At 69.8% G+C, this 230,686-nt stretch carries 201 protein-coding genes, 3 tRNA genes and 1 pseudogene (2 of these 205 only partly in view); 106 read left to right on the forward strand and 99 right to left on the reverse strand.

What is annotated here, in order from left to right; translation table 11 throughout:
- Nucleotides 1-926 carry the 3' portion of an ABC transporter substrate-binding protein gene (locus ACWDSJ_RS03430; protein WP_450029414.1) on the forward strand. 337 nt of this gene lie to the left of the window's left edge, so 926 of the gene's 1,263 nt are visible here — the last part of the coding sequence; its start codon lies off the left edge, out of view; it ends in the stop codon at nt 924-926.
- A gap of 93 nt (nt 927-1,019) precedes the next feature.
- On the opposite strand, the gene ACWDSJ_RS03435 is transcribed toward ACWDSJ_RS03430, so the two are convergent.
- The 3 genes from ACWDSJ_RS03435 to ACWDSJ_RS03445 all read right to left on the reverse strand — a co-directional run bounded on the left by ACWDSJ_RS03435 (nt 1,020) and on the right by ACWDSJ_RS03445 (nt 5,963).
- Nucleotides 1,020-1,946 (reverse strand): DNA-3-methyladenine glycosylase family protein, encoded by a 927-nt coding sequence (locus tag ACWDSJ_RS03435; RefSeq protein ID WP_450029063.1) that lies wholly within the window; start codon nt 1,944-1,946, stop codon nt 1,020-1,022.
- Between the two features lie 276 nt (nt 1,947-2,222).
- On the reverse strand, nt 2,223-4,991 hold the full coding sequence (locus tag ACWDSJ_RS03440; protein ID WP_450029064.1) for an FAD-binding and (Fe-S)-binding domain-containing protein: 2,769 nt from the start codon (nt 4,989-4,991) through the stop codon (nt 2,223-2,225).
- A gap of 72 nt (nt 4,992-5,063) precedes the next feature.
- A complete protein-coding gene (locus ACWDSJ_RS03445; protein WP_450029065.1) occupies nt 5,064-5,963 on the reverse strand; it encodes an NADP-dependent oxidoreductase in 900 nt (299 codons plus the stop codon).
- A gap of 136 nt (nt 5,964-6,099) precedes the next feature.
- On the opposite strand from ACWDSJ_RS03445, the gene ACWDSJ_RS03450 reads away from it, so the two are divergent.
- The 4 genes from ACWDSJ_RS03450 to ACWDSJ_RS03465 all read left to right on the forward strand — a co-directional run bounded on the left by ACWDSJ_RS03450 (nt 6,100) and on the right by ACWDSJ_RS03465 (nt 10,328).
- A complete protein-coding gene (locus ACWDSJ_RS03450) occupies nt 6,100-7,980 on the forward strand; it encodes an ABC transporter ATP-binding protein (protein WP_450029066.1) in 1,881 nt (626 codons plus the stop codon).
- Nucleotides 7,981-7,983: 3 nt separating this feature from the next.
- On the forward strand, nt 7,984-8,400 hold the full coding sequence (locus tag ACWDSJ_RS03455) for a VOC family protein (protein ID WP_387358343.1): 417 nt from the start codon (nt 7,984-7,986) through the stop codon (nt 8,398-8,400).
- A 33-nt stretch (nt 8,401-8,433) separates the two neighbouring features.
- Nucleotides 8,434-9,033, forward strand: a complete 600-nt coding sequence (locus ACWDSJ_RS03460) for a TetR/AcrR family transcriptional regulator (RefSeq protein ID WP_450029067.1) — start codon at nt 8,434-8,436, stop codon at nt 9,031-9,033.
- 92 nt (nt 9,034-9,125) lie between these two features.
- Nucleotides 9,126-10,328 carry a cytochrome P450 gene (locus tag ACWDSJ_RS03465; protein ID WP_450029068.1) on the forward strand — a complete coding sequence of 401 codons (1,203 nt, stop codon included), beginning with the start codon at nt 9,126-9,128 and terminating at the stop codon, nt 10,326-10,328.
- On the opposite strand, the gene ACWDSJ_RS03470 is transcribed toward ACWDSJ_RS03465, so the two are convergent.
- The 6 genes from ACWDSJ_RS03470 to ACWDSJ_RS03495 form a co-directional block, all read right to left on the reverse strand.
- Nucleotides 10,287-11,489, reverse strand: a complete 1,203-nt coding sequence (locus tag ACWDSJ_RS03470) for a Cmx/CmrA family chloramphenicol efflux MFS transporter (RefSeq protein ID WP_450029069.1) — start codon at nt 11,487-11,489, stop codon at nt 10,287-10,289. The genes ACWDSJ_RS03465 and ACWDSJ_RS03470 overlap by 42 nt on opposite strands.
- Before the next feature lie 77 nt (nt 11,490-11,566).
- Complete coding sequence (locus ACWDSJ_RS03475; RefSeq protein WP_450029070.1) at nt 11,567-12,139, reverse strand: TetR/AcrR family transcriptional regulator; 573 nt, start codon at nt 12,137-12,139, stop codon at nt 11,567-11,569.
- Nucleotides 12,140-12,182: 43 nt separating this feature from the next.
- On the reverse strand, nt 12,183-13,175 hold the full coding sequence (locus tag ACWDSJ_RS03480) for an oxidoreductase (RefSeq protein WP_450029071.1): 993 nt from the start codon (nt 13,173-13,175) through the stop codon (nt 12,183-12,185).
- Nucleotides 13,176-13,193: 18 nt separating this feature from the next.
- A complete protein-coding gene (locus ACWDSJ_RS03485) occupies nt 13,194-15,014 on the reverse strand; it encodes a hypothetical protein (protein ID WP_450029072.1) in 1,821 nt (606 codons plus the stop codon).
- A gap of 2 nt (nt 15,015-15,016) precedes the next feature.
- Nucleotides 15,017-15,802, reverse strand: coding sequence for an enoyl-CoA hydratase/isomerase family protein (locus tag ACWDSJ_RS03490; RefSeq protein WP_450029073.1), 786 nt, complete (start codon nt 15,800-15,802; stop codon nt 15,017-15,019).
- 58 nt (nt 15,803-15,860) lie between these two features.
- On the reverse strand, nt 15,861-16,916 hold the full coding sequence (locus ACWDSJ_RS03495) for a DNA polymerase IV (RefSeq protein ID WP_450029074.1): 1,056 nt from the start codon (nt 16,914-16,916) through the stop codon (nt 15,861-15,863).
- A 58-nt stretch (nt 16,917-16,974) separates the two neighbouring features.
- On the opposite strand from ACWDSJ_RS03495, the gene ACWDSJ_RS03500 reads away from it, so the two are divergent.
- The 3 genes from ACWDSJ_RS03500 to ACWDSJ_RS03510 all read left to right on the forward strand — a co-directional run bounded on the left by ACWDSJ_RS03500 (nt 16,975) and on the right by ACWDSJ_RS03510 (nt 19,331).
- Nucleotides 16,975-17,556, forward strand: coding sequence for a TetR/AcrR family transcriptional regulator (locus tag ACWDSJ_RS03500; RefSeq protein WP_450029075.1), 582 nt, complete (start codon nt 16,975-16,977; stop codon nt 17,554-17,556).
- Complete coding sequence (locus ACWDSJ_RS03505; RefSeq protein ID WP_450029076.1) at nt 17,553-17,993, forward strand: PaaI family thioesterase; 441 nt, start codon at nt 17,553-17,555, stop codon at nt 17,991-17,993. Before ACWDSJ_RS03500 ends, ACWDSJ_RS03505 begins: the two co-directional genes overlap by 4 nt.
- Before the next feature lie 114 nt (nt 17,994-18,107).
- On the forward strand, nt 18,108-19,331 hold the full coding sequence (locus tag ACWDSJ_RS03510; RefSeq protein WP_450029077.1) for a glycosyltransferase 87 family protein: 1,224 nt from the start codon (nt 18,108-18,110) through the stop codon (nt 19,329-19,331).
- Here ACWDSJ_RS03510 and lon read toward each other — a convergent pair.
- The gene (lon, locus tag ACWDSJ_RS03515; protein ID WP_450029078.1) at nt 19,294-21,630 is read right to left on the reverse strand and encodes an endopeptidase La; all 2,337 of its coding nucleotides are present in this window, start codon (nt 21,628-21,630) and stop codon (nt 19,294-19,296) included. The genes ACWDSJ_RS03510 and lon overlap by 38 nt on opposite strands.
- Nucleotides 21,631-21,771: 141 nt before the next feature.
- Between lon and ACWDSJ_RS03520 the strand changes: the two genes are divergently transcribed.
- Nucleotides 21,772-21,999 (forward strand): hypothetical protein, encoded by a 228-nt coding sequence (locus tag ACWDSJ_RS03520; protein WP_450029079.1) that lies wholly within the window; start codon nt 21,772-21,774, stop codon nt 21,997-21,999.
- Complete coding sequence (locus ACWDSJ_RS03525; RefSeq protein ID WP_450029080.1) at nt 21,999-22,592, forward strand: hypothetical protein; 594 nt, start codon at nt 21,999-22,001, stop codon at nt 22,590-22,592. The genes ACWDSJ_RS03520 and ACWDSJ_RS03525 overlap by 1 nt, the downstream gene beginning before the upstream one ends.
- Here the strand turns inward: ACWDSJ_RS03525 and ACWDSJ_RS03530 are convergent.
- From ACWDSJ_RS03530 to ACWDSJ_RS03540, 3 genes are all read right to left on the reverse strand, one after another.
- Complete coding sequence (locus ACWDSJ_RS03530; RefSeq protein ID WP_450029081.1) at nt 22,543-23,634, reverse strand: hypothetical protein; 1,092 nt, start codon at nt 23,632-23,634, stop codon at nt 22,543-22,545. The genes ACWDSJ_RS03525 and ACWDSJ_RS03530 overlap by 50 nt on opposite strands.
- Nucleotides 23,631-24,728 (reverse strand): helix-turn-helix domain-containing protein, encoded by a 1,098-nt coding sequence (locus ACWDSJ_RS03535; RefSeq protein ID WP_450029082.1) that lies wholly within the window; start codon nt 24,726-24,728, stop codon nt 23,631-23,633. The genes ACWDSJ_RS03530 and ACWDSJ_RS03535 overlap by 4 nt, the downstream gene beginning before the upstream one ends.
- Before the next feature lie 201 nt (nt 24,729-24,929).
- Nucleotides 24,930-25,202, reverse strand: a complete 273-nt coding sequence (locus ACWDSJ_RS03540) for a hypothetical protein (protein ID WP_450029083.1) — start codon at nt 25,200-25,202, stop codon at nt 24,930-24,932.
- 194 nt (nt 25,203-25,396) lie between these two features.
- Between ACWDSJ_RS03540 and ACWDSJ_RS03545 the strand changes: the two genes are divergently transcribed.
- The 7 genes from ACWDSJ_RS03545 (at nt 25,397) to ACWDSJ_RS03575 (ending at nt 32,128) form a co-directional block, all read left to right on the forward strand.
- Entirely contained in the window at nt 25,397-26,401 is a 1,005-nt protein-coding gene (locus ACWDSJ_RS03545; RefSeq protein ID WP_450029084.1) for a zinc-binding dehydrogenase, read from the forward strand.
- 87 nt (nt 26,402-26,488) lie between these two features.
- Nucleotides 26,489-27,844 (forward strand): hypothetical protein, encoded by a 1,356-nt coding sequence (locus tag ACWDSJ_RS03550; RefSeq protein ID WP_450029085.1) that lies wholly within the window; start codon nt 26,489-26,491, stop codon nt 27,842-27,844.
- Between the two features lie 52 nt (nt 27,845-27,896).
- A complete protein-coding gene (locus ACWDSJ_RS03555) occupies nt 27,897-28,691 on the forward strand; it encodes a TIGR03084 family metal-binding protein (protein WP_450029086.1) in 795 nt (264 codons plus the stop codon).
- Between the two features lie 322 nt (nt 28,692-29,013).
- Nucleotides 29,014-29,673: a hypothetical protein gene (locus ACWDSJ_RS03560; RefSeq protein WP_450029087.1), complete on the forward strand. Its 660-nt coding sequence runs from the start codon at nt 29,014-29,016 to the stop codon at nt 29,671-29,673.
- Between the two features lie 10 nt (nt 29,674-29,683).
- Nucleotides 29,684-30,868, forward strand: a complete 1,185-nt coding sequence (gene lhgO / locus ACWDSJ_RS03565; RefSeq protein WP_450029088.1) for an L-2-hydroxyglutarate oxidase — start codon at nt 29,684-29,686, stop codon at nt 30,866-30,868.
- 118 nt (nt 30,869-30,986) lie between these two features.
- Nucleotides 30,987-31,502: an SRPBCC family protein gene (locus ACWDSJ_RS03570; protein ID WP_387358381.1), complete on the forward strand. Its 516-nt coding sequence runs from the start codon at nt 30,987-30,989 to the stop codon at nt 31,500-31,502.
- A gap of 11 nt (nt 31,503-31,513) precedes the next feature.
- Nucleotides 31,514-32,128 carry a ribonuclease H family protein gene (locus ACWDSJ_RS03575; RefSeq protein WP_450029089.1) on the forward strand — a complete coding sequence of 205 codons (615 nt, stop codon included), beginning with the start codon at nt 31,514-31,516 and terminating at the stop codon, nt 32,126-32,128.
- On the opposite strand, the gene ACWDSJ_RS03580 is transcribed toward ACWDSJ_RS03575, so the two are convergent.
- The 9 genes from ACWDSJ_RS03580 to ACWDSJ_RS03620 form a co-directional block, all read right to left on the reverse strand.
- Nucleotides 32,125-32,943: a hypothetical protein gene (locus tag ACWDSJ_RS03580; RefSeq protein WP_450029090.1), complete on the reverse strand. Its 819-nt coding sequence runs from the start codon at nt 32,941-32,943 to the stop codon at nt 32,125-32,127. The genes ACWDSJ_RS03575 and ACWDSJ_RS03580 overlap by 4 nt on opposite strands.
- Before the next feature lie 99 nt (nt 32,944-33,042).
- Nucleotides 33,043-34,212 carry an MlaD family protein gene (locus ACWDSJ_RS03585; protein WP_450029091.1) on the reverse strand — a complete coding sequence of 390 codons (1,170 nt, stop codon included), beginning with the start codon at nt 34,210-34,212 and terminating at the stop codon, nt 33,043-33,045.
- Nucleotides 34,209-35,330 (reverse strand): MCE family protein, encoded by a 1,122-nt coding sequence (locus ACWDSJ_RS03590; RefSeq protein WP_450029092.1) that lies wholly within the window; start codon nt 35,328-35,330, stop codon nt 34,209-34,211. The genes ACWDSJ_RS03585 and ACWDSJ_RS03590 overlap by 4 nt, the downstream gene beginning before the upstream one ends.
- Entirely contained in the window at nt 35,327-36,430 is a 1,104-nt protein-coding gene (locus ACWDSJ_RS03595) for an MCE family protein (protein WP_387358391.1), read from the reverse strand. The genes ACWDSJ_RS03590 and ACWDSJ_RS03595 overlap by 4 nt, the downstream gene beginning before the upstream one ends.
- Entirely contained in the window at nt 36,427-37,422 is a 996-nt protein-coding gene (locus ACWDSJ_RS03600; protein ID WP_450029093.1) for an MCE family protein, read from the reverse strand. The genes ACWDSJ_RS03595 and ACWDSJ_RS03600 overlap by 4 nt, the downstream gene beginning before the upstream one ends.
- Nucleotides 37,419-38,447, reverse strand: a complete 1,029-nt coding sequence (locus tag ACWDSJ_RS03605) for an MCE family protein (protein ID WP_387358395.1) — start codon at nt 38,445-38,447, stop codon at nt 37,419-37,421. The genes ACWDSJ_RS03600 and ACWDSJ_RS03605 overlap by 4 nt, the downstream gene beginning before the upstream one ends.
- Nucleotides 38,447-39,931 carry an MCE family protein gene (locus ACWDSJ_RS03610; protein ID WP_450029094.1) on the reverse strand — a complete coding sequence of 495 codons (1,485 nt, stop codon included), beginning with the start codon at nt 39,929-39,931 and terminating at the stop codon, nt 38,447-38,449. Before ACWDSJ_RS03610 ends, ACWDSJ_RS03605 begins: the two co-directional genes overlap by 1 nt.
- Nucleotides 39,932-39,941: 10 nt before the next feature.
- Nucleotides 39,942-40,805: an ABC transporter permease gene (locus tag ACWDSJ_RS03615; RefSeq protein WP_387358399.1), complete on the reverse strand. Its 864-nt coding sequence runs from the start codon at nt 40,803-40,805 to the stop codon at nt 39,942-39,944.
- 4 nt (nt 40,806-40,809) lie between these two features.
- Nucleotides 40,810-41,628 carry an MlaE family ABC transporter permease gene (locus tag ACWDSJ_RS03620; RefSeq protein WP_387358401.1) on the reverse strand — a complete coding sequence of 273 codons (819 nt, stop codon included), beginning with the start codon at nt 41,626-41,628 and terminating at the stop codon, nt 40,810-40,812.
- A 546-nt stretch (nt 41,629-42,174) separates the two neighbouring features.
- Between ACWDSJ_RS03620 and ACWDSJ_RS03625 the strand changes: the two genes are divergently transcribed.
- Nucleotides 42,175-42,843: a S1 family peptidase gene (locus tag ACWDSJ_RS03625; protein WP_387358403.1), complete on the forward strand. Its 669-nt coding sequence runs from the start codon at nt 42,175-42,177 to the stop codon at nt 42,841-42,843.
- Between the two features lie 58 nt (nt 42,844-42,901).
- On the opposite strand, the pseudogene ACWDSJ_RS03630 reads toward ACWDSJ_RS03625, so the two are convergent.
- A pseudogene (locus ACWDSJ_RS03630) lies at nt 42,902-44,431 on the reverse strand (MFS transporter); the annotation flags it as partial.
- A gap of 59 nt (nt 44,432-44,490) precedes the next feature.
- Between ACWDSJ_RS03630 and ACWDSJ_RS03635 the strand changes: the two are divergent.
- The 8 genes from ACWDSJ_RS03635 (at nt 44,491) to ACWDSJ_RS03670 (ending at nt 53,286) form a co-directional block, all read left to right on the forward strand.
- The gene (locus ACWDSJ_RS03635) at nt 44,491-44,994 is read left to right on the forward strand and encodes a DUF6764 family protein (protein WP_450029095.1); all 504 of its coding nucleotides are present in this window, start codon (nt 44,491-44,493) and stop codon (nt 44,992-44,994) included.
- Between the two features lie 72 nt (nt 44,995-45,066).
- Nucleotides 45,067-46,269 carry a serine hydrolase domain-containing protein gene (locus ACWDSJ_RS03640; protein ID WP_450029096.1) on the forward strand — a complete coding sequence of 401 codons (1,203 nt, stop codon included), beginning with the start codon at nt 45,067-45,069 and terminating at the stop codon, nt 46,267-46,269.
- A gap of 40 nt (nt 46,270-46,309) precedes the next feature.
- The gene (locus ACWDSJ_RS03645) at nt 46,310-47,665 is read left to right on the forward strand and encodes a cytochrome P450 (RefSeq protein WP_450029097.1); all 1,356 of its coding nucleotides are present in this window, start codon (nt 46,310-46,312) and stop codon (nt 47,663-47,665) included.
- 373 nt (nt 47,666-48,038) lie between these two features.
- Nucleotides 48,039-48,926 (forward strand): L,D-transpeptidase, encoded by an 888-nt coding sequence (locus ACWDSJ_RS03650; RefSeq protein ID WP_450029416.1) that lies wholly within the window; start codon nt 48,039-48,041, stop codon nt 48,924-48,926.
- A 179-nt stretch (nt 48,927-49,105) separates the two neighbouring features.
- The gene (locus ACWDSJ_RS03655; protein WP_450029418.1) at nt 49,106-50,014 is read left to right on the forward strand and encodes a carbohydrate ABC transporter permease; all 909 of its coding nucleotides are present in this window, start codon (nt 49,106-49,108) and stop codon (nt 50,012-50,014) included.
- A complete protein-coding gene (locus ACWDSJ_RS03660) occupies nt 50,011-50,853 on the forward strand; it encodes a carbohydrate ABC transporter permease (RefSeq protein WP_387358415.1) in 843 nt (280 codons plus the stop codon). Before ACWDSJ_RS03655 ends, ACWDSJ_RS03660 begins: the two co-directional genes overlap by 4 nt.
- A 19-nt stretch (nt 50,854-50,872) precedes the next feature.
- Entirely contained in the window at nt 50,873-52,201 is a 1,329-nt protein-coding gene (locus ACWDSJ_RS03665) for an extracellular solute-binding protein (RefSeq protein WP_450029098.1), read from the forward strand.
- 2 nt (nt 52,202-52,203) lie between these two features.
- Complete coding sequence (locus tag ACWDSJ_RS03670) at nt 52,204-53,286, forward strand: ABC transporter ATP-binding protein (RefSeq protein WP_450029099.1); 1,083 nt, start codon at nt 52,204-52,206, stop codon at nt 53,284-53,286.
- A 1-nt stretch (nt 53,287) separates the two neighbouring features.
- Here ACWDSJ_RS03670 and ACWDSJ_RS03675 read toward each other — a convergent pair whose 3' ends face one another.
- Nucleotides 53,288-55,270 carry a M13 family metallopeptidase gene (locus ACWDSJ_RS03675; protein ID WP_450029100.1) on the reverse strand — a complete coding sequence of 661 codons (1,983 nt, stop codon included), beginning with the start codon at nt 55,268-55,270 and terminating at the stop codon, nt 53,288-53,290.
- Nucleotides 55,271-55,316: 46 nt separating this feature from the next.
- On the reverse strand, nt 55,317-56,165 hold the full coding sequence (locus ACWDSJ_RS03680; protein ID WP_450029101.1) for a Scr1 family TA system antitoxin-like transcriptional regulator: 849 nt from the start codon (nt 56,163-56,165) through the stop codon (nt 55,317-55,319).
- A gap of 124 nt (nt 56,166-56,289) precedes the next feature.
- Between ACWDSJ_RS03680 and ACWDSJ_RS03685 the strand changes: the two genes are divergently transcribed.
- A complete protein-coding gene (locus ACWDSJ_RS03685; RefSeq protein WP_450029420.1) occupies nt 56,290-56,742 on the forward strand; it encodes a hypothetical protein in 453 nt (150 codons plus the stop codon).
- Between the two features lie 32 nt (nt 56,743-56,774).
- Here the strand turns inward: ACWDSJ_RS03685 and ACWDSJ_RS03690 are convergent, their stop codons facing one another.
- On the reverse strand, nt 56,775-57,287 hold the full coding sequence (locus tag ACWDSJ_RS03690; protein WP_450029102.1) for a DUF4190 domain-containing protein: 513 nt from the start codon (nt 57,285-57,287) through the stop codon (nt 56,775-56,777).
- Between the two features lie 54 nt (nt 57,288-57,341).
- A complete protein-coding gene (locus tag ACWDSJ_RS03695) occupies nt 57,342-58,100 on the reverse strand; it encodes a pirin family protein (protein ID WP_450029103.1) in 759 nt (252 codons plus the stop codon).
- A gap of 274 nt (nt 58,101-58,374) precedes the next feature.
- On the opposite strand from ACWDSJ_RS03695, the gene ACWDSJ_RS03700 reads away from it, so the two are divergent.
- Entirely contained in the window at nt 58,375-58,851 is a 477-nt protein-coding gene (locus ACWDSJ_RS03700) for an NUDIX hydrolase (RefSeq protein ID WP_450029104.1), read from the forward strand.
- Nucleotides 58,848-60,164, forward strand: a complete 1,317-nt coding sequence (locus tag ACWDSJ_RS03705) for an MFS transporter (protein ID WP_450029105.1) — start codon at nt 58,848-58,850, stop codon at nt 60,162-60,164. The genes ACWDSJ_RS03700 and ACWDSJ_RS03705 overlap by 4 nt, the downstream gene beginning before the upstream one ends.
- Here ACWDSJ_RS03705 and ACWDSJ_RS03710 read toward each other — a convergent pair.
- Nucleotides 60,140-60,421 carry a hypothetical protein gene (locus ACWDSJ_RS03710; protein ID WP_450029106.1) on the reverse strand — a complete coding sequence of 94 codons (282 nt, stop codon included), beginning with the start codon at nt 60,419-60,421 and terminating at the stop codon, nt 60,140-60,142. The genes ACWDSJ_RS03705 and ACWDSJ_RS03710 overlap by 25 nt on opposite strands.
- Before the next feature lie 104 nt (nt 60,422-60,525).
- On the opposite strand from ACWDSJ_RS03710, the gene ACWDSJ_RS03715 reads away from it, so the two are divergent.
- On the forward strand, nt 60,526-61,266 hold the full coding sequence (locus ACWDSJ_RS03715) for a hypothetical protein (RefSeq protein ID WP_387358435.1): 741 nt from the start codon (nt 60,526-60,528) through the stop codon (nt 61,264-61,266).
- Here ACWDSJ_RS03715 and ACWDSJ_RS03720 read toward each other — a convergent pair whose 3' ends face one another.
- Nucleotides 61,267-62,727 carry a CCA tRNA nucleotidyltransferase gene (locus ACWDSJ_RS03720; protein ID WP_450029107.1) on the reverse strand — a complete coding sequence of 487 codons (1,461 nt, stop codon included), beginning with the start codon at nt 62,725-62,727 and terminating at the stop codon, nt 61,267-61,269.
- 98 nt (nt 62,728-62,825) lie between these two features.
- On the opposite strand from ACWDSJ_RS03720, the gene ACWDSJ_RS03725 reads away from it, so the two are divergent.
- The 8 genes from ACWDSJ_RS03725 (at nt 62,826) to ACWDSJ_RS03760 (ending at nt 75,515) form a co-directional block, all read left to right on the forward strand.
- Complete coding sequence (locus ACWDSJ_RS03725; protein ID WP_387358437.1) at nt 62,826-63,383, forward strand: NUDIX hydrolase; 558 nt, start codon at nt 62,826-62,828, stop codon at nt 63,381-63,383.
- A complete protein-coding gene (locus ACWDSJ_RS03730; RefSeq protein WP_450029108.1) occupies nt 63,380-65,950 on the forward strand; it encodes a DUF6049 family protein in 2,571 nt (856 codons plus the stop codon). The genes ACWDSJ_RS03725 and ACWDSJ_RS03730 overlap by 4 nt, the downstream gene beginning before the upstream one ends.
- Before the next feature lie 1,240 nt (nt 65,951-67,190).
- Complete coding sequence (gene murJ, locus ACWDSJ_RS03735; protein ID WP_450029422.1) at nt 67,191-71,036, forward strand: murein biosynthesis integral membrane protein MurJ; 3,846 nt, start codon at nt 67,191-67,193, stop codon at nt 71,034-71,036.
- A 167-nt stretch (nt 71,037-71,203) separates the two neighbouring features.
- Complete coding sequence (sigM, locus tag ACWDSJ_RS03740) at nt 71,204-71,773, forward strand: RNA polymerase sigma factor SigM (RefSeq protein ID WP_450029109.1); 570 nt, start codon at nt 71,204-71,206, stop codon at nt 71,771-71,773.
- A gap of 141 nt (nt 71,774-71,914) precedes the next feature.
- Nucleotides 71,915-72,688, forward strand: coding sequence for a hypothetical protein (locus ACWDSJ_RS03745; protein WP_450029110.1), 774 nt, complete (start codon nt 71,915-71,917; stop codon nt 72,686-72,688).
- Nucleotides 72,689-72,787: 99 nt separating this feature from the next.
- Nucleotides 72,788-73,774 (forward strand): thioredoxin-disulfide reductase, encoded by a 987-nt coding sequence (gene trxB, locus ACWDSJ_RS03750; protein WP_450029111.1) that lies wholly within the window; start codon nt 72,788-72,790, stop codon nt 73,772-73,774.
- A gap of 46 nt (nt 73,775-73,820) precedes the next feature.
- A complete protein-coding gene (gene trxA / locus ACWDSJ_RS03755; protein WP_387358447.1) occupies nt 73,821-74,147 on the forward strand; it encodes a thioredoxin in 327 nt (108 codons plus the stop codon).
- 174 nt (nt 74,148-74,321) lie between these two features.
- On the forward strand, nt 74,322-75,515 hold the full coding sequence (locus tag ACWDSJ_RS03760) for an N-acetylmuramoyl-L-alanine amidase (RefSeq protein WP_387358449.1): 1,194 nt from the start codon (nt 74,322-74,324) through the stop codon (nt 75,513-75,515).
- Nucleotides 75,516-75,733: 218 nt separating this feature from the next.
- Here ACWDSJ_RS03760 and ACWDSJ_RS03765 read toward each other — a convergent pair whose 3' ends face one another.
- The 9 genes from ACWDSJ_RS03765 to rpmH form a co-directional block, all read right to left on the reverse strand.
- Nucleotides 75,734-76,471 carry a GNAT family N-acetyltransferase gene (locus tag ACWDSJ_RS03765; RefSeq protein ID WP_387358451.1) on the reverse strand — a complete coding sequence of 246 codons (738 nt, stop codon included), beginning with the start codon at nt 76,469-76,471 and terminating at the stop codon, nt 75,734-75,736.
- A gap of 184 nt (nt 76,472-76,655) precedes the next feature.
- Entirely contained in the window at nt 76,656-77,663 is a 1,008-nt protein-coding gene (locus tag ACWDSJ_RS03770; RefSeq protein ID WP_387358453.1) for a ParB/RepB/Spo0J family partition protein, read from the reverse strand.
- A gap of 4 nt (nt 77,664-77,667) precedes the next feature.
- Entirely contained in the window at nt 77,668-78,630 is a 963-nt protein-coding gene (locus ACWDSJ_RS03775; protein ID WP_387358456.1) for a ParA family protein, read from the reverse strand.
- Between the two features lie 443 nt (nt 78,631-79,073).
- The gene (rsmG, locus tag ACWDSJ_RS03780; protein WP_450029112.1) at nt 79,074-79,823 is read right to left on the reverse strand and encodes a 16S rRNA (guanine(527)-N(7))-methyltransferase RsmG; all 750 of its coding nucleotides are present in this window, start codon (nt 79,821-79,823) and stop codon (nt 79,074-79,076) included.
- A gap of 82 nt (nt 79,824-79,905) precedes the next feature.
- The gene (locus ACWDSJ_RS03785) at nt 79,906-80,460 is read right to left on the reverse strand and encodes a Jag family protein (RefSeq protein ID WP_387358460.1); all 555 of its coding nucleotides are present in this window, start codon (nt 80,458-80,460) and stop codon (nt 79,906-79,908) included.
- 32 nt (nt 80,461-80,492) lie between these two features.
- The gene (gene yidC, locus ACWDSJ_RS03790; protein ID WP_450029113.1) at nt 80,493-81,611 is read right to left on the reverse strand and encodes a membrane protein insertase YidC; all 1,119 of its coding nucleotides are present in this window, start codon (nt 81,609-81,611) and stop codon (nt 80,493-80,495) included.
- 4 nt (nt 81,612-81,615) lie between these two features.
- On the reverse strand, nt 81,616-81,954 hold the full coding sequence (gene yidD, locus ACWDSJ_RS03795) for a membrane protein insertion efficiency factor YidD (RefSeq protein WP_450029114.1): 339 nt from the start codon (nt 81,952-81,954) through the stop codon (nt 81,616-81,618).
- A complete protein-coding gene (rnpA, locus tag ACWDSJ_RS03800) occupies nt 81,951-82,352 on the reverse strand; it encodes a ribonuclease P protein component (RefSeq protein WP_450029115.1) in 402 nt (133 codons plus the stop codon). The genes yidD and rnpA overlap by 4 nt, the downstream gene beginning before the upstream one ends.
- An 83-nt stretch (nt 82,353-82,435) precedes the next feature.
- On the reverse strand, nt 82,436-82,579 hold the full coding sequence (gene rpmH / locus ACWDSJ_RS03805) for a 50S ribosomal protein L34 (RefSeq protein WP_081706069.1): 144 nt from the start codon (nt 82,577-82,579) through the stop codon (nt 82,436-82,438).
- 458 nt (nt 82,580-83,037) lie between these two features.
- Between rpmH and dnaA the strand changes: the two genes are divergently transcribed.
- From dnaA to ACWDSJ_RS03855, 10 genes are all read left to right on the forward strand, one after another.
- Nucleotides 83,038-84,813, forward strand: coding sequence for a chromosomal replication initiator protein DnaA (dnaA, locus tag ACWDSJ_RS03810; RefSeq protein WP_387358469.1), 1,776 nt, complete (start codon nt 83,038-83,040; stop codon nt 84,811-84,813).
- A gap of 742 nt (nt 84,814-85,555) precedes the next feature.
- Complete coding sequence (gene dnaN, locus ACWDSJ_RS03815) at nt 85,556-86,710, forward strand: DNA polymerase III subunit beta (protein WP_450029116.1); 1,155 nt, start codon at nt 85,556-85,558, stop codon at nt 86,708-86,710.
- Nucleotides 86,711-86,800: 90 nt separating this feature from the next.
- Nucleotides 86,801-87,991, forward strand: a complete 1,191-nt coding sequence (gene recF, locus ACWDSJ_RS03820; protein WP_450029117.1) for a DNA replication/repair protein RecF — start codon at nt 86,801-86,803, stop codon at nt 87,989-87,991.
- A 210-nt stretch (nt 87,992-88,201) separates the two neighbouring features.
- The gene (locus tag ACWDSJ_RS03825; RefSeq protein ID WP_450029118.1) at nt 88,202-88,771 is read left to right on the forward strand and encodes a DUF721 family protein; all 570 of its coding nucleotides are present in this window, start codon (nt 88,202-88,204) and stop codon (nt 88,769-88,771) included.
- Nucleotides 88,772-89,122: 351 nt separating this feature from the next.
- Entirely contained in the window at nt 89,123-91,165 is a 2,043-nt protein-coding gene (gene gyrB, locus ACWDSJ_RS03830; protein WP_387358475.1) for a DNA topoisomerase (ATP-hydrolyzing) subunit B, read from the forward strand.
- Nucleotides 91,166-91,247: 82 nt separating this feature from the next.
- The gene (gyrA, locus tag ACWDSJ_RS03835) at nt 91,248-93,761 is read left to right on the forward strand and encodes a DNA gyrase subunit A (RefSeq protein WP_387358477.1); all 2,514 of its coding nucleotides are present in this window, start codon (nt 91,248-91,250) and stop codon (nt 93,759-93,761) included.
- A gap of 45 nt (nt 93,762-93,806) precedes the next feature.
- Nucleotides 93,807-94,781: a DUF3566 domain-containing protein gene (locus ACWDSJ_RS03840; RefSeq protein ID WP_450029119.1), complete on the forward strand. Its 975-nt coding sequence runs from the start codon at nt 93,807-93,809 to the stop codon at nt 94,779-94,781.
- Between the two features lie 121 nt (nt 94,782-94,902).
- A tRNA-Ile gene (locus tag ACWDSJ_RS03845) sits at nt 94,903-94,976 on the forward strand.
- A 30-nt stretch (nt 94,977-95,006) separates the two neighbouring features.
- Entirely contained in the window at nt 95,007-95,114 is a 108-nt protein-coding gene (locus ACWDSJ_RS03850; RefSeq protein ID WP_387358481.1) for a DLW-39 family protein, read from the forward strand.
- A gap of 19 nt (nt 95,115-95,133) precedes the next feature.
- Nucleotides 95,134-95,206: transfer RNA gene (locus ACWDSJ_RS03855), tRNA-Ala, on the forward strand.
- Nucleotides 95,207-95,208: 2 nt separating this feature from the next.
- Here the strand turns inward: ACWDSJ_RS03855 and ACWDSJ_RS03860 are convergent.
- From ACWDSJ_RS03860 to ACWDSJ_RS03890, 7 genes are read right to left on the reverse strand one after another with little or no spacing between them, the layout of a single operon-like run.
- Entirely contained in the window at nt 95,209-95,808 is a 600-nt protein-coding gene (locus tag ACWDSJ_RS03860) for a dihydrofolate reductase family protein (protein ID WP_450029120.1), read from the reverse strand.
- 2 nt (nt 95,809-95,810) lie between these two features.
- The gene (locus tag ACWDSJ_RS03865) at nt 95,811-96,614 is read right to left on the reverse strand and encodes a metalloregulator ArsR/SmtB family transcription factor (protein ID WP_450029121.1); all 804 of its coding nucleotides are present in this window, start codon (nt 96,612-96,614) and stop codon (nt 95,811-95,813) included.
- 56 nt (nt 96,615-96,670) lie between these two features.
- Nucleotides 96,671-97,459 (reverse strand): ESX secretion-associated protein EspG, encoded by a 789-nt coding sequence (locus tag ACWDSJ_RS03870; RefSeq protein WP_450029122.1) that lies wholly within the window; start codon nt 97,457-97,459, stop codon nt 96,671-96,673.
- Complete coding sequence (locus ACWDSJ_RS03875) at nt 97,456-100,179, reverse strand: WXG100 family type VII secretion target (RefSeq protein WP_450029123.1); 2,724 nt, start codon at nt 100,177-100,179, stop codon at nt 97,456-97,458. Before ACWDSJ_RS03875 ends, ACWDSJ_RS03870 begins: the two co-directional genes overlap by 4 nt.
- Nucleotides 100,180-100,219: 40 nt before the next feature.
- The gene (locus ACWDSJ_RS03880; RefSeq protein ID WP_450029124.1) at nt 100,220-100,549 is read right to left on the reverse strand and encodes a hypothetical protein; all 330 of its coding nucleotides are present in this window, start codon (nt 100,547-100,549) and stop codon (nt 100,220-100,222) included.
- Nucleotides 100,550-100,573: 24 nt separating this feature from the next.
- Nucleotides 100,574-102,256 (reverse strand): WXG100-like domain-containing protein, encoded by a 1,683-nt coding sequence (locus ACWDSJ_RS03885; RefSeq protein ID WP_450029125.1) that lies wholly within the window; start codon nt 102,254-102,256, stop codon nt 100,574-100,576.
- 6 nt (nt 102,257-102,262) lie between these two features.
- Complete coding sequence (locus ACWDSJ_RS03890; RefSeq protein WP_450029126.1) at nt 102,263-102,724, reverse strand: YbaB/EbfC family nucleoid-associated protein; 462 nt, start codon at nt 102,722-102,724, stop codon at nt 102,263-102,265.
- A gap of 340 nt (nt 102,725-103,064) precedes the next feature.
- Between ACWDSJ_RS03890 and ACWDSJ_RS03895 the strand changes: the two genes are divergently transcribed.
- Nucleotides 103,065-104,066 carry an alpha/beta hydrolase gene (locus tag ACWDSJ_RS03895; protein ID WP_450029424.1) on the forward strand — a complete coding sequence of 334 codons (1,002 nt, stop codon included), beginning with the start codon at nt 103,065-103,067 and terminating at the stop codon, nt 104,064-104,066.
- A 1,019-nt stretch (nt 104,067-105,085) separates the two neighbouring features.
- Here the strand turns inward: ACWDSJ_RS03895 and ACWDSJ_RS03900 are convergent.
- Nucleotides 105,086-105,502, reverse strand: coding sequence for a hemophore-related protein (locus tag ACWDSJ_RS03900; protein ID WP_387358497.1), 417 nt, complete (start codon nt 105,500-105,502; stop codon nt 105,086-105,088).
- Between the two features lie 111 nt (nt 105,503-105,613).
- Nucleotides 105,614-106,444 carry an NAD(P)H-binding protein gene (locus tag ACWDSJ_RS03905; protein ID WP_450029426.1) on the reverse strand — a complete coding sequence of 277 codons (831 nt, stop codon included), beginning with the start codon at nt 106,442-106,444 and terminating at the stop codon, nt 105,614-105,616.
- Nucleotides 106,445-106,581: 137 nt separating this feature from the next.
- On the opposite strand from ACWDSJ_RS03905, the gene ACWDSJ_RS03910 reads away from it, so the two are divergent.
- From ACWDSJ_RS03910 to ACWDSJ_RS03935, 6 genes are all read left to right on the forward strand, one after another.
- Nucleotides 106,582-107,592 (forward strand): adenylate/guanylate cyclase domain-containing protein, encoded by a 1,011-nt coding sequence (locus ACWDSJ_RS03910; protein ID WP_450029428.1) that lies wholly within the window; start codon nt 106,582-106,584, stop codon nt 107,590-107,592.
- Between the two features lie 611 nt (nt 107,593-108,203).
- A complete protein-coding gene (locus ACWDSJ_RS03915; protein WP_387359191.1) occupies nt 108,204-109,202 on the forward strand; it encodes an ATP-binding cassette domain-containing protein in 999 nt (332 codons plus the stop codon).
- Nucleotides 109,199-110,038 (forward strand): ABC transporter permease, encoded by an 840-nt coding sequence (locus tag ACWDSJ_RS03920; RefSeq protein WP_387358499.1) that lies wholly within the window; start codon nt 109,199-109,201, stop codon nt 110,036-110,038. Before ACWDSJ_RS03915 ends, ACWDSJ_RS03920 begins: the two co-directional genes overlap by 4 nt.
- Nucleotides 110,039-110,093: 55 nt before the next feature.
- The gene (locus tag ACWDSJ_RS03925; RefSeq protein ID WP_450029127.1) at nt 110,094-110,291 is read left to right on the forward strand and encodes a hypothetical protein; all 198 of its coding nucleotides are present in this window, start codon (nt 110,094-110,096) and stop codon (nt 110,289-110,291) included.
- A 36-nt stretch (nt 110,292-110,327) separates the two neighbouring features.
- Nucleotides 110,328-110,855: a peptidylprolyl isomerase gene (locus ACWDSJ_RS03930; protein ID WP_387358503.1), complete on the forward strand. Its 528-nt coding sequence runs from the start codon at nt 110,328-110,330 to the stop codon at nt 110,853-110,855.
- Between the two features lie 13 nt (nt 110,856-110,868).
- Nucleotides 110,869-111,741 (forward strand): rhomboid family intramembrane serine protease, encoded by an 873-nt coding sequence (locus ACWDSJ_RS03935; RefSeq protein ID WP_450029128.1) that lies wholly within the window; start codon nt 110,869-110,871, stop codon nt 111,739-111,741.
- Between the two features lie 7 nt (nt 111,742-111,748).
- On the opposite strand, the gene ACWDSJ_RS03940 is transcribed toward ACWDSJ_RS03935, so the two are convergent.
- Together ACWDSJ_RS03940 and crgA are read right to left on the reverse strand one after the other, a co-directional pair.
- Nucleotides 111,749-112,195 (reverse strand): PH domain-containing protein, encoded by a 447-nt coding sequence (locus ACWDSJ_RS03940; RefSeq protein ID WP_450029129.1) that lies wholly within the window; start codon nt 112,193-112,195, stop codon nt 111,749-111,751.
- 87 nt (nt 112,196-112,282) lie between these two features.
- Entirely contained in the window at nt 112,283-112,546 is a 264-nt protein-coding gene (crgA, locus tag ACWDSJ_RS03945; protein ID WP_387358510.1) for a cell division protein CrgA, read from the reverse strand.
- Nucleotides 112,547-112,709: 163 nt separating this feature from the next.
- Here crgA and ACWDSJ_RS03950 point away from each other — a divergent pair, with 163 nt between their 5' ends.
- From ACWDSJ_RS03950 to ACWDSJ_RS03960, 3 genes are read left to right on the forward strand one after another with little or no spacing between them, the layout of a single operon-like run.
- A complete protein-coding gene (locus ACWDSJ_RS03950) occupies nt 112,710-113,348 on the forward strand; it encodes an aminodeoxychorismate/anthranilate synthase component II (protein WP_387358512.1) in 639 nt (212 codons plus the stop codon).
- A gap of 23 nt (nt 113,349-113,371) precedes the next feature.
- Complete coding sequence (locus tag ACWDSJ_RS03955; protein WP_450029130.1) at nt 113,372-114,055, forward strand: RibD family protein; 684 nt, start codon at nt 113,372-113,374, stop codon at nt 114,053-114,055.
- The gene (locus ACWDSJ_RS03960; RefSeq protein WP_450029131.1) at nt 114,052-114,498 is read left to right on the forward strand and encodes a dCMP deaminase; all 447 of its coding nucleotides are present in this window, start codon (nt 114,052-114,054) and stop codon (nt 114,496-114,498) included. Before ACWDSJ_RS03955 ends, ACWDSJ_RS03960 begins: the two co-directional genes overlap by 4 nt.
- A gap of 2 nt (nt 114,499-114,500) precedes the next feature.
- Here ACWDSJ_RS03960 and pknB read toward each other — a convergent pair whose 3' ends face one another.
- The 7 genes from pknB to ACWDSJ_RS03995 form a co-directional block, all read right to left on the reverse strand.
- Nucleotides 114,501-116,411, reverse strand: a complete 1,911-nt coding sequence (gene pknB, locus ACWDSJ_RS03965; protein WP_450029132.1) for a Stk1 family PASTA domain-containing Ser/Thr kinase — start codon at nt 116,409-116,411, stop codon at nt 114,501-114,503.
- The gene (locus ACWDSJ_RS03970; protein ID WP_450029133.1) at nt 116,408-117,913 is read right to left on the reverse strand and encodes a protein kinase domain-containing protein; all 1,506 of its coding nucleotides are present in this window, start codon (nt 117,911-117,913) and stop codon (nt 116,408-116,410) included. Before ACWDSJ_RS03970 ends, pknB begins: the two co-directional genes overlap by 4 nt.
- 36 nt (nt 117,914-117,949) lie before the next feature.
- Entirely contained in the window at nt 117,950-119,416 is a 1,467-nt protein-coding gene (locus ACWDSJ_RS03975; protein ID WP_387358522.1) for a peptidoglycan D,D-transpeptidase FtsI family protein, read from the reverse strand.
- Nucleotides 119,413-120,882, reverse strand: coding sequence for an FtsW/RodA/SpoVE family cell cycle protein (locus ACWDSJ_RS03980; protein WP_450029134.1), 1,470 nt, complete (start codon nt 120,880-120,882; stop codon nt 119,413-119,415). The genes ACWDSJ_RS03975 and ACWDSJ_RS03980 overlap by 4 nt, the downstream gene beginning before the upstream one ends.
- On the reverse strand, nt 120,882-122,327 hold the full coding sequence (locus ACWDSJ_RS03985) for a PP2C family protein-serine/threonine phosphatase (RefSeq protein ID WP_450029135.1): 1,446 nt from the start codon (nt 122,325-122,327) through the stop codon (nt 120,882-120,884). Before ACWDSJ_RS03985 ends, ACWDSJ_RS03980 begins: the two co-directional genes overlap by 1 nt.
- A complete protein-coding gene (locus ACWDSJ_RS03990) occupies nt 122,324-122,791 on the reverse strand; it encodes an FHA domain-containing protein FhaB/FipA (protein ID WP_387358528.1) in 468 nt (155 codons plus the stop codon). Before ACWDSJ_RS03990 ends, ACWDSJ_RS03985 begins: the two co-directional genes overlap by 4 nt.
- 189 nt (nt 122,792-122,980) lie before the next feature.
- Nucleotides 122,981-124,321, reverse strand: coding sequence for an FhaA domain-containing protein (locus tag ACWDSJ_RS03995; RefSeq protein ID WP_450029136.1), 1,341 nt, complete (start codon nt 124,319-124,321; stop codon nt 122,981-122,983).
- 215 nt (nt 124,322-124,536) lie between these two features.
- Between ACWDSJ_RS03995 and ACWDSJ_RS04000 the strand changes: the two genes are divergently transcribed.
- Nucleotides 124,537-124,622, forward strand: a tRNA-Leu gene (locus ACWDSJ_RS04000).
- Nucleotides 124,623-124,703: 81 nt separating this feature from the next.
- Here the strand turns inward: ACWDSJ_RS04000 and ACWDSJ_RS04005 are convergent.
- Nucleotides 124,704-125,390, reverse strand: a complete 687-nt coding sequence (locus ACWDSJ_RS04005) for a cupin domain-containing protein (RefSeq protein ID WP_450029137.1) — start codon at nt 125,388-125,390, stop codon at nt 124,704-124,706.
- Nucleotides 125,391-125,708: 318 nt separating this feature from the next.
- On the opposite strand from ACWDSJ_RS04005, the gene ACWDSJ_RS04010 reads away from it, so the two are divergent.
- Genes ACWDSJ_RS04010 through ACWDSJ_RS04025 form a run of 4 tightly spaced genes read left to right on the forward strand, consistent with a single transcriptional unit; the run spans nt 125,709 to nt 130,000 of the window.
- Nucleotides 125,709-126,512: a hypothetical protein gene (locus tag ACWDSJ_RS04010; protein WP_450029138.1), complete on the forward strand. Its 804-nt coding sequence runs from the start codon at nt 125,709-125,711 to the stop codon at nt 126,510-126,512.
- Nucleotides 126,400-127,605, forward strand: coding sequence for an adenosylhomocysteinase (locus tag ACWDSJ_RS04015; RefSeq protein ID WP_450029431.1), 1,206 nt, complete (start codon nt 126,400-126,402; stop codon nt 127,603-127,605). Before ACWDSJ_RS04010 ends, ACWDSJ_RS04015 begins: the two co-directional genes overlap by 113 nt.
- Before the next feature lie 18 nt (nt 127,606-127,623).
- Entirely contained in the window at nt 127,624-128,841 is a 1,218-nt protein-coding gene (locus ACWDSJ_RS04020; RefSeq protein ID WP_450029139.1) for an amidohydrolase family protein, read from the forward strand.
- Nucleotides 128,842-128,845: 4 nt separating this feature from the next.
- Complete coding sequence (locus ACWDSJ_RS04025) at nt 128,846-130,000, forward strand: histidine decarboxylase (protein WP_450029140.1); 1,155 nt, start codon at nt 128,846-128,848, stop codon at nt 129,998-130,000.
- Nucleotides 130,001-130,007: 7 nt separating this feature from the next.
- Here ACWDSJ_RS04025 and ACWDSJ_RS04030 read toward each other — a convergent pair whose 3' ends face one another.
- The gene (locus ACWDSJ_RS04030) at nt 130,008-130,280 is read right to left on the reverse strand and encodes a hypothetical protein (protein WP_450029141.1); all 273 of its coding nucleotides are present in this window, start codon (nt 130,278-130,280) and stop codon (nt 130,008-130,010) included.
- 244 nt (nt 130,281-130,524) lie between these two features.
- Entirely contained in the window at nt 130,525-131,187 is a 663-nt protein-coding gene (locus tag ACWDSJ_RS04035) for a phosphate signaling complex PhoU family protein (protein WP_450029142.1), read from the reverse strand.
- A gap of 129 nt (nt 131,188-131,316) precedes the next feature.
- Here ACWDSJ_RS04035 and ACWDSJ_RS04040 point away from each other — a divergent pair, with 129 nt between their 5' ends.
- Complete coding sequence (locus ACWDSJ_RS04040; protein ID WP_450029143.1) at nt 131,317-132,738, forward strand: hypothetical protein; 1,422 nt, start codon at nt 131,317-131,319, stop codon at nt 132,736-132,738.
- Between the two features lie 642 nt (nt 132,739-133,380).
- Here ACWDSJ_RS04040 and ACWDSJ_RS04045 read toward each other — a convergent pair.
- Nucleotides 133,381-134,355: a stage II sporulation protein M gene (locus ACWDSJ_RS04045; protein WP_450029144.1), complete on the reverse strand. Its 975-nt coding sequence runs from the start codon at nt 134,353-134,355 to the stop codon at nt 133,381-133,383.
- A 70-nt stretch (nt 134,356-134,425) separates the two neighbouring features.
- Between ACWDSJ_RS04045 and ACWDSJ_RS04050 the strand changes: the two genes are divergently transcribed.
- Nucleotides 134,426-135,229, forward strand: a complete 804-nt coding sequence (locus ACWDSJ_RS04050) for an RDD family protein (protein ID WP_450029145.1) — start codon at nt 134,426-134,428, stop codon at nt 135,227-135,229.
- Nucleotides 135,230-135,280: 51 nt separating this feature from the next.
- On the opposite strand, the gene ACWDSJ_RS04055 is transcribed toward ACWDSJ_RS04050, so the two are convergent.
- The 5 genes from ACWDSJ_RS04055 to ACWDSJ_RS04075 are packed head-to-tail and all read right to left on the reverse strand — an operon-like array spanning nt 135,281 to nt 140,175.
- Nucleotides 135,281-136,567: a DUF58 domain-containing protein gene (locus tag ACWDSJ_RS04055; RefSeq protein ID WP_450029146.1), complete on the reverse strand. Its 1,287-nt coding sequence runs from the start codon at nt 136,565-136,567 to the stop codon at nt 135,281-135,283.
- Between the two features lie 3 nt (nt 136,568-136,570).
- A complete protein-coding gene (locus tag ACWDSJ_RS04060) occupies nt 136,571-137,554 on the reverse strand; it encodes an AAA family ATPase (RefSeq protein WP_450029147.1) in 984 nt (327 codons plus the stop codon).
- A complete protein-coding gene (locus ACWDSJ_RS04065) occupies nt 137,551-138,747 on the reverse strand; it encodes a DUF4129 domain-containing protein (protein ID WP_450029148.1) in 1,197 nt (398 codons plus the stop codon). Before ACWDSJ_RS04065 ends, ACWDSJ_RS04060 begins: the two co-directional genes overlap by 4 nt.
- Nucleotides 138,744-139,601, reverse strand: coding sequence for a hypothetical protein (locus ACWDSJ_RS04070; protein WP_450029149.1), 858 nt, complete (start codon nt 139,599-139,601; stop codon nt 138,744-138,746). The genes ACWDSJ_RS04065 and ACWDSJ_RS04070 overlap by 4 nt, the downstream gene beginning before the upstream one ends.
- Before the next feature lie 31 nt (nt 139,602-139,632).
- Complete coding sequence (locus ACWDSJ_RS04075; protein ID WP_450029150.1) at nt 139,633-140,175, reverse strand: TetR/AcrR family transcriptional regulator; 543 nt, start codon at nt 140,173-140,175, stop codon at nt 139,633-139,635.
- An 80-nt stretch (nt 140,176-140,255) separates the two neighbouring features.
- On the opposite strand from ACWDSJ_RS04075, the gene ACWDSJ_RS04080 reads away from it, so the two are divergent.
- Nucleotides 140,256-141,848, forward strand: coding sequence for an MFS transporter (locus tag ACWDSJ_RS04080; RefSeq protein ID WP_450029151.1), 1,593 nt, complete (start codon nt 140,256-140,258; stop codon nt 141,846-141,848).
- Here ACWDSJ_RS04080 and ACWDSJ_RS04085 read toward each other — a convergent pair.
- Nucleotides 141,802-142,557 (reverse strand): class I SAM-dependent methyltransferase, encoded by a 756-nt coding sequence (locus ACWDSJ_RS04085; protein WP_450029152.1) that lies wholly within the window; start codon nt 142,555-142,557, stop codon nt 141,802-141,804. The genes ACWDSJ_RS04080 and ACWDSJ_RS04085 overlap by 47 nt on opposite strands.
- Nucleotides 142,558-142,622: 65 nt before the next feature.
- Entirely contained in the window at nt 142,623-144,098 is a 1,476-nt protein-coding gene (locus ACWDSJ_RS04090) for a DUF4407 domain-containing protein (protein ID WP_450029153.1), read from the reverse strand.
- A 163-nt stretch (nt 144,099-144,261) separates the two neighbouring features.
- Here ACWDSJ_RS04090 and aroQ point away from each other — a divergent pair, with 163 nt between their 5' ends.
- The 4 genes from aroQ to ACWDSJ_RS04110 all read left to right on the forward strand — a co-directional run bounded on the left by aroQ (nt 144,262) and on the right by ACWDSJ_RS04110 (nt 152,893).
- Nucleotides 144,262-144,858, forward strand: a complete 597-nt coding sequence (gene aroQ / locus ACWDSJ_RS04095) for a gamma subclass chorismate mutase AroQ (protein ID WP_450029154.1) — start codon at nt 144,262-144,264, stop codon at nt 144,856-144,858.
- A gap of 688 nt (nt 144,859-145,546) precedes the next feature.
- A complete protein-coding gene (gene gltB / locus ACWDSJ_RS04100) occupies nt 145,547-150,223 on the forward strand; it encodes a glutamate synthase large subunit (RefSeq protein WP_450029155.1) in 4,677 nt (1,558 codons plus the stop codon).
- On the forward strand, nt 150,216-151,697 hold the full coding sequence (locus ACWDSJ_RS04105) for a glutamate synthase subunit beta (protein WP_450029156.1): 1,482 nt from the start codon (nt 150,216-150,218) through the stop codon (nt 151,695-151,697). The genes gltB and ACWDSJ_RS04105 overlap by 8 nt, the downstream gene beginning before the upstream one ends.
- A 287-nt stretch (nt 151,698-151,984) precedes the next feature.
- Nucleotides 151,985-152,893, forward strand: a complete 909-nt coding sequence (locus ACWDSJ_RS04110; RefSeq protein WP_387358561.1) for a cutinase family protein — start codon at nt 151,985-151,987, stop codon at nt 152,891-152,893.
- A 66-nt stretch (nt 152,894-152,959) separates the two neighbouring features.
- Here the strand turns inward: ACWDSJ_RS04110 and ACWDSJ_RS04115 are convergent, their stop codons facing one another.
- The 3 genes from ACWDSJ_RS04115 to ACWDSJ_RS04125 all read right to left on the reverse strand — a co-directional run bounded on the left by ACWDSJ_RS04115 (nt 152,960) and on the right by ACWDSJ_RS04125 (nt 154,507).
- Nucleotides 152,960-153,253, reverse strand: a complete 294-nt coding sequence (locus ACWDSJ_RS04115) for a hypothetical protein (RefSeq protein WP_450029157.1) — start codon at nt 153,251-153,253, stop codon at nt 152,960-152,962.
- A gap of 176 nt (nt 153,254-153,429) precedes the next feature.
- A complete protein-coding gene (locus ACWDSJ_RS04120) occupies nt 153,430-153,684 on the reverse strand; it encodes a hypothetical protein (protein WP_387358565.1) in 255 nt (84 codons plus the stop codon).
- Nucleotides 153,685-153,808: 124 nt separating this feature from the next.
- Nucleotides 153,809-154,507, reverse strand: coding sequence for a histidine phosphatase family protein (locus ACWDSJ_RS04125; protein ID WP_450029158.1), 699 nt, complete (start codon nt 154,505-154,507; stop codon nt 153,809-153,811).
- Nucleotides 154,508-154,648: 141 nt separating this feature from the next.
- Here ACWDSJ_RS04125 and ACWDSJ_RS04130 point away from each other — a divergent pair, with 141 nt between their 5' ends.
- Nucleotides 154,649-156,112: an MFS transporter gene (locus tag ACWDSJ_RS04130; RefSeq protein ID WP_450029159.1), complete on the forward strand. Its 1,464-nt coding sequence runs from the start codon at nt 154,649-154,651 to the stop codon at nt 156,110-156,112.
- A 1-nt stretch (nt 156,113) separates the two neighbouring features.
- Here ACWDSJ_RS04130 and lysX read toward each other — a convergent pair whose 3' ends face one another.
- Entirely contained in the window at nt 156,114-159,488 is a 3,375-nt protein-coding gene (gene lysX / locus ACWDSJ_RS04135) for a bifunctional lysylphosphatidylglycerol synthetase/lysine--tRNA ligase LysX (RefSeq protein ID WP_450029160.1), read from the reverse strand.
- Here lysX and ACWDSJ_RS04140 point away from each other — a divergent pair.
- Complete coding sequence (locus tag ACWDSJ_RS04140; protein WP_387358573.1) at nt 159,487-159,711, forward strand: RNA-binding S4 domain-containing protein; 225 nt, start codon at nt 159,487-159,489, stop codon at nt 159,709-159,711. The two genes, lysX and ACWDSJ_RS04140, sit on opposite strands and share 2 nt — an antisense overlap.
- Here the strand turns inward: ACWDSJ_RS04140 and rraA are convergent, their stop codons facing one another.
- Genes rraA through ACWDSJ_RS04170 form a run of 6 tightly spaced genes read right to left on the reverse strand, consistent with a single transcriptional unit; the run spans nt 159,712 to nt 163,690 of the window.
- On the reverse strand, nt 159,712-160,197 hold the full coding sequence (rraA, locus tag ACWDSJ_RS04145; protein WP_450029161.1) for a ribonuclease E activity regulator RraA: 486 nt from the start codon (nt 160,195-160,197) through the stop codon (nt 159,712-159,714).
- A gap of 30 nt (nt 160,198-160,227) precedes the next feature.
- The gene (locus ACWDSJ_RS04150; RefSeq protein ID WP_450029162.1) at nt 160,228-161,169 is read right to left on the reverse strand and encodes a CopD family protein; all 942 of its coding nucleotides are present in this window, start codon (nt 161,167-161,169) and stop codon (nt 160,228-160,230) included.
- Nucleotides 161,166-161,705 carry a copper resistance CopC family protein gene (locus ACWDSJ_RS04155; protein WP_387358579.1) on the reverse strand — a complete coding sequence of 180 codons (540 nt, stop codon included), beginning with the start codon at nt 161,703-161,705 and terminating at the stop codon, nt 161,166-161,168. The genes ACWDSJ_RS04150 and ACWDSJ_RS04155 overlap by 4 nt, the downstream gene beginning before the upstream one ends.
- A complete protein-coding gene (locus ACWDSJ_RS04160; protein ID WP_450029163.1) occupies nt 161,702-162,364 on the reverse strand; it encodes a YcnI family copper-binding membrane protein in 663 nt (220 codons plus the stop codon). Before ACWDSJ_RS04160 ends, ACWDSJ_RS04155 begins: the two co-directional genes overlap by 4 nt.
- Nucleotides 162,365-162,407: 43 nt before the next feature.
- Nucleotides 162,408-163,040, reverse strand: a complete 633-nt coding sequence (locus ACWDSJ_RS04165; RefSeq protein WP_450029164.1) for a hypothetical protein — start codon at nt 163,038-163,040, stop codon at nt 162,408-162,410.
- A gap of 8 nt (nt 163,041-163,048) precedes the next feature.
- Nucleotides 163,049-163,690 (reverse strand): DUF6474 family protein, encoded by a 642-nt coding sequence (locus ACWDSJ_RS04170; RefSeq protein WP_450029165.1) that lies wholly within the window; start codon nt 163,688-163,690, stop codon nt 163,049-163,051.
- Between the two features lie 281 nt (nt 163,691-163,971).
- Between ACWDSJ_RS04170 and ACWDSJ_RS04175 the strand changes: the two genes are divergently transcribed.
- The 3 genes from ACWDSJ_RS04175 to ACWDSJ_RS04185 all read left to right on the forward strand — a co-directional run bounded on the left by ACWDSJ_RS04175 (nt 163,972) and on the right by ACWDSJ_RS04185 (nt 168,015).
- On the forward strand, nt 163,972-165,645 hold the full coding sequence (locus ACWDSJ_RS04175) for a TM0106 family RecB-like putative nuclease (RefSeq protein WP_450029433.1): 1,674 nt from the start codon (nt 163,972-163,974) through the stop codon (nt 165,643-165,645).
- Nucleotides 165,638-167,599, forward strand: a complete 1,962-nt coding sequence (gene htpG, locus ACWDSJ_RS04180; RefSeq protein WP_450029166.1) for a molecular chaperone HtpG — start codon at nt 165,638-165,640, stop codon at nt 167,597-167,599. Before ACWDSJ_RS04175 ends, htpG begins: the two co-directional genes overlap by 8 nt.
- 215 nt (nt 167,600-167,814) lie before the next feature.
- The gene (locus tag ACWDSJ_RS04185) at nt 167,815-168,015 is read left to right on the forward strand and encodes a cold-shock protein (protein WP_387358589.1); all 201 of its coding nucleotides are present in this window, start codon (nt 167,815-167,817) and stop codon (nt 168,013-168,015) included.
- 61 nt (nt 168,016-168,076) lie between these two features.
- Here the strand turns inward: ACWDSJ_RS04185 and ACWDSJ_RS04190 are convergent, their stop codons facing one another.
- Nucleotides 168,077-168,844: an SDR family NAD(P)-dependent oxidoreductase gene (locus ACWDSJ_RS04190; protein WP_387358591.1), complete on the reverse strand. Its 768-nt coding sequence runs from the start codon at nt 168,842-168,844 to the stop codon at nt 168,077-168,079.
- A 158-nt stretch (nt 168,845-169,002) separates the two neighbouring features.
- Between ACWDSJ_RS04190 and ACWDSJ_RS04195 the strand changes: the two genes are divergently transcribed.
- Nucleotides 169,003-169,635, forward strand: coding sequence for a TetR/AcrR family transcriptional regulator (locus tag ACWDSJ_RS04195; protein WP_387358593.1), 633 nt, complete (start codon nt 169,003-169,005; stop codon nt 169,633-169,635).
- A gap of 3 nt (nt 169,636-169,638) precedes the next feature.
- Here ACWDSJ_RS04195 and ACWDSJ_RS04200 read toward each other — a convergent pair whose 3' ends face one another.
- From ACWDSJ_RS04200 to ACWDSJ_RS04215, 4 genes are all read right to left on the reverse strand, one after another.
- Nucleotides 169,639-170,337 carry a TMEM165/GDT1 family protein gene (locus tag ACWDSJ_RS04200; RefSeq protein WP_387358595.1) on the reverse strand — a complete coding sequence of 233 codons (699 nt, stop codon included), beginning with the start codon at nt 170,335-170,337 and terminating at the stop codon, nt 169,639-169,641.
- 323 nt (nt 170,338-170,660) lie between these two features.
- Nucleotides 170,661-171,188, reverse strand: a complete 528-nt coding sequence (locus ACWDSJ_RS04205; RefSeq protein WP_387358597.1) for a peptidase — start codon at nt 171,186-171,188, stop codon at nt 170,661-170,663.
- Between the two features lie 164 nt (nt 171,189-171,352).
- Nucleotides 171,353-171,976, reverse strand: a complete 624-nt coding sequence (locus tag ACWDSJ_RS04210) for a superoxide dismutase (protein ID WP_387358599.1) — start codon at nt 171,974-171,976, stop codon at nt 171,353-171,355.
- A gap of 151 nt (nt 171,977-172,127) precedes the next feature.
- Complete coding sequence (locus ACWDSJ_RS04215) at nt 172,128-172,763, reverse strand: hypothetical protein (RefSeq protein WP_387358601.1); 636 nt, start codon at nt 172,761-172,763, stop codon at nt 172,128-172,130.
- A gap of 415 nt (nt 172,764-173,178) precedes the next feature.
- Between ACWDSJ_RS04215 and ACWDSJ_RS04220 the strand changes: the two genes are divergently transcribed.
- Genes ACWDSJ_RS04220 through ACWDSJ_RS04235 form a run of 4 tightly spaced genes read left to right on the forward strand, consistent with a single transcriptional unit; the run spans nt 173,179 to nt 176,365 of the window.
- Nucleotides 173,179-173,511: a rhodanese-like domain-containing protein gene (locus ACWDSJ_RS04220; RefSeq protein ID WP_450029167.1), complete on the forward strand. Its 333-nt coding sequence runs from the start codon at nt 173,179-173,181 to the stop codon at nt 173,509-173,511.
- Between the two features lie 34 nt (nt 173,512-173,545).
- Nucleotides 173,546-174,616: a DUF4328 domain-containing protein gene (locus ACWDSJ_RS04225; protein WP_450029168.1), complete on the forward strand. Its 1,071-nt coding sequence runs from the start codon at nt 173,546-173,548 to the stop codon at nt 174,614-174,616.
- Complete coding sequence (locus ACWDSJ_RS04230; RefSeq protein ID WP_387358606.1) at nt 174,613-175,380, forward strand: glycerophosphodiester phosphodiesterase; 768 nt, start codon at nt 174,613-174,615, stop codon at nt 175,378-175,380. Before ACWDSJ_RS04225 ends, ACWDSJ_RS04230 begins: the two co-directional genes overlap by 4 nt.
- 58 nt (nt 175,381-175,438) lie before the next feature.
- Nucleotides 175,439-176,365, forward strand: a complete 927-nt coding sequence (locus tag ACWDSJ_RS04235) for a DUF5926 family protein (protein ID WP_450029169.1) — start codon at nt 175,439-175,441, stop codon at nt 176,363-176,365.
- Between the two features lie 67 nt (nt 176,366-176,432).
- Here ACWDSJ_RS04235 and ACWDSJ_RS04240 read toward each other — a convergent pair whose 3' ends face one another.
- Genes ACWDSJ_RS04240 through ACWDSJ_RS04250 form a run of 3 tightly spaced genes read right to left on the reverse strand, consistent with a single transcriptional unit; the run spans nt 176,433 to nt 179,383 of the window.
- On the reverse strand, nt 176,433-177,746 hold the full coding sequence (locus ACWDSJ_RS04240; RefSeq protein WP_450029170.1) for an LCP family protein: 1,314 nt from the start codon (nt 177,744-177,746) through the stop codon (nt 176,433-176,435).
- A gap of 54 nt (nt 177,747-177,800) precedes the next feature.
- Nucleotides 177,801-178,595, reverse strand: a complete 795-nt coding sequence (locus tag ACWDSJ_RS04245; protein WP_450029171.1) for a CPBP family intramembrane glutamic endopeptidase — start codon at nt 178,593-178,595, stop codon at nt 177,801-177,803.
- Between the two features lie 23 nt (nt 178,596-178,618).
- Complete coding sequence (locus ACWDSJ_RS04250) at nt 178,619-179,383, reverse strand: DUF2470 domain-containing protein (RefSeq protein ID WP_450029172.1); 765 nt, start codon at nt 179,381-179,383, stop codon at nt 178,619-178,621.
- Nucleotides 179,384-179,483: 100 nt separating this feature from the next.
- On the opposite strand from ACWDSJ_RS04250, the gene ACWDSJ_RS04255 reads away from it, so the two are divergent.
- From ACWDSJ_RS04255 to ACWDSJ_RS04265, 3 genes are read left to right on the forward strand one after another with little or no spacing between them, the layout of a single operon-like run.
- Nucleotides 179,484-179,933, forward strand: coding sequence for a hypothetical protein (locus tag ACWDSJ_RS04255; protein WP_450029173.1), 450 nt, complete (start codon nt 179,484-179,486; stop codon nt 179,931-179,933).
- 10 nt (nt 179,934-179,943) lie between these two features.
- Nucleotides 179,944-180,864 (forward strand): prephenate dehydratase, encoded by a 921-nt coding sequence (gene pheA, locus ACWDSJ_RS04260; protein WP_387358618.1) that lies wholly within the window; start codon nt 179,944-179,946, stop codon nt 180,862-180,864.
- Nucleotides 180,861-181,520 carry a histidine phosphatase family protein gene (locus ACWDSJ_RS04265; RefSeq protein WP_450029174.1) on the forward strand — a complete coding sequence of 220 codons (660 nt, stop codon included), beginning with the start codon at nt 180,861-180,863 and terminating at the stop codon, nt 181,518-181,520. The genes pheA and ACWDSJ_RS04265 overlap by 4 nt, the downstream gene beginning before the upstream one ends.
- Nucleotides 181,521-181,524: 4 nt before the next feature.
- Here ACWDSJ_RS04265 and ACWDSJ_RS04270 read toward each other — a convergent pair whose 3' ends face one another.
- The 5 genes from ACWDSJ_RS04270 to ACWDSJ_RS04290 form a co-directional block, all read right to left on the reverse strand.
- Complete coding sequence (locus ACWDSJ_RS04270; RefSeq protein ID WP_450029175.1) at nt 181,525-182,355, reverse strand: ESX secretion-associated protein EspG; 831 nt, start codon at nt 182,353-182,355, stop codon at nt 181,525-181,527.
- Complete coding sequence (locus tag ACWDSJ_RS04275; protein WP_450029176.1) at nt 182,356-183,522, reverse strand: PPE domain-containing protein; 1,167 nt, start codon at nt 183,520-183,522, stop codon at nt 182,356-182,358.
- A gap of 11 nt (nt 183,523-183,533) precedes the next feature.
- Nucleotides 183,534-183,842, reverse strand: a complete 309-nt coding sequence (locus ACWDSJ_RS04280; RefSeq protein ID WP_387358626.1) for a PE domain-containing protein — start codon at nt 183,840-183,842, stop codon at nt 183,534-183,536.
- A gap of 168 nt (nt 183,843-184,010) precedes the next feature.
- On the reverse strand, nt 184,011-184,364 hold the full coding sequence (locus tag ACWDSJ_RS04285; RefSeq protein WP_387358629.1) for a metallopeptidase family protein: 354 nt from the start codon (nt 184,362-184,364) through the stop codon (nt 184,011-184,013).
- Between the two features lie 5 nt (nt 184,365-184,369).
- On the reverse strand, nt 184,370-185,488 hold the full coding sequence (locus tag ACWDSJ_RS04290; protein WP_450029177.1) for a septum formation family protein: 1,119 nt from the start codon (nt 185,486-185,488) through the stop codon (nt 184,370-184,372).
- 89 nt (nt 185,489-185,577) lie between these two features.
- Here ACWDSJ_RS04290 and serS point away from each other — a divergent pair, with 89 nt between their 5' ends.
- From serS to ACWDSJ_RS04305, 3 genes are all read left to right on the forward strand, one after another.
- On the forward strand, nt 185,578-186,840 hold the full coding sequence (gene serS, locus ACWDSJ_RS04295) for a serine--tRNA ligase (RefSeq protein ID WP_450029178.1): 1,263 nt from the start codon (nt 185,578-185,580) through the stop codon (nt 186,838-186,840).
- 82 nt (nt 186,841-186,922) lie between these two features.
- Nucleotides 186,923-188,770, forward strand: coding sequence for a putative bifunctional diguanylate cyclase/phosphodiesterase (locus ACWDSJ_RS04300; RefSeq protein ID WP_387358635.1), 1,848 nt, complete (start codon nt 186,923-186,925; stop codon nt 188,768-188,770).
- A 22-nt stretch (nt 188,771-188,792) separates the two neighbouring features.
- On the forward strand, nt 188,793-189,830 hold the full coding sequence (locus ACWDSJ_RS04305) for a Gfo/Idh/MocA family protein (RefSeq protein ID WP_450029179.1): 1,038 nt from the start codon (nt 188,793-188,795) through the stop codon (nt 189,828-189,830).
- On the opposite strand, the gene ACWDSJ_RS04310 is transcribed toward ACWDSJ_RS04305, so the two are convergent.
- Together ACWDSJ_RS04310 and ACWDSJ_RS04315 are read right to left on the reverse strand one after the other, a co-directional pair.
- Complete coding sequence (locus tag ACWDSJ_RS04310; protein WP_450029180.1) at nt 189,831-191,363, reverse strand: Rieske 2Fe-2S domain-containing protein; 1,533 nt, start codon at nt 191,361-191,363, stop codon at nt 189,831-189,833.
- 45 nt (nt 191,364-191,408) lie between these two features.
- The gene (locus ACWDSJ_RS04315; RefSeq protein ID WP_450029181.1) at nt 191,409-192,260 is read right to left on the reverse strand and encodes a hypothetical protein; all 852 of its coding nucleotides are present in this window, start codon (nt 192,258-192,260) and stop codon (nt 191,409-191,411) included.
- Nucleotides 192,261-192,326: 66 nt separating this feature from the next.
- Here ACWDSJ_RS04315 and ACWDSJ_RS04320 point away from each other — a divergent pair, with 66 nt between their 5' ends.
- The 3 genes from ACWDSJ_RS04320 to ACWDSJ_RS04330 all read left to right on the forward strand — a co-directional run bounded on the left by ACWDSJ_RS04320 (nt 192,327) and on the right by ACWDSJ_RS04330 (nt 195,207).
- Entirely contained in the window at nt 192,327-193,109 is a 783-nt protein-coding gene (locus ACWDSJ_RS04320) for a lysophospholipid acyltransferase family protein (RefSeq protein ID WP_450029182.1), read from the forward strand.
- A 21-nt stretch (nt 193,110-193,130) separates the two neighbouring features.
- Nucleotides 193,131-193,889, forward strand: a complete 759-nt coding sequence (locus ACWDSJ_RS04325; protein ID WP_450029183.1) for a lysophospholipid acyltransferase family protein — start codon at nt 193,131-193,133, stop codon at nt 193,887-193,889.
- Between the two features lie 211 nt (nt 193,890-194,100).
- Nucleotides 194,101-195,207, forward strand: a complete 1,107-nt coding sequence (locus ACWDSJ_RS04330) for an agmatine deiminase family protein (RefSeq protein ID WP_450029184.1) — start codon at nt 194,101-194,103, stop codon at nt 195,205-195,207.
- On the opposite strand, the gene ACWDSJ_RS04335 is transcribed toward ACWDSJ_RS04330, so the two are convergent.
- From ACWDSJ_RS04335 to ACWDSJ_RS04360, 6 genes are read right to left on the reverse strand one after another with little or no spacing between them, the layout of a single operon-like run.
- Nucleotides 195,105-195,752 (reverse strand): hypothetical protein, encoded by a 648-nt coding sequence (locus tag ACWDSJ_RS04335; protein WP_450029185.1) that lies wholly within the window; start codon nt 195,750-195,752, stop codon nt 195,105-195,107. The genes ACWDSJ_RS04330 and ACWDSJ_RS04335 overlap by 103 nt on opposite strands.
- Nucleotides 195,749-197,422: an ABC transporter family substrate-binding protein gene (locus ACWDSJ_RS04340; RefSeq protein ID WP_450029186.1), complete on the reverse strand. Its 1,674-nt coding sequence runs from the start codon at nt 197,420-197,422 to the stop codon at nt 195,749-195,751. Before ACWDSJ_RS04340 ends, ACWDSJ_RS04335 begins: the two co-directional genes overlap by 4 nt.
- A 27-nt stretch (nt 197,423-197,449) precedes the next feature.
- Nucleotides 197,450-199,123, reverse strand: a complete 1,674-nt coding sequence (locus ACWDSJ_RS04345) for an ABC transporter family substrate-binding protein (protein WP_450029187.1) — start codon at nt 199,121-199,123, stop codon at nt 197,450-197,452.
- A 9-nt stretch (nt 199,124-199,132) separates the two neighbouring features.
- The gene (locus ACWDSJ_RS04350) at nt 199,133-201,010 is read right to left on the reverse strand and encodes an ABC transporter ATP-binding protein (RefSeq protein WP_450029188.1); all 1,878 of its coding nucleotides are present in this window, start codon (nt 201,008-201,010) and stop codon (nt 199,133-199,135) included.
- Entirely contained in the window at nt 201,007-201,939 is a 933-nt protein-coding gene (locus tag ACWDSJ_RS04355; RefSeq protein WP_450029189.1) for an ABC transporter permease, read from the reverse strand. Before ACWDSJ_RS04355 ends, ACWDSJ_RS04350 begins: the two co-directional genes overlap by 4 nt.
- Complete coding sequence (locus ACWDSJ_RS04360) at nt 201,936-202,913, reverse strand: ABC transporter permease (protein WP_387358660.1); 978 nt, start codon at nt 202,911-202,913, stop codon at nt 201,936-201,938. Before ACWDSJ_RS04360 ends, ACWDSJ_RS04355 begins: the two co-directional genes overlap by 4 nt.
- Nucleotides 202,914-203,044: 131 nt before the next feature.
- Between ACWDSJ_RS04360 and ACWDSJ_RS04365 the strand changes: the two genes are divergently transcribed.
- Nucleotides 203,045-203,887, forward strand: coding sequence for an HAD family hydrolase (locus ACWDSJ_RS04365; protein WP_450029190.1), 843 nt, complete (start codon nt 203,045-203,047; stop codon nt 203,885-203,887).
- Nucleotide 203,888: 1 nt separating this feature from the next.
- Here ACWDSJ_RS04365 and ACWDSJ_RS04370 read toward each other — a convergent pair whose 3' ends face one another.
- Nucleotides 203,889-205,622, reverse strand: a complete 1,734-nt coding sequence (locus ACWDSJ_RS04370; RefSeq protein ID WP_450029191.1) for an N-acetylmuramoyl-L-alanine amidase — start codon at nt 205,620-205,622, stop codon at nt 203,889-203,891.
- A 197-nt stretch (nt 205,623-205,819) separates the two neighbouring features.
- On the opposite strand from ACWDSJ_RS04370, the gene ACWDSJ_RS04375 reads away from it, so the two are divergent.
- The 16 genes from ACWDSJ_RS04375 to ACWDSJ_RS04450 form a co-directional block, all read left to right on the forward strand.
- Nucleotides 205,820-207,196 carry a SpoIID/LytB domain-containing protein gene (locus tag ACWDSJ_RS04375; RefSeq protein WP_450029192.1) on the forward strand — a complete coding sequence of 459 codons (1,377 nt, stop codon included), beginning with the start codon at nt 205,820-205,822 and terminating at the stop codon, nt 207,194-207,196.
- Between the two features lie 63 nt (nt 207,197-207,259).
- Nucleotides 207,260-208,465 (forward strand): UDP-galactopyranose mutase, encoded by a 1,206-nt coding sequence (gene glf, locus ACWDSJ_RS04380; RefSeq protein WP_450029193.1) that lies wholly within the window; start codon nt 207,260-207,262, stop codon nt 208,463-208,465.
- Entirely contained in the window at nt 208,462-210,381 is a 1,920-nt protein-coding gene (locus ACWDSJ_RS04385) for a glycosyltransferase (protein WP_387358670.1), read from the forward strand. Before glf ends, ACWDSJ_RS04385 begins: the two co-directional genes overlap by 4 nt.
- Complete coding sequence (locus ACWDSJ_RS04390) at nt 210,378-210,977, forward strand: phosphatase PAP2 family protein (RefSeq protein ID WP_387358672.1); 600 nt, start codon at nt 210,378-210,380, stop codon at nt 210,975-210,977. Before ACWDSJ_RS04385 ends, ACWDSJ_RS04390 begins: the two co-directional genes overlap by 4 nt.
- Before the next feature lies 1 nt (nt 210,978).
- Nucleotides 210,979-211,926: a decaprenyl-phosphate phosphoribosyltransferase gene (locus ACWDSJ_RS04395; RefSeq protein ID WP_450029194.1), complete on the forward strand. Its 948-nt coding sequence runs from the start codon at nt 210,979-210,981 to the stop codon at nt 211,924-211,926.
- 4 nt (nt 211,927-211,930) lie between these two features.
- Nucleotides 211,931-213,892 carry a flagellar motor control protein ZomB gene (zomB, locus tag ACWDSJ_RS04400; RefSeq protein WP_450029195.1) on the forward strand — a complete coding sequence of 654 codons (1,962 nt, stop codon included), beginning with the start codon at nt 211,931-211,933 and terminating at the stop codon, nt 213,890-213,892.
- Nucleotides 213,893-214,104: 212 nt separating this feature from the next.
- Entirely contained in the window at nt 214,105-215,172 is a 1,068-nt protein-coding gene (locus tag ACWDSJ_RS04405; protein WP_450029196.1) for an alpha/beta hydrolase, read from the forward strand.
- Nucleotides 215,173-215,426: 254 nt separating this feature from the next.
- Nucleotides 215,427-216,485 (forward strand): alpha/beta hydrolase, encoded by a 1,059-nt coding sequence (locus ACWDSJ_RS04410; RefSeq protein WP_450029197.1) that lies wholly within the window; start codon nt 215,427-215,429, stop codon nt 216,483-216,485.
- 611 nt (nt 216,486-217,096) lie between these two features.
- Nucleotides 217,097-218,008, forward strand: coding sequence for an alpha/beta hydrolase (locus tag ACWDSJ_RS04415; protein WP_450029198.1), 912 nt, complete (start codon nt 217,097-217,099; stop codon nt 218,006-218,008).
- Between the two features lie 177 nt (nt 218,009-218,185).
- Nucleotides 218,186-219,985, forward strand: coding sequence for an alpha/beta hydrolase-fold protein (locus ACWDSJ_RS04420; protein ID WP_450029435.1), 1,800 nt, complete (start codon nt 218,186-218,188; stop codon nt 219,983-219,985).
- 114 nt (nt 219,986-220,099) lie between these two features.
- Nucleotides 220,100-220,621 (forward strand): DUF732 domain-containing protein, encoded by a 522-nt coding sequence (locus tag ACWDSJ_RS04425; RefSeq protein ID WP_387358684.1) that lies wholly within the window; start codon nt 220,100-220,102, stop codon nt 220,619-220,621.
- Nucleotides 220,618-221,604, forward strand: coding sequence for a cutinase family protein (locus tag ACWDSJ_RS04430; RefSeq protein ID WP_450029199.1), 987 nt, complete (start codon nt 220,618-220,620; stop codon nt 221,602-221,604). The genes ACWDSJ_RS04425 and ACWDSJ_RS04430 overlap by 4 nt, the downstream gene beginning before the upstream one ends.
- 62 nt (nt 221,605-221,666) lie before the next feature.
- Nucleotides 221,667-222,155, forward strand: coding sequence for a hypothetical protein (locus tag ACWDSJ_RS04435; RefSeq protein ID WP_450029200.1), 489 nt, complete (start codon nt 221,667-221,669; stop codon nt 222,153-222,155).
- A gap of 144 nt (nt 222,156-222,299) precedes the next feature.
- Nucleotides 222,300-224,222, forward strand: coding sequence for a long-chain-fatty-acid--AMP ligase FadD32 (fadD32, locus tag ACWDSJ_RS04440; protein ID WP_387358688.1), 1,923 nt, complete (start codon nt 222,300-222,302; stop codon nt 224,220-224,222).
- 66 nt (nt 224,223-224,288) lie between these two features.
- Nucleotides 224,289-229,385: a polyketide synthase Pks13 gene (gene pks13, locus ACWDSJ_RS04445; protein ID WP_450029201.1), complete on the forward strand. Its 5,097-nt coding sequence runs from the start codon at nt 224,289-224,291 to the stop codon at nt 229,383-229,385.
- Nucleotides 229,382-230,686 carry the 5' portion of an acyl-CoA carboxylase subunit beta gene (locus ACWDSJ_RS04450; protein WP_450029202.1) on the forward strand. The gene runs 240 nt beyond the window's last position, so the window shows 1,305 of its 1,545 coding nt (coding positions 1-1,305); the start codon lies at nt 229,382-229,384; its stop codon lies off the right edge, out of view. The genes pks13 and ACWDSJ_RS04450 overlap by 4 nt, the downstream gene beginning before the upstream one ends.

A 230,686-nucleotide genomic window follows, 5' to 3' on the forward strand; every position in this document is an offset into this window, starting at 1 on the left:
CGATCGGGGACGCGGCGGGGTGGGATCCGTCGGCGGTCGCGCAGTACACGCGGGGCGGGAGGCTGTGGGCGGTACCGCAATTCGTGGACGGGGGGACGGCGGTGTTCTACAACCGGGACCTGCTGGCGGCGGCGGGGGTGGATCCGGGTGAGGTGGGTTCGGCGCGTTGGGGTTCGGGGGACGGGGACGAGTTCACGGGGTTGTTGCGGCGGCTCGCGGCGGTCGCGCCGTACGCGTACAACGCCGGGGGTGATTTCCAGTCCCTCGAACTGCCGTATCTGGGGTCGGCGGGTGGGCGGTTCCAGGACGGGGAGCGGTTCGTGTTCGACGAGCCGCCCGGGGTGGTGGCGTTCTCGTATCTGCGCGGGCTGATCGCGCAGGGGCTGGCGCCGTCGGCGGCGGATACGAACGGGAGCGGGGACTTCGCGAAAACGGCCTTCCTGCAAGGGAAGATGGCGTTGTTCCAGTCGGGGACGTTCAATCTGGCGCAGATCGCGGAGCAGGCGCGGTTCGGGTGGGGCGTGGCGATGCTGCCCAGCGGTCCGGCGGGGCGGGTGAGCACGAACAACGCGATCGGGGTGGCGGGCAACGCGGCGACGCGGCATCCGGACGCGGTGCGGCGGGTGCTGGCCTGGCTGGGGAGCGCGGAGGGGAATCGGTTCGTGGGGGAGAACGGCACAACGGTGCCCGCGGTGCTGGCCGATCAGCCGATCTATCGAGAGTACTGGTCCCGCAAGGGCATCGATGTGCGCCCGTTCTTCGACGTCCTCACCGGCCCGCGCATCGCCTCCGGCGGCGGCCCCGGCTTCCCCGCCGCACTGAAGGCGATCGAGCCGATCCTCGCCGAGATGTTCCTCGGCCGCACCCCCGTTCCCGACGCCCTGCACCGCGCCCGCGCCGCCGCCGAGCGTGCCGCCCACCCCTGAACCAGCCCCAGCCGCACCCCTTGTTCGGATCCGCACCCGTTGTGGGGGGCTGGAAGGGGTGCGGATTCGAACAAAGGGTGCGGCTGGGGTGGGTCAGATTTGGGAGTGGTCTACCAGGGGGGTGCGGGGGGCGAATTTGGGTTTGTGGGCCTGGCCGGAGATTTCGAGGAGGCGGATGGCTCGGTAGCGGTGGGGGCGTAGGGGTTCGAGGTAGGTGATCATGGTGGGGTCGTCGATGGGGTGGCCGAGGAGGGTCCAGCCGACTGTGGCCGCGAGGTGGTAGTCGCCCACCGAGAGGGCGTCGGGGTCGCCGAAGGCGCGCTGGGCGACCTCGGCGGCGGTCCAGACGCCGATGCCGGGGATGGTGCGCAGGCGGGCGGCGGCCTCGGGATGGGGGAGGTCGGCGGCCTGTTCGAGTTTGTCGGCGATGCGGGCGGCCAGCACGATGGTGCGGGACCGTTGCGGGTCGACATTCGCGCGGTGATAGGTCCAGGAGGGGATGTGGCGCCAGGTCTCGGCGGCCGGGGGGACGCGCAGCGGGACGGGGGTGGGGCCGGGGGCCGGATCGCCGAAGCGCCACACCAGTTTTCGCCAGGAGGCGCGGGCGGAGACGGTGTGGACGCGCTGTTCGAGGATCGCGGGGACCAGGGCCTCGAAGACCAGTCCGGTGCGGAGCATGCGCAGGCCGGGGAAGCGGCGATGGGCCTCGGCGATCTTGGGATGGTCGGGCGCGAAATCGGTGACATCCTCGTCCAGGCACAGCATGTGAGGGAGGCGGTCGAGGAATTCCGCGGCGCCCGGACCCCACGCGCGGGCCTCGACACCGCGCGGGCCGGACTGGGCGAGCCGGTAGGTCACCGGGCCGCTCGGCAGGCGGGCGGCCCGCCAGTGCGCGCCGTCGGGCGTCACCCGATGACAGGGATCGCCGCTACCGCGCCGCAGCGGAGCCACGGTGTGGGCCAGGTCGATCGGGCGGTCCGCGGTCACCGTGCGCTGCGCCTCCGCGGTCCCGAACCTCACCGGGGAATTATGCCTCGCGGCGCGGACACGGCAATGGGGAATGGATCACACCCGATTCGGGCGCGTCCGGCGTAACGGAACATTCCCACACCGCGATTCTTCTGTCGATCCACATCATTACCGGCAATTGACCGGCATCCTTATCCGGGAGGTTTCGAATGGTCACCAATCTGTTGAACTGGCTGCTCAGCGCGCTGGGTGGCGTCTTCGCGGGCAGCTCGGGCTACCAGATCCCCCCGGGCACCCTGCCGTTCGGCAGCTGAGCCGTTCCCGACCTCACCGGCCCAGCAGGAACTGGGCCAGATGCCGCCCGCTCCGGTCGGCCAGCTGGTCGGCCTGGGTGCGGCAGGAGAATCCGTCCGCCAGGAAACGGGCGTCGGGTCCGGCCGCGCGGAGTGCGGGCAGCAGACCGTTTTCCGCGACCGCGACCGAAATGTCGTAATGGCCGGACTGCATCCCGAAATTGCCAGCAAGTCCACAGCATCCGGTGATTTCGGTCACCTCGGCACCGGACTGCCGGAGAATGCGGCGGTCGGCGTCGAAGCCGAGGACGGCGTGCTGATGGCAATGCGGTTGCACCACCACGCGATCGCCGCCGCGATCGGGCGGCGACCAGTCCGGCTGCGCGGCGAGGAATTCCGCCAGCGTGCGCACGGCGCGCGCGGTGGCCGCGGCGCGCGGATCGTCGGCGAGCAGGTCGGGTAGTTCCGCGCGCAGCACGGCGGTGCAGGACGGTTCCAGTCCGACGACCGTGCCGCCCGCGGCGACGTGCTCGTCGAGCGCGGCGACCGTGGCGCGCAAACTCTTTCGCGCGCCGGTGAGCTGACCGGTGCTGATCCGCGTGAGGCCGCAGCACACCCGATGTTCGGGAATGCGGACGCCGTACCCCAGGGATTCGATGAGTTCGACCGCCGCCCAGGCGATCTCGGGCGCGAAGGCGTCGGTGAACGTATCGATCCACAGCAGCACCGGCGTGCCGCGCGCCGCCCCGGGGCGCCGCCGTCGCCACTGCGCGCGGAAACTCTCCCGCGCCAGCATCGGGATCTCGCGGCGCGGATCCATGCCCGCGGCGCGCAGGCCCAGTCGGCGCAGCGGTCCGCTGGCTCCGAAGGCGTTGACCAGACGCGGCATTCGCGTCGCCGCGCCCAGCCAGCGGGGCAGTTGCCCGAGGGTGTAGTGGTCGCGAGGACGTATCCGGCCGCGGTAGCGCCGGTGCAGGGTCTCGGCCTTGTAGGTGGCCATATCGACACCGGCCGGGCAGTCCGACGCGCACGCCTTGCAGGACAGGCACAGGTCCAGCGATTCGGCCACGCCCGGCGAGCGCCAGTCGAGGTCGCCGCGGACCACCTCTTGCAGCACCCGGGCGCGGCCGCGGGTGCTGTCCTTCTCGTCGCCGGTGGCCAGATAGGACGGGCACATGAATCCGCCCGTCGCGCGAGTGTCGGCGCGGCACTTGCCGATTCCCACGCAGCGGTGCACGGCGGTACCGATGTCCCCGTCGGCGGGGAAGGCGAAACCGTCGGCGGGCGGGGTCGGCCGGATGCCCGCCAGCCGCAGATCGGCGTCGATCGGGCGCGGGCGCACCGCGATTCCCGGATTGAGCACGTCGTCGGGATCGAACAGGCCCTTGAACTCCTCGAACGCGGTCAGGACCGCCGGAGAGTACATGCGCGCCAACAGTTCCGAGCGGGCCCGGCCGTCGCCGTGCTCACCCGACAGCGAACCACCGTGGGCCACAACCAGATCCGCGGCGTCCTCGAGGAAGGCGCGGAACCGGTCCGGCGCGTCGGCGATCGGCAGATCGAGGCGCACATGGATACAGCCGTCGCCCAGATGCCCGTAGAGCAGTCCGTCCACCCCGTGCGCGCGCAGGAGGGCGTCGAACTCGCGCAGATACGCGCCCAGTCGCTCGGGCGGCACGGCGGCGTCCTCCCAGCCGGGCCAGGCCGGATGCCCCGCGGGCGTGCGGCCCGCCAGGCCCGCGCCGTCGGCCCGGATGCGCCACAGCCGGGCGGCCTCCGCCGGGTCGGCCACGATGCGGGTGTCCAGGGCGTGCGCCGTCGCGCACAGGCCGAGCGCGAGTTCGCGGGCGAGTTCGGCGCTGTCGGCGGCGATCTCGACGAACAGCCAGCCGCCGCCCCGGGGCAGTTCGGGCACCGCGCCCCGATGCGCGCGCACCACGTCGACCAGGCGGGCATCGATGCCCTCCACCGCGATCGGCCGGGCCGTCATGACCGCGGCGATATCGTCGGCGGCCGTGGGCATATCGGGATAGCCGAGCACGACCAGCAGGGTGGCGGCGGGCAGCGGCACCAGATTCACCGTCGCCTCCAGCAGCAGCCCGCAGGTGCCCTCGGTGCCCACGAAGGCGCGGGCCACCGCCGAACCCCGTTCGGGCAGCAGATGTTCCAGCCCGTAGCCGGACGCCTGCCGCTCGAAGCGGCCCAGGTCGGTGCGGATGAGGGCGAGGTGGCGGCGGATGAATTCGGGCAGGCCGGGCACCGCGGCCGGATCGTTGCCCAGGCGGCGTTCGGCGCCCGTGCCGTCGAGCACGCGCACCGCGCGCACGGTGTCGGAGGTGCGGCCCCAGGCCACCGCGCGCGGGCCGCAGGCGTTGTTGCCGATCATGCCGCCCAGCGTGCAGCGGTTCTGGGTGGACGGGTCGGGCCCGAAGCGCAGGCCGTGCGGGGCGGCCGCCCGTTGCAGCTCCGCCAGCACCAACCCGGGACGCACTCGCGCGCAACGGTTTCCGGGGTCGATCTCGAGCACATCGTTCAGATGACGGCTGAAGTCGAGCACGAGCCCGCTGCCCACGGCATTGCCCGCCACCGAGGTGCCCGCTCCCCGAGCCGTGACGGGCAGCCCCTCGGCCCGCGCGAATTCCAGCGCGGTCGCGACATCGCCCTCCCCGCGCGGAAAGACGACCGCGGCCGGACGCACCCGATAGTTGGAGGCGTCGGAGGAGTACTCGGCCCGCCGCCGCTCATCGGCGTCCACCTCCCCGTCGAGAGCGGCCCGCAACCCCCGCACCCACGAATCGCTCATGCCCTCACCCTAGGCCGACCCTCGTGGCGGGGCGGCACGGCCACGATCGGTCGACGGGCGCGCGGGGGACGGTCAGTCGACGGTCAGCACGATCTTGCCGAGCCCGTGGCCGGTGCGTCTCTCCTCCTGGGCGGCGGCGGCCTCGGCGAGGGGGAAGACGCGAGGGGCGCCGGGGAGGCGGTATTCGCCGTCGGCGACCAGGCGGGCCACTCGGTCGACGGCCGCGAGATCGGCCTTGCCGCCGCGGGAGAAGAAGGCGACGCCCTTGTCGCTCGCGGCGGTGTCGGCGATGGTGACGATGCGGTCGGTGCCGCCGCGCAATTCGATTGCGGCATCGAGGAATCCGTGGCCCGCGCAGTCGAGGATCGCGTCCACGCCGTCGGGGGCCAGGGCGCGCACGCGGTCGGCCACGCCGTCGCCGTAGGTGGTCGGCGTCGCGCCGAGTTCCCGCAGCACGTCCTGATTGGCCGCCGACGCGGTGCCCAGCACCCGGGCGCCCGCCGAGCGCGCGAGTTGGACGGCGATCGCGCCGACCGCGCCGGAGGCGCCGTTGACGAGCAGCGTTTCGCCGGAGGTCAGCTTCAGGGCGTCGAGGGCGCCGGAGGCGGTGTTGGCGGCGACGGGGATCGCCACGGCGTCGGGGAAGGACAAGGCGGCGGGCTTGGCGGCCAGCTGGGTGGCCAGGGTGTACTCGGCGTAGCCGCCGCTGACGGCCCAGCCGATCACCTCGTCCCCGACCCGCCAGCGGGCGTCGGGGCCGACGGCGTCCACGACGCCCGCGATCTCGAGGCCCGCCCCGGCCGGGAACTCGAGCGGACCGAACAGGCCCTCCCGGCGTTTCCAGTCCGCCGGATTCACCCCGGCCGCGCGCACCGCGACCCGCACCTGCTCCCCGGTGGGGTCGGGCACGGGCGCCTCGACCAGTTCCAGTACCTCGGGTCCGCCGAAACGTTCGAATCGAATGGCTTGCACGAGATCGACTCTACGACGCTCGCCTTTCGCCCTCGGCGAACGACGGGCGGGCCGGGAAGTCTTGCTCTCAACCATTGTTGAGGTCTTAGTGTCGGTGGCCCGGGGTTGAATGTCCGGGAGCGGAAGGAGCGGGCGGATGAGCATCGAATCGGTGGCGTGGAGTCAGCTGTATCGGCAGGCGAACGCGCCCCAGGAGCGGCGCGGATTCAGCCGCGAGACGGCGGCCCGGATGCTGCGGTTCGCGCGGCCGCATCGGCTGCCGCTGATCGGCTTCCTGCTGTTCAGCGTGTTGTCCGCGCTGCTGGCGGTGGCCAATCCGGTGCTGGCCGGGCGGGTCGTCGACCGGATCGTCGGACATGCCGAGCCGTCGACGGTGGTCCGGCTGGCCGTGATCATCGGCCTGGTCGCGGTGGCCGACGCCGCGCTGGGCATCCTCATCCGGTGGCTGTCCGCGCGCATCGGCGAGGGGCTCATTCTCGATCTGCGCACGGCCGTGTTCGACCACGTGCAGAAGATGCCGGTCGCCTTCTTCACCCGCACCCGCACCGGCGCCCTGGTGAGCCGCCTCAACAACGACGTCATCGGCGCGCAGCGCGCGTTCAGCACCACGCTCTCGGGGGTGGTCACCAATATCGTCACGCTGCTGCTCACGCTGGTGGTGATGATCGGGCTGTCCTGGCAGATCACGCTGCTGTCGCTGGTGCTGCTGCCGCTGTTCATGCTGCCCGCGCGGCGGATGGGCATCCGCATCGCCGGAATCCAGCGCGAGGCGGCGCAACTCAACGCGGCGATGAGCACCCAGATGACCGAGCGCTTCTCCGCGCCGGGGGCCACGCTGGTCAAGCTGTTCGGCCGCCCGCGGCAGGAGTCCGCGGAGTTCGCGCTGCGCGCGGGACGGGTGCGCGATATCGGGGTGCGCACGGCCATGTTGCAGACGGTGTTCGTGACCGCGCTGACGCTGGTGTCGGCGCTGGCGGTCGCCCTGGTCTACGGTCTCGGCGGCTGGTACGCGCTGCGCGGTGAGCTGGACGCCGGTGCGGTGGTGGCCCTTTCGCTGCTGCTCACCCGGCTGTACACGCCGCTGACCGCGCTGGCGAGCGCGCGGGTGGACATCATGTCGGCGCTGGTGAGTTTCGAGCGGGTCTTCGAGATCCTGGATCTGAAGCCGCTCATCGAGGATGCGCCCGACGCGAAACCCGTTCCGGCCGGGCCGGTTTCGGTGGAGTTCGACGAGGTGCGCTTCGGCTATCCGGCGGCGGACAAGGTGTCGCTGGCCTCGCTCGAGGACGTCGCCACCCTGGACGCGCGCGGCGGGGTCGAGGTGCTGCACGGCATTTCGCTGCGCGCCGAACCCGGGCAGATGATCGCGCTGGTCGGCTCGTCCGGTGCGGGCAAATCGACCATCGCGCAACTGGTTTCGCGGCTCTACGACGTGGACTCCGGGGCGGTCCGGCTGGCCGGGGTGGACGTGCGCGAGCTGACCGGTCGTTCCATCCAGGACACGGTCGGCCTGGTCACCCAGGACGGGCACCTGTTCCACGACACCATTCGCGCGAATCTGCTGCTGGCCCGCCCCGACGCCACCGAGGCCGACCTGTGGGACGCGCTGCGCCGCGCCCGCCTGCGCGACCTGATCGCGTCGCTGCCCGACGGCCTGGACACCATGGTCGGCGAGCGGGGCTACCGCCTCTCCGGCGGCGAACGCCAGCGCCTCACCATCGCCCGCCTGCTGCTCAAACAACCGCGCGTGGTCATTCTCGACGAGGCCACCGCCTCGCTCGACTCCACCTCCGAGGCCGCGGTCCAGGAGGCGCTGGCCGAGGCCCTCGACGGCCGCACGGCCCTGGTCATCGCGCACCGATTGTCCACCGTCCGCAACGCCGACCAGATCCTGGTCATCGAGGACGGCCACATCATCGAACGCGGCACCCACGCCGAACTCCTGGCCGCCGACGGCCGCTACCACGAGCTGTACCGAACCCAGTTCGCCGACGACTCCGAACCGGCCGCGGCGTAACCGATGTGGCCCGACGGGCTCCGGGTCGGCGCGGTCCGCTTCGCCCGGCCGACGGCGAATTACGATGCGGCCGTGGCCTTCTACGGCGAGGTGCTCGGCCTGCCGGTGCTGGCGCGGTGGCGCGATCACGACGGCTACGACGGCATCGTGTTCGGTCTGCCGGGCAATGCCGTGCACCTGGAGCTCACCCGGCACGGCACGCCGCCGGTGATCCCCGAACCGCATCCGGAGAATCAGCTCGTGCTCTACCTGGACGGCCCCGAGGCGCTCGCCGCGGTGGTCGCGCGGCTCACCGCGCACGGCCACCAACCGGTGCCCGCGGCCAATCCGTACTGGCCCCGCAACGGCGCGGTCCTCTTCGCCGATCCGGACGGCTGGCTGCTGGTGCTCGTGCCGTGGATATTCGGCGAACGGGACTGACGCAACCCCTACGCTGCTGGGCAGGAGTCGGCGGTGGAGGAGTGGATGGTCGGGGACGCGGGGCGGCGGCGGGATGCGGCGGTGACGCGGGGGGTGATTCTCGCGGCGGCGCGAGAGTTGTTCGCGGAGCGGGGGTTCGAGCGGGCTACCGTGCGGGAGATCGCGGGGCGGGCGGGGGTGAATCAGGCGCTGCTCTTTCGGTATTTCGGGAGCAAGGAGGAGCTGTTCCGGGCGTCGATCGCCGATCGCGGGCGGCGGGTGCTCGCCGAGGGGGAGGCGGCGGGGCTGGTCGGGCGGTTGCTGAGTCGCATGTTGGAGTCGGGCGAGGCCGAATCGCCCGGGCCGTGGTTGCAGGCGGCGCTGCGGTCGAGCGGGCACGACGAGGGGACCGAGGCGATCCGGCGGGAACTGGGTGACGAGTACGTGGCCGCGCTGTCCGGGCTGACCGACGGGCCCGACGGCGAACTGCGCGCGGATCTGGTGCTGGCGTGGTTGCTGGGCATCGCGCTGATGCGGTCGGTGCATCACCGGGAACCGCTGGCCGCGGCCGATCCCGCCGACGTTGCCCGGCATGTGCTGCGCGCCGCGCGGGTGCTGCTGCCCGGACTGGACCCGAATTTCCCGCCCGGATAAGGGCTTTCGACGCGTTGACGGGCCGGTGTGACCGAGCCTACATTGATGTAAGCGATCGCTTACATGCTGTCGGCCTCGGGTAGGGAGACCCCATGACCGTGAACACCGAAGCGCGCCACTACCCCTTCGGCGAACCAGTCCGCCTCGACATCGATCCGAATTACGCGATTTTGCGCCGGAAGGAACCCGTCACCCGGGTGCGCCTGCCCTACGGCGGGGAGGGCTGGCTGGTCACCCGCTACGACGACGTCAAGCAGGTGCTCGCCGATCCGCGCTTCAGCCGCGCGAAAACCGTTGGGCGCGAGGATATTCCGCGCATGTCGCCCGCGCCGTCGCGGCCCGATTCGCTGCTGAGCATGGATCCGCCGCAGCACACCCGGTTGCGCAAACTGGTCGCCAAGGCGTTCACCGGCCGCCGGGTCGCCGCGCTGCGCCCGCACGTCCGCGAGATCGTGGACGGGCTGCTGGACGCGATGGAACGTGACGGCGCGCCCGCGGATCTGGTGGCGCGCTTCGCCTTACCGCTGCCGGTCACGGTGATCTGCGAGATGCTCGGGGTGCCGACCGAGGATCAACACCGCTTCCGCGACTTCTCCGACACCGTCCTGTCCACCACCGCCTACACCCGCGAGCAGATCGACGCGGGCCGGGCCGAATTGGAGCGCTATCTCGGCGAATTGGTGAGCGAGCGGCGCGAACGGCCCACCGACGATCTGCTGGGCGCGCTGGTCGCCGCCCGCGACGACGAGGACCGGCTCAGCGAATCGGAACTGGTCAACCTCGGCATCGGCCTGCTGGTGGCGGGGCACGAGACCACCGCCAACCAGCTCGCCAACTTCACGTATCTGCTGCTCACGCAACCGGATCGGTGGGAGTTGCTGCGCGCGCACCCCGACCTGGTCCCCGGCGCGGTCGAGGAGCTGCTGCGCTATGTCCAGCTCGGTTCGGGCGGCGGTTTCGCACGGGTGGCGACCGAGGACGTCGAATTGCACGGGGTCACGGTGCGCGCCGGGGAGTCGGTGTTCACGAATCTGCAGGCGGCCAATCGGGACGAGACCGTCTTCGCCGATCCGGAGACCCTCGACCTGACCCGAAACCACAACCCGCACATCGCCTTCGGCTACGGCGCGCACCACTGCCTGGGCGCGCAACTCGCCCGGGTGGAATTGCAGATCGCGCTGGGCGCACTGCTGCGACGACTTCCGACGCTACGGCTGGCGGTGCCCGTGGAGAACGTGCCCTGGAAGACCGGCCTACTGGTGCGCGGACCCCGCGAGCTGCTCGTGGCCTGGTGAGGAAACCGTTGTGCCGGAATCGGTTCGGCCGAGCAGGTGCGACCAACCCACCAGCGCCAGCGCGGCCGCGGCGAGCAGCGCGCCGAGCCAGGCGACCCAGGTGTAGTCCAGACCCGCGTCCAGCCCGAGGCCGCCGAGCCAGGGGCCGAGGGTGATGCCGATGTTGAAGGCGACGACATTGCCCGCCGCGCCGAGCGTCGTGGCGGCGGGGGCGAGGGTGAACACGCGGCTGTTGGAGACCGGATTGGTGCCGAAACCGAAGGCCCCCAACAGGAATACGAGCACCGCGACCGGCGCGAGGTGGTGTGCGGTGAGCGCGAGCAGGACCGAGGTGAGCGCCAGGCCGGAGATGCCGACGGCCAGGGTGCGGGTGGGATGCGCGTCGGCGACCCGGCCCCCGACCGCGATCCCGAGGAAGGCGCCGACGCCGTACACGGCGAGCAGGACGGGCACCCAGCCGGGGGACAGGCGGGTCGTCTCGATGAGCAGCGCGCCGAGGTAGCCGAAGGTCGCCATCACCCCGGCGATCGCCAGGGTGGTGCTGCCGTAGAGCAGTCCGACCTGCGGGGTCGCCATGGCGCGCAGCTCCTTTCGGAGATCGGCGGTGGTGGTCGCGCGGCTGTCGGGCACCCGCAGCAGGACCCCGATCATGGCGATCGCGGCCAGGATCGTCACGGCCCAGAACGCGGCCCGCCAGCCGAGATGCTGACCGAGGAAGGTTCCGGCGGGCAGGCCGACGATGGTGGCGACGGTGAGTCCGCCCGCCACGACGCTCATGGCCCGGCCCCGGGCGTTCTCGTCGACCATGCCCACGGTCGCCGACGCGCCCACCGACCAGAACCCGGCGTAGACGAAGGCCGCGATCACCCTGGTGCCGAACAGGATCCAGTAGTTCGAGGTCAGCGCCCCGGCCGCGTGGGCGACGACGAACACCGCGAGGAAGGCGAGCAGCGCGGTGCGCCGCGACCAGCGCCGGGTCGCGATCGCGAGCACGGGCGCGCCCACCAGCATGCCCAGCGCGAAGGCCGAGATCAGCAGTCCCGCACGGGGTATCGAGACGGCGAGATCGGCGGAGATGTCGGGCAGCAGGCCCGCCGCCATCAACTCGGAGGTGCCCTGGGCGAAGATGGACAGGCCCAGGATGTAGACGGCCAACGGCATGGGAACCCTCTCTTTTTTGTATCGTTCAGTTCAAAACACGCGCACGCGAAACACGCCGAGCGGCAATGCTTTTCGGCTCAGAGGCAGTCGAGCGCCACGTCCGCGATGCCCGCGAGCGTCGCCCGATCGGCCCCGCCCCGGGCGGCCACCCGCATCCCGCCGATCGTCGCGCTGACGAACTGCGCGAGATCGGCCGCGGGCCTTTCGGTCCGGATCTCACCGGCCCGCTGACCGGCCTCGATCATCGCGGTGAGGGCGGTGAGCCGCCGGTCCAGATCGGCGCGCAGCAGGTCGGCGACGCCCGCGTCGCGCGGGCCCAGCTCCACGGTGGAATTCACCACCAGGCAGCCGAGCGGATCGTCCTCCGGGGCATCGACGACATTCCACAGCAGTGCGCGCACCCGGTCCTTGACCGGGCCCGCGGCGTCCACGGTGGCGAACAGGCCCGCGTTCTTCTCGTCCATGTACCGGCGCAGCGCCCGGCGGAACAGGTCCGGTTTGCTGCTGAAGGTGTTGTAGATGCTGCTGCGGCCCAGACCCGTCGCGGCGCACAGGTCCTGGGTCGAGGTGGCCTCGTAGCCCGCGGACCAGAACGCGCGCATCGCGGCGTCCACGGCGCGGTCCTCGTCGAACTGCTTGGGACGTGCCATGATCGAACCCTAGCACGTTTTGAATCGCTCAGTCCAAAAAAATTCAGAACTCGCCCGCGACGCCCAGGACCGTGCGGCCGGAGTGGTGTCCGGCGCGAATGGCGTGCAGCACCTCCTCGACGCGGGTGATGGGCGCGTAGTTCTCGAGCAGCGAAAGATGTTGCGGCTTCAGGTCTTTGCCGAGGCGGCCCCACAGGGCGCGGCGCCGCTCGATCGGGTACTGCACGGAGTCGACGCCGAGCAGGGCGACGCCGCGCAGGATGAAGGGCAGGACCGTGGTGGGCAGTTCGGGGCCGCCGGTGAGGCCGCTGACCGCCGCCGCGCCGCCGTACTCGATGGTGCTGAGCACGTGGGCGAGGGATCTACCGCCGACGCTGTCGACCGCGCCCGCCCAGCGCGCCTTGCCCAGCGGCCGCGGTTTGGCGTCGGGATCCTCGGGGAGGCGGCCGATCACCGATTTCGCGCCGAGCGTGGCCAGCAGTTCGCCCGCGTCGGACTTGCCGGTGGAGGCGACCACCTCGAAGCCGAGTCCGGCGAGGATGTCCACGGCCACGCTGCCCACGCCGCCGGTCGCCCCGGTGACCAGGATCGGGCCGGAGTCGGGGGTGAGACCGCAGTCCAGCAGGGCCTGCACGCTCAGCGCCGCGGTGAAACCGGCGGTGCCCAGGGCGGCCGCCTCGCGCGGCGTCAGGCCGTCGAGCGCGACGACCCAGTCGGCCGGGACGCGCGCGTATTCGGCGAAGCCGCCGTTGCGGGAGACGCCGATCTCGTAGCCGTGCGCGATCACCGGGTCGCCGGGGGAGAAGCGCGGGTCGTCGGAGGCGGACACCTCGCCGATGATGTCGATGCCGGGCACGATCGGATAGTTCCGCACCACCCCGCCGCCGCGGGTGATGGCCAGGCCGTCCTTGTAGTTGGCACTGGAGTAGTGCACCTTGATCGTCACCGCGCCGTCGCCGAGGAAGTCGTCGCCGACCTCCTCGCGCGCCAGCGTCACACCGTTGTCCGTCTCGTGCGCCACCATCGCCCAGAACATGATCCCGAGCATAGGTGCTCACCGGTCGTAGTACGCGACGCCGACCGGGCCGACCCCGACGCAGACGTCCAGACCCGGGGTGTGCGAGCCGATCCGGAGGATCTCGCCGTTGCCGATCAGGCGCACGTAGACGGTGTGCAACCCCGCGGTGACCGGGACGACGACGGTCCGGCCGTGTTCGAGGCCGACGGTGATCGCCCCGTCCCGGCTCGCCAGGTAGTTGAGCTGCGCGGTCCACCCGAAATCCAACAGCGGTCCGTCGAGCGCGAGGTCGACCGGTTGTGCGGTGGCGATGTGGTAGCCGCAGCCGGGCACCGGACCCGGCACGATCGCCCGATTCCACCAGATCCGGGCGTCGGTGAGCGCGCCCGAATCGGTGAACATGCGCAGCCTCGGGGTGGAGTCGGCGAACGCCCCCGGCGGCGCGACCGGCGACAGCACCCGGCTCGCCAGATTCTGGGGATGGGTGAGCGGGCTCAGCACATCCCAGGGCACCTCCTGATCGAGCAGCGGCGTTCCGTCCCGCACGGCCGCGCCGGCGTTGGTGAGGTAGGTCCGGGTCGGGCTGATCGACCAGGAGTTCGCGAACGTGACGGTCGACCAGAGGCTGCTGGCCACGAAGGCGATCGTCACGAGCAGGGGCGCGGCGGCTCGGAAACGGTTGCGCGCCACGCTGGTTCGAGGCGCCGACCGGCGGGGACGGGCGCGCAGGAGGAGCGCTCCGGCGGCGGTGAGGACGACCGTCACGTCCGCGAGATAGCGCAGGGACTGCATGAGTTCGGCGGCGGTTCCGGGTCCGCCGCGGATCAGCACGACGGGCAGTTGCGCCAGCAGGACGTAGCCGACGACCATGAGCCACAACGGGATCACCCGGCGACGGGACCGGATCGATTGCGCGACAACCACTCCCAGCGCCAGCCAGGACAGGATCACCGCCCAGCCGGGCGGCGTCGCCCAGGGCGTGGACGGGAGCCAGCGGGCCCAGCTCCACGGGCCGCCCAGCAGGGTCGGGACGATGCCGAGCGAGGTGGCGCTGTGCAGCAGCCGGCGCACGCCCTCGGCGTCGCCGCGGGTGGCCGACGCGTGCGCCACGGTGAGGTAGACCGGCAACCAGCACACCAGGACCGAACCGGTTCCGGCCCAGAGGGTTCCGGCCCGGCGGAGCACCGTGCGCAGGGCGCGCGGGTCGCCGTCCAGGTGCCGCGCCAGGGCCGCGACGGCGAAGGCCACGAACGGCACGACCACGGACTTCTCGAAGAACAGCAGCCCGATCGTCAGCACCACGACCGCCGAGACGGCGTATCGCCGCCGACCGGTGCGGACCAGGGCCACCGCGTCGCCGATCAGCCACGCCATGGCGAATTGCAGTGGCAGGGCGTTCAATCCGGCCGACCACCAGGCCAAGGCGGGCAGGGTGAGCGGGCAGAACAGATAGAACGCGAACGGGAGCAGCACCACCGGGCGGGCGCGGGCGCGCGGCACCAGGATCATCAGCATGCGCAGCACCGCGACCCCGGCCGCGGCCTGCCACAGCAGCAGCGACACCACCGGCCCCGCCCAGTGCAGCGGCGCGATCGCGGTCACCAGCCACGCGGTGGCGAAGGCGAGCGGCATGAAGTGGCCGTCGTGGTCGTACAGCAACAGATCCGCCGACAGCAGCGGATGGTCGCCCGCCCGGCCCACCAGGATCAGATCGTCCCAGTAGAAGTAGCCGCGTCCGGCGACCCAACCGCGAATCACCCACTGCGCCACCAGCATCGCCGCGGCCGCGAGCAGCACCGGCCGCGACCGTCGGGACACGGTCGCGGCCTCGGGCGCCTCGGCCACGGCGACGGCCATCGTCAGCGGAAGGTCGGGGCCCGCTTGGCCAGGAAGGCGGTGATGCCCTCGCGCCCGTCCTCGGAGTCCGCGCAGGCCCCGATGAAGGCGGCCTCGCGCGCGAGTTGCTCCTCGAGGGTGTGGTCGGAGGAGACCAGCAGCAGCTTCTTCACATTCGCGTTGGCGTGCCGGGGTCCGGCGGCGAACTGCTCGGCCAGGGCGTCGACCGCGGCGGTGAGTTCGGCGTCGGGGACCACGCGGTGCACCAGGCCCCAGTCGAGGGCCTCGGCCGCCGACACGGTGCGATTGGTGAGCATGAGTTCCTGGGTGCGGCGCAGGCCGATCAGGCGCGGCAGATAGTAGGACGAGCCGCCGTCGGGGCTCAGTCCGCCACGGGTGTAGGCCATGGTGAACGACGCGGATTCGGCCGCCACCACCAGATCGGCCGCGACCGCCAGGCTGAATCCGGCCCCGGCCGCGATGCCGTTGACCGCCACCAGCAGCAGCGCGTCCATCCGCGCGAACGACGACATGGCCTGATGCAGATCGTCGGCCAGCTGCTTGACGTACGCGCCCGCCCCGGATTCCGCGGCCGCCATGGCCTTCAGATCGCCCCCGGCGGAGAAGAACTTCCCCGCGCCGGTCAGGACGACCACCTTGAGCGTCGGATCGTCGGCGCACAGCGCCGCGAGTTCGGCGAGTTCCCGGCCCAGGGTCGCATCGATTCCGTTGGCCGCCTTCGGCCGGTCGAGCGTGATCCGGGCGGTGGCGCCCGTCCGCTCGAACCGGAGCGTCGCGTAGTCGGTCATGCCGTCGCCTTCCCATCGAGTCTGCCCGCCCAGCATGTCAAATCGCCGCGCGCGGTGATCACCGCGGGACCAGTTCCAGGCGTACGCCGAGCAACCGGACCGGGCGGTCGAGCTCGAATCGGCCGAGGACCTGCACGGCCGCGCGCACGATCGTCGCGACGTCGGCGGTCGGCTCGGGGAGTTTGCGTTGTTTGGTGCGGGTGTAGAACGTGTTGGTGCGCACGGTGACCCCGACGCGCTGGGTGATCCGGTCCGCCTCGATCATCTCCTCGGCCACCTCGGTCGCCAGCCGGACCACCTGTCGTTCGATCTCGGCGCGCTCGGTGAGGTCCTGCGGGAAGGTCTCGGAACGGCTGCGGCCCACGGGAATTCGCGGCTCGGTCACCACGTCGGTGTCGCCGCGCCCGTTGCCGAGCAGCCACAGGTACGGGCCCGTGCTCGGGCCGAACTCCGCGGCCAGGACGGTACGGTCGGCCGCCGCGAGCTGGGCGACGGTCTCGATGCCGAGGGCCGCCAGGCGCGCGGCGATGCGGGCGCCGATGCCCCACAGGGCGCTGGTGGGGCGGTCGGCCATGAGCCGGTCCCAGTTCTCGGCGGTGAGGCGGAAGACGCCGGTGCCGCCGGGCGCGTGCTCGCCCTTGCCGACGGTTTTGGCGAAACCGGTGGCGAGTTTGGCGCGAAGTTTGTTGTCGCCGATGCCGATCGAGCAGGTGAGCGCCAATTCCGCGACGGCGGAACGGATCTCGCGGGCCAGCCGTTCGGGATCGTCGGTGTCGGCGGCGAGGAACGCCTCGTCCCAGCCGAGCACCTCCACCCGCACCGGGAACGCGCGCAGGCGGGCCATGACCTCCTCGGACGCCTCCTCGTAGGTGGCCATGTCCAGCGGCAGGAACACCCCCTCCGGACATTTGCGGGCGGCGGTGCGCAGCGGCATGCCCGCGTACACGCCGAAGGCGCGGGCCGGATAGGACGCGCACGTCACGACCTTGCGGGGCTCGTCGGGATCGCCGTTGCCGCCGACGATGACCGGCCGGTCCCGCAGCTCCGGGTGGCGGCGGAACTCCACCGCCGCCTGGAACTGATCGAGGTCCACGTGCAACAGCCACCGGGGCACCCTCTCGTCTTACCCCACCCGGGTGACAATCCGGCGGAACCAGAATAATATTCTGTTCGTGAAGATTCGTGATCGGTTGCTGCTGGCGGCCGAGCGGCAGTTCGCCGAGCACGGGACGGTCGAGACCACCCTGGGCCAGATCCGCGACGCCGCCGGCGCGAGCGTGGGCGCGCTGTACCACCACTTTCCGGACAAGGCCGAGCTGTACCGGCAGGTGTGGGCGAACGCGCTCGCGGACTATCAGCGGAATCTGTGGGCCGTGGTCGGCGCGAGCGTCGACGCGCGCGCCGGGATCACCGGCGGCGTGGTCGCGCATCTGCGCTGGGTCACCGAGAACCAGTACCGGGCCGCGGTGCTCACCTCGGCGCGGCCGCCGGGGGTGCGCGAGAGCGAGTCCAATCAGGTGTTCCTGCGCGATGTCTGGCGGTGGTGGCGCACCCACGCGGCCTACGGCACCGTGCGCGATCTCGGCTTCGATCTGGTGTACGCGCTGTGGCTGGGGCCCGCCCAGGAGTACGCGCGGCACTGGCTCGGCGGCGAGATCACCACCGCGCCCACCGCCGTCGCCACCGAACTGGCCGAATCCGCCTGGGCCGCATTGCGCGCGCCCGCATCCGACGAATCAGGAGCATCCCGATGACCGCCCTCCCCGATCTCGACCTGGCCCGGAAAGTCCTTGCGGCGCAACCGTTCAGCGTGCTCGTCGGCGCGGAGATCAGCGCGTACGGCGACGGGGCGGCCACGCTGGTGGTCCCCATCCGGCCCGAACTGGGTCAGCAGTTCGGTTATGTGCACGGCGGGGTGCTGGCCTACGCGGCCGACAACGCGCTCACCTACGCGGCCGGATCGGTGCTCGGGCCCAACGTGCTGACCGGCGGGTTCTCCATCACCTATCTGCGGCCCGCCGCGGGGGTGCGGCTGCGGGCCGAGGCGCGGGTCACCGGGGCCACCCGGCGGCAGGCGGTGTGTCACTGCGAGATCTACGCCGAACCCGAGCACGGGGAGCCGGTTCTGGTCGCGGCGGCGCAGGGCACGACCCGCGCGGTCGAGCGGGAATTGACCACGCCGGCATCCTGATTCGGCCGTTCTCGGTGACCTCGGTCTTCGGGGCATGACGCGGCGGGTCTTCTTTAGCTAGGTTAAACGGTCGTGCGTCCATCACCGCCGCTTCGCGCGCGTACCACGCTCCGGGTGCTGGGGATCGTCGCGGTGCTGGCGGTCGTGCTGGTGTTCACGCTCGTGGATCCGTGGCTGGATCGCGCGGGCATCCTGGTGGGCGGGCTGGATGTGCACGTCTATCGGGACGGGGCCTGGAAGATCCTGCACGGGCATCCGCTGTACACCGAGCCCAGCGTGTACGGGTTGTTCTACACCTACACGCCGTTCTCCACGCTGCTGTTCATCCCGATCGCGCTGTATCCGTGGGGATGGGTCACCAACACCTGGCTCCTGGTGAATCTGGGCGTGCTGTTCGGCTGCGTGCTGCTGTGCTGGCGGATTCTGGGGTATCGGCTCGAGCGGCGAATCGTGGCCGTGAGCGCGGTGGTCGCGCTGGCCTGCGTCTTCGTCGAGCCCGTGCGCACCACGCTGTACTACGGGCAGATCAACCTGGTGCTGATGGCGTTGGTGCTGTGGGACTGCGCGCGGCGCGAGGGCGACCGGTGGCGCGGGGTCGGCGTCGGGCTGGCGGCGGGGATCAAGCTGGTTCCGCTGTTCTACGTGGTGTATTTCCTCGCGCTGCGGCGCTATCGGACGGCCGTGACCGCGGCGGCGGTGTTCCTGGCGACCGTGGTCGTCTCGGCGCTGGTGCTGCCCGCGGATTCCCGGCAGTACTGGACCTCGACGTTCTTCCACTCGGAGCGGATCGCGCAGGACACCCACGCGGCCAATCAATCCCTGCGCGGGGCGATCGCCCATCTGCTGGGGCATTCCGCGCCGGTGTGGTTGTGGGTGCCGCTCGCGGTCGTCGTCGCGGTGGCCGGGCTGAGCATCGCGGTCGCGTGGTATCGACGCGACGAGCGGCTGCTGTCGATCGCGGTGGCCGGGATGACCGCGTGCGGGGTGTCGCCGTTCTCGTGGAGTCACCACTGGGTGTGGCTGGTGCCGTTGCTGGTTCACCTCGTGCATCGGGCGCAGACCCGGCCGTGGTGGTGGGCGCTTGCGGGCCTGGTGTATCTGGCCGCCGGATCGTGGACCTACGAGTGGACGCCGCAGTGGGTGGTGGTCGGGTTGATCATGTACCCGCCGACGTGGGTGATCGCGCCGATCCTGATGAATCTGTACGTGACGATGTTGCTGATCCTGTTGGCGGCGTCGGCGATTCGCCTGTGGTGGCCGCGGCCCACCACCAGAGTGGGCCGCGGCCAACGGTTTTCGCTCAGGCCGAGGCGAGCGCCTGGTACGCCGGTTCGGTGACCGGTTCGATCGCGTAGGCCAGGATCTCGGCCACGTCGGCGACCGGGCGGACGTCCAGCGCGGCGAGCACGTCGGCCGGGACCTCGTCCAGATCCGGCTCGTTGCGGGCCGGGATGAACACGGTCTTCAGGCCCGCGCGCTGGGCGGCCAGCAACTTCTGCTTGACGCCGCCGATCGGCAGCACCCGGCCGTTCAGCGTGACCTCACCGGTCATGCCGACATCGGCGCGGACCTGCCGGCCCAGCGCCAGCGACACCACGGCGGTGACCATGGTGACGCCCGCCGACGGACCGTCCTTGGGCACCGCGCCCGCGGGGAAGTGGATGTGGATGTTGCGATCCAGCACCGCGGGCTCGATCCCGATCTCCTCGAGATGCGAACGGACGTAGGTCAGCGCGATCTGCGCGGACTCCTTCATGACGTCGCCCAGCTGACCGGTGAGGGTGAGCGAGCGCTCGCCCTCGGCGGCGTTGGCCTCGATGTAGAGGACGTCGCCGCCCGCGCCCGTCACCGCCAGGCCGGTCGCCACGCCCGGGACCGCGGTGCGTTCCACCGAATCCGGGGTGAAGCGCGGACGGCCCAGGTAGTCCCGCAGATTCGCCGGTTCGACGACGATCGGGGCGGTTGTCTCGCCTTGGGAGAGCCGGGTCGCGGCCTTGCGCAACGCCTTCGCGATGAGGCGTTCCAGCTGCCGCACGCCCGCCTCGCGGGTGTGGTTCGCGGCGATCTCGCGCAGCGCCTCGTCGGTGACGCGCACCTCGTCGGTGGTCAGCGCGTTGCGTTCCAGCTGGCGCGGGACCAGGAAGTCGCGGGCGATGGCCACCTTGTCGTCCTCGGTGTAGCCGTCGACCGTGATGAGTTCCATGCGGTCCAGCAGCGGGCCCGGGATGGTGTCCATGACGTTGGCGGTCGCGATGAACAGCGCGTCGGACAGGTCCAGATCCAGGTCCAGGTAGTGGTCGCGGAAGGTGTGGTTCTGCGCGGGGTCCAGGACCTCGAGCAGCGCCGCCGCCGGATCGCCGCGGTAGTCCGAGCCGACCTTGTCGATCTCGTCCAGCAGCACGACGGGATTCATCGAACCCGCCTCCTTGACCGCGCGCACGATCCGGCCGGGCAGCGCGCCGACGTAGGTGCGCCGGTGGCCGCGGATCTCCGCCTCGTCGCGCACGCCGCCCAGGGCGACGCGAACGAACTTGCGGCCCAACGCCCGTGCGACGCTCTCGCCGAGCGAGGTCTTGCCCACGCCGGGCGGGCCGACGAGCACCAGCACCGCGCCGGAGCCGCGACCGCCGACGACCTCGAGTCCGCGCTCGGCGCGGCGGGCGCGCACGGCCAGGTACTCGACCATGCGATCCTTCACCTCGTCCAGGCCGTGGTGGTCGGCGTCGAGGACCGCGCGGGCGGCCGAGACATCGGTCGAGTCCGTGGTTTTCACGGTCCACGGCAGTTCGAGCACGGTGTCGAGCCAGGTGCGGATCCAGCCCGCCTCCGGGCTCTGATCGCTGCCGCGCTCGAGCCGGTCGACCTCGCGCAGGGCGGCCTCGCGGACTTTGTCGGGGAGGTCGGCCTGTTCGACGCGGGTGCGGTAGTCCTCGGCGCCGTCGGGCTCGTTCTCGCCCAGTTCCTTGCGGATCGCGTTGAGCTGCTGGCGCAGCAGGAACTCGCGCTGGGACTTCTCCATCCCCTCGCGCACGTCCTCGCTGATCTTCTCGGTGACCTCCATCTCGGCGATGTGGTCGCGCACCCAGCCGATCAGCGTGGTGAGCCGTTCGGCGACGTCCGGGGTCTCGAGGAGTTCGCGCTTCTGCTCGTTGGTCAGATAGGGCGCGTAGCCCGCGGTGTCGGCCAGCGCCGACGGATCGGTCATCTGCTCGACCATGTCGATCACCTGCCACGCCTCGCGACGTTGCAGCACCGACACGACCAGCTTCTTGTACTCGGCGGCGAGTTCGCGGGTGCGGCCGTCCGGCTCACCGGTCTCCACCGGTTCGGCCTCGACCCACAGCGCGGCCCCCGGCCCGGTCACCCCGTGCCCGATCCGCGCGCGCCGCTCGGCCCGCAACACCGCCGCCTTCGCACCCCCGCGCATCCGCCCGACCTGCTCGATCGTGGCGACCACGCCATAGCCCGCGTACCCCTCCGCCAACCGCGGCGCGAGCAGCACGGACTCCAGATTCGCCGCCTTCGCGGCATCGATCGCGGCCTGCGCCGATTCGTCCAGTTCGATCGGCACCACCATCCCGGGCAGCACGATCGGATCGGTCAGGAACAGCACCGGTAGTCGTTGTGGGGTAGTCATCGTTTTCGAGCCCCTTCCAAAGTTGAGCGCTACCTACTCAACCTGGCGGGGTGGTCCATTGTTCCGGACGGATGTTCACCGGCAGCGAAACGACCGACTGACTTGCTTTCTTAATATTAATAAGACTGCTAAGATCAGTTGATGGGCGTGCAGGGCCAGGTCTACGGGCCACGGACGATCACGAAGGTCTACCAGGTATCGGTTCCCGCCGCGTTGCTCCGAAAAGTAGGGCTCGACAAGCACTCTCAGGTCTGTTTCGCTGTCTCGGAGGAGGATCCGGCGATGATCTGCATGTTCGCAGCGGACCGAACGCAAGTTGGCCCGGCGCCCGACAGCGACAATCCGGTGCCGTCTACTGTTGCACGCTGATGACTGACCAGCGAACTTCTGGACGACAGTGCGTTGCACCGCCGCAGATCGAGGATGCTGTTCGGGCGGCAACCTGGTGCGGTGTAGTGCTGCCCCGCACCAAAGTCAGCGATTTCATGGTTTTTCCGGTCGTGGAGATCATCCCGGACGCTTGGACTGAGCGTTTAGTCAACGGCTACGGTCCTGAGCTGGATCGATCCACGCTGGGAATCTGGGAATCATGGACGCCCGATATGGGTGATCCGCCGCCCAGGTCGCCCGTGTCGATCGTCGGTTTCGTCTCGACGGCAATGAAAGCCGCAGACGCGCTGCATGCACTCGACTCACTCGCTGGTTACGGCGCAGGATTGTGGCTGACATCAGGATCCCGCAGCCCATCAGCATGGACGCTATCCAAATTTGACGTCGGCGGAGTTGCCGTCGTACATGAGCAGGCGGGCAACGTCGATGTGCTGGTGGAGGGTCGGCGTGGACCGATAGCTACCGCACGACGCATGGTGTCGACGCGGCACAAAGAGGAAGTGCTGTTCGGGTCAGCGCTCGCTATCGGGTACTCGCCTGCGGATGCGGTGTCGACGACACCCACGCCTTGAGTGCCTTCGACGGTTCCCATGCCCTGTTGCTTCTATTCAGGATCAGCTCGTGATTCGCCTGGGCGACAGCGCACATCGTCTTCCACTCACTGCCCCGGCTCTCCGGAGGATGCGCCAGAAGCAGCTGCGCCTGCTTCGCCAGAGCTGCGATCGAATGCTCGAATGCCGCTGTCTCCGGGTATGGATGATTGATGATCCACTCGAGCGACCGGCCCATACATACAGTGCAGTCACACTTCCACAAGTCGAGCTCGGGGTTTCGGGTGATGCCGTCCTCGATAGTGTTAAGGCGCCTGTAGGACAACAACGCCGGCACGTAAGCAGCCGGCGGGGGCGTGAATCCGCCGGGTCCGTCGGTGATCGGGTAGATATGACGCAACGCCGACTTGGTACCGACCGACACCGCTGCGGCACCGTGCGCGAGAGCACCAAGTACCGAAGTGTCCGATCGCAGCAACAGCACTGGCACCGGACAGCGCAGCACCGCAATCAACCCCGAGACTGCCGTCTTGGTCGCGAGCGGATCCCCGTCCGACTCCAGCATCAGAGCAACGGGCGCGTCGGCTGCGGTCAGCTCAGCGATGAGGGCCTCATGGTCGTTCGTCAACCACTGGATCGCCAAAGGTAGCGCCGTAACTACTTGTGTGAGCTCTGCGCCCCAGCGGAGCACGGCGCGCAGTGCGGCGAGATCATTGGCGGGGATGTAGCCAGAATCGGTTAGTGCCCAGCGCAACCCGCCTTTGATCTGCATGTTGATCCAGTCGGTGGTCATGCAGCTAGCGCCTATGCCGCGATTCTTGCCGCTGTAGCGGCTCGCGTCGAGCAGAATCGCCGCGCGGGGGTTCGCCTGCTGGATATAGCTGATCGCCTGCTTCGCGTCAGACCTGTCGCGAGTGGTAATTACCGCGCCTACGTCGTGCGAGCGAGTCAATGGCGTAAGTACCTGCGCCCAGGATGCCGGCGCGTGCGCCATGAACGGCGGCCCGAAGTTCGGCAGCTCGTCAGGTCCGTCGAAAATCAGCGCCTCTTCGATGCCGCTCACGATCTCACCGCCTGCAGGTTGGTGCCCGAGGTTTCTCGCACGTAGTGCTCGCGGAACGCCTCCGGTGTCATGTAGGCAATCCGCGCGATGTCCGCATCGCTGTAACCATGCCGAGATCGGTAGGTTTCGATGACGGAGTCGAGCAGGCATGCCCGCTCGACAGGGAGATCGATGGGTTCCACTGTGTTCCATCCGAACTTGGACAGTTTGATCCGGAATTCCCGGAACTGGCGGTCGCTGATCAGATCGAGCGTCTTGGCACGCTGGATCAGCGCGGCGATCGACACCTTCCACTGTGCCTTCAGTTCCATCAGGCGAGGGAAGTCGCGTGTAGTCAGTCCGTGTAGCTGTGGCTGGATGTCCTCGGCTGGCATCAAGAACTCGGCGGCGAACAGATCGGCCTGCTGTTCTTGCTCAGAATTGGGCAGCACATGCATCATGATGTGTCCCAATTCGTGACAAATGGTGAATCGTTCACGATCGGGCGGCAACCCTGTCCGGACGACCATGAGTGGCGCCTTGCCCCGGGGCCAGGTGCTGAAGGCATCCTGCGCTGTGGAATCGAGTGCGCGCGCGACGATCACGATGCCGATGTCGTCGAGCAAGGTGTGCAGATTGCTGATCGGCCCACTCGGAATTCTCCAGCGGGCTCGAAGCAGCCGAGCGACATGTGCGGCATCCCCGCCGAATTCGTCGATGTCCATTCGTTCGAGGGCGATGTCTGCGCCGCCGTCGACCCCAGTCAGCAAGGCATCGACAGTGATCCGCGTCAGGTGGCTCACGGCTTCGATCTTCTTCGCGGTCCCAACTGTGATCTTGCTGTGTCGTCGACGATGGAACATGCAGGACACCTCGATACCCTGCTGCGCTTCGTGATTAGTCAATAGCGCAGGGGGACAGCCCAGTACGTCGGCGAAGGCAACCAAACGTTCAGCGGTCAGCTCGGTCAGTCCATTCTCGACCTTGGATACGAATCCCTGAGTCACGCCCGCAGCCTGCGCCAGGTCAGCCTGCGACCAGCCCTTCGCCTCACGAACCAGAGTCACCATCCGCGGGCTAGCGGAACCGAGGTCGCGCATCTCGGAGGAGTGCATAACGACGAGACTACCGGGGCGATGAATTATTTCGCTCATTTCTGCCGGTGTGTCGGAACGGCTTGACGATGAAGCAGTTCGATTCGGCCCTGGGCGGGGCCCACACCCGATTCACGAAATCACGTACCACACGTCACTCAGAAGGTAGCTGGTCAAGGCCGTGCCGTTCCGACACTTCACGGCGGAACCTACAGGCGGCGGTCAGCTCCGGCGGACTCTGCGGGCCGGTCGGGTGAGGGTGAGTTCGGCTGGCGAGAAGGCCAGGGTGTCGTTGACGCCTGCCGGGCGGACGCGCAGGAAGTCGGGTTCGGAGGGGTCGGCGATGGCGATTATCTTGCCGGAGCGGCCTTCCGGGATGCCTACGGCTTGGGGGGTGAACCAGACGGTGGGGTGGCGACCGGCTTCGAGGTCGGCCATCAGTTGGCGGATCTCGGTGTCCGACAAGGGTTTCGGGTCGGTGCGGGGTGAGGGCACGGTGCACTCCGGTGGATCGTGAACATGGCGCACTTCCGAGCATGCACGAGAAGGGGTGAGGTTCGCGTGTCGAGTGGGCCTCGAAGCTCTCGAACATACTTTCGAGAGGGTAGCTCGAGTTCAGGGGAGTCGCTATCGGGTGGGGCGGTGGAATACTCGGGGGCGACCTGTCGACGCCGACGCGAGGAGAGAGCATGCTGGCCGCACGTCTTCATCTGGGATCAGAACGTCGGCTCGAGGTGGAGGAGGTGCCGGTTCCGGAGCCGGGGGCGGATCATGTGTTGATCAAGGTGGAGGCGGCGGGGGTGTGTCTGTCGGATGTGCATCTCATCGATGGGACGTTGACGCCGCTGTATCTGAAGGGGGATGTTGTCACGCTCGGGCACGAGGTGGCGGGGACCGTGCACGCGCTGGGGCCGGGGGTGTCGCAGGCGAAGGTGGGGGATCGAGTCGTGTTGCAGGCGGGGGAGTTGCGCAACGGGGCGGTGTTCACGCGCGGGGTGGACTACGACGGCGGGTGGGCGGAGTACGCGCTGGCGCGGGTCGACACGCTGGTGCCGCTGCCGGACGATCTGCCGTTCGAGCAGGCGTGTTTCATTCCCGACGCGGTGTCGACGCCGTGGGCCGCGATCACCGCGACCGCGCAGGTGCGCCCGGCCGAACCCGTCGGGGTGTGGGGTGTGGGCGGGCTGGGGGCGCACGGGGTGCAGTTGTTGCGGCTGATCGGCGCGGCGCCGATCATCGCGGTCGATCCGTTGCCCGCGGCGCGGCAGCGGGCGCTGGAGTTCGGCGCGGATCACGCCTTCGATCCGGGTGAATCCGATTTGCGCACAAAGGTTTTCGAGGTGACGGGCGGGGCGGGGCTGGCGGCGGCGTTCGACTTCGCCGGGGTGCCCGCGGTGCGGGAGCAGGCCGCGGTGTGCCTGGGGCCGGGCGGGCGGTTGGTGCTGGTCGGGCTGACCGACAAGCCGATCACGATCACGCACGGGACCATGTTCAGCTTCTTCCAGCAGCAGTTGCGCGGGCACTACGGTTCGCAGCCGGAGCACGTCGATCAGCTGGTCCAGTTGCAGCGCCTGCACCGCATCGACTTCGCGCGCTCGGTGAGCGGGGTGCTGCCGCTCGCGGACGCGGCCAAGGCCGTGCACTCGCTCGAGGCCAAGGAGGGCAATCCGATTCGCCTGGTCCTGAAGCCGTGACGGCGCGATTGACACCCGCATAAGCCAATGAGAACGTTGGGGTCCCAATAGCTCGAGGTTCGGATCAGATCAAGGGGGCTTCCCACGATGACGACACTCGCGGGTGGGGTGTTCATCGATTGGGAGCACCTCACCGGCCAGCCCAAGATCGTCGTGGACCTGATCACCTTTCCGATCTTCAGCGGGCTGGCCGGGTGGCTGACCAACTGGACCGGCGTGCTCATGCTGTTCTGGCCGGTGTTCTTCCGGGGTGTGCGGATTCCGGGGCTCCAGGTGCTGTATCCGTATTTCCCGCGGCGGGTGCAGGTGCTGCCGACGTTCTCCGGGGACGGGCGGCGGATCGGGTTCCAGGGGTTCATCCCCGCGCGGGCGGAGAAGATGGCCAGCATCTGCGTGGACATGGCCATCATGCGGATCGGCAGTCCGAAGGACTTCATCCACGAACTCGATCTCGAGGGCGTCGCGGACTACATCGCCGAGGTGGCCCGCGAGCGGGTGCGGCCGATCGTCGACGAGATCATGACGCGGGAGAATCCGGAGCTGTGGCGGGCCGTGCCGCGTCCGGCGCGCGCGATGCTCTATCAGCGCATCGCGCGGGAGCTGCCGGAACTGACCCGGCGGGCGTTCGAACAGCTCGGCGACAATGTCGACCAGCTCATCGATATCAAGAGCTTCGTCATCCGCTATCTGCGCGCGAACCCGAACATCCTCAAGGATCTGACCACCACGATCGCCGCGCCGGAACTGCGGTTCATGATTCGGATCGGCCTGCTCGGCGCGCCGTTCGGCCTGCTGCTCGCGCTGTATATGCAAGTGCACCACGACATTCCGATCGTCGGCTGGATTCCGGGCTGGGCCGTGGTGCTCGCGGCGGCCGCGGCGATCGGGGTCGCGGTGAACGTGATCGCGATCAAGATGGTGTTCGAACCCGGCGATCCGCAGCCGCGCTACAAGTACCTGTGGCGGCAGGCGCTGCTGGCCAAGCGGCAGCCGCAGGCCGCCGCCGACCTCGGCCACCTGCTGGCCTATCAGGTGCTGACCCTGCCCAATCTGGCCAACGAACTGCTCGACGGGCCGAACGGCGACAAGACCCGCCAGCTCATCGAGCATCTGATCTCCGACGAGATCCACCGCCAACTCGGCCCGACCACCTCGGTGGTGCGAATGGCCTTCGGCCGCCGCCAGTTCGACAATCTCACCGCCGGGGCCACCAGCGCGGCCGTCGGCCTCGCCCCGAGCCTGGTGGCGGACGAGGAGTTCGCGCGCGAACAGGCCGGGAAGATCGACGATTTCGCGACCCGCAAACTGCGGCAGCTCACGCCCGGCGAGTTCATGGAGATGTTCTACGCCTCGGTCGAACAGGACGCCTGGCTGCTGTATCTGCACGGGGCGGTGCTCGGCCTGGTGGTCGGCGGGGTACATCTGATCCTGTTCGGCTGGTGAATAACAAGCACGCGTGCTTGCATTTTTTCGGGGGCGTTGCGATGCTGAACGCGTGGTTGATCTCCCGGCGCTGCTCGCCGACTTCGACGCGGAATGCGCGGATCTGGACGCGTTGGTCGGCGCGCTGCCGCCGGACCGTTGGGCGCTGCCCACCCCGGCCGAGGGCTGGACCATCGCCCATCAGATCGGCCATCTGACCTGGACCGACGAGGTCGCGGCGCTGGCCGCCACCGATGCCGAGGGGTTCGGCGAGCTGGTGCGCGAGGCGACGCCGCGGGTGCTGACCTTCGTCGACGAGGCCGCCGCCGAGACCGCGGCCATGCCCGCGCCCGAGTTGCTGACGCGCTGGCGGCGCGGCCGGGCGGTGCTGGCCGAGGCGCTGCGCGCGGTGCCGCCGGGTGTCAAACTGCCGTGGTTCGGGCCGCCGATGAGCCCGGCGTCGATGGTCAGCGCGCGGCTGATGGAGACCTGGGCGCACGGGCAGGATGTGGCCGACGCGCTCGGCGCGGTGCGGCCGCCGACCGCGCGGTTGCGGCATATCGCCCATCTCGGCGTGCGGACCCGGAACTTCGCCTATCAGGTGCACGGTCGCACCCCGCCCGACCAGGAGTTCCGGGTGGAATTGCGGGCGCCCGACGGGCAGGTCTGGAGCTGGGGTCCCGACGACGCGGCGCAGCGGGTCGAGGGGTCCGCGCTGGACTTCTGCCTGCTGGTGACCCAGCGCCGCCATCCCGAGGACCTGGGGATCACGGCCGTGGGCGCGGACGCGGCGGAGTGGCTGGGCATCGCGCAGGCGTTCGCGGGTCCGGCCGGGAGTGGTCGCGCGGCGGGACAGTTCGCCGGATAGCTGGAGCGGGCGAGCGCCAACTCTGGGTGCGCCGTGCCGTTGCCGACCGGACGCCGTTGGCCGGAGGTTTTCGAGTTGGCAGTCGAAGCGGGCGCTCGCCTGCTGACTATCTGTTTACCCACTGGTTCCGTAGCGGAAACACCTGGACCACAAAGAAATTCGCGCGCGCGGATTATGACAATTGTCCGCGTTCACACTGTGATCTTGACCAAGCCCCCGCGACGGGGTCGGGCGCGGCGCAGTAGTCTGGACAAGCGTTCGGCTTTCAACGGTGCGAGTCGGCGTTCAGGGGGACCCGAGGGGAGAGGGAAAGGAACGCACCGTGACGTCGCAGCATTCCGCGACCGGGCGCCGCACCACGACCCGGCGTTCGGTCCAGATCCTCCAGCACACGGCGATCGTCACCGCGGGGATGGCCAGCATCGGTTTGACCGTCGCGGCGGGGACCTACATCGTCAACCAGATCGCGCAGAGCGGGCTGGGCCCCGGCACCGAATTCAGCGAACCCGGCGCGGGCCGCGTCGAACCGGGCCCGGCCGACGAGCCCCGCGCCCGCGAATCGGGTACGCCCGCAACGATTTCCACGCCGGTCGGCCTGGTGGTGGAGACCCGCCGCCTGCCGGATCCGGTGGCCGAACCGCCGCTGCCCGCGCCGGTTCCGGTCGCGCCCGCCGCACCCGCCCCCGCGAGCGCGGCGACGGCCGCCACGCCGCAGACCGGTCCCGCCCCGCTCCGGGTGCGGCTGCCCGGCGACACCTATGTGGGGGCGAATGTCGTTCGCGATCAACCGGATTCGCTCACCATGACGGTGGACACGAATGTGCCCGCGGCGGTGACCACGGCGCTGACGCAGCGGCCCGGGTCGGCCGGGGTCACCCGGCTCAGCACCGGGGTGGACACCCACAGCGGGCGGATCACCGTCACGCTGACGGATCCGGTGCTCGGCGACCGTTCCGTGCGCTGGGCCGATCCGGCTGTGTGACACTGCCCGGGTGTACGACTACTGCGTGATCGGCGGCGGCATCGTCGGTGTCGCCACCGCGCACCGCATCCGCGCGACCCACCCCGGGTCGAGCGTGCTGCTGCTGGAGAAGGCCGGGCGGCTCGCGGTCCATCAGACCGGGCACAACAGCGGGGTGATCCACTCCGGGATCTACTACGAGCCCGGCAGCCTCAAGGCGCGGCTGTGCCGCGAGGGGGCGCGGCGGACCGTGGAGTTCGCCGCGGCGCACGGCATTCCGTACGAGGTGTGCGGGAAGCTGTTGGTCGCCACCGACGCCGCCGAGCACGCGCGGATGCTGGCGCTGTACGAACGCTCGGTCGCCAACGGCGTCGAGGTGGATCTGCTCGACGCCGCCGAACTGGTCCGGCGCGAACCGCACGTCACGGGCGTGGGCGCGCTGTTCGTGCCGAGCACCGGCATCATCGACTACACCCGGGTGACCGCCGCGCTGGCCGACGAATTCCGTTCCGGCGGTGGGGAGATCGTGTTCGGGGCGGAGGTCACCGCCGTTGCCGAGAGTTCGGACGCGGTCACCGTCTCGGGTCCGGCCGGGTCGTGGCGGGCGCGGCGGCTGGTGGCCTGCGCGGGGTTGCAGGCCGATCGGGTGGCGCGGCTGGCGGGGCTGCGAGTTCCGGTGCGGATCGTGCCCTTTCGCGGCGAGTACTACCGGTTGCCCGACGATCGCAAGGGTTTGGTGCGCACGCTCGTCTATCCCGTGCCCGATCCCGAATTGCCGTTCCTGGGCGTGCATCTGAGCCCGACCATCGACGGGGAGCTGACCGTCGGGCCCAACGCCGTGCTCGGGCTCGCGCGGGAGGGGTATCGCAAGGGCAGCTTCGATGCGCGCGACGCGCGAGAGGTGCTGGGCTATCGGGGATTTCACCGGGTGGCCGCGGCCCATGTCCGCACCGGGCTGCGGGAACTGCGCAATTCGCTGTTCAAGCGGGGTTATCTGGCCGAATGCCGAAGGTACTGCCCGGAATTGACGCTCGCCGATCTGTTGCCGCGCGAGGCGGGCATCCGCGCTCAGGCCGTCGCCGCGGACGGCACGCTCGTGCACGACTTCCTGATCGAGCGGACCGACCGGACGGTGCACGTGCTCAACGCGCCCTCGCCCGCGGCCACCTCGGCGCTGCCGATCGCCGACCACATCGTGGCATCGCTGAACAACTGACCGTTTGCCACGGGTTCCCCGACACGCCCGGGCGCGCGAGTTTCTTCGGCGAGAATCGTCCAATAAAGAGGAGTCCTGTAGTACTTTTGTCGCAGCCGTGGAACAGGGAGCAAAGCCTATGGGCCACATCAGGTTCGCGAGCGACGTCGGGGCTCCGGTGGAGGTCGCGTTCACGTACACGGACAATCACCTGTTCGTGCCGGACTGGATGTTCGGCGTCAGCGCATTCGAACCGGTCGGCGACGCCGGACACGGGCCGGGTGCGGTGTACGCCGCGGGCATCCGGCTCGGGTTGTGGCGTTCCACGGCCGAGTGTGAGATCACCGAGTACCGCCGCAACGTGGTCATCGGGTACACGCTGCGCGGGCGCCGGCCGGGGAAGGTGGCGCCCGCGCGGTCCGATGCCCCCGCGGCGGTGCTCGGCACGCTCACCCTCCGGTTCGACCCGCTCGGCTACGGCCGTTCGGTGCTCACCTCCGAGGCCGACTACCGCCCGCCACGCGGTATGACCGCCCGGATGTGCGCCCGCTTGATCGACGCGGCCGTCACGGGGGCCGTGCGGCGGAGCGAGGCGCAATTGCGAAGAGAGATCGAGGAATTCCACGGGACCGATCTTGTCGGTCGGATTGCGTAGGGTAGGCCACCATGATCATCGTGAGTACCGACGGTTCCTGCCTGCGGAATCCCGGCGGCGCCATCGGCTGGGCGTGGGTCAACCACGAGGGCGGGTCCGGCAGCGGCGGGGCCGCCGCGGGCACCAACCAGGTCGCCGAGCTCCGCGCGGTGTTCGAGGCGATCGTCGCCCATCACGACACCGAACCGCTGCTCATCGAGAGCGATTCGCTCTACGCCATCAAATGCGCCTCCGAGTGGCTGTCGAGCTGGCGGCTCAACGGCTGGCGCACCGCGACCGGCGGCCCGGTCAAGAACGTGGAGCTGGTCCGGCACATCGACCACGCCATTGCGACCCGGCCGGGGCCGGTGCGGTTCCGGTGGGTGCGCGGGCACGTGGGCAACTACTTCAACGAGCAGGCCGACAAGCTGGCGGGCGAGGCGGCCCGCGCGGCCGCGCCCGATCCGGCGGCGCCGGCCACCGGGATCAGCGATCTGCCGCCGCTGCCCGAGGTAACGGTGGCCGTCGCGCCGCGACCGACGCCGCTGCCCGAGGTGACCGTGGCCGTCGCGCCGCGGCCGAAAAGGGTTGCGGCGGCGGCCGATTCGACCGCCGCCGCGGAGGCGGACGCGCTGACCCTGTTCTAGCGGCCCGGCGTGGCGGGCGCGGGGCTCGGGGCCGGGGCGGGTTGCTGCTGAGCGTCGCCGGGCGCGACGGGGGCGCCCGGGGCGGCCGCGCCGCCCGAGCCCTTGCTGACCGGCGAGTCGAACTTCGAGATCAGCCAGCGCCCGTCCTTCTTCTCCATGTGGGCGACGCCGGGCAGGGTGACCGTCTGCGGCTGCGGGGTGGCGGCGTTGCTCTGCTGCTGGGTGATCATCACGACGACATTGGCCTCGCTGTCGTTGCCCGACTCCCAGGCGCAGTGGATCTCGTCGACCGTCGAGCGCGCCTGCACGCTCTGCATCGCCTGCTTGAGGGCGTCGGTCGCGCTGCCGAAGAACTGCGCCCACTCGCCGGTGGACAGGTCGTTGACGCGCTTGAAGTAGTCGTCGAGGTTCTTCGAATCGTAGGCGCCCACGGCATTGCCGAAATCACACGCGGCCCGGGTCGCGGCGGCACGGGTGGCCAGCTCGTCCTTGCGGTCGTGGGCCTGCTTCCAGAAGACCACGATCGCGGTGACGGCGGCGACCAGCAGCACGCCCGCCACGAAGGCCGCGGTGATCGGGAGCCAGGAACGCTTGCCGTCGCCGGACTTCGACGCGGCGGCCGGTTCGGGCTTCGGCTCCGACGCGGCGGCCTCGGCCTGGGTGGGCGGGGCGGTCTCCAGCTTCACCGTGGGCTCCGCCGCCTCGGACTGCGCCGGAACCTTCGCGGTCCGCTCGGCATCGGACTCGGCGGCCGCCTTCGTGGTCGCCTCGGCATCGGTATTCGTCTTGTCCTTGGCAGCGTCGTCATCGGACATGAAGCGATCAGTCACCTTCCCGGCGCGCCACGAGGCACACCGTGTAGCCGGGTCGGCCCGGTCGGATCCGGGCCGCACGATTCTCTGCGCGAGTATGCCTCACCGCACCGGGGGCAGGGTCCGCTCGTTGGGATCGACACCGGTCGGCATCTGCGCGCCGTTGTTGGGGATATCCGGGCGCGGCGCGTTGGCCGAACCACGGATCTGCTGGTCCGGGGGCGGATTCACGCAGTAGTTCCAGCGCGGCATCGTGCCGTCCTGGACGACGTAGGGCGGGTTCTTCCGGGTCTGGTAGTCGCAGAACGGCCGGGGCCAGATGTCGACGATGGTGTGGAACTCGCCGTCGTGCGCGGGCTCGCCCGCCGCGGAACTGCCCACCACCAGCGCGGGGAACAGCGCCCGCAGCGCGGGGAGCCGCAACTGCGCGCCGCGCGTGATGGCGACGAAGTTGTTGGCCAGGCTGGTGATCGGATCGGCGGTCTTGTCCAGCACCTCGCCCAGCTGTCCCAGCTGTCCGGGAGCGCTGTCGAGCACCCGCTTCAATTCGTCGTTGGCGTTGTTGAACTGGTTCAGCAACGTGCCCGAATTGTGGGTCAGCGTGGCGAGATCCGGCTGCGCGTTGGAGGTCGTCGAGGCGATCGTGCGCAGATTGGCAAGCAGGTTCGTGGTCTGCGGCAGCAGATTGTCCAGACCCGCCGTGACCAGGCTCAGCGCGTCGATCATGCTGCGCAGCTGATCCGGTCCGCCGCTGAGGGCCGTATCCAGTTCGGTCAGAATGACATTGAACCGGTCCGGATCGATCTGGTCGAAGAACGCGGTCGAGTTGTCCAGCACCGACCAGACCGGGGTCGGCGTCTTCACCTTCTGCGGATCGAAGGTGACCACCGAACCGTTCGCCAGGAACGGGCCGGTGTCGGTCAGCGGCCGGAAGTCGATGTACTGCTCGCCCGCGCCGGAGAGCGCCTGCACCGCGACGGTGGTGTCGGTGGGGATCTTGTAGCGGCTGTCGATCTCGGCCTCGGCCGCGATCGCGCCGCCCCGGTCGACCAGCTTGATCGAGTTCACCTTGCCGACACGGTAACCGCGCAGGGTCACGTCGTTGCCGGGTTGCAGACCGCCGGAGCGATCCAGGTTCACCGTGACGGTGTAGGTCTGCCGGAGCGGATTGACCCGCATGACCGTGATCGTCAGGTAGGTCGCGCCGACGATCAGCGCGAGCACCAGGCCCACGTTCGACAGCAGCAGTTTGTGTCTGGTCAGCCAGCTCACCGGTGGCCCCCCGTCACTCGGCCGTACACGATCTGCAGCACCTGGATCAGGCTGCCCTGCAGATCCTGCACATCGCGCAGATCGAAGAACTTGCCGTTGGCCGGATCGGTCAGCAGCGCCGCGTCCAGGTTGGTGATGGTGACCAGCGCGGCCAGCGAGTTGCCCCGGAAGGTCGAGTCGATGCCGGGCCGGATCTCGTGGAAGGCGTCCAGCAGCGGGGCGAAGCTGTCGCGGGTGTGCGACAGCGCGTCCATCAGCGTGCGCACGCTGTCGAGCAGGTCACCCAGCTGCTTGCCCGTGGTGGCGGAGTAGTCGCCGAGGGCGTTGCTCGCGGTGGACACCTTGGTCAGCAGATCGCCGATCTGCTTGTTGTTCTCGGCGATGGTGCCGATCATGCCGGGCAGCGTGTCGGCCACCTGGCCGAGCTCGTTGTGCCGGGCCTCGATGGTGTTGGTCAGCGCGCTGAAACCCGCGAGCGTGGCGTCGATCCGGTCGCTGTTGGCGTGCAGCGAGGTGGTCACGCTGGTCATCTGGCGGATCAGATCCGCGAGCTGATCGGGCCGCCCGCCGACCACGGAGTTCAGCTCCGCGGTCAGCTTGCCCAGGGCCGCGACGCCGCCGCCGTTGAACAGCATGGAGATCGACAGCAGCAGTTCCTCGACGGTCGCGCCGGCGGAGGTCTGCTCGATGGCGATGGTGTCGCCGTTCTTCAGCAGCTGCCCGCCCGGCTGGGTCTTCGGCTTGGAGACCGCGACGAAGACGTCGCCCAGCGGCGTGGCCTGTCGCAGTTCGGCCGTGGTGCCCGCCGGCAGCTCGATGTCCTTGCGGATGGTCAGGTCGACGACGGCCTGGAAGTTCTTCGTCGAAATGTGGCTCACCACACCGACATCCGAGCCGCCGATCTTGACCTTGGCCTGATCGGGCAGGTTCAGCGCGTTGGCGAAGACCGCGTGCACCGTATAGGTGTCGCCGGAGACGCCGGGTTTGGGCAGCGGGAGCTTGTCCACGGTCAGACCGCAGCCCGACGCCGTGGTGAGCACCCCGAGCGAGGCGGCCAGCGCGATCAGCGCGCGCCGGGGCCGGAGCGTGAGTCGTGCTCGTCGTGTCGTTCGCGTCATTGCGTCAGTCCCAACAGTGCCGCCGTCAATCCCAGGTCGGGTCCGAAATCCTCGATCTTGCCGGTGCGGCAGCCGTCCGAGCGCATCTGGATCTTCTCGCAGAACACGCTGATGAGCTCACCGGACAGGCTGGTGCCGAGCAGCGCGTGCAGCCGGATGTGGTGGTTCTGGCGGTTCACCGACCGGTCCAGGTTCTGCAGCAGCAGCGGCGCCAGATCGGTCACCTCGGTGAGACCGGTGGCGTTGCGGCGCAGCTGATCGGTCACCGCGGTCAGGCCGGTCAGGCTGGACGACAGCTGCTGCTGGTACTGGCCGAAGCCGCCGCTGGTGTTGGCGAGGAAGCCGTTCAGCTGGTCGAGGGTGGCCTGCAGGCCGGGTGCCTGTTCGGCGAGCAGCCCGGTCAGCTGGGTGGTCCGATTGCTGAAATCGCGGACGGATTGGTCGTTCTCGGCCAGCATCGTGGTCAGCTCGTTGAGCTTGATGATGATCGTGGCCACCGCGTCCTTGTTGTCCACGCCGACCTTCAGCGCACCCGACAGCGCGTTGAGGGTGTCGCGGATCTTCTCGCCCTGGCCGTTGACCATGTCGTAAAGCAGGGTGCCCGACAGCGGGCCGACCTGGTTGCCGGGCGCGGGCTTCAGCGCGTCGGTGAACTGGTCGATGGTCTTGATCAGCGTGTCCAGTTCGACCGGCGTGCGGGTCTGCTCGACGGTCAGGTGGGCGTTGTCGGGCAGCGTCGGCCCGCCGGTGTAGCGCGGGGTGAGCTCGATGTGGCGATCGGTGACGATCGAGGGCGAGATCAGCGCCGCCACCACGTTCTTCGGCAGTTTCACATCGCCCTTGACCACCATGTGGACCTCGGCGTACTGCCCCTTGGGCACGATCTTCTCCACCTTGCCGACCTCGAGGCCGAGCACGGTGATCGGATTGCCCTCGAACATGCCCGCGATATTGCGGAAGTCGGCGGTGATGTGGGTACTGGAACCCACCGCGTCCTGCACCGACGCGGGCAGCACCGAACATCCGCCCGCGGCCAGCGCGACCGCGCCGACGACGAAGGACTTCGCGGCCGTCCGCAGCGCTTGCACGCTCACTCTCATCCCTGGCACCCCTCGAGAACTCGGGCGAAGCACAACCAGTTGTCGGGGAACAACCACGGCAGCGAGACCTCGCCGTACGGGCCGTTGCCGACCGCGTTGTTGAAGTACCGGATCGACACCGGCATGATCTGCAGCAACCGGTCCAGGTTGTCCTTGTTCTTCTGCAGACCCTCGGCGATGGTGTTGAGCTGTTCGATGGTCGGGCCGAACTGGTTCTGGTTCTCCGCGCCGATGGCCTGCAACTGCTTGGTCAGCGCGGCGACGTTGTCCAGCAACTGCCGCAGCAGGGCCTGACGTTCCATCACCCGGTTGGCGATGGCCTCGCCCTGGGTGATGACCAGCAGCACGCTGTTGCGGTTGTCGCCGAGGATCCTGGTGACCCGGTCGAGATCCTTGAGCAGCGAATCCACTTGCGCGCGACGCTGATTGATCGTGTTGGCGAGCGCCCCGACGCTGTCGAGGGCCTGCGCGGTCAGCTGCGGCGAGCCGTCGATCTGATCGCCGAGCACCTTGAACGACTCGGCGAGCTTCTGGGTGTCGAGCGCCTCGAACTTCGGCGTGCCGATCTGCACCACGTCGGCGAGATCGTAGGGAACCGCGGTGTTGCTCTTGGGGATTCGCTTGCCCTTCAGCCCCGATCCATCGCCCGGCTCCAGCGCCACGAAGCGGGCGCCGAGCAGGGTCGCCATCTTGATCGAGGCGCGGGCGTCGGGACCCAGCTTCACGTCGTTGTTGATCTGGAGGGTGACCAGCACGTGGTCGCCCTCGAGTTCGGCGCCGGAGACGGTGCCGACCGGCACGCCCGCGACGTCGACCTTGTCGCCCACGCGGACACCCGCGGACTGGACGAATTCGGCCTTGATGTCCTGGGTTCCGATGCCCAGCTTCTTGTAGGTGCTCGACGCGACCAGCAGCACGACGATCAGCAGGGCGCCGAGGATGCCGAGCCAGAAGTAGCGGTTGGCGGAGAAGCGTTCGCGCAGTGTCGTCATGGGCGGCACACCGCCGAATGCGACTGGCCGCCGATCTGGGTGAGGATGCCGCGCGGCAGCAGGATGCCGTAGAGCGAGACGTCCAGCGAGCAGGCGTAGGCGTTGGCGTAGGCGCCCTCGGAGGTGAACCGGCCGATGTTCGACAGCAGGTCCGGCAGGTCGATCGCGGCCTGGTCGAGTTTGGCGCCGTTCTCGAGCAGCAGCGTCAACGCGTCCCGGGTGGAGTTCTGGGCGTCGCGCAGCTTGGGCTGCACCTGGCCGACCATATCCACCAGAGACGTTGTCGCCGTGGCGATCGCGACCGTCGAGTTCTGCAGCGACTGGCCCTGGTCGTACAGGCCGCCGATCAGTGCCCGGGTCTGGGTCACCAGCGTCTCCAATTCGTCACCTCGTTTCGCCAGTCCCTGCATCACGGCCGAGAGGTTGGTGATCACGTCGGACAGGATCGCGTCGCGGCGCTGGAAGTCACCGGCGACCGCGGCCGCCTGGGTGATGAAGGCGCTCAACGAGACCCCGTCTCCCTGCAGGGCCTGGACGAAGGTGTTGGACAGGCTGTTCACCTGTTCCGGCTGCAACACCTCGAACAGCGGCTGGAAGCCGTTGAGCAGACCCGAGATGTCGAACGACGGCTCGGTGCGCTCCAGCGGGATCGCGCTCTTGTTCCGCAGCGGCATGGTGTCGCCCTGTTTGCCCGGGGCGAGTGCCACGTACCGCTGACCGATCAGGTTCTGATAGCGGATGAGCGCCTTGGTGTTTCCGTAGAGGGTCTGATCGTTCTGTACCTCGAAGGTCACCTTGGCGTGGTGGGCCTTGTCGAGTTCGATCTTGTCGACCTTGCCGACCCGCACGCCCGCCATGCGGACGTCGTCGCCCTCGCGCAGCCCGAGCACGTCGGTGAAGGTCGCGTTGTAGGTGTTGGTCGTGCCGGATACCGTGCGCGCCAACGTATTCCACACCACGACCGTCACCAGGATCGACACCAGCGCGAAGATGCCGAACCCGATCAGCGGTTTGCGAATGCTCATCAGGCGGCACCACCCTCGGTGACTTGCAAGGTTCCGCCCCTCAGGATCGAACTCAACAACAGGTACTCGGCGGTGGTGGGCGCGCGGCCCAGCAGCGCTGTCACGGCGGCGTCACCGGTGTAGGCGATCGGCTTCGCCGCGGTGCCCGCCGGCGCGGCGGCCGGGGTGGGCACGGGTTGCGGATTCGGCGCGGGCTGCCCCGGAACGGGCAGGCCCAGCATCGGGAACAGGCCCGCCAGCGGGGTGCCCGCGAGGGGGTTGCCCGGCTGCGCGGTGTTCTGCGCGGTCGGATCCGCGGGCGCGGTGTAGCCGGGGATGGCGGGCAGGCCCGGCATCGGCACCGCCGGGGGCAGCCCCTTGGCGGAGTCCAGCGCGCGCGGCTTGAGCGAATCCGGCAGCGGCGGCAGGGTCGCCTCGAGCGGTGCGGTGGCACAGCTCGGCGCGGCCAGCTCGCCGTAGCGCGGGCAGTCGGAGCGGTCGTAGGGCTTGAACGGGGTCAGCGTGATGCCGACATTCCACACCATCTGCCGCTGCGGACCCCAGTGGAAGACCGTGTTCAGCTGGCGCAGCGACTTGTTGAGGTTCGAGATGGCCTGCGGCAGCGCGTCCGGCTGGGAGGTCAGCGCGCCGAACATGTCGGCGGTGCCCACGGTGAGCTGCTTGCCCACATCGGGATTGCGGGCGAACAGCGCGTTGACCTTGTCGGTGGTCGCGGCGGTCCCGGTGAGCAGGTTCGCCAGTTCGGCGCGCTTGTCGGAGATCGTCCGCGCGGTCTGCACCGAATCGGCGAGCACCTGCATCAGATCGGGGGCGGACTGGTTGAGCGCGTGGAACGACGCGGAGAAGTCGTTCAGGGTCTGGTCCACGTTCGGGACCGCGGCGCGCACCTGGGTCAGGAAGGTGTCCAGCCGTTCCACGGTCGACCCCGGCACCCGGCCGCTGCCGTCGAGCGCGTAGGACAGCGTGCTCAGCACCCGGCCCAGCTGCACCGGATCGATCTTGTTCAGGATGGCCCGGACGTTGGTCAGGGTGTCCTGCAGGGCGATGGTGCCCTCGCTGCGGTCCTCGGGGATCTGCGAACCCGCGTGCAGGAACGCCGAATCCGGGCCGTTGTAGACCAGTTCGACGGAGGTGACGGCGAACAGGTTGCTCGGGACGACGCGCGCGGTGACATTGGCCGGGATGTCGGAGACGTACTCCGGCTTCATCTCGATGTGCACCTGCTGCTGTTCGCCGCGGGCCGCGACCGACACGTCCTTGACCGTGCCCACCAGCACGCCCCGGAACTTCACGTCCGCCTGGGCGGGCAGGCCGTCGCCGGTCGTCGCCATATTCGCGGTGACGTCGACCTTGGGATGCATGATGTAGCCCTTGTACCGCGCCATCAGCAGCGCGAGAACCAGCGCGAACACCACCAGACCGCACAGTCCCGCGATGAGCAGTTGCCGCATCGTCGGTCCGCGGCCACTCGGATCGATGATCATGTACCCGCCCCTACCCGGAGATCCTGATGCCGGGGTTGACGCCCCATACGGCCAACGTGACGAACAGGTCGGCGAAGACGACCGCGATGATGCACAGCTTGATCGCGCGACCGGCCGCCACGCCCACGCCCTCCGGGCCGCCGGAGGCGAAGAACCCGTAGTAGCACTGGATGAACGTCGTGATCGCCACGAACACGATCGCCTTCAGCAGCGACCACAGCACGTCGTGCGGGATCAGGAATTGATAGAAGTAGTGCTGGAAGGTGCCCGTCGCGGTGCCGCCGATCAGCTGCACGGTCAGCGAGCAGGTGATGTAGGCGAACGGCAGCGCCAGGCAGTACAGCGGCACGATCGCGATCATGGCCGCGACCATGCGGGTGCTGACCAGGTACGGCAGCGGCCGGATGGCCTGCGCCTCGAGCGCGTCGATCTCCTCGGAGATGCGCATCGCGCCCAGCTGCGCGGTGAACCGGCAGCCCGCCTGCGCGGCGAAGGCGACCGTGGCCAGCATGGGACCGAGTTCGCGGGTGGTCGCGAAGGCCGACACCGCGCCCGTGATCGGGCCCAGGCCCAGCAGATTCAGCGAGTTGTAACCCTGGATGCCGACGGTCATACCGCCGAACGCGCTGAGGATCAGCACGATGCCGATGGTCCCGCCGCCGACGATCAGGTTGCCGTTGCCCCAGGTCACATCCGAGAGCAGGCGCCAGACCTCCTTCGGATAGTGCTTGAACGCCAACGGGATCGAGCCGATCGACCGCAGGAAGAAGAACACCTGATGGCCGATGCGCGCGAGCCAGTCGCGCGGGGCGCTCGCGGACGCGCGGATCCGCTGCAGAGGCCGCAGTAGCGGCGGAACATAGGTTGACGACACCGGCTCAGACCACCTGGGGAGGGAACAGGGTGTTGTAGATCTGCGTGAGGATCACATTCACACCGAACAACATCACGGCGGACAACACCACGGCGGTGTTGACCGAGTTCGCGACGCCGCCTGGGCCGCCGCGGGTGTTCAGTCCGGAATCGCAGGCGATGATGGCCGCCAGCAGACCGAAGATGAGCGACTTGATGAGCGCCACGAGGAGATCGGTGGTAACCGCGAACGAGGAGAACGTACCCACGTAGGAGCCGGGGGTACCGTTCTGGGCGAAGACGTTGAAGACATAGCCGGTGAGGAAGCCGACGAAGATGACGAAGCCGCACAGCAGCACCGAGACCAGCATGGCCGCGCCCAGGCGTGGGGTCACCAGCCGGCGCAGCGGGTCGACGCCCATCACCTTCATGGCGTCGATCTCCTCGCGGATGGTGCGCGAGCCGAGATCGGCGCAGATGGCCGAGCCGACCGCGCCCGCGATCATCAGCGAGGTGACCAGCGGCGCGCCCTGCTGGATGATGCCCAGGCCGTTGGCCGCGCCGATGAACGAGGTCGCGCCGACCTGTCCGGCGACCGAACCGACCTGGATGGAGACGATCACGCCGATCGGGATCGCGACCAGCAGCGTCGGCGCGGCGGCGACGTTGGCCATGAAGCCGCACTGCCGCACGAACTCGTTGAACGGGAAGCGGCCGCGGAAGATCGAGACGAACAGCTCCGCGATCGCGGCGATCCCCATGACGATCTGACGGCCGAAGGTCTCCAGGGACCGCTTGGGATGGTCCTGCCAGTACGACCTCGTCCAGTCGACCGCTCCGCTCATTCGGGACCGTGTGGGTGGACTGTTCGTGAACTGCACTGACTAACCCCTCTCGACGCCGGTTACCCGCCCCGACGACTGTTTGCTTGACGCACCTTACTACGGAGTTAGGAAAAACACACCATAAAGTGTGCTTGCGGTCATAGACCCAGATCACGTTCTGTCAACAGCTGTGATGCGGAACATCTCGTTGGGAGATACCACAAGGTCACGGGCGAAATTCTAGAACCCGTTCTACTCGAATGAACAAATGTCCGAGTGTCCGAGCGGATCGGGAAGAATTTCTCGGATGTGGTTTATCGAAATTGGTTCGGGGGAAACAAGGCCCCCCGAGCGTATCCAGACGATGGCCCATTCGGGCGCGCTCCGCGGATGCGACGCGCCGGTGAGGCGGTCGAATCGGACGCGCCGATCGCCCCGTAACGGGTCGGTCCCGGGCATCGATGCAGCAAACATTGCGCAGGTCGAAAGCGCGGGAGCGCTCGAATCCTGACAGGATGTAGTAACTACGTGGCTTGATATCGTGCGACTTCCGACATCTGGAGGGACATGTTCACACAACTCGCCAGGGCGGCCCGGGCCGCCTTCGCCGTCGCCCTCGGCGCGGCGCTGCTGGGGACGGGCGCGGGAGTCGCGCACGCCGATCCCGGGCCGGTGATCGGCGGTGGTTCGGGCATCATCGTCAACAACGAATACGAATGCACCGTCACCACGGTGGGCCGCGACGGCGCGGGCCGGCTGGTCGGGCTGACCGCCGGGCACTGCGGCGAGGCCGGTGCGGCGGTGGTCGCCGAGCAGGATCGCGGCGCCGGGGTGATCGGGCACTTCGCCTACTCCAACCACGACCTCGACTACGCGGTCATCCAGTTCGACGAGGGCCGCATCGTCCCGGTCAACCGGATCGGCAATGTCACGATCACCGGTCTGGGCGCGCCCGCGGCCTTCCCGATGATCGTCTGCAAGGAGGGCCGGACCACCGGCAACACCTGCGGTATCGCCTGGGGCGATGTGTTCCAGACCGACGAGACCTGGACCCAGATGTGCGTCGTCGAGGGCGACTCCGGCGCGCCGGTCGTGGTCGGCAGCACGCTGGTCGGCATGGTCAACGCGTATCTGGCGGTGGCCTGCTTCGGACCCGAGGTCGGCACCAACATGTCGGCCATCACCGGCGATATGAACGCGCGCGGCGACGTGGGGGCGGGCTTCCGGCCCATCTGAGCCCGAAGTGCCACGGCGGGGCGGTGATCCGGGTTCGGATCGCCGCCCCGTTCCGTGTTCAGGAGTGGTCGGGCTGCACGGCCGGACCGGTCACACCGCAGTGCGGCAGGCAGTCGACCTGTTCCAGGCGGGGCGTGCGCGATTCGCGCGGCGTGCCGAGCAGCACGGCCGCGAGCACAGCGCCGATCAGCAGCAGCGCCGCGCAGATCAGCATGGCCACGGTGAAGCCGTGGTCGATGGCCGCGGCGTCCTGGATCGAACCCGAGATCCCGGCCAGGCCCGGCAGCGCGGCGACGGCCAGCAGCTGGGCCGTGCGGGCCACGGCGTTGTTCACCCCGGAGGCGATGCCGGACTCGCCGGGCGGCACCGCGCCGAGCACCGCGCCCGTCAGCGGGGCGACCAGCGCGGACAGTCCCAGACCGAAGACGAGCACGCCGGGCAGCACATCCAGCAGATAGCCCCGCACCCCCGACGAGCCGGGCCCGATCCGCAACAACAACAGCGTCGCGCCCGCGGCCAGCACCGGGCCGGCGGTCATCGGCAGCCGGGCCCCGTGCCGCTGCGCCCAGCGCCCGGCCGGGGCCGAGACCACCAACATGATCAGCGTGATCGGCAGCGTCGCCACCCCGGCGGCCAGCGGCGAGAACCCCGCCACCTGCTGCAATTGCAGGGCCAGCAGGAAGAACACGCCGCCGAGCGCCGCGTACACCGCGAAGGTCACCAGATTGGCGGCGGTGAACACCCGCGGCCGCGCCCGCCCTGGATCGAGCGGCACCTTGCCGCGCCCGGTGAACAGCGCGGGCGGCACCAGCGGATGATCGCTGCGCACCTCGATCACCACGAAGGCGGCCAGCAGGACCAGCCCGGCCACCGCGGGCAGCGCCATCGCCTCGATCAGCCCGAAGGTCAGCGCGCCCAGCCCGAGCGCGACCACCACCGCGCCCGGCACGTCCAGGCGGTCGGGCGCGTGCGGATCGCGGCTCTCGGGCACGTGCCGCACGGCCACCGCCACCACCACGGCCGCCAGCGGCAGATTGATGAGGAAGATCGAGCGCCAGGTGGCGACCTCGATCAGCCAGCCGCCCAGGAACGGCCCGAGCGCGCCGGCGATCCCGCCGAATCCCGACCACAACCCGATGGCCGCGCCCTGATCGCGGTCGTCGATGGAGGCCGAGATGAGCGCGAGGCTGCCCGGGGTCAGCAGCGCGCCCGCCACACCCTGCACGATCCGCGCCGCGACCAGCATCTCGATATTCACCGCCGCCCCGCACAACACCGAGGCGAGCGCGAAACCGATTGTGCCCCAGACGAATACGCGCCGCCGCCCGAGCCGGTCGCCGAGCGAACCGCCGAGCAGGATGAACGAGGCCAGGGTGAGGGTGTACCCGGACAACGTCCATTGCAGCCCGGACACCCCGGTATGCAGCGATTCGCCGATCCGCGGCAGCGCGATATTGACGACCGTGGCGTCCAGCGCGGCCACCGACGAGCCGAGAACGGTGGCCAGCACGATCCACCGCCCGGTGGTCGAGTGCAGGCGCGGCAGTTCCGTCGTACTCACACCCGCCACGCTACGGCGTCGGATCCGACGATCGGGCGTTTCACATGGGTATGGTGAGGCAGGCCCGCCGGAAGGAGTGGATCACGATGATGATCAGGGCGATTCTCTGCTCGGCCGCCGCGGTGGGCACCTGTCTGACGATCGCCGGGACCGCGTCGGCGACCGGTCTGCGCTGTGATCCTGGGGGCGGCCCCGATCCGTCCATCGGCACCGCCTGCCGGAGCGGGGGTCCCGACGACGGCCACGCCCGCGCGGTGAGCATGGACGGGGTGGGCCGGGCCGGAACCGGCGCGGGCGCGCTGGCCCTGGCGCTCGGCGCGATCGGCGGGGCGGGGGCCAGCGAGGCGGCCGCCGGGCTGCCCGTGGCGATCGGCGTGGGTCCCGACGCGCTGGCCTACACCGCGCTCGACGAGTCCGGGCGGGTGGGCGTGAGCATCGCGCTGGAAGGGTCGCGCGCACAGGTGATCTCGGCCGACCGGACCGCGGTGTGCCTGGGCGCGGCGGCCTTCGCGTGGGATTCGCGCAGCGGCGCCTCGTGTCTGGCGACGCCGATGGGCCTCTGGCGCGGCGCGGCGACCGCGTTACCCTGAGCCTCGCCCCGACGTGTGCGACCGGATCGGCCAGGGTCCACTCGGGGCAGGTGGACCCGAGGAGGTGGGAACATGGTTGCGGCCGAGTCGTTCTCCGTACCGGACGACGACGCGCAGATGGTCATCGACCCGCGTTTCGTCTCGCTGGCGCATCGCTTCTTCCGCATGTTCGCCCGGCCCGCGCGCGGTGGCGGGGCGCTGGCCGTCTATCTGCACGGCCGCCCGGTGGTCGACATCTGGGCGGGCTGGGCGGCGCCCGATCGGCGCTGGCGGGCCGACACCGTCGCGCTGAGCTTCTCCACCGGTAAGGGCGTGGCGGCGACCGTGCTGCACCGGATCGCCGAGCGGGGGCTGATCGACTACGACGCGCCGGTGGCGACCTACTGGCCGGAGTTCGCGGCGCGCGGCAAGGGCGCGATCACCGTTCGCGACGTGCTGGCGCACCGGGCCGGACTGCACCGGGTCCGCGGGCTCGCCGCCACCCCGGACGGCATCCTCGACTACGACGCCATGGTCCGCGCGCTGGCCGACGCCGAACCGGATCCGCGGCGGCTGCGGTCGTCGGGATATCACGCGGTCACCTTCGGCTGGCTGGTCGCCGAGATCGTGCAGCGGGTGACCGGCGAGGGCTTCACCGAGGTGCTGCGCCGCGAGGTCGCCGAACCGCTCGGCGTCGAGGAACTGTGGTTCCGGGTGCCGCCGGAGCAGCGGCATCGGATCGCCCGCAGCTTCCCGAAACTGCATGTGCCGGTGCTGCGCTGGGACACCGCCTCCGCCGTGCTCGCGCGCAGCCGCCGCCTGGGCGGGATCGCCGAGGCCGGGATGCCGCTGGGTTTCGATGTGCTGGTGAACGATCCGCGCGTCTACGACGCGGTGATGCCCGGCTTCAACGGCGTGTTCGCCGCGCGGGCGCTGGCCCGGATGTACGGCGCGCTGGCCAACGGGGGCCGCGTCGACGACGTGCAACTGCTGCGGCCGGAGACGATCGAGAAGATCAGCCGGGTGCAGAGCCGCGGCCGGGACTACGTGCTGGGCTTCCCGCTGGGTTTCACCCTCGGCTACCACCGCCCGCCGATCGCCTCCCGCCGCCCGATCCGGCACGGCTTCGGGCACTACGGCGTGGGCGGCTCGGGCGCGTACGCGGATCCCGACCTGGGCATGTCGGTGGCCTTCGTGACCAACCGGCTGGGCAACTCGCTGAACACGATCGGCGACGGCCGCCTGGCCCGGCTGGGCGCGCAGGCGCGGGCGGCGGTGTCCCGGATCCCGGAATAGGGGGTCGAACCCACCGGTCGGCTGTCTCGTATCTTCGGATATGGGCGGCACGACCACGCGGGTGCGCCCGCGACTGCCGCGGGCGGTGCTGGCGCACGCGCTGTGGGCCGGAATCGACTTCGATCGCTATTTCCGATGGCGGCGCGCCCGCGACGGCGATCCGTTCCTCGTCCGTTTTCCCGCATTCGGCACCGCGTTGTTCACCGGAACACGTTCGGGGGCAAAGGAATTGTTCCGGGCGCCCGCGCACGCGATTCGGCCGCCCGATCCCAATCCCATCGAACCGCTCATCGGATCGGCCTCGGTCATCCTCGCGCACGGGCCTCGGCATCAGCGCGATCGCGCCCTGCTGACGCCCGGATTCCACGGCGAACGAATTCGACGGTACGCGAACACGATTCGCGATTCGGTGATCATCGAACTCGACGGCGGCGGCGCGGGACCGGCGTGGCGCCCCGGCACGCGGATCGACGCCCGGCTGGCGGCCCGGGCCATCACGTTGCGGGTGATCCTGCGCGCGGTATTCGGCATCGAGGACGAGCGGCGGCGCGCCGCCTACACCACGGCCGTGGTGGATTTCCTGAGCGCCTTCGGCGGACCGCTCATGCTCGTTCCGGCGTTGCGGCACAGCGCCTTCGGCCACGCGCCCTGGGATCGGTTCCTGCGCACCAGGGATCGGCTCGACGAACTCGTCACCGCCGATATCGCCGCGCGGCGGGCGAGCGGCGCCGCGGGCGAGGACCTGCTCGGCACGCTGCTGCGGGCCCGCTACGACGACGGCACCGCGATGACGGATACCGAACTGCGCGAACAACTTCGGACCCTGCTGGTGGCCGGGCACGAGACCACCGCGACGACGCTGGTGTGGGCGCTGTACCGGCTGCACCGCCAGCCGGAGACGCTGCGGCGGCTGCGCGCCGAACTGGCCACGGCGGGACCGGATCCCGACCCCGACGAGCTGGCCCGGCTGCCGTACCTGGAGGCGGTGTGTCAGGAGACCCTGCGGCTGCATCCGCCGGTGCCGATCGTGCTGCGCCGGTTGACCGAACCGTTCGAACTGCTCGGGGTCGAGCTGGCCGCGGGCGACACCATGGGCCTGGCGACGCCGCTGCTGCACTCCGATCCCGAGGTCTGGTCCGAGCCGGACCGATTCCTGCCCGAACGCTTCCTCGAACGCCGGTACGGACCCTTCGAATTCGCGCCCTACGGCGGCGGATCCCGGCGCTGCGTGGGCGCACCGCTGGCCGACTACGAGTTGCGGATAACGCTGGGCACGGTGCTGAGCCGGGTGGAGTTGGCGCTGTCGCCGCGCTACGCGCGCGGCCGAATTCCGCTGTCGGTGCCGCACAACATCGCGACCGGTCCGCGGGCCGGGATCACCTTCGATATCCGGTAGCGAGTGATTTGCCTCACAATGAGGTTTCACGTCGCATTGCCGCGGTTCGTCCGGACCGGTGGCGCAGATGAGACCGACTCGCCGACGCGAACGGCACTTTCGCGATACCTCCCGCTGCGCGCGTCGCGGCGGTGACGCATCGCACACCGGGAGGTCGGTCTTCATAACTCGCAGAAGACAATTGGCTGCGGCTTCCCGGAGATGTAGTAATGGATTCCGGGTCCGGGGCGATATACCGCCCGGCGCTGATACCACCGCGCAAGACCTTCCCGTACGCCGCCTGCGTGCGACAAAGGATGGAGAGGACGAAACGGCTGTGCGCACCACCCCCTGTCGGAAAACCGGACGGGACTCGACGAGCCGCGCTTCGCGGATCGCCGGCCTATCCCTCGCGGTGACTTCTCTGGCGGTGGCCACCGCCGCTACGATCGCCGTCGCCCCCGCGTCGGCCGCCCCGCTGTGGCCGGGTGGTCCCGATGTGCCGGGCGCCCCGGCCGTCGTGCAGACGCCCCAGCCCGAACCGGGCGCGGCCCCGGTCAAGAACCCGCCGCCGTTGCCGCAGGCCAACTTCGCGGCCCCGAGCATCAGCCCCGGGGACGGCGAGGTGGTCGGCGTGGCCCAGCCGATCATCATCAACTTCAAGGATCCGGTCACCGATCACGAGACGGCCGAGAAGGCCATCCGGATCACCTCCAGCAACGCCACCTCCGGCCACTTCTACTGGCGCGGCGACAAGCAGGTGCGCTGGCGGCCGGAGGAGCTGTGGCCCGCCAACTCCGACATCACCGTCGAGGCCGGGGGCACGCACGTGGCCTACAAGGTCGGCGACGCGGTCGTCGCCACCGCCGACGACGCCACCCACACCGTGACCATCACCCGCAACGGCGAGGTCATCAAGACCATGCCCACCTCGATGGGCAAGGCCAAGCACGAGACGCCGAACGGCACCTACTACGTCGGCGAGAAGAACCGGAAGATGATCATGGACTCCTCCACTTACGGGGTCCCGACCACCGATCCGGAGGGGTACAAGCTCGAGGTCGAGTACGCCACCCGGCTGTCCAACAGCGGCATCTTCGTCCACTCCGCCCCGTGGTCCGTTGCGGCCCAGGGCAATTCGGACACCAGCCACGGCTGCCTGAACGTGAGCCCCGACGACGCCAAGTGGTTCTTCGAGAACTCGCAGAAGGGCGACCCGGTCGTCGTGGAGAACTCCAAGGGCGAGTTCAGCACCAGTGACGGCATGGGCGACTGGAACTGATCCCGGCGAAAGCGTACCGGGACCACGGTAGGTGGGAAGGCCGCGTCCGCAGTTGCGGGCGCGGCCTTTCCCGTTGCCCGGCAAAGACACACGGACAGTTCAGCGGGTAGGCATCCCGGGTTAACCGGGGTTTTGCCCGGGGGCGGGAAGCTGCCGCGGTGCGATCCCGGCCCGAACGAGTGCTGCCCCGGCCCGCGGGGCGGGGGTGGCGCGGTCGGTCGTGGAGGGACTACGCGCTGTTCACGGCGTTGGTGGGCCCGAATCTGGTGCTGCTGGGCGTGTTCACGTATCGGCCGCTGCTCGATGACATCCGGTTGTCGTTCACCGACTGGAACATCTCCGATCCGGTGGCGCACTACATCGGGTTCGCCAACTACCGGGAGTGGTGGGGCCGGGGCGATTCGTGGCAGATCGTCGGCAACACCGTCGTGTTCACGATCGCGGCGGTGGCCGGCAGTATGGCGCTCGGCCTGGCGCTGGCGCTGCTGCTGGATCGGAAGCTGTTCGGGCGCAACGTGGTTCGCTCGGCCGTCTTCGCGCCGTTCGTGATCTCCGGGGCGGCGATCGGGGTGGCCTTCCAGTTCGTCTTCGATCCCAGCTTCGGGCTGGTGCGGGATCTGCTGCACCGGGCGGGGCTGGGGAGCGCGCCGGACTTCTACCAGGATCCGCGCTGGGCGCTGTTCATGGTGACGGTCACCTACATCTGGAAGAACCTCGGCTACACCTTCGTCATCTATCTGGCCGCCCTTCAGGGCGCGCGCCGGGATCTGGCGGAGGCGGCGGAGATCGACGGCGCGAGCCGGTGGACCACCTTCACCCGGGTGCTGCTGCCGCAGCTGCGGCCGACGACGTTCTTCCTGTCGATCACCGTCCTGCTCAACTCGTTGCAGGTCTTCGACATCATCAACGTGATGACCCGGGGCGGGCCGCTGGGCACCGGCACCACGACCATGGTCTACCAGGTCTATCTGGAATCGTTCCGCAACTTCCGCGCGGGCTACGGCGCGACGGTGGCCACGATCATGTTCGTGGTGCTGCTGATCGTGACGCTGGTGCAGGTCCGCGTCATGGATCGGGGCGACCGATGAACCACCGCCGCCGCCGGATCGCCGCGACCGCACTGGGTTACGCCGCCATGGTGTGCGTGCTGATCATCGTGGGCGTCCCGCTGTTCTGGATCGTGATCACCTCGCTGAAGGCTCGGCCCGAGATCTACACCCAGCCCGCGGTGTACTGGCCGCACAGCTGGCATCCGGAGAACTATCGGGAGGCCACCACCGCGCTGCCGTTCGCGCGGTTCCTGCGCAACTCGCTGATCATCACCGCCGTGGTGGCGGCGGTGAAGTTCGTGCTGGGCGTGTTCAGCGCGTACGGGCTGGTGTTCCTGCGCTTCCCGGGCAAGACGCTGGTGTTCGTGGTGATCATCGCGGCGCTCATGGTGCCGAATCAGATCACGGTCATCTCCAACTACGCGCTGGTCGCGCAGCTGGGCTGGCGAAACACCTTCCAGGGCATCATCGTTCCGCTGTGCGGGGTCGCCTTCGGCACCTTCCTCATGCGCAACCACTTCCTGTCGCTGCCGGTCGAGGTGATCGAGGCGGCGCGGATGGACGGCGCGAACTGGTGGCGGCTGCTGACCCGGGTGGTGCTGCCGATGTCCGGGCCGACCATGGTCGCCTTCGCCGTCGTCACGCTGGTCAACGAGTGGAACGAATACCTGTGGCCGTTCCTGATGGCCGACGACGCGCGGGTGGCCCCGCTGCCGGTGGGCCTGACCCTGTTGCAGAACACGGAGAATCCCAGCGTCACCAACTGGGGGCCGGTGATGGCCGGAACCCTGCTCACCATGCTGCCGATCCTGATCGTCTTCCTGATCCTGCAGCGCCACATGATCAAGGGCCTCACCTCGGGTGCGGTCAAAGGTTAACCCCCACAAGGAGATTCCTGTGTCCGATGTTCGATTCCCGGCGCTGTCGCGACGTGGGTTTCTCGGCGCCTCGGCCGCCGTCGCGACCGGTCTGGCGGCGAGCGCCTGCGCCGGAACGGGCGGCGGCGACCAGCGATCCGGCGATTCCGGCACCCTCACCTTCTGGTCCAACCACCCCGGCACCTCCAAGGATCAGGAACTCGAGATCATCAACCGCTTCCAGGCCCAGCACCCGGACCTGAAGGTGACCCTCGTGGACGCGGGCAAGAACTACGAGGAGGTGTCGCAGAAGTTCAACGCGGCGCTGTCCGGCGGCGAACTGCCGGATGTCGTTGTGCTGTCGGATGTCTGGTGGTTCAACTACGCGCTCAACGGATCGATCGAACCCCTGGACGGCCACTTCGCGGCCGCGGGGGTGAAGGTGGACGACTACGTCGACACCTTCGTCGCCGACTACAAGTTCGACGGCAAGACGTGGGCGCTGCCGTACTCGCGCTCGACGCCGCTGTTCTACTACAACAAGGACGTCTGGGCGAAGGCCGGACTGCCCGACCGGGGCCCGGAGAGCTGGCAGGAGTTCGACGAGTGGGGCCCGAAGATCCAGAGCGTGGTCGGCGAGGGCAAGTGGGCGCACGGCTGGGGCGACGCGAAGAACTATCTGGCGTGGACGTTCCAGGGCCCGAACTGGACCTTCGGCGGGGCGTACTCGGATCAGTGGAAGCTGCGGTTCACCGATCCGGCCACCATCGCCGCGGGCACCTACCTGCGCGAGTCGATCAATGTGAAGAAGTACGCCAGCATCCGGCCGCAGATCGCGGTCGACTTCGGCACCGGCGTGGTCGCCTCGGGCATCGCCTCCACCGGTGATCTGAAGGGCATCAAGCAGAACGCCACGGGCAAACTGGAATTCGGGACCGCGTTCCTGCCGCATCCGCACGGCCCCGGCTGCACGACCGGCGGTGCGGGACTGGCGATTCCGGCGCGCATCTCCGATCAGCGCAAGGTCAACGCGCTGAAGTTCGTCGAGTTCGCCACCAACGCCGCCAACACCTCGTACTTCACCCAGGCCACCGGCTACATCCCGGTGCGCAAGTCGGCGGTCGGGGATCCGGGGGAGCAGGACTTCCTGGCGAAGAACCCGAACTCGAAGACCGCCTTCGATCAACTGCCGCTGACGAAGTCGCAGGACTACGCCCGCGTCTTCCTGCCCGGCGGCGATCAGATCATCGGCACCGGACTCGAGCAGATCGGGTTGCAGAACAAGGATGTGGCCGCGGTCTTCGCCGACGTGAGCACCCAACTCCAGGCGATCTACGACCGGCAGATCGCGCCGAAGCTGCCGAAGTAGCCATGGCGACAGTGCATTTCGACGGCGCGTCGCACCGGTACCCCGGCGCGCCGGAACTCGCCGTCGACACCCTGGATCTCGCGATCGCCGACGGGGAGTTCCTGGTCCTGGTCGGCCCGTCGGGTTGCGGCAAGTCCACCAGCCTGCGAATGCTCGCCGGGCTGGAAGGCGTTGCGAGCGGCCGCATCCTGATCGGCGACCGGGATGTGACCGGACTGCCGCCGCGCGCCCGGGACGTGGCGATGGTGTTCCAGAGCTACGCGCTGTATCCGAATATGACGGTGGCGCAGAACATGGGCTTCGCCCTGCGCAACGCGGGAATGAGCAAGGCGGACACCGCGTCCCGCGTGCTCGAGGCGGCGCGGATGCTGGAACTGGAACCGCTGCTGGACCGCAAACCGGCGAAATTGTCGGGCGGACAACGGCAGCGGGTCGCCATGGGCCGGGCGATCGTGCGGCGGCCGCGGGTGTTCTGCATGGACGAGCCGCTGTCCAATCTGGACGCCAAGCTGCGGGTCAGCACCCGCGCCCAGATCGCCGCGCTGCAACGGCGATTGGGCACGACCACCGTCTACGTCACCCACGATCAGGTGGAGGCGATGACGATGGGCGATCGGGTCGCGGTGCTGCGCGAGGGGCGGTTGCAGCAGGTCGCCGGGCCCCGGGAACTCTACGAGGATCCGGTCAACGTCTTCGTCGCCGGATTCATCGGCTCCCCGGCGATGAATCTGTGCACCGCGCCGGTGCGCGACGGGGACGCCGTGCTCGACGGACTGCGAATTCCCTTGCCGCGCGGCCTCTCCGGACGCGAGCGGATCATCGTGGGAATCCGGCCCGAGTCCTGGGAGACCACCACCGACGCCGGGAACGCGCTGGCCGCGGAGGTGGAGCTGCTCGAGGAACTCGGCTCGGAATCCTTCGTCTACGCCCACGGTGTCGGCGCCGACTGGTCCAGCCGCTCCGGGCGCGTCGTCGCCCGGGTGGATCGGCGGTTCCGGGTCGGGCTCGGCGACCGGCTGTGGCTCGCGCCGAAACCCGACGAGGTGTACCTCTTCGACGCCGACACCGAGGAACGGCTGCGCTAGCTCACCAGATCCGCACCCGCTCCGCCGGATCCAGATACAGGGCGTCGCCCGGCTCGAGGCCGAACGCCTCGTGGAAGGTGTCGAGGTTGCGCACGACGCCGTTGCACCGGAATTCCGGCGGGGAGTGCGGATCGATGGCGAGGCGGCGGATGGCCTCCTCGGTGCGGGCCTTCGTGCGCCACACCTGGGCCCAGCCGAAGAAGACGCGTTGCAGACCGGTGAGTCCGTCGAGGACCGGGGGCTCGGCGCCGTCGAGGGAGATCTGGTACGCCTGCACGGCGATCGACAGGCCACCGAGGTCGCCGATGTTCTCGCCGATCGTGAATTCGCCGTTGACCGTGTGGTTGTCGGGCAGATCCTTGGGCGAGAACTGGTTGTACTGCTCGATCAGCGCCTTGGTGCGCTTGCCGAATTCGGCGCGATCGGAATCGGTCCACCAGTCGATCATGTTGCCGTCGCCGTCGTACTTGGCGCCCTGATCGTCGAAGCCGTGCCCGATCTCGTGTCCGATGACCGCGCCGATGCCGCCGTAGTTGGCGGCGTCGTCGGCGGCCATGTCGAAAAACGGCGGCTGCAGGATCGCGGCCGGGAAGACGATCTCGTTCATGCCCGGGTTGTAGTAGGCGTTGACCGTCTGCGGGGTCATGAACCACTCGTCGCGATCCACCGGGCCGCCGAGTTTCGCCAGATCGCGGTCGTGGTCGGCGGCGTAGCCGCGGCGGTAGTTGCCGACCAGATCGTCCGGGTCGATCTCGACCGCGGAGTAGTCGCGCCAGCGGTCCGGGTAGCCGATCTTGGGGGTGAACTTCTCGAGTTTGGCCAGCGCGGCCGCGCGGGTGGCCGGGCTCATCCAGTCCAGATCGCTGATGTTGCGGCGGTACGCCTCGATGAGATTGGCCACCAGCTCCCGCATCCGCTCCTTGGCGGCGGGCGGGAAGTGTTCGGCCACATAGAGTTTGCCGACCGCCTCGCCCAGCAGGTCCTGCACCAGCGAGACGCCGCGCTTCCAACGTTCCCGGTTCTCCTGGGCGCCGGTGAGGGTGCGGCCGTAGAAGTCGAAGTTCTCCGCCACCACGGCCGCGGTGAGATACGGTGCGCGCGAACGCAATATCCGCCAGCTCGCCCACGCGCGCCAGTCCTCGAGCGGCTCGGACGCCCACAGCCGGGCGAAGGTGCGCAGATAGTCGGGCTGGCGCACGATCACCTCGGCGAACAGCTCCGGTCCGGACGGGCCGACCCCCGCCGCCAGCGCGGAAGTCCATGCCGCCCAGTCGAATTCCGGGTTCTCGGCGGTGAGATCGGCGAAAGTGGTGAGGTTGTAGCTCAATTCGGCGTCGCGGCGGCGCACCACATCCCAATGTCCGGCCGCGAGTTTCGTCTCCAGGTCGAACACCCGCCGCGGGTCGTACTCGAGGCCCGCCAGGTGGAACATGCGGCCGATGTGCTCGACGTACTTCGTGCGGATCTCCGCGTAATCGTCGCCGCGATAATAGGATTCGTCGGGCAGGCCGAGGCCGGACTGGGTGGCGTTGACCAGGTAGCGCTGCGAGTTCTTGTCGTCGGTGTCGACGTAGCAGCCGACCGCGCCGCCGACGCCGGTGCGCTGGAGGCGGCCCAGCAGGCTCGCGAACTCGCCGTGGTCGGCGACCGCGGCCACGGCGGCCAGCTCGTCGGCGATCGGCGCGAGACCCGCCGCCTCGACCACGTCCTCGGCCATGAAGCTGGTGTAGAGGTCGCCGATCTTGCGTTCCTCGCTGCCGGGGGCGGCGTCGGCGGCCGCGGCCCGCTGGATGATCGTCTGGACGTCGCGCTCGGCCTGGTCGTACAGCTTCCGGAAGGCGCCGTCGACCGCGCGGTCGGCCGGTATCTCGTAACGGTCCAGCCATTTGCCGTTGACGTGGGCGAACAGATCGTCCTGCACCCGCACATCGGCGTCGAGGTGGCTCAGATCCAGGCCGGAAGGAGTCGTCACATCGGAAGTCACGGTCTCCAGTATGCCGAGAATCCGCCCGGCGGCGACGGATCGCGGGTCAGCCGCGGGCGTACCGGCGGATCAGCGCCGCGCTGTCGGCGGGCCCGAGCGCCCGGTCCAGCGCCCGCTCGTACGCGAACGCCAGCTCGCGGACCTGATCGGGATTGTCGACGCCGCCGCGCAGCACCGCGTTCTCGACCCAGGCGAAGGTCGGCAGGGCTGCGGTGAAATCGAGCAGCTGGAAGCTCGCACCGCCGAGCGCGGCCGCGGCGGGCGCGTCGAACGGGAGCACCCGCACCTCGACGGTGTCGAGTTCGGTGAGCGATTCGACCAGGTAGGACAGCTGGGCGCGCAGGATCTCCGGGTCGCCGACCTGCTGTACCAGCGCGGCCTCGCCGAGGACGGCCGTCAGCCGGATCGGGTCCGCGTCGCGCAACCGCTCGACTCGGCGCAGCCGGATCGCGACCAGCTGTTCCACCTGTACGGGACGGGTGGTGACATCGGCGGCGATGAGCGCGCGGGCGTAGGACTCGGTCTGCAACAGGGCGGGTACGACGAGGCTGTCGTAGCCGCGCACGCGCGCGGCCCCGTACTCCATTCCGTAGTAGCGCAGCGGCTCCGGGCCGAGCAGCGCCGCGGAACCGCTCCACCAGCCGCGGGTCTTGCTCGCCGCGAGCAGGGCCAGCAGCTGTTCGCGATCGGGTTCGGGCACCTCGAGCAGATCCAGCACCGGGCCGATGGTGTTGCCGGTGAGCACCCGGCGGCCCTTCTCGACGTGCGACCAGTTGGCCGGGGTGAAGCCCACCCGCCGGGCGAAGGTGGCCGAGTCGAAACCCCGCTTCTCGCGCCATTCCCGCAGGCGCAGAACCAATTCCCACCGGGCGACCGTTGGCGAGAGGGGTGCCATGCAGGCCGATGCTACGCCGCCGAACTCCCCGGCGTGTGACAATTGTCAGGCGCGCTTTTCGGCGCTAGCGTCGCCTCCGACACCGCTCCACCCCGTCCCACTACCGACGAGGTTCGCCGTGAACATGCTGGGGCCGCCGCCGAACGCCACCGTCGCGGAGGCCCTCGAGCGTTGCCGCCGCTACCGCGCCGACCACGACCTGCACGGCCGGGTCGAATCCGCGCTGGGCCGAATCACTTTGGAGGTGGGGGCCGTCGGCGTGGTGACCATGCCCGCGGTCCTCGGACACCGGGTGCGGGATCGGATCCCCACGCCCGGACCGATCATCGGCCACCCCCGCTCGGGACGCTGGACCTTCCTGACCGATCATGTCGACGAGACGGGACACGATCTGGGCGTGACCGCCGGGCTGGTACATCTCGGGGCCGCCCTCGGGGTGCCGGGGACGCGGATCGTGCTGCCCTCACCCGCGGACGAGCGCAGTGGATACCGGGTGTGGATCGACGCGCCGGACGGGCCGCGCCGCCCCGGATTCGCGGAGGTGGTGAGCGTGACATTGGGGTGCCGGGGCGGCTGAGGCCGCCCCGGCACCCCTACTGTCACCGTGCGTCAGGACGTGGGACGCGGGCTGATGGTGATGCTGTACTTGTTCTCCAGCGTCTGGTTCCAATCCCGTTGGCACTGGTCGATCTTGGACTGGTCGCCGCCCGCCTTGTTGACGCAGTCGACGAAGTCCTTGCCGCCGTTGTTGACGAAGATGTTCACGCCGATGGCGGTGAGCACGATCGCCGCGATCAGACCCAGCAGGCTCAGGATCAAACCGGCGATGGCCATGCCGCGACCCCCGGCGGTGCCGCGCCGCGCCTTGACGATGGCGATGATGCCGAACACCAGGCCGACCAGGCCGAAGAGGATGCCGCCGAAGATAGTCCAGAAGCTCAGCAGCGCAAGGATTCCCAGCACCAGCGCGGCGATCGCCAGGCCCTTGCCCTGCCTGCCCTCCTGCCAGTACGGCTGGCCGGGCGGGGGCGGATACGAACCCGGCGGGGGCGGGGGGTACTGGCCGGGCGGGGGATTCTGTCCGGGCGGGGGATACTGGCCCGGAGGCGGATTCTCCGTCATGGCTGTCCTCTCGTAGGCCCGGGTGATTTGCCCGGGTTCGATGCGTTCGAAATGTTATTGCGCGCCGAGCCGCGCGTGCATCTCCCACACGAGAATTTCCGACGGCAGATTCGCAACGATCCGCTGGCCGCCGCTGCGGGTCAGGCGCACCGCGTCGCCCTCGTACAGGGTTCCGACGCCCTCCATCTCGATCTCGCCGCGGGCGACGAACAGATGCAGATACAGCGCCTCGGGCAGTTCGACCGCGCGGCCGGGCTCGTCGGACAGCCGCGCCACGTGCAGCGCCGAATGACTGCTGTTGATGGCGATGGCCGTGCGGTGGCGGTAGCGCGGCAGGCCCGACGCCACCGTCACCAGGCCGCCCGCGGCGAGTTCGTCGTCGATCTCGAGCTGCTGATAGCCGGGGGACAGGCCCGGTTCGTCGGGGACCACCCACATCTGCACGAAGTGCACGGGGTCGACGCGTTCGGCGGAGTCGTTCTTCTCCGAGTGCAGGATGCCGGTCCCGGCGCTCATCCGCTGCGCCAGACCCGGATAGATGATGCCGTTGTGCCCGAGCGAGTCCTGGTGGACCAGTGCGCCGCTCAACACCCAGGTCACGATCTCCATATCGCGATGGGGGTGGGTGTCGAAGCCCTGTCCGGCGGCCACGATGTCCTCGTTGTTGACCAGCAGCAGGCCGTGGTGGGTGTTGTCGGGGTCGTAGTGCTCGCCGAAGGAGAACGAATGCTTCGAATCCAGCCACGCCACACGGGTTTTCATCCGGTCGCCGCCGCGGTGGACGTCGATGTGTGGTGTCGTGAGTATGGACACCGTGGTCCTCCTCTCGGGCCGAGCACCGATCATCGGTCAGGGTAGGAGCGCCCGCGCACCGGAACCTGAACTCCCAGTAAATTCTAGCGTGGCGGGTTCCTGGCCAGGGGCGCGGTGATCGCGGGGCCGCTCGCCGCCGAGGGGGTGCGGTGCGGGCGCACGGGCAAACCTCCCGCGTCCCGGCGTACCGATTCCGCGCTCCGGCGACGCGCGCCCCGCGCGGGCGTGGTCCGTATCATGATGGGCCGCAACCGGAACCGGAGGTGAACCGCTGATGCGACCCGAAGTGCTCGCGGGTATCGAGCGCACCCTCCGGCGGCGGGCGAGCGCGGACGGGATCGAGCACTTCGTCGTCGGCGTGGCCCTGTTCCGGAATGGGAAACTGCTGGTCGTACGGCGTGTCGCGGAGGACTGGCAGGGCGGGATGTACGAGCTGCCCGGCGGCGGGGTGGAGCCGGGGGAGTCGTTCGCGGACTGTGTGGCGCGAGAGTTGTTCGAGGAGACCGGTTTGCGGCTGCGCCGCATCGTGGACGTGGTCGGCGACTTCGACTACGCCACCCGCAGCAAGGCGCGGGTGCGCAAGTATACCTTCGTGGTCGAGGCGGAACCGGGCGAGGTCACGCTGGCGCCGGGCGAACACGACGAGTTCCGCTGGATCGATGCCGCGGGTCTGGCCGAGTTGCCCATGGTCGCCGATATGCGCGGGACCGTCGCCGCCCTGGTGGCGGCGAAGTCGGAGCATTCCCGGTGAGCGATCGGCGGCGCGTCGCGGTGGCCGCGTTGCGCGGTCCCGGCGTGGCCCGGCTGGCGCTGGTGCGGTTCGCGGGGCAGTTCGGCGACGGCATGTTCCAGGCCGCGCTGTCGGGGGCCATCCTGTTCAATCCGGAGCGGGCGACCGATCCGCTGGCCGTCGCGGGCGGTTTCACGGTGCTGCTGCTGCCGTATTCGGTGATCGGGCCGTATGCCGGTGCGCTGCTGGATCGGTGGGATCGGCGGACCGTGCTGCTGGTGGCCAACGCGCTGCGGGCGGTGCTGATCCTGATCGCGGCGGCGGGACTGCTGGGCGGGATCGCGGAGACGCCGCTGCTGCTGTTGGCGCTGGCGGTGGTCGGGATCAGCCGGTTCGTGCTGGCCGGGGTCTCGGCGGCGCTGCCGCGGGTGCTGGAACAGCGCTGGCTGGTGCCGATGAACTCGGTGCTCGCGACCGCGGCGTCGGGGTGCGCGGGACTCGGCGCGGCGGTGTCGGTGGGAATCATCGGGGCGATCGGGGCCGGGGATCTCGCCTCGGCGGCGGCGGTCGCGGTGAGCGCGGCCGGATCGGTGGTGGGGGCGCTGGCCGCCGCCGGATTCGCCGCGCGTCGGCTCGGGCCCGAACCGGACGAGGCGGACGCGCGCGGTTCGGTACGGGCCGTGCTGACCGGGCTGCGCACCGGGGCGCGGGCGGTGTGGGCCTCGCCCGAGTGCACGACGGCGATGATCGGCATCGGGACGCATCGAATAGTGTTCGGCGCCAACACCTTGCTGATGGTGCTGGTGCTGCGGCGCACCTCGGAGGTGTCGCTGAGCAGCGGTCTGGTCGGCTTCGGGGTGGCGATCACCGCGGTGGCGTCCGGGATGCTCGCCGCGGCCGTGCTCGCGCCGCTGGTCATCCCGCGGCTGGGGCGGCCGCGCACGGTGGTGCTCGGGTTGCTGACCGCGGCCGTGGTGCAGCTGACGCTGGTCACGCCGATCACCGTCGCGGACGGGGCGGCCGCCGGGCGGGCGCATCAGCTGTTGCTGGCCGGGGCGTTCCTGCTGGGGCTCGCCGGGCAGACCATCAAGTTGACCGGGGACGCGACCATGCAGATCGATGTCGACGACGCGCGGCGCGGGCAGGTGTTCGCGTTGCAGGACACGGTCTTCAACATCGCCTTCGTGCTGGCGATCGCGATGACCGCGCTGGTGATCCCCGCCGACGGGCGCTCCTACGGGGTGGTGCTCGCGGGCGTGGCGGTGTACGGGCTGGGCATGTCGGCGATCGCGGTCACGGCCCGTCGGGGTCACTGGATGAGCGGCCACACCTGACCGACCCAGGTGCCGTCGCCGTCCGGATCGGTGAAGTAGTGGTCGAGCACGCCGTCGTCGTCCAGGTCGAGCAGGGCGAAATCGGCCACGCCGTCCCCGTCGCGGTCCCACAGGGCGTCGTCGGCGTACCCGTCGCCGTCGAAATCGAGTGCGACGGCATCGGATTCGCCGTCGCCGGACAGGTCCAGATCCGCCGGGGAGGTCCAGCCGTGCGTGGATCCGTCCCCGGTGCCGAAGACGTACTCGATGTCGGTCATACCGATTCGACGCGGTCGCGCGGCGGGCGGTTCCGTGCCGTTTCACGTGAATCATCCCCGCCCCGGCCGGGCGGTCCGGCGCGGCCAGTACGCTCGAATCAATCATGGCCACCTATTTCGACCCGAAGTCGTGGTTCGCCTGGTTGGACCCCGTCGCGGATCTGGGCGCGGGCACGGTGACCGCGCTGCTGCCGGATGTGCTGATGACGCTGCTCAGCGAGGGGCTGCTCAGTCAGTTCGGCGGGCGGGAGGTCAGCGCGACACTGCTCGGGCACGAGATGACCGCCACCCTCGAGACGCTGAAGGTGCGGCGACGAGGGGCGCACTTCCAGACCAAGACGGTGCTGACCGGGCTGGTGTGGAACGGGCATCCCATCGAGGAGATGACGGTCGTCGCGCACGGCGTGCGGTTGGTCCCGGGGGTGCCCACCAAGGTCCGCACCGCCACCCTCGACCTCACCGGGACCGTGACCACCGCGGCCGTCACCGGCTGGCTCAACGCCTGGCAGCCGGACTGGGAACTCGGGGTCGGCGCGGACGGGTTGATCACCGCCCGGCACCGCCGCCGCCCGCTGCGGGCCGTGGTGGACGCGGTGGTCGCCGACAATGTCGTCACCATCGCCGTGCACCGGGCGACCTGGGCGGGAATTCCGGTGCCGCGCCGCTGGATTCGGCCCGCGCCGATCGCGTTGACCGAACTGCCCCGCGCGCTGCGGATCGTGCGGGCGGATCGGCACGAGGATCGGGTCCGGTTCCGGATCGAACTGCCGGAGGTCACCGGTTCGTTCGATCTCGCGCAGATGCGCGCGGCGATCGTCGCGGGGACCACGCTGATCGTGTTCTGATCAGGGCGCGCCCCGCTGCCACCAGTCCAGCAGCGCCGCCTCGGCCTCGTCGCGGGACAGCGGGCCGCGATCGAGCCGCAGCTCCTTGAGGAAGCGCCACGCGCGGCCGACCTGCGGGCCGGGTTCGATGCCGAGCAGTTCCATGATCGCGTTGCCGTCCAGGTCCGGGCGGACGCGGGCGAGGTCCTCCTGTTCGCGCAGGCGCTCGATGCGGGCCTCGAGATCGTCGTAGGTGGATTGCAGCTGCGCGGCGCGGCGCTTGTTGCGGGTGGTGCAGTCGGCGCGGACCAGTTTGTGCAGGCGGGGGAGCAGCTCGCCCGCGTCGGTGACGTAGCGGCGCACCGCCGAATCGGTCCACTGGCCCTTGCCGTAGCCGTGGAAGCGCAGGTGCAGGTACACCAGGCGGGCGACGTCCTCGGTGAACTGCTTGGGATATTTCAACGCGCGCATGCGCTTTCGCACCATCTTGGCGCCGACCACCTCGTGGTGGTGGAAGCTCACCCCGCCGCCGGGCTCGTTGCGCTTGGTGGGCGGTTTGCCGATGTCGTGCAGCAGCGCCGCCCAGCGCAGCACCAGATCCGGATCGCCCTCCTCCTGGTCGATGGCCTGGCGCAGCACGGTCAGCGAATGCTGGTAGACGTCCTTGTGCTGGTGGTGCTCGTCGATCTCGAGCTGCATGGCGGGCACCTCGGGCAGCACCCGCTCGGCCAGTCCGGTTTCGCACATGAGGTCGATGCCCTCGGTCGGATGTTCGCCGCCGATCAGCTTGTCGAGTTCGGTGCGGACCCGTTCGGCGGTGATGCGGTCGATCTCCCCGGCCATGGCGGTGATCGCGGTGCGCACCCGGGGGGCGACGTCGAAACCGAGCTGGGCGACGAACCGGGCCGCGCGCAGCATCCGCAGGGGATCGTCGTGGAACGAGTCCTCGGGCGCCGCGGGCGTATCCAGGACGCCGTCGAGCAGGGCGGTCATGCCGTCGAGGGGGTCGACGAACTCGAGTTCGCCCAGCGCGCCGATCCGCACGGCCATCGCGTTGACCGTGAAATCGCGGCGGACGAGATCGCCGTCCAGGCTGTCGCCGAAGGTCACCTCCGGATTGCGGGAGACGCGGTCGTAGCTGTCGCTGCGGAAGGTGGTCAGCTCGAGCTGCCAGCCCGCCTTGGCCGCGCTGACCGTGCCGAAGGCCAGACCCCCGGTGTCCCAGATGTTGTCGGCCCAGCCGCGCAGCAGCTCCAGCACCTGTTCGGGGCGCGCGTCGGTGGTGAAGTCCAGATCCGAGCCCAACCGCCCGAGCACCGCGTCGCGCACACTGCCGCCCACCAGGTAGAGATGGTGTCCGCGCGCGGCGAACAGCTCCCCGAGCGGGGTCAGCACATCCGACAGCCGGCCCAGTGTGATCGCCGCCGCGGCGAGCAGACGGGTACGACGATCGTTCTCGGACTCGGACTTCGGCGAAACCACGGAGAGGCAGCTTAGTTGGTGGGCCGGTGCGCCCCCGGCGCGCCGTTGGGGAGTCGGCGCGTAAGCGACGCAGGAGCGGCAAGACATACACTTGCGCAGTGTCTCCGGCCGATCGCGCGAACAGTCGACGCCGCCAGCCCCGGCGCCGTGGTTCGGCCGGGAGTTCCGCGGACAACGCCAAGAACAAGAGCAAACCGCGCATGCGCACCGTGCGCGAGACGTCCGCGGGCGGCCTGGTGGTCGACGGCCTGGACGGTCCGCGCGAGGCGCGCTGCGCCGCGCTCATCGGGCGCACCGATCGGCGCGGCCGGTTGCTGTGGTCGTTGCCGAAGGGACATATCGAGGACGGCGAGACGGCCGAGCAGACGGCCGTCCGCGAGGTCGCCGAGGAGACCGGGATCCACGGCACGGTCGTGGCCGAACTCGGCAGCATCGACTACTGGTTCGTGACCGATGGGCGCCGGGTGCACAAGACCGTGCACCACTATCTGATGCGTTCGCTGGGCGGGGAGCTCTCCGACGCGGACGTGGAGGTCACCAAGGTGGCCTGGGTGCCGCTGAGCGAACTCGATTCGCGCTTGGCCTATGCCGACGAACGGCGCCTCGCGGAGGTCGCGAACCGCCTGATCGACCGGATGGAGAACGGCAGACAATGACGCATGCGGGGCGCCGTCCGCGCCGCTGGGCGCCGATGTTCGTCGCGTTGGCGCTGGCTGTGCTGTGCGGTGCGGCCGGGCCGACGTCGGCCGGGTCCGCGGCCGCGCAGCCGCCGGGCGCCAGCGGCGCCACCGAACCCAAGTTCCTGAAGCTGACCCTGGATTCGGTGAGCCCGAACACGGTGACCACCACCAGCGACGCGGTGCTGACCGTCGCGGGGACCGTCACCAATATCGGAGACCGGCCGGTGGACGACGTGAGCGTGCGGATCCAGCGCGCCGGGGCGGTGTCGGCGGGCAGCGGGCTGCGCTCGGCGCTGCGGCTGGATCAGGTCAACTACGACGTGGTTGGCCCGTTCCAGGACATCGCCGACCGGCTCACGCCCGGACAGCGCAAGCAGTTCACGCTGCGGGTCGGGCTGCGGGCGGAGGCGCCGGAGACGAGCGGCGGGTCGCCGGTGACCTCCGCGTTGGACATCACCGAGCCGGGGGTCTATCCGCTGCTGCTCAATGTCAACGGGGAGCCGACCTACGGCGGTCAGGCGCGGTTGGACGACGCGCGGTTCCTGCTGCCGGTGCTCGGGCTGCCCGCGCAGTCCGGCGGCGACGCGAAAACCGATGCGGCGCCGCCCGTTCCGGCCCCGACCGACGCGCCGGTGGCGATCACCACGATCTGGCCGCTGGCCGATCGGCCGCGGCTCGTCGCCGGGGTGACCGGACCGCTGCCGGGTAACGCGCTGCTGACCGACGACGAACTGGCCGGGGAGCTGGCCCCGGGCGGGCGGCTCGATCAGCTGCTCGCGGCGCCGGAGGCGGTGCTGCATCCGGAGACCGGCCGGGATCCGGCGCGGACCGGACCGGGTCTGGCCGGATCGCTGTGCCTGGCCGTCGATCCCGATCTGCTGCTCACGGTGTCGGCGATGACCGAGGGCTATCGGGTGCTGGCCAGTCCGTCCGATCCGTACGGGGCGACCCGGGACGGGGCGGGGGCGCACGCCGCCAAGGCGTGGCTGGATCGGTTGCGGGCGTTGGCATCCGGGATGTGCACGGTCGCGCTGCCGTTCGCGCAGGTCGATCTGACGGCGCTGGCGACGGTTCGGGATCCGGATCTGACCAATCGGGCGGTGACCGCGCCCGCCGACATCGTGGATTCGCTGTTGTCGGTCAAATCGGTACGCGGTGTGGCGCTGCCGGATTCGGGGACCATCGACCCCGACGCGGGCACGATGCTGGCCGGGCACGGCTATCACACGGCCGTGCTGGCCGACTCCGCGGTGAGCACCACCGCCGACGCCCGCAGCACCGCGACCGGGATCGCCCGCGCGGACGGGGGAACCGTGCGCAACACGGCCACGGTGGCGAGCGAGAACGACGGCGGCACACCGGAAATGGTGCGGATGCCCGCGCTCACCCCGCCCTCGACGACCACCACCCCGCCGCCCGCGGAGGCCGGGCTGAAGGCGGCCACCTTCGACATCTGGTCGGCGACGGCGCTGGCCGCGGTCGGATCGAATCCGCCGACGCCCGTGTTCACGCCCGAACGGGTGCGCTACGAGGTGGCCAACGACTCGCGCGCGGCCCGGTTGCAGGACGCGCTCGGCGCGGTGTCGTGGGCGGCGTTGAATCCGCAGGCGAGTCCGCGCGCGCTGCTGCTGGTGCCGCCGCAGCAGTGGGGCGCGAACCGCGACGAGGCGAGTGCGTTGCTGAGTCAGCTCGAACTGCTGGTGCGCAACGGGTTGGCGACGCCGCGGTCGTTCACGGATCTGCTCGCGGCGCAACCGGATCCGCGTCCGTTCGAGGCGAACTACCTGTCGAGCGCGGCCGAGGTCGGTGTGCCGGACCACTTCGCGGAGCCGGTTCGCGCGCAGGACAAGCGGATCGGCGATCTGATGACGGCGCTGGTCGACGTGCCGCAGCAGGAGCCGACGCCGCGGTCGTATCTGACGCCGCTGCGCGACGATCTGCTGCGGGTGCTGACGCTGTCCGATCGCACCAATCCGGGTTCGCAGGCGGAGGCGGTCGCGCAGCGGCGGCTGGAGCAGACCACGCGGACCCTCGACACGCTGTTCGGCAAGGTGACGGTGCTGCCGCCGGGCGGGGTGTACACGCTGGCGTCGGAAAAGAGCCCACTGCTATTGGTGGCGCGCAACGATCTGCCGGTGGCGATCCGGATCCGGTTCCGGATCGACGTGCCGAGCGAGACGAACATCACCGATATCGGCGAACAGATCCTGCCCGCCGAGGGGACCCGGTCGTTCCAGATCCCGACCGAGGTCACCGACAGCCGCAACCTGGTCATTCCGATCTCCCTTACCACGGCCGATGGGGTCGCCCTCGGCAACGCCACCTCGGTCTCGGTGCGGTCCAACGCCTACGGTCAGGCGTTGGCGATAATTACCGCATGTGCCGGAGCACTGCTGCTCCTGCTCGCCGGTCGCCGACTCTGGCGTCGCTTCCGGGGGCAGCCGGATCCGGCCGACGAGGGGTTGGACCCCGGGACGCGCCGCAGGGTCAATCGCTACCTGCGGGCGCGGCTACGGGTCCTGCAGCGACAGGAGGAACCATGAGCGGCGATCACGGCCCGCGCGCGGCCGCGGCGACGGTCCCGGCGATCCTCCCGGTGGATCCCAGGCGGGGGGCACGATGACCGATCACGAACCCCGCCCGGGCGGTCCCGACGACGACCGGCCCACCCCGCGCCGCGCCCCCGCCGCGCCCTGGGAGCGCGGCCCCGGCCGTCCCGACCGCCCGGCCGACGAGGCCGCGCCGCCGCCCCGGGTGCCCCTCAACGGCCCGCTGCCCCAGGTTTCCCCCGGTCCGCGCCCACCGGCCCCCCCGCTGCGCCGCCTCCCCGGCGGCACCACCGAACCCTGGCCCGGCGACGCCATTCCCCAGGTCCTCCCGCCGACCCCCAAGACGCCGCCCCGCCGCCTGCCCCCCGAGCCCACCGCGCGGGGCCCGCTCGACGGCCCGCCGAACGACGGCCCCGGGCAGCCCCCGGGCCCGGCCCGCCGCCCGGCCGACGGCGGCACCCTGCGGCTCCCCCCGGACGGCGGCACCCTGCGCCTGCCCCCCGAGGAGTCGCCCCCGCCGGGCAGCGCGCCCACCCCCTCCGACCAGCCCGGCACCTTCCGGCCCAGGCCCGAGCAGGCGTTCGGCGAGAACCCGAACCGAAGGCCCGCCCCCGGACGGCCCGTGAACGGCGGCGAGGGCGGGCGACCGGGCCACACCCCGCCGAACGACCTCCCACGCCGAGTCCCCCCGGCCGCGCCGAACCCCGCACCGCCCATCGGTCAGGGGCCGCCGAACGACCTCCCGCGGCACCTGCCCACAGCCGGGCCGCCCGGCACGGCACCCCGGCGGCCCCTGCCCGACGGCCGCCCCCTGCCCGGCGCGGCGCCCCGGGGGGCCGAGCGTCCCGCGCCGCCCGATGACGCGCCCAGGCGGCCGCTGCCCGATGTCGAGATACCGGGCGCGGCCCGGCGCGGGCACCGGAACGAGGCGTCGCCCGACGAGTTGGGGTGGAAGCCCTCCATTCACGGACCCCGGCCGGGACCGCCGAGGGGGATGCCCGAGGACGAGCAGCCGCCCGTTCGAGGGCCGCGCGGTCGGATCGCACCGCCGAGTGGGCCGATGCGCCAGGTGCCCCCGGGCGGTGTGCCCGAGGACGGCCCCGGTCGTCGGCAGCCGCCGCGTGGCGCTCCCGCCGGACGCAGGCCGATGCCGCCGCCCGGATACCCGGCCGGGCCGCCGAGCGGACCGGAACAGCGCGTTCCGGTGCGGCGACCCCGACCCGAGGTGCGGCCGTTGACGCGGCCCGCGGACCGGGCACCCGACCGACCCCCGCGGACCGCGCAGCAGGTGGCGATCCGGACCGAGGAGCCCCCGCAGTCGGCGAACTCGCGCCTGCTCAGCGCGTCGGGATCGATCGCCATCGCGACCCTGATGAGCCGGGTGACGGGCTTCGGGAAACAGCTGCTGCTGCTGACCGTGCTGGGCCCGGCGATCGCGAGCGCGTTCACCGTCGCCAGCCAGATCCCGACCATGGTCGAACAGCTGGTCCTCGGCGCGGTGCTGACCGCCTTCGTCGTCCCGACCCTGGTCCGGGCGGAGAAGGAGGACCCCGACGGTGGCCGGGCCTTCGTCCGGCGACTGGTCACCACGGCCTTCGCGATCCTGGCGGCGGCCGCGCTGCTGTGTACCGCGGCCGCGCCGCTGATGACCAGGTACCTCTTCCTGTCCGACGGCGGCAAGGTGAGCACCGGACTCGCGACCGCGCTCGCCTTCCTGCTGGTCCCGGCGATCCTGTTCTACGGCATGTCGTCGCTGCTGATGGCGATCCTGAACACGCACGAGATCTTCAAACCGGGCGCGTGGGCGCCCGTGCTGAACAACCTCGTGGTGCTCGCCGTCCTCGGCCTGTACGCGCTGACCCCGGGGGAGATCTCCCTCGACCCGGTCCGGATGGGCCAGCCGAAACTGCTCATCCTCGGCCTCGGCGTGACGCTGGGCGTGCTCGTGCAGGTCGTCAGCCTGCTCCCGGCCATCCGGCGCGCGGGTATCGACCTGCGCCCGCTGTGGGGGGTCGACGAGCGGCTCAAGCAGTTCGGCGGGATGGGCGCGGCGGTCATCCTCTACGTCGCGATCAGCCAGGCGGGCTTCGTCTTCGGCACCCGGGTGTCCTCGCACGCCGACGTCGCGGGCCCGGCGATCTACCAGAACGCCTGGCTGCTGCTGCAATTGCCGTACGGCGTGCTCGGCGTGACGCTGCTGACCGCGATCATGCCCCGGCTCAGCCGCAACGCCGCCGCCGACGACACGCCCGCGGTGGTCGACGATCTCTCCGTCGCCACCCGGCTCACCATGATCGCGTTCGTCCCGGTGGTCACCTTCCTGACCGTCGCCGGACCGCAGATCGGCACGGCCCTGTACGGCTACGGCAACTTCGGTCACGGCGACGCCGGACGGCTCGGCGAGGCGATCAGCTGGTCGGCCTTCACCCTGATCCCGTACGCGCTGGTGCTGATCCACCTGCGCGTGTTCTACGCCCGCGAACAGGCGTGGACGCCGACCTGGATCATCCTCGGCATCACCGCGGTGAAGATCGTGCTCTCGGCGCTGGCCCCGGTGCTGGTCTCCGACGACCACGTGGTGATCGCGCTGGGCGTGGCCAACGGCCTCGGCTTCGTGGCGGGCGCGATCATCGGCGGCTGGCTGCTGCACCGCAGCCTCGGCGATCTGCGGATGGCCAATGTCGGCCGCACGGTGACGCGCGTGGTGCTGGCCTCGGTCGCGGGCGCGGCGGTCACGCTGATCGTCGAGCAGGTCCTCGGGCTGTCCCGGCTGCACAGCAGCGTGGGTTCGATCTTCCGCGTGGGCGTCGACGCCATCGTGCTGTTCGGCGTCGCGTTCGGCCTGATGCGCCTGGCGGGCATCCCGGAGGTCGTCGCCCTGACCGTCTCGATCTCGCGGCGGCTCGGAATCACCCCGCCCGCACCGGATCTCGGCCTGGACGACGAGCACGGTGTCGACGCCGAGGCCACGATGGTGCTGCCGCGGCCCGAGCTCGACACCCCCTACTACTACCGGTACGACCCGTACATGGACGCACAGACCATGGTCCTACCGGTCATCCGACCCGGTACGGTTGACCGCCCCGGTACGGGCGAGTTCCCGTACCCTGTTCGGCAGAGAAATGCAAATACCGGTGTCGGCTCTCGCGAGGATGTCCAGACTGGTAGGAGCGCGGAGACGACCTTCGGCCGGACCGGTGACGAACCGGGTGCCGTGCCGCCGAATCGGACTTCGATGAACCAGGGCGAAGGAGGAACTCAGGTGAGCGACGACGCGGCGGGGGGCGTCCCGGCCGCCGACGCTGCCGGCCAGGCAGCGGGTTCAGTCCGCACCGACGACGTCCCGCCCGAACAGGCGCAACCGGCCGATGGGGCCGAGCGCGATCCGGGGGACGACGGCGATCAGCAGGCGGAGCGGGCCGATTCGGCCGCGCCCGCCGGACCGGACCGACCGGCGCGCGATCAGACCTACGACACCGGCATGCTGCCGGTCGCGTCGCCGGAGATGCCGCCGATGCGGGTCGAACCGCCGATCAAGCGAACCCCGCGCGGCCCCAAGCTGATTCCGGGCGCGTCGGTGGCGGGCGGGCGGTATCGGCTGCTGGCCGGGCACGGCGGCGCCCGCGGCCTGAAGTTCTGGCAGGCGCTGGACGTGAAGCTCGACCGTGAGGTCGCCCTGACCTTCGTCGACGCCGATCAGAAGGCCACCGACAACGCGGGACACGATGGGCCGCAAGCGATCCTGTCGCGCACCCTGCGCCTGGGCCGGATCAACTCGCCCGGTCTGGCGCGCGTGCTCGACGTCGTGCGCGGCAGTTCCGGCGGCATCGTGGTGGCCGAGTGGACCCCGGGCCGTTCGCTGCGCGAGATGGCCGAGACCGTGCCGTCCCCGATCGGCGCCGCGCGCGCGATCCGGGCCCTGGCCGCGGCGGCCGAACTGGCCCATCGCGGCGGCGGTTCGCTGTCGATCGACCACCCCGACCGGATCCGGATCAGCGCCTCCGGCGACGCGGTGCTCGCCTTCCCGGGCACCCTGTCCGATTCGGACGCGCAATCGGATGTGCGCGGCCTCGGCGCGATGCTGTACGCGCTGATCACCGCGCAGTGGCCGATCCGGGCGGGCGGCGTGACCGGTTCCGCGGCCACGGTCGGCGGGCTGCGTCCGGCCGATTTCGGTCCGGACGGCTCCCCGGTCGAGCCGCGGCAGATCCGTCCGGAGGTCCCGTTCGAGATCTCCGCGGTCGCGGTGCGCTCGCTCGAGTCCGACAAGGGCGTCCGCACCGCCGCGACCGTGCAGCACGTGCTGGAACAGGCGTCGGTCGTCGATCAGAAGACCGATTTCATCCCGGTGCTGCGGCTCGGCCAGCGGGCCCAGTCCGCGCCGGACGAGACCCTCGCCGATCCGGAACTGCTCGCGGCGGAACGCGAACGCTCGCAACGCATGATGTGGATGCTGGTCGGTCTCGGGGTGCTCGCCGCCCTGGTCGTGGGCGTCATCATCTGGTGGCTGTTGAGCATCTTCGCGCCCGACAACGCCACCGCGCCGCTGGACGAACAGCGCAAACTCGGCCTCACCACGGCCAATGTGGCGCCGCAGAACCCGGTGGCCGGTCCCTCGGCCGCCGCGCCCGTGCCGGGCGGCACGCCGATCCCGGTCACCGCGGTCTCGGTGTTCTCCCCCGAGGGAACCCCCGACGGCCCGAGCGCGATCAACGCGGTCAAGGACGGCGATCCGGCCACGGTCTGGCGCACCGACCAGTACTTCCAGCAGTTCCCCGCGCTCAAGAAGGGCGTGGGGATCATGTCGACCCTGGGCAGCCCCAGCAAGCTGACCAAGGTCACGATCACCTCACCGACCCCCGGCACGGTGGTCGAGGTCCGCACCTCGCCCACCGCCGCGCCCACCTTGGACCAGACCCAGCTCGTCGGCCAGGCCACCCTGGGCGACGGCAACACCGACATCGCCGTGCGGGCCGATCAACCGGCCCGCTACGTCCTGGTCTGGATCACCGCCCTGGCCAACAACGGCGGCCAGTTCCAGACCTCGATCGGCGAGATCCACTTCGAAGCCGCGCCCTGATCATTCTGGTTGCTCCCGCTTCGACCCGGCCGATATGATGCTCAGCGCGCTCTCAGCATGGGGAGCTTCCTGGGATCTGGTGCTTCGGTCCTGGATGACGCGAAAGAAGTGGCGAGGTTCCGGCGTGCCCGGGTCGCCGCCGTGAGCGCTGATCCTAGGGGTATGTGTTGTCGTTTGATGCGGACGAGCTCAGCGATCGCCGACTGCTCGACGCGCACGTCGCCGGTGACCGGCACGCCTTCGCCGTCTTGTTCCGCCGCCACTACGACCATCTCTGGCAGCTCGCGCTGCGCACCTCCTACACCCCCGAGGATGCCGCGGATTCGCTCCAGGACGCGTTGCTGTCCGCGCACCGCAATGCCGCGAACTTCCGGGGCGAGGCCGAGGTGCGTAGCTGGCTGCACCGGATCGTGGTGAACGCGTGCCTGGATCGCATCCGCCGCAACAAGTCCCGGCCCAGCGTGTCGCTGTCGGAGGAGAGCGTGGCCGAACCGGCCGTCGAGCGCGACGACATCGCGAATCGCGAGGTGACGCTGGTCGTCGACGCCGCCCTGTTCAGTCTGCCCGCGGATCAGCGCGCGGCGTTGGTGGCCATCGACATGGAGGGGTATACGGTAGCGGAGGCGGCGCGGTTGCTGGGCGTCGCCGAGGGGACGATCAAGAGCCGATGTGCCCGAGGCCGCAAACGTTTGCAGCAGGAACTGGGATTCCTGCGATCCCCTGGGAACCGGATGTAATCGAGATGCGTCATTACTAGAGACGGACGAAAACAGGCGTCGAGGCCCGATCCCGGAGAGGCGATGGACGACAACGGCGAAGCCACCGCACGGCGGCGCCGGCCCGGGACGCGGGGTGGCGAACAGGACTCAGGAGGCGCGATGGCAGCCCGCTCGGCGCCGCGCCCGCCCTTCGCCACGGATCTGCTGGCCGACCTGCACGCCGACAACCTGCCGCCCGATCTCGCCGAACAGCTCTGGCCCGCCGTCCGCGAGGATCCCGACGCCCAGAGCTTCCTGCGCGACCTCGACGAGGTGAGCGGCGGCCTGCGCATGCTCGCCGACGAACCGCGGATCCTGCATCCCATGCCCGCCCACGTCGGCGCTCGCCTGGACCGGCTGCTCGACGACCTGTCCGGCGACGACGGCCGGTGCGAGAGCGCCCCGCCGACCCGCCCGATGCCGGTGGCCGACCCCGAACCCGCCGACGAACCCGTCTCCCTCGACCGGTACCGGTCCCGTCGACTGCGCTGGCTCACCGCGGCGGCCGCGGCGGCCGCCGTGATCGCCGGATCCGTGGTCGCCGTCACCGCCCTGCGCGGCGGCGGCGACGAGGCCCCGCCGAAAGCCTTGCCGGACAAGCCGACTCCCACGCTCGGCATCGCGGACGACCCGTCCACCGGCACGATGCTGAGCGCGATGGGCCGCAACGACGTGACCGGACCGCTGGCCGCACCCGGCGCGCTCACCGGCTGCGCGGCCGCGATTCTGCCCGGCCGCCAGGTGCTCGGCTCGATGGATGTGATCTTCGCCAACCGCCCCGCGGTCCTCATCCTGCTCACCGGCCCGCGCCCGCCGCAGATCACCGCGCTGGTGGTCGGAACCGACTGCACCGCAAACGATCCCCGACCCCTCCGGCAACAGGACATCGGCTAGCCGCGCGCCCCGGGAAACCGAGCCGTGAGCCGTGGGAACAACAGCGTTTACCCTGTTGTTGACCGACTTGCCAGTTGACGAACTCCTCGGAAGGGCCCCATGAGCACGCCTGTACGCGATCTGATCATCGTCGGCTCCGGCCCCGCGGGCTATACCGCCGCCGTGTACGCCGCCCGGGCCGAACTCGAGCCGTTGCTGTTCGAGGGCACCCAATTCGGTGGCGCGCTGATGACGACGACCGAGGTGGAGAACTTCCCCGGCTTCCGCGACGGCATCATGGGCCCGGACCTCATGGAGGAGATGCGCGAGCAGGCCAAGCGTTTCGGCGCCGACATCCGCACCGAGGACGTCGAGGCCATCGACCTGTCGGGTCCGATCAAGTCGGTCACCGTCGGCGGCGAGACCCACCGGGCCTACGCGATCATTCTCGCGATGGGTTCGGCCGCACGCTATCTCAACGTTCCCGGCGAGCAGCGCCTGCTCGGCCGCGGCGTCAGCGCGTGCGCCACCTGCGACGGCTTCTTCTTCAAGGGGCAGGACATCGTGGTTGTCGGCGGCGGCGATTCGGCGATGGAGGAGGCGACCTTCCTCACCAAGTTCGCGTCGTCGGTCACCATCGTGCACCGCCGCGAGGAGTTCCGCGCCTCGCGCATCATGCTCGAGCGCGCCAAGGCCAACGAGAAGATCCGTTTCCGGCTCAACGCCGAGGTCGTCGAGGTGCACGGCGAGAACGCCGTCACCGCACTGACTTTGCGCGACACCCGCACCGGCGAGACCTCGGAGCTGGCCGCGACCGGTCTGTTCGTCGCGATCGGCCACGACCCGCGCAGCGAATTGGTGCGCGGCCAGGTCGATCTCGACGACGAGGGCTATGTGCTGGTCAAGGATCCGACGACCGCGACCTCGGTCGACGGCGTCTTCGCCGCGGGCGATCTGGTCGACCACACCTACCGCCAGGCCATCACCGCCGCGGGCACCGGGTGCCGCTCGGCCATCGACGCCGAGCACTGGCTCGCCGCGAAGGGCGACATCACCAGCAACACCCTCGACCACGCCGGCGAGCCGGTGGAAGTCTCCGCCAACTGATTCACTCGCACCCGTTGCGGTGCAACGCCTTTCGAGGAGCACAATCATGTCCGACGCCACCAAGACCGTCACCGACGCCACCTTCGCCCAGGACGTATTGGCCAGCGACAAGCCGGTTCTCGTCGACTTCTGGGCCGATTGGTGCGGACCCTGCAAGATGGTCGCCCCGGTGTTGGAGGAGATCGCCGCCGCGCACGCCGACAAGTTGACCGTCGCCAAGCTCGACGCCGACGCCAACCCGACCACCTCGCGCGATTACGGCGTGCTCGCCCTGCCCACGATGATCCTGTTCTCGGGCGGCAAGGAGGCCAAGCGGATCGTCGGCGCCAAGGGCAAGGCCGCGCTGCTGCGCGAACTCGAGGGCATCATCTGACCGTTCCCCGCCGGGCACCGAGTAGTATTTCGGCGCCGAGTACGATCCTGGGGACTCGGAATTGCCGAAATCCGGTCCGGGTCTGAGACAATCGACCGACGCACCGGTCGTGCGAGGGTGTGAGCCGTCGCATGAGTGGGTACCCGGTTTGGCGGAAGGAAAGGGCTCTCACGCATGCACCGACTTCGTCACGGCGATACCGGTCCAGCCGTCGCTGAGGTTCGGAGCACCCTGGCAAGTCTCGGATTCCTGCTCGCGCGCCCGCACGCGGCCGAATCGGCCGACGGGCAGTACTGGAAGGATTCCGAGGCCGTCTTCGATCACGATCTCGACTCCGCGGTGCGCGCGTTCCAGCAGCACCGCGGCCTGCTCGTGGACGGCGTGGTCGGACCGGCCACCTATCGCGCGCTCAAGGAGGCGTCCTATCGGCTGGGCGCCCGCACCCTGATCTATCAGCTGTCGGCGCCGCTGTACGGCGACGATGTCGCGAGTCTGCAACGGCGCCTCCAGGATCTGGGGTACTACGTCCATCGCGTGGACGGCTACTTCGGGCCGCACACCCACGACGCGCTCACCGCGTTCCAGCGCGAGATCGGCCTGTCCGCCGACGGCATCTGCGGGCCGGACACGCTGCGCTCGCTGGAACAGCTGGGCGCGCGGGTCACCGGCGGCAATCCGCACCGGATCGCGGAGGAGGAGGTCGTGCACCGGGCGGGCCCGCAGCTCACCGGCAAGCGCATCGTGATCGATCCGGGTCTGGGCGGTCCGGACAAGGGTTTCGCCGTGCCCACCGAATTCGGCGATATGTACGAGTCGGAGATCCTCTGGGATCTGGCCAGTCGGCTCGAGGGCCGGATGGCCGCCACCGGGATGGAGACCTTCCTCTCCCGGCCGTGGGGCGCCAATCCCACCGACGCCGAACGCGCCGAGACCTCCAACACCTTCGACGCCGATCTGATGATCTCGCTGCGCTGCGCGACCAATCCGAGCTCGCTCGCCAGCGGCGTCGCCAGCTTCCACTTCGGCAACTCGCACGGGTCGGTCTCCATGATCGGCCAGGTGCTCGCGGGCTTCATCCAGCGCGAGATCGTGGCCCGAACCTCGTTGCAGGACTGCCGGACCCACTCCCGGACGTGGGACCTGTTGCGGCTGACCAAGATGCCGACCGTTCAGGTCGACATCGGTTATCTCACCAACGATTACGACGCCTCGGTGCTCACCAACCCGCGCATGCGCGACGTCATCGCCGAGGCCATCCTCATCTCGGTCAAGCGTCTCTATCTCCTGGGCCAGGACGATCAGCCCACCGGCACCTACACCTTCGCCGAACTGCTCGCCGAGGAGTTGGCCGCCGCCGATCGAATCTGAGCGCGCGACAGCATCATTCGCCGATCCGGCCGGTCCCCAGCGGACCGGCCGTTTTCATTGTGGGCAGCGCCCTGACCTGCCCGTTCTCCTGCCCACCCGGCCCCTGCCCGGGCCCGCCGCTGCCCGTCCTGCCCACCGCACCGCCCCGTGCCCGGGGCAATCCCGGGCACGTCGAGCGCAGCCTCAGCGCGTCCTGCCCATCGCCTGCCCGGGTCGGCTCAGAACGATCCCACCCGGGTGGGCGCGGTCATGGACGCCGCCGCGAGCAGTTGGTCGAGGGCGCGCTCGACGTCCTCCTTCCAGAGGTGATCGCTGTCGAGTTCCAGGCGCAGGCGCGGGAAACGGTGATGCGAGGCCACCACTTTGAAGCCGACGTCCTCGAGGAAGTCGGCGTCGATCATGCAGGTCTCGGGGGAGCAGGAGTCGGTGTGCCGGCGCGGGGCCGACGGGACGCCGAAGGCCGGGGTATCGATGCGCTCGAGGAACATCATCGAACTCACCGCGCGGGTGGGCAGCATGGTCGTCGACGGATCCTTGCGCAGCCCGAACGCCTCGATGGCCCGCACGCCGCGGCGCACCAGATCGGCCACCACGGCCTGAATCAGCCGATTGCCCACATCGGTGTCCTGATACGGGGATTCGGTGCGGAGCGTGGTCAGCAGGACCGCGTCCGGGCTCACCGGCGAGGTGGGGAAGAGGGTCGCGCGGGGCACGGCGCTCGGGGGAGCGTACAGCGCGCAGCCGACCGGCTGGTCGTAGGCCAACGCGATCTGGCCGCACGAACCCCACTCGAGCATGACCGTGGACAGCCATGCCTCCTTCTCGAACACGGGATCGCTGAAGGCGCGCGAATCCTCCGCCACGGCCGGATCGATCTCCCAGAAAACACACCGGCGGGCGTGGGCGGGGAGTTTGTCCAACCCGCCGAGGGTAAGTGCGGTCACGCTGGTCGACACTGCTCTGCTCAGCCTCCAGCTGTCTGATTCATCCACGCTCACGCCGCATCAACATCTGCTCGCCAGCAAGAATAAGCGATCAACGCGAACCGCCTCATTTCCCATCTGCTGTTCTTCAGGATCGCGACAGGGGGCATCGTCACAGTGACGTTTCGCCCCCAGGTCGGTGGTCAGGTCCGAAACGCTACCGGTTCGGGTCCATCAGGGTGACGATGCGTTCCAGATCGGCGATATCACCGAACTCGATGACGATCTTGCCCTTCTTCTGCCCCGCGCTGATCGCCACGCGGGTATCGAACGAGTTGGCCAGCCGTTCGGCCAGCCGGTCGATGCCGGGGGCCTGAATGGGCTTGCGCTTGGCGGGCTTCGGCTTGTCGCCGTCCCCGTCCTCGGGATACTTGTTGGCCAGCAGCACGGCCTCCTCGGTGCTGCGCACCGAAAGCCCCTCGGCCACAATCCGTTCGGCGAGCTTGATCTGCGCCTCCGCACCGGCCTCCAGGCCGAGCAGGGCGCGCGCGTGGCCCGCGGACAGCACGCCGCTGGCGACGCGCCCCTGCAACTCGACCGGAAGTTTCAGCAGCCGAATCATATTGGTGATGAAGGGCCGCGACCGCCCGATCCGCGTGGCGAGTTCCTCGTGGGTGACATCGAACTCCTCCAGCAGCTGCTGATACGCCGCCCCCTCTTCGAGGGGATTCAGCTGCACCCGGTGGATGTTCTCCAGCAGGGCGTCGCGCAGCATCGCCCCGTCCTCGGTCTCCCGGACGATGGCCGGAATGGTTTCCAGCCCGGCCTTCTGGCAGGCGCGCCACCGCCGCTCGCCCATGACGAGCTGATAGCGGGGAGTGGGGGAGGACTCGAGTTGGCGAACCACGATCGGCTGCATGAGGCCGAATTCGCGGATGGAGTGGACCAATTCGTCGAGCGCCTCGGGGTCGAAATGACTGCGCGGCTGCTTGGGATTCGGTTCGATCTGATCGGCGGGAACCTCCCGGTACACCGCACCGGCATCCGATTCCGCACTCGGATCGGGCACCCGATGCAGATACGCCTCGGCCGGATGCGGACCGATCGGGTCGAGGCCGATCACCGCGTTGGCCGCGGCGCTGCCGAGACCCTGTACCTCGGCCGGTCCGGTCGGAATCAGCGCCGCCAGACCGCGCCCTAGTCCACCCTTCTTCGCCTGACTCATAGACTCACCGGCCCCTTTCCTCGTTCACACCACTCGCCGCACGCACGGGTACGGATCGGGCCGCGATCTCCCGACCCGCGTCCAGGTAACTCATCGCACCGCGCGAACCCGGATCGTAGTCGAGCACGGTCATTCCGTAACCCGGCGCCTCGGACACCTTCACACTGCGCGGGATCACCGAGCGCAGCACCACATCGCCGAAGTGCGCGCGCACCTCGTCGGCGACCTGATCGGCCAGCTTGGTCCGTCCGTCGTACATCGTGAGGACGACCGTCGACACATGCAGTTCCGGATTCAGATGTGCCTGCACCAGACCGATATTGCGGAGCAGCTGACCCACGCCCTCCAGCGCGTAGTACTCGCACTGGATCGGGATCAGCACCTCCTTGGCCGCCACCAACGCGTTCACGGTGAGCAGGCCGAGCGAGGGCGGGCAGTCGATCATGACGTAGTCGATGTCGTAGCCCGCGATATTGGCTTCCTGAATGGCCGCCTTGAGGCGACCCTCGCGGGCCACCATCGACACCAATTCGATTTCGGCGCCGGCCAAGTCGATGGTCGCCGGGATGCACAGCAGCCGCTCGTTGTGCGGACTCCGCTGGATCGCGTCCTGGACCGAGATCTCGCCGATGAGGAGTTCGTAACTGGAGGGCACGCCCGAGTGGTGTTCGACGCCGAGCGCCGTGCTGGCATTGCCCTGCGGGTCGAGATCGATGACGAGCACTGTCATGCCCTGAAGGGCGAGCGCGGCCGCGAGATTGACCGCGGTCGTGGTCTTTCCGACGCCGCCCTTCTGATTGGCGATCGTGATGATGCGCTGCTCGTGCGGCTTGGGGACGGACATGGAGCCGGGGTGCAACACCTGACTCGCGCGCTGAGCTTCCGCGGCGATCGGCGTCTCGGCGGGGGAGATATTTCCGAAGGGCGTGCGGGCCAGTTCATCCAATTCGACGCTCCCGTCCAGCATTCCGGGCACCCGCGACGTTGTTTCCCGTGAAACATTCGCCGGACCTTTAGACATACAGGCTCCTAACCCCGAGAACTTCAGACACGCGCTCAGACAGCCTCAGCGCCGCATGAGCTCGAACAAGCGGAGCGCGGGTGCAATCTGACGAGCCTGTCGGACACCGCGAATCTGCGCTCACGCTCGACGACAACAAGCTTGCCAGTACCGGACACAATACGGAAGTTGAACCGCGGCAATCCTTCTACGACACGCGCAGAATCACCACGAATCGCCGTTCGCGCGGCGATGTTTCATGTGAAACAGGGGAAGGGGAGGACCCGAGCAGAAGGTCACGTGACGGTTCGGGCATCCAGGGGAGGGGAGGGGCGGTCCTTGTTTCCCGTGAAACATGCCGGGCGGCAACCACACTCCCGCCTCGATGTTTCACGGGAAACAGCGACCGTTCACGACTTGCGCCCGCGTCGAGTCGTCTTGCGCCCCGGCCGCTCCGACCGCGGCAGCCGCTCGACGCTCAGCACGACGGTCGCCGGAGACACGATCCCCACACCGCACTCCAGCACCTGCGCGTTGCCACCGCCCGCCCGCGCGAGATCGGCCTGATCCCGCTCCAATTCCTCGGCGGCACTGGACCCCTTGAGCGCGAGCATCCGCCCGTGGTCGTGGACGAGCGGGAGCGACCATTTGGCGAGTTTACCGAGCGGCGCGACCGCCCGGGAGGTGACCACATCCGCGCCGCCCGCCTCCTTACGCACATCCGGCTGTTCGGCGCGCCCGCGCACGACCGTGACCTCGAGGCCGACCGCCTCGATGAACTCGGCCAGGAAGATGGTGCGCCGCAACAGCGGTTCGACGAGCGTGATCCGGAGATCGGGTCGCGCGATGGCGAGCGGGATGCCCGGCAGCCCGGCGCCGCTGCCGATATCGACGACGGCGGCGCCGGACGGAATCAGCTCGCCCACCACCGCACAGTTCAGAATGTGGCGCTCCCACAGTCGCGGGATCTCGCGCGGACCGATCAGTCCGCGTTCCACCCCGGCGGTGGCGAGGACGGCGTGATAGCGCTCCGCCAGCGGGAGTCGCTCCCCGAAGACCCGCGTCGCGACGGGCGGCGGCTCGACCGCGGCGACCGCGTCGGACGGTTCGGGGGAGTGGTCTGGGTTCGTCGCACCGGGGTCTCGTTCCACGTGAAACATCCTTCCGGACTCGCTGCCAGGGACAAACGTAGGGCCCCCGGTTCGCCGAACCGGGGGCCCTACAGCCGAATTCGCCCGAGCGTCAGGCGGGGAGCACGACCACGTGCCGATTGGGCTCGACGCCCTCGCTCTCGCTGACGACGCCCTCGACGGCCGCCACCGCGTCGTGCACGATCTTGCGCTCGAACGGGGTCATGGGCGACAACGCCTCGCGCTGCCCCGATTCCAGCACGCGCCGGGCGGTCTCGGTGCCGAGCGTGCTCAGCTCCGAACGGCGATTGGCCCGCCAGCCCGCGACATCGAGCATCAGACGACTGCGCACCCCGGTCGCCTGCTGCACGGCGAGCCGGGTCAGTTCCTGCAACGCGTCCAGGACCTCGCCGCGTCGGCCGACCAACTTCGACAGATCGCGACCGCCGTCGATGCTGACCACCGCGCGATCGCCCTCGACATCGAGGTCGATATCGCCGTCGAAGTCGAGCACGTCGAGCAGCTGCTCGAGGTAGTCACCGGCGATCTCGCCCTCCTCGATGAGCGCCTCTTCGCTGTCGCTCACGTCGTCGTCGGTGGTCTCCGGCTCGGTGTCCGCGATCGTCGTCGCCACGGTGGCGTCCCCTCCGTCGGTCTCAACAGTCATTGTCGTTTCCTCAATCCGCATCGTCGCCTCGTCTAACGACGCTTCTTCTGATTGGCGCGGCCTCGGTTCCCCGATCGTTTCCGGTTGCCCTGCGCGTTCGATTTACCGGAGGACGCGCCCGCCTTGCCCGCGGGCTTGGCCGTTCCGTTCTGGCCGGTTCCGTTCGGCGACGGTTCGGCGGGCGCCTCGTCGACGGGCGCCGCCTCGACGGCCTGCTGCTTCTTCTTCGGATCGACCGGCTTCGCACCGGGTTTCGGGGCATTGGCGGCGCGGCGCTGGAGGGCCTCCTGCTTCTTCGCCTCTTCCTCCTTCTCGATCCGGCCGAACACCAGATGCTGCTGCCCGTAGGTCCAGATGTTGTTCGACACCCAGTAGAGGAGGATCGCGATCGGCAGGAACGGGCCGCCGACGATGACGCCGAGCGGGAAGACCCACAGGGCCATCTTGTTCATGATCGCGGCCTGCGGGTTGGCGGCCGCCTCGGCGCTCTGCCGCGCGACCGACGCGCGCGCGTTGAAGTGGGTGGCCAGACCGGCGATGATCATCAGCGGAATCGATACCGCGGCGATGCTCGCGACGTGCGGGATGCCGCCGTAGTCGGCGAACGCCTTCAGCTGTTCCCCGGGCGTGGTGATGGCCGCCGAGATGGGCGCCCCGAAGATGCGGGCCCGCAGGAACGACTGCACGTCGTCGGCGTTGAAGACGTAGTTGGGAGTATTGGCGTTCTGCGCCGCGGTCATGCCGCCGCTGTGACCGAAGCCGCCGAGTCCGCCGCTGCCGACCCGGTTGAACGAGCGCAGCACGTGATACAGACCGATGAAGACCGGCACCTGCGCCAGCACGGGCAGACAGCCCATGAGCGGATTGAAGCCGTGTTCCTTCTGCAGCTTCTGCATCTCGAGCGCCATCTTCTGGCGATCGTTGCTGTACTTCTTCTGCAGGGCCTTGATCTGCGGCTGCAATTCCTGCATCTGCCGCGTGGTGCGGACCTGCCGCACGAACGGCTTGTACAGCACCAACCGCAGCGTGAAGACCAGGAACACCACGGCCAGCGCCCAGGCGAGACCGTTGTCCTTGCCCAGCGCGAACCCGAACACCCGGTGCCAGAACCACAGGATCCAGGACACCGGATAGTAGATGAAATCGAGCACGGCTCTATGTACTCCCGTCCGTCGTATCGCCGGTCACCGCGGGCGGCGACCCTTTCCAAGGCTTGTGTGCGGCCGCGTGCCCGCGTCCGTGCCCGTCCGTTCGCTTCGGGGGAACGGGGTCCCACCCACCAGGGTGCCAGGGAGCGCATTTGGCCAGGCGCACGACCGTCAGCCCGAGGCCGACGAACAGGCCCCGGGTGCGCAGCGCGGTGACCGCGTACTCGCTACAGGTGGGGGTGAATCGGCACACCGGCATGCGCGTGGGGGAGACGTAGGTCCGGTAGAGCTCGATGAGGAAGATCAGCGCGCGGGCGGGCAGCCGGGTCAGCGTGCGCGGCTTCATGAGGTCCCGCCGGACTCCGGTGTGGCCGAAACCGGCTCGGCCACAGCGACATTCGGGACCAGCTTGCGCAACGCGCCACGCAGCTGCCGCTCCAGATCGGCGGCGGGGGCGTGCGCCGCACCGGGAAGCGCGCGAATCACGACGTCCGCCTCCTCGGGTAACTCATCGATGAGTGGGCCGCACATATGACGCAGGCGGCGGGCGACCCGGTGACGAATCACCGCGTTGCCCACCGCCTTGCTGACGATCAATCCGAACCGCGGTCCGCCGAACCGGACGGGCACGTCGCTCGCGAGCAGTACGTGCACGACAAGGTCACGCCTCCCGAGTCGCCGGCCGTGCCGCACCGTCCGGGAGAAATCGGAACGATGATGCAGCCGATACGGCTCAGGCAACACCCGAGTGTCCGAGCGCGTAACGGGAGCGTGGTAGCGGACCGTACGGCGAATCGGTCATGACGCCGAACCCGGTGCCGACGGGATCAGGCCGTGAGCGCGGCGCGACCCTTGCGACGGCGCGCCGAGACGATCGCGCGGCCCGCACGGGTGCGCATCCGGAGACGGAACCCGTGCACCCGCGCCCGACGACGGTTGTTCGGCTGGAACGTCCGCTTGCCCTTGGCCACGGTCGACACTCCTCGAGTTGGTGAGCGCCCGGCGGCGCTCGAAGCTTGTGGTGTAACTGGCGCGCGAGGAACGAACTCGCCCGCGCAACCCCCATCGCGGACGGGCAGCAGGCAGCCGCCACCGCATCAATGGGTGACTGTACGAGGGTACTTATCGGCTGGAACCGGGTCAAACTCGGGGTACCGTGAACCGGGCTTGCCACCGCGACACGCCAGCGGACACGCGCCGTAGCCAAGAGATAGCTACAGAAGCCCAGGTCCGGGCACCGACGCCGGGCGCGCCCCGGCCCGACTCACACCCTTGTGGTTCTCCACATCTGTGGATAATTGTGTGGAAAGACCCCTGGAGTGGCATATTCGTATGGCCGACGGCCCCGCCGAACACCCGCGCTGAAGGGGGATGCGGGCAGTTCCAGACCGTCTGCTCCAATCGACCGATTCCGGGGAGGAAAACCTACGTGGACGACGAGCAGAACGTGTTGACCGCCGTCTGGCCCGAAGTGGTAGCCGAGCTTACAACCGGTTCCGCCGATGGTGCCATTCCGGCGGTGACCAATGCTCAGAAAGCCTGGTTGGGCCTGGTCAAGCCGCTGACCGTGGCGCAGGGCTTCGCACTGCTCTCGGTCCCCTCCTCGCTCGCGCAGGAGGCCATCGAACGCGATCTGCGCGAACCGATCCTGCGCTCGCTGGGCCGTCGGCTCGGCCCCCAGGTGGAGGGTCTGGGCGTGCGGATCGCCGCGCCGACCACCCCGCCCGCCGACCGGCCCGCGGGTCCGCCGCGGCACGCGCGGCTCACCTCCCGCCCGGAGCGGGTCCGGGAGACCCCGCGCGAACCGGTGCCCTACCCGCCCGCGCCGGAGTATCAACCGGCCGTCGAGTACGCCCCGCCGCGCTACCTTTCCCCAGGCGACTATCCCGCGCGGGCCGACTATCCCCAGGACGAGTTCCCCACCCCATCGATGGCTCGGGAATTGCCGGACACCCCCGCAGCGGAACCGCCCGCGCCGGTGCACCGGGATCTGGACCTGCCGCCCGCGCGGGCGGCCACGCCCGGACAGGAGTCGCTGTTCGCCCCCGAGGGCGACGGCCGCCGCCCCGGCGCCCCGGAGCCCGCCGACGACGAGCCGGTGGTCAACGTCCGCAACTCCTGGCCGACCTACTTCACCAAATCGCCCGAGCCGACCCCGTCGGCGCCGGTCTCTTCCTCGGCCAGCCTGAACTCCAAGTACACCTTCGAGACGTTCGTCATCGGCGCGTCCAACCGGTTCGCGCACGCGGCCGCGGTGGCCATCGCCGAGGCGCCCGCGCGGGCCTACAACCCGCTGTTCGTCTGGGGCGCTTCGGGTTTGGGCAAGACGCATCTGCTGCACGCGGCCGGGCACTACGCCCAGCGGCTGTTCCCGGGCATGCGGGTGAAGTACGTGTCGACCGAGGAGTTCACCAACGACTTCATCAACAGCCTGCGCGACGACCGCAAGGTGGCGTTCAAGCGCCGCTACCGCGAGACCGACATCCTGCTGGTCGACGACATCCAGTTCATCGAGGGGAAGGAAGGCATCCAGGAGGAGTTCTTCCACACCTTCAACACGCTGCACAACGCGAACAAGCAGATCGTCGTCTCCTCCGACCGGCCGCCCAAGCAGCTGGCCACCCTCGAGGAGCGGTTACGCACCCGGTTCGAGTGGGGTCTGATCACCGATGTGCAGCCGCCGGAGCTGGAGACGCGAATCGCCATCCTGCGCAAGAAGGCTCGGATGGATCGCCTCGACGTGCCACACGACGTGCTGGAACTCATCGCGAGCCGGGTCGAGCGCAATATCCGCGAACTCGAGGGCGCGCTGATCCGGGTGACCGCCTTCGCCTCGCTGAACGGCCAGCCGCTGGATCTGTCGCTGGCCGAGGTCGTGCTGCGGGATCTGATGCCCGACACCACCACGATCGAGATCACCGCGTCCACGATCATGGCCGTGACCGCGGAGTACTTCAACACCACGCTCGAGGAGCTGACCGGCCCGGGTAAGGCCCGCCCGCTCGCCCAGGCCCGTCAGATCGCGATGTACCTGTGCCGCGAGCTGACCGATCTGTCGTTGCCGAAGATCGGGCAGGCGTTCGGCCGCGACCACACGACGGTGATGTACGCGGAGAAGAAGGTGCGCAAGGAGATGACCGAGCGCCGCCGCGTGTACGACCAGGTGCAGGAACTCACAGCCCGCATCAAACAGCGCTCCCGCTGATTCGCTCCCCAAGCCGATCCACCCCGAATGACCTGGGCGGATCGGCTTTTTCGTGTTGTGGATTCCTCGAGGAGTCCTTGTGGAGTCCTCGAGGAATCCCCCTGTTCTCCACCGGTTCGCTCACAGTTCGGGGACACCCCCGTTGACAGCTCCGTCAACACCCGTTCATGCACAGTTCCCACAGGCGAACTCATCCACCGGGTCCGACCTGCCCGAATCCCGTTGCGGCCTTGTGGATTCCTCGAGGAGTCCTTGTCAGGTCCTCGAGGAATCCTCGAGTTGTCCCCGGGTCGGTGCACACGTGTGCACAACCGGGGTACGGTCCGGGGAGAACTCGAGGATGGCTCGAGGACAGGGGTTGAACAGATTCGTAACCTCCACAGCGCCCCGCCGTTCATCCTCGAGACACCGAGCGGACATCCCCATGACGGCACGCGTCGCGAGCAGCGGATTCGCCGGGAGTCCACAGAATCCACAGCGCCTACTACTGTTTCGGTTCTTCTTCTAGAGAGATTCTCTTGAAGACAGGATGTGTGGAAACCCGGTTCGGGACCGGACTACCCGGATCGCGCCGCGGCACTCCTCGCGACGACGCATCGAGGAGATGGGTTGGGGACGACACGCATCCGAGGGGTGGCGTGGTGATCACGGCCCCGCGCGGGTACGGTTTGGTGTCCGGCATCGAGCCGAACGGATCACGACCGATCGAGACTTGGGAGAGGACAGTCGGGCGATGGAAAGCATGAAGTTTCGGGTCGCTCGCGAGGATTTCGCCGAATCCGTCGCCTGGGTGGCCCGCAGCCTGCCGTCGCGCCCGCCCGTACCGGTGCTCGGTGGCGTCCTGCTCGTGGCCGACGAGGACGGACTCACCGTCTCCGGCTTCGACTACGAGGTCTCCGCGCAGATGCGGGTGGCCGCCGAGGTCGCCGGGCCGGGGCAGGTACTGGTGTCGGGTCGCCTGCTGGCCGACATCACGAAGGCGTTGTCCAACAAGCCCGTCGACGTCTCCGTGGACGGCACCCGCGTGCTGATCGCCTGCGGCAGCGCGAAGTTCTCGCTGCCGACCATGCCGGTCGAGGACTATCCCCAGCTGCCCGAATTGCCGCCGCAGACGGGCGAACTCGGGGCCGACGTGTTCTCCTCGGCGGTCGGTCAGGTCGCCGTGGCCGCGGGCCGCGACGACACGCTGCCGATGCTCACCGGCATCCGGGTCGAGATCGAGGGCTCGAAGGTCGTGCTCGCGGCCACCGATCGGTTCCGCTTGGCGGTCCGGCATCTGGAGTGGCAGCCGGGCCGCGACGACGTGGAGACCGCGGTACTGGTCCCCGCCCGCACCCTGTCCGAGTCGGCGAAGACGCTGGGCCCGTCCGACGCGCCCGTGCAACTGGCGTTCGGCACCGGCACCGACGGGCTGCTCGGCATCGTCAACGGCGGCCGCCGCACCACCACCCGGCTGCTCGACGCGGAATTCCCCAAGTTCCGCCAATTGCTCCCCAAGGAGCACACCTCCATCGCGACGCTCCAGGTGAGCGCGCTGATCGAGGCCATCAAGCGCGTCGCGCTGGTCGCCGAGCGCGGCGCCCAGGTGCGGCTGGAGTTCTCCGAACAGGGCCTGCAACTCTCGGCGGGCGGGGACGACGCGGGCCGCGCCGAGGAGTGGCTCGAGGCCGACTTCCGCGGTGAGCCGCTCACCATCGCCTTCAACCCGGGCTATCTGAACGACGGGCTGTCCGCGCTGCACTCGGACCGGGTGACCTTCGGGTTCACCACCCCCAGCCGCCCGGCGGTGATGTGCCCGACCGGCGAGGACGAGCCGCCGACCACCGAGTCCGGGGCGTACGCCGCGCTGGCGAGCGACTACATCTACCTGCTGATGCCGGTCCGCCTGCCGGGCTGACCCACATTTGTGAACATTGTTGATAACCCTGTGCAGAACTCGGGATATCGCACGGTCGCTCGCGGTGTGCCGGGGTCGGTGGGCTGACCGATGTACGTGCGGACGCTGACCCTGCGCGACTTCCGCTCCTGGGCGCAGGCCGACCTCGAACTGGCCCCGGGCCGCACCGTCTTCCTGGGCGCCAACGGCAACGGCAAGACCAATCTGGTGGAGGCCGTGGGATATCTGTCGACGCTGGGCTCGCACCGGGTGTCCACCGACGCCCCGCTGATCCGCATCGGCGCCCAGCGCGCCCGGATCGGCGCGACCGTGGTGAACACCGGGCGCGAACTGCGGATCGACATGGAGCTGAACCAGGGTTCGGCCAACCGGGCCCAGATCAACCGGTCGCCGGTGCGGCGGCCGCGGGAGATCCTCGGCATCCTGCAGACGGTGCTGTTCGCCCCCGAGGATCTGGCGCTGGTGCGCGGCGATCCGTCGGAGCGGCGGCGCTTCCTCGACGAGTTGTGCACCGCGCGGCTGCCCCGGCTGGCCGGGGTGCGCTCGGACTACGACCGGGTGCTGCGGCAGCGCTCGGCGCTGTTGAAAACCGCTGGGCGGCAAGCCCGTTCGCGGTCCGGCTCCGAGCTGAGCACGCTCGACGTCTGGGACGGGCACCTGGCCGCGCACGGGGCGGAACTGCTGGCCCAGCGGCTGCGCCTGGTGCACGAGCTGGCGCCGCATCTCGAACGGTCCTACCGCGGTATCGCGCCGGAATCGCGCGCCGCGGCCGTCCGCTACCGAAGCGGTTGCCTCCCAACGGAATTCCTCGATCCCGATCGCGCGCCCGAACCCGACGACGCCGAGGTGCTCGAGTCGATCCTGTTGCGCGAGTTGTCCACAGCCCGTCCCAAGGAATTGGAACGCGGGGTGTGCCTGGTCGGTCCGCACCGCGACGATCTGGACCTTATGCTCGGCTCCGCGCCCGCGAAAGGCTTTGCCAGCCACGGGGAGTCGTGGTCGTTCGCGCTCGCGCTGCGCCTGGCGGCGTTCGAACTGCTGCGCAGCGTCGGCACCGACCCGGTGCTGCTGCTCGACGACGTGTTCGCCGAACTGGATCGCCGCCGCCGCGCCGCGCTGGCGGCCGTCGCGGCCACCGCCGAACAGGTGCTCATCACCGCGGCCGTCCCCGAGGACGTCCCCCCCGAACTCGAGGCCACCCCGCTGCGCGTGGAGACCACCGGCGCGGCCGACGAACGCGCCTCCCACATCGCCGGAGAGACCGTCCGCGCCGAGCAGTGAGCGCCGCGCACCCCCCGGGACCGCGTGTCTGTCCCGCCGGGCACAGACGACGTACCTCGCGGGTCCGCAACGGCTGTCCCCACCGAGCACCGAGGCCCCCGCGGGGATGTCACAACTGGGCCGTGTGACACGGCCCGCGGGCGGTAGGTGTCGCGGTTGCCGAGCGCTAGCCTTGTCCTCCTACGCGACAAGATCGATCCGGGAGGTGGCATGGCGGACGGTACCGACGACGACGGTGCGAAGTCCTTTGCCGACGGGTCCCAGCCGGAGTTGCGCGGCATCGATCTGGCCCGCCGCGCCCTGGAGGAGGCCCGGGCCGCGGCCAAGGCGAGCGGTAAGGCCGTCGGGCAGGGCCGGGCCTCGCCGCGCAAGGGCGGGGTGCGGGCGCTGCGGCGCCGCGGCTGGTCCGGCGCGCGACCCGACGAACGCGATCCCCAACTGCTCGCCACCCTCGCCGGGGCGCTGGCCAAGAACCGCGGCTGGTCGGGCAAGGTCGCCGAGGGCACGGTCTTCGGCCGGTGGGCGGGCGTGGTCGGCGAGGACATCGCCGCGCACGCCACCCCGATCTCGCTGACCGACGGCGTGCTGAGCGTGCAGGCCGAATCCACGGCCTGGGCAACGCAATTGCGCATGCTGCAGGCGCAGCTGCTGGCCAAGATCAACGCCGCGGTCGGCCAGGGCGTGGTCACCCAGCTGAAGATCAGCGGCCCGGCCGCGCCCAGCTGGCGCAAGGGCGAACGGCACATCAAGGGCCGCGGCCCGCGCGACACCTACGGCTGAGTCGTTTCACGTGGAACGCCGCGCGAGGGCGGGTGCGCGGCAAACAATTTCCGCGCGGGCCGCAGCGGGCCGCTGAGACTCGCGAGACCCCGGAGACCTACAACCGGACTCGGCGGCGATCGATTTCACGCACTCACGGAGCTCTCAGGGGTGTCATAGGTGCATCCTGTGGCGGGTGTACCAGTAGGATGGGGGAGTAACTAGCGGCGATACCTTCGGCGCGCGACGCGCGGCCCGCGCGCGGACCCGTAATTCTCGAGCAGTTCGTCATCTCGAGCCTGTGGACCGGGGCCACCCGTGCGCTGTTCGCGTTGCGCCGAGGGATCAGCAAGTAAGGAGAGCTACCGAGCAGTGGCTGCCAACGACTCCAACGCAAGCGGCTCCACCCCGGCGAAAGCGGGCAATCAGGATTACAGCGCCTCCAACATCACGGTCCTGGAGGGCCTCGAGGCGGTCCGCAAGCGCCCCGGTATGTACATCGGTTCCACCGGCGAGCGCGGTCTGCACCACCTGATCTGGGAGGTCGTGGACAACTCCGTCGACGAGGCGATGGCCGGCTACGCCACCCGGGTCGATGTCACCCTGCTGGCCGACGGCGGCGTCGAGGTCGTCGACGACGGCCGCGGCATCCCCACCGATATGCACGCCCAGGGCATCCCGACCATCGAGGTCGTCATGACCCAGCTGCACGCGGGCGGCAAGTTCGACTCCGACGCCTACGCGGTGTCCGGCGGTCTGCACGGCGTCGGCATCTCGGTGGTGAACGCGCTGTCCACCCGCCTCGAGGCCGATATCGACTACCGCGGTTTCCACTGGAGCCAGGAATACAAGGACGCCAAGCCCGGCAAACTGATCCAGGGCGACGCGACCAAGCGCACCGGCACCACCATCCGGTTCTGGCCGGACGCGGAGGTCTTCGAGACCACCACCTTCAACTTCGAGACCGTCGCGCGCCGCCTGCAGGAGATGGCCTTCCTCAACAAGGGCCTGACCATCACGCTGACCGATCAGCGGGTGAGCGACTCCGAGGTGACCGAGGACGTCGTCAGCGATACCGCCGAGGCGCCCAAGACCGACGCGGTCGTCCCGTCCGAGCAGAAGGTCAAGACCCGGACCTACCACTACCCGGGCGGCCTCGAGGACTTCGTCAAGCACATCAACCGCACCAAGCAGTCCATCCACAACTCGATCGTGTCGTTCACCGGCAAGGGCACCGGTCACGAGGTCGAGGTGGCGATGCAGTGGAACTCGGGCTACTCCGAGTCGGTGCACACCTTCGCCAACACCATCAACACGCACGAGGGCGGCACCCACGAGGAGGGCTTCCGCGCCGCGCTCACCACGGTGGTGAACAAGTACGCCAAGGAGAAGAAGCTCCTCAAGGACAAGGACGGCAACCTCACCGGCGACGACATCCGCGAGGGCCTCACCGCCATCGTGAGCGTGAAGATCTCCGATCCGCAGTTCGAGGGCCAGACCAAGACCAAACTCGGCAACACCGAGGTCAAGTCGTTCGTGCAGCGCACCTGCAACGAGCACCTCGCGCACTGGTTCGAGGCCAATCCGGCCGACGCCAAAACCATTGTGCAGAAGGCGGTCTCGTCGGCGCAGGCGCGCATCGCCGCTCGCAAGGCGCGCGAGCTGGTCCGCCGCAAGAGCGCGACCGACCTGGGCGGGCTGCCCGGCAAGCTGGCCGACTGCCGCTCGAAGGATCCGGCGAAGTCCGAGATCTACATCGTGGAGGGCGACTCCGCCGGCGGCTCGGCCAAATCCGGCCGCGACTCGATGTACCAGGCGATCCTGCCGATCCGCGGCAAGATCATCAACGTCGAGAAGGCGCGCATCGACCGAGTCCTCAAGAACAACGAGGTCCAGTCGATCATCACCGCGTTCGGCACCGGCATCCACGACGAGTTCGACATCGCGAAGCTGCGCTATCACAAGATCATCCTGATGGCCGACGCCGACGTCGACGGTCAGCACATCACCACGCTGCTGCTCACGCTGCTGTTCCGGTTCATGCGCCCGCTGGTCGAACACGGTCACGTGTATCTGTCCTGCCCGCCGCTGTACAAGCTCAAGTGGCAGCGCAGCGAGCCGGAGTTCGCCTACTCCGACCGCGAGCGCGACGCGCTGCTCGAGCGCGGCCAGGCCGCCGGGCGGAAGATCAACAAGGACGACGGCGTGCAGCGCTACAAGGGTCTGGGCGAGATGAACCCCAAGGAGCTGTGGGAGACGACCATGGACCCGGCCACCCGCCTGCTGCGGCTGGTGACCCTGGACGACGCGGCCGCGGCCGACGAGCTGTTCAGCATTCTCATGGGTGAGGACGTCGAGGCCCGGCGCAGCTTCATCACCCGCAACGCCAAGGACGTCCGCTTCCTCGATCTGTGACCCGTTCCGTGTCCCGGCGCGCCCACGCGCGCCGGGATGACGAGTTGCCCAGGGCCACACAGACTTCCAACGGAGAACATCGATGACCGAGACCACCCTCCCGCCCAACGGCGGCGGCGACCGCATCGAGCCGGTCGACATCCAGCACGAGATGCAGAACAGCTACATCGATTACGCGATGAGCGTGATCGTGGGCCGCGCGCTGCCCGAGGTGCGCGACGGCCTCAAGCCCGTGCATCGCCGGATCCTCTACGCGATGTACGACAACGGGTACCGGCCCGACCGCGGCTATGTGAAGTCGGCCCGCCCGGTCGCCGAGACGATGGGCAACTACCACCCGCACGGCGACGTCCCGATCTACGACACCCTGGTCCGGATGGCGCAGCCGTGGTCGCTGCGCTACCCGCTGGTCGATCCGCAGGGCAACTTCGGTTCGCGCGGCAACGACGGCCCGGCGGCCATGCGCTACACCGAGTGCCGCCTGACGCCGCTGGCCATGGAGATGCTGCGGGAGATCGACGAGGAGACCGTCGACTTCCAGGCCAACTACGACGGCCGTTCGCAGGAACCCGTCGTTCTCCCCAGTCGTGTCCCCAACCTGTTGATCAACGGTTCCGGCGGCATCGCCGTCGGCATGGCCACCAACATCCCGCCGCACAACCTGCGCGAGGTGGCCGAGGCGATCTACTGGGCGCTGGACAACCACGACGCCGACGAGGAGTCCACCCTCGCGGCCTGCGTGGAGCGCATCAAGGGCCCGGACTTCCCGACGCACGGCCTGATCGTGGGCGGTCAGGGCATCCAGGACGCCTACAAGACCGGGCGCGGCTCGATCCGGATGCGCGGCGTGGTGGAGATCGAGGAGGACAACCGCGGTCGCACCACGATCGTCATCACCGAGCTTCCGTACCAGGTCAACACCGACAACTTCATCAACTCGATCGCCGAGCAGGTCAAGGACGGCAAGATCGCGGGCGTCGCCGACGTCCACGACGAGTCCTCCGACCGCGCGGGCATGCGCATCGTCGTCACGATCAAGCGCGACGCGATCGCCAAAGTCGTGCTGAACAACCTGTACAAGCACACCCAGTTGCAGACCAGCTTCGGCGCCAACATGCTGTCCATCGTCGACGGCGTGCCGCGCACGCTGCGGCTGGACCAGATGATCCGGCTCTACGTCAACCACCAGTTGGACGTCATCATCCGGCGGACCCGCTACCGGTTGCGCAAGGCCGAGGAACGCGCCCACATCCTGCGCGGCCTGGTCAAGGCGCTCGACGCGCTCGACGAGGTCATCGCCCTGATCCGGCGCTCGGCCGACACCGAGACCGCGCGCACGGGCCTGATGCGGCTGCTCGAGATCGATGAGATCCAGGCGACCGCGATCCTGGACATGCAGCTGCGCCGGTTGTCGGCGCTGGAACGGCAGAAGATCGTCGACGAGCTGGCCAAGATCGAGCTCGAGATCGCCGACTACAAGGACATCCTCGACAAGCCCGAGCGGCAGCGCGCGATCGTGCGCGACGAGCTGAAGGAGATCGTCGACAAGCACGGCGACGATCGCCGCACCCGGATCATCGCCGCCGACGGCGAGGTCAGCGACGAGGATCTGATCGCCCGCGAGGACGTGGTGGTCACGATCACCGAGACCGGCTACGCCAAGCGCACCAAGACCGACCTGTACCGCAGCCAGAAGCGCGGCGGCAAGGGCGTGCAGGGCGCGGGCCTCAAGCAGGACGATCTGGTCCGGCACTTCTTCATCACCTCGACCCACGACTGGCTGCTGTTCTTCACCAATCTGGGCCGGGTGTACCGGGCCAAGGCGTACGAGCTGCCCGAGGCCAGCCGGACCGCGCGCGGTCAGCACGTGGCGAATCTGCTGGCCTTCCAGCCGGACGAGAAGATCGCCCAGGTCATCCAGATCAAGTCCTACGAGGACGCGCCCTATCTGGTGCTCGCCACCAAGAACGGCCTGGTCAAGAAGTCGCGGCTGACCGATTTCGACTCCAACCGCTCGGGCGGCATCGTCGCGGTGAACCTGCGCGACAGCGACGAATTGGTCGGCGCCGCACTGTGTTCGGCCGACGACGATCTGCTGCTGGTGTCGGCGCACGGCCAGTCGATCCGATTCCCCGCCAACGACGAGGTGCTGCGCCCGATGGGCCGGGCCACCTCCGGGGTGCAGGGCATGCGCTTCAACACCGACGACGAGTTGTTGTCGCTCAACGTGGTCCGGGACAATACGTACCTGTTGGTCGCCACCGCGGGCGGCTACGCCAAGCGGACGGCCATCGAGGAGTACACCGCGCAGGGCCGCGGGGGTAAAGGTGTATTGACTATCCAGTACGACCAGAGGCGTGGCAGTCTGGTGGGAGCGCTCATCGTCGACGACGAGGACGAGCTCTACGCCATCACCTCCGGCGGCGGGGTCATCCGGACCTCGGCCAATCAGGTGCGCAAGGCCGGACGGCAGACCAAGGGCGTGCGATTGATGAACCTCGGCGAGGGCGATACGTTGCTTGCGATCGCTCGGAACGCCGACGAGCCCGACCAGGTTTCCGGCGAAGAAGACACCAGCGGTTCCGAGAAGCAGTAATTTCTCCACAGGCAGCGGCGGCACGAAGGATTGAAGGATCCCCAATTGACCACTCCGAACCAGCCGAATGACGAGCGGCACCACGCCAACGGTGTGACCGAGCGCATCGCGCCGTCTCCGATTCCGCCGCGGCCGATTCCGCGGCCGGGCGACGGCGGCGGCCCGGGCAGCGCGTCCGATCGGTCCGACCACCCCGGCGATTCCCGGGGTCCGGAGGGCGCGCAGGAGGGCCCGGGGGAGCAGTCCGACGGCGCCGACGGCGCGACCACCCGGTTCGAGGAGGGCTGGTCGCAGCTGCCGCAGCGCGAACCGCAGTCCAATCTGAACCGCCCCGGGCAGTCGCCGGTGACCGGGCGGCCCCCGGTCAACCCGATCGGGCTCAACGCCGGGGTCAGCAACGCCCGTACCACCGCCGACCTGGCGGCGAAGGCGGCCCGCAAGGAGGCCGCGATGGTGAAGTCCGTCGGCATCGACGGACCCACCCGCAGCATCGCCCGGCCGGAGCTGGTCAAGGACATGCCCGACCTGTCGGAGCTGCGTCATCCCCTGCCGCCGTCCGCGCCCGCCGCCGAGCCGCCGGGGCATCGTCCCGGTCCGCAGGCCGTGCCGATCTCGCCCGCGGTCCCGGCGGCGGTCGCCCAGGCGGTCAGCACCGGTGAGCCGCTGCGGGCGACCGTGCAGGTGCGCCACATCGATCCGTGGTCCACGCTGAAGATCTCGCTGGTCATCAGCGTGGCCATGTTCTTCGTGTGGATGCTGGCGGTCGGCTTCCTCTACATCGTGCTCTCCGGCATGGGTGTCTGGGACCGCCTCAACAGCACCTTCACCGATATGGTCTCCGACAACGGCTCGTCCTCGGCGTCGCTGATCGACGCCGGATCGGTCTTCGGCTACGCCGCCGTGATCGGCCTCATCAACGTCGTCCTGCTGACGGCCCTGTCCACGGTCGGCGTCTTCATCTACAACCAGTGCACCGACCTCGTCGGGGGCATCCAGGTCACCCTGGCCGATCCCGATTAGGTCGCGGCCCGCCAACGGCCGGTTCCGCCCGTCAGGGCCGGGACCGGCCGTTTTGGTTATCGAGGGCCGCGTACGGTAATCTCGTGCCTCGGTTCGGGAAGTAATCCCGGGACCGAAATCCGGGCCTATAGCTCAGGCGGTTAGAGCGCTTCGCTGATAACGAAGAGGTCGGAGGTTCAAGTCCTCCTAGGCCCACACCCGGTCGATCACAGTAGGGTGGGATTCATGAAAATTCTCCTCATGCTCGGTGCTGTGGTTGCGGTCGTCTTCGCGGTCAGCAAGTTCCGCCAGCGCAGCGAGCCCGATCTGTGGCACGAGGTGACCAACCGCTGAGTTCCGTACTCGGCCACCAGGGGCGTTAGCTCAATTGGCAGAGCACTGCCTTTGCAAGGCAGGGGTTAGGGGTTCGATTCCCCTACGCTCCACTTCAGCGCACGCGGTCGTAGACCAGTGCCATTTCGCCCAGCTCACCGGATTCCCGAAGGGCGAGTTGCCATTTCGTGCCGGGCAGGCCGTCGTCGAACAGGCGGGGGCCGCCGCCCGCGATCTCGGGGCAGACGATCAGGTAGAGGCGGTCGATCAGGTCGGCGGCGAGCAGCGGTTTGATGACGCTCGAGCTGCTGTTGACGAGGATGTCGCCGGTGCCGGAGGCGCGCAGGTCGGCGACGACGTCGGCGGCGGGGGCGTTCACGACGCGGGTGCGCTCCCAGGGCGATTCGGTCAAAGTCGTTGACAGCACGACCTTTTCGGTGTTCACGAGCCATTTCGCGTAACCGCGGTCGCGCGGGTCGGCGTCGGGGTTGTCGGCCATCGTGGGCCAGAAGCCCAGGAAGCCCTCCGCGTTGCGGCGGCCGAGCACCGCCGTGGTGGCGTTCTCGTGGGCGCGGCTCATCTGATCGCGGGCGACCTCGGTGACGGCGTAGGGGACGATCGCGCCCATATCGCCGGGGCCCGCGGGGCCGTGGTAGCGGCCGTCCAGGGTGAGGCTGAGGTTCGCGGTGACCTTGCGGGCGGGGGAGTCGGACATGATCATGCTTCTTTCTTCTCGAGGGTGTGGGTCAGTTGATCGAGGACCTGCCCCCAACCGGTTTCGATACCGGCGATGAAGGGGGCGGCCTCGACCGTCGTCTCGGTGATGGACAGCCGCATGCGCAGCCGGGTGCCCGATCGATCCGGGGCGAAGTCCAGGTCGTAGTGTCCGGTGAACGCGACCGCGCCGGCCGCGTCCAGGACCGACAGGTCGAAGGCGAGATGTTCGGGTGCGCGCGCGGCGTCGACCCTGCCGGTCGAGCGGTAGGAGCGCCCCTCGGCGTCGCGGTAGTCGAGCACCACCCGGCCGCCCGGTTCGGGCTCGATGACGCAGGCGGACATCGTCATCGACGGCGGCGCCCACCAGGCGGCCAGCAGCTCCGGTTCGACCCAGTGCCGCCAGACCGTCGCCGGGGGCGCGCTCAGCAGCCGCTCGAACGCGAAGGTCCGGCCGTCGGCCCACCGATCACGGTTTGCCGCCGCGGTTTCCGCGTCGATGGCGGCGCGGTAGCGCTCCACCACATCCCGCTCGCCCGCATGCGCCTCGGCGGTCGCGACGAGGTCGCGCAGGCGCTGCTCCAAGGCGATCAGCGGCCCGGTCTCGAGGGCGTAGACGCGACGCTGGCCGAGCGGGAACACCGTGACCAGCCCGGCGCGGGCGAGCGTCTGGAGATGTTTGGTGGTCTGCGGTTGCCGCAGGCCGGTCAGTTCGGCCAGTTCGCCGACCGAGCGCGGCCGCTCGGCCAGCGACTCGACGATGCGCCAGCGCGCCCCGTCTCCGAGTGCTGAGGTGATCCCATCCATGCCAAGAAGTATTCTCCACAGAGAATATTCTTGTCAAGGAATATTTTGGGATTCCGTCAAACCTCCAGCTCACGGTGCGAATCCATGCGGGCGAGGATGCGCTCGATCTCCCCGCTGATCCAGCCGACGAGGCCGTCCGAGCCCGTGCCGACCGCGATCGGGGCCGGATCGTCCAGCGGTATGACATAACGGCCGTCGTGCGGGAGATCGCGCCACAGCACGCCCGACTCGACCAGGCCGCGCGGGCCGAACTTCGACCGGCCCTGGAGCACCTTGACGATGCCCGTGGAGACGGCCGGGGTGTCGAAGAAGCGGGCGGCGGTGAACTGCTCGTCGTCCTCGTCGTCGGCGACCATCGAGCCCGAAACCCGTTCCGGCGCGGGCGTTTCCGATACGACGATCGGAATCGCGCCGCGGCGGCCGGGACCGGAGCGCGGCAGCCGGTCCACCACCGCCTCGCTCAGCTCGCGCGGCCCGCATTCGGTGATGGTGAAACCGCCGCTGTGCCAGAGGGTTTCGCCCGGTTTCTGGTCCAGGACGTATCCGCGGGAGCCGCGCCGGACCGCGTGCACGCGGATGCGCTTGTCCGGATTCTCGAAATCCTGGTCGTCCCAGGCGTGCGCGACCACGAACACCTCGGGCCGGGCCACGGTGTCGACCATCGCCTCGAATTCGCCGTCGGCGCGGTCGCGCAACCGGTCCCGCGCCTCGGCCCGCTCGCGTTCGTAGTCGGCCAGCAGCGCGGTGCGGCTGGTGAACGAGAACGGGGCGGGCAGCACGCCGTGCCGATGGTCGTCGCACAGCAGCTGGAATTCCAGATCGGTGAGTTCCCACGTGCGGCTCATTCGATGACCGGCTTCACCTTGTAGGGCATGTCGCCGAGCGCCTCGTCCATGTTCTCCCGCGACTGGAGGAACTTCGCCCGCCGATGCTCGCGGCTGGACGCCGCGCCGCCCGCCCCGCCCGCGGGCGCTCCGGCCATACCCGGCGCGCCCATCCCGGGCGAATCCCCGTGCGCCGCATCGGGTGCCGGAGTCCCCGGCAGTTCGGCGCGCGGAAACAGTTGGGCGGCACGGGTGTTCTCGTACGGCTGCTGCGGGGTCTGCGGCACGTCGCCGCCACCGAGATCGCCGCCGCTGCCACCGAAGTCGCCGCCGCCTCCACCACCGCCGCCCCCGCCCAGGGCGTTCGGATCGAACGCGCCGCCGGTCAGATCCGAGAGCTGCTGTCCGAGATCGGGAATCTGTCCCGCGAGGTGGTGCAGTTCGTCCAGGCCGCCGAGGCTCGCCCCCAGATTGGTGAACGCCTCGATGCCCTTGTTCAGGGATTCGCCCAACTGCCCCAACGCCTCCTGGCCCGCCGAGAGCAGTGATTCGATGGGATCGCCCTGGCCCGTTGTCCCTTGGCCGCCGGAGAGCAGCGATTCGACGGGATTGCTTCCCGAGGCGGATTCGGTGCCGAACGGTGAGTGCGACGAAGTGGCGTGCCCGGTGGTGTCCGAGTCGGCGCTGCCGAAGGCGGGGACGTGGCTGCCCGCCGAACCGCCCGTGGTGGGGGCGTCCGGCATGGGGACCTCGCTGCCCGTCGAGCCGGACAGACCGGAGACGAGATCGTCGAGCGAGGGGATGTTCGAGCTCGGCGCGGACGCCGAGTCGGAGGAGCCGCGGCCCGAGGAGCCCGAATTCCCGCCGCCGAACGAGGGGGTCTTGCTGCTGGTCGAGCCGCCCGTGGTGGGCGCGTCGGGCATCGGCGCGGAGGTGCCCATATCGCCGCCGCCGGAGAGGCGGGAAATCACGTCGTCGAGCGACGGCGTGCTCTGGCCGCCGGACGGGGATTTCGACGAACCGCCGCCGGAGCGCGAGCCGGATCGGCCACTCGGCGAGAGGCTTCCGAAATCGGGCGTCGAGAAGGTCGGTGCCGCGGGCATCGGGGAGCTCTGGCCGTAGTCCCCGGATCCCGACGGGATGGACGCCGACGGCGAACCGCTCGAACCCGGACCCGAGCCGGGGGAGGAGGACGAACCGGAGCCGCCCGAGCCCTGCGGATCCGAATTGCCGAACTGGGGCATGGGACCTCCGGGGGAGGAACCGGTGCCGGTCGATCCGGTCTTGCCGCCGCTCCCGTCCAGGTAGCCCTTTTCGTAACCGGCCTGGTAGCCCTGCTGATAGTCGCCCTGGCCCTGGCCGTATTGTCCCGTGCCGTCGCCGTATTGGCCCGAACCGGCGCTGCCGTAACCGCTGCTGTCGCCGTATTGGCCGGGGCCGCTGCCGTATTCGCCGCCGGTGCCGTAGCCGTTTCCGGATCCGTATTGGCTGTTGCCGGAACCATATTGGCCGCCCGAACCGTATTGGTCACCGGTGCCGTAGCCGTTGCTGGAACCGTACCCGTTCTCGCCGCCGGTGCCGTACGGACCGGAATTCCCGTACTGCCCGTTCTGGCCGTACCCGGCCTGCTGGCCCGCCTGATATCCGGCCTGGTACCCGGATTGATATTCGGGGCTCTGGTTCTGCCCGTTCCCGTACTGCCCATTTCCGTTCTGCCCATTGCCCGTTCCGTCCGGGTTCTGCCCGTTGCCGTTGCCCTGGTTCTGCTGGGTCGGGGCGTCGAGCGAGGGCATGACCGAGACGGAGTTCTTGATGCCCGCGATGTAATGGCTCTCGAACTCGCCCCGGAAATGCGCCATCTGCTTTCCGGGACAACAGGAGTCGGGTTTTGGATTGTGCGGCATGCTGAGCGCCGTGGCGTACAGCCAGCGGGCGGTGTAGTCCAGGTTCTGGCTCATCGCCGTCATCGCGTCGGTCAGCGGCTGCACGCCCTGCTGATAGCGCTGGGTGGCCGCCACCGCGGCGCTCGCGGCAGTGCCCTCCCAGTGGTTGGAGACCGAGGAGATGGTGCTCGCGAAGTCGTTGAGCTTCTGATACAGCGTCTCGCCCAACCACTTCCACATGCCCGCCGCGTCGGCCACGGGCTGCGGCCGGATGGTCTGTCCGAGCTGATACAGATCGTGGTAGCTCAGGCTGTCCTTGTTCTCGTACATCACGGTGACGGAACTGTCCTTGTTCCCGTGATAGTCGGTCAGCGAGGACGGGAAGTCCGGCATCTTGAAATCCAGGCCCCAGTCGATACCGCCCAACTCCGGCGTCTGGAGATCGGAATGAGTGGGCATATTCGGATTCGACGGCTGTACGGACCCGCCGATCTGCTGCGACGAGCCGTCCTCGGCGAGTTGATAGGTCTTGCCCGCCAGCACGAAGGTGTCGTGCATATCGCCGACGATCTTCGCGTTCTTCTGCAGAATGTCGTGCAGCCGTGCGGCTTTGGTGCTGAACGCGCCCGCCAGCTCGCGCCCGGAGTACAGGTTGCCGAACGGGTCCATGCGGTCGAGTTTGTTGTCCGACACCGCCTTCGCCATCGCCTGCAGGTCGGCGACCAGCTGCTGGGCGGCGTTCGCGGCGGTGATCGCGTCCTGCCTGTCGAATTGCAGATAGCCGTTGGACGCCGCGTTCTTCAGACCGGCCCACTCGTTCTGATCCGGCGTCGTCGTCGTGGTGGTCGGTGTGGTCATCGTCTCCCTTTCGACCGTGCGCTGCGGGGTGCGGGGCGGATCAGTGGAACGGTTGCGCCGAACCGCTGTCGGTCGTGCCGAGGAAATTCGCGGCGGTGCGCTGGCCGTTCGCGAACTGCTCGAGCGTCTCGCCCATCCCGTCCGTGCCGGAGAGCAGATTGTCGCGGGCCTTCTTGTAGCCCTTGTCGCCGTCGGCGAACTTCTTGCCGGTCTTGTCGTTTCCCCAGGGCCGGTTGCCGCCGTCGGATTCGATGCCCGCCAGGGCGGTGCGCAGATCCGAGCCCACCTTCCGCACCTTGGTGGCCAGATCCGCCGTGACCTCGGCGGCACTCCTCAGCTGTTGGGGATCGACCTGGACCTTGTCCGCCATGACTGCTGGCACCTCGTTCTGGTGTTATTCGGTGGGGGGTCGGAACGCCACGTCGACATCGGGAGTCGGTTCGGGCGGCACCCACTGCTGCCACCGCGGCGCGCCGGGCGCGTCGTAGTGGGCGGGCAGGGGTTCGATGTAGGGCACCTGTTTCGGCCGGGTCTTGGCCTTCATGTCCTTGCCCGCGCCCAATTCCTTTTCCGGCGCGGGCGGTTCGGGCGCGGGATGCGTGCCGCTGCTGCTCGACGAGTGCGTGCTCGAACCCGATGAGCCCGATGAGCCGCCGCCGTGACTCGAGCCCGCCGGTCCGGCCGTCACCGTCGGGCGCGCGCCCGAGGGCCGCCAGCCGCCGTCGACCGAGGACGACCACGAGGTCGGCGGGGTGCCGCCGGTCCATTCGCCCGGCCGGGTGGGCGCGGGCGCGCCGTGGCTCGAACTTCCGGAGGAGATGCTGGACGGGGCCGTGTGGAACGATCCGCCGCTGCTCACCGGTCGCGGCGCCGAGCCGTCCGGCGCGGTCACGAACGAACCGCCCGAACTGGCCGTGACGAAGGATTGCTCGTCCCCGCTCGAGGACGAGGATCCGCTCGAACTCGCGGGCGGCGGCGCGGGCGGTCCGCTCGGCGGCTTGTTCTGCGCGCCCTGCCTCATCCAGAACGGGAACCGCGGATCGGAGCTGCTGATCGGCGTCCACTTGGTGAAGCCGCCACGCGCGCCGCCCACGATCGCGCCGCGCGACGCGCCGCCGACGTAGCCGGTGGGCGAGGCGAACGAGGACAGATCACCGGTCACCGCGGCCGCGCCCAGATTGCCGAAAACCGAACCCACGACACCGGATCCGGCCCCGATGCTCGCACCGTAGAGCACCGAGCCGCCCGGCATCTTCTTCAGCGCGTCGCCCGCGAACTTGTTCAGGCCCAGCCCGGCGTAGCGCGCGAACTCGCGGCCGGGGATCGTGCCCGCGATCGAACCCACCGCCGAGGCCCCGAACTCCTTGGCATTGAAGGTGCGTCGCTTGCCGTCGGCCATCTGGCCGAGCTGCACGGCGGCGTTGAGGCCCATCGAGGTGACGCCCGACTCCAGCGCCTTCACCGAGTACACCCCGACACCCTTGGCGGTCGGCAGTACGAACCGGCCCGCCGCGAGCTCCTTGAAGAAGTAGCGCGACGAGCTGCCGGTGGCCGCCTTCAGCTGCGCCCGCGTCGCCAAACCCAGCTTCCCGGCGAGCTTTTCGATCGCGTTCGCCACGAAGTCCTCGAACACCCGCAGGAACGATCGCGTCGTCGAGATGGCCGCGGCCTCGACCGCGGGCGCGGTCGGCGGAAACAGCCACGCCCACAGGATCTCCGCGGCCAGCCAGGCCAGGCTCACGATGACCGTGATCTTCGTGGACTGGAGTTCGGTGCCCATGTCGAAGGTGGAATCGGACACGGTGTGCAGCAGTTCGGCCAGCGACTCGATGGACTGATCGCCGGTTCGCAACTGGTCGAACAGCTTTCCCATCTCCTCGGCGGCCCTGCCGTCGGGATAGGCGGCCATCGTCTTCCGCTCGGCCTCGTCGACCTCGGCGAGCAGGGCCTTCAGGTCCTCGCTCGCGGTCTTCCAGGCCGCCGACACCTTCCACATGGCGTCCTCGTCGCCGTCCGGCCAGGTGGTACCGGCGACCCAGGCCAGCCAGCGCAGCCCGTGCGGTAGGTCCAGGGACATCGCCGGTTACCAGTCCTGGTCGGCGATGAGCGAACGGGTCACCGAACCGTCGCCGGGGATGCGCCGATCGGGCCGGGTGGTCGGCGGGGGCGGGGCGACCGGCAACATCGCCCCCAGATCCGGTGCGCCCTCGACGATTTCGGACAGTTTGGGCAGCCGCGACTTCTTCTCCAGCAGGGGCTCCATGAGTTCGCGGCCGCGGCGCAGCACCTCGGTGGCGGCGGCCTGGACCGCGGCGGTCATGCCCGCGGCGATCTCGTCGTAGCTCAGATCCGCGATGTCCTCGGCGAAGGCGGTGTCGATGAGCAGGCCGTCGGCATTGACGGTCACCTGGATCCGCTTGTCGCAGACGGTCGCGGTGGCCGTCAGCAGGGAGCGCTGCCGCTGGATCTCGGCGATGCCACGCAGTTGTTCGTCCAGTCCCTCGAGCATCGTCGCCATATCGGCCTGCAAGCGCTCGTTGACCATCGGCTCCTCCGTCGTCTGCCCTGTGGGACAGGACAGCGCATCTCGTTGAACTTCCGGTGCAGCACAGGGAAATTCGGTGAGACGGCTGATTCAACCTTCAACACGGAGCAGTGCCGCCGGGGCCGCGTGCCGCCGCTCGGAACACCCCCTGATCGCACCGCGCGGCGAAATTGTCCAAAGTGCCGTTGCCGCACGGAATGCCGTGTTTTCCGCGCGGGTGTGTCGTTGCGCGAGCACACAATTGCGATGCTGGAAGCTGGAGCGCATGAATTGGACCGAAAGCGCGGAAACACTCGCGTCCCGCTGTACGCGTATCGTGGCCAATGCCGCCGTGGCCGGAATGCTCGCCGGTGTTCTCGCCGCCCTCGGCGCGCCGGCCGCGAATGCGGATCCGGCCGCTCATCCGGAACGAATCACCGCCGCCACCTCGGCCGACGGTTCGAAGATCACCGGCGTCGAACGCGTCGACGATCGCAATATCCGGCTGCAGGTGTACTCCGCGGCCATGGACAACACCTTTCCCGTGGAGGTCCAACGCCCCACGGACAGCGCGCAATCCGCGCCCACGCTGTATCTGCTGAGCGGGGTCGACGGCGGTACGAATGCGGCCTCCTGGCAGGCGCAGACCGATGTGCGGCAGTTTCTCGCGGACAAAAACGTCAATCTGGTCATGCCGATCGGCGGCCGGTTCAGTTATTACACCGACTGGGTCAACGACGATCCGGTTCTGGGCCGCAACAAATGGAAGACGTATCTGACCGAGGAATTGCCGCCGCTGATCGACACGGCGCTGAACGCCAACGGCGTCAACGCGATCGCGGGCATCTCCACCTCGGGCACCTCGGTGCTGAATCTGCCGATCGCCAAGCCCGGCCTGTACCGTGCCGCGGCGGCCTACAGCGGGTGCGCGCAGGTGAGCGACCGGCTGGGGGCGGCGTTCGTGCGGGGCATCGTGACCGCGTTCGGCGGCGGGAACGTGAACAACATGTGGGGCCCGCCCGGTTCGCCGGAATGGCAGGCCAACGATCCCTATGTGCACGCCGACGAGCTGCGCGGGGTGGATCTCTACATCTCCTCGGGCAACGGCATGCCGGGTAAGTACGACGTGCTCGACGGGCCGCGCTCGCTGCCCGGTCCGGACGGGCTGGCCAATCAGCTCGTCATCGGCGGCCTGATCGAGGCGGCCACCAACTACTGCACCCACAATATGCAGGACAAGCTCACCCAACTCGGCATTCCGGCCACCTTCGACTACACCTCGGGCACGCATTCCTGGGGTTACTGGCAGGACGAACTGAAGCGGTCCTGGCCGGTGCTCGCCCGCGGCCTCGGTCTGGCCTGATCGGTTCCCGCTCGTTCGTTCCCACCGCCGTGCCGCGTCGTCTCGCGGCACGGCGGTTCGCTTTTCCCCTGTGGCGCAGGGCAAAACGAAAGCGGGTCGGTCGCCCTCCGGATGGCGACCGACCCGCTGTGCTTCGGGGTGCGTCAGATGATCGCGACCAGCGCGCCCAGCAGGATGCTGGCGAAGGTGCCGACCGCGGCGACGCCGATTCCGAGCATGCTTCCGACGAGAGGCAGCAGCATTTGTCGATCCTTTCGATGTTGGTGAGAACGGGATATTTCCGGTCCGGGCGCCGATCGGCGCCCGGGGTACTACGAACTAGACGATGGCGACGATCGCGCCCAGCAGGATGGACACGAAGGTGCCCACCGCGGCGACGCCGATACCCAGGATGCTTCCGGCGAGAGGCAACAGCATGAGAGTGCTCCTTCTTTCGTTCGGTTGATTTGGGTCGTGCCGAGAAGAGGACGACTAGACGATGGCGACCAGTGCGCCCAGCAGGATGCTGACGAAGGTGCCGACGGCGATGACGCCGAGTCCGAGGATGCTTCCGACGACGGGCAGCAACATGAGATGGTTCCCTTTCCGTAGAGATCGAACGTGGTGTGCATTCATCCATCAATTCGCCGCCGTATCGGAGACCGCAACGACGTCGTCGAGCAGCACACCCGCTAATACCGCCGCGGAACGGTGGCGGGTGTGCGTCGAGCCGGGAAACCTTTACGCCGAGGTTGGCTTTCGCGTCGATGTGACGCTCGTGCGACGAATCCAATGTCGCTGGTTATGGGACGCCGAGGAGACTACCGACAAAGGGAGACGCACGATTCTTCCTTCCTGGTTGTCCAGCTCGTGTCCGACCAGCAGCAGTGATCATGCCAACTACGGCGTTGTTTCAGATGAACCGTCTCGGCGTGTCGGAAACTTGCTCGAGACGGGTAGAGCATACAGCCGGAAAACGTGGGAACCGAGCGGTCTTACGGTGTGTCCCGCCAAGCGTCCGATTGGTACCGATGGCCGAATCAGCGCTCGGCGGCGGCCGTGTCCCCGCCCGGATACCGATGGCACGCCGTGGCGGCCTCGCGCAGCACCGTGCCGACCTCCGGCCTGGTCATCCCCAGTTCCAGCAGCCCGCCCAGGAGCTGCTTCCGGGTCTCCAACTGCTGGAACGCGCGCTGGCGCAGATCCGGCGACTGGGCCAGGGTCATTTGCAGCATCGCCTTGGTGGCGGGATTTCCGTCGAGCCGCTGCGCCGATTCCGGAGCGATGTCGTGCAATGCGGCCTCGATCTGATCGAATGAGCAGGTGGACGTCAGCAGCGGCTGCGCGTCGTCGAGCAGATCGGCGTTCGCGATTCCCGTTCCGAACAGCGCGGCACCCGTGACGAATGCACCGATCGCGAACGTGGTGACCGCGGTCCGGGCATGGGTCATCCTCATGAATTCACCCTTCGTTCGTAGGTGTATCGAATGGAGTCTGGAAGCGCTCACATGTAAACCTGGAGTGCAATCCCACTGTAGTGGCTATCGAATGGCAAATGTAATCGGGGCTCATTCCGGTCCCGGCCACGCGCCCGCCGCCGCGGCCTCGTGCGCGAATTCCCGGAAATCCCGAGGTCGGCGGCCCAGCGCTTGTTCCACACCGTCCGCCGGACGCGAGTTGCGGCCGTCGAGGACCGTGCCGAACAGATAGTCGAGCAGGCCGATCTCCTCGGCCGGAGCACCGTAGGAGGTGAGACCGGCGACGAATTCGGCGCGGCCGATGGGAATGTAGGCGATCGGGCGTCCGGTCGCGCTCGCGATCTCGGCGACCGCCTCGGCGAAGGTCAGCGAGCGGGGTCCGGTGAGTTCGTAGACCCGGCCGTGGTGGCGCGCGTCGGTGAGCGCGGCGACCGCGACGTCGGCGATGTCGGCGACGTCGACGAACGGTTCGGGGACGTCGCCGGCCGGGAGCGCGACCTCGCCCGCGCGGACGAAGTCGGCGAATCCGCCCTCGCTGAAGTTCTGCGCGAACCAGCCACACCGCGCGATGGTCCAGCGCAGGCCCGAATCCCGCACGATCGCCTCGCATTCCGCGGCCTCGGGCTCGCCGCGGCCGGACAACAGCACGACCTCGCCGACCCCGTGCCGCCGCGCGGCGGCGACGAGCGCGTGGATCGTCTCGGGCGCGCCGGGAGCGGCGAGATCGGGTTGGTAGGCCAGGTAGATCGCTCGTACCCCGGTGAGGGCGGCGTCCCAGGTGGCCCGGTCGGTCCAGTCGAACGGCGTTGCGGCCGAACGGGATCCGACGCGCACCGGGATCGATCGCGCGCGCAGCCGGGCGACGACGCGGCTGCCGGTCTTCCCGGTGCCGCCGAGGACGAGGACGGGGTTCGAATTCATCATGTGTCGAGTACAGCCGCGCGGACGCGGCCCCGACATGGCCGAGACGCGCGGGCGCATACGTCAGCGTCCACCGACATAGCGCTGTGACGAATCACTACGGTGGCGCCGCCGAACCGGGCCGTAAGGTCGAGGACATGGTCTCCCCGGAGATGTCGAAGCTGGTGCAGGCGGCGGTCGAGCCGTACCTGCTGGCGGGGCCGCGCCGGTACGACCGGGACGACGTGGCGCGGCAGTCGGGGGTGCCGTCGGAAATCTCACGGCGCCTGTGGGTTTCGCTGGGTTTCGCGGCGAATCCGGACGACGCGGCGGTGGAGTTCACCGAGGCGGATGTCGCCGCGGTCCGCGATTTCGCGAGCCTGGACGTGCTGGCCACGGCCGATCCCCGGCGGCAGTCCGCGGCCGCGCGCACGCTCGGGCAGTCCATGGCCCGGCTGGCGGAGTGGCAGGTCGATCTGGTGGCCGAGGAGATCGCCGACCGGATCCGCGCGATCACCGCGGCCGATCCGGACGCCGACGAGCTCGAGGCCGCGCGCCTGGCCACCGCCGAGGTGGTGACCGCGCTCGAGCGGTTGCAGACCTACGCGTGGCGGCGACATCTGGCCGCGGCGCTCACCCGCTCGATGGACGGCGGCGCGGCGGCGGGCGACACCGTGCGGGAGCTGGCCGTCGGCTTCGCGGATATGGTCGGGTACACGCGGCTGACCAGGCATCTCGATCCCGAGGAGCTGTCGGAACTGCTCGCCGCGTTCGAGACGATCACCACCGACGCCATCACCGGCAACGGCGGCTGGACCATCAAGAACGTCGGGGACGAGGTGATGTTCGCGGCCGAGGACGCCGCCGACGGCGCGCGGATCGCGCTGGCCGTGCAGGAGGCGACCGCGCGCGCGGCGCTCACGCCCGAACTGCGGATCGGGCTCGCGTACGGGGATGTGTTGCTGCGCTTCGGCGATCTGTACGGCTCGGTGGTGAACACGGCCGCCCGGCTGACCGGGGTGGCCCGGCCGGGCACGGTGCTGGTGGACGACGGCGCGGCCGCGCGGCTGGCCGACGAACCGGAGTTCGACCTGCGTCACCTGCGCGGGGTGCGGGTGCGGGGGTTCAGCAGGCTGCGGTCGCATGTGCTGCGCCGCGCGGCCCGCTGAGCGAATCGACCCGGAAATTAGGAGCGGGCCTCGGCGAAGGGGGGGAGTTAGCCGAGGCCCGCGTAAGGTCGGCCCGGGGGGGAGGGGCCGACGTGAACGATCCTACGCGACGATCGCCGATTCCGGGTGTATGAGTGGCGCCACTTTCCGAAGTTTTTTGCGGCGAGTTTTCGACGGGCCCGGTCGCTCGGCGGTCGCCGTCGCGCGGGGTCGGGCGGCTGGTCGACCGAAGATGTTGTGGCACAAAAGCTTTCGTGACCGGTCACAGAATCGGTGGGCGGCGCGACCGCGGTTCTGCGGCCCCGGCGATGGTCGCCGGAAGTGTGCGGATCGGCGGTGACGCTCCCGTCGCGCCCGATTTCCGGGCGTGTCGGCGGCGCGCGCGGGTTTGCCGCCGCGAACGAGTAGTGCACTACTCGCGATCCGCGCGGCCCCACACGACACCATGGAGGAGGCCGCATCCCCCGGCACCCCCGAGCACCGCCGGATCCGGGATGCGGCCACCTGCCCCCCGGCGATATTCGAGTGAACTTGTCGGTGCCCTCCGCAATACTGACCCCCGAGTGGCCCGGCTCACGTCCATCATCCATATCGAACGGCAGGTACAGCTCATGCCCGACGCCATCATCGCCGAGGGACTGACCAAGCATTACGGCCGTCTGGTCGCCCTCGACGGTCTCGACCTGACGGTGCCCGAGGGCACGGTCACCGCGCTGCTGGGTCCCAACGGGGCCGGGAAGACCACCACCGTCCGGGTGCTGACCACGCTGCTCATGCCCGACGCGGGCCGCGCGGAGGTCGCCGGGATCGACGTGTTGCGCGAACCGCAGCGGTTGCGCGCGCACATCGGCGCCTCGGGTCAGTACGCCGCGGTCGACGAATATCTCACCGGCTTCGAGAACCTCGAGATGGTCGGCCGGCTCTACCACCTCGGCGTGCAACGCAGTAAACAGCGGGCCCGCGAGCTGCTCGACCGGTTCCGCCTGGCCGACGCCGCGGACCGGCCCGTGCGCGGCTACTCCGGCGGTATGCGGCGGCGGCTCGACCTCGCGGGCGCGCTGGTGGCCAATCCGCCGGTGCTGTTCCTCGACGAGCCGACCACCGGCCTGGACCCGCGGGCCCGGATGGATCTGTGGGACGTCATCGAGGAACTGGTGGCGGGCGGCACCACGCTGCTGCTCACCACGCAGTACATGGAGGAGGCCGACCGGCTCGCCGACGCCATCGCGGTCATCGACCACGGCCGGGTCATCGCGCGCGGCACCGCCGACGAGCTCAAGTCCCTGGTCGGCGGCGACCGCATCGAACTCACCGTCGACCACGTCGACAGCCTGGGCGCGGCGCAACAGGCGCTGGCGAGTCTCGCTGTGGGCGAGATCCACCTCGAACCGGGCCTGCGCCGCATCATCGTCCCGGTCGACGACGGCTCCCAGGCCCTGGTCGACGCGATCGGCCGGCTCACCGCGCACCGGGTGGGCATCCACGACGTCGGCCTGCGGCGGCCCTCGCTGGACGACGTCTTCCTCACCCTCACCGGGCACGAGGCCGAGGAGCCGTCCGGGGTCGACGAATCCGAACTGCAGAAGGCCACCGAGGGAGAAGCCCGATGAGCACCGCGACCCTGGCCGACCGGCCCTCGTTCACCGAACGCGTGGGCATGCTGGTGTCGGACAGCCTCACGATCACCAAGCGCAATGTCATCAAGATCCGGCGGGTGCCCGACGTGCTGATCTTCTCGACGCTGTCGCCGATCATGTTCGTGCTGTTGTTCGCCTACATCTTCGGGTCGGCGATCAAACTCGAGGGCACCTCCTACCGGGAGTTCCTGATCGCCGGAATCTTCGCGCAGACTTCTGTTTTCGGTGCCACCTTCACCGGTTCCAGCCTGGCCGAGGATATGCAGAAGGGCATCATCGACCGGTTCCGGTCGCTGCCGATGGCCCCGGCCGCGGTGCTGATCGGCCGCACGGTCGCCGACGTGGCGATCAATGTGGTGAGCCTGGTGGTGATGTCGGTGACCGGGCTGCTGGTGGGCTGGCGGATCCGCGGGTCGTTCGCCGACGCCGTGCTCGGCTACGTGCTGTTGCTGCTGTTCGCCTACGCGGTGTCGTGGCTGATGGCCGTGGTCGGACTGCTCGTGCGCACGCCGGAGGTGTTCAACAACGCCAGCTTCATGGTGATCTTCCCGCTCACCTTCATCGCCAACACCTTCGTGCCGAGCGATACGCTGCCCGGCCCGTTGCGGGCGTTCGCGGAATGGAATCCGGTCTCGGCGGTCACCCAGGCGACCCGCGAGCTGTTCGGCAACACCAGCGCGCTGGCGCCGCCGCCGGACGTCTGGTCGATGCGGCATCCGGTGGCGACCACGCTGATCTGGGTGGTGGCGATCCTGGTGGTGTTCGTGCCGCTGTCGCTGCGTCAGTTCAAGCGGACGGTCAGCCGATGAGGCACGCCGACCTGCGCTTACTGCGGGCGGCGGCGGCCTGTGCCAAAGTGGTCGCATGTCGAAGGGGAGCCCACGGGAATCCGGCCGGTTGCGCAACCGGCTCATCATCGCCGTCGTCGTCGCGCTCGCGGGTGGGGCCGCCTGGCTGGTGGCCAACCGCCGTCCGCAACTCCCGCAACCGGCCGCCGAGCCGCCCCGGCTGGGCTACTCGACCAACGGATCGGCCCCGCACGGTGCGGTCCACGTGCCGTAGCGCCGGGTCGGCGCGGGTGCATGGCACGATGTTGCGGTGACTGCACCGAATCAGACGGCCGTGGCGACCCTGCACACCAGCCTCGGCGAAATCGCGATCGCGCTCTTCGGTAACCACGCCCCGAAAACGGTACGCAACTTCATCGGCCTGGCCGACGGTTCCGCGCCGTACACCACGAAGAACGCGTCGGGCGGCGACTCGGGTCCGTTCTTCGACGGGGTCGAGTTCCACCGCGTGATGGAGGGTTTCATGATTCAGACCGGTGACCCGACGGGTACCGGCCGCGGTGGACCCGGCTACCAGTTCGGCGACGAGTTCCATCCGGAGCTGCGCTTCGACCGGGCCTATCTGGTGGGTATGGCCAACGCCGGGAAGGGAACCAACGGGTCGCAGTTCTTCATCACGGTGAGTCCGCAGCCGCATCTGAACCGCAAGCACACCATCTTCGGCGAGGTGGTCGATCCGGACTCCCGCAAGGTCGTCGACGCCATCGCCGCCGCGCCGACCGACCGCAACGATCGGCCCAAGGAGCCGATCGTCATCTCCACCGTCACGATCAGTTGAGCGAGACCCACTGGTGAATCCGCAGCCGCCCGCACCGACCTGTTATCGCCATCCCGACCGCGTCACCGGTCTGGGCTGCACCCGGTGCGGGCGGCCGGCCTGTCCGGACTGCCTGCGGTCGGCGGCGGTCGGCCAGCACTGCGTGGACTGCGTCCGGCAGGCCGAGGGGCAGGTGCGACCGGTGCGGACCGTCGCCGGGGCCGTCGCGCCCACTCGGCCGACGCCGGTGGTGACCTACGCGCTGATCGCGCTCAATGTCGCGGTCTTCGCGCTCACCGCGGCGCAGGCGGGCAGCCTGCTGGACAACGATCTGTCCCCGATCTTCCGGGACTGGACGCTGATCCCGCCGCTGGTCGGGCACGGCGAGTGGTTGCGGGTGTTGACCGCCGGGTTCCTGCACTTCGGGCCGGTGCATCTGTTGATCAACATGTTCGCCCTGTACGTGCTCGGCCGCGACACCGAGACGGTGCTCGGGCGGACCCGGTACGTGGCGGTGTATCTGGTGTCGCTGCTGGGCGGTTCGGCCGCGGCGCTCGCGCTCGCTCCGGCGCTCAGTTCCACCGCGGGCGCGTCGGGCGCGATCTACGGGTTGTTCGGGGCGATGACCGTGATCCTGTTGCGGCTGCGGCAGTCTCCGGTGCAGATGCTGGTGCTGATCGCGATCAACCTGTTCATCAGCGTGTCGCTGCCGGGCATCTCGCTGTGGGGACATCTCGGCGGGCTCGCGGCGGGCACCGCGGCCACCGCGGGAATCCTGTTCGCGCCGCAGTGGTTACAAGCCCGGTCGCCGGAGTCCGCCCGCGCGATCGGCTGGGCGGCCGTGGCGGCGGTCGCGGTCGTGACGCTCGTGGTGATCGTCGCGGCGGGAGTGCAACGGGCGCTGTGAGATTCGGCTAGGGCACCAGGCCGTGGGCGCGCATGGCGTCGAGCACGTCCTCGGGATGGGCGCCCAGATCCCAGCGGCCGAAGATGAGCAGCCGCTCGTCGCCGTGCTGGTCGACGTCGAGTTCCAGATTCGGCACCTTGCGGCCCAACCGGCGGAAACCCACGACCCGGGCGCGCAGGATGCGCTGCGGCGGATATTCGGCCGGGCCGGTCAGTCCGCGCACGATCAGCAGCGGCGGATCGCCGGGAACGATGCGCAGCCGCGGCCGCTGCCGCAGGCCCAGGGCGGTGAGGCCGAGCAGCAGCACCGCCGCCAGGCCGATCAACAAACGGCTCGGCCCGTCGCTGGCGAGGACCGCGGCCACGATCAGCGCGACACCCCCGACGCCCGCCGCGGCGAGCGCGGCCGGGGGAGTGGACCATTCGAGCCGGGACTCGGGTTCGGCTGCCGTCACGGTCCCCAATCACTCCTCGAGTTGTCCACAGGGTCATCCACAGGTGTGCATGAATGACACAGGTGTCAGGTCAGCGCGGGATCCGCGTCACCGCCACCGCATGGTCATGATCAGGCCGACGACCATCAGACCGAAGCCGATCAGGAAGTTCCAGGCGTTGAGATCGCTCATCCACTGGATGTGATCGGCGCCCAGGTAGTACACCAGCAGCCAGGCCAGCCCGGCGAGCATGAAGCCGAGCATGACGGCGACGTACCAGACCGGCGACGGACCGCCCTTGACCTTGACGGGGGTACGGCTGGCCGGGTTGATCGTGTAATCGGTCTTCTTGCGGACCTTCGACTTGGGCATGACGTCCTCGTGTTGGCGTACGGGTCTTCCGGCGGGGGCGCGGGGCCGGGGTCTGCCTAAAGGCTATCCCAGCTGCGCCGACGGATGCGGCCCGGACCGTTGTCACGAGGGTCGCCGGGTATTCCCCGCGACGGCGTGTCGGGGTGGCACGTACCCTCGAACCATGCGTGTTCTGGTCGTCGACAACTACGACAGCTTCGTGTTCAACCTGGTGCAGTACCTGGGACAACTGGGCGCCGAGGCGACCGTGTGGCGCAACGACGATCCGAATCTCGCGAACGTCGACGACGTCGTCACCGAGTTCGACGGCCTGCTCATCAGCCCCGGCCCCGGCACCCCCGATCGGGCGGGCGCCAGCATCGAGCTGGTCCGCGCGTGCGCCCGGCGGCGGACGCCGCTGCTCGGCGTGTGCCTGGGGCATCAGGCGATCGGCGCGGCGTTCGGCGGCACGGTGACCCGCGCGCCGGAACTGCTGCACGGCAAGACCAGTTCGGTCTTCCATCTCGGCTCGGGCGTGCTCGCGGGTCTGCCGGATCCGTTCACGGCCACCCGCTACCACTCGCTGACCGTGCTCCCGGAGACGCTGCCCGCCGAGATCGAGGTCGTCGGGCACACCGAGAGCGGGATCGTGATGGCCCTGCGGCACCGCGAACTGCCCATCCACGGCGTGCAGTTCCATCCCGAGTCGGTGCTCACCCAGGGCGGGCACCGGATGCTCGCCAACTGGCTCGAGGTGTGCGGCGAGCGACCCGCCGAGGGGCTGATCGAGCGGCTCGAGGCGGAGGTCGCCGCGCTGGTGTGAGCGCGTCGTGCTGTGATCGACGCATGAGCCGACCGTATGTGCTGTTGTCGGCGGCGGTCAGCGTCGACGGCTATCTCGACGACGCCGCGCCGGAACGGCTGCTGCTGTCCAATCCCGCGGACTTCGATCGGGTGGACGCCGTGCGCGCGGACTCCGACGCGATCCTGGTCGGCGCGCAGACGCTGCGGCGCGACGATCCGCGGCTGCTGGTCCGCGCCGCCGAACGCCGGGCCGCCCGCGTCGCGGCCGGGAAACCGGAGCATCCGCTCAAGGTCACCGTCACCGCGTCGGGCGCGCTCGACCCCGGCCTGCGGTTCTGGCAGCACGGCGATCGGAAGTTGGTGTACACCACCGATATCGGCGCGCGGCGGCTCGGCGCGTCGCTGCCCGATTCGGCCGAGGTCGTAAGCCTCGGCGAGACAGTCGACTTCGCCGCGCTGCTCGACGATCTCGGCGCGCGCGGCGTGCGGCGGCTCATGGTCGAGGGCGGCGGTCGCGTGCACACCGAATTCCTGGCCGCGGGCCTGGCCGACGAACTGTGCCTGGCCATCGCGCCCATTCTGGTCGGCGATCCGGCCGCGCCGCGCTTCCTGCGTCCGGCCGCGTTCCCCGGCGGATCCGGGCGCAGAATGACATTGGCGGACGTCACCCGCGTCGGCGATATCGCGCTGCTGCGCTACCTGACAACGAACGGAACCCCACCGTGACCGATCGATTCTGGATGCACCACGCCATCGGCCTGGCCCGGCTGTGCCCGCCCAGCGAGACGGCCTTCTCGGTCGGGTCGGTCGTCGTCGACGCGCGCGATGTCGAACTGGCACACGGCTTCTCGCGCGACACCGACGCCAAGGTGCACGCCGAGGAGTCGGCGCTGAACAAACTCGGCGACGACCCGCGCCTGATGACCGCCACCCTCTACAGCACCCTCGAACCCTGTTCGCGCCGCGCGTCGCCCGACCGCCTCCCCTGCACCGAACGCATTCTCGCCGCGGGCATTCCGCGCGTGGTCATCGCCTGGCGGGAGCCGGGCACCTTCGTCGAGAACTGCGTCGGCGTCGAGCGCCTGCGCGAACGCGGCGTCGAGGTCGTCGAACTCACCGATCTGGCCGAGGAGGCCATGTCGATGAACCGCCACCTGCGCCTGAGCTGAGCTCAGGGCGGGCCGAGCGGCAGCACGCCCACCCAGATGTTGATCGTGCCGTTCTTCGGGTACTGGACGCCGGGCGCGGGCTGCTGGTTGACCACCTTGCCGACGCTGTTCGCGTCGAGGGTGGTCTGGTTGTTCTGCGTCACCTGGGCCATCGATCCGGTCCAGCCCTGGGCGCGCAGCGCGTCCACCGCCTGCGAGGCGCTCATCCCGCGCAGATCCGGCATCGGGAACTTGTCGCTGGTGGCGACCTGCACGGTGATGGTCGAACCCTTGTCGGCGTCGGAGCCGCCGGGCGGATCGGTGGCGAGCACCTCGCCGTCCGGGCGGGTCGAGGGCACCTTCTTGATCACGACCTTGAAGCCCGTGGACTTCTCCAGATTGGGCTGGGCCACATCGATCTGCTGACCCACCACATCGGGAACGCGGACCTGTTCGGGGCCCTTGCCGAGGGTGATGCTGACCGCGCTGTCCATGTCGACCTTGGATCCGGCGGGCGGATTGGTCGTGACGACCTTGTCCTTGTCCTCGATGCTGGACCAGTCGCGGTTGATCTGTCCGTCCAGCCGCAGGCCCTGGGCCTTGAGTTTCTCCTCGGCCTGCTGCTGGGTGAGCTGGGCCAGCTGCGGCACCTGGACCGGCTGCGGTCCGGTGGACACCTGGACGGTGACCGTGCTGCCCTTGGGCGCGCGCGAACCGCCGAGCGGCTGGGTGGAGATCACATTGCCGACGGCGATCTTGCTGTCGGCCTTCTGCTGGATGGCGACCGCGAAGCCCGCCTTCTGGAGTTCGTCCTGCGCCTGGGCCGCGGGCTTGTTGGACAGATCGGGGATGGCCGTCTGCTCCGGTCCCGCCCCCGGGCCGAACACCCAGAACAACGCCGCGATCGCCGCGACCACGACGGCCGCGAGCACCCCGAGCAGCACCGCGCGGCGCGAACCGCCGGGTTCGGCGGGGGGCTGTTCGGCGGTGTCGTCGGCACCCTCGACCGTGCGGTAGCGGCGCGGCGGGGAGTCGATGCTGCCGAGGATGGTGGTGCGGTCCTCCTCGGTCATGACCATGGGCGCCTGCGGTTTCTGACCGCCCAGCACCCGGATCAGGTCGGCGCGCATCTCGGCCGCGGTCTGGTACCGGTTGGCCGGATTCTTGCTCATCGCCTTGAGGACGACCGAATCCAGTTCGCGCGGCACGCCCGGATGCACGTGCGAGGGCAGCTTGGGGTCCTCGCGCACGTGCTGGTAGGCGACGGCGACGGGGGAGTCGCCGGTGAACGGCGGCTCGCCGGTGAGGATCTCGTAGAGCACGCAGCCGACCGAGTACACGTCGGAGCGGGCGTCGACCTGCTCGCCGCGGGCCTGCTCGGGCGAAAGGTATTGCGCCGTACCGATCACCGCGGCGGTCTGGGTCATCGGATTGGAGCTGTCGGCGATCGCGCGCGCGATGCCGAAGTCCATCACCTTCACCGCGCCCTGCCGGTTGATCATGATGTTGGCCGGCTTCATGTCGCGGTGCACGATGCCGTTCTTGTGGCTGAAATCCAGTGCGGCGCAGACGTCGGCGATGATCTCCATCGCCCGCCGCGGCGGCAGCGGACCCTTGCCGCGCACGATGTCACGCAGCGTCTCGCCGTCGACGTACTCCATCACGATGTAGGGCAGCGGGCCGCCGTCGACCTCGGCCTCACCGGTGTCGTACACCGCCACGATCGCGGGATGGTTCAGCGCCGCCGCGTTCTGCGCCTCCCGCTTGAAGCGCAGGTAGAAGGTGGGGTCGCGGGCGAGGTCCGCGCGCAGCACCTTGATCGCCACATCCCGGCCCAGCCGCAGATCGCGCGCCTTGTGGACCTCGGACATGCCTCCGAATCCGATGATCTCGCCCAGTTCGTAGCGAGAAGACAGATTCTTCGGGGTCGTCATGGCAGTCCTTGCGATGGAGTGGCCGGAGTGCTGCTGTCGGTGCTGGTGCCGGTACCGCTGGTGTCGCTGTCGTTGAAGTTACCGTGTACGCCGCCGAGGCCGGGAATCCCCGGAACCTGCGGTGTCCGTGCGGTTGTCGTGGACTGGCGGGTGGTCCGGGTCGGGGTGGTGGTCGGCGGCGGTGGCGTGGTGGTGCTCGGCGGCGGGGTGGTCGTCGTCGTGGGCGCCTCGGTGGTGGGGCGGGCCGGCGGCGGGGCCACCTCGGTGGTGGGTTCCTCGTACGTCGTGGTGGTCCGCGACGGCGGCGGGGTCGTGGTCGTGGTGACGACGACGGTCGGCTTGTTCACCGTCGGCGTCGATTCCGGCGGCTTCCCGCTCAGCAGCACCCACGCGGCCAGGCCGCCGAGCACCACCGCGCCGACGCCGAGTCCGGCCAGCGCCTTCTGGGTGCCGGTCCAGCCCGACCGGTCGTCCGCGGGCGGCACCGTGCGCGGGCCGCCGGACATGGCCGAGGTCGGACCGACCCGTTGTGCCTGTGTCGCACCGGGATTCGCGGCCGCGTAGCGGTCGTATTCGCCGCGCGGCAGCACCGCGGTCGGCCCGACGGCGGGCGGCAGCACCCGGGCGGCGCCGGTGCCGGGCGTGCCGCCACCGCGCGGCGGCGGGGGACGGCGACCCGAGCGCACCGCCGCGACCGCGTCGGCGAACTCGCCGCCGCTGCGGTACCGGCGGCTCGGATCCTTGGTCATCGTGATCTCGATGAGCTCGCGCACATTCGGCGGCAGATCGGCGGGCATCGGCGGCGGCGCCTCGCGGACGTGCTTCATCGCCACGGTCAGCGCGCCGTCGCCGCTGAACGGCCGATGCCCGGCCAGCGCCTCGTAGCCCACCACGCCGAGGGAGTACACGTCGCTGGCCGCGGTGGCGTCCTCGCCGGTGGCCTGTTCCGGGGCGATGTACTGGGCGGTGCCCATCACCATGCCGGTCTTGGTGACCGGGGAGGCGTCGACCGCCTTGGCGATGCCGAAGTCGGTGATCTTCACCTGACCGGTCGGCGTCACCAGGATGTTGCCGGGCTTCACGTCGCGGTGCACCACGCCCGCCGCGTGCGCGACCTCGAGGGCGCGGCCGGTCTGCTCGAGCATGTCCAGACCCTGCGCGACCGAGAGCCGCCCGAGCCGGTTGAGCACGGCGTTGAGCGGTTCGCCCTGCACCAATTCCATGACCAGATAGGCGGTTTCGCCGCCCTGGGCGTCGAAGGTCTCGCCGTAGTCGTAGATGCCCGCGATGCCCGGGTGGTTGAGCTGCGCGGTGGTCTTGGCCTCGGTGCGGAACCGGTGCCGGAAGGTCGGGTCGGCCGAGAATTCGGCCTTGAGCACCTTCACCGCGACCCGGCGGTCCAACCGGGTGTCGAGCGCCTCCCACACCTGACCCATGCCGCCGGTGGCGATCAGTCGGTGCAGTCGGTACCGGTCCGCGATCAACGCACCGTTGTTCAGCATTGCAGCCCCCGTAGGGTGTTCAGCGGGTTCATGAGGTCAGCCCCCCTGCATTCCGGCGTCGAGCACCGACCGCGCGATCGGCGCCGCGACCGAGGCGCCCGTGGCCGCGGTGCCGCGATCGCCGCCGTTCTCGACGATGACCGCGATCGCGATCTTCGGGTTCTGGGCCGGCGCGAAGGCGATGTACCACCCGTGCGGCGGTGTGTTGCGCGGATCGCTGCCGTGCTCGGCGGTGCCGGTCTTCGACGCGATCTGATACGGCCGGGCGTCGGTGCCGCCGACCGTGTGCTTCTCCGATTCGATCATCATCGCCGTCAGCTGCGAGGCCACCGGGGCGCTCACCGCCTGACCGACCGAAACCGGTTTGCTGCGCGACAATTCGCTCAGGTCGGGGCCCTGCAACTGGTCCACCAGATGCGGTTCCATCCGCACGCCGCCGTTGGCGACCGTGGCCGCGATGACCGCGTCGTCGAGCGGGGTCAGCGCGACATCGCGCTGACCGATGCTGGTCTGGGCCAGTGCGGCCGTGTCCGGGATGGTCCCGACGGTGCTGTCCGCCACGGGAATCGGAATACCCGAATGACTGCCGATCCCGAACGCCGCCGCCTCGTCCTTGAGTTTGGCCGCGCCCACCCGCATCCCGATCTCGGCGAACGCGGTGTTGCAGGACAGCCGGAACGCCTCCAGCATGGTCGCGGTCGCGCCGCCGCCGCAGGTGGTGCCGTTGTAGTTCTCCAGCGTGGTGGCGGTGCCCGGCAGGGTGATGTTCGGGGCCGCGGTGAACTGGTCGTCGGTCTTCACGCCCTGGGCCAGCGCGGCCGCGGCGACCACGACCTTGAACGTCGACCCGGGCGGATACGTCTGCGACACAGCGCGATTGAGCATCGGCTGTTTGGTGTCGGCGGACAGCTGCTCCCACGCCTGGGTGCTCTTGGCGCCGTCGTGGCCGGACAGCTGGTTCGGATCGTAGCTCGGGGTGGACACCATGGTGAGGATGCGGCCGGTGCTCGGCTCGATCGCGACCACCGAACCGGTATAGCCCTTACTGGTCAGCTGCTGGTAGGCGACCTGTTGCATGACCGGATTGATCGTGGTCACCACATTGCCGCCGCGCGGATCGCGCCCGGACACCAGATCGATCAGCCGTCGCCCGAACAGCTGACTGTCCGATCCGTTGAGCACCGAATCCTCGGCCCGCTCCAATCCGGTGCTGCCGTACTGCATCGAGTAGAAACCGGTCACCGGCGCGTACGCGGCCGGGTCGGTCGGGTAGGTGCGCAGGTACTTGTACCGGTCGTCGGTGGCGATCGAACTCGCCAGAACCGCTCCGCCCGCGGAGATCTGGCCGCGCTGGCGGGAGTACTCGTCGAGCAGCACCCGCGAGTTGCGCGGATCGTTGCGCAGGCTGTCGGCCTTGATCACCTGCACATACGTGGCATTGAGCAGCAGCGCGACGATCATGAGCATGACGGCCATGGCGACGCGGCGCAGCGGTGTGTTCATACCGTTTCCCCCTTCGCCGGGTTGATCATCGCCGTGGGTGCCTCGGCGATCGGCGCCGGTTCCCGTTTCCGGATCGGCGCGGGTGCGCGGGCCGCGTCGGAGATCTTGACCAGCAGCGCCAGCAGGGCGTAGTTCGCCAGCAGCGACGACCCGCCGTAGGACACGAACGGGGTGGTCAGCCCCGTCAGCGGAATCAGTTTGGTGACCCCGCCGACGACCACGAAGACCTGCACCGCCAGCGTGAACGACAATCCCGCCGCGAGCAACTTACCGAAGCTGTCGCGCACCGCCAGCGCCGTGCGCAACCCGCGCAGCACCAGCACCGTGAACAGCAGCAGCACGGCCGTCAGCCCGATCAGCCCGAGTTCCTCGCCGATGGTCGCGACGATGAAATCGGTCTTGGCGAACGGCACCTGCGAGGGCCGTCCGCTGCCCAGTCCGGTTCCCGCCAGCCCGCCGGTCGCGAGCCCGAACAGCGATTTCGAGATCTGGTAGCCGGTGTTGTTGTAGTCGGCGAACGGATGCAGCCAGGTCGACACCCGCACCCGCACATGCCCGAAGGCGTTGTAGGCGAACACGAATCCGACGGCCAGCAGCGCCGCGCCGACCAGCAGCCAGCCCACCCGCTCGGTGGCGATGTAGAGCAGCGCGAGCACGGTCGCGAAGATCAGCAGCGAGGTGCCCAGATCCTTCTCGAACACCAGCACGCCGACGCACAGGATCCACACCGCCACGATCGGGCCGAGGTCGCGCGCCCGCGGCAGCTCCAGCCCGAACACGTGCTTGCCCGCCGCGGTGAACAGATCCCGCTTGGACACCAGCACCGCGGCGAAGAACACGATCAGCGCGATCTTGGCGAATTCGCCCGGCTGCACGCTGAATCCCGGTAATCGCACCCAGATCTTGGCACCGTTGGTCTCCGAATACGCCGCGGGCAGCAGGGCGGGCACCACCAGGGCGACCAGTCCGAGCAGGCCGAGGGTGTAGCCGTAGCGGGCCAGCGTGCGGTAGTCGCGCAGCAGCACCAGCACCGCGATGAACACCACGATGCCCAGCGCGGTCCACAGCACCTGATCGTCGGCGTTCGCGCTCGGCATCGGCCACGAGTTGTAGGCCGCGGTCTGCTCGTCGGCCAGATCCAGGCGATGGATCAGCACCAGCCCGAGGCCGTTGAGCACGGCCACGATCGGCAGCAGCAGCGGATCGGCGAACGGCGCGAACCGCCGCACGGCCAGATGCGCGACGGCGAACAGCGCCAGATACGCGACCGCCAGCGTGGCCAGATCCCACGAAATCCGTTGATCCTGACTGGCTTCCACCAACACCAGCGCGACCGTGATGAGAATCACCGCCGCCGCCAGCAGCAACAGTTCCATATTGCGGCGGGTCGAGGGCGGGGGCGCGGGCGCGAATCCACCGGGCGGACTCGGAAAGGCCCCGGCGGACGGCGGTGCCGGTGCGGACATCAGTCCGCCTTCCTGCAGTTCTCCCCCGGGGTCTGCGCGGCGGGCGATTGCGACGTCGACGGCTGCTGGGCGGGGTTGTTCGTCGGCGTGGGCGCCGCCGAGGACGGCGCCGGATTCGCCGGGGGCTCGGCGGGATTGTTCGACGGCGGCACGACCGGCGGGATCACCGGCGGCGCGGGCGGGACGCACACGGGCAGCAGTTCGGTGCTGGTCAGCGTCTCGAGCTGGCGGCGCGCGTCGTCGAATCCGCCGGGCGGCAGGCCGTTGGAGATCTTGTCCCGGCCGGTCTGGCGCAGGTCGGCGACCTCGAGGCGCTGGCAGCCGCTGGGGAAGCCCGCGCCGGGCCGCATCAGGGTCAGCTTGCCCTCGCGCGTCACGCACGCCTGCTGATCCACGTCGCGGATCGAATAGCCCAGCACCGAACCGGGCAGCCCGCGCATGATCACGACGGTGCCGTTGTCGGCGCCGACGTAGTAGTTGCCGCGAATCATCTTGTAGCCCACCACGAGTCCCACCGCGACGGCCGCGACCAGGGCCAGCGACAGGACGATCCAGCGCAGCCGGTGACTCTTGCCGGGTTCGGGCGGGTCGGGGGTGACCGCGGCGCGGCGGGGCGCGCTGCGCGGCGGGCGCATGGCCGCGGCCCGCCCCGCGGCGGTGTTGGGCGGCGGGGTGTCCTCGTCCTCACCGGAGGCCGCGCCCGCGACGATGGGATGGCTCTGGCCGTAGTCGAGATCGATGACGTCGGCGACGACCACGGTCACGTTGTCGGGACCGCCACTGCGCAAGGCCAATTCGATGAGCCGGTCGGCGGCCTCGTCGGTGTTGCCCTCCCGCAACGTGTTCGCGATGGTCTCGTCGCTGACCACATCGGAGAGACCGTCCGAGCACAGCATGTAGCGGTCGCCCGCGCGGGCCTCGCGCACGATCAGCGTGGGCTCGATCTCGTTGCCGGTCAACGCCCGCATGATCAGCGAACGCTGCGGATGGGTGTGCGCCTGCTCGGGCGTGATGCGGCCCTCGTCGACCAGCGACTGCACGAAGGTGTCGTCGCGGGTGATCTGGGTGAGTTCGTCGGCGCGCAGCAGGTAGGCGCGGGAGTCGCCGATGTGGGCGAGGCCGAGTTTGCGGCCCGCGAACAGGATGGCGGTGAGCGTGGTGCCCATCCCGTCCAGTTCGGGCTCCTCCTCGACCTGATCGGCGATGGCCGCATTGCCCTCGCGCACAGCGCGATCCAGTTTGCCGAGCAGATCGTCGCCGGGCTCGTCGTCGTCGAGATGCGCGAGCGCGGCGATCATCAACTGGGAGGCCACCTCGCCCGCGGCGTGCCCGCCCATGCCGTCGGCGAGGGCGAGCAGTCGCGCGCCGGCGTAGACGGAGTCCTCGTTGTTGGCCCGGACGAGACCGCGGTCGCTGCGCGCTGCGTAGCGGAGAACAAGTGTCACGATCGCAGCTCGATCACTGTCTTGCCGACACGGACAGGGGTGCCGAGCGGAACTCGGACCGGCGTGGTGACCTTCGCTCGATCGAGGTAGGTCCCGTTGGTGGAGCCCAGATCCTCGACGTACCAGTCGTCGCCGCGCTGGGACAGCCGCGCGTGCCGGGTCGAGGCGTAGTCGTCTGTGAGCACCAGCGTGGAGTCGTCAGCACGCCCGATGAGCACCGGCTGGGTGCCGAGCGTGATGCGAGTGCCGGCGAGTGAACCCTGAGTCACCACTAGATATTTGGCGCCCTTCTGGCCACGGCTGAAGGATGGCAGCACCGCGGAACCGCGCGCGGCCCGGGGCTGGATCCGGATGCCGGATGCCGCGTAGATGTCGCTTCGCAGGGTGCGGAGCACCGCCCAGACGAACAGCCACAACAGCAGCAGGAAGCCCGCACGGGTCAGTTGCAGGATCAGTCCCTGCACGGCGCTCCACCTCCTGTTCGACCGGTGCCGTAGGTACGGATCTGCCCCGCGACCGGCGTGCTGGGTCAGCACGGCCCGGCCGCCGAGCGATGTTGGCAGCATCATAGGGCCGACGACCGGTCGCGAGCACGATACGGCCGACGAAACCGACGGGCCGTCCCGCGACCCTGCACGCGCGAGCTTACGGGATCAGACGATCCGGATCAGGATCTCCGAATGTCCGGCGCGGATGACATCACCGTCGGCGAGCTGCCAATCCTGGACCGGCGAACCGTTGACCAGCGTTCCGTTGGTGGAACCGAGGTCCGACAGCATGGCCACCTGACCGTCCCAGCGCACCTCGATGTGACGGCGCGAGACGCCGGTGTCCGGGAGCCGGAAGTGCGCGTCCTGGCCGCGCCCGATGATGTTGCTGCCCTCGCGCAGCTGGTAGGTCCGGCCGCTGCCGTCGTCGAGCTGGAGGGTGGCCGAGTAGCCCGACCCGCTGCGCGGGGGCTGCTGCGCCGGGGCGGGCTGACCGTATCCGGCCGGCTGCTGGCCGTAACCCTGATCGGCGTACCCCTGGTCCGCGTAGCCCTGCTGCGCGTACCCCTGATCGGCGTAGCCCTGTTCGTAGCCGGGTGCCTGATAGGCCTGACCCTGCTGGTAGCCCTGGTCGTACCCGCCCGGGGTCTGGGCGTAGCCCTGTTGGCCGTACCCCTGGTCCGCGTACCCCTGTTCGGCGTAGCCCTGCTGCCCGTACCCCTGGTCGGCGTAACCGCCCTGTTCGTACCCCTGCTGGCCGTACCCCTGTTCGTAACCCGGCTGGGCGTACCCCTGGTCGGCGTAGCCCTGCTGGCCGTAGCCGCCCTGGTCGTAACCCTGCTGGCCGTAAGCCGCGCCACCCTGCTGGTAGTCGTACCCGTTCTGGTAGTCGTAGCCCTGCTGCGCGTCCGGCGCGGCGTAGTCCGCGGGGTACTGGCCGCCGCGACCGTAGTCGTCGCGATAACCGCCCTGCGGGGCACGACCCGCGGGCGGCGGTGCGTACCCGCGATTGCGTGGATCGGACTCCGCGGGCTCGCGGCTGGGGTCGTAGCCTGAGTTCTGCGTCATGGGGCCAGCTCCTGGTTGCGGGTGCGCGGTTCGTTGTCGGGGTCGTCCAGGGCTCGCGCGGCCCACGTCCGGGTCCACCCGGCCGCGCGTCCTGAACTGTCCGGTGTGCAGCGTAGGGGATGCCTCGAACTCGACGTGTACTTCGCCGTAGGTCTGCCATCCCTGCTCGCGGATGTAGTCCTGCAAATGTTTGGCGAAGGCCTTGGTGGTGAGTTCGTGATCGGCATCGAGTTGCCGCAGGTCCGAGGGGTTGATGGTGATCACGTAGCTGTTGGGAGCCAGCAGGTGCCCGCCGTCGAGTTCGGTGACCTGATCGGCCGCCTCGCGGTGCAGCGCCGCCTCCACCTCCTGGGGGACGACACTGCCGCCGAACACGCGGGCGAAGGCATCACCGACGGCACCCTGCAGGCGGCGTTCGAAGCGCGACACGATGCCCATCTCGGCCTCCCTTCGGTGCGCGTTCCTCGACTGTCACCATTCCGCGACACGCCAAATGGGCGTGTCGTCGAATGGACACGGTGATTGCATGATATCCACGATCCTCCACACCTGTAACTCTCGGCGCTCCCGCCGAGTTCCCTTACCCCGTCGAGCCGGGTGACCAGCCGATTTCATTCCGGCATCGCCCCCGTGATACGGTCTTCCAGTCGCTCGGGCGAGTGGCGGAATGGCAGACGCGCTGGCTTCAGGTGCCAGTGTCCTTCGGGACGTGGGGGTTCAAGTCCCCCTTCGCCCACCACGGTAACAAGGTCGGGCGGTTCCCTCGGGAACCGCCCGACTTTTCTGTGTCCATGATCGCGTGCGCCGCGAGGGCCGAACCTCAGAGCAGTTCGTAGTCGTCGTTGTCGAATCCCGGTGAGGCGATGCACGCGATCAGGGTCTCCGCCGGATACGCCGGTTCGGCGGCCATCCATGTTCCGCCGCGAACGAGAATGTGCAGCGCCTGGCCCGCGTCGAGGTCCGGGCCGAGCAGCCGCGCGTCCGGATCCGCCGCGGGCCGCTCCGCATTGCCCGCGGTCAGGAAGCGCAGGGTGCCGCCGCGCTGCCAGAGCCAGAGTTCATCGGCGGCGAGGCGGTGCCAGCGCGACCGGTCGCCCGCCCCCAGCACGTAGTGCAGCGCGGTGCTCGTCGGCCTGGTCCCGGGGAAGCCGTCCGGCCGGGCGCTCGCCGACGAGGTCCAGATCGACTGCGCCCAGCCGCCTTCGACATGCGGCACCAGATCCAGCCGCTCGGCGAGCGCGGGCCGCGACAACACCTCCCGGAACTCCTTGTCCAGCGATTGCTGGAGAAATCTGATCCGCGGCGCGAGGCGGTGGTGTGATTCCACGACGACAATCGGTTCGGAGACCTCCGAATAATTCTCGTTCGCATAGGCGAGCGCCTCGACATCATTTCGCACCCGCGGAAAGGAATCTATTTCATCGGGCCGTTTCTTCCATTCGCCGTAGGGCAGCACACTGAGCATGATCCGACCGTCCTCCGCCTCGGGGATGCGTGACCCTCTCATCGTCCCACGGATTGCCGATCTCGAAGATACCGGGCGGAACTCGGTTGCGGTGTGATGGACCGGGCTTCGAGTGCAGACTTCGGCCATCGAGCCGTACCGACGGGGGTGCCGGGCCCGGCCGAAAGTTGCCGGATAGTTGTTGAATTACTTCCATCCTCTCATTAGGCTGAAATACACGGGTTCAGCAGGGCAGCCCATCGAGTCCGGAGTCCGACTCATTCATCGCCGCGGGCGCAAGCCGCTGTCGGCCGATCGGCGTTTGTCATTACCCGCCCGGATCCAGTTCACGGAGGCCGCGCGGGTATTCAGGAGGCCCCGATGTCGTCTACCGCCTTTCTTCTGGACACGATGAAGCGCGTCGCCGGGGTGATGAAAGCCGCCGATATAGATTTCGCGCTCGCCGGTAGCTTGGCCTCCTACGCGCGCGGCGGCTGGTCCGAACCGCACGACGTCGATTTCGTTGTGCTGGAAACGGATCTACCGCGGGTGGAGGCCGCGCTCGCCGCCGCCGGTCTGCGCGTGGTCCACCCGCCGGAGGATTGGCTCATCAAGGCGTTCGACGACGACGCCGGGCCGGGCCCGTGCATGGTCGATTTCCTGTTCCGCCCGACCGGGCTGCCGGTCACCGCCGAAATGCTGGCCCGCGCCGACCCGTTGCTCGTGGAATCCGTGGTGATGCCGGTTCTCGCCGCCACCGATCTGCTCGTCCTGAAATTGTTGTCGCTCAGCGAGCAGCATTGCGATTTCGGCCCGCTCCTTCGTCTTTCGCGCCCGTTGCGCGAGCAGGTCGACTGGGACGAGGTGAGCGCGGCGACCCGCCATTCCCCGTTCGCCCGCGGGTTCGTCGGCCTGCTGAACGAACTCGATATCGCCTCGATTCCAGGGGAAGCAGAAGAATCCGTTCAGATCGATGTTCAGAGCCGGTGCCCCGGCGGAAGGAATCCGGATGACCACGAGGGAAGCGCGCGCGGAGAAGAAGGTGGCGTGGACACAGGAACGGATGCCGCTCATGCGGGAGTGCCGCGCCCGATTCGCGGCGGAACGACCGTTGCGGGGCTGGCGGGTGGCCGCGGACCTGCACCTGATCGCAACATCGGTCCCGCTGCTGCTCGCCTTGACTGACGCGGGCGCCGACGTGACGATGTGCGGCTCGAGTCCCATGTCCACCGACGACGATATCGTGCGCTGGCTCGGAAACCACTCCGAGATCCGCGTTCTCGGCTCGCCCGATGATGATTCGAGCGGCTCGGAGGAACACCAGCGGGAAACGCTGCGCTGCCGCCCCCAGCTGATCATCGACGAGGCGGACGCGCTGATCGGTCTCGTCTACGACGAATTCTCGCAATTGATCGACGGGATTCGGGCGGCGTCGGTGCACACCCTCACCGGGGTGCTGCGGCTGCGCAGCATGGCCGAACGCGGTCGCCTCCGTTTCCCGGTTCTGGGCGTGGACGGAACGCCCATCAAACAGGTCTTCGACAATCGGATCGGCACCGGGCAGAGCACGGTCGACGCACTCCAGCGGACCACCAATTTCTGCCTGCCCGGACATTGTTGCGTGGTGGCCGGATACGGATTCGTCGGCCGTGGCGTGGCCGAGCGAATACGGGCCCTCGGCGGCGATGTCATCGTCACCGAGACCGATCCGCTGCGCGCCCTCGACGCGGTGATGGACGGCTTCCGTCTGCTGCCGATGACGGAGGCGGCCGAACTCGGAGAGCTGTTCGTCACGGCGACCGGAACCACGAAGATCATCACCGAGGCCGCGCTCACCCGAATGCGCGACGGCGTCGTGCTGGCCAACGCCGGGCACAGTCCGAACGAGATCGATACCGAGGCGCTGCGGACGCTGTCGGTTTCCGCCATTCCCTTCCTGCCGATGGTCACCCAGTACCGCGATCGCACCGGCCGGCGACGCTACCTGCTGTGCGACGGGCATCCCATCAATACCTCCGCCGCCGCCGGTCATCCGCCCGAATTGATGGATATCAGCTTCGCCGCCCAGGCCGCGGGGATCCGATATCTCGCCGAGAATTACGAAAGGCTCGAGAACGACGTGTACGAATTACCGCGGGATCTACAACAGGAGATCGCCCGCGACAAGCTGGCGACAATGGGCCTGCGAATCGACGAGAACACCGCCGAACAAGACCGCTATCTCCGCCAGGTGAGCAGGGAAAGCGACGCGGTATTCGACGCCACCGAGCAGGTCTGAACGGGGGAGGCGAGCCGAGTGTTCGAGAACGACGAGGCGCTCACCATTCGCGCCGACGCCTGGTGGGACGGCACGTCCGCGATCCGCCCGCACCCCGTCGCGGTGACGGTGGACCGCGGCACCATCGTGCGCATCGAGGAATCACCCGACGATCGGGGGGAGCGCGCGAATCACGTTGTGCTGCAAGGGCGGACGTTGCTGCCCGGCTTCATCGACTGCCATGTGCACCTGGTCGACGAGCAATTCGATCTGCAACCGGTCGAAATGCAGACGCTGCGCTCCCTGTCGGCGATGCGGACGCTGCTGCACTCCGGATTCACCACCGCCCGCGATCTCGGCGGCCGCGGCGGGATCAATGTCGCTCTGCGGGATGCCGTCGACGATGGGCTGATCGACGGGCCGAGGCTGTTCGTCGCGCCGAATATCCTGTCCCCGCCCGGGGGACACGGGGACAAGAAACCGGCCGTCGCGACCGCCTACGGCCGGGATGTGGGCACGTTGGCCAGCGGAGTCGAGGCCATCGAACTCCGCGTTCGCCAGCAGGTTCGGCTGGGGGCGGATTGGATCAAATTCGCGGCGAGCGGCGGCTTCACCTCGTCCGTCGACAAGCCGACCGCCACCAGCTATACGCAACGGGAGATGACCGCACTGGTCGCCGCGGCCACCGATATGGGTCGGCCGGTCGCCGCCCACGCTTTCAACAGCACGTCCGTGCGGCGGGCCATCGAGGCCCGAGTCCGCGGCGTCGAGCACGCGGGACTCATCGATGCCGCCACGCTGTCGCTCATCGAGGAAAGCGGTGTGTACCTGATACCGACCCTGTTCGTGCAGCGCTATTTCATCGAGAAGATCGATGACGACGGTTTCTGGCCCGATCCGCGCCTGCGGGACAAATTCCGCGAGTACGCGCCCGCCATGCGGGCGGCGGCGGAAGGAATCGGCGCGAGCGCCGCCACGATCGTCTTCGGCACGGATGCGGGAATGTTCCCGCACGCGCAGAATTGGCGCGAATTCGAAACCATGATCGACGTGGGCATCGATCCGTACCGGGCGCTGCGCTCGGCGACCAGCGTCGCCGCCGATCTGCTGGGCCGGCCCGATCTCGGCCGGATACGGGTCGGGGCCACCGCGGATCTCATCGCCTGCCCGGGCAATCCCGTGACAGATATCAAAGTACTGGGGCGAGTGGATTTCGTGATGCAGAACGGAATTATTCGCCGATCACCGAATGGTTGAAAGCATGTTGCATTTACCCGATGACGCCGATGTTCGGATTCCGGACGAGCCCGCGGGAACTCCCGCCGGATCCGAACGCGACGCGATCATGATCACCGAATTGGCCGCGGGCATGCTGGCCGAACGCGACCGTATGCTCGGTTTCCCGGTCAATCTGGATTTCGATTACGAGCCGTTCGCCCGCCTGCTGTCGGTGCACGGAAACAATGTCGGCAGCCCCGGCAAGGCCAGCGAGTACAGCCTGCACACGAAGCCGTTCGAGCGGGCCGTGATCGAATTCTTCGCGCGCCTGGCCGGTGCACCGGACGCGTTCGGCTACCTCACCAGCGGCGGCACCGAGGCCAATCTGTTCGGATGTTATCTGGGCCGGGAGCGTTTCCCGGACTCGATCCTGTACGCCTCGGAGGCGGCGCACTATTCGATATCGAAGATCGGCAGGCTGTTGCGGATGAAGACCGTCCTGATCCCGGTCGGGGCCGAGCAGGCGATGGATACGGAGAAGTTCGCCGAATCGCTCGCGGAGAACTCGGGGCGGGCGGCCGTGGTCCTCGCGACGGTGGGCACCACCACCGGCGGCGCGTTCGACGACATCCCCGGAATCCGTGCGGCCCTTCGTGATTCCGGCACAAAGGATTTCCATATCCATTCCGACGCCGCGTTCGGCGGACTGCTGGCCGCCCTGGGTCCGCGCCGCCGCCCGTGGGCCTTCGAATCCGGTGCCGACAGCCTGGCGATCAGCGGCCACAAAATGATAGGCGGACCACTGCCGTCCGGCGTCGTACTCGCCCACCGATCGGATGTGGAGGCCATTCGGAATACGGGCGTGGCGGTGGGCAGCGACGACGATACGATCACCGGCTCCCGGGACGCGCTCACGCCCTTGCTGCTCTGGTACGAATTGCGCCGACTCGGCGTTTCCGGTTTGCGGCAACGAGTCCGGCGGTGCCTCGAGGTCGCCGAATACGCCGAGCGGCGGCTACGCGCGGAAGGCCGGAATCCGCAGCGCCTCAGCGACAGCAATACCGTCCTCTTCGACGCCCCCGAGCAGCATATCGCCGAGCGCTGGAATCTGATGATCAGCGACGGCCGGGCACATTTGATCACGATGCCTCATATCACCGAGGCGCAAATCGACCGATTGTGCGCGGATCTCCGCTGAAGGGCCGTCAGTATTTCATGACCGGGCCGCGGAGAACGATCCTCGCATCCCACGTGGTCAGCACCGCCACCGCCTCGCCATGGCCGTTCGGGGTGAATTTCCGTCCACCCCCGGCGTAGACGTCCAGAACGACCGTGTGCCGTTCCCCGTCGCAGCGGGCGTCGGCCGCTCCGCTGCCCGTGCGGTCCGGGTCCAACTTCTCCTTGTTCTCCTGCACCCCGCCGCGCACGACCAGGCGTTCCAATTCGGGTCGTTCGGCGCAGCTGTAGTCGATCGTCATGATCGCCCGCCCCTGGTCATCGATCCGGAATTTCTGAATGGACACCGTATCGGGTTCGGCCGCCGAAACCGGGCTCGCCCCGATGGACCCCAACGAAGCGCCGACCACCGCTCCGATACCGACCGACCACATAGCCGTGCAGTGCCGCACCCTGTCTCCTCGTTCGCAGTAGCCGAATCACCGACTCCTCTGATTCGGCGCCGCGGTCGTCACGGATCGGGACGGCGATTACGCGTTCGCGGCATCACTCCGCACCGGCCTGGGCCGACAGCGGAATTCCGGTGTGGAAGAAGCGGATCAACCGGCCTATCCGCACGCAGTGTTCGGCGCAGCGTTCGTAGTGGTGGACGAGCAGGGCGAGGTCGACGGCGGTGGCGTTGTCGTAGGGCCGGTCCGGGGCGGTGAGGGTGGTGCGGACCTGCTGGTGGAGTTCGGGCAGCGCCGGATCGGGGGCGACGGGTTCGGTGTCGGCGTCGAGTTTGCCGGCGGCGATGACCTCGACCGCGCGGGCCGCGAGAGCCGTTGTGCGGGAACCGATTTCGGCCAGGGGCCCGAGGATCTCGGGTGGGGCGACCGGATGCGGGTAGCGGCGGACGACGCTGTCGGCGATGCGACTGGTGAGCCAGCCCATCCGGGACAGGTGTTCGGTGATCTGGATGGCGCTCACCACATGCCGCAGGTCGCGGGCCACCGGGGCCTCGAGGGCGAGCAGGATCACCGCGCGGTTCTCACAGGCGCCGTACTTCTCCTGGAGCTTCTCGTCGAGGGCGAACACCTCGTAGGCGGCGGTGAGATCGGTCTCGCCGACCGCCACCGCCACCCGCTCGGTCGCCTCGTGGGCGAGGCTCGCCAGGCGCTCGAGCTCGCCGGTCAGCGCCGCGAGTTCCGAGGAGAATTTCGTTCGCACGCGGTAATCTTCGCCGCTCGCAGGGTTGATCGCACGAATTCTGGGGAAACGGATGCCCGTGCGCGCTGTGGGGATCGATACAGGAATCCGGTTGATGCGCATCCGTATTCGAACAGGCAGGATCGCGGGGTGCCCACCCGCGTTCGCCCCCGTGCCCTCGGCGCGCTGACCACCGCCGTCGCCGCCGGCGTCCTCGCCGCCACGTCCCCGGCCGCGGCGGCCGCCTCCGGACCCTTCGCGGCCCCGAATCCCTATCTGGGACCGCAGGGTTCGGCCACCATGCACGCCGACGCCGGGAATTCCGACGCGACCCCGTTCGCCGGACCCGGCGCGCGGCCCGTCGCGGCGACGATCCTCCCGCTGGCCGCCGCCTGCCCCACGCTGCTGCAGGGGTCGGACGGTCTGGTGGTGGCGCTGTGCACCACGATCGCCGGACAGGTGCCGACGGTGTATCTGCTCGATCCGAACGGTCCGGGTACGCCGCTGGCCGCGCTGCCGCTGCCCAAGGGCGGTCTGCTCGGCGGCGTGTACGCGTATCTCGATCACCGCGATCGGCTCGTGGTCGTGGACGGGCAGCGCCGGTTGGCGCGGATCGCCCACGATCGGGACGCCGCCGGGGCGTGGCGCCTGCGGGTGGACGAGTCGGTGGATCTGTCGGGCGCGGTGCCCGACGGGGACAGCGTGGTCGGGCTGGTGCCGGACGCGGCCGGGGCGGTGTGGTTCGCGACCGCGCGGGCAGTGGTGGGTCGCGTCGACCTCGCGGGGGCGGTGACGACCGTCGCGCTGCCCGCCGGCGAACAGGTGGCGAACAGCATTTCCGCCACGCCCGACGGAAAGGTCGCGGTCGCCACCACCTTCGCGCTCTACGAGCTGGACACCGTCGCCGGGCGGCCGCACGTGCGCTGGCGCGCCCCCTACGATCGCGGCCCGGCCCGCAAGCCCGGTCAGCTCAGCTGGGGCACCGGATCCACGCCGGTGTACTTCGGACCCGAGACCGGGGCGGACTACGTCGCCATCGTCGACAACGCCGCCGGGCCGGTGCGGTTGCTGGTCTTCCGTTCCGGCACGGGTGATCTCGTGTGCGCGCGGCCGGTGCTCACCCGCGGCGGGGCGGGCAGCGAGAACGCGCCCATCGGCCTGGGCCGCACGGTCGTGGTCGCCGGAACCTACGGCTACCCCTATCCGACCGTGCCGGAGGGCGCGGGACCGGCGGACCCGCCGACGGCGGCGTTCACCGGCGGTATGACCCGCGTGGATGTGGACGGCGACGGCTGTCACACGGTGTGGGACAACGCGGTTCGCAGTTCGGCGGTGCCGATCCTGTCCGCCGCCGACGATCTCGTCTACACCGTCGCGCGGATCGGGCCCGAGCACACCACGCCGCTGGACGGATTCGAGTTCACCGCCGTCGATCCCGCGACGGGGGACGTGGTCGCGCGCAGTCCGCTGCCGGGGACCGTGGCCGAGGATCCGTTGCAGATGGCGCCCCTCATCACCCGCGACGGCCGGATCCTGCAGGGCACGATCAGCGGCATCGTTCGAGTGGGTTGAGCACCCCGGCCAAACGCCCGGGGGACTGTGATCTTCGTCGCAGACGGGGTTGCGGGATCGGGTCGATCGAAAGGGTTGCGGGCGTGGGTTATACGCATGCCGGTCGGCCTTCCGGGCAATGAAAAGGAGTGGACATCAGCGATCGAATCTGCAATGCCGGTCGCATGTCTCGTATTGGCCGGAGTTAACAGACTTCGGGTTTGTTTTCTGATTGGCGACCTTTTGGTCACCTTCGGTTGTCTCAGGAAAACCCCAGCTAGACGGCCATGTATTGCCACCGGATGGTGGCCGCCACTGGTTGTGGCAAATGTGAAAATCACACTCTTCCACCGGAGATCTCACCCGTTATCGGCGGTTTGTGAGGTATCGCGAGTACCGCGTTCCCGAGCGCCCACCGGTAGGACGCCGAGAATTTGCGCGGGGGTGTCAAGAGAGCTGTCGGAGGGGTGGTTTCGGGACGGTCACGTATACGCTCGGGCCCGGTGGGGGAGGTTGCATAGCGATAACGATTGTGTAGAGTTGTCGGTAACGCTGGCCGCAGCTGAGCTGGACTCGCTGCGGCCAGTGGTCCTCAAATCCGGTATGTCCGAACCGGTTCGACAAATCCTTCGCCGCACCGCGATCGCAATACTGCGAACTCCATTAGCCGAAGATGAGCGGATCGGTAGCTGTCGACTCCCGCGCCGCCCGCCTGCCCAGGACGAACACGTATCCCAGAAACGCCGTCTCGGCCAGCAGTCCGATTCCGATGCGGACGGGCGCGGGCCAGCCGCTGGGCGTCACGAATCCCTCGATCAGCCCCGAGACCAGCAGCACCCCAACCAGTCCCAGCGCGATGGTCGCGGTCGCGCGGCCCTGCCGGGCCAGGGCGTCGGCGCGCGCGGACCGGCCGGGATCCACCAGCGTCCATCCCAGCTTCAGCCCCGCCCCGCCCGCCACGAAAACGGCGGTGAGCTCCAGCATTCCGTGCGGCAGGATGAAGCCGAAGAAGGCGTCGAGCCGCCCGGCGTCGGCCATCAGGCCCGCCGAGACGCCCAGATTGAGCGCGTTCATGAACAACACGTAGGCCGCGGGCAGGATCAACAACCCGGTGAACAGCGCGACCGCCGCGACCCACGCGTTGTTGGTCCACACCTGCGCGGCGAAGGCGTCGTGCGGATGCTCGGAGTAATAGGTCTCGAACGCCCCGCCCGGCGCGGTCAGCGCGTCGGTGTCGCGCGGCAGGCCCAGAGCCCTACGCGCCGAACCGGCTCCGGCCACCCAGACCGCCAGCCCCGCCGAGGTCGCGAGGAACACCGCCGCGACCGCCGCCCACCACGGCCACGCCCGGTACAGCGCGGCCGGGAAGCGATGGGTGAGGAACCGGCCGAGTTCGCGCATCGTGTCGCCGCGCGAGCCGAGGATCCGCGCGCGGGCGCGGGCCAGCACGGCGCTGAGCCCCGCGATCAACTCCGGTTCCGGAGACTGCGCCCGCAACCGGGCCAGCTGCTGGGAGGTGCGGCGGTACAGGGCCACCAGTTCGTCGGCCTCGGCGCCGGTCAGGCGGCGTTGCCTGCTCAGCCGGTCGAGCCGGTCCCAGGCCGGGCGCTGCGTCCAGGCGTAGGCGTCCACGTCCATCGGCGGCCTCCCCGTCTTCGTCGTTCGTACCGAGGCTAGCCGGTGCGTCAGCGCCTAGGCTGAGGACACCATGGCCGTCTTCATCACCGGCGAGGCCGTCGCCCTCGAGCTGCCGATCGCGCGGATCCCCACCCGGGCCGCCGCGTTCCTCATCGATGTCGTCGTGCAGGTCGTGCTGGCGTGGATGCTGTTCGTCGGCGTGGTGACGCTGCTGCTCCGGTTCGAACCCGACGTCGCCTGGCTCGAGACCGCCATGCTCGTCGTCTTCGTCACCGTCGTGGCGGGTTACCCGGTGGCCTTCGAAACCCTCCTCCGCGGCCGCACGCTGGGCAAACTCATCCTCGGCCTGCGCGTGGTCCGCTCCGACGGCGGCCCCGTCGACTTCCGCCACGCCCTCACCCGGGGCCTCGCCGGGGCCATCGTCGACTTCTGGGCCCTCGGCGCCCTGGGCGCGGTCGCCGTCGTCACCTCCCTGTGCTCCCCCCGCGCCCGCCGCGTCGGCGACATCCTCGCGGGCACGGTCGTCATCCACGACCGCACCCGAATCCCGTTGCCCGCCTTGGCCGCCCCGCCGCCCTGGCTCCTCCCCTGGACCCACCACCTCGACCTCACCCCCCTCACCGAGGACCTGGCCCTCCCCATCCGCCAATACCTCGCCCGCCACCGCACCCTCACCCCCGAAACCGAAGCCGCCCTGTCCCACGCCCTCCTCACCACCGCCTGCCACCGCCTCGCCACCCCCCCACCCCCCAACTACCCACCCCTACACCTCCTCGCCGCCCTCACCGCCGAACGCCAACGCCGCGCCCTCACCCCACCCCCACCAACCCAGCCGCACCCCTTATTCGGATCCGCACCCGTTCCAGGGCGCTAGAAAGGGTGCGGATCCGAATAAAGGGTGCGGCTGGGTTCGTGGGCTCGGTGGTCAGATGGCGCCGGAGCGTTTGAGTTCGAGGTATTCGTCGGCCAGGGCCTCGGGGAGGTGGGTGGGGGCGGCGGTGACGACGGCTATGCCCTTGCGGCGGAGGCGTTCTCGGGTGAGGGCGCGTTCGGCGCGGAGGGTTTCGGCGGTGGCGGCGGTGTAGAGGGCGGGCAGGGTGGTGTGGTCGGTGGCGGCGGTGGCGAGGTCGGGGTCGGTGGGGGAGACGAGCAGGACGCGGTGGCGGTTGGTGAGGGTGGGGAGGAGGGTGTCGTCGGTGAGGGCGGGGTCGAGGGCGGTGAACCAGACGATGAGGCTGCGGCGGCGGGCGCGTTGCAGGGCCGTGCGGATGAGGGCGGCGGTGTCGGTCTCGACGAGGGTGGGGACGACGCCGGACAGGGCGTGCATGAGCTTGGGCTGCAACGCCTTTCCGCTGGTGCCGCGGACCTCGGCGCGCGGTTCCCGGTCGAAGGCGAGCAGGTCGGCGGTATCCCCGGCGGCCGCGGCCAGGCCGCCGAGCAGCAGTGCGGCCTCGATGGCGACATCGAGCCGGGTGCCGGCGCCGACCCGGGCGGCGGCGGTGCGGCCGGTGTCGAGGAGCAGCAGGACGTGGCGATTGCGTTCGGGCCGCCAGGTCCGCACCAGGACATCGGTGGCGCGGGCGGTGGCCCGCCAATCGATCGCGCGCACATCGTCGCCCGCGACGTATTCGCGGAACGAGTCGAATTCCGACCCCTGACCGCGCGCGTTCATCACCGTGCGGCCCTCCAACTGCTGCAACTGCCGCACCTTGGCCGCCAGCACCCGCTCACCGCGGAACGGCGGCAGCGCCCGGACCCGCGCGGGCACGTCCCGCCGCAGCTGCCGTCCGGCCAGCCCGAGCGGACCGAACAGCCGCACCGTGATCGGCCCGGCCACGCGGTCCCCGCGATGGGTCGGCCGCAGCGTCGTGGTCGAGCGCGTTCTGGTGTTGGGCCGCAACCGGATTCGACGGGTCCGATACTCGGCCCCCGCGCTGTCCGGCCACGCGTCCCACACCAGCCCCCGCAGCGTCCGCGTCCCGGTGTTCACCATGGTCAACTCGACCTCGGTGGCGCGCCCGGTCCGCACGGTCGTCAACTCCGGCCGCGACAGTTCGAGCCCGGAACCGTTGCCCGCCAACACCGTATCGATGGCGGCCAGCAGCACCAGCACGCCGGTCGCCACCACCACCCCGATCCACGACGGCAGCGCGACCACGACCACCACCCCCGCCACCGCGGCGAGGGCGGCCAGCCGACCGGTGACGACCATCGGCTACACCGGAACCGGAACCGAGGCCAGCAGCGACGCCAGCACGCCCTCGGCCGTCGCCCCGTCCAGCTCGGCCTCCGGCCGCAGTTGCAGCCGGTGCCGCAGCACCGGGACCGCGACGAACTTCACGTCGTCGGGCGTGACGAAACCCCGTCCGTGCAGCCAGGCCAGCGCCCGCGCCGCGGCCATCAACGCGGTCGCGCCGCGCGTGGACGCCCCGTGCAGCACGGCCGTCGACGCGCGGGTGGCCCGGCACAGATCGACGATGTAGGCGAGCACCTCCGGCGCGATCGTCACCTGTCCGACCGCGGTCCGGGCGGCCGCGATGTGCCCGGCCCCGGCGACCGGCCGCAGCCCGGCCGCCGCCAGATCGCGCGGATCGAATCCGGCCGCGTGGCGTTGCAGGATGCGGAATTCGTCGTCGCGGCCGGGCAATCGGATGTCGACCTTGAACAGGAACCGGTCCAGCTGCGCCTCCGGCAGCGGGTAGGTGCCCTCCTGTTCGATCGGGTTCTGCGTGGCCACCACCACGAACGGTTCGGGCAGCGGCCGCGGCGTGCCGTCGACGGAGACCTGCCGTTCCTCCATCGATTCCAGCAGCGCCGATTGGGTTTTCGGGGGTGTGCGATTGATCTCGTCGGCCAGCAGCAGATTCGTGAACACCGGACCGCGCCGGAAGGTGAACTCCGCCGAATGCGGATCGTAGATCTGCGAACCGGTCACATCGCCGGGCATGAGGTCGGGGGTGAACTGCACCCGCGCGTGCTCGAGGTCCAGGGCGGTCGCCAGCGCGCGCACGAGCAGCGTCTTGGCCACGCCCGGAACGCCTTCCAGCAGCACGTGCCCCCGGCACAGCAGCGCCAGGACCAGGAACGTGACCGCCTGGTCGTTGCCGACCACGGCCTTGCCGATCTCGGCGCGCAACGCCCCGAACGCCCGGTGGGCGTCCTCGGCGGTCGGGGTGTGGTTGGTGTCCACCGTGGTCATCCGATCTCCGATTCGATGCGATCCAGTTGTGCGACAACGGTTTGCAGGGTCCGATCGTCGGGCACCGGCCCGAACAGGGCCGCGCCCACCACATTCGGATCCGCGCCGGTGCGCGCGGCGACGGCGGTGACGACCCGGTCCGGCGGCGCGTCCGGCGCGAGGCCGAGGGTGGGCCGCATCCGGCGCAGCGCGGCGGCCCGCAGTTTCGCGGCGACGTGGTCGCGGTCGCCGGAGCGGCGGTAGAGCCGGGCCTGTCCCGCGAGCAGTTCGCCCGCGGGCACCTCGACCGGACGCGGTTCGGGGACCAGCGCGCCGCGCCGCCGGGCCCGCCACCACACCACGATCGCCGCGCAGATCAGCAGTTGCAGTCCGCCGAAGGCGATCCGGGCGGGGAGTCGCTCGAAGATCGAATCGCTGCCCTCCCCGGGATCCGGGCGGGGCAGTTCGGGGCGGCCCGGCGACGGAACGTGTTGCGGCGGCGGCGCGGTCGGGGCGGCGGCCAGGCGCAGCAGCAGATAGGCGATGAGCGCGATCGCGAGCGCGACCAGCACGAACGCCCAGAACTTGGGGCTGCGCAACAGCTCCGGCAACGGCGGGGGCCGCCAGCGCCGCGGCTGTCGCTCCCGCTCGGCGACCTCCACGGGCTCCGGCGGAGGCGGCGGCGCGTGCGAGAAACTGTCCGCCCGCGCCAGCCGCTCGTACTCCTCCGGCGTGGCGGCCCGCCCGCCGTAGACGATCTCGTCGAAACCCCGTGCCGCACCGGGCAATTCGCCCGCCCGATCCGGCACTGCGGCAACGGCCGCCGCCGCGGTCTCGTGCGCGGTCCGCGCCCGCCGCACCTCGAGCACCCCGCCCTGCTCCAGCCCCCGCACCACGGCCCGGAACCGCTCCCGCACCGCCGCGTCGAAATCCCCGCTCCCCGCCGCGCTCTCGGCCGCCGCGAGATGCTCCGCCGCCGGTCCCAGCCGCGGCGTCGTCGGAGCGCCCTCCGCAGCTGACCCCGATCGCGGCGCGGTCGCAGCGTCCTCCGCCGCTGACCCCGGTCGCGGCGTGGCCGGAGCGTCCTCCGCCGCCGACCCTGATCGCGGCGCGGCCGCAGCGCTCCCCGTGGCCTCGGACGTGGACGGTGGGATACCCGCTCGATCCGCGGCCGTGGGCTCGGGGCGGGGCCCGGGGTTCTCGGGTGATGTCATCGGGTCGGCCCTCCCTGGGGGAGGACGATGTCCCAGGCCTCGCGGCGGCAGCGGCGGTCCACGTAGGCGACCAGGCGGGTGGTGGAATCGACCAGTTCGGCGAAGGTGGCCAGGGTCAGGACGACGATGACGGTCAGGGTGATCATCGCCCAGCGGTGGGTGCCGGAGAAGTCGGAGAGGAACAGGGGGATGCCGAGCAGCGGGACCACCAGCACCGCCAGCAGGCCGCGGTGGTAGAGCCAGATGCCCGCGAGCTGCCATTCGGCCCCGGCGGCAAGGACTTTCGCGCGGGTCGCGGCGATTCGGTACGGGGCGTTCTCGGCGAACAGGACGGGCACCGTCGTGCAGCGGGTCGCGCGCAGGCGGCCCAGCCACACCACCGCGGGCAGCAGGGTGATGAGCAGCGGCGCGCCCAGCAGGAGCACGCCGATACCGGTCAGGGTGTATCCGGCCTGGAAGCTCAGCAGGGGCCGGACGCGAGAAGTGAACTCCCGCAGTGCCGCCCGCCAGCCGAGCGGGCCCCCGGTGATCCGGGCCCAGGCCACCGGCGTCGCCACCCCGCGCACGTAGAACCGCAGCAGCAATACGCACACCGCGGTGGAAAGGATTGCCGCCCAAGCGGTTCCGCCGTCGGAACCGGCCGTGGCCGCCGAACCCGCCGCGGTGATCGCCACGACCGCGCCCACCGCCCCCGCGAGGACCGGTGCGATCAGCCCCGCGAACACCCGGATATCGGCCTGGATCACCGCGAACGGCAGGTCCAGCAGTTCCCGGGAGCCGAGCGGGCGGATGGGCACGGCCTCCCCGGCCGGCGCCGACGACAGCCCGGCCCGACCCGGAGCGGCTGGACACACGGGGCCGAGTCTATCCGCCGGAACGCCGGTTTCAGCGGTCGAGCAGGCGCGCCACGACGGCCCGGTAGCGCTCGGCGGGAATCGGCGGCAGGCCGAGCAGGGCGCGCAGGTAGACGCCGTCGCCGACCAGGCGGATGAGGTCGGCCCGCACCGGATCGTCCAGTTCGTCGGTGAGCCCGTCGTTCCAGGAGGACATGACCTCGGTCAGGGCGCCGCGCACCTCGTCGTCCTCGTCGTCCTGCGGTCCCTCGACCGTGCGCATGGCCGCGACCATCGAACGGTAGAGGGCGAGTTCGAGGGCGTCGGAGTCGTTGTCGAGGTTGGGGGTCTGGAGATACCACTCGGCGACCGAACGGCCCTGGGCGCGGGCCTGCGCGAGCTGTTCGGCGGTGCGGTCGCCGAGGCGGCGGACCAGCCCGGCGAGCAGGGCGTCCTTGCTCTTGAAGTGGTAGAGCAGGCCGCCCTTGGAGATCCCGGCGGTGGCCGCCACGTTCTCCAGGGTCACCTGGGACATGCCGCGGTCCACCAGCAGCGTCTCGAGCGCGTCGAGGATCCGGTCACGGGTCGTGGTCACGGGAATCACTGTACCGTCCGGACGGTTATCCTGTTACTGTACCGTCTGGACGGTAAAAACTACGGAAAGTCGAGGAAGTCATGAACACCGCTCGCGCCCTCCCGAACCGGGCCACCGCCCGTACCTGGGCGGGCCTCGGCGTGCTGGTGCTCGCGCTGCTGCTCATCTCCGTGGACGCGACCGTGCTGGATATCGCGGTCCCGGCGATCAGCGCCGAACTCGCGCCGACGACGCCGCAGCTGCTGTGGATCATCGACGTCTACTCGTTCGTGCTCGCCGGTCTGCTGGTGACCATGGGCGCGCTGGGCGATCGCATCGGCCGCCGGAAACTGCTGTTGCTCGGGGCCGCCGGATTCGGTCTGGCCTCGGCGGTGGCGGCCTGGTCGGTGTCGCCGGAGATGCTGATCGCCGCGCGCGTCCTCCAGGGTGTCGCGGGCGCCACCCTCATGCCCGCCACGCTCGGCTTGATCCGGGCCATGTTCACCGATCCGCGGCAGCGCACGATCGCGATCGCGGTGTGGAGCGCGATGGCCGGTGGCGGCGCCGCGCTGGGTCCGCTGCTCGGCGGCTGGCTGCTCGAGCACTTCTGGTGGGGTTCGGTGTTCCTGATCAACCTGCCGGTCATGCTCGTACTCGTCGTGCTCGGCCCGGTGCTGGTGCCGGAGTCGCGCGATCCGAATCCGGGCCGCCTCGACTGGGTGAGCGCCGGACTGTCGATGCTGGCGCTGGTGCCGGTGGTGTACGCGGTCAAGGAGACCGCCGCGCACGGCCCGGACGCGGTGACGCTGAGCATCGCCGCGGTCGGTGTGGTCGCCGGGGTGCTGTTCGTGCGGCGGCAGCGGACGCTGGCCGATCCGATGCTGGATCTGAACCTGTTCGCGCTGCCGCGGTTCCGCACGGCGGTGCTGACCAATCTGCTGTCGGTGTTCGCGCTGGCCGGGGTGCTGTTCTTCGGTTCGCAGTATCTCCAGCTGGTGCTGGGGCGTTCGCCGCTCGGCGCGGGGGTGCTGCTGCTGCCCGGAATGCTGGCGAGCATGGTCGCCGCGCTGGTGTCGGCGTGGCTGGTGCGGCGGTGGCGGCCGACCCGGGTGCTCGGCGCGGCCCTCGCGGTGGCGGCGGTCGGCGCGGCGCTGTTCGTCACGCTGAGCGCCGGGCCGGACGCCGGGGTGCTGTCGTTCGTCACCGGCTTCGTGCTGGTGGGCGCGGGCGTCGGTGTCGCCCTGACGGTTTCGGCGGACCTCGTGGTGGGTTCCGCGCCCGCCGAACGGGCCGGGGCCGCGGCCGCGGTCTCCGAGACCGCCTACGAGGCCGGTGTCGCGCTGGGCGTGGCCGTGCTCGGCAGCGTCGTCATGGCCGTGTTCCGGCACGGCCTGGACGTGGGCGGACTGCCCGAAGCGCGGTGGGCCGCCGCCCGCGAATCCCTCGGCGGCGCGGTCGAAACCGCCCACACCCTGCCCGAACACCTGGCGACGACCCTGCTGACCTCGGCCCGGGAGGCGTTCGTCTCCGGCGTGCACATCGCGGCCCTGATCACCGCCGCGATCCTGCTCGTCGCCGGATTCGCGGCCGCCCGCTCGGGTCGGTCGGAAGACCGTGCGGCCGAAGCCGATTCGGCCCGCCCGAGCGTCAGCGCAGGCGGAGGCAGTCGAGCAAAAGGAACAGCGGCCGGGTGAAGTTCCGGTCCCACCAGGGATCGGAGCGCCGCTGCTCCGGCGTCGGACGAGGTTCGCGCAGGCCGGTGATCGCGAACCCCGCGCTCGTGATCATGCCGACGTAGGTCTCGAGGGAGTAGAAGGTCTGGTGGGACGGGCACGGTGAGACGCGCCCCGCCACCGTGAACCGCTGCTCGACCGTGCGCACGCCGAAGTAGGCGTCGAGCGGGAGATCGGCGTCGGTGTTCCGTTCGGCGCGGGCGCGGTAGAAGCAGGGGTGCATGCCGAGCAGCAGCAGGCGGCCGTTCGGGGACAACACCCGGTGGAATTCGTGAAATCGGCGTTCCGGCTGGGCGATTCCGTTCGGGAGGCGATTGGCCACCACCAGATCGACGGAGCCGTCGGGAAGCGGCAGATCCGCGACATCGGCGTGCAGGAATGTCGAACGCGCCGCGTCCGCCTCCGGATGCGCGCGGGCGGCCGCGATGAATTCGGCGCAGGTGTCCACGCCGTACACGTGCCCGGCCCCGCGGCGGATCAGCTCCCGCGCGAAAGCGCCCTCGCCGCAACCGGCGTCGAGTACGCGCAGGTCCGCGGCGGGACCGATGGCCTCGAGCAGGGCCGGATCGGTGAGTTCGGTCTGGAGCGGGTCGAGGCGTTCGCGCACGATCTCGATCCAGAATTCGGCATTGCGCGCGTAGGCCGCGGTGACCTTTTCATCGCCCAGCATGCGGTCAGGGTAGATGCTTCACGTGAAACATCCTGGGAAGCAAGCCGATTCGCCCGTGGCGCGGATCACTCCGGGCGCTGGAGTTCGCGGCCGGGCACGTCCACGTCGACCACCTGGGCGGTGACCGGGCGGGCCGCGCCGGACGGCCGGGGTTCGTCGGATTCGACGGTGACCTTGCGGGTGCGGCGCAGCGTGAAGGTGATCTCCTCGGTCTCCTCGAACGCGTGCCGGACCGTGCGCAGCGGATGGGTCGCGGTGTCGAGGGCGTTGGCGACGAACGAGGGGACCAAGGGCCGGATCCAGCGCGCGGCGGTATCGGTGAACGGCACCGTGCCGATCACCGGAAGTTCCAGGCCGCCATTGGTTTTCGCGGGTATTGCGGGCAGGTTGTCGTGCTCGGACGCGGGCACGGGGCCGTCCTTTCGATCCTCGCTGATGCCTATCTCGAGATTGCCGACGGCGGCGACGACCCGCCTGCGCTGCTGTTCGCGCTCGATGAGCGCGTCGGCGTCGGCGGCCAGCCGGGCGGAGGCCAATTCCTGTTCGGCGCGCAGGTTCTCGGTCGCGGCGTGCACCTCGGCGCGTTTCACCGCGACGGCCGCGGCCGCCTCCTGTTCGGCCCGCTCGGTGACCGTGCGCGCGGCCACCCGGCGATCGAACGAGGTCTCCCCGCGCCACCAGCGCAGCAGCAACGGCAGCAGGGCCAGCAGCACGCCGGTGATCAGCAGCGCGAGCCGCAGCAGCAGCGCGCCGCCGTGGCCGAGGGTGTAGTCGTGCGCCGCCAGCCAGCGCGCGCCCAGGCCGCGGTCGCCGGTGCGCGTCGCGGCGTCGCGGGCGTCGTCGAGCGCGTGCTGTCGTGCGGTGACGGCCTCGTCCAGCGGCTGGATCCGGTCGCGCGCGGCGGTGAGTCGCGTGCGCGCGTCGTCGAGCATGGCGTTGTCGGCGCTGGTCTCCGGGCCGGTGCCGGGCACGCCGGTGATCTTGGTCTGCGGACATTCCGGGGTCGGGTTGTATTCGCAGCGCGCGATGACGAGCGCCTGTTCGACCTCGCCCTGCGCCTGGGCGATGGTCCGGTCCAGCGCGGCCCGGTCGGCGCGGGCCTGGTCGAGCCGGGTGTGCGCGGTGACCACGGCGGGCGCGGAATCGGCGTCGCGCCTTGCCCTTTCGTCGAGGGCGCGGTCCACGGTGCCGCCGAGCAGGACGGTGCCCGCGAGTTCGGCGACGATCGCCCCCGCCAGCGCGGCCACCGCCACCCGGGCGAGCAGATCCAGCCGCCGCCGCGCGCGCGATTCCATCCGGCCCGACAGCGAGGCCGTCGCGAGCGCGCGGGAGAGCGCGCCGAACACCAGCGCCGCGAGCAGCGCCGCCACCGCGACGACCGCGAACGGCCACCGCGCGCTCGCGCCCGCGAGCGCCACCACGACGGCCGAGACCACGGCGAACAGCGCCACCAGCGCACCGCCGACGGCGTAACCGGCGCGTTCGTGCCGGTCGTCGACCCCGGGTCCGGCTCCGCCGAGCCAGGTGAGGAGGCCCGTCATGGGGTTTCACATCCTCTGTGTCACGGTCGTTTTCGCAAGCCGGGTCCCAGGGTGACAGGGGAATCCGCGTTCCACCGAGCGCCGCGGGGCGGTTGTGGTCAGGCTCACAGATCAACAGTTCCTATCCTCGGGAGAAGCGGAACGGCGAACAGGAGGGGCGCAAATGCGTGCGTACGGGTGGATGCTGGTGGGCGCGTTGATCTTCGGTGCGAGCGCGGGCGCGGGGGTTCCGGCGTCGCCCGCGCACGCCGAGCCGGTGGCCGAGCGGCCGCTGGACCGACTGGTCGAACTGACCCTCGAACGCCTGGAGACCGCGGACGTGGTCGCGGCGGCCAAGTGGGTGGCCGCGCGCGGCGGCGACCCCGGGATCGATGATCCCGCCCGGGAGGCCGAGGTCTACGACGCCATGGCCCGCGCCGGGGCGGGCCTGGGCCTCGACGCCGAGCGGGTGCGGCAGGTGTTCGGCGGGCAGATCGAGGCCAACAAGCTGGTACAACGCGGACTCGTCACCCGGTGGCGGGTCGATCCGGCCGCCGCGCCGACGGCGGCGCCGGAGTTGAGCGCGGTGCGGCCGGTCATCGATCGGGTCAATGGGGAACTGCTGGCGCAGCTGGCCGAGCACCGCGCCGATCTGGCCGGGCCGGGCTGTGTGGAACGCCTGTCCACCAGCGTGTTTCCCGCGCTGAGCGGTGGGCGGGCCGACGCGCTGCACCAGGCCGCGCTGGTCCGGGCGAGCGCGGCCCTGTGTGCCCCTATGTGATGTGACATATTGCACAGCATTTGTTTGCTACTCGTGTGCTGAAGGTCACGAACCAAAAGCAGGCCGTACGGTCGGAACGTTGGTGTGGCTTGTCCGGTCCGTATCCGGAATGTCTCGCCCGGGTGTCCGGGAAGTTAGCCGTCCGACAATGCGGTTTGTCCGGCATCCGTGCGGGGAATCCTGCTGCGGTGCAGGTGAGAGGTGTTCCGGAACTCACGGCCCGGTTTCGGACGCGATACCGCGCGGGCGACGGGTGTAGTGGCGAATGTGACTCAGAGATCCGCTTCGCCTGCTTTACACTGGACAACGCGCAGGTAGTGGAGGACCGATGAAGACGTGCAGGTAGACGCCCTAATTAGCGCAACCTAAGTTGGTTGCGCTCAGGTCCTGACTTATCGTTTGCTCTTGGTGCCGGGCACGAAATGCCCGGTTACACCGCCCGATTCGGCCACGAGCCAGTGGCACACAGCCCGACGGGCGATACCGGCGCGGCGTACAAGGAACCGCGAGGATCCGCAAACGCCGAGCACCCGACGAAGACATCCGAAGCGGGTGGACAACTGGAGAGGTGACTGCACGGAAGACCATCAGCGCCGCTGGTCTCCAATACGTCCGGGCGCAGTCTAGACGGAGGCGTTCGACGAAGGCCGCATTCTTCGAAGGCCTGATTTTTTTGAAGGCAGAGGGCATGACGCAACTTCCTGGCCACAGGTCCCCCACCGGCGGTGCCGGTTATGGGCACGCACCTCGAGGTCTCTACGACCCAGCCAACGAGCACGACGCCTGTGGCGTCGCGTTCGTGGTCGACATGCACGGCCGTCGCAGCCGCGACATCGTCGACAAGGCTATTACGGCGTTGCTGAATCTGGAGCACCGCGGTGCGGCCGGCGCAGAGCCCAACTCGGGTGACGGCGCGGGCATCCTCATCCAGGTTCCGGACAAGTTCTTCCGGGCGGTCGTCGACTTCGAGCTGCCGCCCGAGGGCTCCTACGCCACGGGTATCGCCTTCCTGCCGCAGGCCCGCCGGGAGGCGGCCCGCGCCGCGTACCACGTCGAGAAGATCGTCCGCGAAGAGGGCCTCGAGGTGCTCGGCTGGCGCGACGTGCCGATCGACGAGTCCTCGCTGGGCGCGCTCTCGCGCGACGCCATGCCGACCTTCCGGCAGATCTTCCTGGCCTCCCCCCAGGGGTCGGCCGAGCGGCTCACCGGCATGGACCTCGAGCGGCGGGTCTACGTCGTGCGCAAGCGGGTCGAGCACGAGCTCGGCAAGCTGGGCGCGGGCGAGGGCACGGTCGGCCGCGAGACCGTCTACTTCCCGAGCCTGTCCGGGCAGACCTTCATCTACAAGGGCATGTTCACCACGCCGCAGCTGCGCGCGTTCTACCTGGACCTCCAGGACGATCGGGTGGAGTCGGCGCTGGGCATCGTGCATTCGCGCTTCTCCACCAACACCTTCCCGTCCTGGCCGCTGGCCCATCCGTTCCGCCGCGTCGCGCACAACGGTGAGATCAACACCGTCACCGGCAACGAGAACTGGATGCGGGCGCGCGAGGCGCTGCTGAACTCCGACGTGTTCGGCACCGACAGCGCGGGCAACAACCGGCTGGAGAAGATCTTCCCGGTCTGCACCCCGGGTGCCTCGGACACCGCGCGCTTCGACGAGGTGCTGGAACTGCTGCACCTGGGCGGGCGCAGCCTGCCGCACGCCGTGCTGATGATGATCCCCGAGGCCTGGGAGCGGGCCGAGTCGATGGATCCGGCGCAGCGCGCGTTCTACCGCTACCACTCCTTCCTGATGGAACCGTGGGACGGCCCGGCCTCGGTGTGCTTCTCCGACGGCACGGTCGTCGGCGCGGTGCTCGACCGCAACGGCCTGCGTCCCTCGCGCATCTGGGTCACCGACGACGGTCTGGTCGTGATGGCCTCCGAGGTCGGCGTGCTCGACATCGATCCGGCCAAGGTCGTGAAGAAGGCCCGGTTGCAGCCCGGCCGCATGTTCCTGGTCGACACCTCGCAGGGCCGGATCGTCGGCGACGACGAGATCAAGACGCAGCTGGCCACGGAGTTCCCGTACCAGGAGTGGTTGGACAACGGGCCCACCAAGCTGGGCGACCTGCCCGACCGCCCGCACGTGCACATGGCCCACGACCGGGTGAAGATCCGGCAGCAGATCTTCGGGTACACCACCGAGGAACTGAGCCTGCTCATCTCGCCGATGGCCCTCACCGGCGGTGAGGCGCTGGGCTCGATGGGCACCGATACCCCGATCGCGGTGCTCTCGGCGCGGCCGCGGTTGCTGTTCGACTACTTCTCGCAGCTGTTCGCGCAGGTCACCAATCCGCCGTTGGACGCCATCCGCGAGGAGGTCGTCACCAGCCTGCGCAGCATGATCGGCCCGGAGGCCGACCTGCTGCACCCGACGCCGGAGTCGTGTCGGCAGATCACGCTGACCCAGCCGATCCTGGACAACGACGAACTGGCCAAGCTCGTCCACATCAACGACGACGGCTCGCATCCGGGCCTGCGCTCGGTGGTCGTGCACGGCCTGTACCCGGTCAAGAAGGGCGGCAAGGGGCTGCGCAAGGCCCTCGACGCCATCAACGAGCAGGTCTCCGCCGCGATCGACGGCGGCGCGCGGATCATCATCCTGTCCGACCGCGAGTCGAACGAGAAGCTGGCCCCGATCCCGTCGCTGCTGCTGACCTCCTCGGTGCATCACCACCTGGTCCGCGAGCGCACCCGCACCAAGGTGGGCCTGGTCGTGGAGGCCGGGGACGCCCGCGAGGTGCACCACATGGCCATGCTGGTCGGCTTCGGCGCGGCCGCGATCAACCCGTACATGGCCTTCGAGTCGATCGAGGACATGCTCGAGCGCGGTGCGCTGAAGATGCCGGGCAGCACCGGCGATCTGGCCGCCGACTTCCGCAAGGCGGTCGCCAACTACAACAAGGCGGCCGGTAAGGGCGTGCTCAAGGTGATGTCCAAGATGGGCATCTCCACCATCGCCTCCTACCGCGGCGCGCAGCTGTTCCAGGTCGTGGGCCTGTCGCAGGAACTGTGCGATCGGTACTTCACGGGCCTGACCTCGCCGCTGGACGGCATCGGCCTCGACGACATCGCCGCCGAGGTCGCCGCGCGGCACCGGCTGGCGTTCCTGGAGAACCACAACGAGCGCGCGCACCGCGAGCTCGAGGTGGGCGGCGAGTACCAGTGGCGGCGCGAGGGCGAGTACCACTTGTTCAACCCGGACACGGTGTTCAAGCTCCAGCACGCCACCCGCACGGGCCAGTACAAGATCTTCAAGGAGTACACCCGCCTGGTCGACGACCAGTCCGAGCGGCTGGCCTCGCTGCGCGGGCTGTTCAAGTTCAAATCCCATGGGCGGCACGCGATTCCGATCGACGAGGTGGAGCCCGCCAGCGAGATCGTGAAGCGGTTCTCCACCGGCGCGATGAGCTACGGCTCGATCTCCGCCGAGGCGCACGAGACCCTCGCGATCGCGATGAACCGGCTCGGCGGCCGCTCGAATTCCGGTGAGGGCGGCGAACATCCGGCCCGCTTCGAGGTCGAGGAGAACGGCGACTGGCGGCGCAGCGCGATCAAGCAGGTGGCCTCCGGCCGCTTCGGCGTGACCGCGCACTACCTGACCAACTGCACCGACATCCAGATCAAGATGGCCCAGGGCGCGAAACCCGGTGAGGGCGGCCAGCTTCCGGCCCACAAGGTGTACCCGTGGGTGGCCGAGGTGCGGCACTCGACGCCGGGCGTCGGCCTGATCTCGCCGCCGCCGCATCACGACATCTACTCGATCGAGGATCTGGCCCAGCTGATCCACGACCTGAAGAACGCGAATCCGCAGGCGCGCATTCACGTCAAGCTGGTCGCCGAGCCCGGCGTGGGCACGGTCGCGGCCGGTGTGTCGAAGGCGCACGCGGACGTGGTGCTGATCTCCGGCCACGACGGCGGCACCGGCGCCTCGCCGCTGACCTCGCTCAAGCACGCGGGCGGCCCGTGGGAGCTCGGCCTGGCCGAGACCCAGCAGACCCTGCTGCTCAACGGCCTGCGCGACCGGATCGTGGTGCAGGTGGACGGTCAGATGAAGACCGGCCGCGACGTCATGATCGCCGCGCTGCTCGGCGCGGAGGAGTACGGTTTCGCGACCGCGCCGCTGGTGGTCTCGGGCTGCATCATGATGCGGGTCTGCCACCTCGACACCTGCCCGGTGGGCGTGGCCACGCAGAATCCCGTTCTACGGCAACGGTTCACGGGTAAGCCGGAGTTCGTCGAGAACTTCATGCTGTTCATCGCCGAGGAGGTGCGCGAGCTGCTGGCCTCGCTGGGCCTGCGCTCGCTCGACGAGGCGATCGGCCGGGTGGATCTGCTCGACACCACCCAGGCCAAGGAGCACTGGAAGGCCGCCAAGCTGGACCTGTCGCCGATCCTCGACGATGTCGAGACGGCGTTCATGTACCAGGACCGCCGCCGCACCAAGAGCCAGGACCACGGGCTGGACAAGGCGCTGGACAAGCAGCTCATCGCCCAGGCCGCGGACGCGCTCGAGCGCGGCAAGCCGGTGAAGCTGGAAACCAAGATCACCAACGTGAACCGGACCGTGGGCACCATGCTCGGCCACGAGGTGACCAAGCTCTACGGCGGCGCGGGTCTGCCCGACGACACCATCGACATCACCTTCACCGGTTCGGCGGGCAACAGCTTCGGCGCGTTCGTCCCGGCGGGCATCACGCTGCGGGTGTTCGGTGACGCCAACGACTATGTGGGCAAGGGTCTTTCGGGCGGTCGCCTGATCGTGCGGCCCTCGCTGAACGCGCCCGCCGAGTTCACCGCCGAGGAGAACATCATCGCGGGCAACGTGATCCTGTTCGGCGCCACCAACGGTCAGGCGTTCATCCGGGGTGTGGTCGGCGAGCGCTTCGCCGTGCGCAACTCGGGCGCGACCGCGGTGGTCGAGGGCGTGGGCGACCACGGCTGCGAGTACATGACCGGCGGCCGGGTGGTGATCCTGGGCGAGACCGGGCGCAACTTCGGCGCGGGCATGTCGGGCGGCATCGCCTACATCTACGACCCGAACGGCGTGTTCGGGTCCCGGATCTCGGCCGAGCAGGCCGATGCCGTCGAGCCGCTGTCCGGTGACGACTTCACCTGGCTGCGCGACATCGTGGCCCAGCACCGCGACGAGACGGGTTCGGTTGTCGCCGAACGGATCCTGAGCGACTGGTCGCAGCAGGTCAACCACTTCGTGAAGGTCATGCCGCGCGATTACAAGAAGGTTTTGCTCGCCATCTCCGAGGCTGAGAAGGCGGGCCGGGATGTGGACGAGGCGATCATGGAGGCCGCACGTGGCTGACCCGCAGGGATTTTTGAAGCACACCAGCCGCGAACTGCCGGCGCGGCGGCCGGTGCCGCTGCGCCTGATGGACTGGAAAGAGGTCTACGAGGAGGGTTTCTCACACGACACCCTCCGCACCCAGGCCAGCCGCTGCATGGACTGCGGAATCCCGTTCTGCCACAACGGTTGTCCGCTGGGGAACCTGATCCCCGAGTGGAACGACCTGGTGTACAAGGACCGCTGGCGCGAGGGTATCGACCGGCTGCACGCGACCAACAACTTCCCGGAGTTCACCGGGCGGCTGTGCCCGGCGCCGTGCGAGGCGTCCTGCGTGCTGGGGATCAACCAGGATCCGGTGACCATCAAGCAGGTCGAGGTCGAGATCATCGAGAACGCCTTCGACGAGGGCTGGGTGGTCCCGGTGTATCCGACGCGGCTGACCGGGAAGAAGGTCGCCGTGGTGGGTTCGGGTCCGGCCGGTCTGGCCGCGGCCCAGCAGCTCACCCGGGCGGGTCACACGGTCACGGTGTTCGAGCGCGACGACCGCATCGGCGGTCTGCTGCGCTACGGCATCCCCGAGTTCAAGATGGAGAAGCGCTTCATCGACCGCCGGATCGCGCAGATGGAGGCCGAGGGCACCATCTTCAAGACCGGCGTGAACGTGGGCGTGGACATCACGGCCGCGGAGCTGCGCGAGCGGTTCCACGCGGTGGTGCTGGCCGGTGGTTCCACCATCGCCCGCGATCTGCCGGTGCCCGGCCGCGATCTCGACGGCGTGCACCAGGCGATGGAGTACCTGCCGCTGTCCAACCGGGTGCAGCTCGGCGATCCGATCACCGACGAGAACGGCCTGCCGCCGATCAACGCGCGCGGTAAGAAGGTCGTCATCATCGGCGGCGGCGACACCGGCGCGGACTGCCTGGGCACCGCGCACCGGCAGGGCGCGGCCAGCGTGCACCAGTTCGAGATCATGCCGCGGCCGCCGGAGGCGCGCGCCGACTCCACCCCGTGGCCGACCTACCCGCTCATGTACCGGGTGTCCTCGGCGCACGAGGAGGGCGGCGAGCGGGTGTACTCGGTCAACACCGAGCGCTTCGTCGGTCGCGAGGAGAACGGTCGGCAAGTCGTTTCGGCTCTCCAGGCGCACGAGGTGACGATGGTCAACGGCCGCTTCGAGAAGGTCGAGGGCACCGACTTCACCCTCGAGGCCGATCTGGTGCTGCTCGCCATGGGCTTCACCGGACCGCAGAAGAACGGCCTGCTCGAGGATCTCGGCGTGGGCTACGACCAGCGCGGAAACGTCAAGCGCGACAACGATTGGCAGACCACCGTGCCCGGCGTCTTCGTCGCCGGTGACATGGGCCGCGGTCAGTCCCTCATCGTGTGGGCCATCGCCGAGGGCCGGTCCGCGGCCGCGGCGGCGGACCGCTACCTCGAGGGGGACAGCGCGCTGCCGACGCCGATCGCGCCGACCACGGTCGCCCAGCGCTGATCGCCGATCGACCCCGGGGCGCTCACGATCCTTCCGATCGTGAGCGCCCCTTTTCGGTGCCGCCACAACGAAAATCGGACTTTCTCGCGGCGTCGAATGGCCTCGCGGGCAAGGGGCCTTTATTCTGAGCTCCGGTGTTGCGCCGCCGTGGGGTCGGTGTGTGCTCGGGTCGATGGTGACAGCCGGGGTTCGCCGCGGGTTTACCGAACCGCAAGACGGCCGCTTCACCATGTCAGCTGAAACGACGGGGTGCCCTGTTGCCCGGGGCGGGCTTGGACTGGAGCGGTATGCGGTTGAGGAAGTTTGTCGCGGCTGCGGGTTCGGCCGCGGCGGTGTTGTCCGGATTGGTGTTCGGAACCGGTGCCGCGGCGGCGGATCCCGGCTGCCCCGGCCTGTACGTCGTCGCGATCCCCGGTACCTGGGAGACCGGCGATCATCGGCCGGAGGACATGGTCGGACACGGCATGCTGGGTGGCGTCACCCGCGGCCTGCCCGGCAATACCGAGGTCGACTACGTCAGCTACGCGGCGACCGCCTTCCCCTGGGAGGGTGACGTCTACGGCGCCTCGAAGAAGCAGGCCATGGACAACGGCCGCGGCCTGATCCAGGCGATGGCCTCCCGGTGCGGCGCAACGCGTTACGCGATCGTGGGCTACAGCCAGGGCGCGGACGCGGCCGGTGATCTGGCCGCCGAGATCGGCACCGGGCTCAGCGTCGTGCCGCCGGACCGGGTCGCGGGCGTGGGCCTGATCTCCGACCCGCGCCGGTCGCCGACCGACGTCCAGGTCGGCCCGGTGGTCGGCGGCGCGGGCGCGGGCGGACCGCGGCCGGGCGGCTTCGGCTTCCTCAGCGACCGGGTGCGCACGATCTGCGCCGAGGGCGACCTGTACTGCTCGACCGCCGACCAGGACTACGTCACCCGCTTCGCGGGCTTCCTGGCCCAGGCGTCCGGCGCGACCCCGGCCAATCTGTGGCGCTACCAGCTCGAGGCCGGATCCATCATCGGCGACCTGATGTCCAACGGCGGCGTCGCGACGCTCGGCGCCCAGCTCACCGACGACGCCAACCAGGCGCGGGTCAAGCAGCTGGAGCAGTTCTACGGCACCGGCACGCACACCTCGTACGGCAACTACTCCGTCGGCGGCGGGCAGACCGCCATCACCTGGATGCACAACTGGATCGCCGGAATGGCGTGAGTGTTCCGTCCGGACGGACGATTTCGCGACGGGCCGCTCCCTCGGGAGCGGCCCGTTTCGCGTTTCCTACAGCGCGGAGCCGGTGGGCGGCAGCTGCGGGGCGGGCGCGGGCGCGTTGTCGTCCGGGCCCGGACGGTCGCGATCGCGGTCGCCGCGGTGGTCGTCGCGGTCGTGGTTCCAGTCGTTGTGGTCCCCGGGCCCGCCGTGGTCGTCGCGGTCCAGCGCGATCGAGCTCGCCGGGGCGTCGGTGGTCGCGGCCATCGCCGGTACCGCCACGGCGGACAGGGGAACCAGGGCCAGGGCTCCGATGGCGACGACGCGGGTGGCCAGCTTGCGGGAACGAATCGACTTGGTGCGCAATGGATTGCCTTTCTCTCGACCGTGAACCGCTCGGTCAGCGCCTCACTGCCCTCCATCGAAGCGGCCGACGCTGGGACGGGGATGCAAGCGGCCTGGCAATCGGCTGGGACGCGCCCAACCCCGCACAGCAGGCGGCCGCTCCCTCGAAAGAGGAAGCGGCCCTTGCCGTTTCGATCTCAGCCCGCGGAACCGGTCGGCGGCAGCGGGCGATCGGGACCGTGGTGGTGGTGATGGTGGTGGTGCTCACCGTCACCGCGGTGCGGTCCGCCCGGGTGCGGCCCCGGGGGGAACGGCGGCTGCCAGGGGCCGTCGATCTGGGTGGCGTCCGGAGTGGCGTCGGCCAGGGCGGGTCCGGCCACGGCGGCCAGCGGCAGCGCCACCAGCGCCGCCGCGACGGCGACCCGCGCCGCGATGCGCGAATTCTTCTTCACAGAGAGCACGGAAATTGCCTTTCGTCCGAGAACGTGAGCCGAACCGACACCGGCTCACGGGGACTCATCGAACGACGCGGCGCTGAGACGGGGGTGCGACGAGCCTCATAATCGGCTGGGAATCTCAGTGCCCGCCTTGACCCGCGGCCAGATTGCGCGGGAGCAGGTCCCAGACGTGCCCGTTCTCGTTGATCGTGGCGGCCGTGCGGGCGCCGGTGCGCGAGTAGAGCACCCGGGTGATCGAGCAGTAGTCGATCGGGAAGGTGAGCGGACGAGCCAAGCCGAGCACGTCCTGCATCAGCACGTTGATCACCCCGCCGTGCGCGAAGACGACCACGGTGTCGGAAGGCGCCGCCGCCGAGACGGTTTCGCCGATTGCGGCCAGCACCCGGCGCACGAACGCCGGGCCGTCGATCTGTTCGGGCAGCTGCCCGGCCTTGATGCGGCGGTAGGTCGCGCGGAACTCCTCGATCAGTTCGGCGGGCGGCGCGCTCGCGTCGGCGGGCACGGCGCCGCCCGCCCAGCCGCGCGCCGCCTCGATGGGGACGTAGGCGGGCAGTTCCCGGTCGTATTCGGCCAGGCCGTCGTGCACCTCGACCGGCAGGCCGAGTTTGTCGGCGGTCGGGGCGGCCGTCTCGCGGGCGCGGCGCTGCGGACTGCTCACCACCCGGGTGATGCGGTGCTCGCCGACCTCGAGCCGGGCCAGCACGGCCGGGACGCGCGCGGCCTGTTCGACGCCGAGTGCGGTGAGGCCGGGATCGGCGGGGCCGTCGGCGGAGCGGGCCCCCTCGGGCTGGGCGTGACGCACGAGTACCAACTGCACGTCTCCACTCTGCCGTACGCGCGGGCCGCCGATGAATTCGCCCGGCCGGCCGCGTCTGGATAGGTGAGCACGCCGGAAATCGGTTGATCCACCGAATTTTCGACCGGTAGCGTGCGGCGACTCGATCGGCGGAGGTGCGTTGTGGAGAAATCGACCAAGGGCAGATGGGCGGCGTTGTATCTGCTGTGCGGCGGGGCGTTGATGATCGTGCTGGACGCGACCATCGTCAATGTCGCGCTGCCCGCGATCGAGCACGATCTGGGTTTCACCCAGGCCGGATTGGCGTGGGTGGTGAACGCGTATCTGATCGCGTTCGGCGGACTGCTGTTGCTGGTCGGTCGGCTCGGCGATCTGATCGGGCGGCGGCGGATGTTCCTGGCCGGGCTGATCGTGTTCACCGCGGCGTCGGCGCTGTGCGGGATCGCGCAGAGCCAGGCCATGCTGATCGGGGCGCGGTTCCTACAGGGCGCGGGCGGGGCCATGACGATCGCGGTGGTGCTGGGCATGATCGTGTCGCTGTTCCCCGAACCGCGCGAACAGGCCAAGGCGATCGGCGTGTACGCGTTCGTCGCGTCGGCGGGCGGCGCGGTCGGCCTGCTGGCCGGTGGGGTGCTGACCGAGGTGAACTGGCATCTGATCTTCGCGATCAACATCCCGATCGGGATCGCGATCGGGGTGGCCGCCCTGCGGGTGCTCGACGACGATCGCGGGCTGGGCCTGCGCGAGGGCACCGACGTGCTGGGCGCGATCCTGATCACGGCCGCGCTGATGCTGGGCGTCTACACGATCGTCAAGCCCGCCGCCGAGCTGGGCTGGACCGCGGGCCGCACGCTGCTGCTGGGCGCGGCGGCGCTGGCGTTGCTCGCCGCGTTCATCGGCTGGGAGGCGTGGACGAGGCATCCGCTGATGCCGCTGCGCATCTTCGGTTCGCGAAACGTGTCCGGCGCCAACCTGATCCAGGTGCTGGTGGTGGCGGGCATGTTCGGGGTGTTCTTCCTGGGCACGCTGTACATGGAGAAGGTGCTGGCGTTCTCGCCGATGCGGGTCGGGCTGGGCTTCCTGCCGGTGACCGTGCTCATGGGCACGCTGTCGGTGCGCTACTCCGAACGGCTGATCATGCGGTTCGGGCCGCGGGCCACGCTGACCCCCGGGCTGGTGCTCATCCTGAGCGGGCTGCTGCTGTTCACCCGCGCGCCCGTCGACGGGAACTACTGGCTGCACGTCTTCCCGGTGATGGTGCTGTTCGGCGTCGGCGCGGGCCTGGCGTTCCCGGCCCTGATGAATCTCGCCATGGCGGGCGTGGCGCCCGCCGACGCGGGCATGGCCTCGGGCCTGGCCAACACCACCATGCAGGTCGGCGGCGCGGTCGGCCTGGCCGTGCTGGCCACCCTGTCCGGCAGCCGCGCCAAGGACCTCGCCGCCGCCGGCGCGACCCAGGCCGAGGCGCTGACCGGCGGCTTCCACATCGCCTTCGCGGTCGGCGCGGGGTCGGTGGTGGCGGCGCTGACGGTGGCCGTGCTGGTGCTGCGGTCGCGGCCCGCGAGCGATCCGGACGCCGAGCTGGACGAGCTGGCCGAGGAGATCCGGCCGGTGCACGTGCTCTAGGTCAGCGCGGTTTCACCAACGGGAAGGGCAGGGTTTCGCGGATGCTGCGGCCGGTGATGAGCATGACGACCCGGTCCACGCCCATACCCAGCCCACCCGTGGGGGGCATGGCGAATTCGAGGGATTGCAGGAAGTCCTCGTCGAGTTCCATGGCCTCCGGGTCGCCGCCCGCGGCGAGCAGGGATTGTTCGGTGAGGCGCTGGCGTTGCTCGACCGGATTGGTGAGTTCGCTGTAGGCGGTGCCCAATTCGACGCCCCAGGCGACCAGATCCCAGCGTTCGGCCACGCCCGGCACGGCGCGGTGGGCCCGGGTGAGGGGGGAGACCGAGGTGGGGAAGTCGATGTAGAAGGTGGGCGCCTCGGTGCGGGCCTCGACCAGATGCTCGTACATCTCGAGCACGATCTGGCCCGCGTCCCAATTGAATTGGTGCGGGACGCCCGCCTTGTCGCACAGCACCCGCAGCCGCTCGATATCGGTCTCGGGCGTGACCGTCTCGCCGAGCGCCTCGGAGATCGCGCCGTGCACGGTCTTCACCGGCCACTCGCCGGAGATGTCGACCTCCACCGGGACGCCCCGCTCGTCGGGGCGGATGGCGACGCAGCGGCCGTTGGCGGCGACCGCCGCCTCCTGGATCAGCTGGCGGCAGGCGTGCATCATCCGCTCGTAATCGCTGTGCGCCTCATAGGCTTCCAGGATCGTGAACTCCGGATTGTGGCTGAAGTCCACGCCCTCGTTGCGGAACACCCGGCCCAGTTCGAACACCTTCTCCATGCCGCCCACGCACAGCCGCTTCAGATACAGCTCGGGCGCGATGCGCAGATACAGGTCCAGGTCGTAGGCGTTGATGTGGGTGGTGAAGGGGGTCGCGTTGGCGCCGCCGTGCACCCGTTGCAGCACCGGCGTCTCGACCTCGAGGAAACCCCACCCGCTCAACGTGTCCCGCAGCGAGCGCACCACCGCGCTGCGCTTGGCGAGGATCTCGCGGGCCTCGGGATTGATCGTCATGTCGACGTAGCGCTGCCGCACCCGGGCCTCCGGATCGGCCAGGCCGCGCCACTTGTCCGGCAGCGGGTGCAGGCATTTGCCGATCATCCGCCAGTCCTGTGCCAGCAGCGACAGCTCGCCGCGGCGGCTGTGCCCGATCCGGCCGCTCACCTCGATCAGATCGCCGAGGTCGAAGAACTCGTCGAAGGCCGCGATCCGCTCGGCGCCGACCCGGCCGCGGTCGATCATCAACTGGATGTCGCCGGACCAGTCCCGCAGCACCGCGAAGATCACCCCGCCGTAGTCGCGAATCCGCAACAGCCGCCCGCAGACTCGCACGGTCGTGCCCAGGGGCGAACGCCGCGCGGCGGCCACGGTGTGGGTCGGGGGATAGGCGACCGGGTAGGCGTCCACCCCGGCCGCGGTGAGGCGCTCGAGTTTGTCCATCCGCACCCGCACCTGTTCGGGGCGGCGCGGCCGGGCCGCGTCCAGCTCCTCCTCCGGCGGTTCGGGCGGGCTGCCGTCGGTGTGCAGGCCGGTCAGGGTCGCCGGGACGGCCGAATGAATGCCGGTGTGCGCCAACGCGTCCGGCTGTTTGCCGAAGCGCGGCAGGAAACCCTCGGCGAGCGCGCTGGCCGTCGCCACCCGGACCAGCTGGCGGCGATCCTCGAAGATGAAGAACCGCGGCACCCACTGCGGCTGGTATTTCACGTTCGACCGGTACAGCGCCTCGAGCTGCCACCAGCGCGAGAAGAACATCAGGACGCTGCGCCACAGCCGCAGCACCGGACCCGCGCCGATCCGGCTGCCCTCCTCGAACACCGAACGGAATACCGCGAAGTTCAGCGAGACCCGGGTGATCCCGTACTGGTCGGAGGTGAGCGCCAGCTGCGAGATCATCAACTCCATGATCCCGTTGGGGCCCTTGGGATCTCGTCGCATCAGATCCAGCGACACCCCGGTCCGGCCCCACGGCACCAACGACAGCATGCCCAGCACGCGCTCGCCCTCGACCGCCTCGACCAGCAGGCAGTCCCCGTCCAGCGGATCGCCCAACCGGCCCAACGCCATCGAGAAGCCGCGTTCGGTCTCGGTGTCGCGCCAGGCGTCGGCGCGCTCGATGACCTGGGCCATCTCCTCGGCGGTCAGCTCGCTGTGGCGGCGGATCCGCACGGTCACACCCTGTTTGCGCAGCCGATTGGCGGCCTGGCGGACCTGTTTCATCTCCGGGCCCGCCAGCGAGAACGCGCGGGTCTCCAGGATCGCCTCGTCGCCCAGTCGCAGCGCCGACAACCCGGCCCGGCGGTAGGCCGTCGCGCCGATCTCGCTGGCGCCCATCACCGCCGGGGCCCAGCCGTACTGGTCGGCCAGCCGCAGCCAGGCGTCGATGGCCTGCGGCCACGCCTGGGTGGGGCCGATCGGGTCGCCGGAGGCCAGGCACACGCCGAGTTCGACGCGGTAGGTGACCGCGGCCTTGCCGTTGGGCGCGAACACCACCGCCTTGTCGCGGCGGGTGGCGAAGTAGCCGAGCGAGTCCTCGACGTCGGCGCGTTCGAGCAGGCCGCGCAGCGCCGATTCGTCCAGGCCGGTCAGCGCGTTGGAGGCGCGCTGCGATCGGAACAGCACCATCGCCGCGGTCAGCAGCGCCACCGCGCCGAGCAGGCCGAGCAGCAGATTCACCGGATGCGGCGGGCGGCCGTCGAAGTTGTCGGTGCCGAACAGGATCGCCGGGATCACCCGGGCCGCCGCCCACAGCGGGCGCTGCGGACCGCGCGGCAGCGTGCCGGGGAACAGTTCGACCAGCCCCCAGCCCAGCAGCCAGCCCACGGCCAGCCCGCCGACCAGCACGCCCAGCGCCTTCCACAGCGCGCCCGGCCGGACCTGGGTGTAGAACTCCGGCCACGCGGCGATCAGCAGCACGATCACCGCGACGTGCACGATCAGCGCGACCATCGAGTTCGGGTCGTGGTCGGTGCTCACGTCCAGGGCGTTGGCCACCGCGAACATCGCCAGATAGACCACGAGCAGCCACCAGGCGATCCGCTTGCGGGTCGCGATCGCGCCCGCGAGCAGTCCGACCATGAGGGCGGTGACCAGGCTGGTGTCGGGGGCGTCGAAGTAATAGTTGTCGATGTAGCGCCGCGGCACCGCGGTGATGTAGCGCAGCCCCGGCGAGATGCTCCACAGCGCGCACAGCACCGAGAACACGCCCAGCACGAGGCCCACCAGATGCGGCACGTCGCTCAGGCGGCCGTGGCCGCGGTGGGGCACTTCCGGGGAAGTCATCCGACCAGTGTGCGGCCCGCCGCGGCCCGAGTGTGGCACGTCGGCGGGTGAGTCCGCGGGGGTGGCGTGCGCCCCGCGGACGGTGGAAGTAAAGATGTACCCCATGTCGGATCCAGTCGATGTGCCGATCGATGACGATGTCATTCGGCTCGGTCAGTTCTTGAAGCTGGCCAACCTCATCGAATCCGGTTCGGAGGCCAAGACTGTTATCGCCGCCGGCCTGGTTCGCGTGAACGACGAGGTCGAACTGCGGCGCGGTCGGCAGTTGCACGGTGGGGACGTGGTGGCCCTGGCGGGCCATCGCGTCCGGGTCGTCAGCGCCGGGTGATCATTCGGCGCGGACGACGATGCCGTCGTGATCGCTGTAGAGCATCTCGCCCGGGACGAAGGTGACGCCGCCGAACTCCACCGTCACATCGCGTTCGCCGGAACCGGTCTGGGTGCTCTTGCGCGGGTTGGTGCCCAGCGCCTTGAGGCCGATGTCGAGCGTGCGCAGGATCGCCGAATCGCGGACCGCGCCGTGCACGATCACGCCCGCCCAGCCGTTGTCCACCCCGCGCCCGGCGATGACGTCGCCGACGAGCGCGGTGTGCACGCTGCCGCCGCCGTCGACGACCAGCACCCGGCCCTCGCCCGGTTCGCCGAGCGTCTGTTTGACCAGGAGATTGTCCTGGAAACAGCGGATGGTGACGATCCGGCCCGCGAACGCCGCGCGGCCGCCGAATTGCGTGAACTGGATGTCGCAGCTGCGAATTCCGGGGCCGATCTCGTCGGCGAGGTCGGCCGTGGCAACGGTGTCTGCTGAATCGGTCACGTCAGCCAGCTTGCCATGCGGCGAATCGGATCACGCTGTGACCGCCAGTGTCGCCGCCAGGCCGAACACCACCGCCATCGCCACCACCTCGCCGACCGCCCGGCGCAGCGACGATTCGGCGGTGAGCCGGTGGTCGGCCGCGCGCGGCACCCAGGTGCGCCGCCACCACCAGCCGAGCAGCAGCAGCGCGAGCACGAGCGCGGACTTGGCGAGCAGGATCCGGCCGTACCCGGTGTCGACCAGCGGGGTGAGGCCGCGCACGCGGACCAGGCCGTTGCACACCCCGGTGACCGCGACCGTCGCGGCGGCGGGCAGCGCCCACGCCGAGTAGCGGGGCAGCACCGCCGCCCACTCGCCGCGGGTGCGCACCACCAGGGCCAGCGCCACCAGCAGCCCGAACCAGGCGGCCGCCGCCAGCGCGTGCAGCGCGCCCAGCACCGAACCGAGCGGCTGCTGCGACATGTGCCCGGTGATCGGCCGCAGCACCAGCGCGACGGCCGCGAAGACCACGACCGGATCGGCCGACGCGCGCTCGGGCCGCCGGTACGCCAGCGCGGCGTAACCGGTGACCACGAGCGTGCCGACCCCGATCGCGATGCCGATCTGCCCGCCGCTGATCCGGGTCAGGTAGGTGCCGAAGTCGGTGGCCCGCAGCTCGGTGACCCGCACCCCCACCACCTGCGCGGCCTCGTAGGCGAGCACCACGAATTCGGTCGCGGCCCACAGCCCGCCGAGCGCGGCGAGCGGCCGCCAGGGCGGGGTCAGCCGGTCGTGCAGCCGCGGCAGCGCGGCCAGCCCGAGCACCACCGCGCCCGCGCAGTCGGCCAGCGCCCGCACCGGCGCCTCGGCCTGCACCGGGTCCGGGACGGCCAGGGCCCAGGCGATCGCCACGCCCAGCAGGGCGGCCGGGACGACCAGCAGCAGGGTGGACCGCGGGGCGGTCGGGCTGCCGCCGGTCGCCGCCCGGTTCACGACCGTCCGCGTCCTTTCCGGCCACCGAGCAGGGCCACGGCCAGTCCGCCCGCGAACAGCACCACCGCGCCGAGGATGAACACCCAGACCGGCACACCGCCCGAACCGCCGTCGCCGCCGGAGTCGGCCGCGCCCGCCTTGGGACCCGGCGTGCCGTGCCCGGCCGTGGTGAGGGTGAAGGTGCGGGTGCCGCTGACCGGATGACCGTCCGCGGAGGTCACCCGGTAGGCGATGGTGTACTTGCCCGCCGGGCCGAGATCGCCGACCGCGACGCTGACCGTCGGGCCGTCGATGGTGGGTTGTCCCTTGTCCCAACGGTTTCCGTCGGGGCCGACGACGGTCAGCGACGGGAACTCGGTCTGGAGGTTCTCGTTGAAGGTGACGCTGGCGCGGGCCGGGCCGGTGTCGATCGACGCGTTCTCGGCCGGATCGCTGGCCACCGGCGTGGAGTGCGCGGCGGCCGGACCGGCCGCCGCCACCGCCAGACCGCCCGCGAGCAGCGCCGCGCACAGCCCGGCGAGCAACCGGCGCGTCACGAGCGCCGGGCCCGGATCAGGCTGCCCAGACCCAGCGCCGCGCCGAGCGCGCCGAGGACCAGGCCGACGCCGCCCAGCCAGCGGGCGGTGTCGTCGTTTCCGCCGTCGTCGTGCGCGGCTTCGGATTCGGTGGCGGCCGAATCGTGCTGGTGCTCGCCGCCCTTCGCCGCCGCGAGGGTGAGGGTGGGCGCGGGATGTTCGGGTTCCGCCTGGCCCTCGGTCATCGGCTGATCCCAGGCGACCACCTTGCCGTCGCTGTAGGTCTGGGTGGCGGGCAGGCGCAGGGTGTCCTGCTTGGGCAGCGGCCCGACCGACAGCGCGAACCGCTGGAACTGCCCGGGGGCCACGCCCGGGTTGCCCGGATCCGCGGTCCAGGTGACGGCGGTGACCTCGTTCTTGTCGTTCTTATCGATCTTGGCCGACCAGCCGGGCATGGGTTCGGTGCGGGCCGAGGACACGCCGGGCAGCTGGACCGACAGTTTGGTGGTGGCGGCCGTCTCCGATTCGGTCGGCACCCGGAAGGTGACGACGGCATAGCCGCCCTGGGCCGCGCCCGGGGCATCGGCGGTGACATGGGCCGCGGCGGTGCCGGCGGCCAGCACGGCCAGGGTCGCGGTCGTGCCCGCGGTCATGAGGGCACGCGAAAATACGCTGGACATAAGGGGTTTCGCCTTCTGTTCGGGTGAGAGGTGGATCGAGAACTCACACCCGAACCGGCGGCCCCCGCGAGCCGAGGGCACCGCTGCCCGCGCGGCCGCGGGCAGGGGTCGGATCGGTGGGCAGGCACGCCGCGTCGCGCGCGGGCACGAGGGCGCCCGGTCGTTCGACGGCGGCCCGGAACGCCTGGGCCACCAGGGCGTACAGCCGTTCGGCCAGCACGATGAGCAGGGCGCAGCCGAGGGTGGCGAGCGCGTGGGCACCGATCATCGCGCCCCCGGGCAGCGCCTGCCCACCGAAAGTCGTTGCCGCCGAATCGGATCCGTGCTCGTGTGCCAGTCCGGACAACGCCTCGTGCCCGGCGAGCTGCCCGGCCGCCAGGGCGCCGAGCAGCTTCAGCCGCCCGCCGGGGCCCGCGACCGACCGCACCTGCCCGGCCAGCGCCCCGATGCCCGCCGCGGCGACCAGCAACAGGCCGACCCCCGCCGAACCGGGCACGCCCCCGCCTCCGGCACCGTGCGCGGCCACGGCCAAGCCCGCGACCATCGCCCCCACCACCTGCCCCCGCAGTGCGGCGAGCCCGGCGATCGGCCCGGATGCCCGCCCGCGCGCCGAGACGCCCCGGCCGAGCGGCGCCGCGACCGGGTCGCGGCGGGCCGGGGCGGGGGCGGGTGGCATGGGTCGGGTCAGCGGACGCCGAGGCGGGCGAGCAGGTCGGCCTCGATGCCGGACAGTTCGCTCGAGATGGAGGTGTGCACGGCGCGGCGACGCTGGGCCGGCATCTGCTCGGCGGTGCGCACCGCGGCGGTCAGGCTGTCGAGGCGGTCGCGGGTGGCGGCGGTGAACTTCTTCAGTTCCGCGTCGCCGCCCTGGCGGTTCTCGAGTTCGGCGAGGGTGGCCTCGGTGTTGGCGATGCGGGCCTGCAACCGGCCGCCGTGACCGGCGAAGTCGCCGAGCTGGTCGATGCCGATGCCCAGCCGCTGCGCGCGGCGGGTGTCGAGCTGCCCGCGCACGAAGGTGGCGGCCCGGTAGGCCAGCGGGGCGAGCACGGGAACCAGGACGCGGGCCACGCCCAGGTACTTCTTGACCTGGCCGGCGCTGATCAGTTCCCGATCGGCGCGCTCGGCCGCCTTGAGCGCGGCCTTCTCCTCGGCCTTGAGGGTGGCGACCTGCTGCTTGGCCACCTCACGCTGATTGCGCGCCTCGGCGCGGTCGCGCTTGCGCTCGTTGCGCGCGCTGAGTTTGGCCTCCAGCTTCGCCTTGTGCTTGAGGGCTTTCGCCTCGGCTTTGCGGTCCGGGCGCCGCTTGCGCTTGGTGAACAACCCCATCGAAGGCCTCCGTCATGCTGTTGTGTACCCACGAGCCACACGGTTTGCGCCAACCTTAACGGTTCGTCCCGACGCGCCGCGAGGCACGTTCGGTGGGCTCGGATCACCATGTGGTTGGCGAGCTTGTCGGGGGTCCGCGCCATACTGCAGATGTGTATTCGGGCAGTGGCGACCGGAGCGGTCGCGAGCGGGACGGTGGCGGAGACGAGCGGCGGGCGGTCGCGGTCTCCACGGCCGCCGCGCCCGAGCCGGATCCGGCCGGGCGCGCGCAGGCCCCCGGAATCGCCTCTCCCACAGGCGAATTCGAGTCGGTGGCCTATGTCGACGCGCGGGCGCTGATCGGCTGCCGACATCGGCTGCATCTCGAGGCCACCCATCCCGAGGTGCTCACCGGCGTGTCCGAGGACGCTGGCGTCAAACAGCGCCGGGAGGCGGCCGCCGCGCATCGCGAGCGGGTGCGCGCGACGCTCGTGGCCCACGACCCCGACGCGTGGGTGATCATCGACCCCACCCGCCCGGCCGCCGAACGGGCCGCCGCCACGCTGCGCGCGTGCGAGGCCGGGGCGCAACGGGTCTGGGGCGCGCTGCTGCCGCAGGAGCCCGACACCGGGCGCCGCGGCGGCGCGGAGATCCTGCTGCGGGACGCCGACCGCGGCGGCTACATCCCGATCATCGTGGTCAACCACAAGGTCACCGATCCGCGTCAGCCCGATCCGGCCGACTTCCATCCGCTCACCTCGCCGCTGCACGAGTGGCGTCCGCGCCCGGACCGGGGCGTGCGCGTACGCACCCAGCCGCGCGACCAGCAGCGCCTCGTCCACCTCTACCGCATGTTGCAGCGGCACGGCCTGGCCAGCCCGGCCCTGGTCGGCGGGGCGATCGGCTTCCACTTCGACCGCGTCCTGGTGCACGATCTCGCCCCGCTGCTCGACGACTACGACCGCCGCTACGCCGACCGCATCGCCGTGGTCCGGGGCGAACTGCCGACCGTGCCGTCCAAGGTGCCCGAATGCCGTCAGTGCCCGTGGTGGTCGCGGCAGGCCACGCCCGAGACGCCCAGCTGTGAGCGCTGGCTGATCGAGCATCGCGACGTCAGCCTGGTCGCCCCGGGGTCGCGGGCGGAGCTGCTGCGCCGCCACGGCGTGGAGACCGTGGAGGAGCTCGCGGGCTGGACCGGCGACGAACCCGACGACTGGCAGTACGAGCCGTTCGCCGAGACGGTGGTCACCGCGCGGGCCTGGATCTCGGGCGCGCCGCTGGTCCGCCGGGTGGACCGGGTGTGGGTGCGGCGCGCCGACGTGGAGGTCGACGTCGATCTGGAGAGCTTCCAGGAGTTCGGCGCCTACCTGTGGGGCACGCTGCTCGACGGCGTCTACCGCCCGTTCGTCACCTGGGATCCGCTGCCCACCCCCGACGAGGCGCGCTCGTTCGCCGAGTTCTGGGGCTGGCTCATGGGCGTGCGCGCCGCGGCCGCCGCGGCCGGGAAAACCTTTGCGGCGTACTGCTATTCGCGCACCGCCGAGGACAAGTGGCTGTACGAGTCGGCGCGCCGCTTCGCCGGGATGCCGGGTGTGCCGACCGAGGCCGAGATCCGCGAGTTCGTCGACGGGCCGCAGTGGGTTGACATGTTCCAGGCCGTCTCCGAGCAGTTCATCTGCCCCGGCGGCAAGGGGCTGAAGAAGATCGCCCCGGTGGCCGGGTTCGCCTGGCGCGATCCCGAGGCGGGCGGCGAGGCGTCGATGAGCTGGTATCGCCACGCGGTCGGCTACGACGGCGAGATCGACCCCGGCCAGCGCGTCCGGCTGCTGGAATACAACGAGGACGACGTGCGCGCGACCAAGGCGTTGCGCGAGTGGATGTACCCCGCCGAGCCCGGCGCGCGCGGCGCGGACACCGAGGTGCCGGGTATGGCGGACTTCCGCGGCCCGGATTTCGTAATATCTGGACGTGACTGAGCACGTCGAACACCTCGAGTTTCAGGCCGAGACCCATCAGCTCCTGGAACTGATGATCCACTCGGTCTATTCGAACAAGGACATCTTCCTGCGCGAGTTGATCTCGAACGCCTCCGATGCGCTGGACAAACTACGACTGGAGTCGTTCCGGGACAAGGACCTCGACGTCGACACCTCCGATCTGCACATCGAGCTGGAGGTCGACAAGGACGCCCGGATCGTCACCGTGCGCGACAACGGCATCGGCATGGCCCGCGAGGAGGTCGTGGACCTCATCGGCACGCTGGCCAAATCCGGCACCGCGCAGCTGCGCAAGCAGCTGACCGAGGCCAGATCCGACGCCGCCGCCGAGGAGCTGATCGGCCAGTTCGGCATCGGCTTCTACTCGACGTTCATGGTGGGGGACAAGGTCACGCTGACCACCCGCAAGGCGGGCGAGACCACCGGCACCCGCTGGGAGTCCACCGCGGGCAGCGCGACCTACACCATCGAGACCGTCGAGGACGCCCCGCAGGGCACGTCGGTGTCGGTGCACCTCAAGCCCGCCGACGAGGAGGATCACCTCTTCGACTACACCCAGGAGTGGAAGCTCCGCGAGATCGTCAAGAAGTACTCCGACTTCATCGCCTGGCCCATCCGCATGCCGGTGGAGCGCACGATCACCGAGGGCGAGGGCGAGGACAAGCAGGAGAAGACGATCCTCGAGGAGCAGACCCTCAACTCGCAGAAGGCGCTGTGGACGCGCCCGCGCGGTGAGGTCTCCGACGAGGAGTACAAGGAGTTCTACAAGCACATCGGCCACGCCTGGGACGATCCGCTCGAGATCATCCAGCTCAAGGCCGAGGGCACCTTCGAATACCAGGCGCTGCTGTTCATCCCCACGCACGCGCCCTTCGACCTGTTCATGCGCGAGCACAAGCGCGGCGTGCAGCTGTACGTGCGGCGGGTGTTCATCATGGACAACTGCGAGGAACTCATGCCCGAGTACCTGCGCTTCGTCAAGGGTGTGGTGGACGCGCAGGACCTGTCGCTCAACGTCTCGCGCGAGATCCTCCAGCAGGACCGGCAGATCCAGATGATCCGCAAGCGCCTGGTCCGCAAGGTGCTCTCGACGGTCAAGGATCTGCAGGCCGCCGAGGACAAGTCCGAGTACGAGACGTTCTGGAACGAGTTCGGCCGCGTCCTCAAGGAGGGTCTGCTGTCGGACTTCGACAACCGCGAGACCATCCTGCAGGTGTCCTCGTTCGCGTCGACCCATGCCGCGGACAAGCCCACCACGCTGGCCGAATACGTCGAGCGGATGCGCGACGGCCAGGACAAGATCTATTACATGACCGGCGAGTCCCGGCAGCAGATCGAGAACTCGCCGCATCTCGAGGCGTTCCGGGCCAAGGATCTCGAGGTGCTGATCCTCACCGATCCGGTCGACGAGATGTGGGTCGGCTCGGTGCCGGAGTTCGACGGCAAGCAGTTCCAGTCCATCGCCAAGGGCGAGGTCGACCTGGAGTCCGAGGACGAGAAGAAGGCGTCCGAGCAGCTGCGCGAGCAGCGGAACAAGGACTTCGGCGAGGTGCTGAAGTGGCTGGAGAACACGCTGTCCGACAGCGTCAAGGAGGTGCGGCTGAGTTCCCGGCTGACCACCTCCCCGGCGTGCGTGGTCGGCGACGTGTTCGACTTCACCCCGCAGCTGGAGCGGATGTACCGGGCCTCGGGTCAGGCGGTGCCGCAGACCAAGCGCATCCTCGAGCTCAATCCGGACCACGCGCTGGTGACCGGCCTGCGCGACGCCTACGCCGCCAACAAGGAGGCCGCCGAGGCGGGCACCGCCGAGGACCTGCGCGCGACGGCCGAATTGTTGTACGGCACGGCCATTCTCGCCGAGGGCGGGGAGCTGAAGGATCCGGCGCACTTCGCCAGGATCCTGACCGACCGGCTGACCGCGACTGTGAGATAAGTCTCCAACAAGGCCCCCCGGGGGAACTCTCCCGGGGGGCTTACGTTAGACATGTCGGGTCGCAATTTTCAGCATGTTCGTGTTACCACTCGGGCTCGCGCGGAACATTGTGCGGGCGTCGGTTTCTCCTTGCGAGGCAAGTTGCAAGTCGCCGTCTGATGCGACCCGGTCCCACGACCGTGGGGTCGAAGTAACAACTCGTCAGGAGACGACAAATGGTTCAGGGAACCGTCAAGTGGTTCAACTCGGAAAAGGGCTACGGCTTCATCGCGCATGAGGGCGGCCCCGACGTGTTCGTGCACTACTCGGAGATCGAGGGCTCGGGCTACCGCGGTCTGGAAGAGGGCCAGCAGGTCAGCTTCGAGATCACCCAGGGCAAGAAGGGCCCGCAGGCCTCCAGCGTCCGCGGCCTCTGATCGGTCGAAACCCGAAGGCCCGCACCGGTTCGGTGCGGGCCTTCGGCCTGTTCCGGGACCGTCAGCGCGGGGCCATGCGCAGCGCGCCGTCCATGCGGATGGTCTCGCCGTTGAGGTAGTCGTGCCCGACGATGTACTCCGCGAGCTGGGCGTACTCGTCCGGGCGGCCGAGGCGCGACGGGAACGGGACGCCCGCCTCGAGGCCCTTGCGGTACTCCTCGGTGACGCCCGCGAGCATCGGGGTGTCGATGATGCCGGGGGCGATGGTGTTGACGCGGATGCCGAACTGGGCCAGGTCGCGCGCGGCGGGGATGGTCATGCCCGCGACGCCGCCCTTGGAGGCCGAGTAGGCGATCTGGCCGATCTGGCCCTCGAACGCGGCCACCGACGCGGTGTTGATCACCACGCCGCGCTGGCCGTACTCGTCGACCGGTTCGGTCTTGGCGATCGCGTCCGCGGCCAGCCGCATGACGTTGAACGTGCCCAGCAGGTTCACGGTGATGACCGTCCGGAACAGTTCGAGGTCGTGCGGCCCGTTCTTGGACAGGATGCGGCCCGCCCAGCCCACGCCCGCGCAGTTGACCACGATGCGCGGCGGCACGCCGGACTCGACGACCTTCGCGACCGCGGCGGCTACCTCGTCGTTGCTGGTCACGTCGGTGGGGATCAGGGTGACCCCGGCGGGCACGTTGTCACCCGCCCGCTCGATCGACTGCTCCAGGTCCAGACCGAACACGGTCGCGCCCTGGTCGGCGAAGCGCTTGGCGGTCGCGGCGCCCAGACCCGACGCGGCGCCGGTGATGATTGCGGCGGAGCCCGAAATCTCCACGGTGTATGGTCCTCTCGTTCGTGACGGCCCTTCGCTGGCCTTCCGTCAACAGGCACCCTAACCGGCGTTCCGGGCAGATCGGCCGGGGGAGGGGCGGTTCGGCGAGAATGGAGCGACGTCCATCGAATCCCTCGATCGCAACGCACACGGAGTCGCCCATGCCGGAGCCGGCCCTCACCGTCCGCCAACTGCCCCGCGGCCGTCACGGCCTGCCCCGCGAGACCGTGGTGCGGTCCCAGCGCGAGCGCATCCTCACCGCCATGGCCGAGGTGATGGCCGAACACGGCTATGTGAAGACGTCGGTGGCGATGATCATCAAACGGGCCCGGGTCTCGCGGGAGACCTTCTACGAGCAGTTCCGGTCCAAGGAGGACTGTTTCCAGGCCGCCTACGAGCGCGCGGTGGAACTGCTCATCGCGCGGATCGAACAGGCCACCGCGGATTCCGGGGTGGGCATCGCGCGGCTCGACGGCATCCTCGACGCCTATTTCGAGGGCCTGGCCGTCGAGCCCGCCTACGCGCGGCTGTATCTGGTGGAGGTGTACGCGGCGGGCCCGGAGGCGATCGCCCGGCGCATGGTGTTGCAGGAGTCGTTCGCGGGCCTGCTGTGGGAGGCGCTCGGCGCGACCACCGAGGATCAGCGCTTCGCGTGTCAGACCCTGGTCGCGGCGATCAGCGCGCTGGTCACCGCCCGGATCTCCGCCGACGATCCGGCGGGCCTGCGGGCGTTGCGCGAGCCGCTGGTGGCGATGGTCCGCCGCGGCGGGAATCTGTACGGCTCGCTCGCCTGAGCCTCAGCGCGGCGTCTCGACCGGTTCGGGCGTGTCGGCCGTCCGGCCGCGCAGCGCGAACAGGATGAGCGCGGCGGCGATCGGGGCGAGCGCGGCCAGGCCCATCTCGGTCGCGCGGCCGATGTCGAGGACCGACAGCAGGGTGGCCGCGCCGATGTAGAGGAACAGCAGCCCGGAGCCGACGGCGATGGCCCGCTCGGGAATGTGCTTGCCCACGGTGATCCCCACCGCGATGGCCAGCCCGCCCGCGGCGACCATGCCCAGCACCGAGCCCAGCCACACCGCCAGCCAGCCGCGCTGGGAGGCCAGCGCGATGGTGGCGAACATGGTCCGGTCGCCCAGTTCGGCGAGCAGGAAGGCCGAGATCACCACGAACAGCGCGCGGCCCGCACCCGGCGCGGCGGGCTCGGCGGGGGTCTCGTCCGCGTCCCGCGGGGCGCGCGCCTCGCGCAGCGTCCAGCCGCCGACGCCGAGCAGGATGAGCGCGGTGACGATCGCGATGAGGTGGGTTGGCAGCGCCGCGCCCAGGAAGTGGCCGACCGCGACGGCGATCAGATTGACCGCGACGCTCGCGATCGCGATGCCGGACAACACGATCCACCAGCGGTGCCGCAGCGCGAAGGTCAAGGCCATGAGCTGCGATTTGTCGCCCAGTTCGGCGACGAACAGCACGCCGAAACCCAGCAGGATCGTGGCGATCATGAAAAACGGCTCCCAGTCCTCGGCCCGCCGGGCCGAAGACGGTAGCCTCCGGCCGACGATGCACCCGAAACGATCGGTTGAATCTGTCCTCGGCCGAAGGTCTCGCCCACCGGAACATCGCCGGTTCGTGGGGCCGGACCCGGATACCGGATCAGTATGTCGACACCCACGATTGGGGGCTACTCCCCTTCGCTCAGCGACCACCCTACCGCGCGGAATCGGACATCGCAACGACCCCATCGTCGAAATCGCAATGGGCGCAATAAGTTTGGGCTCCCACGGCGAAGACTTCGGGTACCCTCACTACCGCGTCAGGAGGCCCGTCACGCGGCGAGCAGCATGGCCAGCACCGCGGTGTCGGGATCGCTGATCGGATCCACCCCCACCCGGCTGACCATCGAGGTCACCGTGCCGTCCACCTCGGCCTCCACCCAGGCCGCGCGGTGCGCGAGACCCAGATGCGGCACCCCCGGCAGCAGCACGCAGCCCGAGGCCGCGCCCACGCATTCGGGCAGCGTCGGCCGGGTCTCCGAGGGCGGATGCAGCATCATCAGCGCGGGCGGCACATGTTCGGCGAACCGGCCGGGTTCCAGCGCCTCTTCGCCGAGCACCGGACCCTCGGCCACCACCAGGCCGACCGTGCCGGGCAGCGGTTCGTCGGGCAGTTCCTCGCGCGCGCCGAACACCGTGGTCGTGGACAGCAGACCCGGCAGGCTGGCCACCCGCACGGCCAGGGCGAGCAGCTGGGCCCATTCCTTGGTGGTGTCGGGCCAGCGGCCGGAGATGACGAATCCGCGTAAGGTGCCGCGCGCCTGGAAGGGGGTGACGCCGACGTTTTCGTTGCTGCGCATTGTGCCTCCCACGAGCCAGAGCTGTGCTCCGAGTACCCGAGAATGACGCAAACAATGTCTGGCACACAAGTACCAGAGAGTGCCAATCCCCAGGTAACAGCCCTGAAACACGCAACAGGCCCGCGAACCACCCGGGTTCGCGGGCCTACCGACGGAGGGGAGGCTCAGCCGAAGACGAGACCCTTGCCCTGCGAGACGGCGCGGCCGAAGCGCTCCTGCACGTCGGCCCAGTTGACCACGTTCCAGAACGCCTTGACGTAGTCCGCCTTGACGTTCTTGTACTGCAGGTAGAACGCGTGCTCCCACATGTCGACCTGCAACAGCGGGATGATGCCCAGCGGCACGTTGGCCTGCTGGTCGTAGAGCTGGAAGGTCAGCAGCTTCTGACCCAGGGTGTCGTAGCCCAGCACGGCCCAGCCCGAGCCCTGCAGGCCGTTGGCGGCCGCGGTGAACTGCGCGCGGAACTTGTCGAACGAGCCGAACTGATCGTCGATCGCGGCGGCCAGCTCGCCGGTCGGCTTGTCGCCGCCGTTGGGGGACAGGTTCTTCCACCAGATCGAGTGGTTGACGTGTCCGCCCAGGTGGAAGGCCAGGTTCTTCTCGTGCAGGAAGATCGCGCCGTGATCGCCGGACTCGCGGGCCGCCTCGAGCTTCTCGAGCGCGGTGTTGGCCCCGGCGACGTAGGCGGCATGGTGCTTGGAGTGGTGGAGCTCGTTGATCTGCCCGGAGATGTGCGGCTCCAGGGCGCCGTAGTCGTAATCCAGATCTGGCAGCGTGTACTCAGCCACGATGTCCCTTCCTCATGATGTCGGCCGTGTGCGCCCGAGTCGCCGAGCGCACCCAACCATCATTCGTACACCCGCTCGTTTGCAACCGGGTTGCATGCCCCCGGATTCCAACATCCGGCGAATTCCCCGCGTCGGAAGGATCAACCCGCCCCTACATGGGCGGGGCCACATCGGGCAGCATCGTGCGCGGATCGCACGAGTCGTGCGCCTTCCACCAGCGCTTTCCGCCCGCGACGAAGTCGGCCGCGGCGATCGGGCGGCCGTCGGCGGTCTCGATCTCGAGGTTCTCGAACCAGACCCGTACGTCGAGTTCGCGCGGATCGACGCCCTCCTGCTGGGAGAACTCCAGGACGTGCGCGGCGGGCCGATCGCTCAGCGCGGTGTCGAAGCTGAGCAGTTCGCGCCACAGCGACCAGCTGCTGTCGTCGACGTCGATGAAGTCCCAGCCGTGCAGCGCGCTGCCGCCGAAACTCGCGATGGCCTCGCCCAGCCCCTCGAGGGTGAGCGGGAAGACCTTGGGCTCGATGTCGTCCCAGTTCTGCATGCGCAGCGAGGCGGCCACCCGGCTCACCCCGGTCAGCGTGAGGTGTATGTGCCGGTCGTCGAGCTGCCCGCCCTGCCCGTCGGTAGGCAGCGTGAGCACCTCGAGTTCCAGGCGAATGCGCGCGGCCGCCGGATCGGCCGTCACGCCGAGACATGTGGCCTCGGCCAGCGCCGTGTTCAGGCCCGTCGTATCCAATGTGGCTGTCGTATCCATCGCGTCCACCGACCCCCTGCTCGCGTCCATGCCCCTCAGGCTACCCATCGGCCCTGCAAGACCCCGGGATTTCGGTTTCTCGGCAAGGTTTGTCGGCTTTTTCGGATCGGGGTGGAACCGGAGGCGGCCCACCCGCGTCCAAGTAGATGTCGGGGCCTCGCGGTCTCGCGTCCGGCCGGCGGCGATCGCTCCGGGATGAGGAGGGGAGTCTCGGATCGATCGCCGTCCGGCCTTCGGCCCCGATCGCCCCGGAATTCGCGGATGACCGATCGGTCCGTGTTGCCCGGCCTGTGGATCAGGTTGTGGATTATGTGGATAACTGGGCTGGGCATATGCACAGGTCGGGGCCATAACCGGCATGTGATATGCGAATCGCGCCCGAAACAGACCGTAGGTCGGTCAGGGAACTGCCCGCCCGCCCGGCGCCCGTGGCAGGATCGAAACCGTGACGAGCCCCGAATTTCCGTCGGTGCCGGTGACGGAGGTGCCCTCGGCGGCGCTGCTGCTCGACGTCCGCGAGGACGACGAGTGGCGGCTCGGCCACGCTCCCGGCGCGGTGCACATCCCCATGGCCGACATCCCGGCCCGCGCCGACGAGCTGGACTACGACCGCGAGGTCTACGTGGTGTGCCGCCAGGGCGGCCGATCCCTCCAGGTCGCGCAGTACCTGGCCCGCATCGGCTACGACGTGGTCCAAGTGACCGGCGGGATGGTGGCCTGGCAGAAGGCGGGCCTGCCGCTGACCGCCGAGGGCGACCACGAGGCCGAGATCTACTGAGCGGGATCGAGTCGATGGAACGCGGAGGTGCCAGGTGAGCACGGTCGTTCAGCCCTGCGCCCGCTGCGGCGCCCGGTGGACGGTGCGCGGCGCGCCCATGCACTGGTGCCCGCGCTGCCGGGGCGTGCTGCTGTCCCCGGCCCCGGTCGACGCGCCCCCCGAGCGCCGCAACTACCGCTGGGTGGCCCGGGTGCCCGGCCGTCGCCCGCGCGAGGGACGGGCCGCGCGCCCGCCCGCCCGGGCGGCGACGGGCACCCCGCGCTACGCCGAGATGCCGCGCTGGGGGCTGCGCGACGTGCCGCGCCCGGCGCCGGCGGGGCCGCGAAACCCGTTGGCGCGCTTCACCGATCGACTCCCCGGACTGCTGACCGCGACCGCGGTGCTGTTCGGCGTGGCCGCCCTCGCCGAACTGGGCCGCTACGCCATCGTGCTGCGCAATCAGAGCAAGCTCATCCCTCCCGCGCTGCTGTTCTTCTCCGACGCGACGGTGTACCTGTCGGCCGGGCTGGCAGCGCTGTGCGCGCTGGGCGGCGCGGTGGGCGCGGCGGGCTGGCTGGTCCGGGCCCGCGCGGCGGCCTACGGGCAAGCGGGCCGGGCGGATCCGCGCTCGGTGCGAACGCTGTTGTGCGGCAGCCTGATTCCGGTGGTGAATCTGCTCTGGCCGGGGGTGTTCCTGACCGAACTGGTGCGCCGGCTCGGCGGGGACGCCCGGGTGCTGCGCGCGGTGCGGATCTGGTGGGGGGTGTGGATCCTCAACGGCGCGATGGTGTTCGCCGCGCTCTGCTTCCGGTTCGCCGATTCGCTCCAGGCCCAGGCCGACGGTGTGATCTTCACCTGCTACACCGATCTGGTCGCGGCCGTCGTCGCGGTGCTCACGCTCGCGGTGGTCCGGCTGTGCGAGGGCCGTGACCTGCGCGGCCGGGTGCGGGCGCCGAAGCGGTGGCTGCCCGCCACGGGTCCGGTGGAACCCGTGATCGAACCGGTGCACCCGGTGGGCGAGTCCGCCGAGCGCGCAGCCGATTCCGCCGTCGGGAATGATGTCGGGACGGAACCGGCGTCCGCGCCGAGCGCCGAGCGGCAGCAGGAGGAGGTCATGGCGAAGTGAGCCGGGATAGTCGCGCGCCGTTCGTGGTCGCGCACCGAGGCGCGTCGGGAACGCGTCCGGAACACACACTGGCCGCCTACGAACTGGCGTTGGAGGAGGGTGCCGACGGCGTCGAATGCGATGTCCGGCTGACCCGGGACGGCCATCTGGTGTGCGTGCACGATCGCACGGTGGACCGGACCTCCTCGGGCACCGGCCTGGTCAGCGAGATGTCGCTGGAGGAGTTGCGGCAGTTGGACTTCGGCGTCGACGGCGCGCCCGCCGCGGTGCTCACGCTCAGCGAGCTGATCTCGCTGGTGCTCGATTGGCGCAGCCGCCCGACCAAACTGTTCATCGAGACCAAACATCCCGTGCGCTACGGCGCGCTGGTGGAGGCGAAGGTGCTGGCGGAGTTGCAGCGCTTCGGCATCGCGACCCCCGCCTCGGCCGATCACGCCCGCGCGGTGGTGATGTCGTTCGCGGCGACCGCGGTGTGGCGGATCCGCCGGGCCGCGCCGATGCTGCCGACCGTGCTGCTCGGCGAGTCGTCGCGGTACCTCGGCGGCAGCGCGGCCACCACGGTGGGCGCCACCGCGGTCGGTCCGTCGGTGAAGACGCTGCGCGAACATCCCGATCTGGTGGACAAGGCCGCCGCCGCGGGCCGGGCCACCTACTGCTGGACCGTGGACGATCCCGAGGACGTCAAGCTGTGCGCGGATCTCGGGGTCAGCTGGGTCGCCACCAACCATCCCGGCCGCACCAAGGCGGTGCTGGCGAGCGCGTGAATCCGCCTGGCGCGCCCCTGCGTTCGCGGGCCGGGGCGACACTGTAGGTTCTGCGTTCGTGGGTAAGTCGAAGCGAAATACGCCCAAGCCCGACAGCAATCGGGCCCAGCGGCTGGCCGCGCGCCGCGCCGCGCACGAGGAGTCGGCGCGGGCGGTCACCCGGCCGTTCGCCGGATTGGCCGCCGAATGCGATCTGGTCGCGCTGCGCGAGTTCGTCCCGTCGGCGACCGCGACGCTGAAACTCGCTGCGGGCGCGCAGCGTCCGGTCACGCTGGCGACCGTGCTGCCCGGCGCGGTGGCCGCGCTGGTGCGCGCGGGCGAGGAGCCGATCGGATTCGTCGCGGCGCAAACGCAATTCGCCTCCGACGATCCGGCCGCCGATCTGGCGGCGGCCATCCGCTGGACGCAGACCGCGGAGCCCGGCGATTCCCTCTCGGCGGCAACGGCTTCCGCGACATCGGGGGAGGGGGCGGCGGCGCTCGGCGAGGTGATCGACGCGGGCGCGGGCCTGGATCTGACCGTGCACCAGAACTTCGACTGGTGGGTGCCGGCGGGCGTGCAGCCCGATCCGCAGGTGGCCGCCACCATCGAACAGGCCAACCGGGCCATCATGCCCTCGGCGCGGCTGGAACTCGGCGGCGACGCGATCGGCGCGGCCTGGTGGGTCGACGCCGGGGAGCGCGCGCATCTGCGCTGGGTGCGGCCCGAGGACGAGGACGCGCTCATGCTGGCGCTGGCGCGCGTGCACGCGGCGGGCGGCCTGCATCTGGGCGAGGGCTCCCGGTTCGCGGGTTCGTTCCGCACGCACGGCCTGCTGGTCCCGGTGTTCGATCTGGACCGCGAGCGGCACGCCACCGAATGGACCACGCCCGCAACGGAATTCGGCGCGCGTCTGGCCGCGGCCCTGGCCTCGGACACCCCGCTGACCGCCGACGAACGCCGCTCCCGCGACGGCCTGCGGTCCCGGCAGATCACCCTGCGCTGAGCCGGTCGGCCCCCGCCGTTCATTGCCCCCGGGGTCGCCCGGTTCACCCGCCGCGACCCCGGCCCGCTCACTTGGTGAGCAGATCCTCCGGGACGGGCCGGTCCGCGGCCAGCGCCTCGAAGAACTTGCCCGCCTTGGCCTTGTCCCAGAGCAGTACGTTGCCGCTGCCGGAGACGTCCTCGAATCCGGCCACCGGCACGGTCGTGGCCACCGTGTCGGCGTGCAGCGCCCAGCCCAGCCGGGCCAGATCCCAGATGTGGTCGCCGTTGTCGACCTGGAGGGAGGCGGCCAGGCCCTTGGCGAGGGGCCAGAGCGTGAACGGGTTGGCCAGGGTGCCCGCGCTGGTCGCCTTCTTCAGCAGGGCCGACAGGAACAATCGCTGATTGTTCATCCGGTCCAGATCCGCGCGCGGGGTGGCGCGGGTGCGGACGAAACCGAGCGCCTGCGGTCCGCTCAGATGCTGGCAGCCCGCGGGCAGATTGATGCCGGCCAGCGGATCGTCGATCGCCTCGGGCAGGCACATATCGATGCCGCCCAGCGCGTCCACCATTCCGGCGAAGCCGCCGAACCCGATCTTGGCGAAGTGATCGATGTGCAGGCCGGTCGCCGTCTCCACGGTCTGCACCAGCAGTTTCGGGCCGCCGACGGAGAAGGCGGCATTGAGCTTGTCGCGGCCGACGCCCGGGATCGGGACGTACGAGTCGCGGGGCAGGCTGACGATCGTGGTGGGCCCCGACTTCGCGATGTGCACCAGCATCATCGTGTCGCTGCGCTCGCCGCCCGCGTCCGATTGATCGCCCGTCGAGAGTTCGGCCTCCTGGTCCGCGCTCAGGCCCACTCGGCTGTCGGATCCGGTCAGCAGCCAGTTCGTTCCGGCGGTCTGCCCGACCCGGCCCGAGTAGTCGGCGAGGACGGGGATGCGGTCGAGCGAGCGGTCCAGATAGATCACCGCGCCCACCGGCAGGGCGATGAGGATCACCAGGATCACCAACAGCCAACGCCCCCAATGGCGTTTGCGGCGACGCGGGGGACGCTCGGCCGGGGCCCGGCCGGATCCGCCGCGCGGACCGCGCGGGGGGACGTCGCTCCGGCGCGGGGGCGGCGGGGGATCCTCGCGATAGGGGACCGGGCGCTGGGTGGGCGCGTGTGTGGGCGGACCGGACCGCGCGCGGGGCGGCGGCAGCGGCCGGGCCGGGGGCGCCTGCGACCAGGCCAGCGGTCCGTCGGCCGGGCCGTCGCGCCGCATCACCTGGGTGGGTTCGATCCGGTCCGGTCCGTCGCCCGGGGGGCGCTGCGGAGGCGGTGGGCGGCGCGGTCCGGGGCCGTGCGGCGGCGGCACCCGACGCGTCCGCGGGTACTGCCGGGGGTCGTCGCCGTTCATCATCGTGATGCTACTGTCCGGAACGCGTTCGGGTTCATCTCGTTTCGACAGCGGTCACGGCAGCCACGACACGTGCCCGTGCAACACGGTGTAGCCGAGATAGGCGACGGTATCGATGGCGGCGTGCGCGAGCACCAGCGGCCACAACCGGGTGGTCCGCTGCCAGTACCCGCCGAAGATCACACCCATCACCAGATTCCCCAGTCCGCCGCCCAGGCCCTGGTAGAGGTGATAACTGCCGCGCAGCACCGCCGAGGCGAGCAGTGATCGACGCTCCGACCAGCCCAGGGCCCGCAGCCGGGTGAGCAGGTAGGCCACCACGAGGATCTCCTCGGCCACCGCGTTCGCGACGGCCGCGAGAATCAAGGCGGGTAGACGCCACCAGTGGTCGCCGAGCGAACTCGGCACGATGGTCACGCTCAGCCCGAGCGCGTGCGCGATCAGGTACAGCCCCAGCCCCGGCAGCCCGATGAGCGCGGCCAGCGCGAGCCCGGGAAGCACGTCCCCGCGCAATCGAATTCGGGCCAACCCGATCAGCCGCGGCCCGAAACCGCTGCGCCACAACAGGTACAGGCCCAGCGCGCCCCAACCCAGCAGGCGCATCACGGACAGCAGCTGATACAGCAGGTCGATGGTCGATTGCGTGGCCCGCGACGGATTGAGCGCCACGGTCTGCCCGCCCACCCCGCCGGGCGCGAGCGCGCTCTCCACCAGCGACAGCAGCGCGCTGGCGCCGCTGAGCCCGAAGGTGACGACCAGGACGACCGCGAGTTCGAGCCGGATCGCCGTGCGTTCGCGTCCGGTCGCCGGGGCGGGCCAGGGCGGCGCGGATTCGGCGGGGGAGATCATGCCGCCAATCTAGGTGGCGGCGCTCAACTTCGGCGCAGGCCGTGCAGGAACGGGCACCCCGCGAGGATGCGCACCGCGCGGCTGAGCGACTGCACGTCGTCGACCGGGCCCTCGAAGGGCAACCGGACGTCGTGATCCCCGTCGCCGCCTTCCACCCGCAGCGTCACCCCGTAGCGATCGATGGCCAGCGGGCGAATCGTGCCGCCGCGCAGGCGAACCGGCAGATGCCGGGCGAGATCGGCGATGACGTCCGCGTGATCGGCGTCCATATGCCGCAGCCACGCCGATTCCAGCTCCCAGAACGGATCCGGGCGCGCCTCCCGCAACTCGCGCTGGCACACCGATGCCGCGCCTCCGGAATCGGCGACCACCGCCGAATCGAGCACCAGCCGCAGCAGGACGGTGGTGTGCCCGACGTCGAGCAGGGCCGGATGGGGATGCTCCGCGGCCACCTCGGTCGCCAGCGCCCGCTGCGCGTGCTCGGGCACCGCGTACAGGCGCCCGCGCAGCCAGACCAGCGCGCGAACGGGTTCGCGCAGGGCCAGCGGCGCGTGATCGGTCAGCTCCAGCACGGCGGGCGAACCGAATTCGGCGGTGGCGGCCGCGCGCGTCGCCGGGGAGGCGGCCGCGACCGTCAGCACGGCGTCGCCGCACGCCCGCAGGTGATGCATGGCGGTGGGAACCGGATCGATGCCGGGCAGGGCGAGCATCGCCTGATCCGCGTGGGCGCAGGCGCTGCGCACCCGCTCGGCGGTCGACGGCGCGACGATCGTGGACGGGCGGCGCATGCATACCTCCGAGAAACAACCGATCCGGTCTAATTAGGTAAACCTAAGCTAACCCGGGTGTCCCGGTCGCGCAAGCATTCCGATCGCTACGGTGGAAACCGTGCCGCACGACTCCGCCCCGGTCCCGCTCACGCTGGGCATGTCGCCCAGCCGGCCCGCCGACCTCGTCGCCGGGCTGGTGCGACCCGTTTCGGCGGATCCGGGCGTGCCCGTGCTGGACGCCGCGGCCCCCGATGCCGACATCGCCGCCTTCCTCGCGCGCATCGCGCACGCCGACACCGGTTTCGTGGCCCGCGCCGACTCGGGCGAGCGGGCCCTGGCGGTCGTCGCGGCCACCGTGGCGGCGCTGTGCGGGGAGGATATCCGCGCCGCGCTGACCGGCCCGGACCTCGACTTCCTGCGCTCGCTGCACCCGGAGGCGAGGGCCGCGACCCGGACCGTGCTGCTGGCCGTGGAGACCGGCGAACCCCAGGCCGTGGCCGCCGGACTGGCCGTGCTGGCGACCGCGGGGCCCCGGCAAACCCCCGGCCTACCGCCGACCGACCAGTAATGTCGTATCCGTGCCGCGTATCGCCTATTTCGGGCCGTCGGGAACCTTCACCGAGATGGCCCTCGCCCGACTCGAGTCCGCCGACGTCTTCGACGGTCCGGTGGACCGCATCGCCGCGCCCAGCCAGGGCGAGGCGCTCGAACTGATCCGCACCGGCGCGGCCGACGGCGCGGTGGTGCCGATCGAGAGTTCGATCGAGGGTTCCATCTCGGCGACCCTGGACGCGCTGGCGGTCGGGCCCCGCCTGCAGATCGTCGCCGAGACCGAACTGGACGTGGCCTTCACCATCGTCGGGCGGCCGGGCGTCGAACTCGCCGAGGTGGAGACCGTCGCGGCCTATCCCGTCGCGGCCGCGCAGGTGCGAATGTGGTTGGCGCGCAAGCTGCCTCGCGCCCGGCTGCACACCTCCGCCTCCAATGCCGCCGCCGCCGAGGACGTGGCCGCCGGGCTCGCCGACGCGGCCGTGTCCACCACGCTGGCCGGGCAGCGCCTCGGGCTGGACGTGCTGGCCACCGGCGTGGCCGACCACGATCAGGCGATCACGCGCTTCGTGCTCGTCACCCGGCCCCGCCCGGCGCCGCCGCGCACCGGGGCCGACCGCACCTCGCTGGTGATCCTGGAGCTGACCAACGAACCCGGCTCGCTCATGCGCGCGTTCGCCGAATTCGCCGCGCGCGGAGTCGATCTCACCCGCATCGAATCGCGGCCCACGCGCACCGGCATGGGCACCTATCGGTTCTACCTGGACTGCGTCGGCCACATCGACGACCCCGCGGTCGCCGAGGCCCTCAAGGCGCTGCACCGCACCGCGGGCCGCATCCGTTATCTGGGCTCCTGGCCCGCGAGCTCACCGAGTGGTTCCGCGCCGCCGCCGGACGCACCGGCCGCAGCGTGGCTGAACGATCTGAAGAAGGGGGTGGCCGACCTGTGAGCAGCCTGATCCTGGTCCGGCACGGCGAGACCGAGGGCAATGTCGCGAAACTCCTCGACACCCGGGTGCCGGGCCTGCCGCTCACCGAACGCGGTGTGGCGCAAGCGAAGTCGTTCGCCGCCAATCTGACCGAACCGCCGCGCCGGCTGTTCAGCTCGGCGGCCCTGCGGGCCCGGCAGACCGCGGCCCACATCGAGGCGGTCACCGGGGTGAGCGCGCAGGTGCTCGACGGCGTGTACGAGGTGCAGGCGGGTGACCTGGAGGGCCTCAGTTCCGAGGCGGCGCATCAGCGGTTCCAGCGGATCTACCGGGCCTGGCATCTGGGCGAGCTGGACGTGCGGGTGCCCGGCGGCGAATCCGGGCAGGAGGTGCTCGACCGGTACCTCCCGGTGCTCGAGGAGCTGCGCGACACCTATCTGCGCGACGGCGAGGCCGGGGACATCCTGCTGGTCAGCCACGGCGCCGCCATGCGGCTGGCCGCGCGCGTGCTGAGCGGGGTGGCCCCGCCGTTCACGACCAACAACCACCTCGACAACACCGAGACGATCGAACTCGCGCCGCGCGCCGACGGCGGCTGGGACTGCCTGCGCTGGGGGAGCTACACCCCGCCGTTCGCCTACCAGGTCGAGCCCACCGCCGACGATCCGATGGGCTGACCGATCAGGCCGGGCCCGGATCCGGCTTGAAATCCGCGCGCAGCGGGAGCTTCTCGATGAGGTCCTTCAACGCCGTCCGCAGCCGGGCCGTGGTGCCGCTGGCGATCGAGGTCCACAGCACGTCGTCCTCGGACCGGGTGGTGACGGCGATGAAGCGGCCGTGGCGGGTGTTGTAGACCGAGACCATGCCGTCGGCCAGATCGCGGGTGCCGTCGCCGTAGACGACGCCCACCACCGAGGCGTGCGAATGGATCTCGACCATCGCCGAGGCCAGCACCTGCGCGTCCCGGGCGGGCTTGCCCACCTTCGCGAGGCGTTCGGCGGTGGCCGCCGCGTCCCCGGCGTCGGCGAAGATCGGCTTGAGCTCCTCGGTGAGGGCGTTCATCCCGCTCAGTTCGAGCGGTTCGCCCGCGCCGAGGGCGGCCATGACCGTGCCGGGCAGATCGTGCCCGGTTTCGTCGACGACGTATGAGTCCGGCCCGCGCAGGACGACGACCTCGAGGTCGTCGCCCTTGGCGAGACAGAAGCGGTTCACCCGGTCGGCGATGTACCAGCGCAGCGCTACGACCCAGTGCGGGCGGTACAGCGCCCGCAGCCGGTCCGCGAGATCGCGGTGCACCTCGCCGTCCACCAGAAGCCCACGCGCCGTGAGGGATTCGGCCGCGGCCGCCATCGCCGCGTCGTGGTCCGCGACATTGTCGTAGCGGCCCATCGCGTCGAGCACGACCGGCACCTCATCGATGCCGAGCGTCTCGAGCAGGAACTGCATCTCGTCGAGGGCCAGCGGCACCGCCTCGAGCATGGACGGGCCGCGGCCCGCACCGAGGACCGTCACTCAGCGATCTCCGCCGATGACCCCGGGCGCGATGACCCGGCCGTCGGCGAAGTGCTCGCCGCGCAGGTAGTCGTTGCCCTTGTGCTCGCCGTCCTCCTCCTCGTCCTCGCGGACCTGGTGGCCGAGCAGCGGATTGCCGCCGGTCGCGGTCGAGCGCGCGGGCGCGGGGCCGCCGACCTGCACCGTCGGCGCCTCGGGCGCGGGGGTGGCCGCGGCCGCGTTGCCGCCGCCGAGCACATTGCCCGCGCCCCAGCCCTCGGGCAGTTTGAGCGTGCCCGCGCCGTTGCCGATGCCGACCGCGCCGCCGAAGGAGACCGCCCGGGTCGCCACCGCGGCCCCGCCGACCGCACCCGCGCCCACACCCGCCATCATCGGCGTCACACCGGTCGAGGCGGGCGCCGCCGCGCTGGTGGCGGCCGCGATCGCGCTGGAGGCGGCGTGCCCGGCGGTCGTCACGCCGGTGCTGGCCACCGAACCGGCGACCTGCGCGGCCTGGGTGGCCGCGCTCGCGACGCCCGGATTGGTCAGGAACGCCTGCGCGGCCGCGGCGGCCGCCTGCACCGGATCACTGGACCCGTCGGCGAAGGCGGCGTCGCCGTTCTGGCTCGCCTCGGCGTTGCCCGCGCCGTTGGCGATGGCCGGGGGCATGGCGAACTGATTGGGCGTGGTGACCACGGCGGTGGTGGCGGCCTCGTAGGTCTCCATCACCAGCGCGGCGCGCAGATCGAGCGCGGCCTTGGCCGCCTCGGCGAGTTCGGCGCTGCCGTCCAGATCGCCGCCGTGCGCGTGCGCGGCCACGCGCGCCGCGTCCACGGCCGCGATCTCGGGCAGGCTGGGCATGGCCAGCGAGGCCACGGTGTAGGCGGTGGCGTTGGCCGCGGCCTTGGCGCCCATCGCGGCGGCGAGCACGCCCTGCTGTTCGGCCCAGCCGGTGAAGCCGGTGAGCCGGGCCAGCGCGGCGATGCCGTTGACGCCCTGCATGCCCACGCCGAGTTCGGCCATCACGCGCGCGACGGTCGCGGTCGCGTCCACCCAGGCGGCGGTCAGCGCGCCCCACGCGGTCGCGGCGGCCGAGATCGGCACCGCGTGCGCGCCGGCGTTGAGCGAGATCGAGTTGGCCTCGGCCATGCGGGGCAGCCAGAACACCCCGGTGATTCCTGCGGTCACGATGTTCCCCTTTACAGAACCGCGGCGACGCCGGAGGCGTTCCCGAGATCGTCGGCGATGAACTGGGCCAGTTGCTGCCGCAACGTCATCGCGGCGTGGTGCAGTTCGAGGATGCCCTGGGCCACCGCTCGGTCGTGGCTGAGCGCGGCGTCGTTGAAGTGGCCGGCCGCCAGGAACGACACCTCCTCGGCGCCCGACGGCACGACATGGGTCGCCGGACCGCTGAGCCCCGCGACGGCGGCCAGTCGTTCGGCCAGTAGATCGAGTTCCGCCGCGGCCGCGAGGACGACCGCCGGCTCCAATTTCACGAGGCCAACCATTACCCGAACTCCTTCTAGTGGCGGCTGAAGCTCTGTCGGGCCGACATACGCCTGCCCGTCGGTGGAACCACGAGAATTCCCCCTACGAGTTCTTGGACGCGACGACCCCGGCCCCGGTTCCCTCGCGCCCACACCTACTTTCGGCTCGACCCACTCCGCGGGTCAAGATTAGCCCCATCCCAGCTCATGCAGGCGGTGTTCGTCAATGCCGAAATAGTGTCCCACTTCGTGGATCACAGTGATCGCGACCTCCTCGACCACCTCCTCGGCGCTGTCGCACACGTCGAGGATCGCGTCGCGGTAGATCGTGACCGTGTCGGGAAGCGCTCCGCCGTAATGGCTGTCGATTCGCTCGGTGAGCGCGATGCCGTGATAGAGGCCGAGCAGCCCCGGATTCTCGGGGTTGCGGGCCTCGATCAACACCACCACGTTGTCGATCGCGCGGGCGAGTTCCGGCGGGATCAGGTCCAGCGCGTCGGCGACCAACTCCTCGAACCGATCCTCCGACATCCGCACGGCCACAGCGACTACCGCGGCTGGGGGACCGGGGCGGGGGCCGCGCCGGGTAGGGGGGCGGGGGTGGAGCGGCCGGAGCTCGGCGGCGGCACCGGCGCCTGACCGTCGATCATGATGTCGCCCTTGGCCGATCCGGTGATGGTCGAGAAGCCCTGCTGGGAACCCTTGCCCACCAGGCAGTTCAGCTTGTGGCTGCCGACCAGCCAGCTGCGCGCGTCGAGGTTGTCCCAGAAGATGGTCAGCGTCTTGTTGATCAGGGCGTCCTGCCCGCCGAGGTAGTCGCCCGCCACGCGCGCGCACTCGTCCTGCATGAACTTGTCCTGATCGTCGTTGCCCGGCGGCCCGCCGGTGAAGTGCGCGCCCAGGTCGACCACCGACATGACCTCGTAGGCATGGGGTTTCGCGCAGTCGACCGGTTCGTTGGTGGGCAGGCTCTGATTGATGCCGATGCAGGTGCCCGGTTCGAACACGCGCGACTGATCGCTGTCGCGGACCCGGCCGACGGTCTGCTGGGTCGGATTCCCGGTCGCGCTCACCAGTTGCAGGCCGCAGCGGATCGTCCGATCGCCGTTGCGCCAGCCGGGTTCACCGGGATTGATCATGCCGATCACGTAGCGTCCGCGCGGATCGAAGCGACCGCCGAGATAGGCCGCGGCGGCGGGGGCGCAGTGCTCGTCGCGCAGCTCGCCGAAGCGCAGTGTGTCGGGAAACCGTGAGCCCGGCCCGAATTCGCGGCCGGGGTAGGCGCTCAGGTCGATGTCCGCGGTGACCTCGAACAGGTGCTTGTCCGCGCAGTTGACCTTGGTCAGGTCGACCGTCTTGGGATTGCTCCAGGTGAGGCAGTCGCCCGAGCGCGCGGTGCCGAAGGCGGTATTGGCCCGGCCGGGTGGCGGCGGGCCGCCGGGATCGTGTGCCTCCAACCCGTGCTTGCTGCGGAAACCGGAGATGGACAAGGTCACCAGCGCCGCGACCACCGCGCCGATGGCGATGGCCAGCAGACCCCAGCGCAACTTGTGCGCGGGCAGATGGATCCGCCCCGACGCACGCCGCCGGGACGTCGCGGCTCCGGGACCGGTCCGCGGCGCGGCGCCGGGTGCGGGCTCCTGGGACGGCACATCGTGGGAGGACATCGGGGTCCATGATGGCAGCGCGCGGTCACCCCCGCCACGATCGGATCCCGTTCGGCGCGCGCCGTGTCCGGGTAATAGGCTGGCTGCTCGTGATCGACCTGCGATTCCTGCGCGAGAACCCGGACGTCGTACGCGCCTCCCAGCGCGCCCGCGGCGAGGACCCGGCGCTGGTGGACGCCCTGCTCGCGGCGGACGCGGCGCGCCGGGCCGCCGTGGCGACCGCCGACAATTTGCGCGCCGAACAGAAGGCGCTGGGCAAGAAGGTCGGCAAGGCGTCCCCGGCGGAACGGCCCGCGCTGCTCGCGCACGGTCAGGAACTCTCGGCGAAGGTCAAGGAGGCCGAGGCCGCCGAGTCGGCCGCCGACGCGGACCTCGAGGCCGCCCACCGCGCCATCTCCAACGTCGTGCAGGAGGGCGCGCCCGCGGGCGGCGAGGACGATTACGTCGTGCTCGAAACCGTCGGCGCGCCAACGGAATTCGACTTCGAGCCGAAGGACCACCTGGAACTCGGCGAGGCGCTGGGCCTGGTCGACATGGAACGCGGGGCCAAGGTCTCGGGCTCGCGGTTCTACTTCCTCACCGGTTACGGCGCGCTGCTGCAACTGGGGCTGCTGCAACTCGCCGCGCAGCGGGCCGTCGCCAACGGATTCACCATGGTCATCCCGCCGGTGCTGGTGCGGCCGGAGATCATGGCGGGCACCGGCTTCCTGGGCCAGCACGCCGCCGAGATCTATCACCTGGAGGAGGACGACCTGTACCTGGTCGGCACCTCCGAGGTGCCGATGGCCGGGTACCACTCCGACGAGATCCTCGATCTGAGCGCCGGGCCCAAGCGCTACGCGGGCTGGTCGTCGTGCTTCCGCCGGGAGGCGGGCAGCTACGGCAAGGACACCCGCGGCATCATCCGGGTGCACCAGTTCGACAAGGTCGAGATGTTCGTGTTCTGCCGCCCCGAGGACGCCGACGCCGAACATCGACGGCTGCTGGGCTGGGAGAAGGACATGCTGGCCGCGATCGAGGTGCCGTACCGGGTCATCGATACCGCCGCCGGGGATCTCGGCTCCTCGGCCGCGCGCAAATTCGACTGCGAGGCGTGGGTGCCCAGCCAGGGCACCTACCGCGAGCTGACCTCCACCTCGAACTGCACCACCTTCCAGGCCCGGCGGCTGTCCGTGCGCTACCGCGACGACAAGGGCAAACCGCAGATCGCGGCCACCCTCAACGGCACGCTGGCCACCACGCGCTGGCTGGTGGCGCTGTGGGAGAACCACCAGCGCGCCGACGGTTCGGTGCGGGTCCCGGCCGCGCTCGTCCCGTTCGTGGGCCGCGAGGTGCTCGAACCCCTGCGGTAGCGGGGCGTTCGCGCGCGACTTTGCCCGGCGATTCCCCCGGATGTGACTACTGCTCAGGTCAGTTGGCTCTAGGCTATGCACCGTGCGAGGAATCGGGTCGCGCGGCGATACCCGCACGCGAGTGCGGGCCGCATCGGCGCTGGCGACGGCAATGGTCATGGCGCGAACCACCGGCGCGTTCTATGTCATGGGTGGCGTGCTGGGCCTGCTCATCACCGCGATCGCCCCCGGCTCGGACGGTAACCGGCCGTTGGTGGGCGCCGCGGCGGCGACCGCGCTGTTGCTCGGCGTCAGCCTGCTGATCTGGGGTCCGCGGCTGCCGCATTCGATCCACCACGGGTACGTGGCGGTGGCGACCGTGCTGGTGACCATTGCCGTGCACTGGTTCCCCAACACCGTGGGGGCGATCAGCCTGGCGGCGTTCTACGTGTTCATCGCCTGCGACGCCGCGATCTTCTTCGCCTGGCAGTGGGTCGCGGCGCATGTGGCGTTCGCGGTGCTGCTGTGCCTGTGGGTGGTGCCCTCGCGCGAATTGCCGTGGTGGTCGGGCATGATCCCGGCCGGGGTCACGGTGGGGGTGGGCATCGTGGTCGGCATCCTCACCCGGATGGCCTCCGACGCCGATATCGATGTGCTGACCGGTCTGCTGAACAGACGCGGATTCGATCGCGCGCTCAACGGCGCCATCGGACACGCCGGGCGCACCGGGCAGGGCCTGGCGCTGGTGCTGGTCGACCTGGACCGCTTCCAGAAGATCAACGACCACCTCGGCCATCGGGCGGGCGACGCGGTGCTGCAACGGGTCGCCGACACCTGGTCGAAACTGCTCGCCCCCGAACAGCGGCTGGCCCGCTACGGCGGCGACGCGTTCGCGCTGCTGCTGCCCAACACCACCGAACAGGCCGCGATCCTGCTGACCGAGCAGCTGCGCGCCGCGGTGACCACGGGCTGTTCGGCGGGCGTGACCTCCTGGCAGCCGGGCGAATCCGCCTCGCTGCTGGTCAGCCGCGCCGACGTCGGGCTCTACCGGGCCAAGCAGGCCGGGCGCAACCGGACCGTGCTGGAATCCTCGCGGCAGCTGCCGCTGGCGGTGGAACTGCGCGAGGCCATCGACACCGGCGCGCTGGACGTGCACTACCAGCCGATCGTGAGCCTGACCGAGGGCGGCACCAAGGCCGTCGGCGTCGAGGCGCTGCTGCGCTGGTCGTCCAACGCCCAACCGGACGTGACCACCGAGGGCCTGATCCGGGTGGCCGAGGAGTACGACCTCATCGCCGATCTGGACGAGCTGGTGCTGCGCCGCGCCTGCGCCGACGCCGCCCGGCTGCAGGAGACCTTCGCCCAGCTCGATCTGACCCTGAACGTCAATGTCAGCGGTCTCGAACTGGCCGAAACCGATTACGCCGACCGGGTTTCCGGCATCCTCACCGACACCGGTTGGCCCGCCGCGCAATTGGTGCTCGAGGTCACCGAGAGCGAACTGGCCGCCGAATCCCAGACCGCCATCGGCAATCTGCACAAGCTGCGCGAGCGCGGCGTGCGGATCGCCATCGACGATTTCGGCACCGGCTACTCCTCGCTGAGCAGGCTGGCCACCATCCCGAGCGACATCCTCAAGGTCGACCAGTCCTTCGTCGCCGCGATCCGCTCCGATTCCCCCGCGCCGCCGCTGCTGGGCGTCATCGCGGCGCTGAGCAAATCGCTGGATCTCCAGGTGATCGCGGAGGGTGTGGAGACCGAGTACCAGGCGGCCGTGCTCACCGAACTCGGTTTCGCGCTCGCCCAGGGCTACCACTACAGCGACTCGCATCCCGTCTCGGAGCTGATCAGCGATCTCAACGAGCCGCGCGGGCTGGTCGGCGCGGGCGTGCCGGAGGGCGATTTCGCGGCCAACGGCTGGATCCCGGTCGAACATCCCGGCCGGAATTGATCTTGCGGGCACAATGGGTGCCATGTCGTCACTCGAGGTCGCCGTCGTGGGCTACGGCCTGGCCGGATCGGTCTTCCACGCGCCGCTGATCGCCGCCGAGCCGCGCCTGCGGGTCGCGGCCGTGGTGACGTCCTCGCCGGAGCGCGCCGAACAGGCCCGCCGCGAGCATCCCGGGGTGCGCGTCGTGCCCACGGCGGACGAGTTGTTCGCCGATCCGGCCGGTATCGATCTCGCGGTGATCGCCACCCCCAACCGCACGCACGCCGCGCTGGCCCGCCACGCCCTGGCCGCCGGACTGCCGGTGGTGGTCGACAAACCCTTCGCGCTGACCGCGGCCGAGGGCGAGGAGGTGATCGCGGCGGCCGAGGCGGCGGGCCGGATGCTCACGGTCTTCCAGAATCGCCGCTGGGACAGCGACTTCCGCACGCTGCGCCGCCTGATCGACGACGGGAGCCTCGGCGCGGTGCGCCGCTTCGAATCCCGCTTCGAGCGCTGGCGGCCGGTGAGCAAGGGCGGCTGGCGCGAGGTCGGCGCGGCCGAGGAGGGCGCGGGCATCCTCTACGACCTGGGCAGCCACCTGGTCGATCAGGCCCTGCACCTGTTCGGTCCGGTGACCGACGTGTACTGCGAACTGGACGCCCGCCGCGCCGAGGTGCGCGCCGACGACGACGCCTTCGTCGCCCTCACCCATGCCTCCGGCGTCCGCTCGCACCTGTGGATGAGCGCCGTCGCCCCGCAACTGGGCCCGCGCTTTCGCGTGCTCGGCTCCGAAAGCGGTTACGTCACATACGGTCTCGACCCCCAGGAGGACGCGCTGCGCGCGGGCCGCCGCCCCGGCGACGGAATACCCTGGGGCACGGTCGAACCCGAGCACTGGGGTCTGCTCGGTGTGGACGGCGACACCCACCGCGTGCCGAGCGAACCGGGCGACTACCCCGCCTTCTACGCGGGCGTGGCCGCCGCCCTGCTCGACGGCGCGCCCGTCCCGGTCGATCCGCGCGACGCGGTGGCGGCCCTGCGTGTCCTGGAACGCGCCCGTGCGGCGGCGCGCCCGGCCTGATTACAGCTTGCGGGCCCGCAGTTCGTGGCCCTTGGAGGTCTTGCAGCGGCCGCTCTCCAGATCCCACTGCCAGCCGTGCAGATTGCAGGTGAGCGTATTGCCTTCCACCACACCGAATTTCGACAGGTCGGCCTTGAGGTGCGGGCAGCGCCGCTGCACCTCCCAGCCCGCGAGTTCGGTGGACGCGGAATCGTCGTGCGCCTCGGAGAACCAGCCGTCGGCGTAGGCGATGCGCTCATCGGTGAGGCATTTGAAGAACGTGTAGAGGAATTCGTTGTAGCCGCCGATGCGCCACGCCTGGAACCGGGTGGACAGGAAAATGGTGTTCACCCAATCGGGTTCGCGATCGCGCAACACCGTGCGCACCAGGTCCGGATGGATGCGGAAGCCGTAGCGGTAGCGCCCCTCGCCGTCGATCGGCCCGCGCACGACCCGCTTGGGGAAGTCCAGCACCACGGTCTCCTCGCCGAGCACCAGCCCCACCGGATAGCCGATGCCGTCGCAGATCAGATCGCTCTGCGCCATGATCGGCTCGAAGAGGTCCTTCAGCTGGGGCAGCAGCGGCTCGTCTCCCGTTGCCCAGGTGGCCTTCTCGGCCGCGAGCACCGGGGCCAGGCGGTCGGCCATGGCCTCGATGTAGGCGCCCTTGTCGCTCCAGATCTCGGCCGGATCGAACGGGTGGCTCAGGGACAGCTCGCGCCCGCGCACGTCGGCGACCGAGCCGGGGATCATCAGCACCCCGCCCTCGTGGCCGTGCGCGCGCATCTCGTCGAGGAACACCATCTGATCGGGGAAGATGTTGCCGGTCTCGGCCCCGTCGCCGGTGTCGTTGAGGTAGCGCAGCTCGTCGTCCAGGAAGACCGGCGGCCCGGCCGAGGGCACCACCCAGGTGGCCCCGACCTGATCGATGTAGCTGCGCGCCCGGTCCATCCCGCGCTGGCGCTTCTGCTTGCCGAAGTTGGCCTTGGTGCGGGCGGGGATGTCGTAGACCATCGGGTACCAGATGGCCCCCGAGTACTGGAGCAGGTGGATGTCGATGTGGCCGAACGACTCCCGCAGCGGGTCCATGTCGACCGGCCGGGCGTCGTTCATGTTGAAGCACACCGTCTCGCCGTCGGAGACCACCAGACCGGAGTCACCGATCGGACCGTCCGCGGGCGCGCGCAGCGCGATGATCATGATGTCGAGACCGTCGGCGAGCGTGTGCTTCACCGAGTCCTCGGTCTCGAAGAACGTGTGGAAACCGAGCTTCTCGAGCTCACGCCGCAGATCCGGCACCGGATAGTCCGGCAGCAGCACCGTGGCGTCCTTGTTCACATGCTCGAGCAGGTTCTTCGCGTCGAAGTGGTCGCGGTGCAGATGCGAGACGTAGAGGTAGTCGACCGCGCCCAGCGCGTCCCAGTCCAGGCCGGTGTTGTCCGGGAACGGGAACCACGAGCCGAAGTACGCCGGGTTCACCCAGGGATCGCAGAGGATCGTCCCCGCCGCGGTGCGGATGTGGAATCCGGCGTGTCCGACGCTGGTGATCTGCACGTGAGATGTCCCTCCTGAACCGATGTCGGCCACCCAGGGTAGCGGCTAGGCCGAGACGTCGCCGATGCAGTAGCCCTGCTCACTCGACTTCAGCGTGAAGGTCCGTTCGCGCTGGGCGCCGGTGGCGGGCGTGACCGGAACCGAGACCGTGGTGTAGTCCCCGCCCAGCGCCTGCGAGGTGAGCCCGTCGTCGACGAAGGCTTTCACCGTGCCCAGTTTGGCCGGGGCGCTCGCCAGCGGCGCGGCCGTCGCGCGACCACTGCCCGTGGGATCCCAGCTCGTGGTCGCCGAGCACACCAGCGGATGGGCCGGTTCGGTATCGGCCGGGTCCAGCGGTTTGCCGCTCAGCCGGGACAGGTACCGCCGCACCGTGTGGCGGGCCTCGGCGTCGTCGAAAACCGGTGTGCCCGTGGGCATCACGCGCGGGCAGGCGTATCCGGTGGCGATATCGGCGCGCTGCGCGACCACGCTGACGCCCGCGCGGGGGTTCTTCCACACGATCGCCGTGCCGTCGTCGACGCCCGGTCGGCTCAGCGCCTCGAGAATGCTCTCCTGGTCGGCGTACATCGTTTCCACATTGCGCGGGGCGACGGTCCAGCAGCGCCGCACCAGCGTCTGCGTCGGAACCTGTTGCAGGTCCATGGCCCAGCGCGTGAGCGCGTCGGCGGCCGCCGGGTCGGGACTGGTCAGCGCGACCGTGACCGCGACCTCGCCCGGCGCGGCGGTGACCGGCACCGGCGGCGGAACCGGTTGGGCGGTGGCGCTTTCCCGCGTCGTGGTCGCCGGCGCCGACTCGGTCCAGTCGGTGCCCTCGATGCCGACCCGTGAATCACAACCCGCCAGCAGGCAGGCGGCCGACAGCGCGATCGCGCCGACGATGAATGGGGGGCGTTGCACGACGGCGAACCTCTTTCCTACGCGGTACTCGGTACCTGATGCGGCAGCGACTACGCTAGCGGAATTGTGGAACCCGTCTACCGGACGATCATCGGCCTGGCACGCACCGTCTTCTTCGTGCAGGGCCTGAAATTCGACGTCAAGGGGGATGAGAACATCCCCGCCGAGGGTGGCGCGGTCATCGCCATCAACCACACCGGGTACATGGACTTCACCTACGCCGGGCTGCCCGCGCGCACCCCGAAGCGCTACATCCGGTTCATGGCGAAGAAGGAGGTCTTCGACGACCGGATCAGCGGCCCGATCATGCGGGCGCTGAAGCACATTCCGGTGGACCGGTCGGCGGGCGCGGACTCCTACAAGGCGGCGGTGGACTATTTGCGCCGCGGTGAGCTGGTCGGGGTCTATCCGGAGGCCACCATCAGCCGCAGCTTCGAGATCAAGGACTTCAAATCCGGCGCGGCCCGGATGGCGATCGAGGCGGGCGTGCCGATCATCCCCATGGTGATCTGGGGCGCGCAGCGGGTGTGGACCAAGGGTCATCCGAAACGGCTGGGCCGCAGCAACACCCCGATCTCCATCGCGGTCGGCGAACCGATCCAGCCCCCGGCGGTGACCGGCGACGACATCGGCGGCCCGGCCGCGGAGCTGACCGCACGGCTCCGCGAGGTGATGCAAGGACTGCTGGCAGAATTGCAAAAGGATTACGTTCACGAACCCGGCGCGTACTGGGTTCCGGCTCGGCTCGGCGGCAGCGCTCCCACCCTCGAGGAGGCGAACGCGCTGGACGCCGCCGAGGTCGCGGAGCGCGGGGCCAAACGCGCCGCGGCCCCGGGCGAACAAGGGTAGGCACGAGAGGTCGGGAAAACGATGGCGCGGGAACTGGTCTTCGACGTCCTGACCGGATTGGTCCGCACGATCTTCCGGGCGCAGGGCCTGCGGTTCGACATCGAAGGGCAGCGCCATGTCCCGCGCACCGGCGGGGCCGTGCTCGCGGTCAATCACACGGCCTATCTGGACTTCATGGAAGTCGGTCTGGTGGGCCGCAATTCGGGCCGCAACGTCCGCTACATGATGAAGGCCGAACTCGAGCACGGCATCGTCGGCTGGCTCATGAAGCAGTGCAAGGCGATCGGCGTGGATCGCACCGCGGGCGCGGAGTCCTATCAGCGCGCGGTGACGGCGTTGCGGGACGGGGAGATCGTGGTGGTGTATCCGGAGGCCACCATCAGCCGCAGCTTCGAGCTGAAGGAGTTCAAATCCGGCGCGGCGCGCATGGCGCTCGAGGCGGACGTGCCGATCGTCCCGATGGTGATCTGGGGCGCGCAGCGCGTGTGGACCAAGGACATCCCCAAACAGCTGGGCCGCCACCGCTTTCCGATCCACATCCGGATCGGCGAACCCGTCCCGCCGCACGGCTCGCCCGACGAGCTCACCGCGGAACTGCGCGCGCGCATGTCCGCGCTCCTCGACCTCGCCCAGCGCGACTACGAGATGCCCGCGGGCGCGCGCTGGGTGCCCGCGCGTCTCGGCGGCACCGCGCCGACCCCGGAGCTGGCCGCGGTCATCGAGCGGGAGGAGCTGGCCCGCCGGGCCGCCCGGCGCGCGGCGAAGCGGACGCGCGGCTGACCCCTACCGCGAACGGGCGGCGAAGGCCGGAGGCGTCGGCCCTGCTCCCCGGGCGCGGGCTGGAGCCCGCGCCGACCGCCCGCTCCGGCTCCCCGGAAGAAACTGCTGGTCAGACGTCCGTTTGCCGACACGCCGACCGGCGCGCCCGCGCGACGGGCCGACACACCTCGATTCCTGCGTATCGCGCCCGGACTCGATACCGTTCGGAACCGTGACGCGTTACGCGATGCCCGCGGAATCGGCCCCGCACGCCCGCACCTGGCTGGCCTGGCCCGCCAAGGGGTCGGTGTGGGCGGAGCTGCTCGCGCCCGCGCGCGCCGATGTGGCCCGGTTGGCGCGGACGATCGCGGAACGCGAGCCGGTCACGGTGCTGGCGCGCCGCGAGCATGTGGCCGAGGCCGCGCGGGACTGCGGTCCGGACGTGGAGGTCGTGGCCGCGCCGTTGGACGATGTGTGGATCCGCGACACCGGCCCGGTGTTCGTCACCGCCGAGGACGGCTCCCAGGTCGGCATCGACCTCAACTTCAACGGGTGGGGTCAGAAGGCCGAGTACCACATGGACGCCAAGGTGGCGCGAAAGGTGTTGGAGATCGCGGGAATCGAGCGGGTGCTCGCCCCGATCGTGGCCGAGGGCGGCGCGCTCGAGGTGGACGGGGCCGGAACCATGCTGGCCACGGAGAGTTCGCTGATCAACCCGAATCGCAATCCCGGTCTCTCGCACGAGGACATCGAGCGAGCGGTGGCCGAACTGCTGGGCATCGTCGAGGTGGTCTGGTTGCAGGGCGTCGCCGACGAGGACGTGACCGACTGCCACGTCGACGCGGTCGCGCGGTTCGCCCGGCCCGGGGTGATCCTGCTGGACTGGCCGGTGCACCCGGATCCGCTCGACGTGTTCGCCCGCGCCGCCTACCGGGCCCGCACCCGCCTCGCCGAGGCCACCGACGCGACCGGGCGCGGCTTCGAGATCGTCGAACTGCCGCAACCGGATCGGGCCGATCTGCCCGGAACGCGCGGCCCGGAGTTCCTCTACTCCTACGCCAACTTCTATGTCGGCAACGGCGCGGTCTACCTGCACGCCTTCGGCGATCGGCGCAGCGACGACCGGGCCGCGGGCATCGTCGGCGATCTGTTCCCGGGCCGCGAGGTGGTGCCGGTGGCCTTCGACGCGGTGGCCGAGGGCGGGGGCGGCATCCACAGCGCGACCCAGCAGCAGCCTCAGCTCGGATCCGAACCGCGAATCGCGGCGAACCACACCGCCGCCGCCGCGAAAACCGAGGTGGCGCAGACGAATTCGACTACTCCTCGGTCGGACAGATAGACCCAGAACAGACCCGCCAACGGCGCGACCACCGCGGATTGGGCGTCCAGCACCAGCCGCCGCACCGGTCGCACGGCCCGCGCCGCGTGCGCCGCGCCGTCGGGATCCGGTCGCGTCGGATTGTCGATCAACCGTCCCGGCGGCTCCGAATCCCGCGGCGCGCCGGCGGGATACACCCGCCGACCCGCCACCCGCACCGCCGAGCCCGACCGCTCGATCGCGGACTCGGGCAGTGTGACCAGGAACGGATCGAAATACACCGGCAGCCAGCGAGTCTCGTCGCCCGCGGTGATCTCCAGCCAGGACCGGCTGAGCAGCCGATGCTGCTGGCGCACCCGCTTGCCGCGCGCCGACTCCGGTATCCCCGGCCGCCCGAACGCGACCGCGAGCCGGAAACCCGTGTACCCCAACACGATCAGCGCCACGGTCGCCAGCAGGCTCACCCGCTCCACATCGCCGAACGGCGCCCAGGCGAGACAGATCGCCAGGACGCCGCTCGTCGTCAGCACCGGATAGGCCAGGGGATGGCCCGCACCGGGGGTCACTTCAGGAAGCCCACCTTGGTCCAGTCCAGGGTGGCCAGCCCGCGCGCGCCGTAGTTCGCCAGGCCCGCGCGCACCGCGACGATGCCCGGGGACTGCAACAGCGGCGCGGAATGGCCCTCCTCCCAGACCTTCTTGTCGACCTGGTTGGCCAGTTCGACGGCCTTGGTGGCGTCCAGTTCGGAGACGGTCCGCTCGATGAGGTCGTTCAGTTCGGGGGAGCCGATGCGGCCGTAGTTGCCCTGCATATCGTTCGGGTCGTAGCCCCAGATCTGGTACAGGCTGCCCAGCGGGAACGGGTCGCCGACCCAGGACCATTGCGCCACATCGAAATTGCCGGGCTGGATGACATCGCGGAAATAGCCCTGACCGGGTTTGGTCTCGATGGTCAGCTTCACCCCGATGCGGGCCAGATTCTGCTGCATGATCTGCGCCATCTGCACCCAGACGTCCTGGTTGTACATGATGTCGCGGATCTCCAGCTTGCGGCCGTCCTTCTCGCGCACGTCGCCGTTGAGTTTCCAACCGAGCGCGTCGAGTTCGCGGGCGGCGGCGTCGGGGTCGTAGGGCAGGCTGTTGTCCTGGTAGCCGGTCTGGCCCTCGAGGTAGACGTGGTTGTTCAGCGGCTTCGGATCGGCGACCAGACCGTTCTGGATGGCGGTCGCGATGCCCTGGCGGTCGATGCCCTTGATGATCGCCACGCGCAGCTTGGGATCGGCGAGGATGGATCCGGGCGCGCCGTTGAAGGTCAGATGCGACCACTGGGTGGCGGGGGTGCGGCGGATCGCCACGTCCGGAATGCTCTGGGCGGTCTTGAGTTCGTCGCGGTTGGCGATGCCGACGGCGTCGATCTCGTTGTTCTGCAAGGCCGGAAGGTCGGCCTCGGAGGACAGGATACTGAAGGTGATGGTGTCCAGTTTCGGTGTCGCGCCCCACCACTTCGGATCCCGGCCGAGCACGATGCGGCCCTGCCCGCGGTCGGTGGACTGCACCCGGAACGGTCCGGCGGTCAGGGTGATCGCGTCGACCTGACTCTTGTTGAACGCCTCGGCCGACGCGGTGACCGACTTCGGGTACAGGTAGCCGTTCCCCGCGAACTGGCCCTTCCACTCCGCGAAGTGCTTGGCGAAGGTGACGATCGCCTGCTTGTCGTCCACGCCGCGCTCGACCTTCGAAACGCGGTCGAAGCCTTGGCTGTTCGCGATCAGGTACGCCTTGTCGCGCCCGCTCAGCGCCTCGGCCTGGGAGCGGATGTCCTCCCAGGTGATCGGCGTGCCGTCGGACCACGTCGCCTTGGGGTTGATGGTGTAGGTGACCTGCTGGGGGTCGGTGCCGGTCAGTTCCACGTTGGTGAAGTAGTCGGTGTTGACCGTGGCATTGCCCGCGGCGTCGATGCGGAACGCCTGCGGCATCATCGGTCGTTCCACGGCGGCGATCTCGTTGTCGTTGCCGTCGACGGTGAGCGTGTTCCAGTTGACCGGATAGGCCGAGATCGACAGCCGCAGATTGCCGCCGTCGCGCAGATCGGCGACATCGTGCGGATTGATGTCGTTGGTCGTCCCGATGGCGGCGGTGCCGCTGCCGCCGCTGTCCGAACCGGAACAGCCGGACAGGATCAGACCCAGCGTGACCGCCGGGACGGCGGCTCGGATGGCTATCGAACGTATCCGCATGGATCGCTCCTTCCGTCGGGAGGGGACTTACTTCGTGAAGCCGATCTTGGTGTAGTCGTAGGACGCCAATCCGGGCGCCCCGAAATTCGCGAGGTCCGAGCGCACGCCCCAGTCGCCGGGATCCTGGGTCAGGGGCAGGGAGAACCCCTCGTCGAAGATCGCCCGGTCCGCCTCGTTCGCGAGCTCGATCGCCTTGGCGGGGTCGAGTTCGGACAGGGTCCGATCGATCAGATCGTTGAGTTCGGGGGAGCCGATGCGGCCGAAGTTACCCTGCTCGTCGTCGGGGTGATAGGCGTAGATCTGCGGCAGGCCGCTCAACGGGAAAGCGTCGCCCTGCCACTGGAACTGGGCCAGATCGAAATCCCCGGGGATGAACACGTCGGAGAAGATGTTCTGCCCGGGCCGCGCGTCGATGGTCAGCTCGATCCCGACGCGGGCCAGATTCTGCTGGATCAGCTGGGCGACCTTGACCCAGATGTCGTTGTTGTACATGACATCCCGGATGACCAGCTTGCGGCCGTCCTTGAACCGCCGATCGCCCTGCCGAGTCCAGCCCAGCGCGTCGAGTTCGCGGGCGGCGGCGTCCGGATCGAATACCGGGGCGTTGTCCCGGTAGCCGTCCTGGCCGCGCACGTAGACGTGGTTGTTCAACGGCTTCGGCTCGTCCTCCAGGCCGTTGAGCACAGCGTTCGCGATGGCCTGCCGGTCGATCGCCTTCGAAACGGCCACGCGCAGGCGCGGATCCGCGAGGATGGACCCGGGCGCGCCGTTGAACGTCAGATGCCGCCACAGATTCGCCGGCGTGCGCCGGATCGCGAAGCAGGGAGTGCCGCGCACGGTCGCCACATCCGAGAGCGAGAACAGCTGCGCCGCGTCGAGTTCCTTGTTCTGCAGGGCCGCCGGCCAGGCGCCCTGATCGAGCACGCTGATCGTGATCGTGTCGAGTTTGGGCGGATCGCCCCACCATTTCGGATTGCGGCCCAATACGATTCGGCCCTGGGTGCGGTCGGTGGACTGCACCGTGAACGGTCCGGCCGTCTGCGCGATGTGGTCGACCAGGCCGTGATTGAACGTCTCCGGATCGCCGGTGACCGATTTCGGGTAGAGCATGGAGTTCCCGGCGAACTGCCCCCGCCACTCCGCGTAGTCCTGCCGGAACGTGAGGATCGCCTGCCGGTCGTCGACGCCGCGTTCGACCTTCTCGACCCGGTCGAAGCCGACCGTGGAGCCGATCAGGTAGCGCTTGTCGGTTCCGCTCAGCGCGTGCGCCTGCGCGGCCAGATCCTCCCAGGTGATCGGCGTGCCGTCGCTCCACACCGCCTTCGGATTGATGGTGTAGGTGACCTGCTGGGGGTCGGTGTTCGTCAGCGCGATATCGGTGAAGTAGTTCGGGTCCACCGCGGTGCGCCCGGCCGCGTCGACGGTGAACGCGCGCGGCATCATCGCCCAGACGATGCGGGCGATCTCGAGGTTGTTGCCGTCGTTGGACAGCGTGTTCCAGTTCGGCGGGAACTCGGTGGTGGCCAGCCGCAGATTGCCGCCGTCGCGAATCGCCTCGCGCGGTCGGGCGTTCACGTCGCTGCCGGTGCCGAGCGCGTTCGGCCCGCCCGCGGGTTCGCCGCCGGAGGAACAGCCGCCCGCACCCAGCGCCACGGCCAGCAGCAGGGCGGCCGCGGCCGGTGCGGCGCGACGGATCCTCACGGTCTTCTCCTAACGTGCGACGACCGGAACGGGGACCGCGTCGATGAGGGCGCGGGTGTACTCGTGCCGGGGATCGGCGAAAATTTGTTCCGCCGGGCCGGATTCGACGATCTTGCCGCGATACATCACGGCGATGTCGTGGGCCAGATTCCGCACCACCGAGAGATCGTGCGAGACGAACAGATACGACAGCCCGCGCGCGGTCTGCAACTCGCGCAACAGGTTCAGCACGCCCGCCTGGATGGACACGTCCAGCGAGGACACCGGTTCGTCGAGGACGAGCAGTTCCGGATCCAGCGCGAGCGCGCGGGCGATGTTGATGCGCTGCTTCTGCCCGCCGGAGAAGTCGGCCGGATAGCGGTCGGCGTGTTCGGCGCGCAGGCCCACCTGCCGTAGCAGTTCCGGCACCCGGCGGCGGATCTCGTCGCGGGGGCGGCCGTCCACCCGCAGCGGTTCGGCCAGCGCGTCGAAGATCGGCAGGCGCGGATCCAGCGAACCCGACGGGTCCTGGAAGACGATCTGCAACTTGCGCCGGATCTCGCGGCGGCGGCCCTTGCTCAGCGTCGCCACATCGCTGCCCAGCACCTCGATGGTCCCGGCCTGCGGCGCGACCAGATCCATGATCTGGGTCAGCGTGGTCGACTTGCCCGAACCGGACTCGCCGACCAGCGCCAGGGTGCGCCCGGCCCGCAGCTCGAGGTCGATGCCGTCGACCGCGCGCACCTCGCCGGTGCGGCGGCGGAACACCACGCCCGAGGTGAGCGGGAACGTCTTGGTCAGGCCCGAAACCCGCAGCACCACACGGTCTTCCGGGGTCGCGACGGATTCGGGCGCGGCCACCTCGCGCCGATAGGCGGCGAACAGATCCGCGGTGCCGACCTCGCTGGTGCGGATGCACGCCGCGCGATGGCCGGGCGCGGTGTCCTGCAACGGCGGTTCCGCGGCGCGGCAGTCGTCGATCGATACCGGGCAGCGGGGCGCGAACGGGCACCCCGGCGGCAGCGCGTGCATGGCGGGCGGCGCCCCGGCGATCGGGATGAGCGGGGCGCGGGCCGGGCCGTCGATGCGCGGGATGGACCCGAGCAGCCCGACCGTGTACGGCATCCGGGGCTGGTTGAAAAGTTCCGCGGCCGCGGCGGTTTCGACGATCCGCCCGGCGTACATGACCGCGACCCGATCGGCGAGCGTGGCGGCGATGCCCATGTCGTGGGTGATCATCACCACGCCCGCGCCGGTGATGTCGCGGGCCTTGCGCAGCAGGCCGAGGATCTGCTTCTGGACGGTGACGTCCAGCGCGGTGGTCGGCTCGTCGCAGATGATCAGCTCGGGGTCGTTGGCGATGGCCATGGCGATCACCACGCGCTGGCGCATCCCGCCGGAGAACTCGTGCGGAAACGCCTTGGCGCGCAACGCCGGATCGGGGATGCCGACCAGATCCAGCAGTTCCACCGCGCGGGCCGCGGCCTGGTCGGCGCTCATCGTCCCGTGCGCGCGCAGCGCTTCCGCGATCTGATCGCCGATCCGGTACACCGGGGTCAGCGCCGAGAGCGGATCCTGGAACACCATGCTGATCCGGCTGCCGCGCCAGCGGGACAGCTGCCGGTCGCCCATGCCCAGCAACTCCTTGCCGCGCAGGCGGATCGAGCCGCGCACCCGGGCCTGTTCGGGCAGCAGGCCCATCACCGCGAGCGAGGACACCGACTTGCCGGAGCCGGATTCGCCGACGATGGCCAGCACCTCGCCGTCGCCCACCGAGTAGTTCACCCCGCGCACCGCGTCGATGCGGCCCTCCTCGGAGGGGAACGACACGTGCAGATCGGCGACCTCGAGCAGCGGCGCGGTCGTGGGACGCCGGGTCGTCTCGCTCGCCTCGGTGTGCTCGCTCACGCGTCCTCCCCGTTCCGCTTCGACCGCCGCGACCGGGCCCGGCGCGAACTCGGGTCGAAGGCGTCGCGCAGGCCGTCGCCGACCAGGTTGGCGCACAACACCGTCAGCACCAGCAGCCCACCGGCGAACAGGAACAACCACGGATAGGTCAGCGCGGATTTGGTGCCCGTGGCGATGAGCGTGCCCAGCGACACGTCCGGCGGCTGCACGCCGAAGCCGAGGAAGCTCAGCCCGGTCTCGGAGATGATCGCCGCGCCGACCGCGAGGGTGGTGTCGATGATCAGGATCGAGGCGATGTTGGGGATGATGTGGGTGGTGATGATCGTCCAGGTGGACGCGCCCATATACCGTGCGGCGCGGACGAATTCGCGGTCGCGCAGGCTCAGCGTCAGACCGCGCACCAGCCGCGCGCTGATCATCCAGCTGAACACCGCCAGCAGCACGATCAACAGCAGGATCGAACCGCTGCCCTTGGTGCGCGGGGCGAAGATGGCCACGATGATGAAGCTCGGGACCACCAGCAGCAGATCCACCACCCACATGACGACCCGATCGGTCCAGCCGCCGAGCAGGCCCGCCACCGAACCGGCCAGGGCGGCGATGACGCTGGTGCAGATCGCCACGCTGAACCCGATCACCAGCGACTTCTGCAATCCGCGCAGGGTCTGCGCCAGCACGTCCTGCCCGATCTGATTGGTGCCGAACGGATGTTTCCCGCTGGGCGGTTTCAGCAGCGCGGTGTAGTCCAGCTGCTGATAGTCGTAGGGCAGCAGCGGCGGCAGCGCGAAGCTCAGGATCAGCATGAGCAGCAACACGATCAGGCTCACCACCGCGGGCTTGTTGCGAAGGAAGCGGCGCCACACCAGTTTCCGGCGACCGGCCGCGACCGGCTCCGGCGCGCCCTGCGCGATGATCTCGGCCTCGCTCATGACACCCGCACCCGAGGATCGAGCAGGGCGTACACGATGTCGGACAGCAGGCCGCTGATCAGGATCACCAGGCCGGTGAACGCGGTCACCGTCGCCACCACGTAGAGGTCCTGGGCGTTGATGCCGTCCACCAGCCATTCGCCGACGCCGTGCCAGCCGAAGATCTTCTCGGTGAAGGCGGCCCCGGTGATGAGTCCGCCGAAGCTGTAGGCGAACAGCGTGGCCATCGGGATCAGCGCGGTGCGCAGACCGTGTTTGTAGAGCGCGCGGCCGCGGGTGAGGCCCTTGGCGCGGGCGGTGCGGATGAAATCGCTCTGGAGGACGTCGAGCATGGCGTTGCGCTGATACCTGCTGTAGGAGGCCATGGCGAAGAGGGCCAGGCCGAGGGTGGGGATCACCATGTGCTGGGCGCGGTCGACGATCTGGTTCCACAGCCCGTGCACCGCGTTGGCCGAGGTCTCCCCGGTGTAGAGGAAGATCTGCTGGCCGGTGGCCGAATTGATCTCCAGCGCACCGTATTTCAGCACGGTGGCGAGCAGGAACACCGGGGTGCTCAGGATCAGCAGCGAGACGATCGTGGTGAAGTAGTCGCTGAACCGGTACTGCCGGATCGCCCCGGCCGCCCCGATCAGCACGCCCAGCACGGTGCCGACGACCGAGCCGACGATCAGCAGCCGCAAACTCACCCCGACCCGGCGGCCCAGTTCCGCGCTCACCGGCTGCCCCGCGAGCGTCTGCCCGAAGTCGCCGTGCGGCATGCCCGAGACCCAGGTCAGGTAGCGCCGCGGAATCGGTTCGTCCAGATGCAGTTCCGCGGCCTTGGCGTCGATCACCGATTGCGGCGGGCGCGGATTGCGTTGCTGGAGGCTGTCCAGGGGCCGAAAGGTCAACGACGCCAGGCTGAACGTCAGGAACGTCGCCAGCACCAGCAGCACGACATAGTTCAGCGCACGTCGTAGCAGAAAGCCGGTCATCGGTCCCCTCGCGTCGGTTACTAGCCCCTGATCATAGGGACAGTCGGGCTCCTGGGCGTGTCATGCGGCCATCGTTTCCGGGGACAGTCGACGCCCAGGGACCATGTCGTGCGGTCATCATTTCCGGCAGGATGGAATGGGTGACTCGTCTGCACCTGTCGAAACCGAAGATGGTGGCCACCGACGTCGACGGCACGCTGATCGACGAACGGGAGATCGTGACCCCGCGCACGCGGGCCGCGGTGGCCGCGCTGGTCGCCGACGGAGTGCCGTTCGTCCTCGCCACCGGTCGGCCGCCGCGCTGGATCGCGCCCGTGGTCGACGGCCTCGGCCACGCGCCGCTCAGCGTCTGCGGCAACGGCGCGGTCGTCTACGACAGCGCCGCCGACCGCATCCTGCACAGCACCACCCTCGACGTGGAGAGCCTGGCCTGGATCGCGGATCTGGCCGAACGCCTGCTGCCGGGCTGCGGGCTGGCCGCCGAACGCGTCGGCGCCACCGCGCACGACGCCGCGACACCGCAATTCGTGAGTTCGCCCGAATACGAACACGCGTGGCTCAATCCCGACGACACCCGGGTGGCCCGGCGCGAGGTGGTCGCCGCCCCGGCCATCAAGATGCTCATCCGGCTGCGCGGCGCGACCAGCGGCGATATGCGCGCGGCGCTGGAACCGCAGCTGCGCGGGCGGGCCGACATCACGTATTCGACCGACAACGGCCTGATCGAGGTGTCCGCGCCGGGCATCACCAAGGCGGCCGGCCTGACCCTGGTCGCCGAGCGGCTCGGCATCGAACCCGCGGCCGTGGTCGCGTTCGGGGATATGCCCAACGACGTGCCGATGCTGCGCATGGCCGGACACGGCGTGGCGATGGCCAACGCGCACGCCGAGGCCCGGGCCGCCGCCGACGAGATCACCGCCTCCAATTCCGCCGACGGCGTGGCCCGGGTCCTCGAACGCTGGTGGACGGCCTGAGCTACGGCCCGGACGTCAGCACCGTGGACACCGCGCCCGTGGCCGCGTCGAGAATCAGTGCGCCGTACTGGAATTCGGCCCGCAGGCCCTCGGGTACCGGATACGCCGCGCGCGTCGGCAGGCCCAGCACGCCGTTCTCCGCGCCGAGCTGGACGAAGCGTTCCAGGATGCGGCCGAGCACCTCGGTCACGGCCCCGTCGGGCGTGGCGTAGACGTAGCCGTTGGCGAATCGCACGTACTGGCCGCCGTCGCGGGTCGCGATCGGCTCGGACGTCGCCGCGCCCAGGGGGCCGGTCGGACCGCCTTGTGCCGCATAGTGTTTCGCGATCACATTGCGGTCGAGCAGGTCGAGGATGCGGGTGGTGAGCGCGGCCGCGGCGGCGGCGTCGGAGCGATCCTGTTGCGGCGGTGCGGTTTTCGCGGTCCGGGCGTCGACGCGTACGTCGTTGGTCGGCGGCGGGCCCGCCGCGGCGGCGGCGAGATCGCGGATGCGGTCCATCAGCGCGTAGGCGGCGTCGCCGGGGCAGGTCGTGCTGCCCACGTCGCGGTGCGCGAACACGATCGGCAGATCCACCGCCGCGCCCTGCGGGTACGGGGTGTACTCGGTGCCCTCGGAGTACATGGTGGTGTGCCCCTTGGGATCCAGGCCGCCCACCCGGGCCCGCCAGCCGATGAACTTCCCGACCGCGTCGAGGGCCGCGTCGGTGGGCGGTTCGGTCTGGAAGTCGCCCATGATGGCCACGCCCGCGGTGTTCTCGTTGAAGCCGCCCGCGTGCGCGCCCTGCACCGGGCGGTCCAGCCCGCCGAAGCGGCCCTCGAACACCTGCCCGTACTTGTCGACCAGCGCGTTGTAGCCGATATCGCACCAGCCCAGCGTCTTCGCGTGATACGCGTAGATGGCCCGCACGATGCCCGCGGACTCCTCGGGGCTGTAGTCGTTGCGGCCCGCGGTGTGGTGCACGGTGATGCCGCCGAGGAAGTCGTCGTAGGTCGGATCCTCGCAGCGCAGCGATTCGTCCGCGCCCCACTGCGCGCGGCTGATCACCTTCGGGCCGCCGCCGGGCAGCGGGGCGGCCACCGCGGTCAGATCGCGGTCCACGGCGGCGCGGCCCGGATCGATCAGGACCGCGGCCAGATCCTCGGCGGCCAGCTGGGCCGGATCGTCGGTGCGGGGGGTCGGGACGGCGGCCGGGCGGGCGACCATCACCTGTACGGCCTTGGTCTCGCCCACGAAGATCGGTTCGGTGCCGGTCTTCGCGGCGCTCGCGTGGTCGTCGCCGCGGGTCTCGACGGGTTCGGTGTCGAACCAGGGACCCCAGCCGCCGTCCGCTTTGCCCGCGCGGACCAGGGCCCGGGTGCCCGCGAGCCGTTTCGCGGTGAGCGCGACCATGCTGAACGGGGTGTCGCGGCGCAGCTCCTTGATCTCCGGCGGGGGCGCGGCGGGCGCGTCGGGGGTGTTGCGCGCGGCGACGAAGGCGGGCCCGCCGGGCGCGGATCCGGCGGCCGTGGGTAGTTCGGCCGCGGGCAGTTCGGGCGTGGGCACGACGGCGTCGGGAGCGGAGGCCAGGGCCACCTCGGACAGTTGCGTGGCGATCGCGGTGGAGTTGCTGTCGGTGGCGGATCGGAACTTCGGTGGGTCCGGCAGGATGAGCGTCGCCAGCGGCGCGGCCACGGCAAGGGTCGTGACGACCGGGAGTAGGAACGAGCGTTTCGGTCTGCGGTACGGCACGAGCATCTCCCATTCGGTTGAACCGGGCGACCGTCAGCGGTGATGCATGGTTGATTCCTGACGAGTCAACGGTCACACTAGTCTCAATCGTCACAAAGCTAAAGCTTTGGTCGAGGCTGAGGCTATGGGTAGCTGAAATGTAACTTTTCAATAGCCGTTTCGCGGGGAGGACATGCCGTCCCGCGCCGTTCCGGGGAGTCCGCATGGCACCATCGACCGCACTACGGGAGGGCCGACTACGCCGGAGCCGGCGTCGTCGCGCCCGCGTCGCGATCGGGCTGGGCGCGGTCGCGCTGACCGGCGGCGTCCTCGCCGTCACCTGGTGCGCCCGGCCCGCCGATCCGGGCTACCGCCCGCTCGCGGGCAACGGGCACGGCCGGGGCATGAGCCAGTTCGGCGCGCTGGACCGGGCCGCCGCGGGCGACGACGCGCGGACCATCCTGCTGGCCTACTACCCGGGCGCCACCCTGGCCACGATCGCGCCCACCACCGTGCGCGTGCGGCTGACCGGCTACGACGACGAGCCGCTGGACGTGTACTCCGACAGCGGGCTCGAGGTCGCGGGCCGCCGCGTGGTGCCCGGGCAGGCCGCCCACCTCACGCCCACCCCCGGCGGCGGCGCCCACGTCACCGTGACGCTGGGCTGCGCGGGCGACCAGGTGTGGGAGGGCGATACCGACGACCCCTGGGCGTATCCGATCGATCCGGGCGCGGACCGGCCCGCGGCCGAACACCTGAAGGTCTGCGACGGCGCGACCTTCCGCGGCGCGCTCGGCGTGGCGCTCGAGAACGGCGCGCCCCGCACGATCGACGAACTCGACACCGAGGACTACCTGCTCGGCGTCGTCCCCGCCGAAATGCAGGCCAACTGGGCCGACCGCGGCGGGGCCGAGGCGCTGCGCGCCCAGGCGATCGCCGCCCGCTCCTACGCCCTGGCCGAACACCGCTATCCCTACGCCCAGACCTGCGACACCACCGACTGCCAGCGATACCCCGGCACCGAGAAGGAGGACCCGCGCGCCGCCGAGGCCGTCCACGCCACGGCCGGGCAGGTCCTGTTGCGCGACGGGCACATCCTGCGCACCGAGTACTCCGCGGCCCCCGGCGGCGGCCAGCCCATCGATATCGGCACCCTCGACATCGGCCCGGCCCCCGCCGAACTCGCCCCGCCCGCCCCCGCCCCGCAGCCCGACCCCGCCCAGCCGCCCGTGTCCACACGCACGGCCCGCCCGCCCACCGACTCGCCGATCGACGTGAAGTACGCCCAGACCGGCGGCCCCACCGGCCTCCTCGGCGACCCCCTCGGCCCGGAGACCCCGCTCCCCGGCCGAATCGGCACCTTCCGTCTCTTCCGCGGCGGCGTCATCATCGCCACCCCCGAATTCGGCCCCCGCGTGGTCGATCTCGCCACCCTCCTGCGCATGGCCCCCAACGCGGTCCCCATCGCCACCCCGCCCCACCCAGTCCCGGACTCGCCACCCGCGAATCCATCGCGCCCGGCCTCGGATTCGGCCCCCGCCGACGCTCCACCTCGCCCGGCCTCGGACGCCGGGGCCGCTGTCACCCCGCCGGTGCGGTGAGGCGGCGGGGGAGTCCGCTACTCGGCCCGGACGTCGGCGCGTCTTCGGATACGCTGGGCACCCGTGACCGTCGCATCCCCCTTCGATCTCGTCGTCGTCGGCTCCGGCTTCTTCGGGCTGACCATCGCAGAACGCACCGCCACCCTGCTCGGCAAGCGGGTCCTGGTCATCGAGCGCCGCCACCATCTGGGCGGCAACGCGTATTCGGAGGCGGATCCCGAAACCGGTATCGAGGTGCACAAATACGGGGCGCACCTGTTCCACACGTCGAACAAGCGGGTCTGGGACTACGTCAACCAGTTCACCGAGTTCACCGGGTACCAGCACCGCGTGTTCGCGATGCACAAGGGGCAGGCCTACCAGTTCCCCATGGGCCTCGGCCTGATCTCGCAGTTCTTCGGCCGCTACTTCACCCCGGACGAGGCGCGCGCGCTCATCGCCGAGCAGTCCGCCGAGATCGAGACCAAGGACGCGGCCAACCTCGAGGAGAAGGCCGTCTCACTGGTGGGCCGCCCGCTGTACGAGGCGTTCATCCGGGACTACACCGCCAAACAGTGGCAGACCGATCCGAAGGAACTGCCCGCCGGGATCATCACCCGCCTGCCGGTCCGCTACACCTTCGACAACCGCTACTTCAACGACACCTACGAGGGCCTGCCCCGCGAGGGCTACACCGCGTGGCTGTCCAAGATGGCCGAATCCGAGCGCATCGAGGTCCGGCTGAACACCGACTGGTTCGAGGTGCGCGACGAGATCCGGGGGCAGAACCCGGACGCCCCGGTGATCTACACCGGCCCGCTGGACCGCTACTTCGACTACGCCGAGGGCGAATTGGGTTGGCGCACCATCGATTTCGAGACCGAGGTGCTGCCCACCGGTGACTTCCAGGGCACCTCGGTGATGAACTACAACGACGCGGACGTGCCCTACACCCGCATCATCGAACCCCGGCACTTCCACCCCGAACGCGACTGGTACCCGAACGACAAGACGGTCATCCAGCGCGAGTACTCGCGTTCGGCCCAGACCGGCGACGAGCCCTACTATCCGATCAACACCCCGGAGGACCGCGCCAAACTGCTGGCCTACCGCGAACGCGCCAAGGCCGAGACCACCTCGGCGAAGGTGCTGTTCGGCGGCCGCCTGGGCACCTACAAGTATCTCGACATGCACATGGCCATCGGCAGCGCGCTGAGCATGTTCGACAACGTGCTCCGCCCGCATCTGGAATCCGGTGCCCCGCTGGTCGATCGGGACGACAACGAATGACGACGGCGACCTTGGAAGAGACGACGATCGAAACCCGCGCGAAATCCCTGCTGCAACGGATCATCCTGCCCCGCCCGGGCGAACCCCTGGACGTGCGCACCCTCTATCTGGAGGAGTCGCCGACCAACGCCCGCCGCGCGCACGCCACCTCCCGCACCTCGCTGTCCATCGGCGCGGAGTCGGAGGTCTCGTTCTGTACCTACTTCAACGCGGTGCCCGCCTCGTACTGGCGGCGCTGGACCATCCTGACCTCGGTCGTGCTGCGGCTCGAGCTGACCGGGCACGGCCGAGTGGACGTGTACCGGTCCAAGGCCGACGGATCGCGAATCCACGTGCGCGGCAACGAGTTCACCGACGGTGAGGTGAGCTTCGAGGTCGACCTGGCCCCGTTCGAGGACGGCGGCTGGATCTGGTTCGACATCACCACCGACACCGCGGTCGAATTGCGCGGCGGCGGATGGTACGCGCCGATCGAGGCGCCCGGCGAGGGCAGCATCGCGGTCGGCATGCCGACCTTCAACCGCCCCACCGACTGCGTGAAAACCCTTGCGGCCCTGGGCTCGGACCCGTTGGTGCTGGAGAAGATCAAGGCCGTGATCATCCCCGATCAGGGCAACCGCAAGGCCCGCGACGAACCCGGGTTCGCCGAGGCGGCGGCCGTGCTCGGCGACCGGCTGGCCATCCACGACCAGCCCAATCTCGGTGGCTCCGGCGGTTACAGCCGGGTCATGTACGAGGCGCTGAAGACCACCGACGCGCAGTACATCGTCTACATGGACGACGACATCGAGATCGAGCCGGACTGCATCCTGCGCGCGCTGGCCTTCGCGCGGTTCAGCCGCACGCCCACCCTCGTCGGCGGGCAGATGCTCAATCTCCAGGAGCGGTCGCATCTGCACACCATGGGCGAGGTCGTCGACCGCGGCATCTGGATGTGGACCGCCGCGCCGAACGTCGAATACGACCACGACTTCTCCAAATACCCGCTGCGCGACCGGGACAACTCCAAACTGCTGCACCGGCGCATCGACGTCGACTTCAACGGCTGGTGGACCTGCGTCATCCCGCGCGCGGTCGCCGAGGAGATCGGCCAGCCGCTGCCGCTGTTCCTCAAGTGGGACGACGTCGAATACGGTTTGCGCGCCAAGGAAGCCGGCTATCCGACCGTCACCCTGCCCGGCGCGGCGGTGTGGCACATGGCCTGGAGCGACAAGGACGACGCCATCGACTGGCAGGCGTACTTCCACCTGCGCAACCGCCTCGTGGTCGCGGCGCTGCATCTGCCCAACGACGGCCGCCCGATGGTCGTGAACACGATCAAGGCGACGCTGAAACATCTGCTCTGCCTGGAGTATTCGACGGTCGCCATCCAGAACCAGGCGATCCGCGATTTCCTCGCGGGCCCGGAACGGCTGTTCGCGCTGCTGCCGACCGCGCTGGGTTCGGTCGCCGCCATGCGCAAGGACTTCCCCGACGCGGTGATCGTGCCGTCCTCGACCGAACTGCCGCTGCCCAGCGGCGCCGATGTGGGCGCGGTCGGCGAACCGGCCAATCCGATCGCGAAGGTCGTCCGGCTGGCCAAGGGCGTGGCGCACAACCTGCGCCCGGCCAAGACCGAACACCACGAGCGCCCGCAGCTCAACGTGCCCACGCTCGACGCGCGCTGGTTCCTGCTGTCCCAGGTCGACGGCGTCACGGTGACGACGGCAGACGGCCGCGGGGTGGTGTACCGCAAACGCGATCCGCGCCAGGCGTTGGCGTTGTTCAAGGAGGCCCTGCGGTTGCGCCGGGAACTGGCCGCCAGGTTCGGCGAGGTCCGCGCGCAGTATCGTGCCGCACATCCGTATCTGACCAGCACTGCCGCCTGGGAGAATGCCTTCGGCATCCACCCGGCGTCCGGAAGCGAGGGGAAATGACCGCCACCGCAGCGGAATCCGCCGACGCCCCGCGGTTGCGCGTGGTGCCGGAACCCGCGGCGCCCGCGCCCGCGGAGGTCAAGATCATCAACGCCGTGCAGGGCACGCTCGGGCGCGATCCGCGAATCGTCAAGGCGGCGCGCGGTTTGTCGCACTTCGGCGAGCACGCGCTGGGCTGGCTCGCGATCGGCGCGGCGGGCGCGGTGGTCGACAAGTCCCGTCGACGGCAATGGGCCGGGGTCGCCGTCGGCGCGTTCGGCGCGCACGCGGCATCGGTCGTCATCAAGCGCGTCGTCCGCCGGCCCCGCCCGAACGATCCGTCGGTGCAGGTCAACGTGTCGACGCCGAGCAAGTTGAGCTTCCCGTCCTCGCACGCCACGTCCACGACGGCAGCGGCGGTGTTGCTCGGCAGGCTGACCGGGCTACCCTTGCCTGCGGTGCTCGTGCCGCCCATGCTGCTCTCTCGGGTCGTTCTCGGGGTGCACTACCCCTCCGACGTGCTCGCCGGATCGGCGCTGGGCGCCGCGTCCGCAGCCGCGGTGCTAGCCGCCGAGAAGAGATTCACCAGTGACCGCACAGGAAAGAACCCTCGTTGATATGAGTGAAGAGCCGACCAGCGTCGACCTGGACGAGGCTGTCATCAAGGGTCCGCCGAAGACTCTGGTCGGCGGCCTGGTCAAGGCCGTGCGCCCCCGCCAATGGGTGAAGAACGTCCTGGTGCTGGCCGCGCCGCTGGCGGCGGGCAAGATCCCGGGCACCGACACCTACGCGATCGCGGACCTGGGCCGCGACCTGCACATCGGCATCGCGTTCGTGGTGTTCTGCATGGCGGCGTCGGGCATCTACCTCGTCAACGACGCGCTCGACGTCGAGGCCGACCGGGCGCATCCCACCAAGCGGTTCCGGCCGATCGCCGCGGGCGTGGTCCCGGTGAATCTGGCCTACTCGCTGTCGGTCGTGCTGCTCATCGGTTCGATCCTGATCTCGTTCGTGGCCGCGTGGCAGCTGGCGGCGGTGATGGCGGTCTACATCGGCATCCAGCTGGCCTACTGCTTCGGGCTCAAGCATCAGGCCGTGCTCGACATCTGTATCGTGTCCTCGGGTTTCCTGTTGCGCGCGGTGGCGGGCGGCGCGGCCGCCAATATCCATCTGTCGCAATGGTTCCTGTTGATCATGGCCTTCGGCTCGCTGTTCATGGCCGCGGGCAAGCGCTACGCGGAGTTGAAGATCGCGCTCGACACCGGCGCGAAGATCCGTAAGTCGTTGCAGTACTACACGCCCACCTATCTGCGGTTCATCTGGACCCTGTCGGCCACCGCGGTGGTCGTGTTCTACGGGCTGTGGGCGTTCGAAACCGATCACAAGAACAATCAGTGGTTCGCGATCTCGATGATTCCGTTCACGGTCGCGATCCTGCGTTACGCGGTCGACGTCGACGGCGGCGAGGCCGGTGAACCCGAAGAGATCGCGCTGGGGGACCGCATCCTGCAGCTCCTGGCCATAGCCTGGATCGGAGCGGTAGGTGTCGCTGTCTACCTCACCTGACGAGATGGTGGTAGCGGGTAACAAGCACGAGGACGCCCCCACGACGGCCCTACCGGTCGGCGCCGCGCTGCGCCGGGCCCTGGCCGAGCGGCGGCCCTCGCTGCTGTCCCGCGCCACCTTCGCCGGTGGGGTGACCCTGACCGTGGTGCTGTTCGGCATCGGCTCGTGGCAGCGGCGGTGGATCGCCGACGACGGGCTGATCGTGCTGCGCACGGTGCGAAACCTGTTGGCGGGCAACGGCCCCGTCTTCAACGCGGGCGAGCGGGTGGAGACCAACACCAGCGCGGCGTGGACCTACGTCATCTGGTTCTTCGGCTGGCTCACCCACGCCCGGCTCGAATACGTGAGTCTGGCCGTGGCGCTGGCACTCTCGCTGCTGGCGATCGTGTTCGCCATGCTCGGCTCGGCGCGGCTGTGGGGCGGGGCGCGCGCCGGGCGGCTGCTGGTGCCCGCGGGCGCGCTGGTCTACATCGCGGTGCCCCCGGCCCGCGACTACGCCACCTCCGGACTGGAGAACTGCCTGGTCATCTTCTGGCTGGGCGTGCTGTGGTGGGGCTTGATCCGCTGGAGCCAGGCCGAGAAGGTCCGGCTGCCAGGGCTTTTCGGGCTGGTGTTCTGGGCCGGGCTGTGCTGGGTGATCCGGCCGGAGATGACCATCCTCGGCGGACTGGCCCTGCTGCTGATCTTCTGCGCGCCCATGCCGCGAACCCGTTTGGCGCCCCTCGTGATTCGTGCCCTGATCGTCGTCGTCGCCGGGCTGGTTCCGGTCGGTTACCAGATCTGGCGGATGGGCTACTACGGGCTGCCCTATCCGAACACCGCCGTCGCCAAGGAGGCGGGCGGCGCGAAATGGGCGCAGGGCTTCACGTATCTGTGGGATCTGGTGGGGCCGTACTACCTGTGGGTGCCGCTGTTGTTGCTCGTGCTCGCGACCGTGATCCTGCTGCGGGCCGGGCGCGAGCGCGAGGCGGTGGGTGAAAAGGCGGAGCGCGCGCCAGGGGAGCGCGCGCGGTGGTGGTCGCGCCGGGATCGGCTGCGGTCCCCGGCGGCCGTGGTGACTTTGCTGCTCGTCGGCGGGGTGCTGCTGGTGGCGTTCAATCTGCGGGTCGGCGGCGACTTCATGCACGGGCGGATGTTGCTGCCGCAGTTGTTCATCCTGCTGCTGCCGGTGTCGGTGCTGCCCATCCGGCTGCCCGCCCGCGGCGCGTCCCGGCGGCAGGCGCTGCTGGTGGCCGTGCCGCTCGCGGCCTGGGTGAGCGCGGTGGGCTGGGCGCTGGTCGCGGCGAACACCACCGCGACCAACGCCGGTTCCTCGATCAGCGCGTCCGGCATCGTCGACGAGCGGGTCTACTACGTGCTCAACAGCGGGCACGACCATCCGGTCCTGGCCGAGGACTATCTGGACTATCCGCGGATGCGGGCCATGGTCCGCGATATCGCGCAGACCCCCGACGGCGGCCTGCTGCTGAACTCGCCGTCGTTCATGATGTGGTACGTCGCCCCGCCGCCGCTGCCGATCCCCGACGGGGGGGCCGGGCACACGGTCTACTTCCTGAATCTGGGGATGACGAGTATGAACGTCCCGTTGAGCGTCAGGGTGATCGATCAAGAGGGCTTGGCATATCCGCTGGCCGCGCACACCGACCGGCTCGCCGACGGCCGCATCGGGCACGACAAGAACCTCTACCCCGACTGGGTGCTCGTGGACACCGGCATGGTCGATCGGCATCCGTGGATGCCGTGGTTCCTGGACGAGAAATGGGTCACACAGGCGCGGACCGCGCTGAGCTGCCCGGAGACGCAGGATCTGCTGGCCTCCTCGCGGGCGCCACTGACGCGGGACCGCTTCCGCCATAATGTGATCCAGTCCCTGCACTTCGCCAAGTACCGTATCGACCGGGTGCCGAAATACGAGATCCAGCGGTGTCACCTGGTCGATCCGACCGCCCCGGTGGCTCCGAATTAGTGGTGCCGGCTCGAGTTTTTCGCCACTTTGTCTCGGTTTGGTAACGCCGCACCGGAGGGGACACGATAAGCTCCGGTGAGTACGTCCGTCGGGGGCGCGTGTCGGCATGCTGCGCATGCGGGTATGTGGTGCATGTGGATACGCCACGGGGCGATCGAATCTGCAATTGACGCGGCCGACCCCGGCCGCACAAGGGAAAGGCCGAACAGAATATGCGAGGCGTGACTGTGCGAGGGGCGCAGACCAGACGTCGGGCCGGCTGGCTGAAGCGGTCGGTGCTCGGAGTGGCGGTGGCGACGCTGGTGCCCTTCGGAGCCTCCGTCGCCGCGACGGGCACCGCATCGGCGGCATTCGACCCGTCGGGCACCGACTTCTGGGTGGACTCCCCGGTCATGGGCCCGATCAAGTCGCGGATCTTCCGCGCCGCGGACGGCAACACCGACCGGGTCGTCTACGTGCTCGACGGCATGCGGGCCACCGAGGACATCAGCGGCTGGGAGCACGAGACCAATGTCGCCGCCGGTCTGGCCGCGGCCAATATCAACGTGGTGATGCCGGTCGGCGGGCAGTCCAGCTTCTACGCCAACTGGAACGCGGCGAGCTCGTTCTTCGGCCTGCCGCCGCTCACCGGCTCGTCCTCGGGTTCGGCCTCCGGTTCGGGCGCCACCCAGGTGCTGGCCGCGGGTCCCGGTAAGAGCTACCGCTACGACTGGGAGACGTTCCTGACCAGCGACCTGCGCAACGCGTTGCAGTCCCGGCTCGGGTTCAATCCCCACCGCAACGGTGTGTTCGGCCTGTCCATGGGCGGCAGCGCCGCCCTGACGCTGGCGGCCTACCACCCCGACCAGTTCAGCTACGCGGGTTCCTACTCCGGTTACCTGAACGTCTCCGCGCCCGGTATGCGCGAGGCCCTGCGCATCGCCATGATCGACGCGGGCGGCTACAACATCGACTCGATGGCGCCGCCGTGGGGTCCGAACTGGCTGCGCATGGACCCGTTCGTCTTCGCCCCGCGCCTGCGCGACAACGGCACCCGGCTGTGGATCTCCGCCGGTAGCGGCCTCCCCGGCCCGGCCGACGGCCCCAACTTCAACACCCTGAACGCGATGGGCCTCGAGGCCCTGGCCCTGGCCAACACCCGCGCCTTCCAGGTCCGGATGGCCACCCTGGGCGCCAACAACGTCACCTACGACTTCCCCAACGTCGGCGTGCACAACTGGCGCTACTGGGAGAGCGAGGTCTACCGCATGCTCCCGGACCTGTCCGCCAACATCGGCTGACCGGGAGCTCCCTCTCTCGCGCCCAGTCCGCGGCCCCAGGGCCGCGGACTGGGCTTTCTCATCTGCACCCCACGTCCAAGATCACTTTTCGGTTTTATTCCGCGCCGCCTCCCGGCGAACCAACCGGTCATCCGCAATACTTCAGCGGAAGCAGTAACCCGCGGTACAGCCAGGCAGTACATCATTCGGTTCTCCCGGATCGAGCGACTGGTCGTGCGAGGTCCACCCGGTCGCCGTGCGAAAGGTCGTGAGCGATGCGAGGTGCGCGGAACAAGCCCCGTCGGCAAGGTGCGTGGGTGCGGCGGATCGTCCTGGCGACGGCGGTGCTGCTCGCCCTGCCGGTCGCGATCGGCGCGGTTCCCGCGCGGGCGGCGTTCAACCCCGCGGCCTTCGACTTCTGGGTCGACTCCCCGGTCATGGGCCCGATCAAGACCCGCGTCCTGCGCGCCGCCGACGGCAACACCGATCGTGTCGCGTATGTCCTCGACGGCATGCGGGCCACCGAGGACATCAGCGGCTGGGAGCACGAGACGAATGTGGCCGAGGTGCTGGCCTCGTGGAACATCAACGCGGTCATGCCGATCGGCGGCCAGTCCAGCTTCTACGCCGACTGGAACGCCCCCAGTTCCTATTTCGGCGTCAGCTCGCCCGGCTTCGGATCGGTGACGGGATCCGGTGCGACGGAGACGTTCCTGGCCGGACCGGGCAAGAGTTACCGCTACGACTGGGAGACCTTCCTGACCGTCCAACTGCGCGACGCGTTGCGCGATCGGCTCGGCTTCCGCGCCGACCGCAACGGCGTATTCGGGCTGTCGATGGGTGGTAGCGCGGCGTTGACGCTGGCGGCCTATCACCCCGATCAATTCAGCTTCGCGGGTTCGTTCTCGGGTTATCTCAATATCTCCGCACCCGGTATGCGCGAGGCCATTCGGGTCGCGATGATCGATGCCGGTGGCTACAACGTGGATTCGATGGCGCCGCCGTGGGGTCCGGCCTGGTTGCGCATGGACCCCTTCGTTTTCGCGCCCCGGTTGATCGCCAACGGCACCCGATTGTGGATCGCCGCGGGCAGCGGCGTGCCCTCGCCGGAGGATCTGGCGCTGCCCCCGCTCGCCGCGGCCGACCATATCGTGCGGGGCGCGCCCCTGGAGACGTTGGCGCTGGCCAATACCCGTTCCTTCCAGGTGCGCATGCTCAGCCTCGGTGCGCAGAACGTGGTCTACTCGTTCCCGGACGTGGGCGTGCACGACTGGTTCAACTGGCAGGCCGAGGCGTATCGGATGATTCCGGATATGTCGGCGAATATCGGCTGATTCGGGCGGTTTCGGGTACCGGTCGCGTATTCGCGTGCATTCCTTCGCATTTCGGGCATCGAGTGTGTTCGGTATTTCCGGAAATTTGGGATGCGTTGTCCCGAGCGACATATCGAACCGGGTACGCCAAATGGTGTGCGGGACAATAGCTGTGGCCAGAGCCCCGAGGGCCGGACTCACGGCCGGTTCGGGGCGCCCGCACGCCCTTGGCGGCGTCCACGCGGAGTCGGGCGGGAGATTCCGGGTTCGCGCGACATCACTGCCGGAACGCGATAGGGTCACCGCACGATTACGGGAGGTGCACGGGCGGATTTCGGTCACGAGGATCAACCCATCTTGCTAACGATTGGACCGTCGCATATCGTCCAGCGAGCGCAAGTGTGACCAGTTCGTAGACGCGCCGTCGCTCACATCGGAAGGTCGGGATCCGAGGTGGGCGCCAGCTACAACAGCAGACTTACAGCAGCAGAAAGTGAGCAGTATCAATGCGTTTCGGCAGGTCCGCCGCGCCGGAGGGAGTCCAGTCAGGACGGCGAAATGCACAGCTCGGTTGGCGCGCACGGCTTCTGGCGGTGGGGGCGGCCGCTCTGGCCCTCCCGATCGCGGCGGGGATGGCGACACCGACGGTCGCGCTGGCCGCTCCGGCCGGCGCCCCGGTGCATCGCAGCCCGGCAGGCGGCTACGACGAGCTGATGGTGCCCTCCTCCATGGGCCCGGTGAAGGTTCAGGTCCAGTGGGCCCGTAACGGCGGTAACGCCGCCGTGCTGCTGCTCGACGGTCTGCGCGCCCGCGACGACCGCAACGCGTGGTCGTTCGAGACCAACGCGCAGGGCATGTTCGGCAACGACGACGTCACCCTGGTCATGCCGGTGGGCGGTCAGTCCAGCTGGTACGCCGACTGGCAGGCCCCCAGCAACACCAACGGCCAGAAGTTCACCTACAAGTGGGAGACGTTCCTCACCAAGGAACTGCCCGACTTCCTGTCCAACTACGGCGTCTCGCCCACCAACTACGCGGTGGCGGGCCTGTCGATGAGCGGTCCGGCCGCGCTGCGGCTGGCGGCGTTCCACCGGGATCAGTTCAAGTACGCGGCCTCGTTCTCGGGCCCGCTGAACTGGAACGCCCCCGGTATGCGCGAGGCGATCCGCGTGATGATGCTCGACGCGGGCCGGTTCAACGTGGACTCGATGGCCGCGCCGTGGAGCCCGCAGTGGCTGCGCTCGGACCCGATGGTCTTCGCGCCGCAGCTGCGCAACCTGCCGATGTTCATCTCCTCGGCCAACGGCCTGCCCGGCCAGTACGATCACCCGAACTCCCCGGTGGGCGTGTTCAACACCGCCAATGCCATGGGCATCGAGGCGATCTCGTTCATCAGCACCAAGTCGTTCCAGTCGCGGCTCGCGTCGCTGGGCATCCCCGCCCAGTACGACTACCCGCCGGCCGGTACGCACTCCTGGAAGTACTGGGAGGACGAGCTGGGCAAGGCTCGTCCGGGCATGCTCGCGGCGCTGAACGCGGGCTGATAGCCACAATCCGGTCGAAAGGCACTGTCCCACGCGGGGCAGTGCCTTTTCGTTATCTTCCCGCTACCGCGCGCCTCACCCTCTTGACCCCGCTCCGCGCGGTACAAACCTCTTGTGCCTGGTGAGTTATCGAAGAGAGCGGAGAACCCGCGCCGCGGGCGATTTGCTGGCAGGAGGCTGGCCGCGCTCGCGGCGGCGATCGTATTGCCATGGGCGGCAGGGCTTTCCGCGCCCGCGGCCGCGCAGCCGGTGGTCCGGCCCGTCGCGGTCGCGGGGGCGACCGTGCAGCGGGCGGTCTGGCTGACCGATCGCCGGGTCTCGCTGTGGATCGACTCGCCGAGCATGGCGGGCGCGCCGATCCAGGTGCAGCTGCTGCTGGCCCGGGACTGGAATCTGCGTCCCGACGCGCGGTTTCCGGTGATGTTCATGCTCGACGGCCTGCGCGCCCAGGACGACGAGAGCGGCTGGACCAAGGACGCCGGGGCCGCCGACTTCTACGCCGACAAGAACGTGACCGTGGTGCTGCCGATCGGCGGCCAGTCCAGCTTCTACTCCGACTGGGTGCAGCCGGACAACGGCAAGAATTACAAGTGGGAGACCTTCCTCACCAAGGAGCTGCCCCCGCTGCTGGAGAGCCAGTGGCGGGCCACGGATGTGCGTGGCGTGACCGGGCTTTCGATGGGCGGGACGGCCGCGATGTTCCTGGCCGGGCGCAATCCGGGCTGGGTGCGCTACGCCGCCTCGTATTCGGGGATGCTGACCACCACCACCCTCGGGATGCCGCAGGCCATCATGTTCGCCATGCGCGACGCGGGCGGGTTCGACGCCGACGCCATGTGGGGTCCGCCGACGAGTCCGGAGTGGGAGGCGCACGACCCCTACGCGCTGGCCGACAAGTTGAAGGGGGTGAGCCTGTACGTGTCGGCGGGCAGCGGTACCACGGGCGCCCACGACCGGCCCTCCGACATCCCGGGCGTCAGCACCAACTACGCCGGGATGGGCCTCGAGATCCTCGCGCGGCTCACCAGTCAGAACTTCGTGGACAAGCTGAACAAGCTGTCGATCCCGGTGACCGTGAATTTCCGTCCGTCCGGGACGCATTCGTGGCCGTACTGGGATTTCGAGATGCGTCAGGCGTGGCCGCAGGCCGCGGGCGCGCTCGGGGTCGAGGCGGACGCGCCGCCGTGTCACGCGGGCGGGGCGATCGACGCTGCGGCCCAGGGCAATTCGTGGCTGGGTTCGTGCGTCACCGACGAGTACCCGGTGGCGGGCGGGGTCGCCCAGGACTTCCACGGCGGGCGGGTGCTGTGGTCGGCGGGCACGGGCGCGCATCCGGTGGGCGGCATGATCGGCGGCGCCTTCACCGCGGCGACGGGCGCGGTGGGCCTGCCCACCGACGACGAGCACGGCCTGCCCGACGGGCGCGGACGTTATCAGACCTTCCAGGACGGTTCGGTGTACTTCACGCCCCAGACGGGCGCGCAGGTGGTCCGGGGCGCGATCCTCGCAGCCTGGGCGCGGGAGGGATACGAGCGCGGACCCGGCGGTTATCCCACCGGGCCGGAGCAGCGCACCCCGCAGCGCGACGGCGTGGTCCAGGGCTTCGAGAACGGGCCGATCTACTTCAGCGCCACCACGGGCGCGCATCGGGTGCAGGGGATGATCCTCGGCAAGTACGCGCAACTGGGGTTCGAGAACAGTCAGCTCGGCTTCCCGGTGGAGGACGAACTGCCTCTGCGCGACGGCGGTAGTTACTCCCGATTCGAGGGCGGCAACATCTATTTCAGCCCCCTGTCCGGCGCCTGGGCCGTCCGCGGCGGCCCGATCATGGACGCCTGGGCCCAGCAGGGCTACGAGAACGGCCGCCTGGGCTATCCGATCAGCGACGAGTTCGCCGTCCCCGGCGGCGTACAGCAGAACTTCCAGACCGGCTTCGTCGTGATCACCGACGGGAGGCCCGAGATCCACGGCCTGTGAGAGCCGTTGTGAGAGGTATCTGAGGTTTTCGGTCGCCGTGCCCCCGATGCGGGGGTAGCAGCTAGCCTGGACGCGACCCGCTGACCCTTGTGAACAGATCGAGGATACGAATACATGCTTCGGACCCGTGGAAAGGTGACCGGTGCGCTCGTGGCGTTCGCGGCCGCCGGTTTGCTCGCCGCCTGCGGAAACAACGACTCGACGGCGTCGAGCACGCCCACGCTGAAGACCTCGACCGCCGCCGCCCCGACCACCACGCTGCCCTCGGTGGTGATCCCCCCGAGCGACGCGCCCAGCTCGGAGCAGGCCCCGCCGACGAGTTCGGCGCTGGAGCGGCCCGAGCCGGTCACGCCCTCGCCCGGACCCACCGAGACCGGACCGGTGTCGAGTAAGGATCAGGCGTTCCTGGACGAGCTGCGCAAGCGCGGCGTCAGCCCGGCCAGCCCGGACATCGCCCTCACCGCGGCCAACTACGTGTGCCAGGGCAAGGCGGGCGGCGCGTCGGATCAGGAAATCGCGACCTACGTCAACGCCATGGCCGGTTCCGATCCCGGCTTCGACCCGCAGAAGATGACGGTCGAGCAGGCGGGCCGGATCTACATGGACGCGGCCAACGCGACCTACTGCAACAAGTGACCTACCAACCGACGGGACGTCCGGGCGGCGGTCGCCGTCGCCGCCCGGGTTGCCTGCTGCTGCTCGGCGTCCTCGCCGCGGTCGTGGTCCTGGTGCTGCTGCTGTGGTATCTGCTGGCCGGGCTGCTGCATCTGCCCAAGCCCAAGCCGCCGGAACCGCGTCCGCCCGCCACCCAGCCCGCGAGCTGCCCGGACGTGCTGATGGTGGCCGTCCCGGGCACCTGGGAGTCGGCCAGCGGCGACGACCCCTACCACCCGAGCGCCAATCCGAACTCGCTGATGCTGGGCGTCACCAACCCGGTGCGCGCGCGGTTCCCCGAGGGCCGCCTCGAGGTCTGGACCGTCCCCTACGTCGCGCAGTTCTCCAATCCGATCGCGATCCCGCCGGACGGCCAGCAGTCCTACAACAACAGCCGCTCCGAGGGCACCCGCAAGGCGACCGACAAGCTGGCCGCGACCGCGAAGGACTGTCCGCTGACCAGCTATGTGATCGCCGGTTTCTCCCAGGGCGCGGTCATCGCCGGGGATGTCGCGGCGCAGATCGGCGCGGGCAAGGGTCCGGTCGCCGCGGACAAGGTGCTGGGCGTGACCCTGATCGCCGACGGCCGCCGCGACAGCGGGCCGGGTCAGGCGACGGTGATCGGCGCGAATCCGCCGGGCGTCGGGGCCGAGGTGGCCCTGCGCGGGCTGACCGTCCCGGGCATCACCATGACCGGACCCCGGCCCGAGGGCTTCGGCGCGCTCGCCGACCGCACCTTCACCATGTGCGCGCCGGGCGATCTGATCTGCGACGCTCCGCGGCAGGCGCTCAATCCGGTCAACATCGTTCCGAGCCTGACCACCCTCGTCCGCTCGGTCGGCAGCCCGGTGCACGCGCTCTACGCCTCGTACCAGGTGGACGACAGCGGCACCACCGCACCCGGGTGGACCGCGGACTGGGCCATGGGATTGATCGACAAGGCTCCCCATCCCGCACATTCGTGATCCCGCACATTCATGATTCGAAGGGACCACGCGGTTTCTTCCATAGGCTGTAAAGTGCTGCGATGATCGCGACGCCGGAGCCGGTCCCCCCGGGGCCGGACCGGCGTCGCAGCGATTTTCCGCACGTCCAGGAGCAGGAGTCCATGTCACAGGCCGCCGCACCCGCGCCGGGTACGCCACCGCGGCCGATCCGCCGGGCGGCGGGACGGGACGTTCGGGTCCTGGGCGTCAAGGGGACCATCGAGAAAGTGCGACTGATCAAGGAGGCGGCCGGTGATCGTTTTGCCGACATCGAGCTGTACCGGACCGGCGACGACATTCCGACCTCGCCCCCTGTGGCGATCGGCACATTCGAGGAGATCGCGGAGCCCGTCCGTAACGTGCGCGCGCCGACCTCGATGTCCTATGGCGGAGTGTTTCCGATCAGATGGATGCGTTCGCGCCGGTCATCCCGATATCGCGGGAGGGACAGCCGCAGGATGTGTTCGCCGCGCTCCGGAGACCGCTCCTGGGCCTGCTCTGTAACATGTCCCTGGTTTGAGTACATCTAGCCGATAGGCGGTCACCGCGCAGACCGCCGAAAAAGCTGCAGGCATGCTCTTGCACCACAGAGCGCCCGCGGGCGATAGCGAGTCGGGGCCTCACAGGTAACAGCGGCCATGACGCCGTGCTGCGTGTGCCTCGGAGGAGAAGGAATGACGGACGAGACTTTCGACGACTACCTGGACGAAACCGGGAACATCAGAATTCCCGAGGGCCGGACCCTGGTCGATTACGTCGAGAAGCACACTCGCAACGACGCGAACACCCTCGCGTACCGCTACATCGATTACTCCCGGGAGCGCGACGGGGAGTACCAGGACCTGACCTGGAAGGAATTCGGCGTCCGGCTGCGCGCGGTGGCCGCTCGCCTGCAACAGGTGACCAAGCCGGGGGACCGGGTGGCGATTCTCGCGCCCCAGGGCCTCGACTACGTGATCTCGTTCTTCGCCGCGATCTACGCGGGCACCATCGCGGTGCCGCTGTTCGATCCGGACGAGCCGGGCCACACCGACCGCCTGCACGCCGTGCTCGGCGACTGCGAGCCCTCGGCCATTCTCACGGCGAGCTCCTCCGCCGCGGGGGTGCGCCAGTTCTTCCGGCCGCTCCCGGCCGCCCAGCGCCCCCGCATCATCGCCGTCGATGCGGTGCCCGACACCCTCGGCGAATCCTGGGTGCGCCCGGAGATCAACGTCGACGACATCGCGTATCTGCAGTACACCTCCGGCTCGACCCGTACCCCCGCCGGTGTGGAGATCACCCATCGCGCGGTCGGCACCAACCTGCTGCAGATGGTGCACGCGATCAACCTGGACTGGAATTCGCGCGGCGTGACCTGGCTGCCGCTGTTCCACGACATGGGCCTGCTGTGCGTGATCCTGCCCGCGATCGGCGGCAAGTACATCACCATCATGTCCCCGAGCGCGTTCGTGCGCCGCCCGTCGCGCTGGATCAAGGAGCTGGCCGCGGTCTCCGACGGCGCCGGAACCTTCGCCGCCGCACCGAATTTCGCGTTCGAGCACGCCGCCGCCCGCGGTCTGCCGCGCAACGGCGAGACGCTGGACCTGTCCAATGTCATCGGCCTGATCAACGGCTCCGAACCGGTCACCACCTCGTCGATGAAGAAGTTCAACGAGGCGTTCGCCCCCTACGGCCTGCCCAAGACGGCCATCAAGCCCTGCTACGGCATGGCCGAGGCCACGCTGTTCGTCTCGGCCACCCGGCACGAGGACGAGGCCAAGGTCATCTACGTCGATCGCGACGAGCTCAACGCCGGTCGCATCGTCAAGGTGGACCAGGGCGCGCCGAACTCCATCGCCCAGGTCAGCTGCGGGTACGTCGCGCTGTCGCAGTGGGCGGCGATCGTCGACCCCGACACCGTCGACAATCCCGACGGCGCGCGCGAGCTGCCCGAGGGCCAGGTCGGCGAGATCTGGTTGCACGGCAACAACATCGGGCAGGGCTACTGGGGTCGCGAGGAGGAGACCCGCAAGACCTTCAAGAACCGGCTCACCCAGCGCCTGTCCGAGGGCAGCAAGGCCGCGGGCACCGAGCCCGACGCCATCTGGATGCGCACCGGCGACTACGGCGTCTACATCGACGGCGAGCTCTACATCACCGGCCGCGTGAAGGATCTGGTGATCGTCGACGGCCGCAACCACTACCCGCAGGACCTCGAGTACTCCGCGCAGGAGGCCAGCAAGCTGCTGCGCCCCGGCTTCGTCGCGGCGTTCTCGGTGCCCGCGAACCAGCTCCCGGCCGAGGTGTTCGCCCAGGACAGCCACTCCGGGCTGAGCTTCGATCCCGACGATTCCTCCGAGCAGCTGGTCATCGTCGCCGAGCGCGGTCCCGGCGCGCACAAGGCCGATCCGGTCCCGATCGCCGACGCCGTGCGCGCGGCCATCGCGCAGCGGCACGGCGTGACCGTGCGCGATGTGCTGCTCGTGCCCGCCGGTTCCATCCCCCGCACCTCCAGCGGCAAGATCGCCCGCCGCGCCTGCAAGGCCGCGTATCTGGAAGGCACGCTGCGCGGTGGTCATCAGCAGCAGGCGTTCCCGGACGCACCGGACGAAGAGTGAGCGCGGGAGACACCGGCCGCCGATCCCCGTCGCTCCACCCCCACCCCCAGGTAGCTTGAGGAATTGATGGCTGACAACGAGGGCACCCAGACGACCGAGACCGCCGCCGACGCAGTGGAGGCGGTCGCCGACAAACCGGGCACCGATATGTCGGTGGCCGACCTGCGTGAGTGGTTGCGCCGCTGGGTCGCCGAGGCGACCGGCCAGCCCATCGATCAGATCACCGTGGACCGGCCGATGGAGGAGTTCGGCCTGGCCTCGCGCGATGCCCTCGCCCTCGGCGGCGACATCGAGGACCTCACCGGCGTGATGCTCAACGCCACGATCGTCTACCAGCATCCGACGATCGCGTCGCTGGCCGAGCGCATCATCAACGGCGAGCCCGAGGTCGCCGAGGAGGCGGTGGACGAGGCGTTCTACACCGCGGGCTATCAGCCGGGCCAGGCGCACGACATCGCGATCGTGGGGCTGGCCACCCGGCTGCCCGGGGCGGGGGACACCCCCGAATCCACCTGGGAGTTCCTGATCAATCGCGGCGACGGCATCCGCGAACGGCCCGAGGGCCGCTGGTCGGAGTTCACCGCCGAACCCGAACTGGCCGAGGTCATCGCGCAGGCCAACACCCGCGGCGGCTACCTCGACCAGGAGGTGGTGAAGGGTTTCGACGCGGAGTTCTTCGCCATGTCGCCGATCGAGGTCGAGCGGGTCGATCCGCAGCAGCGGCTCATGATGGAGCTGACCTGGGAAGCGTTGGAGCACGCCAGGATTCCGGCCAACGAGCTCAAGGGCAAGCCGGTGGGGGTGTACATCGGGTCGTCCGGCAACGATTTCATGTTCCTGGCCGCGATGTCGGCTGGGGCGCAAGCGGATTCGGACACCCCGGCGTCGGCGTCGGCCTACGGCATCATGGGCAGCGTCTCGTCCATCATCCCCAACCGCGTCTCCTACTTCTTCGACTTCCGCGGCCCGTCGGTCTCGGTGGACACCGCGTGCTCGTCCACGCTGGTCGCCGTGCACGAGGCGGTGCAGGCGCTGCGCGCCGGCAATGCCGATCTCGCCCTCGCGGGCGGGGTGAACATGTTGATCGCGCCGTTCGCCACCCTCGGCTTCGACGCCAACGGCGCGGTCGCCAAGGACGGGCACATCAAGGCGTTCTCCGCCGACGCCGACGGTATGGTCCGCTCCGAGGGCGGCGGCCTGGTGGTGCTCAAGCGCCTGGCCGACGCCGAACGCGACGGCGATCGAATCCTGGCCGTCATCAAGGGTTCCGCGGTCAACAACGACGGCCGGTCCAACGGCCTGCTCGCGCCGAATCCCGACGCGCAGGCCGAGGTGCTGCGCCGCGCCTACCGGGACGCCGGAATCGCCCCCGGCAGTGTGGATTACATCGAGGCGCACGGCACCGGCACCCTGCTGGGCGACCCCATCGAGGCGGACGCGCTCGGTCGCGTCGTCGGTCGCGGGCGGCCCGCGGACCGGCCCGCGCTGCTGGGGTCGGCCAAGTCCAACTTCGGTCACCTGGAATCGGGCGCGGGCGCGGCCAGCCTGGCCAAGGTGATCATGTCGTTGCAGCACAACGTCATTCCGCCGAGCATCAACTACACGGGCCCCAACCCCTACATCCCCTGGGACCAGGCGCACCTGAAGGTCGTCGAGGAACCCACCGAATTCCCCCGCTACAGCGGCACCGCCACCATCGGCGTCTCCGGATTCGGCTTCGGCGGCACCAACGCCCACCTGGTCATCCAGGAATACAAGCCCGCCCCCGTCGCCCCCGAGGTCCCCGAAACGGCCACGGAGGCAACCGATCTCGACAACGAGACCACCGATGTCGTCGCCGACGCCGAGGCGATCCTGGTGGCGGAGGCCCCCGAACCCGAATGGACCGCCGAGCGCACCGATCCGCTCCCGGTGATCCTCCCGGTCTCCGCCTACCTGCCCTCGCGCCGCCGCCGCGCCGCCGCCGATCTGGCCGACTGGCTGGAATCCGAAGCGGGACAGAATGTTCCGCTCGCGGCCGTCGCCCGCTCGCTGGCCAAGCGCAATCACGGCCGCTCCCGGGCCGCGGTGCTGGCCACCACCCGCGAGGAGGCGATCACGGGCCTGCGCGCGCTCGCCGCCGGGAAGCCCGGCCAGGGCGTGTTCACCGCCGACGCGCCCGCCGTGCGCGGACCCATGTGGGTGTTCGGCGGGTTCGGCTCGCATCACCGCAAGATGGGCAAGAAGCTCTATCTGGAGAACTCGATCTTCGCCCGCACCGTCGACGAGGTCGACGAGCTGGTGCAGGACGAGGCCGGGTACTCGGTCAAGGAGATGATCCTCGACGACGCCCAGGACTGGGACGTCGGCACCTCGCAGGTCGGCGTGTTCACCATCCAGGTCGGCCTCGCCGCGCTGCTGCGCGCGCACGGCGCGGAACCCGAAGCGGTGGTGGGACATTCGCAGGGCGAGGCCGCGGCCTCCTACGTCTGCGGCGGCATGAACCTCGAGGACGCCGTGCGCGTCATCTGCGCCCGCTCCCGCCTGATGGGCGAGGGCGAGGCGATGATCACCGACGACGAGGTCCGCAATATGGCGCTGGTGGAGTACAGCGCCGAGGACATCGAGAAGGTCATCGCCGACTACCCGGATCTCGAGGTCGCGGTGTACGCCGCGCCGACCAACACCGTCATCGGCGGCCCGCCGGATCAGGTGCAGGCCGTGGTCGCCCGCGCCGAGGCCGAGGGCAAATTCGCCCGCGTGCTACAGACCCGCGGTGCCGGGCACACCTCCCAGATGGACCCGCTGCTGGGCGAATTGGCCGCCGAACTCGCGGGCATCGAGCCGGGCCGCCCGACCGTCGACCTGTACTCGACGGTGCACAAGTCCGCGATCTACCGCGCGGGTTCGGATCCGGTGCACGACGTGGACTACTGGGTGGCGAACATGCGCCGCCCGGTGAACTTCACCTACGCCATCCAGGCTGCGGTGGACAACGGCATCACCACCTACCTGGAGATCGCCCCGCATTCGGTGGCGCTGATGCAGGTGCTGGGCACCACCTTCGCGGCCGGTGTGCACAATGCCGCGCTGATCCCCACGCTCAAGCGCAAGGAGGACGACTCCGCCAATATCGTCTCGGCGCTGGCGCAGCTCTACGTGCAGGGTCATCCGGTGGATCTGTCCTCGCTGCTGCCCGCGGGCGACTACGCCGACGTGCCGCGCACGGCGTTCCTGCGCAAGGAGTACTGGCCCACCGTGAGCGTGGCCGCGGGTTCCGGCACCGGCCGGGTGCCCGGCGCGCATGTGGCGCTGCCCGACGGCCGCCACGCCTGGGAGGTCGCGGCCACCGCCGTCACCGATCCGGCCGCTCTGGTCCACGCCGCCGCGACGCAGGTGCTGTCCGATGTCACCGTCGGCGCGTCCATCACCCACGCCCCCGTTCCGGCCGCGGGCACCCTGACCACCACCCTCACCCCGCATCCGGGCGGCGCGTCGGTCCAGGTGCACGCCAAGGAGGGCGCCGGTTTCCGGCTGCTGTTCGACGCGGTGATCACCTCGGGCGCACCGCTGCCGGAGTCCGCGCCGAGCGCCCCCGCCCCGGCGACCACCCCGGTCACCGAACCCGCGGTCACCGAATCCTTCGGTGAGCGTTGGGATCCCGCGAGCGGTCAGACCGTCGAGGACCGCCTCGCCACCATCGTCGCCGAATCCATGGGCTATGCCGTGGAGGACCTCCCGATGGAGATCCCCCTCATGGAACTGGGTCTGGACTCGCTCATGGCCATGCGCATCAAGAACCGCGTGGAATACGAGTTCGACATCCCGCAATTGCAGGTCCAGGCCGTGCGCGACGCCAGCCTGCACGAGGTCGCCAAGGTGCTGCGCTACGCCATCGAGCACCGCGACGAGATCCGCGCGATGGCGGAGAAGCAAGCGGCCGAGGGCGGTTCGCTGACCGTGGACGACGACTTCGTGGCCGCCGCGCGCGCCGCGATGGAGGCGGGCGAGGATCCGGCCGCCGCGGTGCGGGCACAGGCCGAACAGGCCGCGCAGACCGAGACCGAACCCGTTGCCGCCGAACCGGATTCGGCCGAGGGCGACAACGTCCCGCCGCGCGACGCCGCCGAACGGCTCACCTTCGGCACCTGGGCGATGGTGACCGGAAAGTCCGCGGGCGGCATCTTCACGCCCCTGCCGAGCCTCGACGAGGACACCGCCCACAAGCTGGCCGAGCGGCTGTCCGAACGCGTCGGCGCGACGATCGATGTGGCGGCGGTGCGCGACTGCGGAACCATCGAGCAGCTGTCGAATGTCGTGCGCGAACACCAGGACTCCGGCGGCGATGTCGACGGTTTCGTGCGCACCCTGCGCCCGCGCGCCGAGGGCTCGAATGCCGTGCCGGTCTTCGTGTTCCATCCCTCCGGCGGCAACACCCTGGTCTACGAGCCGCTGCTGCGCCGCCTGCCCGCCGACACCCCGATGTACGGCTTCGAGCGGGTGGAGGGCTCGATCGAGGAGCGGGCGCGGCAATACGTTCCCGAGATCCGCAAGCTCCAGCCCGAGGGGCCGTACGTGTTCTACGGCTGGTCGCTGGGCGCGGTGCTGGCGTTGCAGGTCGCCCAGCTCATGCGCGCGGAGGGTTCGGACGTCCGCCTGGTCGGCCTGATCGATCTGGCGCTGCCGACCCAGCTCGAGGACAACAGCCCCGAGGAGCGGTTCCGCCGGGTCAAGCGCTATCAGGACTTCGCCAAGAAGACCTACAACGTGCCCGGCGAACTCGACGAGGAGCAGCTGCGCGAACTGGCCGACGCCGACGACGACGAACAGGCCCAGATCGTCATGGAGCTGGTCAAATTCGCGGGCGCGCAGATTCCGGGCGGCGTGCTCGAACATCAGCGCACCTCCTGGGTGGAGAGCCGCGAACTCCAGAAGGTGCAGCCCTCGCGCTACGACGGCGACACCGTGCTCTACCTCGCCGACCGGTACCACGACGGCATGATCGAACTCGAGCCGCGCTACGCCGACCGCCGCCCCAACGGCGGCTGGGACGAATTCATCCCCAATTTGGAGGTCGTGCGCATCCCGGGCGATCATCTCCAGATCGTCGACGAGCCGCGCATCGCCACCATCGGTGCCGACCTCACCCGCAAGCTCGCGGACATCGGGAAGGGAGACAAGTGAGTACGACCGCCGAGAAACTCGCCGACCTGCGCAAGAAGCATGAGCTCGCGCAGGAACCGGCGGGGGAAGCGGGGGTGGCCAAGCGGGCCCGCAAGGGCATCCCCTCGGCCCGCGAGCGGATCAACATGTTGTTGGATCCCGGCACCTTCGTGGAAATCGGTGCGCTCGTGCGCAATCCGGGCGACAAGAACGCCCTCTACGGCGACGGCGTGGTGACCGGGCACGGCATGGTCGACGGCCGCCCGGTCGCCGTGTTCTCCCACGACCAGACCGTCTACGGCGGTTCGGTGGGGGAGATGTTCGGCCGGAAGGTGGCCGCGGTCATGGACTTCGCGGCCAAGGTCGGCTGCCCGGTGGTCGGCATCAACGACTCCGGCGGCGCGCGCGTGCAGGAGGCCGTGACCTCACTGGCCTGGTACGCCCAGATGGGCCGCCGGCAGGAGCCGCTGTCGGGGCTGGTGCCGCAGGTGTCGATGATCCTGGGCAGCTGCGCGGGCGGCGCGGTGTACGCGCCGATCAACACCGACGTCGTGGTCGCCACCGAAGAGGCGTACATGTTCGTCACCGGGCCCAAGGTGATCCGCGAGGTCACCGGCGAGGACGTCTCGCTCGAGGAGCTCGGCGGCGCGCACAGCCAGGCCGAGTACGGCAACATCCATCACGTCGCCAAGGACGAGCAGGCGGCGTTCGACTGGGTCCGCCACTACCTGAGCTATCTGCCGTCGAGCTGCCAGGAACTGCCGCCGATCGTGAATCCGGGAATGGAACCCGAGATCACCGACAGCGACCTCGAACTCAACGGCATCGTGCCCGACTCCGACAACGCCGCCTACGACATGCACGAGATCCTGCTGCGGATCTTCGACGACGGCGACTTCCACGAGATCGGCGCGCAGGCCGGGCTCAATGTCATCACCGGCTTCGCGCGGGTGGACGGGCGCAGCGTCGGCGTGGTCGCCAATCAGCCGATGGTCTACGCGGGCGCGCTGGACGCGCGGGCCTCCGACAAGGCCGCGCACTTCGTGCGGATGTGCGACGCGTTCGAGATCCCGCTGGTGTTCGTCGTCGACACGCCCGGCTTCCTGCCCGGCGTGGAACAGGAGAAGATCGGCGTCATCAAGCGTGGCGGCCGGTTCCTGTTCTCCTTCGTGGAGGCGACCGTGCCCAAGGTGACCGTGGTGATCCGCAAGTCCTACGGCGGTGGCTACGCCGTGATGGGCTCCAAACAGCTGGGCGCGGACGTGAATCTGGCCTGGCCGACCGCGCGCATCGCGGTGATGGGCGCGGAGAGCGCGGTGAGC

It is taken from the genome of Nocardia sp. NPDC003482 (assembly GCF_053588115.1).

Bases quoted from the DNA above. Each gene is read 5' to 3' on its own strand.
- ACWDSJ_RS04215 (WP_387358601.1), bottom strand. From the start codon at position 172,763: ATGGACGCGAGCAGGGGGTCGGTGGACGCGATGGATACGACAGCCACA.
- ACWDSJ_RS03660 (WP_387358415.1), top strand. From the start codon at position 50,011: ATGAACCACCGCCGCCGCCGGATCGCCGCGACCGCACTGGGTTACGCC.
- ACWDSJ_RS03470 (WP_450029069.1), bottom strand. From the start codon at position 11,489: ATGCCGTTGGCCGTCTACATCCTGGGCCTGTCCATCTTCGCCCAGGGC.
- ACWDSJ_RS04200 (WP_387358595.1), bottom strand. From the start codon at position 170,337: ATGATCGCCACGATCCTGCTGGGTTTCGGCGTGCTGTTCGTCGCCGAA.
- ACWDSJ_RS03710 (WP_450029106.1), bottom strand. From the start codon at position 60,421: ATGACCGACATCGAGTACGTCTTCGGCACCGGGGACGGATCCACGCAC.
- ACWDSJ_RS03980 (WP_450029134.1), bottom strand. From the start codon at position 120,882: ATGTCCGCACCGGCACCGCCGTCCGCCGGGGCCTTTCCGAGTCCGCCC.
- ACWDSJ_RS03505 (WP_450029076.1), top strand. From the start codon at position 17,553: ATGACCGCCCTCCCCGATCTCGACCTGGCCCGGAAAGTCCTTGCGGCG.
- ACWDSJ_RS03950 (WP_387358512.1), top strand. From the start codon at position 112,710: ATGCGTGTTCTGGTCGTCGACAACTACGACAGCTTCGTGTTCAACCTG.
- ACWDSJ_RS04245 (WP_450029171.1), bottom strand. From the start codon at position 178,595: ATGATCTCCCCCGCCGAATCCGCGCCGCCCTGGCCCGCCCCGGCGACC.
- ACWDSJ_RS03785 (WP_387358460.1), bottom strand. From the start codon at position 80,460: ATGACTGTTGAGACCGACGGAGGGGACGCCACCGTGGCGACGACGATC.
- ACWDSJ_RS04290 (WP_450029177.1), bottom strand. From the start codon at position 185,488: ATGTCCTCCCACGATGTGCCGTCCCAGGAGCCCGCACCCGGCGCCGCG.
- ACWDSJ_RS04160 (WP_450029163.1), bottom strand. From the start codon at position 162,364: ATGTCCAGCGTATTTTCGCGTGCCCTCATGACCGCGGGCACGACCGCG.
- ACWDSJ_RS03890 (WP_450029126.1), bottom strand. From the start codon at position 102,724: ATGGTCAACGAGCGCTTGCAGGCCGATATGGCGACGATGCTCGAGGGA.
- aroQ (WP_450029154.1), top strand. From the start codon at position 144,262: ATGCGTGCGTACGGGTGGATGCTGGTGGGCGCGTTGATCTTCGGTGCG.
- ACWDSJ_RS03905 (WP_450029426.1), bottom strand. From the start codon at position 106,444: ATGAATTCGAACCCCGTCCTCGTCCTCGGCGGCACCGGGAAGACCGGC.
- ACWDSJ_RS04385 (WP_387358670.1), top strand. From the start codon at position 208,462: ATGACGACGGCGACCTTGGAAGAGACGACGATCGAAACCCGCGCGAAA.
- ACWDSJ_RS04410 (WP_450029197.1), top strand. From the start codon at position 215,427: ATGCGAGGTGCGCGGAACAAGCCCCGTCGGCAAGGTGCGTGGGTGCGG.
- ACWDSJ_RS04390 (WP_387358672.1), top strand. From the start codon at position 210,378: ATGACCGCCACCGCAGCGGAATCCGCCGACGCCCCGCGGTTGCGCGTG.
- trxB (WP_450029111.1), top strand. From the start codon at position 72,788: ATGAGCACGCCTGTACGCGATCTGATCATCGTCGGCTCCGGCCCCGCG.
- rsmG (WP_450029112.1), bottom strand. From the start codon at position 79,823: ATGTTTCACGTGGAACGAGACCCCGGTGCGACGAACCCAGACCACTCC.
- ACWDSJ_RS03605 (WP_387358395.1), bottom strand. From the start codon at position 38,447: ATGAGCATTCGCAAACCGCTGATCGGGTTCGGCATCTTCGCGCTGGTG.
- ACWDSJ_RS04415 (WP_450029198.1), top strand. From the start codon at position 217,097: ATGGCGACACCGACGGTCGCGCTGGCCGCTCCGGCCGGCGCCCCGGTG.
- ACWDSJ_RS03520 (WP_450029079.1), top strand. From the start codon at position 21,772: ATGGGCGTGCAGGGCCAGGTCTACGGGCCACGGACGATCACGAAGGTC.
- fadD32 (WP_387358688.1), top strand. From the start codon at position 222,300: ATGACGGACGAGACTTTCGACGACTACCTGGACGAAACCGGGAACATC.
- ACWDSJ_RS03490 (WP_450029073.1), bottom strand. From the start codon at position 15,802: ATGACCGACTACGCGACGCTCCGGTTCGAGCGGACGGGCGCCACCGCC.
- ACWDSJ_RS03975 (WP_387358522.1), bottom strand. From the start codon at position 119,416: ATGAACACACCGCTGCGCCGCGTCGCCATGGCCGTCATGCTCATGATC.
- ACWDSJ_RS03970 (WP_450029133.1), bottom strand. From the start codon at position 117,913: ATGCTGAACAACGGTGCGTTGATCGCGGACCGGTACCGACTGCACCGA.
- ACWDSJ_RS04085 (WP_450029152.1), bottom strand. From the start codon at position 142,557: ATGCTGGGCGATGAAAAGGTCACCGCGGCCTACGCGCGCAATGCCGAA.
- lysX (WP_450029160.1), bottom strand. From the start codon at position 159,488: ATGGGGTACATCTTTACTTCCACCGTCCGCGGGGCGCACGCCACCCCC.
- ACWDSJ_RS04250 (WP_450029172.1), bottom strand. From the start codon at position 179,383: ATGCGCCGCCCGTCCACGATCGTCGCGCCGTCGACCGCCGAGCGGGTG.
- ACWDSJ_RS03550 (WP_450029085.1), top strand. From the start codon at position 26,489: ATGACGACACTCGCGGGTGGGGTGTTCATCGATTGGGAGCACCTCACC.
- ACWDSJ_RS03700 (WP_450029104.1), top strand. From the start codon at position 58,375: ATGCGACCCGAAGTGCTCGCGGGTATCGAGCGCACCCTCCGGCGGCGG.
- ACWDSJ_RS03625 (WP_387358403.1), top strand. From the start codon at position 42,175: ATGTTCACACAACTCGCCAGGGCGGCCCGGGCCGCCTTCGCCGTCGCC.
- ACWDSJ_RS03995 (WP_450029136.1), bottom strand. From the start codon at position 124,321: ATGGGCATCGTGTCGCGCTTCGAACGCCGCCTGCAGGGTGCCGTCGGT.
- ACWDSJ_RS03475 (WP_450029070.1), bottom strand. From the start codon at position 12,139: ATGGCACGTCCCAAGCAGTTCGACGAGGACCGCGCCGTGGACGCCGCG.
- ACWDSJ_RS04395 (WP_450029194.1), top strand. From the start codon at position 210,979: ATGAGTGAAGAGCCGACCAGCGTCGACCTGGACGAGGCTGTCATCAAG.
- ACWDSJ_RS04305 (WP_450029179.1), top strand. From the start codon at position 188,793: ATGTCGTCACTCGAGGTCGCCGTCGTGGGCTACGGCCTGGCCGGATCG.
- pknB (WP_450029132.1), bottom strand. From the start codon at position 116,411: ATGACGACCCCGAAGAATCTGTCTTCTCGCTACGAACTGGGCGAGATC.
- ACWDSJ_RS03850 (WP_387358481.1), top strand. From the start codon at position 95,007: ATGAAAATTCTCCTCATGCTCGGTGCTGTGGTTGCGGTCGTCTTCGCG.
- ACWDSJ_RS04365 (WP_450029190.1), top strand. From the start codon at position 203,045: ATGGAATGGGTGACTCGTCTGCACCTGTCGAAACCGAAGATGGTGGCC.
- ACWDSJ_RS03590 (WP_450029092.1), bottom strand. From the start codon at position 35,330: ATGACGCGAACGACACGACGAGCACGACTCACGCTCCGGCCCCGGCGC.
- ACWDSJ_RS04010 (WP_450029138.1), top strand. From the start codon at position 125,709: ATGTCGTCTACCGCCTTTCTTCTGGACACGATGAAGCGCGTCGCCGGG.
- ACWDSJ_RS04340 (WP_450029186.1), bottom strand. From the start codon at position 197,422: ATGCGGATACGTTCGATAGCCATCCGAGCCGCCGTCCCGGCGGTCACG.
- ACWDSJ_RS04425 (WP_387358684.1), top strand. From the start codon at position 220,100: ATGCTTCGGACCCGTGGAAAGGTGACCGGTGCGCTCGTGGCGTTCGCG.
- ACWDSJ_RS03885 (WP_450029125.1), bottom strand. From the start codon at position 102,256: ATGTCCCTGGACCTACCGCACGGGCTGCGCTGGCTGGCCTGGGTCGCC.
- ACWDSJ_RS04170 (WP_450029165.1), bottom strand. From the start codon at position 163,690: ATGGGGTTGTTCACCAAGCGCAAGCGGCGCCCGGACCGCAAAGCCGAG.
- ACWDSJ_RS04205 (WP_387358597.1), bottom strand. From the start codon at position 171,188: ATGCGCAGCAACGAAAACGTCGGCGTCACCCCCTTCCAGGCGCGCGGC.
- ACWDSJ_RS03440 (WP_450029064.1), bottom strand. From the start codon at position 4,991: ATGAGCGATTCGTGGGTGCGGGGGTTGCGGGCCGCTCTCGACGGGGAG.
- ACWDSJ_RS04015 (WP_450029431.1), top strand. From the start codon at position 126,400: ATGCGGGAGTGCCGCGCCCGATTCGCGGCGGAACGACCGTTGCGGGGC.
- yidD (WP_450029114.1), bottom strand. From the start codon at position 81,954: ATGAAGCCGCGCACGCTGACCCGGCTGCCCGCCCGCGCGCTGATCTTC.
- ACWDSJ_RS03955 (WP_450029130.1), top strand. From the start codon at position 113,372: ATGAGCCGACCGTATGTGCTGTTGTCGGCGGCGGTCAGCGTCGACGGC.
- ACWDSJ_RS04030 (WP_450029141.1), bottom strand. From the start codon at position 130,280: ATGACGATCGACTACAGCTGCGCCGAACGACCCGAATTGGAACGCCTG.
- ACWDSJ_RS03860 (WP_450029120.1), bottom strand. From the start codon at position 95,808: ATGTCCGACTCCCCCGCCCGCAAGGTCACCGCGAACCTCAGCCTCACC.
- ACWDSJ_RS03690 (WP_450029102.1), bottom strand. From the start codon at position 57,287: ATGACGGAGAATCCGCCTCCGGGCCAGTATCCCCCGCCCGGACAGAAT.
- ACWDSJ_RS03775 (WP_387358456.1), bottom strand. From the start codon at position 78,630: ATGCTGGACGGGAGCGTCGAATTGGATGAACTGGCCCGCACGCCCTTC.
- ACWDSJ_RS04435 (WP_450029200.1), top strand. From the start codon at position 221,667: ATGATCGCGACGCCGGAGCCGGTCCCCCCGGGGCCGGACCGGCGTCGC.
- ACWDSJ_RS04140 (WP_387358573.1), top strand. From the start codon at position 159,487: ATGTCGGATCCAGTCGATGTGCCGATCGATGACGATGTCATTCGGCTC.
- ACWDSJ_RS04025 (WP_450029140.1), top strand. From the start codon at position 128,846: ATGTTGCATTTACCCGATGACGCCGATGTTCGGATTCCGGACGAGCCC.
- ACWDSJ_RS04325 (WP_450029183.1), top strand. From the start codon at position 193,131: ATGGCGCGGGAACTGGTCTTCGACGTCCTGACCGGATTGGTCCGCACG.
- ACWDSJ_RS04375 (WP_450029192.1), top strand. From the start codon at position 205,820: ATGGCACCATCGACCGCACTACGGGAGGGCCGACTACGCCGGAGCCGG.
- ACWDSJ_RS03880 (WP_450029124.1), bottom strand. From the start codon at position 100,549: ATGGCGGACAAGGTCCAGGTCGATCCCCAACAGCTGAGGAGTGCCGCC.
- ACWDSJ_RS03900 (WP_387358497.1), bottom strand. From the start codon at position 105,502: ATGAGGATGACCCATGCCCGGACCGCGGTCACCACGTTCGCGATCGGT.
- ACWDSJ_RS03895 (WP_450029424.1), top strand. From the start codon at position 103,065: ATGCTCGCCGGTGTTCTCGCCGCCCTCGGCGCGCCGGCCGCGAATGCG.
- ACWDSJ_RS04370 (WP_450029191.1), bottom strand. From the start codon at position 205,622: ATGCTCGTGCCGTACCGCAGACCGAAACGCTCGTTCCTACTCCCGGTC.
- ACWDSJ_RS04090 (WP_450029153.1), bottom strand. From the start codon at position 144,098: ATGACGGGCCTCCTCACCTGGCTCGGCGGAGCCGGACCCGGGGTCGAC.
- ACWDSJ_RS03870 (WP_450029122.1), bottom strand. From the start codon at position 97,459: ATGAGCCGCACGTGGGAACTCACCGATCTGGAATTCCAGCTGCTGTGC.
- ACWDSJ_RS03865 (WP_450029121.1), bottom strand. From the start codon at position 96,614: ATGGATGGGATCACCTCAGCACTCGGAGACGGGGCGCGCTGGCGCATC.
- ACWDSJ_RS04065 (WP_450029148.1), bottom strand. From the start codon at position 138,747: ATGACATCACCCGAGAACCCCGGGCCCCGCCCCGAGCCCACGGCCGCG.
- ACWDSJ_RS03535 (WP_450029082.1), bottom strand. From the start codon at position 24,728: ATGCACTCCTCCGAGATGCGCGACCTCGGTTCCGCTAGCCCGCGGATG.
- ACWDSJ_RS03635 (WP_450029095.1), top strand. From the start codon at position 44,491: ATGATGATCAGGGCGATTCTCTGCTCGGCCGCCGCGGTGGGCACCTGT.
- ACWDSJ_RS03575 (WP_450029089.1), top strand. From the start codon at position 31,514: ATGATCATCGTGAGTACCGACGGTTCCTGCCTGCGGAATCCCGGCGGC.
- recF (WP_450029117.1), top strand. From the start codon at position 86,801: ATGTACGTGCGGACGCTGACCCTGCGCGACTTCCGCTCCTGGGCGCAG.
- ACWDSJ_RS03685 (WP_450029420.1), top strand. From the start codon at position 56,290: ATGCTGGGGCCGCCGCCGAACGCCACCGTCGCGGAGGCCCTCGAGCGT.
- ACWDSJ_RS03715 (WP_387358435.1), top strand. From the start codon at position 60,526: ATGGCCACCTATTTCGACCCGAAGTCGTGGTTCGCCTGGTTGGACCCC.
- ACWDSJ_RS03770 (WP_387358453.1), bottom strand. From the start codon at position 77,663: ATGAGTCAGGCGAAGAAGGGTGGACTAGGGCGCGGTCTGGCGGCGCTG.
- ACWDSJ_RS03645 (WP_450029097.1), top strand. From the start codon at position 46,310: ATGGGCGGCACGACCACGCGGGTGCGCCCGCGACTGCCGCGGGCGGTG.
- ACWDSJ_RS03910 (WP_450029428.1), top strand. From the start codon at position 106,582: ATGGTCTCCCCGGAGATGTCGAAGCTGGTGCAGGCGGCGGTCGAGCCG.
- ACWDSJ_RS03480 (WP_450029071.1), bottom strand. From the start codon at position 13,175: ATGTTCTGGGCGATGGTGGCGCACGAGACGGACAACGGTGTGACGCTG.
- ACWDSJ_RS03595 (WP_387358391.1), bottom strand. From the start codon at position 36,430: ATGAGAGTGAGCGTGCAAGCGCTGCGGACGGCCGCGAAGTCCTTCGTC.
- ACWDSJ_RS03455 (WP_387358343.1), top strand. From the start codon at position 7,984: ATGTGGCCCGACGGGCTCCGGGTCGGCGCGGTCCGCTTCGCCCGGCCG.
- ACWDSJ_RS03760 (WP_387358449.1), top strand. From the start codon at position 74,322: ATGCACCGACTTCGTCACGGCGATACCGGTCCAGCCGTCGCTGAGGTT.
- ACWDSJ_RS03610 (WP_450029094.1), bottom strand. From the start codon at position 39,931: ATGATCATCGATCCGAGTGGCCGCGGACCGACGATGCGGCAACTGCTC.
- ACWDSJ_RS03600 (WP_450029093.1), bottom strand. From the start codon at position 37,422: ATGACGACACTGCGCGAACGCTTCTCCGCCAACCGCTACTTCTGGCTC.
- ACWDSJ_RS03580 (WP_450029090.1), bottom strand. From the start codon at position 32,943: ATGTCCGATGACGACGCTGCCAAGGACAAGACGAATACCGATGCCGAG.
- ACWDSJ_RS03915 (WP_387359191.1), top strand. From the start codon at position 108,204: ATGCCCGACGCCATCATCGCCGAGGGACTGACCAAGCATTACGGCCGT.
- ACWDSJ_RS04355 (WP_450029189.1), bottom strand. From the start codon at position 201,939: ATGAGCGAGGCCGAGATCATCGCGCAGGGCGCGCCGGAGCCGGTCGCG.
- gltB (WP_450029155.1), top strand. From the start codon at position 145,547: ATGACGCAACTTCCTGGCCACAGGTCCCCCACCGGCGGTGCCGGTTAT.
- ACWDSJ_RS04195 (WP_387358593.1), top strand. From the start codon at position 169,003: ATGCCGGAGCCGGCCCTCACCGTCCGCCAACTGCCCCGCGGCCGTCAC.
- ACWDSJ_RS03465 (WP_450029068.1), top strand. From the start codon at position 9,126: ATGACCGTGAACACCGAAGCGCGCCACTACCCCTTCGGCGAACCAGTC.
- ACWDSJ_RS04045 (WP_450029144.1), bottom strand. From the start codon at position 134,355: ATGGACGTGGACGCCTACGCCTGGACGCAGCGCCCGGCCTGGGACCGG.
- ACWDSJ_RS03825 (WP_450029118.1), top strand. From the start codon at position 88,202: ATGGCGGACGGTACCGACGACGACGGTGCGAAGTCCTTTGCCGACGGG.
- ACWDSJ_RS03670 (WP_450029099.1), top strand. From the start codon at position 52,204: ATGGCGACAGTGCATTTCGACGGCGCGTCGCACCGGTACCCCGGCGCG.
- ACWDSJ_RS04240 (WP_450029170.1), bottom strand. From the start codon at position 177,746: ATGAACGGCGACGACCCCCGGCAGTACCCGCGGACGCGTCGGGTGCCG.
- ACWDSJ_RS04405 (WP_450029196.1), top strand. From the start codon at position 214,105: ATGCGAGGCGTGACTGTGCGAGGGGCGCAGACCAGACGTCGGGCCGGC.
- ACWDSJ_RS03525 (WP_450029080.1), top strand. From the start codon at position 21,999: ATGACTGACCAGCGAACTTCTGGACGACAGTGCGTTGCACCGCCGCAG.
- ACWDSJ_RS03485 (WP_450029072.1), bottom strand. From the start codon at position 15,014: ATGGCCGTCGCCGTGGCCGAGGCGCCCGAGGCCGCGACCGTGTCCCGA.
- ACWDSJ_RS04185 (WP_387358589.1), top strand. From the start codon at position 167,815: ATGGTTCAGGGAACCGTCAAGTGGTTCAACTCGGAAAAGGGCTACGGC.
- ACWDSJ_RS04005 (WP_450029137.1), bottom strand. From the start codon at position 125,390: ATGAGAGGGTCACGCATCCCCGAGGCGGAGGACGGTCGGATCATGCTC.
- ACWDSJ_RS03925 (WP_450029127.1), top strand. From the start codon at position 110,094: ATGTCGAAGGGGAGCCCACGGGAATCCGGCCGGTTGCGCAACCGGCTC.
- ACWDSJ_RS04080 (WP_450029151.1), top strand. From the start codon at position 140,256: ATGAACACCGCTCGCGCCCTCCCGAACCGGGCCACCGCCCGTACCTGG.
- ACWDSJ_RS03745 (WP_450029110.1), top strand. From the start codon at position 71,915: ATGGCAGCCCGCTCGGCGCCGCGCCCGCCCTTCGCCACGGATCTGCTG.
- ACWDSJ_RS04280 (WP_387358626.1), bottom strand. From the start codon at position 183,842: ATGGTTGGCCTCGTGAAATTGGAGCCGGCGGTCGTCCTCGCGGCCGCG.
- ACWDSJ_RS03730 (WP_450029108.1), top strand. From the start codon at position 63,380: ATGACGCATGCGGGGCGCCGTCCGCGCCGCTGGGCGCCGATGTTCGTC.
- gyrA (WP_387358477.1), top strand. From the start codon at position 91,248: ATGACCGAGACCACCCTCCCGCCCAACGGCGGCGGCGACCGCATCGAG.
- ACWDSJ_RS04055 (WP_450029146.1), bottom strand. From the start codon at position 136,567: ATGGTCGTCACCGGTCGGCTGGCCGCCCTCGCCGCGGTGGCGGGGGTG.
- lon (WP_450029078.1), bottom strand. From the start codon at position 21,630: ATGACTACCCCACAACGACTACCGGTGCTGTTCCTGACCGATCCGATC.
- ACWDSJ_RS04165 (WP_450029164.1), bottom strand. From the start codon at position 163,040: ATGCCACCCGCCCCCGCCCCGGCCCGCCGCGACCCGGTCGCGGCGCCG.
- ACWDSJ_RS03620 (WP_387358401.1), bottom strand. From the start codon at position 41,628: ATGAGCGGAGCGGTCGACTGGACGAGGTCGTACTGGCAGGACCATCCC.
- dnaN (WP_450029116.1), top strand. From the start codon at position 85,556: ATGAAGTTTCGGGTCGCTCGCGAGGATTTCGCCGAATCCGTCGCCTGG.
- ACWDSJ_RS03920 (WP_387358499.1), top strand. From the start codon at position 109,199: ATGAGCACCGCGACCCTGGCCGACCGGCCCTCGTTCACCGAACGCGTG.
- ACWDSJ_RS03450 (WP_450029066.1), top strand. From the start codon at position 6,100: ATGAGCATCGAATCGGTGGCGTGGAGTCAGCTGTATCGGCAGGCGAAC.
- crgA (WP_387358510.1), bottom strand. From the start codon at position 112,546: ATGCCCAAGTCGAAGGTCCGCAAGAAGACCGATTACACGATCAACCCG.
- ACWDSJ_RS03570 (WP_387358381.1), top strand. From the start codon at position 30,987: ATGGGCCACATCAGGTTCGCGAGCGACGTCGGGGCTCCGGTGGAGGTC.
- ACWDSJ_RS03875 (WP_450029123.1), bottom strand. From the start codon at position 100,179: ATGACCACACCGACCACCACGACGACGACGCCGGATCAGAACGAGTGG.
- ACWDSJ_RS03640 (WP_450029096.1), top strand. From the start codon at position 45,067: ATGGTTGCGGCCGAGTCGTTCTCCGTACCGGACGACGACGCGCAGATG.
- zomB (WP_450029195.1), top strand. From the start codon at position 211,931: ATGGTGGTAGCGGGTAACAAGCACGAGGACGCCCCCACGACGGCCCTA.
- ACWDSJ_RS04360 (WP_387358660.1), bottom strand. From the start codon at position 202,913: ATGACCGGCTTTCTGCTACGACGTGCGCTGAACTATGTCGTGCTGCTG.
- ACWDSJ_RS03680 (WP_450029101.1), bottom strand. From the start codon at position 56,165: ATGGCACCCCTCTCGCCAACGGTCGCCCGGTGGGAATTGGTTCTGCGC.
- ACWDSJ_RS04110 (WP_387358561.1), top strand. From the start codon at position 151,985: ATGCGGTTGAGGAAGTTTGTCGCGGCTGCGGGTTCGGCCGCGGCGGTG.
- ACWDSJ_RS03545 (WP_450029084.1), top strand. From the start codon at position 25,397: ATGCTGGCCGCACGTCTTCATCTGGGATCAGAACGTCGGCTCGAGGTG.
- pks13 (WP_450029201.1), top strand. From the start codon at position 224,289: ATGGCTGACAACGAGGGCACCCAGACGACCGAGACCGCCGCCGACGCA.
- ACWDSJ_RS04050 (WP_450029145.1), top strand. From the start codon at position 134,426: ATGGCCGTCTTCATCACCGGCGAGGCCGTCGCCCTCGAGCTGCCGATC.
- trxA (WP_387358447.1), top strand. From the start codon at position 73,821: ATGTCCGACGCCACCAAGACCGTCACCGACGCCACCTTCGCCCAGGAC.
- ACWDSJ_RS04060 (WP_450029147.1), bottom strand. From the start codon at position 137,554: ATGACCACGGTGGACACCAACCACACCCCGACCGCCGAGGACGCCCAC.